The following is a 173,067-nucleotide window of genomic DNA, read 5'->3' as shown; positions in this document are numbered from 1 at the left end:
TCTTTAAACCTCATTCTAACAATTATTTATACTCTTAGGCATAACATAAATTATATTACCACAAAATACAATTTATTTCAAATTTCAATTGTCGGAGAAAATACAGTATATTGTATTGCGCGCGTGTAAAACACATAGAGTATAAAATTTTTTTAAATAGCGCGCTTCCACTTTTCTTTTACGGGGAAGTGTGGTATATTGATTTATATAGCTCGACCGATTCGCCGGTCAGCCTGCACGCCGGTAAAATTCCAATATTTTTTCGGTACGGGGGACAAAATTTAGGTTGACAGGCTGCGCATATTTAATATATAATGCTATATTGCAAGGTTTGTACCCCGAAAGGAGGTTTTTTCATGCTGAGAACTTATCAACCAAAGAAGCTCCACAGAAAAAAGGAGCATGGTTTCAGAAAAAGAATGTCCACAAGCAACGGCCGTAAGGTTTTGGCCCGCCGCAGAGCAAAGGGCAGAGCACGTTTGAGCTATTAAGCAAAAGGGCCACGGTGAGTGGCCTTTCTTTTTAGCTTCGCTGCTTCACGGAACAAATCAGAATTGTGGTGCGATTTTAAGTATGGATTTATTGATTCCCATAACAGAAAACAAGGATTTCCGCAGGATCTATGCAAAGGGAAAATCGTATGTCAGCCCTGTGGTCATTACCTATGTTACGAAAAATCGCAGTAAAAACGTCCGGGTAGGGATCACCACCAGCAAAAAAATCGGCAACGCCGTAAAAAGGAACCGTTCCCGCCGGGTGATCCGCGAGGCCTTCAGAACCCTGGTGCCCGAAATTGCTCCGGGACATGATTTCATTTTTGTAGCCAGGGGCAAAACGCCTTTTGTAAAAAGCACGGAAGTTCGCCGTGCGATGCTGCTGCAGCTGAAGAATGCGGGGGTCTTGAAATGAAGCGCCCGCTTATTTTGCTTATCAGGTTCTACCAGAAAGCCATTTCTCCCTACAAAAAACCGTGCTGCAGATACTACCCCACCTGCTCGAATTACGCGATCGAGGCGATCGAGCGCTTCGGTGCTTTTAAAGGATTCTGGCTTGCATTCTTTCGGATACTGCGCTGCAACCCGTTCAGCCGCGGAGGGTACGACCCCGTGCCGGAAAAACGGGACAAGCGATAACCACTATAGAGGAGTATTGCCCATATGACGGAGATTTTTAATTTTTTCGGAAACATTCTCGGCTATCTGCTTTGGTTTTTTTATACGCTGATTCAGAATTACGGCGTGGCAATCATTTTGTTTACACTCGTATTGAAAATAGTCATGTTCCCGTTTTCCATCAATCAGCAGAAATCGATGGCCGCGAACAGCAAAATGGCCGCCAAACAAAAAGAACTGCAGAAAAAATACGGGAACGATAAGGTAAAGCTTCAGGAAGAGACACAGAAGCTTTATGACAAAGAGGGAATCAATCCGGCGAGCGGATGCCTGACCACCTTTATCCCTTTCCCGATCATGATCGGACTGTTTTATACCGTGCAGAACCCGCTTGCGAACGCCCTTCACCTTTCCGCCGACGGAATCGCGAAGGCCGTTGAAATGCTCAGGCAGATTCCCGGTTTAGGCGCAAGCTTTTCCGCCCAGTACGCACAGATTGAAATCGTCAAGCATTTTGCGCAGCTGAAGCCCCAGCTGACCATGTTCAGCGCGGCGGAGCTTACGAAAATAGAATCCTTCAGCCACGGCTTCCAGTTTATGGGACTGAATCTTCTGGACACGCCGAGCGACGGCGCGAATATATTCGGAACCCTGTTCCGTTCCAACCTGTGGGTGATCCCCGTTCTGTGTCTGGCGACCTCTTTGGTTACCCAGTACTTCATGATGAAGATGCAGCCGGGAATGCAGCAGCAGCAGGGATGCATGAAAGGAATGCTCTATCTGATGCCGCTGTTCAGCGCATGGCTTGCCTGCACAATGCCCGCGGCGGTTGGTTTTTATTGGATTATTTCGACGATATTCGGTTTCCTGCAAACCATTATTCTGAATATCTGGTACAGCCCGGCGGACCTGAACGCAAAAGCGGAAGCGCAGAGGGTTGCCCTTCTGGAAGAAAATGAGTCAAAGATGAAGCCTGTTGCCGGCGCTTTCTACAGAAATCAGGAAATCAACCCGCAGCCGCAGCAAAGGGCGACAGCAAAATCGGGAGCTTCAAAAACGAAAACAAAAGGCGGAAAGACAAATTCGGATGACTATTTAGGAATGAAAAAATAAGACGAACCGGGGAGGGAATACCGTGATAAAAGAAGCGATTGCAACCGGTGAAACCGTTGAGCTGGCAAAAGAAGCCGCATGCAGGGAGCTCGGCGTTGAATCCTATGAAGCGGAATTTGAAATTTTGGAAATGCCGACGAAAAAGACCTTCGGCCTTTTCGGCGGAAACCCTGCGAAGGTAAGAGTCTTTATCAAAAACGATCCGGCGGAGGCCGCCGCGAAGTATCTGAAAGGGATCCTTGACAAAATGGGTCTTTCTGCGGTGGATATTCAGATCAAAGAGGAAGAGAACGGCGCGCAGCTGTCTCTTTCCGGCGATGATATCGGCTTTATCATCGGTCACCGCGGGGAAACGCTGGACGCGCTTCAGTATCTGACCGGCCTTGTCGCCAACCACATTGACAATTCCTATTACAGAATTACCATCGACATTGGAAATTACCGCGAAAAACGCAAGGAAACGCTTGAGATCCTCGGAAAGAAGATTGCGGCGAAAGCGATCAAGACCGGGCGCAATTCTTCCCTGGAGCCTATGAATCCATATGAACGCAGAATCATCCATACCGCTGTCCAGACAGTCGAAGGCGCAAAATCCTGGTCCGAAGGCGAAGATTTGTCCCGCCATGTCGTGATTGGGCCGGAAGCAGGCGAACGCTCGGCTCCCCGCAGGAATAATTACGGCAAGGGACGCCGTCCGTACAATGACAAACCGCGCGGCGGCGGATACAACAACAGACAGCCGAGATCCGCGCCGAACGCCGGCCCCGGACCGAGCGTCGGTTCCGGACCGAACCCTGGCCCTGCTCGGCAGCCGGTGCAGAAGGCAGCGCCGAAGAATGAAGGCAAGGCTCCGCTTTATGGCCGCGTTGACGTCAAGAAATAATCTATAAGAAGCACTGAGGGCGGTTCATTGGAATCGCCCTTTTGTTTTTATTTCGGGGCGTGGATTGAAATGCGGCGAACCTTGGCACAATCAAGATGCTTTATAGTCACTCCCAAACAGGAGTGCGGATTGAAATGCGTTTTAGGCACATGCCCGGTAATAATATTGTGTCGCTCCCTGTACGGGAGTGTGGATTGAACCATCCGCTCCCGATCTCTCATGCGTCCTGCTCCGGGTCGCTCCCCACACGGGAGCTTGGATTGAAATTGCTCGAAGGCGATTCCTAAGTCAGGTTCTCTGTTGTCGTTCCCGTGTGGAACTCAAAATTGGAAAAATAAGCAATATGTAATACAAAGATGATTTTAATCTTTTGAGGGAACAAAATGAAAAATGAAAACGGATATGCTCCGTCAGCAAAAACGATCGCGGCGGTTTCCACCCCGCAGGCGCCGGGGGGAATCGGCATTGTGCGCCTTTCCGGGCCGCGGGCAAAAGAGATCGCCGGAAAGGTGTTCACCTCCCGGCACGGAAAAACACTAAAGGACGTGAAAGGGTATACCGCCCTTTACGGCAGGGTGCATGACGGCGAAACGGATATCGACGAGGCGATCGCCCTGAATTTCACCGCGCCCGCCAGTTTTACCGGCGAAGATGTGGTGGAGCTTTCCTGCCACGGAGGGCTGTATATCATGCGCCGCGTCCTGAAAGCGCTGTTTGCCGCTGGCGCGGTTCCGGCCGGGCCGGGTGAATTTACGCGCCGGGCGTTCCTGAACGGAAAAATCGGGCTGACCGAGGCGGAGTCCGTGATGCAGATCATTTCCGCGCAGGGGGAACAGGCCGCGAAGGCCGCCCTTGCCGGTCACGACGGCGCGCTGGAGAAGAAGATCATCAAAATACGCGGGATGCTGATCGAGGCCGCCGCGCATTTATCCGCCTGGGCGGATTATCCGGAGGACGATATCCCGCAGGTAAACCCGGAAAAGCTGCAGACCACCCTTCTGACCGTAAAATCGGAGATCGGGCATCTTCTGCGCCAGTTCGACGCTGGGCGGGCTATCCGCGAGGGAGTTGCGACGGTGATCGCAGGGCGCCCGAATGTGGGAAAATCCACCCTGATGAATCTGCTGGCCGGGTGCGAGCGCAGCATCGTCACCGAATACGCCGGAACGACCCGCGATATTGTCGAGGATACGGTGATTCTCGGCGACGTTCCGCTCCGCCTGTCCGACACCGCCGGAATCCGCCTGACCGACGACCCCGTGGAGAAAATCGGCGTGGACCGCGCGCGCGGCAAGCTGAGGGAAGCGCAGCTGATTCTGGCTGTTTTCGACTCCTCTCAGGAGCTGAACGACGAGGACCGGGAGCTGATTTCCGCAATCCGGGAATCCGCCGCGATCGCGGTCATCAATAAAAGCGATTTGCCCGCAAAAATAGACGTACGGTATATCAAGAAATATTTTCAACAAATAGTATATATTTCCGCGCTTTCGGGCGAAGGACTGCAGGAGCTGAAGGACGCGGTGGCGGAAGTGCTGCGTACTTCGGAGCTGAACCCCGCGGACGGGATTCTGTTCACGGAGCGCCAGCGCGCCGCCGCCCGGCAGGCCGGAGACTGTGTAACGGAGGCGCTGACGGCGGTGGAAAGCGGGGTTACGCTGGACGCCGTGACGGTATCGATCGAAGGGGCGGTTTCCGCGCTTTTGGAGCTGACCGGTGAACGCGCGACGGAAGCGGTCGTGGATTCCGTCTTCTCGCATTTTTGTGTAGGAAAGTAAACGAATCATATGGGAGGAATACCTTTGAAATACGATGCCGGTAATTATGATGTTGTGGTGATCGGCGCCGGACATGCCGGAATCGAGGCCGCGCTCGCATCCGCGCGCCTCGGCTGCAGCACCTGCGTTTTTACGATCAATATGGACGCCGTGGGGAATTGCCCCTGCAATCCGTCTATCGGCGGAACGGCGAAGGGCCATCTGGTCCGGGAAATCGACGCACTGGGCGGGGAAATGGGAAAAACCGCTGACGAAGCCATGCTGCAGAGCAGAATGCTCAATCTGGGCAAAGGCCCCGCCGTCCATTCTCTGCGCGCCCAGATCGACCGCCGGGAATACGGCAAGATCATGAAACGGAAGCTTGAGACACAGCCGGACCTGCAGCTGAAGCAGGCGGAAATCGTGGATCTGGAGCGGGGGCCGGACGGCCTGTGGCTGGTCACGACCCGGATGGAAGCGGTTTACCGCGCAAAGGCGGTGGTGATCGCCACCGGTACTTATCTTGGCGGAAAAATTTATGTCGGCGACGTTTCCTATGAGGGCGGGCCGGACGGAATGTTTCCCTCGGCGTTCCTCGGCGCGGCGCTGAAAAAAATCGGCCTGCGCCTTCGCCGGTTCAAGACCGGCACCCCCGCGCGCGTTTTGAAATCCAGCATCGACTTTACCGGCCTTGAGGTACAGGAAGGCGACGAACCCGTCGTTCCGTTTTCCTACGATACCCTGACTCCGCTGAAAAACCGTGCGGTCTGCCATATCTCCTGGACAAACGACTCCACCAAGCAGGTGATTCTGGAAAATATTGGGCGCTCCCCCATGTACAGCGGCAAAATCGAGGGGGTGGGCCCCCGGTACTGTCCGAGCTTTGAGGATAAGATCATGCGTTTTCCGGATAAGAAGCGACATCAGCTTTTTATTGAGCCCTGCGGGATGGACACCGAGGAAATGTATTTGCAGGGGATGAGCTCTTCGCTGCCGGAAGAAGTGCAGATCGCTTTTTACCGCACGATCAAGGGATTGGAGCATGTGGAAATCATGCGCTGCGCCTACGCGATTGAATACGACTGTGTCGACCCGCTTCAAATGGAGGCGACGCTGGAATTTCAGGAATTTCCCGGGCTTTACGGCGCGGGGCAGTTCAACGGCAGCTCCGGTTACGAGGAGGCCGCCGCGCAGGGGCTGGTTGCCGGAATCAACGCCGCTCTGAAGGTACGGGGAAGGGAGCCGATGATCCTTGACCGCGCAGGCTCCTATATCGGAACCCTGGTGGACGACCTGATTACCAAGGGGGTGAGCGACCCCTACCGGATGATGACGTCGCGGAGCGAATACCGGCTGGTGCTTCGTCAGGACAACGCCGACGAACGCCTGACGCCGACCGGCAGGAAAATCGGGCTGATTTCCGATGAGCGCTGGGAACGGTTCCAGCAAAAGCAAAAGCAGAAGGAGCAGGAGCTTCTGCGCGCGGAAAAGACCGTCCTGCCGCCGTCCGAGGCCCTGAATCAGCTGCTTGTTTCACATGAAACATCGCCGGTAATCACCGGTGTGCGCTTGGCCGAGCTGATTCGCCGCCCGCAGCTGAACTATGGGATTTTAAAGGAAGTCGACAGGGACCGGCCCGACCTGCCCGCCGCGGTTTTTGAAAACGTGGAAATTGAAATCAAATATGAGGGCTACATCAAACGGCAGAAAGCGGATATTGCGGAAATGCGCCGTCTGGAAGAACGCCGGTTGCCCGCCAAGATCAATTATAAGGAAATTGTCGGCCTGAGAACCGAAGCGCAGGAAAAACTGCAGAAGGTGATGCCCGCAAGCGTCGGACAGGCTTCCCGCATTTCGGGCGTCAGCCCCGCGGATATTTCCGTGCTGCTGATCTGGCTTGCGCGCGGCAGGGGGGAATAAGATGGAGGATATTCGCGAGCGGCTGGTTTCTTCCGCACAGGGCGCGGGAATCGCGCTGAGCGGGAAACAGGCGGAAAGTTTTCAACAATATATGGAGGTCCTGTTGAATTGGAATCAGAAAATCAACCTGACCGCCATAAAGGAGCCTGAGGAGATCGCGTACAAGCATTTTCTGGACAGCATCCTGATTTTGAAGTACCTGACCCTGCCGGAAGGCGCGAAGCTGATCGATGTCGGCACCGGCGCGGGGTTTCCCGGCGTACCGCTCAAGCTGATGCGTCCCGGCCTGAAACTGACCCTGCTGGACGGGCTCAATAAACGCCTGGTCTTTTTGCAGGATCTGGCGGAAAAGTTACCTTTCAGCGCCGAATTTGTACACGCGCGCGCGGAGGAAGCCGGAAGGCAGGGCGCATACCGGGGAAAATTCGATTTTGCCACCGCAAGGGCCGTCGCGCCGCTGAATTTGCTTTGCGAATACTGCCTGCCGTTTCTGAAAATCGGAGGGGTATTTATCGCGATGAAGGGGCCCGAGCCGGAGGAGGAAGTCCGTGCGGCGGAAAATGCCGTCGCTCTCCTGGGCTGTACGCTGGACGCAATCGAAAAGTTTGAACTGCCGAACAGGGACAGCCGCAGTCTGATACTGATCAGACGGACGGGACCGATTCCCGCGGCCTATCCGCGGCACGGGGCAAAGATTGCGAAAAGCCCGCTTTAAGCCTTCCTTCCTATGCGGCGGCAATCATTTTTAGAACCGTGGCGCCGCTTCGGATAAACAGGAATCGTGTGGAAGGAACCCGAAAGCACACAAACTGCCAAAAAGGAACAAATAAAAAATTTTTTGATTACCATAATTTTACAAAAAATTGCCGCGCTCCATGTTATCCTAAACAAAAAGGGACAAGCAGGGAGGCGGCGAATTTGCATATTATGGGTGAAAAGCGCAAAGTGGTTCAGATCAATATCGATTCAATCCATCCAAATCCGGCGCAGCCGCGGCGTTCGTTCAGCGAGCAGGAATTGCTGGAGCTGTCGAGAAGCATCCGGACAAACGGATTGCTTCAGCCGATTTCCGTCCGCCGCGTCAAAGGCGGCTACGAGCTGATCGCCGGGGAGCGAAGACTGCGCGCCTGCAGGATGGCCGGCCTTCCCACCGTCGCCTGCATTATCAGCGATTGTTCCGCGGAAACCAGCGCCGTCCTTGCCATGACCGAGAACCTGCAGCGTCAGGATTTACAGATCTTTGAGGAAGCGGAAGGAATCCGCCGCCTGATCGAACAGTGGGACGTTACACAGGAGGAAGCGGCGCTGCGGCTGGGAAAAAGCCAGTCCACGCTTGCGAATAAGCTTCGTCTGCTCAAGCTCTCCGAAGAGGAGAGGGAAAAAATTACCGCCTGCGGGCTGACCGAGCGGCATGCCCGTGCGCTGCTGCGCATTAAAGAGGAGAAAGTCCGCGAGAAGGTGCTCGCCCAGATTATCGGGAAGCACCTGAACGTGCAGCAGACGGACGATCTTGTGGATAAGATTCTGGAAGAAAACCAAAAACCGAAAAGCAAACGCACTTTGGTTATTAAGGACGTGCGTGTCTTTCTGAATACGATCAACCATGCGATTGAAACGATGAAACAAAGCGGCATCAATGCGCAGACGCTGAAAAGCGAAACGGACGAATATATTGAATGCTTGGTCCGTATCCCCAAGGCGCAGGCGACGGGTGGAAAAAAGCCTGCTTAATATTGAGTATAAGAGTTTACTCCTATTTCCCTATATCATTTCCCACAAGGCAGGCCGAACGCTATGTTCGGCCTGTTTTGTTTCACATGAAACATTCGCAAAAAAGGGAGAAACATCTTTATCTTCCGGGGAAAGAGTGCTATAATAAAATTACTATTCCGTTTATCCCCGAAATCGGGACAACTTTATGGAAAAACTGTGTTTCTGCGGGAAGAAACCCGCAGCCGGAGGGAAAGAATGGGAAAAATTATAGCGATTGCGAACCAGAAGGGCGGCGTCGGCAAAACGACGACTTCCGTCAACCTTTCCGCCGCGATAGGCACGAAGGGAAGGAAAACGCTTCTGGTGGATATTGACCCGCAGGGAAATTCCTCAAGCGGGGTGGGTGTTGACCGCCGGACGGTGAAAAACACCATTTATGAAGTGCTGATCGGCGAGGCAAAGGCGCCGGATGTGATTATCCACACGGAGTTTGACAATCTGGACATTATTCCGTCCAGCATGGACCTGGCGGCGGCCGAAATTGAACTGGTCACGCTGGACCACCGCGAATCCATCCTGAAAAACGCGCTGGTACCGTTAAGAGAGCATTACGATTATATCTTTATCGACTGCCCGCCTTCGCTTGGGATCATCACGACCAACGCGCTCTGTGTGGCGGACACGCTTCTGGTTCCGATCCAGTGTGAATATTACGCGCTGGAGGGCCTGTCCCAGCTGATGAATACCGTGCGGCGCGTCAAGCGCCAGTACAACGGGCAGCTGGAGATCGAGGGCGTGCTGCTCACCATGTACGACGGGCGGCTGAACCTGACCCAGCAGGTGGTGCAGGAGGTCAAGAAATACTTCCCGAGGAAGGTGTTTGCAACGGCGATTCCCCGCGCGGTGCGCCTTTCCGAAGCGCCGAGCTTCGGCAGGCCGATCCAGTATTTTGACAAGAGCTCCAGAGGGGCCCTTGCTTACGATACGCTGGCGGATGAAATTATTCGGACCAATCAGGAATAAGGGGGGAGAGCGATGGCAGTAAAAAAGGGCGGACTTGGAAAAGGATTGGACGCGATCTTCGCGGAAAACGACACCGAGAACCGCAACGCGGCGGTTGCGCTGAAAATCAGTGAGATAGAACCGAACCGCGCACAGCCCAGAAAAGACTTTAACGACGAGGCGCTGGCCGAGCTCGCCGATTCCATTTCCCGGCACGGGGTGCTGCAGCCCCTGCTGGTACGGCCGATTTTCGGCGGGGGATATCAGATCGTGGCCGGGGAACGGCGGTGGCGCGCGGCGCGGATGGCGGGGATCGCCGAAGTGCCCGCGGTCATCCGCGATATGAGCGACAGCGAGGTGATGGAGCTGGCGCTGATCGAGAACCTTCAGCGCGAGGACCTGAATCCGCTGGAAGAAGCGCAGGGATACCAGTCGCTGATGGAAACCTACGGAATGACGCAGGAAGAGGTTTCAAAGACGGTCGGAAAATCGCGGCCCACCGTGGCGAACGCGCTCCGGCTGCTGAACCTGCCGCGGCAGGTTCTCGATCTGGTACAGTCCGGATCGCTTTCCGCGGGACATGCCCGGACCCTTTTGAGCTTCCAGAATCCGGAAGAAATGCTGAAAGCCGCAAAAATGGCGGTGGAACAGGGTATTTCCGTAAGGGAACTGGAAAAAATGTCTAAAAAGGCAAACGGACAGCCCGCCGCCAGGCATCCGAAGGAAAAGAAGCGTATTCCCTATTTCAGCGAAGTGGAGCTGGCGCTGAACGAGCATCTGGGCCGGAAGGTACAGGTCACCGGGACGAAAAAGCGCGGGATCCTGCAGATAGAGTTTTACGGCGAGCAGGATCTGAGCGACCTGGTCGGACTTTTCAACAAAGAATAGCAAAACGGTGGAAAAACAAAGAAATACAGAAATCAGAGGAATATAAAGGAGAACAGAACATGCTGGATATGAAATTGATTCGCAGCAATCCGGAGAAAGTAAAAGCGGGAGCGAAAAAACGCTGTATCGACGTGGACGCGCTGGTGGACGATATCCTCAAAATCGACGAGGAACGCCGCGAAGTGACCGGAAAAGTGGAATCCATGAAGGCGGAACAGAACGCCGCTACAAAGAAAATTCCCGTAATGAAAAAAGCGGGTGAGGACACCGCTTCTCTCATGGCGGAATTAAAGACGCTTTCCGAAAAAATCAAAGAGAGCGACGCGCAGCTCGGGGAGCTGGAGGAGAAACAGAAAACCCTGCTGCTTTCCCTGCCGAATATGCCGGACGAAGACCTGTCGGCGGGCGGCAAGGAAAACAACCAGCCCATCCGTTTCTACAAGGAAAAGCCATCCTTTGATTTCGAGCCGAAAAACCATGTCGAGCTGTGCGAAAGCCTCGGCATGATCGACTATCAGCGCGGCGCAAAGCTGGCCGGGGCCGGTTCGTGGGTCTACCGCGGGATGGGCGCCAGAATGGAATGGGCGCTGCTCAATTTCTTCATCAGCGAGCATCTGAACGACGGCTATGAGCTGGTGCTGCCCCCGCACATGCTCAACTACGAATGCGGCTATGTGGCCGGACAGTTCCCGAAATTCACCGACGAGGTGTACTGGATTCAGAATCCGACCAGCACCGACAGGAAATTCATGCTGCCCACGGCGGAAACCGCGCTGGTGAACCTGCACCGCGACGAGGTTCTTACGCCGGAGGAGCTGCCGCGCAAATATATCGCCTATACCCCGTGCTACCGCAGGGAAGCGGGCAGCTACCGCTCCGAGGAGCGCGGCATGATCCGCGGGCATCAGTTCAATAAGGTGGAAATGGTGCAGTACACCACGCCGGAACAGTCGGACGACGCGTTCGCCGAGCTGGTGGGGAAGGCCGAGAAGCTCGTGCAGAAGCTTGGGCTGCATTACCGCCTGAGCAAGCTCGCCGCGGGCGACTGCTCGTTCTCCATGGCGCGCACCTACGACATCGAGGTCTGGATTCCCAGCATGGAAATCTATAAAGAAGTCAGCTCCGCCTCCAACGCGAGGGACTATCAGGCCAGAAGGGGCAACGTAAAATTCAGGGGAGAGGACAAAAAGCTTCGGTTCGTCCATACGCTGAACGCTTCCGGACTTGCGACCAGCCGCGTGATCCCCGCGATTGTGGAACAGTACCAGAACGCCGACGGCAGCGTGACCGTGCCGGAGGTACTGCGTCCGTTTATGGGATGCGAAGTCGTCAGATAAAACGAGAATGAATTCCCCCTGAGGGCTCCTGAAAGGGAAACGCCGCAGGGGGCGTTCCCTACTTATACAGATACAGAGGGTGTAACATGAATCGGAAGGACCTTATTAACGAATATTGCCGCGAGGTGCGGGTCGCCAGCTACGAGGTCGGCGCGCAGCGCCTTTTGAAGCTGAGCGTGCTGATGCGCATGTGCCAGGAAACAAGCGAGCAGCATGTCGATCTCGTGGGGCTGAGCTATGAAAAAATGTATGAGGACGGGATGGTATTCCTCCTGATTACCAACCGCGCCAGAATCAAACGAATGCCGGTACATAACGAGAGAATAACGATCAAAACGCATCCGCGCGGGGTCAACGGGGCGCAGTTTTACCGCGATTTCCTGTTTTACAGCGGGGAAGAGAGGATCATTGACGTCATGCAGACCTCCGTCATTGCCGACCCGGTGACGCACAAAGTGATGCGGCCGAAAAAATTTCTGGATTACGGTATTTTTTCCGGGAAAAAAGTCGAGCCGGAGGACCGCGTCGGCAAGATCACGGTGCCGGACGGCCTTCCGCTAATGGGGGAAAGGCTCATCCGCTATTCCGACCTGGATTATAACCGCCACCTGAACAACACCATTTACGGCGATATTTTAACCGATTTCCTGCCGGGCGGCGCACAGGGAAACAAGTACGCGGAAGTGCAGATCAATTATGTAAACGAAAGCGCGCAGGGTGACGTTTTGAAAATCTACGCCGCGAAGGAAAACGGACGGGTGCTGATGCAGGGCGTCCACGCAAGAGGCTGTGGTTTTACCGCCGCGGCGACCCTTTTGCCGGTCGGCGAAAAAGCATAAACCGGTACGCTTTCCGGGGGCTTGTTTTCCGCTTTATGGAAAAGTGAAAATCTGCTGCTTTTTGATTGAATATTCGCGGTTCAGATGCTATAATAACAAAATATATAAAAATTGAATGAAGAGAGAAAGCGGCTGGAAATGACAGTTTTGCAGCGGCGCGAATGTGACAGGAGGATAAGATGTTAAATACGAACTACTCAGAAAAGTTTGTAAAAGAAGGGCTGACGTTCGACGATGTTTTGCTGATCCCGGCGGAATCCCATGTACTGCCCCGGGAAGTAGACCTTACCACTCAGCTCACCAAAACCATCAGGCTGAATACCCCGCTGATGACGGCGGCCATGGACACGGTCACCGAAAGCAACATGGCGATTGCGATTGCCCGTGAGGGCGGCATCGGCATTATCCACAAGAACATGCCGATCGACAAGCAGGCCGACATGGTGGACCGGGTAAAGCGTTCTGAAAACGGCGTCATTGTAAACCCGTTTTTCCTCTCTCCTCAGCATTTTGTACACGACGCAAATGAGATTATGGCGAAATACCGCATTTCCGGCGTGCCGATCTGTGAAAACGGCAAGCTCGTGGGCATCATTACGAACCGCGATATGCGTTTTATGACCGACGAGGATTACGACCAGCCGATTTCCGCCGTCATGACCAAGGAAAATCTGGTCACCGCCCCGGTTGGGACAACCCTTGCGCAGGCACAGGAGATTTTGCGCAGGCACAGGATCGAAAAGCTTCCGATTGTTGACGACAAGGGCAATCTGAAGGGGCTCATTACCATTAAGGATATCGAGAAAGCCGTGCGTTACCCCAGCTCCGCAAGAGACGCGGGCGGCAGGCTTCTGTGCGGCGCGGCGATCGGCGCCACCGGCGACGTGCTGGAGCGCGTCGCGGAGCTTGTAAAGGCACAGGTCGACGTGGTTGCGCTGGACTCCGCTCACGGCCACAACGACGGCGTGATCGAGGCCGTCAGGAAGGTCAAAAAGGCGTTCCCGAACCTGCAGCTGATTGCCGGAAACGTGGCGACCGGCGAAGCGACCCGCGCGCTGATCGAAGCGGGCGCGGACTGCGTGAAGATCGGCATCGGCCCCGGCTCCATCTGTACGACCAGGATCGTCGCGGGGATCGGCGTCCCGCAGATCACAGCGATTTACGACGCCGCGTGCGCCGCGGAAAAATACGGAATCCCGGTGATCGCGGACGGCGGAATCAAATTTTCCGGCGATATCGTGAAGGCGCTCGCCGCCGGAGCGAACGTGGTCATGGTCGGTTCTCTGGTCGCCGGCTGCGAGGAGTCCCCGGGCGAAACCGAGCTTTATCAGGGCCGTCAGTTCAAGGTGTACCGCGGCATGGGCAGCCTGGCGGCCATGGGCCAGGGAAGCCAGGACCGCTATTTCCAGCAGGATCAGAAGAAGCTGGTTCCGGAAGGCGTGGAAGGCCGCCTGCCGTACAAGGGGCCGCTGTCGGACACCATTTATCAGATGGTCGGCGGTATCCGTTCCGGCATGGGCTACACCGGCTGCACGGATATACAGGCTCTTCACGAGAAGGCACGGTTTATCCGCATTACGGGCGCCGGTCTGAAGGAAAGCCATCCGCACGATATCCAGATCACGAAGGAAGCGCCCAATTACTCTTTCTCCGTATAATTCTGGTCGGAACCGGGGGATACTGATTCTTGAAGGAATAAAAGGCGGGCTGGCGGTTCCCTGTCAGGCGCTGGCGGACAAAGCCGCCGTTGCCGCGGGGGCCTGTTCCGCCGTGGTCGGCGGTGTGACTATCCGTCCGCAAGGGAGATTCAGAGTTAAAAACGCGCTTAAAACGGTTTTTTTAAAATTATTGAGAGAATGTGTTGACAAACACAAGAAATTCAGGTTATAATATAAAACGCTCCGTTTCAATACAGAGCGAAATATGGCGGCATAGCTCAGTTGGCTAGAGCATTCGGTTCATACCCGAAGTGTCATTGGTTCAAATCCAATTGCCGCTACCATGATATGGCCCGGTGGTCAAGCGGTTAAGACACCGCCCTTTCACGGCGGTTTCACGAGTTCGAATCTCGTCCGGGTCACCATATTTTATTCTGTACACGCGGACTATGGACGCATAGCTCAGCTGGTTAGAGCGCTCGCCTCACACGCGAGAGGTCATGGGTTCGAGTCCCCTTGTGTCCACCAAAACCGGAAAGCACCCTTCGGGGTGCTTTTTTATGCTCAGTTGAGGGGACTCGAACCCCGGGCGGCGGGTCGCCGCGGACAATTCGCGTCCGGGCTCTTTTTCATTTCCGGGCTTGTATGCGCGCGTTTGAATCCTGCATCTAAGATTGGGCAAATGACACAAATTAAGAAAAGGTCTGGGCAAAAACCTTCTCACACAGCCGATTTGAATACTATAAAAAAAATAATTCATTTTCACAGCAAATATCCATATAAAACTGAAAATATGCAAATGAAATGCAGGATTATAACGGATATAATTTAAAATTACTTGTCTTTATCGCTTTCCTGTGGTAGGATAATAAAAAATCACAATGATGAATGGAAGGGGTATGGATACAGTGAGAATGAAGAAATTGGCGGCGCTGGTGCTGACGGCGGCGGTTATGCTGTCCGCTATGGCCGGATGCGGAGGAAAACAGGGGACGCAGAGCGCCGGCGGGACGGCCTCCTCTCAGAGCGCGAAAAGCGGGAGCGGCAACACGATTGTATACGGTTCCGCGGCGGACGCGCGCGGCCTGGACCCCGCTTTGGTAGACGACATTGAATCGGTCAAGATCATGAGCAATATTTACGAGGGCCTGCTGAAATATAAAAAGGATTCCACAGAGGTGGAGCCCTGCCTTGCCGAAAGCTGGGACGTCAGCGACGACGGGCTTACTTATGAGTTCCACCTGCGCAAAGGGGTGAAATTTCAGGACGGTACCGATTTTAACGCGGAAGCGGTGAAATTCAATATCGACAGGCAGCTTCCCCCCAAGGTCACGGAGGACATGAGCTACGCTTCCTTCGTATACGGCTCGGTAAAGGACGTGCAGGCGGTGGACGAGTACACCGTAAAGATCAATATGAAGGAACCCTGCACGCCGTTCCTGAGCAATCTGGCCATGAACCTGGGCGCGCTGATCGTCAGCCCCAAGGCGCTGCAGGAGAACAACAACAATGTCAATGAGCATCCCGTGGGCACCGGGCCGTATAAATTCGTCAGCTGGCAGAAGGACCAGAACACGGTTTTGGTCCGCAACGACGACTACTGGGGGACCAAGGCGCTTACGAAGAACGTCGTGTTCCGCACCATTAAGGACAATTCCGCCCGCGTGGTCGCGCTGAACAACGGAGAGGCCGATATCATCGACGGAATCGACTACACTGTGGTCGATCAGATTTCTTCGGCGGGAAATAAGACCGTCAAATCCCCGGGGATGAATATCAACTATCTGGCGTACAACTGCAGCCGCGCCCCGTTCAACGACGCGAAAACCCGCGCCGCGCTTTCCGCCGCGATCAACGTACCCGAACTGGCGGAAACGCTTTACAGAGGCTATTCGGAGCCCGCTACCACCATTTTGCCCACGTTTATGCCGGGGTATGACAAAACGGTCCGGCAGACGGCCTATGACCCGGAAGCCGCCAAGGCGGCCCTGAAAGCGGCGGGGGTCTCCAGCGTCCATATCATTACCTACACCAGCGCGCGGATGTACAATCCGGCGAACGGCCAGACCCTTGCCGAGGCGGTGCAGGGATATCTTTCCAAGGTGGGCGTCACCTGCACGATCGACGCGTACGACTGGACCACCTATAAGACGAAGCAGCAGCAGGGCAACTTTGACATCTGCTTTGCCGGATGGATCGGCGACAACGGCGACGCCGACAATTTCCTGAGCCTGCTGGCGTCGGACGATCCCGGCATGAACTACGCCCGCTTCAATAATCAGGAGTATAAGGACCTGATCGCGAAGGCGGTAAAGATGCCGATGGGCGGGGAGCGGAACGCCGTTTACGGCGAAGCGGAGAAGCTTGCCGCGAAGGAATCTCCGTGGCTTCCCATTTCGCATTCCACGAACCTGATCGCGATGTCGCCCAAGGTCCAGAACTTCCTGTATCACGTGACCGGCATGCTTCCGCTTTCCGGCGTTTCCAAAAACGGCTGATCCGTTTTCCGATTTTTTCCCTGCTTCCTCCGGGAGGCAGGGATTTTTTCTTCTTTGGCGCCGCCTTTCCGCGGGGGTGAAATGAGGGTTGACAAATCAGCGTAAAAATCAGATAATTACTTAGACGGCGACGGCGGTTTCCTTTTTGGTCGAAATCCCACGCATGCGATGCGGCTTTTATGGTGGGAGCTGTATAAATATTGAAAAAGAGAAATCATTTTGGGCAAGCTATTTTGTGATTCCAAAAGGACTGTGCCCGCGCTGCGGCCGTCACAGCAAAGCCTTCAAGTTTTTGTTTAAGAGAGGATCTATCATGAAAATGAAGAAAATTTTAATCCTTGCATTGGCGGTTGTTATGGCCGGTTCCCTTGCGGCCTGCGGAATGGGCGACGTGGGCGGCACCCAGTCGGCGCCAAACGCTTCCTCCCAGGCGGCGGTTTCTTCCGCGGTCGGTTCGGACAATATGGAGGACAGCCTTGCCGGTCTCGAAAAATACCTTTCCTCGAATTCCGCGATTTCCGGGACCCCGACGGAAATGAAAGCGGATTTTATCGGCGCGAAAAAAGGCGCGAAATATCAGTTTGACTATAACGGCAAAAACAATGTCACTGTGGAGCTTTATGAATTTGACACCGGCAGTCTTTCCGGCGAGGCTTCCGCCGTTCTGGACGAGGTAAAGGAAAAAAATCAGTTCACTATTATGAACCAGACCGTTCCGGCGGTGATTTCCGACAGCGGAAAATATATCATGATTTATAAGGATACCTCCGGTTCCGATGAGAACAAACAGCATCAGGAAGACGTCACCAAGCTGTTTCAAGCGTTCAAAAAATAATTTTTCAGCGAACGGGCTTTCCGGCAACAGCCGGGAGGCCCGTTTTTCCGGCTTTAAATCCATGAACCATCCTTGACAGAGGGGAAGGAACAGGAATATAATAAGAATTCAGAAATACCATATTCTGGCAGTATGCCGGCAAAACGATTTACCTGAATGCGGGAAAATTTTGATGAAACGATGGAGGAACTGAAATGAAGAAAAAATGGATTGCCCTGCTTTTGGTATTGGCAATGACCGTATCGCTCAGTACATCTGCTTTTGCTGCGGATACCGGCGTTTCCGCGACCTTCACGCTCAGCAGCGGCAGCCTTTATCTGAAAGCGGGGGAGACCGCCGTACTGACGGTCAGCGACAGCAGCGGGTCCTCGCTTCAATGGGCGTCGGGCAATCCCGCCGTTGCCTCGGTGACAAACGGGACCGTTACCGCCTCCGCGCTCGGCAGGACGACGGTTACCGTTACCGCGCAGGACGGACGCAGCGCCGTCTGCGACGTGCATGTCGTCCGGAAGGGGATTGACGTGTCCGAGCACCAGGGAGCCGTGGACTGGGGCAACGTAAAGCTCGCCGGCGTGGATTTTGCGATCCTGCGCACCGGCTACGGAAACGAACTGCCGGAAACACAGACGGACGATTATTTTGCGGCGAACTATGAAGGGGCGGTCGCGAACGGAATCAAGGTCGGCGCCTATCACGTCTGCTATGCGACGACTCCGGAAATTGCCGTACAGGAAGCGCAGATGTGCCTCGGCATCCTGAACGGACGCCGTCTGGATTACCCGGTGTTCTACGATGTGGAGCAAAACGCGGTAAACAGCGCCATGACGGGGGATCAGCTCGCGGCAATCGTCACCGCTTTCTGTAGCACGATGGCCAATGCGGGATATAAGACCGGAATTTACAGCAACGCGAGCATGTTCAATTCCAACCTGAGCAGCGCCGCGCTGAGCGCTTATGACAAATGGGTGGCGCATTACAACGTGCCTTCTCCCAATTACAGCGGTGCCTATACCATGTGGCAGTACAGCGACGCCGGCCTGATCGGCGGAGTCAATCCTTCCGTCGACCTGGACTACTGCTATGTGGATTACCTTTCCGCAACCCCGGCACAGGCTCCGGCGGACAACACCATACTGTCCGATACCGGCTTGTCGATGTCCTTAAAACCGGGCCAGAGCTACCAGTTTAAGTTTACGCCGAACGGAATCAGCGCGAAGCCTTCCTTTACCACCGGAAATTCCGGCGTGGCGAAAATCGTTTACCAGAAGCTGCAGAACGGCAGCTATTATGTAAAGATCACGGGGGTCGCCGCCGGGACCACCTCCCTCTATTCCGTGCTGCCGAACCAGGCTCCGGTGCGCCGCTGCCTTGTCACTGTGGCATAGCGGTTCGGATATCCGGCGTATTTCTTTCTATAATAATGTTTCTATTATAATGATAGAAAAATAAAAAATATTTGGCGCAGGACAATCAACTTGTTCTGCGCCAATGTTATCATGAAAAAAACCGGGTTAACTGCAAAAACGGTGGTCGCCGATGACCGTGATCACGGGGCGGGAAAAAATCCAGCTGCTGGTGGCTTTTGCGGGGTTATAATAATAGATCGCTCCGCCGGAAGGATCCCAGCCGTTGATCGCATCACGCGCGGCCTTGTAAGCCGTGTCGGAAATAGGGGCGTTGATGCCGCCGTCATTCAGGCAGCTGAACGCGCCGGGCTGATAGATCACGCCTGCCAGCGTATTGGGGAACGACGGATGTTCGATCCGGTTCAGGATTACGGCGGCGACCGCAACCTGTCCGGTATAGGGTTCCCCCCGCGACTCGGCGGATGTGACGCGGGCAAGCAGGGTGACGTCGTTGCTGCTGAAGCCTCCCTGTGCTCCGGCAGAACCTCCAAGCCCGAGCGCCGCCAGTGTTTTGGGGCCCGCGATTCCGTCGGCCGTCAGGCCCTTCGCCTTTTGAAAGCTGACGACGGCGCTTTTGGTCTGGCTGCCGAAGATTCCGTCGACCTTTCCTTTATAATAGCCCTGATCCCTCAGCTTCGTCTGGATGCTTTTCACTTCCGCGCCCTGGGACCCCACCTTGGAAAGGGTCAGAACCGAGCCGCCTAAATTGGTGACGATTGAGATGACAAGAATATTTACCAGCACCACAACGATCATTGCCCAGACATATTTCAATTTATTTTCCATATTGAACACCTCTGTACAAATTTTTCCCTCACGTTGCTGTTTTATCCCGAACGGACCGAAATATTGAAAGATTTACAAAAACAGCCCGGAAAACGCGAAAAAACGGGGGATAAATTTCTCTATTGACAGAAAAAAGACAAATGTTAAAAAAAAGTTAAAAAACTTCAGAAAAAGGGTTGACTTACGGGGATGTATTTGGTATTATAGTCAAGCGCCTTACGAAAGACGCAAAGCGCGAAAGCAAAGCCGAAGCGGCAGAAACACAGAGCGGAAGCGGAGTTTTCGACCAGGACCTTGAAAATTAAACAACGAAGAGAATTAAGGAACCCGTAATGAAATTGAGAGTATGGAAGTACTTTCGGACGAAGTTGGTTGACACTTAAAAAGACAACAAGAATACACGCTTAGTGTATCGTATTTAGAGCTCATCAAAAACTCTGGATAGAAGATATAAACGCCAAAATGGCGATTATATACAATATTTTAGAGAGTTTGATCCTGGCTCAGGACGAACGCTGGCGGCGTGCCTAACACATGCAAGTCGAACGGAATTAAGTTTAACACCGAACGTTTTGTTTGGTGGAGACGCCTTACCGAACGGTGGGTGTTGAGCTTAATTTAGTGGCGGACGGGTGAGTAACGCGTGAGTAACCTGCCTTTCAGAGGGGGATAACGTCTGGAAACGGACGCTAATACCGCATGACATATTTGGGCCGCATGGTCCGGATATCAAAGGAGCAATCCGCTGGAAGATGGACTCGCGTCCGATTAGCTTGTTGGCGGGGTAAAGGCCCACCAAGGCGACGATCGGTAGCCGGACTGAGAGGTTGAACGGCCACATTGGGACTGAGACACGGCCCAGACTCCTACGGGAGGCAGCAGTGGGGGATATTGCACAATGGAGGAAACTCTGATGCAGCAACGCCGCGTGAGGGAAGACGGTTTTCGGATTGTAAACCTCTGTCCTTGGTGACGAAAGAAATGACGGTAGCCAAGGAGGAAGCTCCGGCTAACTACGTGCCAGCAGCCGCGGTAATACGTAGGGAGCAAGCGTTGTCCGGATTTACTGGGTGTAAAGGGTGCGTAGGCGGCTCTGCAAGTCAGGCGTGAAATATATGGGCTTAACCCATAGACTGCGTTTGAAACTGTGGGGCTTGAGTGAAGTAGAGGTAGGCGGAATTCCCGGTGTAGCGGTGAAATGCGTAGAGATCGGGAGGAACACCAGTGGCGAAGGCGGCTTACTGGGCTTTAACTGACGCTGAGGCACGAAAGCATGGGTAGCAAACAGGATTAGATACCCTGGTAGTCCATGCCGTAAACGATGATTACTAGGTGTGGGGGGTCTGACCCCTTCCGTGCCGGAGTTAACACAATAAGTAATCCACCTGGGGAGTACGGCCGCAAGGTTGAAACTCAAAGGAATTGACGGGGGCCCGCACAAGCAGTGGAGTATGTGGTTTAATTCGAAGCAACGCGAAGAACCTTACCAGGTCTTGACATCCAACTAACGAGGCAGAGATGCGTCAGGTGCCCTTCGGGGAAAGTTGAGACAGGTGGTGCATGGTTGTCGTCAGCTCGTGTCGTGAGATGTTGGGTTAAGTCCCGCAACGAGCGCAACCCCTGTGATTAGTTGCTACGCAAGAGCACTCTAATCAGACTGCCGTTGACAAAACGGAGGAAGGTGGGGACGACGTCAAATCATCATGCCCTTTATGACCTGGGCTACACACGTACTACAATGGCTGTTAACAAAGGGAAGCAAGACCGCGAGGTGGAGCAAAACCTGAAAAACAGTCTCAGTTCGGATCGCAGGCTGCAACCCGCCTGCGTGAAGTTGGAATTGCTAGTAATCGCGGATCATCATGCCGCGGTGAATACGTTCCCGGGCCTTGTACACACCGCCCGTCACACCATGGGAGCCGGTAATACCCGAAGTCAGTAGCCCAACCGCAAGGGGGGCGCTGCCGAAGGTAGGATTGGCGACTGGGGTGAAGTCGTAACAAGGTAGCCGTATCGGAAGGTGCGGCTGGATCACCTCCTTTCTATGGAGACATGGGCAGCTGAAACAAGCTGGTCAGACATCCAAGGTCAGTTACGGAAGAGATAATTCGAATCGTTGTTTAATTTTGAAGGCCCCGGGCAGTGCCCGGTGACAATGGCCCGCCGCAGGAATGCAGCAGGAAATTGCCCCCGGTGTGGCGGGACGGTAACAACCGGCTCCCGGCGCGGAACTGCAAGAGAGCTTTCAGAAAAAAGTGGAAACAAGGGTAGAACACCTGAGTGAAGCTACCTGTATATGGGGGTTTAGCTCAGCTGGGAGAGCGCCTGCTTTGCAAGCAGGAGGTCAACGGTTCGATCCCGTTAATCTCCACCAGCGGCGAGTCGCCGCGGACAATTCGCGGGTAAGATTTGATGGAAACGTCAGATAGGTGCACGCGGAAAGAACTGCGGATCAGGATTTGCCAAAAAATCACGGAAGCGTGTCAAGGAACGCGTGCGGAAAGCAAGGGATTGCCGAAAGCTGAAGCGTGACGAAACACACTGCGTGTGCGGCTATATGGGCACAAGAATAACCGGATAGCCTCTGGCCAGAAATATGGGCTTATAGCTCAGCCGGTTAGAGCGCACGCCTGATAAGCGTGAGGTCGGTGGTTCGAGTCCACTTAAGCCCACCAGCAGACTGAGTCTGCACGCACGGCCCGCCGTGAAGAAAAGAGCGGGAAAAAAGCGGAATCGGGCGGGACAGTCGAAAGATACTCCCAAAGGATTCACAATTCATACAGAGTCAAATCCGCGAGAGAAAAGCTGTTTGAAAAAACAGGTTTGCCCGCGGCGAAAGGCACTGTGTGCCCGGGACGGTCGGAAGATACTTCCGAAGAACCTGGAAATACATACGGGAGCGTGTGAAGGAACGCGTGCTGTAAGCGAGAGATCGCTGAAGGGTAAAGCGTGACAGAAACACACCGTGTGTGCCGTGTACATTGAAAACTGAATAAAGAAGAAGCAGATATTAAGCGAGAAATAACTTGTTATTTTTAGATTTAAAATCTACAATTTCAAATTTTAAAGAAGAACCAAGAAAAAACACATGGTCAAGCTACAAAGAGCGCAAGGGGAATGCCTTGGCACTGGGAGCCGAAGAAGGACGCGACTAACTGCGAAAAGCTATGGGGAGCCGTAAGTGGGCATTGATCCATAGATATCCGAATGGAGCAATCCAACTGGAGTCATGTCCAGTTATCATACACTGAATTCATAGGTGTATGAGGGGAACCGCCTGAACTGAAACATCTAAGTAGGGCGAGGAAAAGACATCAAATGAGATTCCGCCAGTAGTGGCGAGCGAACGCGGAAGAGGCCAAACCGGGAGTAGCAATACTCCCGGGGTTCGGACAGCAACATGGACGCCGGAATTTAGCAGAATGGCATGGGAAGGCCAACGAAACAGTGTGAGAGTCACGTATGCGAAAAAGGAAAGCGCTTAGCTGTATCCAGAGTACCGCCGGACACGAGAAACCCGGTGGGAATATGGGGGGACCACCCTCCAAGCCTAAATACTACCCAGTGACCGATAGTGAAGAGTACTGTGAAGGAAAGGTGAAAAGGACCCCGGAAGGGGAGTGAAAAAGAACCTGAAACCTTGTGCTTACAAGCACCGAGAGCCCGTCAAAGGGTGATCGGGTACCTTTTGTAGAATGGTCCGGCGAGTGAATGTAACTGGCAAGGTTAAGTCCTTAAGGGATGGAGCCGCAGGGAAACCGAGTCTGAACAGGGCGTAAGAAGTCAGTTGTATTCGACCCGAAACCGGGTGACCTACCCATGTCCAGGTTGAAGTGGGGGTAAAACCCCATGGAGGACCGAACCGACTCCTGTTGAAATAGTAGCGGATGAGGTGTGGGTAGCGGAGAAATTCCAATCGAACCCGGAGATAGCTGGTTCTCTCCGAAATAGCTTTAGGGCTAGCCTCGTATTAGATTACCGGAGGTAAAGCACTGAATGGTCTAGGGGCCGAAAGGCTACTGAAACCTATCAAACTCAGAATGCCGGATAATTGATGTACGGGAGTCAGACAGCGTGAGATAAGTTTCGTTGTCAAAAGGGAAACAGCCCAGACCCACAGCTAAGGTCCCAAAATATGGTTAAGTGGAAAAGGATGTGGGGTTGCACAGACAACCAGGATGTTGGCTTAGAAGCAGCCACTCATTAAAAGAGTGCGTAATAGCTCACTGGTCGAGTGACCCTGCGCCGAAAATTTAACGGGGCTAAATCATATACCGAAGCTTGGGATTCCGCAAGGAATGGTAGGAGAGCGTTGAATAAGGGGTGAAGTCAGAGCGGAAGCGCTGGTGGACTTTATTCAAGTGAGAATGCCGGAATGAGTAGCGAGAAATGTGTGAGAATCATATTGGCCGAAAGTCTAAGGTTTTTGGAGGAAGGTTCGTCCGCTCCAAGTAAGCCGGGAGCTAAGGTGAGGCCGAGAGGCGTAGCCGATGCACATACGGTGGAAATTCCGTAGCCGCCAAAAGATTTAAGTAAGAGGACACCTGCAAAGGGCATAACCCGGGCGATGGTTGACCCGGGCGTAAGGGACCGAAATCAGAGTAGGGAAGTATGCTTAGAGCAGGGCGAGAAAAGTCTTATGGATATCTGAGGCGCCCGTACCGCAAACCGACACAGGTAGATAGGAAGAGAATTCCAAGGCCAACGGGAGAAGGGTAGTTAAGGAACTCGGCAAATTGACCCCGTAACTTAGGGAAAAGGGGTGCCGCAGCAATGTGGCCGCAGAGAATAGGCCCAGGCGACTGTTTAGCAAAAACACAGGTCTCTGCCAAATCGCAAGATGAAGTATAGGGGCTGACACCTGCCCGGTGCTGGAAGGTTAAGAGGAGATGTGCAAGCATTGAATTGAAGCCCCAGTAAACGGCGGCCGTAACTATAACGGTCCTAAGGTAGCGAAATTCCTTGTCGGGTAAGTTCCGACCCGCACGAATGGTGTAACGATCTGGGCACTGTCTCAATTACCCGCCCGGCGAAATTGTAGTACCGGTGAAGATGCCGGTTACCCGCGACAAGACGGAAAGACCCCATGGAGCTTTACTGCAGTTTAATATTGGGTTTCGGTAATTTATGTACAGGATAGGTGGGAGACTGAGAAGCAAGGGCGCCAGCCTTTGCGGAGTCGCTGTTGGGATACCACTCTTAAGTTGCTGAAATTCTAACCTGCGGCCGTGAATCCGGCCGGGGGACATTGTTAGACGGGCAGTTTGACTGGGGCGGTCGCCTCCAAAAGAGTAACGGAGGCGCTCAAAGGTCAGCTCAGCACGGACGGAAACCGTGCTTTTGAGTGTAAACGCGTAAGCTGGCCTAACTGCGAGGGTGACGGCCCGAGCAGTAACGAAAGTTGGAGTTAGTGATCCGGCGGTATGAGAGTGGAATTGCCGTCGCTCAACGGATAAAAGCTACCCTGGGGATAACAGGCTGATCTCCCCCAAGAGTCCACATCGACGGGGAGGTTTGGCACCTCGATGTCGGCTCATCACATCCTGGGGCTGTATTCGGTCCCAAGGGTTCGGCTGTTCGCCGATTAAAGTGGTACGCGAGCTGGGTTCAGAACGTCGTGAGACAGTTCGGTCCCTATCTGTCGTGGGCGCAGGATATTTGAGGAGAGCTGTCCTTAGTACGAGAGGACCGGGATGGACGCACCGCTGGCGCACCAGTTGTCATGCCAATGGCACAGCTGGGCAACTATGTGCGGATCGGATAAACGCTGAAAGCATCTAAGCGTGAAGCCGGCTCCAAGATGAGATATCCCATAGCGTAAGCTAGTAAGGCCCCTTGAAGACTACAAGGTTGATAGGCTGCGTGTGTAAGTACGGTAACGTATTCAGCTTGGCAGTACTAATAGGCCGAGGGCTTGACCATATTTTTCTTGGCAACCCTCTATTTCTCTCTCTGCTTCCCTCCCTTTATTCAGTTTTCAGTGTACAAAAGCGTCTGAAAGGGAACATCAGCGTAAGCGCTTGTTTTCCGGTTTGACCGCCGGAGGCGCGTACCGGCTGCGAAGTCCGGGTTTCAGTGTATAATATAAGACCTATCATTCAGATAGGTCTTTTTTTATATTCAATAATAAAATTATGAGCCTTATTTGCATGGTAATGATTTCCTCGCGGATATCAAAAGGAATATGGGGTTGACTTTTAGTGAATTTTCCCGTACCATTGTATTAATCTTTTAATACAGGTGAGAGGCGAAAGCAGAACGCCTATACGGACGGGGGAACGGGAATCGTGGCGTTTGTTGGTTTTAAAGTCCTTTCTTTGATCATGATTGTCAGCTTATTTGCGCTTGCCGCACGCGTGCTTTTTGCTTTGGCCGCCTACAATGACGCCTGCGCGAAAGCGAATCCGGACGCGCTGATGTGGGGCCTTCTGACTGGATTTTTGGGTCTGATTCCGGGCATTATATATCTTTGTATCCGAAATTCGTCAAGAAATGATATCGTGTGCCCCAACTGCGGTTTCAGACATTATTTTTATGACGCGGTCTGCCCGCGGTGCAAAGCGCCGAACCAATCCCCACAGAGCAGGAATCCGCTGGCGGGAGAGCAGGCCCGCCGCGCAAAGCTTTTCCTTACCATCGCCGTTGCGCTGACGGGCGTGGCCATTCTTGCCGTTATTGTGTGCTTGGTTTTTGTGGTGAGCATCTCTTCCTTCGGAGGGAATGCGTTTTATTATTAACGAACAGATAGAATCGCGAATAGAAGCTTGGAGGACAGCAATGCTTGAAGTTTTAGACTTAACAAAGAAATACAGAAATACATTGGCGAACGACCATCTGAATTTTCGGGTGGATCCGGGCGAAATCGCGGTAATGATCGGCCCCAACGGCGCGGGGAAATCAACGGCGATCAAATGTATCGCGGGGCTGCTGCGCTTTAACGGGAATATCGCCGTCTGCGGATATCCGAATAAAACTGTGGAGGCAAAGCGAAATTTCGGCTATATTCCGGAAATACCGGCGCCGATCGAAACGCTGACTGTCTACGAGCATCTGGAATTCATCGCGCGTGCGTATAAGGTGGAGGACTGGAAGGAGAAAGCCAGGACGCTGCTGGAACGCATGGAGCTGGACGATAAGCGCAAGAAGCTGGGCAAGGAGCTGAGCAAGGGAATGCAGCAGAAGCTCAGCATCTGCTGCGCGCTGCTCCCGGAGCCAAAGGTGGTCCTGATGGACGAGCCCTTGATCGGATTGGACCCCCACGCGATCAAGGAGCTGAAAACCATGCTGACGGAGCTGCGGGAAAAAGGCTGTGCCATTCTGGTCAGCACGCACATGCTGGACAGTGTGCGGGACTTTTGGGATAAGGCCCTGATTATGATGGACGGAAAAATCGCCGCGGTCCGCACCCGCGCGGAAATAGAAAGCACCGGCGAGGATCTGGAACAGCTGTTCTTCTCCATTACGGAAGGCGCGCAGACGGGTGGGGACGCGCGATGAGAGCGATACTGTATTTGATCCGGAAGGAAATCAAAAACGCCGTGATTGACCTGCTGCACCACCCGGCAAGACTGATTCTGTATCTGTTTCTGGCGGTAATTCTGGGGCTCAACTTATTAAATGGAACGGAACGGGAAGTCCGCGCGCCCGGCAGCTACCTGGACATCGGGATCCTGCACGGGGTTTATTTTGCCATCCTCTTTTTGATTACGGTACCCAGCGTGCTGAGCGGGCTGAAAAGCGGGGCTACGTTTTTCAGAATGTCCGATGTGAATTTCCTGTTCGTCTCGCCTGTTTCCCCTAAAAAAATCCTTGCCTACGGCCTTGTCAAGCAGATGGCCTCCAGCATCTTCATGATGATTTTTCTGATGTTTTACGCCGGAATGGCGATTAACCTGTTCGGGATTACGGTCTGGCAGATGGTCGCGCTGGTGGCCGGGATCGCGCTGATGGTGTTCACCATTCAGCTGATTACCCTTTTGGTTTACAGCTACTCGAGCGGCCGCCCGGAGCGCACAGGATGGATTAAAACGGTGCTGTACGCGGAAATCGCGATGATGGCGGCGTTTGCCCTAAGCAATTTTTGGTTCCACGGCGCCAGCCAGCAGTCGCTTTTCGCCGCGCTGGCCTCGCCGTATCTGGAATTCGCGCCGGTTGTCGGATGGATCAAGGGCATGGTGTTCGCCATCATGAACGGGGATACCATGCGCGCCGCCGTATTCGCGGCTTTGAACGCGGCAGCGGTTGCGGGGAGCATCCTTCTGTTCGCCAAAAGCGATTCGGATTATTATGAGGATGTGCTCCAGACCACCGAAAGCACGTTTGAATTGAAGCAGTCGATGAAAAACGGAAAGTCGGCGGGAATCCGCAGCCTGAACACCCAGCCCCGCCGGGTGACGGATACCGGCATCTGGCACGGTTGGGGAGCCAGCGTCTTTTTCTTCAAGCATATCCGTGAAATGAAACGCAAAAACCGTATCCCGTTCCTCCGCACCACCAGCATCGTGCTGCTGGTGATCAATGTGATTCTGGCGCTCGTGCTCAGGGCGATCACCGCCGGAGAGGGGGACGACGGGATGCCCGGCGGCATGATTCTGGCGATCGCGCTGAGCATGAGCAGCTATATCCAGTTCTTCTTCAATGCCGCCGGCGACTGGACGCTGGAGCTGATGAAGCCGTATATTTACCTGGTACCGGAAAAACCGTTCGCAAAGCTGTTCTGGGCCAGCCTGACGACGCTTCTGACGCCGGTTGTGGACGGTGTGATCATTTTTGCCGTGCTCGGCGTCATGCTGCGCACAAACCCGGTTACCGCGATCGTCTGCACACTGCTCTATGCTTCCATGGGCTTTATTTATACCGCGGGGAATGTCCTTTCCCAGCGGATATTCGGCCAGCTGGTGAACAAGGGGCTGCTGATGTTCGCCTACATGCTGATGCTGGTTGTCCTTCTGCTGCCGGGAGCGGGGATCAGCCTTGCGCTTTATCTCCTTGTTGAAAATATCCCGCTGACGCTGCTGGGGCTGCCGGTTTTTATCAGCAATGTGCTGGTATCCATCGGGATTTTCGCCGCCTGCCGCAATATGCTGAGTTCCGCCGAAATGAACAGTTAAGCTTGCAAAAGACTTAAAAATCCGTGTTTTCGGTGTATAAGAACCGAAAAAGCTGTCCAAAATAGGATCGAGTTTACTCCCATGTAACAAAAAATTAAATTATTTTTAAAAAACACTTGCATTTTGTCGGAGACGGTGGTATTATTATCAAGTCGTCGCGAGAACTGAAAAAAAGTTGGTGCTGATGACGGTGAGGGTCCACCCGTTCCCATCCCGAACACGGAAGTTAAGCTCACTGGTGCCGAAGATACTTGGCTGGCAACGGCCCGGGACAATAGGAAGGTGCCAACATGATAAAGCAGTCACCCAATAGGGTGGCTGTTTTTTTATGCTCCGGGGATTCCGGACTTGCAATTTTCTCGGAAAAAAGGTATAATAAATTTAACGGTTTAAAGCATAAAGTTATGAAAGCGTATTGCGGAAAGAATTTCCATAACGCGGAAAAAAGGGTATGAAATCATGATTATTGTAATGAAAAACGGGTCCACGAAACAGGACGTGGATAGAGTCATAGAGGCCTTAAAGGAGCATGGCCTTGGCGCAAACCTTTCCACCGGTTCCCAGGCGACGATCGTCGGCGTCCTTGGCGATAAGGCGAAACTCGGCGGATTTGACTTTGAGCTGATGGACTGCGTTGAAAAATGCGTCCCCATCATGCATTCCTACAAGCTGGCCAGCCGGGAGATGTGCCCGGACGGACGAGTGGTACAGGTTGGGGAAGAGGTCATCGGCAGGAAGAAGCTGGTGATGATGGCCGGTCCCTGCGCGGTGGAAAACGAGGACCAGATCACACAGGCGGCCGTCGGCGTGAAGGCGGCGGGCGCCCGTTTCCTGCGCGGCGGCGCTTACAAGCCCAGAACCTCCCCTTATTCGTTTCAGGGGATGGAGGAGGAGGGCCTGAAGCTGATGCGGAAGGCCGCGGATGCCTGCGGGCTGAAGGTGGTCAGCGAGATTGTGGCGCACGACCAGATCGACACCGCGGGAAAATACTGCGATATGCTGCAGATCGGCGCGCGGAACATGCAGAACTTCCGCCTGCTGCGCGAAGTGGGCCGCTCTAAAATCCCCGTGCTGCTCAAACGCGGCATTTCCTCGACCGTGGAGGAATGGCTGGACGCCGCGGAGTACATTATGAGCGAGGGCAATTACAATGTTGTGCTTTGCGAGCGCGGCATCCGTACCTTTGAAACCGCGACGCGCAATACGCTGGACGTTTCCGCCGTGCCGGTGGTCAAGGAGCGCAGCAGCCTGCCGATTATTATCGACCCGTCCCACGCGGCGGGAAAATCAAAGTATATTACGTCCCTGTCGCTCGCGGGAATCGCCGCGGGCGCCGACGGGCTGATTATCGAGGTGCATCCCAACCCCAAGGCCGCGATGAGCGACGCCGCGCAGCAGCTCACCCCGGAGGCTTACGCCGCCCTGTTTCAAAAGGTGGGCGCGCTCGCGCAGGTCATAGGAAGGGAAATGCAATAGCGATTCCGGCGGCTGAATTTTCAACCGCTTTTTTTATGATAAGTTAATCTTTATGCTTTGGATAAATCCGCAGTGAAAAAAAGCCCTATCCGAAGAAAAGGGCTTTATAACGGGTCTTATTTTGCTCTCGGGCCGGGAGGGTCCGCGCCGGAAGGAGTTCCTTCGGACGCGTATCGCCGCAATTCAACAGATAACTGTCTGGGAGCGTCGCCGTAGGCGCGTGCTGACCGCATGGCCCAAAAGGGGACAACTGTTATACAGCTTGTATTAGGTTTGCTTTTGTTAACGCTTTGTTGATCGCCGGGGCGAGTAAAACAGCGGCGGCGACCTTGACCAGATCGAAAAGCACGAACGGGAAAACCGTGGCGGAAAGGGATTTGAGCCAGCTGACGTGCCCTGCAAACACGTAGAACAGGGAGCCGCACAGATAGCACACGGCAAGGGCGGCAAGCATGGCCGGGACGCAGGAGGCAAGCGCCTTTTTCTTCAGGAGCTCCAGAATCCACGCGGTCAGAAAGGCCATCAGCGGATAGGCGATGAGGAATCCGCCCGTTGGCCCGAAAAGCACGCCCGGGCCGCCTTTGAACCCGGCAAATACCGGCAGGCCGACGGCGCCGATCAGAAGGTAGACCAGCTGGGAGTATACGGCGTACCGCTTCGGCAGAATCGCGCCGGAAAGATAGACCGGCAGAAGGGAAAGCGACAGCGGAACCGGGGTGAAGGACAGCGGAAGGATCAGCTGCGCGAACAGAATGGTAAGCGCGGTAAACAATGCGGTCAAAGTCAGTTGTTTTGTTTTCATAAGCATCTCCCGTATCAATTCATTTGTTTTCAGTATAGGCAGAATTTGTTGTATTGTCAACCTGAAATTTAATTATATGGTTGACAATATAGGCAAAAGAGCACCTGAAAAATGAAATGACGGGGGAGTGACAACGAGAAACAGGCCAAAAACAGGTGAAAACAGGAGGAAACCATCAACTAAATTAAAATAATCGTATTTTGCTCTTGACACGACGGCTTTCCTGTGGTAGTATCATACATGCAATTCCTTTGCGCCGTTTTTCGGCGCGCTTTTTTAAGAAAGGCAGCCCTGCCAAAAGGGCGGGGTTTTGTGATATTTTCAGATAAAAATTCAGGAGGTATAAGCTATGTCCACCTATATGCCGAAGGCCGGCGAAGTTGAGCGCAAGTGGTATGTGCTCGACGCAGCAGGCAAACCGCTGGGCCGCGTCGCCAAACAGGCCGCCGTTCTGCTCCGCGGAAAACACAAAGTAACCTTTGCTCCGCACGTTGACTGCGGCGACCATGTGATCATCATCAACTGCAAAGACGCCGTGCTGACCGGAAAGAAACCGGAAAAGAAATATTATTATCACCACACCGGTTATATCGGACATTTAAAGGCTGTCAGATACGACACCCTTATGAGTGAAAAGCCCTGCAAAGCAATGGAGCTTGCCGTAAAAGGCATGATCCCCAGCACCACGATCGGCCGTGCCGCCATGACCAGACTTCGTCTGTTTGAAGGCGCGGAACACATTCACGCTGCTCAGAAGCCGCAGGCTTGGGAACTGTAAGGGAGGAGGATTAATATGTACGAGAAAGCACCATATTTCTATGGAACCGGCAGAAGAAAAAGCTCCGTTGCCCGCGTAAGGGTTTACCAGGGCACCGGTAAAGTGACCATCAACGACAGGAACATCGACGATTATTTCGGACTTGAGACCCTCAAGCTGATTGTCCGTCAGCCGTTGGTTCTTACCAATACAAATGAGAAATTCGACGTTGTTTGCCGCGTAGCCGGCGGCGGCGTAACCGGCCAGGCCGGCGCAATCCGCCACGGCATTGCCAGAGCGCTGCTCCAGTATGATTCCGAGAATCTGCGTCCTGTTCTGAAGAAGGCCGGGTTCCTGACCCGCGACCCGAGAATGAAGGAGCGCAAGAAGTACGGCCTCAAAGCAGCCCGCCGCGCACCCCAGTTCTCAAAGAGATAATTTCAGCATTCAAAAGCCCTTGCAAACATTGTGTTTGCAAGGGCTTATTTTTGTTTTTGCCGCAAATTTGACACAGGTCGAATTTCTCAGATAAAGGTAAAATATGCCAAAAAACACCAGGAAATTAAATTTCCCGGCACGAAAAATCGTAAGAGAGGAAAAATCTAATTTTTTGATGAAAACCGAAACGATTTTAAAGAGAAAAAGTTCATATTTAAACTAAGTTATGTTGAAAATTGGAAAAATGAGGAATATAATACAATTTATGAATAAATTATAAACAGTTTAAAGCCAAACAGGAAATTCGGTTTTTTTGGATAATGGCTGATGGGAAAAGCAAACGGGATCTTTTTTTAAGTAAAAGGCTGAAAAAATAAAGTCATGAAAATAAAACCGGTGGCCTTTCATAATTGTCTTTGTATATGGAAAGAGGGAAAACTTAGCGAATAATCAAAAGTAAACATTGAGGAGCGTTAGTGATGGACGTTGAAATCGTGCAAAGAGCGAAGACCGGTAATTCCCATGCGTTGGAGGAAATCTACAACGACACTCGGCAAATGGTGTATTTCACGGCGCTGGGAATCGTGCGGAATGAAGACGATGCGGAAGATGTGGTACAGGATACCTACATAAAAGTGTTCCAGAATATCGCACGCCTGCAGGACGAAAAAGCATTTATCAATTGGCTGAAAATGATTGTGGTGAATGTCAGCAAGAACAACCTGAAAAAGCGTAAGCCCATGCTTTTTCAGAACAATGAAGAGGAAGATGCCGTACTTGGGTCGATTGAGGAAGTCGGCGAAAATTTTCTCCCGCAGGAATATGTGGATCAGGCGGAAAAACGCGAAATTATCAAGAGCATGATAGAAAATCTTCCTGATGCTCAGCGGACAGCCGTAATGCTGTACTATTTTGACGAATTGCCTCTTTCCGAGGTGTCAAAAATTATGGAAACAACGGAAGGAACAACGAAAAGCAGGCTGAACTATGCCCGAAAGCAGATTCGGGCGAAAGTGGATGAGCAGGAGCGGCAGGGCAATAAGCTGTATGCCGGGGTCCCGATGCTCACTCGAATTTTGCATATGGTCTCTCGGAACTACGATTTGCCGGCCGAAACGGCGAAATACATTCTTGCCAATTCTTTACAGGAGGCAAACATCGCCGCAGGGACGGCAGCTTCGTCTGCCGCTGCGGGGTCGGAGGCGGCGGGTCAGGCGGCGATTGCCGACCAGGCTTCTGCGGCGTTGGAAAGTTCCGCGACCGGAACGGCGACAAAAGCATCTGTGGCAAAGGGCATCCTTGCCAAAATTGCGGGCATGTCTGCCCGGACAAAGCTGATTGCCCTGATTGCAGCGGGGGTCGTCGTTGTCGGTTCAGGCACGGGGGCCGCCCTCGCGGTAAAGCATCATAACGACGCTGTGCAGGCGGCAATCGTTTTGCAGCAGAAACAGAAAGCGGAAAGCGAAGCAAAAGCGAAGGCCGCGTCCGAGGCCGCGGCGAAAAAGAAGGCGGAGGAAGAAGCGGCGGCTTCCAGTCAGCAGGAAGGGCAGCAGAATTCGGAGCTAATGGCTCAATTATGCACTGAAGGCTGGGCTTATCAAGGAAACGGCTTCGCAGTACAGGAAGGTGCTTACTTCTATCCGGATGGAACATGTAAATTTGTTTGTGATAAAAAGGTGATAGAAGACGGCCTGACAATAGGGGAAGCGCCTTGGCAGCGCGAAGAGTACGACGGAACCTTTCAGACGATCGGGGGCAATGATATTTCAGTCAGTCTGAAGTATTCTAAAGAACAGGTGGCTGATTCTTCAAAAGATTGCTCAGGAATTTACACGGTGGGATGGAACTGGAACGACCCAACTATGGAAGAAATGGTTAAAACCGAAGAAGGGCCTAATGTTTCCCCCATGACGCTTACTTTAAAATCATTAATATCCGGGGATATGCCATTTGAAGCGAAGAAGGTCGGTGAAGTGTATGATTTTTATATAGTCAGTCAATCCGATTCAACGACTTCCTCTGAAAATACATCCAGCACCGCGCCTTCATCAAGCTCGCAGACGACAAGTTCGGGCACAGAGAAAATGTCCACCGGATACGCAATTGATTATTTGGGGCTAACGCTGCAACAGCTGTCGGACAGACTCGGTAAGGATTATTACAGCCCCGGAAATTATAGCGGGGGTGCGGTAATAGCATATCATGACAACAGAACACCGTTTCAATTTATCTTTCCTGTGATACCGCCAGAGGCATCTACAAAAATCACTGTAGTTGTTGTAAAAAAAGATGATCCGATAGATTCCCAATTAAAAGGCGGCATGACATACCAGCAGCTAAAATCAGTATTTGGCAGCTCGGTGGGTACGCCGGAAGAGAATGTAGTAGTAGGTGGCTGGGGTATTGCTGTCGAGAAGGAAAAATACTTTGTGAATTATTATTGGTCTGATCAGGCAGGGACAGATCCAACTTCTACGTTTGTTGACTTGAAACAATAATTATAGTCACAAAAGACCATAATCCTTTTTTTATCAAAGCCATAAGGGAAAAATTTAAAAATATCGTTCCAATTAAAACCAATCCCTTCTTTCAATTGTCCTGTTACTTAGAAAAGCAAAAATATTTTAAAAAAGGGGATATTGAAGTGAAAAAATTTCTCAGTATGGCTTTGGCGCTGGTGCTGCTTTTGGGATTGGCTGCACCGCTGAAGGCCTTTGCAGCGAATGCGCAGAGCAGTGGATTCGAAATAGCGAACGGTATTCTTTATCATTATACCGGCAACGAGAAAGATGTCGTTACCCCGTCAGGTGTCAAAATAATCACCAATCCAGCGGAGAGCGCGGATGGCGCCTTTGAAGTCAATAAGAATCTTGTAACTGCGGTGGTTTCGGAAGGGGTGCAGACGATCGGTTCTGCCAGTTTTGCAGGCTGCGAGAACCTGAGAAGGGTTACGCTTCCCGCGAGCCTGAGAATTATCGGCCCAAGCGCTTTATCTTCCTGTCCTTCCCTTGCTTATGTCCATATTCCGAACGGTGTGACCTCCATTGAGGAGGGTGCCTTTTCCGGGGATACGAACCTGACCGCCATTGTGATTCCCGAAAGCGTTACCAGCTTCGGTAAAAATGTGTTTTACCTGAGTACGAGCGGAGACCATTATGCCCAGCTGTATTCGCTTACGATCTACGGTGTGTCGGGCTCGGCGGCGGAGAAGTACGCAAAGCAGTATGGCCTGAAGTTTATCCCGATTACACGGGAGAAGGCCAACCGCCCGGCTTCCTATACGCGCAGCGGCGATTTTATCATGGACGGAACCGTTCTGGCGGAATACGTCGGAAATGGAGGGCAGGTCACCATCCCTTCGGGCGTGACGGAAATCGGGGATTCCGCGTTCAGTCAGGACTTGACGGGCTGGAAGCTTCACGGGGACACGCCCGACCCCGCTCTTTCGCAGGCTGTGCAGGACGCACATAAAATTACTTCTATTATCATTCCGAATACGGTTACAAGGGTCGGCGGCCACGCGTTTTTCTCCTGCTACGGCCTTACGGAACTTACGGTTCCGGACAGCGTGCAGGATATCGGTTATGAGGCGTTTGGAAGATGCGGAACCAACGTGTACGTTATCACCAGTGTGGAAGACAACGGCATGCTTGGCAGGGAGGAGCGCTATTATCCGAAGTTCTCAAAGAACACCAGTACCATAACGCTTCCTAAAAAAGCGCAGTACTTCGGTGATGATGAATTTATCGATTGCTGGGGCCTGCAGGGTGTCGTGATTCCGGAAGGCGTCGCGGAAATTAGTGAGTGCATGTTCTATGGCTGTGAAAATATGGAGACGATCACTTTTCCGTCCACAATCAAGAAAATTCCGGATAATCTATGCAACGGCATGTATTCTCTCAAAACAATTCGCGGGTACGCGGGTACGGTCGCCGAAGCCTTTGCCAAAAAAGCCAGACTGAGCTTTGAGAAAATCGGCTGAGATCAGAATTCAAAGCGTGCTTTTTCAATCTATCATGAAGGTGTTTAAGCACCTTATGTTTATATAAAGGAATAAGAGATCAGGGAAATGTTTAGGAGGAAATTAAAATGCAAACGGGATTAATTATTGCGGTGATTATTGGAATCGTGGCTTTGCTTTTTGGGTATAAAGCTCTGATCAGATATACTCAAAAAGTGTATGCGGAGACGGGCTATAACCCGTTCAGCGGCGGCAACCTTGCTTTAATGTTCGGAATTTTGGCCTTGCCTATCGCAGTCGGCTTATTGCTGGTACACGGTTCGACCCCGCAGGCCTCAGAAATTATTCCGATGGTCCTTGCAATGCTTTTGCCAATCGTTGTTCTGGCGATCCGCAACCGCAGCTTGAACAATGCGGGGAGAATTGTTTTCTTCACGATCTTACAAATCATCGGCGGGTTGCTGATTGTCGTGTTCTTGATTTTCAAAGTTGTATTTAAAGCATCTTTTTCTATGGCAGGCGTCGAATTGGGGGACAGAACGGTTCAGGCGGCAAACGTCAGGCGGGAAGTCGATCAAAAGAATGTCCAGCCTGACTTTCAAAGGCGGCAGGCCGACCACATCGCGCAGGAACAAGGGTTTCGGGATTACGATGATGCGAAACAGTCGATGAAATAAACGGCCGGTTGATTTACGCAGCGTTGTTTGCACTTGGCTTTCACATATTTTATATATTAAGGAGCGTTCAACATGTTTTGCCCACAATGCGGAACGAAAAATGACGATGACGCAGTATTCTGCTCGAACTGCGGCGCGGATGTCTCGCAGGCTTTTTCAGAGGCCCAAGCCTCTCAGCCGCAGCAAAGCGACGCCGGATTTTCGCCGCCTGTACAGGATTCCCATACGGCGGCTCCCACCTATGTTTATCAGTCCGGTACAGCTGCCGTAAAGCCGGGAACACCGATGAAAACATCTACTAAAATTACTATGGCAATTATCGTGGTGCTTATTGTCGCGTGCGCGGCTCTTTACAATGTTGCCAAGCAGATGAACAGTCCCGAAAAATGCGCTCAGACTTATTTTGGGGCCATCCAGGCCAAGGACTGGGCGAAGGCCTATCCTTTCCTGGATGTTACGGAAAGTGATTTCATTAATGAGGCCAATTTTGCGAAAATGATGGAGAAATCCGTGGGGGCGCAGAAAATTGTCAATTACAGCATCCTTGATGAAAAAACACTGAAGAGCGGTACGTCGAACGGAACAGACGATCAAATGAAGGATCCGTTATTGGCTGGCGGTCTGACAAAGGTCATCACGGTTCAGTATACCGTGCAGGGGGAAACGGAACCGCAGACCGTGCCGGTGATCCTGGTTAAGCAACCCCAAAAGAACTTCTTTTTGTTTGATACATGGAAAGTCTCTCCGGGAGGGTATATCACACCTGAAGCAGACATCACGGTGCCCTATGGGACGACTGCATATCTGGATGGCGTAAAGATTCCTGATTCCGCCAAGGCGGAGGATGTTTCCTCCGGGGACTCTTCTTCGGATTCTTCAGGCAGCCCGAATGATCAAAACAATCAGCCCGTAAGTTACCAGATTAAAAATATTTTTGCCGGAACCCATGTGCTTAAGGTCACTTCGCCATATACCGATGACTATACAGAAAATGTTACCGCTGACGGCGATAGACTGAATGCCCAGGTAGGTGGCTTGCAAGTGAAAAAGTCAATTCTGGACCAGGTGTCTCAGCAGGCGCAGCAGACCATTCAGGATATCTATGCGTCTGCCGTCGCCGGAAAGGGCTTTGACAGCATCAAAAATTCTTTCATTTCCGACAGTAACGTACAAAGTTATTTGTCAGAAAACTATGATCGCCTTCTTGATCAAATAGCAGCGGGCGACCACAGCGACAATGGATTCAAGAGCATCTCGGTCTCTGATTTCAACACTCAAGTTCTGGATTCCGGGGAAAATTCGGGCCTGTTTATCAAACTCACGACCGATTTCAATTACGCTTATACGGCGGTGTCGCCGAACTATATGGATTCCACGATGCCTCCTCAACAGCAGTCCTATACGGATAAGGGTGAGATTTCCTTTACGTACACGCTGATTGACGGCAAATGGCTCATCGAAGATGCGACCGGCCTTGCTCTGTACAGAAATTATTATTGAGGGGGAAATTTAATATGGCAAAGTTTTGTGTTTATTGCGGCAGATCCTTGGAAGAAGGAGAAGAGTGCCACTGCCGGGATATTTCTTCGCGGGCGGTACCTTCCAAAACGGAAGAAAAAGTTGCGCAGGCCGTTGTTTCGGCCAGCAAGGCGGGAGGATACCTCCAGGGGCTTTGGAGCTTGATCAAACGGTCTTTCCGAGCGCCTTCACAGATGATGAGATCATTTGCCGCTTCTGCGGACTCAAACGCGGCATTGGGTTTAATCGGGATACAGGCAATCGTGTTTGGCCTGTTTATGGATGCTTTTTGCAGCCAGATCACCGCCGCCCTTGCAGACGCGCTCCAAAGGATCTCCTTCGCCGTCGGTTCCATCTTTGGCCGGTCGAGCGGGAACTCCTTCGGAAATTCTGACGATATTGCAAATCTGGTCAATTTTCCGATGGGCAAAATCTTTTTCCTGTCCCTGATTCTGGCGGTTGCCGCAGCCTTGCTGTTCGCAGGGATTCTGCTGGTGTTCAGCAAAATTTTCAAGGGTCAGGCTACATACAGGCACATGCTCTGCGTTTCAGGCGCCAACAGTCTGGCAGCTGCCCCGCTGCTGCTGCTCGGCATTGTGGGACTCTGGATTAACTTCAAGCTGGGTATTGGGCTCGCTTGCCTGAGCTTGCTCCTGCAGCCGTACTTTACTTTTGAGGCTCTGAATGGCACTGCGGCCGTCGAGGAAGATAAATCGGTTTATGTCTGTTTCCTGTCTTTCGCGGTGTTGACGTTGGTCATGCTGTTTGTCGTGAAGCAGGTTTATCCGCAGTATCTGCCGACGGGGTTGACGTCGCTGCTAAATGAGGCAAAATCATATACGAATAATGCTTCCAGCCTTTTGAACGGCCTTGTCGGGGGATCCTATAGCAACTGATTACCGGAATTTGTGTTGAAACCCACATTAGGAATCAAAAGTTCACATGAGTTCAGCCCTTTTCGGTTTGTCCTGTCGGCGGAAAAGCAGACGCTGTTCAACTTATAAAAAAGAGCATCCTAAATCCAAATTTTATATAAGTATGAAAGCGATCCCGCCACAGCAGGTGTCTTGCCACAGGACGTTAATATCGATATATCCGGCGTCAAGTTGCTTAATGTCGAAATGGATCTGAATGGAAATATCGATGGTACATATCCGACGGCAGGATTCTATAATGTTCAGCTCAGAAAATGATATTTATGGCGATGCATCTGCCGCAAAACCGTCGCAACAAACTGTTGAAAACCACAAAACGCTGCTTCACGTTATTCAACGGTAAACGCCGATAAATGCGGCTTTTCCAGATGATTTTACCCGCACGGCGTTGTATCCGTGCGGGTTTTCTCTGTTTCAAGGGGTTCGGCTCCGTCGGATCAAAAAGGTCCCCGCAGCTTGTCTGCGGGGACCTTTTGATTCCTGTCATTTGGCCTTAATACGGCCCGTGGAGGTACGGTTAAAGCCGGACGGTTCTGGATTCGCCCTTCATATTGCTGAAAGTGGCTTCCGCTTCATCAATGAAAAAAACCTCAAAAATACCGTCGTCAATCTGATATAGATTGGAAAGGTAAGGCGCCGCCGCCAGCGCGGCCTGCTTGCTTTCCCTGCTGGTGCAGAAAACCGCCTTCCCCCTCAGGCGCAGCCATTCGCTGTCCTTGTTGGTTGTTGAGATTTCAATATGGGGGTTTTCCTTCATCTGTTTATAAACATTTTTACGGTTGTTGGTGCAGAAGCAGAGCTTCCCGTCGTATTTCATGACAAACCCGAAAGGGCGGACTTTGGGAACGCTGCCTTCCACCGTGGCGAGGTAAAAGGTGGGATTTTCGGTTAAAAATTGAAGAATTTCGTCCATAATCATTGCTCCTTTTTGTTTCTGTATGATATTATTATAAAATAAAGAATGAATCATGCAAGTATGCAGATTTTTATGACTAAGGAAGAATTTTCTGAGTATAGGGGGAAACGGGATGGAAAAGGAAGAAAGGATTGGGCAATGCCCGGTCACGTATGCCCTGCAGCTGATCGGCGGAAAATGGAAGCTTCCGATTCTGTGGGCGCTCAGCTGCAAGGGCGTTTTAAGGTACAATGAACTGAAACGGTGCGTCTGCGGAATCACCAACATGATGCTGTCGCAGTCCCTGAAGGAACTGGAAGGAAGCGGGCTGGTACGACGGGTTCAGTACATGGAAATACCGCCGCACGTGGAATATTCCCTGAGCCGGTCGGGAGAGAGCCTGATGCCGGCGCTGAACGAGCTGGCCGCCTGGGGAACGGAGCAAATGAATATTGCAGGGACAAAAAATTCACAGGAGTGAAGAAAACGAAATGATAAAAACGGAAGAACCAAAGCTCTCGGAGCAGTTGACGGAATCGGGAAATCTGAAAGAAGCCGTTTGGCAGGCACAGGAGGAAGAACGGGACGTGAAAGGCTACCACTTCCGGAACGCGGTGCAAAACGGCACGGCGGCCTGCGGCGCCGACATTCTGAAGTGTTTTTTCGAAAACTGCCGTCTGGCGGAAAGCGGGTTTGGCAACCAGTATTTTGCGGATGTTGTTTTCAGCGGCTGCGATCTTTCCAATGCCGACTTTTCCAGGTGCCTGCTGCGCAGGGTACGGTTTGAGAACTGCAAGATGCTGGGCGTCAATTTTTCAGAGTCGTCTTTTGAAAGCGTCGCCATAGAAAAATGCATCTGTACCTATGGGAATTTATCCTCGGTGAAAATGAAAGGCTGCCTCTTTGCGGAAAGCGACTTTTCAAACGCGAGTTTTCAGCTGTGCGCCTTCAAGTCGGTCGGGTTCCAGAGATGCGATCTGACCCGGTCGGAATTTCTTCACGCGCCGCTCAAAGGGATCGATTTTACAACCTGTGAAATCGCGGGAATCCTGCTCTCCGGGCCGGAGCTGCAGGGGGCGGCCGTCACTGCGGTACAGGCCTGCGACCTGTCGAGATACTTAGGATTGATTGTACGGTAAAGGGGCTCCGGATGACCGGAGTCCTTTTTCATTATATATAGCATTTTTCCGGCAGAGTTCGCGCTCTTTTTGGACGGCCTTCATATACTATATATAGTGTGGTTGCGTTGTGTCTTTCGGCGCCGGATCCAGGCAGCGAAAATAAACGAAAACCGGTTTTTCAGGCCTGGACCGCTCCTCGGCGGAAAGGCGGAATTGTATCAAAAACGACAGGTTTTGAAACACTGTTCACAATAGCCAAAAACTCAGGCGCAGAGCCGCTGATTTTAACCGATCGTTCAGAAAAACGGTGAAAAAGCGGCGAAAAAACCCAATCCTTTACAGTGTAAACAATGCTGTAATATTTGTAACAAGTTTGTAACTTTGATTTTCTTGCATTTTGCACAGAAAAGAGTTTCTTTGAAAGCGCAAGAAAAGGAATATTTGTGCGGACGCAGAAAATTAAGGCGGAATTTCCGAATATTCGCTGGAAAGGCTTTGTGCAATATCTACAAATTTGCGACCGATGATAATTTGACAATTATGCATTAGGTGAATATAATTACGCCATTAGATCAATGCTCTAAAAACTGACGCTCGGCAAGGTGGTGGGCAAGGCCCATATTTACCCTGCCGAAGCAGGGAAAAGGGTGAACAAATGCAATTTTTCACACGAAATACGGCCTGGCTGCAAACCTCGATGAAAAGAGCAGCTGCTCTGGCTATGATGATTGTGATTACGGTCAGTTCCGTGATCACGGTGGCGGCGGTAACGCGCAACGCAGTGGTCGATTATAACGGAGAAAAGAGATCCGTACAGCTGTACAGGGATGGGACGGATGAAATTCTTGCCGCGGCAAATGTCAAGCCCGGCGAAAACGATATTGTTGAACGCAGCCCCGAACCGACCCCGGACGGGAAGATCCTCATCACTGTGAGAACCGCGATTCAGGCGGATGTCAGCGCGGACGGCGACGTAAAAACCGTTACGCTGCATTACGGCGATACGGTGGCAAAGGCGCTTTCCACGGCGGCGGTAACGCTGAAAGCAAACGATGTGGTTACTCCGAAGCCGGCTGAAAAGGTTACGCAGGAAACGGACATTCAGGTGAAAAGACATTTTACCGTCAGCATGACCGCGGACGGGCAGACGAAATCCGTGCTCGTCGGCGAAGGCACGGTCGCCCAGGCGCTTGAGCAAGCCGGGGTTTCGCTCGGCGCGGAGGACATTGTCAACGTGGAGAAGGACGCCCCGGTCGGCGAGGGAATGAAGATTTCCGTCTCAAGGGTGACCTATCAGGAAATCACCAGCATCCAGCCGGTCGCGTTCAAAAACAAAAACGAAAACAGCGCCGGCCTTTATAAAGGGCAGATCAAGGTCAAGACTTCCGGCAAAGCCGGCAGCCAGTCCGTGGTTACCCGCCAGAAGCTGGTGGAAGGGAAGGTTGCCTCCAGCGAGGTCGTCAGCGCCACCGTGCTGGAACAGCCGGTCGATCAGGTGACCCTGGTCGGAACAAAGAAAAAAGCGGCGGGCGCCGCCGTGATCAACGGCAACGGAACGATCACCGACCAGAACGGAAAGACCGTTTCCTATAAGAAATGCGTTTCCGGAAAATGCACCGGCTACACCGGCGGGGGAAGAACCTCGACCGGGCGGGCGGCGGCGTTCGGCCTGGTCGCGGTCAATCCGAAGATCATCCCCTACGGCAGCAGGCTTTATATCTGTTCCCCGGACGGCAAGGTCGTTTACGGTTACGCCATTGCGGCGGATACCGGCGGCGGGGTAATGGACGGGCGCATTGTCGCCGACCTGTACTTCAACACGGTCGCGCAGTGCCGGCAGTTTGGAAACCGCAGGATGAATATTTATGTTCTGTAATACAGGGAGCGGGGGAAACCCCGCTCCTTTTGCTGTCCCGCGGATGTCCCCGCGCAAAACTTTTTGAAAAAGAAAGCTTGCATTCAATAGAACATATGTGTTATTATTAGGACAATAAATAGAACATATGAACGGTTTTGGGGCAGGGGGATAAAACGATGAATCTTTTAACGGGAACGGTCATGCTGCTGGCGGCGGGCGTCATGGCCAAAAAATTCAGGCCGCGGACGCAGTCCGGCCGCGCGCTGCTGGGGATGACCGCGGCGATGGGGGTGCTTTCTCTTCTCTCCGGCGAGGGGAACTGGCTGTTCCAGACCGTCCAGTTTGTTCTGCAGGCCGTCGTGGCCTTCTGCTGCTTTTTGCAGCTCAGGCGGGAAGCCGCCGTGCGCCGCCGCCGGATGCACAGGCATCCCCAGCATGCGCAGGGCAGGCTGCGCAGGACCGCGAAAACCTGCGCGTAACAGTTGACAGAAATCCCGATTCATATTATGATAAAATATCATAATAGCGGGGAGCGGTTGATTTGCCTTACGTATATGCGGCGATGTGGGTTGCCGCCGGCTTGATCCTGATTTTCCGGATGAGCCGGGAAAACCGTGTTTTTTACGCGCTGGGTGCGTTCTTTCTCCTTTTGGGCGGATGGTGGTTTGCGGATGCCGCCCTTGCGGTCAACCCGTTTTCCGGGGCCTGGGGCTGGGCGCTGCGCGGGCTTACCGCGGCGGCGCTGGCGCTTGCCTGTGCGGTTTACTACAGGGAAAGCAGGAAAAACAGAGGAGACGCCCCCGGGGACGACCCTTCCGGCCGCGATGGGAAATAGCGGAAAAAGCTTCGCGGACGCGGAGCTTTTTTACTGCCAAAAAGCGAATTCATGCATACAATAGAGTGCGGGGAAAATATTGAAACCGCTTCATTATAGATCGTCTGCCGGGGATCCGTTCCCGGCAGGCGCTATAAAGTTTGAGGGAACCGGTTCTGAAAACGTTGAAAAAACAATTTATTTAGGGTAGAATAAAGGAAAAAGCAATGGAGGAATCAATATGCTAATAGCGCCTTCGGTGCTTTCCTCGGATTTTTCACAGCTTGGAAATGAAGTAAGGAGAATGGATCTCTGCGGCGCGGACTGGATCCATCTGGATGTAATGGATGGGCATTTTGTGCCAAACCTGACTTTCGGTGCGCCGGTGATCAGGGCCGTGCGCGGATTTACGGAAAAACCTTTTGACGTGCATCTGATGATCGATGAACCGCTCCGGTATGTCCCTGATTTTTTAGACGCCGGAGCGGATATTATTACTTTTCATATAGAATCGAAATCCGACACGGAAAAAACGCTGAAAACCATCCGCGCGGGCGGCGCGAAGCCGGCGCTGTCCGTAAAGCCGGGCACTCCCGCAGAAACACTGTTCCCGTATCTGGACAAGCTGTACATGGTGCTTGTCATGACGGTGGAGCCGGGGTTCGGCGGCCAGCGCTTTATGGAGGACATGATGGAAAAGATCCGGACGCTGAAAGCCCGCAGGCCGGAGCTGCTGGTTCAGGTGGACGGCGGAATCAATCCCTCCACCATCCGGACGGCCGCACAGGCGGGCGCGGATGTGTGCGTGGCGGGGACAAGCGTATTCAAGGCGGAGAATGCCGCACAGGCGATCCGGGACCTGAAAGCGGCGGCCGGGCAAAAATAGAAACGGGGGAATGACGGCGTGATACTGCAGCGCGGCGTAAAGCTGGAGCAGCAAAAATCAGCTTCGCTGAGACATAAAATAAAGGATCTTCCCGTTCCGGAGGGCATTGAGGAGCCGAGGCCGCTTCCGCCGCGGAAGGGGAAGCTTGACGCCGGCGGGATTATCGCCGCCGCCGAGGCCGCCGGGATCGTCGACGAGTTCGACGGTGCGGCGCTGGACAAGAAGCTGAGGCGGCTGCGCCGGTTGAAGCCGGATATGCTTGTGGCCTGCTGCTTTGACGAGGATCCCTGCACGACGAGCGCCATGGCGGTGCTGCGGGAAAATACGCACGCGATCATCGCCGGGCTGGTGCTTGCCGCGCGGGCGTGCGGTGCGGCGGAGAATAAAATCGCCGTGGCGGCTTCCCGGGAGGCGCGCGCAATTCGGAAAATCAACCCGCAGGCGGATCTGATCGTTGCGGGCGAACGGTACCCGGCGCGGGTGCTCTTGAAACGGAAGCTGTACGCCTCCGGGAAAAACGCCGCGTACGTCGGCGCGCAGGCGCTTCTGGCGCTGACCGCCGCCGTGGACGAAAACGAGCCCCAGAGCTTTACCGTGGCGACGGTGGCGGGCGACGGGGTGGAGCACTGGCGGAACCTGCGGGTGCGTATCGGCACGCCGCTGAAATTTCTGCTGGACGCCTGCGAAGCGAGCGAAAAGACAAAGGTGGTCATCACCGGTTCTTCCGTTACGGGGAAGGCCGTCACCGACCTGTCCGAGCCGGTCACGGCGGCGACGCGCTGTGTGATCGCGCTGCGAAAACCCCCCAGAAACAAGACCTATCCCTGCATCGGCTGTGAGAAATGCGAGCGGGCGTGCCCGCGCGGCATTGTGCCGTGGAAAGTTTTAAGGGAGATACAAAGCGCCAGCCCGGACCCTGTCAGGATGCTGAACGTGCAGAAATGCATCGGCTGCTCGGCCTGCGCCGTCGCCTGCCCTTCCGGAATCGATCTGCGCGCCGCCGTTTCGAAGGCGGCGGCCTATAAGAAAAGCGGTGACTTCGATTGACGTTGAATGAAGCGAGAGCGCCTTTTGTAAAAAGCGAAGCCTCCGTAGCCTCCATGATGCGCGACGTGCTGTTCGCGCTTGCCATGCTGCTCGTCCTGCCCGTGGTGCACTACGGGCCGCGCCCGCTCGTGACGGCGGGCGTGACCATGCTGGCCTGTGCGGTCTGTGAGATTGCGTTCAGCCTGATCCAGACAAAGAGCATCAGCCTTTCCGACGGGTCCTCCCTTGTCACGGGGATGATGATCACCATGCTGATGCCGCTCAACGCCCCCCTGTGGCTGCCCTGCGCGGCGGCCGCCTTTGCGATTCTGGCCGCGAAGATGCCGTTCGGCTCCATCGGTCATACGCCGTTTAATCCGGCGGCGTCGGGCGTCGCCTTTGCCGTGCTGTGCTGGCCGAAGGAGATGTTTTCCTATTTCGACCCGGCGGCCGCCCAGACGATTCCCCCGTATCGGGACTTTGCCGCGGTGCTGGCCCCTTCGCCCGCCGCCGTTTTAAAAAGCGGGCTGAAGCCGGGCATCCTGCCGCTCGACATGCTGTGGGGCGTGTTTCCCGGCCCGCTGGGAACGACCGGAATCCTGGTGATCTGCGCCTGCGGGCTTTTCCTGTTCCTGAAACGCACGGCAAGGTGGGAGATCACGGCTTCGTTTCTGGCCGCCGCCGTGCTGATCGCGGCGTTTTTCCCCAGAATCGCGTGCGGCCCGCTGACCTCTGTGAAATACGAGCTGATGTCGGGGTCCCTGCTTTTCTGTTCCGTATTCATGGTCACCGACCCGGTGACCGCCCCGCACAGGATCCCGGGACGCATTTTTTACGGCGCCTTTGCCGGTTTTCTGGTGATGATGTTCCGCCGCTTCGGCGCGTTTGAACAGGGGGCCGTCTTCGCCGTCATCATTGCCAACGCCGCAACCCCGCAGATTGATTCTCTGCTGCTGGGGGCGCTGAGACTGGGGGAGGAACCGTATGACGAATAAGAAAACCCTGCTGCGCGAAACGGGCACGATCTTTTTGAACGGAGCGTTTTTCAAAAACCCCGTTCTGGTGGGCGCGCTCGGGCTTTACCCCGTTGTTGCGGGCGGCTACAATATGAGGAACGCCGTTGAGCTGTCCCTCCTGTTCCTTTTCCTGACCCTGCCGCTGTCCCTTTTGTTCTGCCTGGTGGGGGAAATGGTGCCCCTGTGGATCCGTCCGGGGCTGGTCCTGACGGTTTCCGCGGTCCTGTATCTGCCCGCCGCGTGGCTGACGGAAAAGCTGCTCCCCGGGTCGGTGACCGCCCTGGGCATGTTCGCCGCTCTGATGATCGGCAACTCCATGATCCTTTCCCGCGCGAACGACTACGCGCCCACCCACATCGGCTGGGCGGTGGCCGCGGACGCTCTGGGGTGTTCCGCCGGCTTTGCCGCGGTCGTCTGCCTGAGCGCCGCCGTCCGGGAGCTCTGGCTCAAGGGAAGCCTGTGGCACACCAACATGGGGGTGTACGGCACCGCCGACGCGGGCGTTTCCCTGCCGTTTTTCGGCTTCCTCCTGCTGGGGTTTTTCGCCGCGTTCGTCCAGTGGGTCAATGAAAAGCGCGGTAAAAAAGGCGGCAGAAGGAGGGTGCCCCGCATATGAACACCTTTGTACAGATGCTTTTGGCCGCGCTTCTGGCGGTCAGCACGGAAAATATCCTGTTTGCCGGGGGCATTGGGTTCAGCCGCGTGCTCCGCGCGGGGCGCAGGCCGAAAATGCTCGGAATGTATTCTGCCTTCGTGACGGTTTTTACGCTGATTTCCATGGCCGCGGCTTATTTTCTCAGCCCGCTGCTTGCGGGCAGCCAGACGCTGGTTGTCCTGCGGCCGGCCCTGCTGGCTTTTTGCAGCGCGGCCGCCTATCTGATCGCGGCGTTTGTCCTGAAAACCTTTTCCGCGCGGTTTTACAGGAAATACGGGCAGATTCTGGCCCCGGCGGCAATGAATACGGTCGTGCTCTCCATGCCGTACGTGCTGAAAAGCCTGAAGCTCGCTTTGCCGGACGCCGTCGGCTTTGCCCTCGGTACGGGCGCGGCGTTCTTTCTGGCCGCCCTCGTTTTTTCCCATACGCCGGAAATCTGCAGGAACCCGGATATGCCCAAAGCGTTCGGCGGGCTGCCCGCCGTGCTGATCTACGTCGGGATCCTGTCCATGGCCTTCGCGGGCTTTACCGGCGGAAAGCTGTTTTAAATTATGATAGTTCACATATCAAAAAGGCTCCCCCGACAAGCGCTGCGTCCGCGTCTGTCAGGGGAGCCTTATGAAAACGGGTTCAGTATTTGATCGCGCTGAAAAAGTCCTCGATCTGGCTTTTATAGGTTGTGGTCGCCTTGCCGTACACAATGGTTTTATTCATTCTCACCAGAATGTGGTTCAGCTCGCCGTTTACAAGGGTGTATTTATTATAGGAGGAGGAGTCGACGTTCTGCGCGTCGCCGTCCGTGCCGGAGGCAATGCCCGACTTGAGGTTCGTGTACATCTCCGTCGCGGCGCTTTCGGAGGAGAAGGCAAGGAACGCCAGCTCCGTGCCGGTCTCGCTTTTGACCGCGGACAGGTATTTTTCCGCGTTTGCATTCGCGGAGGAATCCGTCACCGTAAACCCGGCCGCTTCCGCCTGCTTTTTAAATTCGTCCGCCGAAACCGGCGTGCGCGCCGAACAGCCCGCAAACGCGAACAGGGCCGCCGCCGCAAGGACCGCGGCGCATAATTTTATCAGTTTTTTCAATGTAAAACCTCCATTTATTCGGGAAAACTTAATATGATTTATTATAGTACGGGTTCCTTCCGTTTACAAGTATTACCGTATTTTCCTCAGGCAGTCGGGAAAGTCGCGCAACCGCAAAATTGTTTTACAATTTTGCTGACCGCGTTGGCTGCGCCCCTGCTCGCCCCGGCTTTCGGATCTGTTGACGCCGCCGCGCGGGAAAAGCGCGGATTTCCGGCGGGCGGTGCGCCGCCGGGAGCAAATGAAAAAATTTTCCCAAAATCATCCTTGTCAAATACTGCATAGCAAAGAGATTCCTGCGGATAATAAGCACAGACAACACCGCACAGGAGGTAATAAAATTGAAAGCCACAGGAATAGTCAGAAGAATTGATGATTTAGGCCGCGTTGTCATCCCAAAGGAGATACGCCGCACGCTTCGCATACGCGAAGGCGACGCGCTTGAAATTTTTACCGATACGCAGGGAGGGGTCATTTTTAAAAAATACTCGCCTGTGGGCGAGCTTTCCACCTTCGCCGGGCAGTACGCGGATGTACTGAGCAAAGCGATCAACGCGCCCGCCATTATCTGTGACCGCGACCATGTCGTCGCGGCGGCCGGCGTTTCGCGCAAGGAATTTCTGGAGCGCCGCGTGACCCCCGAGCTTGAGGAATGCATGCAGAGCCGCACGAATTTTATCAGCAAGGGAAAGTCCGCGTTCCGGCCCGTGGAGGGTGTGGACAGGACGGCGGAAGTCGTTTATCCCATCATCGCTTCCAGCGACGTGACCGGGGCGGTAGTCCTGCTCGGAAACGACGGCGACGAGGTTCCCACGGAAAGTGAAACCAAGCTCGCGCAGGTCGCAGCATCCTTCTTGGGAAAACAGATGGAGGAATAAGCGTATTATTCACTTTTCCCCCTTGCATTCGCAGTTTTGTTGTGATATTATAAATAAGTAATATTATGAAGGATGAAAGAGTGGGGCGACCCGCTCTTTTGTTTGTATTATGAGGTGAACAGGGTTGGCTTATAAGAAAAAGAACGGAAATACCGTCGAAGCGGTATGGAAGCTTGCCGCGCCGATCGCGGCCGGGCTGGGGCTTTCCGTCTGGGACGTCCGCTTCCTGAAAGAGGGAGCCGACTGGTTTCTGAGGATTTTTATTGACAAAGAGGGCGGCGTGGGCATTGAGGACTGTGAAAAAATGAGCCGCGCGATCAACGGCCCGCTCGACGAACTCGACCCGATCGACCGGTCGTACTGTCTGGAGGTTTCCTCCCCGGGAATCGACCGGGAGCTTGTGCGCGAGGAGCATTTTCAGGCGTTCCTGGGTTCCGCGGTGCGTGTGAAGCTGATCCGTCCCCTGGAGGACGGGCGGCGCGAGCTGACCGCCGTGCTGGAAGATTATCGGGAGAATACCATGGTCCTTCAAACGGAGGAAGGAGTAACGATTTCGCTGGCCGCCAGGGATGCCTCGTCGGTGCGGCTGGTGGATGATGATATTGTTGGAGGTATTGAGGAATGAACAGCGAAGTTTTCGAGGCCCTTGCTCTGTTGGAAAAAGAAAGGGGCATTCCGGTCGACTTTATGCTCGACAGGATCAAAAAGGCGATTGTCACAGCCTGCAAAAACAGCTACGGCAACGAGGACTGTGTGATAAACATGGATCCGGCGAAAGGGACGTTCGAAGTTTATCTGCGCAAGACCGTCGTTGAGGACATAAGCGACCAGGGAAAAGAAATTCTGTTGGAGGACGCGCGCAAAATCGACCCGAAAACGGACATCGGCGAAGTGGTCGGCGTTCAGCTGAACACCAAGGAATTCGGGCGCATCGCGGCGCAGACCGCCCGCAACATCATCCGGCAGGGCATCCGCGACGGCGAGCGCGGCCAGATGATGCAGGAGTTCCAGAGCAAGCATCAGGAGCTGGTCAGCGCTTTGGTGGAGCGGGTCGACCCCCGCACGGGCGCGGCGACGCTGATGATCGGCAAGGCCGAAGCCATTCTGCCCAAGAGCGAACAGGTCGGCGACGAAAAGCTGACGGAGGGCGACCACATCAAGGTGTACGTGGTCGACGTCAAGGAAACCGAGAAGGGCCCGCGCGCTATGATCAGCCGCGTCCACCCCGATCTGGTCAAGAGATTGTTTGAAACCGAGGTGCCGGAGATCTACGACGGCACGGTGGAGATAAAGGCGGTTTCCCGCGAAGCGGGGTCCCGCACAAAAATCGCGGTCCTGAGCCATAATCCGGACGTCGACGCCGTCGGCGCCTGCATCGGCTCCCGCGGCGCGCGCGTTTCCAATATCGTAAACGAGCTGGGCGGCGAAAAGATCGACATTGTGGAGTACAGCGAGGATCCGGCGCAGTTTATCGCCTCCGCGCTGTCGCCCGCGGACGTCCTTTCCGTCACCCCGGCGCAGGACGGCTCCCACGCCTGCCGCGTGACCGTGCCGGACAGCCAGCTCTCCCTCGCGATCGGCAACAAGGGGCAGAACGCCCGCCTTGCCGCCAAGCTGACCGGCTGGAAGATAGATATCAAGCCGGAAAGCGGCTTCTTTGGCGAGGAAGAGCAGAAGTAAATTCTTTTTGAACAGGCGGTGTATGGGATGCATGAAAGAAAAGTACCGATGCGGATGTGCTCGGGGTGCGGAGAGATGAAACCGAAAAAAGAGCTTGTGCGGGTGGTAAAATCGCCCGAACAGGAAATATCTCTTGATTTGACAGGACGCAGGCCGGGGCGCGGCGCATATGTGTGCAGGAGCATAGACTGCCTGAAAGCGGCGCGAAAGGCGAGAAGATTTGAAAAAGCCTTCTCCTGCAAAATCCCCGACGAGGTATTTGACCGTATGGAGGAGGAAATCAGCCGGAATGAATGAAAAAATCTTACATCTTCTCGGCATTGCCCGCCGGGCCGGAAGGCTTTCGCTCGGCAATGACGCGGCGATCGAATCGCTGAGGAAGGGAAGCGCCGCGCTGATACTGCTGGCGGCGGACCTTTCCCCCCGAACCGCCGGAGGCGTCCGGCGGGCGGCCAAAGAAGAAGGAACCGCGGTGGTTATCTGCGGGGCGGTAATGGACGAAATCAGCATGGCTCTTGGGAAGCGAACCGGAGTTGTAGCGGTGAATGACGCAGGGTTCGCTAAAAAGCTGCTTGAGCTTTCCCGGGCACAGGCGGCCACAGAGTAATGAGGAGGAATTTGATATATGATGATGAAATACAGGGTCCATGAGGTGGCAAAGGATTTGAACGTCCCGAATAAGGATGTCATTGATACTTTGGAGAAGTATACCGGCGAAACAAAAAAACATATGACGGCTCTCAACGAAAGCGAACTCGATCTCGTTTTTGAAACGTTTACACAGAAGAACAGCAGCGAAAGCCTTGACACGTATTTCGCTCAGGCGAACCGGAACGAGACCGTCGTGGAGCCGGAAAAGCCGGATGTCATCATCCAGCCGCAGAAGCCCGCGCCCCGTCCGCCCGTACAGCAGCAGGCCAGGGCTCCGCGTCCGGCGCAGGGAGCGCAGCAGCGGCCCGGAGCTCAGGCACGCCCCGCACAGAGTGCGCAGGGCTCTGTCCCGCCTACGCGCAAGGCCGTAAAGCCGGGCAAGATTACGCCGGTCGGACCCAAGGCCCCCCAGCAGCACAAGACCCCCGCGGCGCCCAGACCGCAGCAGAGCACCATGCAGAGAAGACCGCAGCCGTCCGGCGACTCCGGCAGCGCGATCAAACGCACCGAGGGCAGGATTGTCGATACGAGATCGTCCCATGTGGAGCTTGATAAATACAACGAAAAATACGACCGTCTCGCTTCCGAGAAAATCAACACGAACAATACCGTGCAGAAGCAGAAGCTGACCCAGCGCAGCTCCCAGTACCGCGGCAGGCCGAGGAATTCCCGCAAGGAGACCGAGGCCGAGCGTCTGCGCCGCATCGCGCTGGAGCGCAAGGCGAAACCGATCACCATCCAGATTCCGGAGGAGATTACGGTCGGCGAGCTGGCGCTCCGCCTGAAGGCCACCGCCGCCGAGGTCATCAAGAAGCTGATGGCTCTGGGCGTGTTTGCCGCCGTCAACGACACCGTCGACTTCGACACCGCTTCCCTCGCCGCCATGGAATTCCACGCGAAGGTGGAAAAGGAAGTCGTCGTCACCATTGAGGAACAGATCATCGACGACAGCGAGGACAAGGACGACAACCTCGTGCCGCGCGCGCCCGTTGTGGTCGTCATGGGCCACGTCGACCACGGCAAGACGTCCCTTCTGGACGCCATCCGCCACGCGAACGTCACCGCCTCCGAGGCCGGCGGCATTACCCAGCACATCGGCGCGTACCAGGTAAAGCTGGGCAAGCGCGACGTCACCTTCCTGGACACCCCGGGCCACGCAGCGTTTACCACCATGCGCGCCAGAGGCGCGCAGGTAACGGATATCGCCGTTCTGGTGGTCGCCGCGGACGACGGCATCATGCCGCAGACCGTGGAGGCGATCCATCACGCCAAGGCCGCGGAGGTTTCCATCATCGTCGCGATCAACAAAATGGATAAGCCGGGCGCAAACCCGCAGCATGTCATGGAACAGCTGACGGAGTACGACCTTGTTCCGGAGGAATGGGGCGGCGACACGCCGTGCATCCCGGTTTCCGCCGTGAAGAAGACCGGCATCAAGGACCTTCTGGAAATGATCATCCTGACGGCGGACATGAAGGAGCTGAAGGCCAACCCGGACCGCGCCGCAAAGGGCACCGTGATTGAGGCAAGGCTTGACAAGGGCCGCGGCCCGATTGCGACCATGCTGGTCCAGAACGGGACGCTCCGCACCGGCGATATCATTGTCGCCGGCACCACCGTGGGCCGCGTGCGCGCCATGACGAACGCGGACGGGCAGAAGATCGAGCAGGCGGGCCCGAGCGTCCCGGTGGAGATCACCGGCCTTGACGACGTGCCGACCGGCGGCGATATCTTCAACGCCGTGTCCGACGAGCGCCTCGCAAGGGAGCTGGTGGAGCAGCGCCGCACCGAGCTGAAGGAAGAGCGTTTCAACTCCCGCACCAAGGTCACCCTTGACAATCTGTTCGACCAGATGAAGCAGGGCGATATGAAGGAGCTGCAGATCATTGTAAAGGCCGATGTGCAGGGCTCCGTGGAAGCGGTCCGCCAGTCGCTGGAGAAGCTGGGCAACGAGGAAGTCCGCGTCAACGTCATTCACGGCGGCGTGGGCGCGATCAGCGAATCCGATGTCATGCTCGCTTCCGCTTCCAACGCCATTATCGTCGGCTTTAACGTGCGGCCCGACCCGGTCGCCGAGGAAAACGCCAAGCGCGACGGCGTGGATATGCGTTTGTACCGCATCATCTACGACTGTATCGACGAAATCGAGTCCGCCATGAAGGGCATGCTTGCGCCGAAATTCCGCGAACTGCCCCTGGGCAAGGCCGAGTGCCGCGAGGTCTATAAAATCACCAATGTGGGTACCGTTGCGGGCGCCCACGTTACGACGGGCAAAATCACCCGCGTCGCACAGATTCGCGTTGTGCGCGACGGGATTGTCATCACGGAGGATAAGATCGCTTCCCTGCGCCGTTTCAAGGACGACGTGAAAGAGGTCGCCGAGGGCTACGACTGCGGCATCGGTCTCGAGCGCTTCAACGACATCAAGGAAGGGGATATCCTGGAAGCCTTTGTGATGGAGGAATACAGGGACTGATCCCGAAAGGGTAAGATACGGAGGTAGAAAATGGCCAGCCACAGAATGGGACGGACGACCGAGGATATCAAAAGGGAGCTGACGGCAATCTTCCGCGAGCTGAAAGACCCGCGGGTACAGGGGCTGATCAGTATTGTCCGGGTGGACGTCACAAGCGATTTATCTTACTGCACGGTTTTTGTCAGCGCAATGGAGGGGATGGAGCGGGCGAAGCAGGCCGTTACCGGCCTGAAATCGGCGTCCGGCTTTATCCGTCACGAGCTTGGCGCGCGGCTTCAGCTCAGGCATGTGCCGGAGCTTACCTTCAAAGCGACCGACTCCATCGAATACAGCGCGAATATTTCGCGGATGCTCAACGATTTAAGAGGTGATAAAAAATGATAACCCGAAGCGAGGCGGCCGATTTTCTGCGGGAAGCCGACCATATCCTGATTTTAAGCCACCAGTATCCGGACGGCGACACCCTGGGCTCCGCCACGGCGCTTTGCCGGGGCCTGCAGAAAATGGGCAGGCATGCCATGATCCGCTGCTCCGATGAGATCGTGCCGAAATACCGGTACCTTTTCAGCGGCGTGAAAGAGGAGACGTTCTCCCCCGAAACGGTCGTCGCGGTGGACATTGCCGACCTGCAGCTGATCGGCGAACCGAACCAGAGCCTTTACGGGGACAGGGTTGACCTCTGCATCGACCATCACCCCTCCAATTCCGATTACGCGAAACGCACCTGTCTGGACGCGAAAGCGGCCGCCACCTGCGAGATTATTTTCGACCTGCTCAATCTGCTGGGCGTCGAAATGGATTCCGTGATCGCGGATTGCCTTTATACGGGCATTACGACGGACACCGGCTGCTTCAAATACATCAACGTGACCCCGGCCACCTACCGTATTGCCGCGGACCTTGTTGAAAAAGGCGCCGACGGGCACCGGATCAACCGTGCGATGTTCGACACGAAAAGCCGCGCGCGCATCGATATGGAGCGCTGCGTCATGGATACCATCCGCTATTTTTACGACAACCGCGTCGCGGTCATTAAAATTACCAATGAGATGATCGCAAGCACCGGCGCGACAGAGGGCGACATCGAGGGACTGGCCTCCATTCCCCGCGCGATCGAGGGCGTGGTCATCGGCGTGACCATCCGCGAAAAGGCGGACGGCGGGTACAAAATTTCTCTGCGGGCACAGCCGCCGCAGAACGCTTCCGAAATCTGCGCCGTTTTCGGCGGCGGCGGACACGCGGGAGCGGCGGGATGTACCTTTAACACCACCCTGGAGGAAGCCGAGGCGCAGATTCTTGCGGAGATCGGCAGGCATCTTTAAAATACGGCAGGCGACGGGAGGGAAGCCATGAACGGGGTCATCGTGATAGACAAGCCGCAGGACTTCACCTCGTTTGACGTGGTGGCGGTGATGCGCCGCCTTTGCGGACAGAAGAAAATCGGCCACACCGGCACCCTTGACCCGATGGCCACCGGGGTTCTGCCCCTGCTTTTGGGAAAGGCGACGCGGGCGGCTTCGCTTCTGGACGACACGGACAAGGAATACCGTGCCGGTTTTCAGCTTGGGTACCGCACCGACACACAGGACATTACCGGCAGAAAGCTGCAGGAATGCGGCGAAAGGATCCAAAAGGCCCAAATAGAAGCCGTGCTGCCTTATTTCCGCGGAAATATCTGGCAGATTCCGCCGATGTACTCTGCGGTGCAGAAGAACGGACAGCGGCTTTACACCCTTGCGCGGCAGGGGATAGAGGTGGAGCGCGACAAGCGCCCGGTTACGATTTATGAGCTGATTCTGAATGAATTTGACGAAAACACCCGGAGCGGCGCGCTGACCGTGCGCTGTTCCGCGGGAACCTATATACGGACTCTCTGCGCGGACATCGGCGAAAGGCTGGGGACGTTCGGCGTGATGTCCTCGCTGAGAAGGACGCGGGCCGCCGGATTTTCGCTGAAGGACGCGGTTTCGCTGGACGAGGCGAAGCGGCTTTCCGAACAGGGAACGCTGGGGCGGAAGGTCCGGCCGACCGAAAGCCTGTTTCTCAGCCGCCCCGCGCTGCGGGTGACGGGCGCGCAGGCGCGGCGGTTCTGCAACGGCGGCGCGCTCAGTCTGGAACGCCTTCCGGGCTTGCCGGGGGACAGAACGGACGGCGCCTTTCTGCGCGTGCTCTCCCCCGAAGGAAGCTTTTTAGGGCTGGGGGCTGTCGACAGGGAAAAAGCGGAGCTTTCCGTGCTGCGGCTTTTCTATGAGGAAGGGAACTGATTTTGGCAAAAGGGACCGCGGATTTTGCAAGTCTTGATACTGGAGAAGAATGCATGATGAACGTTTACTACGATTTGACGCCCGCCTCTGGCGATTCCGCCGTCGCGCTGGGCAGCTTTGACGGTTTGCATATCGGCCACAGAAAGGTGATTTCCACGGCGGTGGAGGCGAAGAAGAAGGGCCTTGTCCCAACGGTGCTCACCTTCGCGCACAATCCGCTCACCGATCTGGGCGGAAGCGCGGGCGGGGAGATCATTACGCAGGAGCAGAAAATCCGCCTGCTGGAAGAATTCGGTGTGGAACAGCTGTACATCCTGGATTTTTCGGCGGTAAAGGATTTGTCCGCGGAGGAATTCGTCGGCCAGATTCTGCAAAAGGTCTGCCGCGCGAAAAAAGTCTGCTGCGGGTTCAACTTCACGTTCGGGCGCGGCGGAAAAGGGGACAGCAGGCTGCTTTCCCGCCTCTGCGGGGAACGCGGAATGGAAACCGCCGTGACCCACGCCGTCCTGCTGGACGGCGAACCGGTCAGTTCCACACGCATCCGCTCCATGATCGCGAACGGCGACGTGGACGAGGCGGCAAGGCTGCTGGGACGGCCCTACGGGTACATCCTGCCGGTCCTGCACGGGCGTCGGCTCGGGCGGGAGCTGGGCACCCCCACGCTGAACCAGGCGGTGCCGAAGGATTTTGTCCTTCCGCGTTTCGGCGTTTATATTTCCAGAGTGTTTTTCGGCGGGGAGCGGTACTGCGGCGTTACCAATGTGGGAATCAAGCCGACGGTGGGGTCGCCCGCCGTGCTGGCGGAAACCTGGCTGACCGATTACCACGGGCCCGACATCTACGGCGAGACCGTGCGGGTGGACCTGATCCGGTTCCTCCGCCCGGAGCGCAAATTTGCCGGATTGGACGAGCTGAAAGCGGAAATACTGAAAAATGGGGAGCAGGCCAGGGAATATTTTCGGAAAAACGGCGGTTTTTCCTCTGACGCATCATAAAATGATTTACAAACCAAAATCGGCATGCTATAATAATACAGCATTATGCCCCTTTCCCGGATTCAGGAGTAAGCCCCTTCGGGGAATTCACCGGCCTTTTTCTGTGACTGAGGGTTAATTGATGAAAGGGTGGAAACACTATGTTAAAAGAAGAAAAAACAGCAATTATTAAAGAGTATGCCACGCATGAGGGCGACACGGGTTCCGCGGAGGTTCAGATCGCGGTTCTCACCAAGAGAATCAACGACCTGACCGAGCATCTGAAGACCCATCAGAAGGATCACCACTCACGCCGCGGCCTGCTGAAAATGGTTGGCTCAAGAAGAAACCTGCTCAACTATTTGCAGAAAGTTGATATTGAGCGCTATCGTGCGATTATTGCCAAGCTCGGTATCCGCAAGTAATTACAGTTTGTTTGGGCAGGCGGTGCAAACCGCCTGCCTTTAGGCTTTTTGTGAACAACCGTAAATTTTATGGGAAGACGCGGGACTTAGCAGTGAAACGAACAGCCGGGGTCCGGATGCTGGTTTTATTGCTAAACCTGTTGCCTCCCGTATCAAATAAAATGGAGGAACAATATGTTTGAAAATTTTAAGGTTTACGAGACTGACTTTGCCGGACGCCCGCTGGTGATCGAGACCGGAAAAATGGGGCAGCTTGCGAACGGCGAGTGCCTGGTCCGCTACGGCGAGACCGTCATCCACGTTGCGGCGACCGCGTCCCCCAAGCCCCGCGAGGGCGTGGATTTCTTTCCGCTTTCCGTTGATTTTGAGGAAAAGCTCTATTCCGTCGGCCGGATCCCGGGCTCCTACATTAAGCGCGAGGGCCGCCCGAGCGACAAGGCGATTCTGACCTCCCGCGTGATCGACCGCCCGATCCGCCCGCTGTTCCCGAAGGATATGCGCAACGATGTTTCCGTCGTCGCTACGGTGATGTCGGTCGACCACGACTGCGCGCCGGAAATCGCCGCCATGGTGGGTACCTCCATCGCGCTCAGCATTTCCGATATCCCGTGGAAGGGCCCGATCTCCGGTGTTTCCGTCGGCTATGTGGACGGGCAGTACGTGATCAACCCGACCTCGGAGCAGCGCAAGGTTTCCAAAATGGCCGTCACCGTCGCCTCCACCGATTCCCGCATCGCCATGATCGAGGCGGGCGCGGACATCGTCAGCGACGAAGTGATGTACAACGGCATTATGGCCGGGCACGAGGCCAACCAGAAGATCATTACGTTTATCAAGGGCATTCAGGCCGAAATCGGCAAAGAGAAATTTTCCTATCCCAGCAACGAGCCGGATGAGGAAATGCTCAGCGCCGTCAAAGCGTTTGCGATGGAAGAGGTCAAAATTGCGCTGGACACCGACGACAAGACCGTGCGCGACGCAAGGCTGAAGCCGGTTTATGAAAAGGTACATGAGAAATTCGACGAGATTTACCCCGATCAGGCGGCCAAGATCGACGAGTGCATGTACAAAACGCAGAAATATATTGTCCGCCGCTGGCTGCTCGACGAGAAAAAGCGTGTGGACGGCAGAGGAATGGACGACATGCGCCCGCTCGCCGCAGAGGTTGACCTTCTGCCGCGCGTACACGGGTCCGGCATGTTTACCAGAGGGCAGACGCAGGTTCTGACCGTCGTCACCCTCGGCCCCGTCAGCGACAGCCAGATGCTGGACGGCATTGACGAGGAAACAAGCAAACGCTATATCCACCAGTATAATTTCCCGTCCTACTCCGTAGGCGAGACAAAACCGAGCCGCGGCCCGGGCCGCCGCGAAATCGGCCACGGCGCGCTTGCCGAAAGGGCGCTGGTCCCGGTCATCCCGTCCGTTGAAGAGTTCCCGTACGCCTACCGCCTTGTTTCCGAGGTGCTGTCCTCCAACGGCTCCACCTCCCAGGCTTCCATCTGCGGCTCCACGCTGGCCCTGATGGCCGCCGGCGTGCCGATCAAGGCGCCCGTCGCCGGTATTTCCTGCGGGCTGATTACCGAGGGCGACCGCTGGATGACCATGGTCGACATTCAGGGGCTTGAGGACTTCTTCGGCGACATGGACTTTAAGGTTGCCGGTACGCACGAAGGCATTACCGCCATTCAGATGGATCTGAAGATCGACGGCCTTACCCCCGAAATGGTCAGGGAAGCGCTGGAGAAAACCCACCACGCAAGGGACTATATCCTTGACGAGGTCATTCTCAAGGCGATTCCGGAGCCGCGCAAGGAGCTTTCCAAGTACGCCCCCAAAATGCTGTCCACCCTGATTCCGGTTGAAAAGATCCGCGAAGTGATTGGCACCGGCGGCAAGGTGATCCAGAAAATCTGCGCCGAGTGCGACGTGAAGGTCGATGTGGAAGAGGACGGACACGTGTTCGTTTCCGGTATCGACGCCGAAAACTGCCAGCGCGCAATGACCATTATCGATACGATCGTGAACGACCCCGAGCCGGGCGCGATTTACAACGGCAAGGTGACCCGTCTGATGGACTTCGGCGCGTTTGTGGAAATTGCGCCCGGCAAAGAGGGCCTTGTGCATATTTCCCGTCTGGACGTCAAGCGCACCGAGAAGGTGACCGACGTCGTCAATGTCGGCGACGAAATCATGGTCAAGGTGCTGGAAATAGACGACAAGGGCAGGCTGAACCTTTCCCGCCGCGACGCTCTGATCGAGGTGGAGGGCCTTACCCCGGAAAATGAGATTTCCGATTCTCCCCGCCGTCCCGCGCCGCGCCGCGACGACCGCCGCCGCGATGACCGCCGTGACGACCGTCCCCGCGCAAGCAACGGCTTTATCGCAAACACCAACAAGCCGCGCGAACCGAAGGACTAAGCGGAATCAACTTCATTTTATAAAGAGAACTCCCGGAGAACAATTCCGGGAGTTTTTTATTTGCAGGCCAAAAATTTTCCCGCCTGGTTCCGGGGGGAGGGACGGCCTCCGCCCGGCCAAGCATATGTTAAACTCCTCCACCAAGTGGCGGCCCCTTCAAAAAATGGGGGCCGGGTTACTTTCTTTTCTACTTGAACTTATATCTGACTCCCCCAGCCGCTTCGCGGCAGCCCCCTCGGGGAGGGGGCCGAATCCCCCGCCTCCCTCTGTGAGGGAGGTGGCGCGCCCGGCGCGACGAAGGGAGTTTCGGAGCATCAGACTTCGATTGAACGTAAACTGATTGGAAGCATCGCCGTAGGCGCCTGCCGACCGCATGGTCCCGTAGGCGAGTGCCGACCGCATGGTCCCGTAGGCGAGTGCCGACCGCATGGTCCCGTAGGCGAGTGCCGACCGCATGGTCCCGCAGGCGAGTGCCGACCGCATGGTCCAGGCGCTTTCCCGACCGGCAGGTCCGGCGCGCCGGAAGGAGTAAGTTGTTTTTAAGAATTTAACACAAAAAGAACCGGTGGAAAAAGCCAAAAAGGGGGACTCTCGCCGCCGGCCTTCCTGCGGCAAGGCACAAAAAAACGCCGTACACGGATATTCTTATCCATATACAACGTCGTCAGGTGCCCGCGGATACAAAATCCCCTCTGTACAAAACGGTAAAGAGGCGGTATAATAATATCCGCAGCGTGCCGATTTTTCGGTTGTGTATGGAGCGTGCTCTCCGTATGCAGGGGGGCGGGGTGGTGAGACACCCCGTTCCTGCGCTGCACTTTTATTTGTGCCTTACAAAACCGATTATAGCGCGTTTTTTCTAATTGTGCAATAGATAATGGAAAATTAGGGAAAAATATGGGGATTGATGGGCGCGCGCCGCTTCTGCCCGAAAAAAACCCCGGATTTTTGCGGAATTTACCGTTCGTTCAAAAGATATTCCTTCAAAACCCCGGCGGATTATGATATAATTTAGGGTATAAAAATTTTAGGAGAATGGAACATGTCGGCTGTAACACAGGCAAAAAGAATCGTCGTTAAGGTGGGTACCTCCACCCTTACTTACGAAAACGGGAAACTGAACCTGCGCAGGATGGAAACGCTGTGTAAGGTGCTGACCGACCTTCAGAACGCGGGCAGGGAAATCGTCCTTGTCACCTCCGGGGCAATCGGCGTCGGCGTCGGAAAGCTCGGGCTGCCGGAACGACCGCAGGAAACGGAGAAAAAACAGGCGATCGCCGCGGTGGGCCAGTGTGAGCTGATGTTCATGTACGACAAGCTGTTCGGCGAGTACAACCAGACGGTCGCTCAGGTGCTTTTGACCGGGGACGTGGTCGCGAACGAGCACAACAAACGGAACACCCAGAACACCTTTACCGAACTGATCAAAATGGGCATTATCCCGGTCGTCAACGAAAACGACTCCGTCGCCATCGACGAGCTGGTCGGCAACAATTTCGGCGACAACGACACGCTTTCCGCAACGGTCGCCGTGCTGACGGACGCGGACCTGCTGGTCATCCTGACGGATATCGACGGCCTGTACGACGCGAACCCCCGCGTGGACCCCGAAGCAAAGCGCATCCCCTATGTGGCGCAGGTCACGGACGGGATCCGCGCGCTGGCGGGCGGGACCGGCTCCAACCGCGGGACGGGCGGAATGAGCACCAAGGTGAGCGCGGCAGCGATCGCGAACGAGGCGGGCATCCCCTGCTGCGTGATGAGCGGCGCGGACCCGAAAGCACTGTACCAGCTTTTCGACGGTGTACAAATAGGGACACTTTTCGGCACGGGAAAGCGGTAAGATAAGAAGGGGTGATACCATGACCGTGATAGAACAAATGGGAAAAAACGCGAAGGAAGCCGCCCGCGTCCTTGCCTCGGCGGGAGCGAAGAAAAACGCCGCGCTTTCCGCGATGGCGGCGGCGATTGAAAACGGGGAAAAGGAAATCCTTTCCGCCAACGGACTGGATTTAAAAGCCGCCCGGGAAAGCGGCATGAGCGAATCCCTGCTGGACCGGCTGACGCTGAACCCCGTTAGAATCAAAGGGATGGCGGAGGGAATCCGCGGCGTTGCGGCGCAGACCGACCCGATCGGGACGGTTGTGGGCGGCGGCGTGCGGCCCAACGGCCTGAAAATCGAGCAGGTGCGCGTACCGCTCGGCGTCATCGGCATTATTTACGAGGCAAGGCCCAATGTCACGGCGGACGCCGCGGCGCTCTGCCTGAAGGCGGGGAACGCGGTCATCCTGCGCGGCGGCAAGGAGGCCATCCGCTCCAACACCTGCATTGCCGAAATCATGCGCGCCGCAACGGAGGAAGCCGGGCTGCCGAAAAACAGCATCCAGCTGGTACAGGACACCAGCCGCGCCTCCTCTGTGGAAATGATGCGGCTTACCGGAGCGATCGACGTGCTGATCCCGCGCGGGGGCCGGGGGCTGATTCAGTCCGTGGTCCAGAATTCCCGCGTGCCAGTGATCGAGACCGGCTCGGGCAACTGCCACGTCTATGTGGACGACTCCGCCGACATTGATATGGCGGCGAATATTATTGATAACGCGAAGACCTCGCGCCCGTCCGTCTGCAACGCGATCGAAACCGTGCTTGTCCACCGGGATATCGCCGAAAAGGCGCTGCCGGTCATCAAGGCGCGGCTCGACGAGAAGAACGTGGAAATCCGCGGCTGCGAACGGACGAGGGAAATCCTCGGCCCCGGCGTGATTCCCGCGGTGGAAGAGGACTGGGCGACCGAATATCTGGATTATATCCTCGCGGTCAAGGTGGTAGGCGGCATCGACGAGGCGATCGAGCATATCGCGCGGTACTCCAGCGGCCACAGCGAGGCGATCGTAACAAAAAGCTATGAAAACGCGCAGAAATTCACGGAGCAGGTGGATTCCGCGGCGGTGTACGTCAACGCTTCCACCCGTTTTACCGACGGGGGCGAATTCGGGCTGGGCGCGGAAATCGGCATTTCCACGCAGAAGCTGCACGCGCGCGGGCCGATGGGCGCAAATGAACTGACGTCTACGAAGTTTATTATCAGCGGCAGCGGCCAAATAAGATAGAAAACGGAGTATTTTCAGATGAGTAAAAGACAGAGAAGGAAGATAGAGGGGTTCTCGGCCGACTATCGCGGCGTGTACGGCGACAAGCCGGCGGAACAGCCGGAGACCGCGGAGCCGCCGCAGGATATTGAAATCGACGATTTCCTGCCGGAGGAGCAGCAGGACGAAGGCGAGGAGCTTTTAACAAAATGGGACGACGGGCTGGAGCCGGAGCCGGAAGAACCGGAGGTGCCGGAAAGACCCGCCAGGACGGTACGGCGCAGGCGGCACCGCTACGGAGTGGCGGTCGGCGCGCTGGTGCTGATCCTCGCGCTGGTCGGCGTCGGGTTCATTGCCGCCGCCATCGGGAAAAGCATCTATTTCGCGGCGACCGACGACAGCAAGCTGCGCGCCTACGATTCCTTCCTCACCACCGTCGTGATGCAGGACCCGAAGCCCTTTGCGTCCCCCGACAAGGCCGACGAGGAGTTTGTCCTGAACGCTTCCCTGTGGAAAACCATCACGGAAAACAACGGGACCAATTACAACAGCTACGACGACGCGGGCAGAATCCTGGTCCCGCTCGGCGACGTGGTGGATTCCTGCCGCGCGCTGTTCGGCCCGGACTGTCAGCTTCAGCCGAAAACGCCCGCCCAGGAAACCTTCTTTGAATACAATTCGGAGGAAAACCAGTTCCACGTGGCGCTGTACTCTTCGGACAGCAGCTTTCTGCCCTATACGGAGAGCGCAAAAAAACAGGGCGACAGCACCGTTCTGCATGTCGGCTACGTTTCGCCCAGCGATACGTGGCGCACGCAGACGACCAGCACCGTCGCCGCTCCTACCCCCACCAAATATATGGATTATGTACTGAAAACCGACCCCTCTACCGGTCAGGAATATGTTTACGCCATACAGGCCCCGGAGGGCTGACGGTCACAGAACCAGATACATCAGCGCGAAAATCAGCCCGATGTCCGCCTTTTCCTCCGTCAGCAGGAGAATCAGCACCAGAATCAGCGTGCGTTCGCTGTCGCTCATCAGGCTGTCGAAAATATCCTTGACGGGGGTAAGCGGGCCGAAGGACGGTTCGTGCCCATGCTGCTGCCCGGCTGCCGGCGCGGAAACATGCTGCGGGGCCGGAGCGCTGTGCTGCTGCGGCGGTGCCGGGGAAGGCTGCGCCGCGGGTGCGGCCGGCGGACCGGGCGCGCTTTGGTTCAGCGGCGGGGCGGGTACCCGGGCCCTCGCCTGCATTTCCCGCGCCCTGCGGATCGCGTCCTGCTGCAGGCGCTGAAAATCATAAGTATAATTGTCAGCCATGATTTACACCTCAGAATATTCCGCTGCTTTTGAAAAGAGGAAGGAGCCGCATCAACTGCAAAAGCTTGATGGCTTCATCAAGCTTTTTTTGACGCTCCTCGCTGAGAAGGGGCCGCAGGGCGTGCAGAAACCTTGTGCTGTCGTCTTCCTGCCGGAAGCTGGAAAGCAGCGGCGCGATTTTCGTCATCATTTGCAGAGCCTCGGCATCGATCCCGAGCGGAGGACCGCCGTCGGGCGGCTCCGGTGGGGGAGCGTCGCCGCCTGCCGCCGGCTCCGCCGCCGCGCCGCCCAACAGGCCGCTGGCAAGCCCTTTGAGCTTATCCATGGCGCCCGGACTCTTTAACAGCTCACTGAGCATAGCGGCAAGATCGTCCATTTATTTTCCTCCCGAAAATTTCTTTAAAAGTTCCTGAGCCTGTGGTGTGCTGAGTATTTTTTCCGTAGCGGTTTTGTCGGCAAGCACATCCTGCAGCTTCTTGCGGTCCGTCGGACTAAGCTGGTTGATCAGGCTTTCCAACAGCTGTTTTTGTGAATCATTGTTTGGCATACAATCACCCCGCTATCATTGTATGATGCGGGACTTTCATATATGACGGCGGAAAGCCGCCGCCATTCGGAGGTTTTTTTAAATGCGGATTTTAGTGGTTTCAGACACGCACAGGGATGCTTACGCCCTGCGCGAGGCAATTTTAAGACAGCCCGCCGCCGAGGTGGTCATCCACCTGGGGGACGGGGCGGAGGAAGCGCAGGAAATCCAGAGCAGCTTCCCCGAAAAAATGTTTCTTCTGGTGCGCGGGAACTGCGACTGGGGTTCCACGCTGCCGGTGGACGGGGACATCACCCTTTCTGGCAAGCACATTTTCTATACTCATGGTTATACATATAATGTTAAATACGGATTGTATACGTCGGTTGAGGCGGCGCGCGGCCGCAAGGCGGACATCCTTTTGTTCGGCCATACCCATTACGCGATGACGGATTACGAGGACGGGCTGTATATCATGAATCCCGGCAGCCTGAACGGGAGCCGGGGCACTTACGGAATCCTCGATATTACGGAGAATGGCGTTGTCACAAATATCGTGAAAATCTGATTGACACTTTTCGGAACAAATGGTAATCTTAATGAGAATTATGAAATGCTGAAAGCCCTGTTTCGGCCTGCCGGGAGTAACTCCCTTTGGCGCGCCGCCTCCCTCACGGAAGGCGGCGGGGGATCAGCCGCTTCCCCGAGGGGGCTGCCGCAAAGGCAAGCGGTGGAGTTTCTATATTTGGAAAGGAATGTTTTTCATGACGGAATATGAAAGATGGCTCAATACGAAGCTGGACGACCCTGATTTAACCGAAGAACTGAAAAAAATTCAGAATCAGCCCGAAGAGATCAACGACCGTTTCTACCGCAATCTGGAATTCGGCACAGGCGGCCTGCGCGGCGTGATCGGCGCGGGCACCAACCGGATGAATGTTTATACCGTCCGCAAGGCGACGCAGGGCCTTGCCAATTATCTGAACAAGCACGGAAAGTCGCCGTCCGTGGCGATCGCGTACGACAGCCGCATCAAATCGGACGTCTTCGCGCGCGAAAGCGCCGCGGTGCTGGCCGCGAACGGGATTCAGGCGCATATTTATCCCTGGCTTTCCCCGACCCCGACGCTTTCTTACGCGGTGCGTTATCTGCACTGCGACGCGGGCATCTGCATTACCGCCAGCCACAACCCCGCCAAATACAACGGGTACAAGGCCTACGGCAGCGACGGCTGCCAGATCGCCCTTGAAATGGCGGACGAGGTTTTAAGCGAGATCAACAGCCTCGATATTTTCGACGACGTGAAGCGCGTAAATTTCGACGATGCCGTAAAAGCCGGGACTGTCAGCTATATTCCGGACGAAGTGATCGATTCCTTCCTGGAAGAAGTGATGAAACAGCGGGTCTTTGCGGAAAAATGCGAGGGTCTGAAGGTGGTCTATACGCCGCTGAACGGGACGGGGCGCGTCTGCGTCACCCGGATTCTGGACAAAATCGGCGTGAAGGACGTTGCCGTCGTGCCGGAGCAGGAATTCCCGGACGGGACCTTTGCCACCTGCCCGTTCCCGAACCCGGAAATCAAAGAGGCGCTGCAGAAGGGGCTTGACCTTTGCGAGAAGGTACAGCCGGACCTGCTGCTTGCCACCGACCCGGACTGCGACCGCTGCGGGATCGCCGTCAACCAGCACGGTAAATTCATCCTGATGAGCGGCAATGAGGTGGGTGTGCTTCTGCTCGACTTTATCGCCCGCGGCCGCCTGCAGAACGGCACCATGCCGAAAAATCCCGTGGCGGTGACCACCATTGTCAGCACCGACATGACGGCGGCTGTCGCAAAGGACTACGGAATCGAGCTGCGGCACGTGCTGACCGGGTTCAAATACATCGGCGACCAGATTGCGCTGCTGGAGGAGAACGGGGAAGCCGACCGCTATATCTTCGGCTTTGAGGAGAGCTACGGCTATCTTTCCGGCGGGTATGTCCGCGACAAGGATGCTGTGGACGCCAGCATGCTGATCTGCCAGATGGCTTACGATTACAGGAAAAAGGGCATGACCCTTGTGGACGCGATGGACGCGCTTTATCAAAAATACGGCTACTACGAAAACAGCCAGGTCAGCTTCGGCTTTGAGGGCGAGGACGGGATGATCCAGATGGACCGCATCATGGAGAACCTGCGCGCAAACGCGCCGAAGGAGGCCGCCGGATGCAGGGTGAGCGGATGGAGCGACTACAAAACCTCAAAGCGGTGTGACGGCGGTACCATGAGCGATATTTTGCTGCCGAAATCCAACGTGCTGGAGTACCGGCTGGAAAACGGGAGCAAGCTGACGGTACGTCCCAGCGGGACGGAACCGAAAATCAAGATTTACATTTCGGCCAAGGGCGCGGATAAGGAAAAATCGACGGCGCTGGTGGAAAAGCTGAAGGAAACGGCGCCCGGTGCTTTGGGAATTGGCTGAAAAATAAATTTGAAATAAACGCGAAAAAGGGTTGACAAAATCAAAGTTTCGGGATATACTAAGTAATAGTTATACAGTACGAACAATCGTGGTTCGCGCGATATATTGGAATTAGCGCCATGCATCTTGCATACTGTCCATGTGGGCGGTAAGGTCTGTATATGTTGAGAGGTTAAGGATTTTTTCCTTAACCTCTTTTTTGGCGCAAAAACACGGTGTTAACTCCCTCTGCCGCGCCGGGAGGTGTTTCTGAGTGCTCCGAGACCGATTCAATATGCAACTATCTGAGAGCGCCGCCGTAGGCGAGTGCCGACCGCATGGTCTGCCCTCAGGCCGGGCAGGCCCCTACTTTCGGTTCTTGTACGAAAGTAGGCAAAGTACGCGCAGGGGGATTTTGAATTCCCGGCGGGAGGGTTCCATAAAATCCCCCTGCACCCCCGGGGTATCCCCAAAGTGTTTTTATGTGGCACATCATCTTCGCGGTTTTCATTGACGGGGGGTACGGAAAAGTTGGCAGCCTACTCTATGAGAGGGCTGACGCGAAGCGGCTGAGGGAGTAGCCGGACGAGCAAATCTTCGGCCGAACCTCAAAAAAGCCCTTTCTCTGAAAAGAGAAAGGGCTTTTGGCGAACAGATATCAGATTCTTGCCACGCCGGTTTTACGGGCGGCTTCCGCAACGGCCTTCGCAACAGCGGCGGCCACGCTGCGGTCGAGCGCGCTCGGGATGATATACTCCGCAGAAAGCTTGTCGTCGGTGACGAAGCCCGCGATCGCGTAAGCAGCGGCGATCTTCATTTCATCGTTGATATCGCTTGCGCGGACATCCAGCGCTCCGCGGAAAATGCCGGGGAAAGCCAGAACGTTGTTGATCTGGTTCGGGAAATCGCTGCGGCCGGTACCGACCACCGCGGCGCCCGCTGCGAGAGCCAGGTCGGGCATGATTTCCGGAGTCGGGTTCGCCATCGGGAACAGGATGGGGTCTTTGTTCATGCTCCTGACCATTTCCTGGGTCACGCAGCCCGGAGCGGAAACGCCGATGAACACATCCGCGCCCTTGAGCACGTCCGCAAGGCTGCCGCTGCGTTTGCTGCGGTTGGTGATCGCGGCCATTTCCTTCTTTTCGGCGTTGAGGCCCTCGCGGCCCTCGTAAATGGCGCCGCTGCGGTCGCACATGATGACGTCCTTCAGGCCGAGCGCGATCAGCAGCTTGATGATGGCGATTCCCGCCGCGCCCGCGCCGCTGGTGACGACCCGGATTTCGTCAAGCTTCTTTCCGGTAAGCTTCAGCGCGTTGAGCATGGCGGCAAGGGTAACAACTGCGGTGCCGTGCTGGTCGTCGTGGAAAATCGGAATATCGCAGCACTCTTTCAATTTTCTTTCGATTTCAAAACAGCGGGGAGCGGAGATATCCTCCAGATTGACGCCGCCGAAGCTGCCCGCGAGCAGACGGACGGTGTTGACGATGTCGTCCACTTCCTTGGAACGGACGCAGAGCGGAATCGCGTCCACGTCGCCGAAAGCCTTAAATAGGGCGCATTTGCCTTCCATAACCGGCATACCCGCTTCCGGGCCGATGTCGCCGAGTCCGAGCACCGCGGTGCCGTCGGTGACAACCGCCACAAGGTTGGAGCGGCGGGTCAGTTCGTAACTTTGGTTGACATCCTTTTGAATTTCAAGGCAGGGCTGGGCAACGCCGGGGGTGTAAGCGAGCGACAGATCGTCGCGCGTCTTCAGCGGCGCGCGGCAGACGACCTCGATCTTGCCCTTCCATTCACGGTGAAGCCTGAGCGATTCCTTTGCGTAATCCATTTATATACATCCTTTCAAATTAGATATCGAGAGAAGCGATGGTACTCTTCAGGACATTGGCGCTGGCGAGCAGTTTTTCCTGTTCCTCGGCGGTCAGTTCGGGCGTCTTCATGCTGCTGATTCCGTGGCAGTCGAGGACGAACGGAAGGCTGAGGCAGACGTCGTCAATGCCGTAGGCGCCGTGGATCATGCCGGAAAGAGTGGTGACCGTGTTCGTATCGCGGAGAATGCACTCGCAGATACGGCGCGCGGACAGCGCGATCGCGTAGTAGGTCGCGCCCTTCAGGCTGATGACCTGTGCGCCGGAGGTGTGGACCTCGGCTTCAATCGCCGCAAGGTCCAGCTCTTTGAAATCGGGGTTCCTGTCGCTCATACTGTTGAGATAGGTTTTCAGCGGGATGCCGCCGATGCTGGTGAGGGACCACGGAACCATGGAAGAATCGCCGTGCTCGCCGAACATATAGGCATGGATATTTTTCGGGCTGATTCCGAGCGTATGCGCAAGGCTTTCGCGCAGGCGGCTGGAATCCAGCAGCGTACCGGAGCCGAAAACGTGCGATTCCGGAAGGCCCGTTGTTTTCAGAATCGTGTAGGTGACGATGTCCACCGGGTTGCTGACAACGACATAAATTGCGTCCGGCGCGTAACGCACGGCCTGGGGCATGACGCTCTTGATGATGTTGACGTTGCCCTGCGCAAGGTCAATTCTGGACTGTCCGGGTTTGCGCGCGCCGCCCAGGGTCACGATGACGATGTCCGAATCCCGGATGTCCGGGTAATCGCCGGCGTAGATGTTTACCGGCGGACACAGCGCGGTTCCCTGGATAATGTCCATGGCCTCGCCCTTCGCTTTGTTCTGGTTGATGTCCACCAGAACGATTTCGGACGCCATTCCGTCCAGAGTGAGCGTATATGCGATTGTGGCGCCTACGTTTCCCGCGCCGAGGATGCTGATTTTATTACCTTTTTTCATGACAATCCCTCCAGATATAATATTAGAATTTACAAAATGGGGCGTTTATACGCACGGCTTCAAAGAGACTGGAAATCATTGCTAATTTCTCTTAGAGACGAAAATTCAGGCCGAGTGTTAAAAAAATAACGATAAAGTTTATAAAACCCCCTGGGAAAAAAGGAAAAAACCGTTTTTCGGTGCTACGGCTCGTCGCTCATGCGGTAGCCGACGCCGACTTCCGTCAATATGTACTTGAGCCCGGCGGGGTTCTGCTCGATTTTGCGGCGGATATTTGCCATATTTACGCGCAGGATCTGCCGGTCGCTTTGCGCGAAATGCCCCCACACCTGATTGATGATGAAAGCATAGGTCAGCACTCGCCTACGGCGATGCTTCCAGTCGGCTTACGTTAAACGAAGTCCGATTGCTCCGAAACTCCCTCCGGCGCGCCGGGCGCGACGCCTGACTGAAGGAGTTCGACTCTATTTTTCCGTTCCTCCGTCAATGAAAACCACAGTAGTATCGTGCCACACAAAGGTACTTTGGGGATACCCCGGGGGTGCAGGGGGATTTTATGAAGCACTCCCGCCGTTACTTAAAACGACGGAATTAGCGATCCATTCATCTTTTTGCTTGCAGTCGAGTCCGCCGTAGGCGCATCCCGGGCCGGCAGGTCCAAAATCCCCCTGCGCGTACTTTGCCTACTTTCGTACAAGAACCGAAAGTAGGGGCCCGCCCGGCCTGAGGGCAAAGCTGACGATTAACTCATACTTGCGGTGATGCTCTCAGAAAGTTATTTGTTGAATTGCAATGATACGTTTCCGAAGGAACTCCCTCCGTCGCGCCGGGCGCGGACCATGCGGTCGGCACGCTGGCCAGCAGAGCGACGATTTTGAACTCAATCTGCGTAAAATGGACGTCCGTTCCGTCCACGGCGACCATATGTTTGTCAAAGTCGATGGTCAGGCCGCCTTTCGTGAACAGGCCGCCGGGGAAATCTTCGCCGGTTTCCGCTTTCAGGGTACGGTAATCGTTTGTACTGATCACACCGGCGATTGCCGCAAGGCTTCCCCACAGATAGCCCGCGGTGAATCTTGAAACCAGCACAACCGCAGGAACATACACAACTGCCAAATGGTCGTAACTGCCGGATAACTTTACAATCAGAAAAGAAACGGAAGTGGCGGCACCCGGCACGAAGATGCTTTTTAAAGCGTCCTTCAAAAAGCTGGCGGAGGAAACCGCGGATGAACGGGCCGGACTCCCACTCTTATTTCTAATTATAAATCACTTCCCGATTTTAATAAATTTATTAAAAAATTACGGTATACGAGTACATTATAACATACACTCTAATGAAAATAAAAGATTAAATAGATAAAAAATTTTTAAATAAAAATTCTTTTTATTGGTGGATTGACACGAAAATCGGACTTTGTCAGGAATAAAACGGCGGGATGCTCACCCGGGGCGGCTAAGCATGTTATAATAGAACCAAACACAAAAATCTGAGGAGGAAATCAATTTTGGACATCAAACTGATTGCACTCGACATGGACGGAACCGTTCTGAAAACGGATAAAACCGTGTCGCCAAAAACCGTTCGGATCCTGAGGGCCGCCGCCGCGCGGGGAATTGAGCTTGTGCCGGCTACGGGCCGCATGCGTAAGATGATTCCGAAGGAAATGCTTGATGTCGGTTCCATTCGGTACGCCATTACGTCCAACGGCGCCTCCGCGGTGGATCTGGAAAAGGACAGGGTGATTTACGCGAACCAGATGACGGTTGAGGAAAGCGACTGGATCATTGATTTCCTGATGCCCTATCACGTGATGGTGGAAGCTTACGCGGAAGGGCATTCCTATATCGATCAAAAACACTACAGTTTACTTTCGACCTTCCGCGACTACCCCCCGATCCTGCGGGATATGATCCTGAAATATCAGACTTTTGTGGAAGACCTTCCCGGATTTTTGAAGAAAAACGGTTTCTGCCTTGAAAAGATCAATATTCCCTTTATGGAGGAGGACGTCCGCCGGGAGTTGGTGGAAAAGCTGACGCAAAAAAGGGAATACGCCATTACGGCTTCCTTCGGAAACAATCTGGAAATCAACGCCGCCGCCACCAGCAAGGGCGACGCGCTGAGCCACCTGTGCACCATGCTTGCGATTTCCCCGGAGCAGGTCATGGCTTTCGGCGACGAGCGCAACGACCTGCAGATGCTGAAATTCGCCGGCTGCGGCGTGGCGATGGGCAACGGCCACGAATCCGTCCGCCAAATCGCCGATTACGTAACGCTGACCAATGAAGAGGACGGCGTGGCAGACGCGATTGAAAAGCTGCTGGATATCCACTGAACAGAAAAAGCCCCCGGCGCTCCGTTTTGTACGAAGGCGCCGGGGTGCCGTTTATTTTTCGCCGGTTTTCCGCTTCTGCATATGGTAGGCGATCCGGAGCATCGGTTTTTCGGGAAGGAACCTGCCGAAGAAACGGGTGCATTTCATCAGCGCGCCGGGGACGATCACGAGCTTTCCCGCAAACATTTTCCGGATGGCGTATTCCGCGACATACCGGCTTTCCAGCCCGTTTACGCTGAATTTCACGTCGGCGACCGAATCGAATTCCGTGCGGACCGGCCCGGGGCAGAGCGCGCAGATATGCACGCGGCTGCCGCTGCGGCGCAGCTCCTCGTAAACGGCTTCCGTCAGGCGCAGGACATACGCCTTGGAGGCGTAATAGGAGGAAAGCAGCGGGCCCGGCTGAAAGGCGGCAGAAGAGGCGACGTTCATGATGTAGCCCGCGTTTTTCGCCTTGAAATCCTTGAGGAAAAGCTTGGTCAGGATATGCACGGCGCGGATGTTGGTGTCGATCATCCGCAGCTCCTTTTCCAGGTCGGTTTTGTCGAACGCGCCGAAAACGCCCAGCCCCGCGTTGTTGATCAGGATATCGATGTTTTCGCTCCGGACCTGCTCGTAAAGCGCCAGGCACTCCGCCTCCACGGAAAGGTCCGCGCAGATGATCCGCGCGGGGGTTTTCAGCGAGGAAGAGAGCTGTTCCAGCCGGTCCCTCCGGCGGGCGGCCAGAATCAGGCCGCAGCCCCTGTCGCTCAGAATTTTTGCCATATCCCGGCCCATGCCGGAGCTGGCCCCGGTGATCAAAGCTTTCATCTGATTCTCCTTTTTTAACACCAAATACGATTACGGCATTTCCAGTTGATTCTGTAACAGGGATCTCGCAATTCCGGGTAAAATTGCTGTAATTTGCAAAATACGAAGAAAAAGTCGAAATGTTCACAATTTATTCATTGTTAATTCAAAAAAATTGTGCTATACTACAACCGTTATCGGATATTTTTTACGCAGTACAACTTACGAATAGGAAGACCGTCAGACCGGAGCCATCCGGATTGACGGCCTTTTCCGTTTTCCGGGGTTTTCAGCTTCGGGAAAGAAACTGCCGCAGGCAGCCCTGGAAGGCGGTCGGCAGCGTATAGGTTTGGGCCAGTTCTTCGCGGTCCGCCCAGACGAGGCCGCCGTCCGGCGCGGCACCGTCCGGCGCGGCACTGTCCGGCGCGGCACCATCCGGTGCGGCGTTTTTCGCTGTAACGAGGTAATTTGCCATGTGCCACTCCCTGTGGGTGAAAATATGCTTCGACGCGGGAAGGCGCTCTATTTTTACGGGAGAAACGCCCAAAGCTTTCAACCAATCCGCCGCCTGCTGTGAAGAAAGTCTGCCGGGGGTGTTGGGAAATTCCCAAAGCCCCGCCAGAAGGCCCTTTTCCGGCCGCTTCCGCAGCGCGGCTTTCTTACCGCTGAGGATCAGAAAGACGGTTTTTTCCTCAACGGTCCGCTTCTTTTTTTCCGCCTTCACCGGCAGCTCCTGCTCAATGCCTTGCGCGTGCGCCGCGCAGAGGGCGGACAGGGGGCATTCCCCGCATTTCGGCGCGGCGTTGGGCACGCAGACGATCGCGCCCAGCTCCATCAGCGACTGGGTAAAAGCGCCGGCGCGCCCGGCGGGGTAAATTTCCCGCAGCCGTTCGGCAAAACCGCGCTTTACGGAAAGGTCGCCGACGGGTTCCCGGCTGGCGGTCACGCGCGACAGAACGCGCAGGACGTTGCCGTCCACCGCCGGGGCCGGTTTGCCGTAGGCAATGGACGCGACGGCGCCCGCGGTGTACTCCCCGATGCCGGGCAGGGGCAGAAGCTCCTCCGGCTGTTCGGGCAAAACGCCGCCGTACCGCTCCACAACGGCGCGCGCCGCCTTTTGCAGGTTGCGGGCGCGGCTGTAGTAGCCCAGGCCCTCCCACAGCTTCATCAGCTGCTCCTCCGGCGCGGCGGCAAGCGCGGCGACGGTGGGAAGCTCCGAAGTAAAGCGTTCAAAGTAGGGCTTTACCGCCTCCACCCGCGTCTGCTGGAGCATGATTTCCGAAACCCAGACCCGGTAGGGCGTGGGGTTGCCGCGCCACGGCAGAACGCGCGCGTTCGCGTCGTACCACGAGAGCAGCGGCTGTACGATTTTCTGCAGTTGATCATCCATGAGTCGTTTTCAATTTCCTTATCGGTTTATTTTTCCTTGATGGCGCCGCTGCGGTAAGCCTGCAGCAGCGCGGTCAGCTCTTCGATCTGGCGGCTGAGCTCGGCGCCGTTGTCGGTGTCCGCCACGGTGACGCGCTGCTTGATCGCCTCCACCACCATGACCTTCGGGGAAGTCTCGCACACGTTGCAGCCGGATTTCAGCGGCTTGTGCTCCGCCAGCGCCAGATAGCGGGAATTCGCAATGAAGGTGTAGCCCCCGATCCCGGTCTGGGACTGGTAGGATTTGGAGATGCCGCCGTCGATCATAAACAGAAGGCCCTCGCCCTTGACCGGCACTTCTCCCGCTTTCACGGGGACGTGGCCGTTGATGATGTGCGACGAGGACGGGTCAAGGCCGAATTCCCTTAACAGCATTTCGCAGGTGGAGCGGTGCTCGATATGCGTATAGTAGGGATTCATTTTCTCCCGGTGCGTTTCGGGGGCGTCGATAAAATAGCGCTCGAACGTGGCCATCTTCGCTTTCCCGAACAGGGGGGACCTCGCCCCGCTCCACAGGTACCACATCAGGTCGCGCGCGTTTTCGCGCTCCGGGGAACCGGGCGGCGCGAAATAGGCGGCGCGCACCATACCGTCGAGAAATTCCAGATATTCGCGTCCGGAATGGTCATGGCCGTAAAGACGGACGCAGTCAAGGCTGCCGTCCTCCCGGAGCGGGATGCACCCGTGGTACAGCAGGTTGGAATTGATGCGCAGGTACATGCTGCCGTGGGAATACAGGAAACGGATGTGCTTTTCCAGCCGTTCGCTGTGGCTGAACGAGGACGCGACGGTTTTCATCAGCTCGGTTTCCGCGTGGGTCAGCTCCAGCGGATGCTTGGGGTCCACCGTGGGGAAGAGCTTGTCGCGCAGGGGGTATTCTTTGCCGCCGAGCGTGACCGTCCCTTTCTCGAAGTTGATTTTATCCAGAAGAATCCGGTCGTCCATATGATATTCCGGATGCTTTTTAATGAGCTGGGATTCTACTTTGAACTGGATGACCGCCATGGCCTTGTGCATTTTCGCCGCCAGCGGGATATCCACCGGGTCGTACTGGTTTTCGTCCAGGATATGGGGGATGAAGGCCTCGCACGGGTCGTCGTGATAGGTCTGTTCCGCAAAGATGGACAGCGCGCGCAGGTTGATGCCGTAGCCGTCCTCCAGCAGGTCGAAATTGTTGTAGCTGATTCCCAGCCGCACCACGTTGGCAATGCACGCCCAGTTCCCGGCGGCGGCGCCCATCCAGGAGATATCGTGGTTGCCCCACTGGATGTCTACGTCGTGGCAGTTGATCAGCGCGTCCATAATCGCGTCGGCGCGCGGGCCGCGGTCGAAAATATCGCCGATGATATGTAATTTGTCGATCAAAAGCTGCTGGATCAGGTTGCACAGCGCGGTAATAAATTCCTCGCTCATGCGGGTCGACACAATGGAGCGGATGATTTCGCTGTGGTAATGCGGCTTGTTGCTGCCGCCGTCCGCGTGCAGGAGCTCGTCGATGATATAGGCGAAGCTTTCAGGCAGCTTTTTGCGGACCTTGGAACGGGTGTATTTGGAGGACGCTTCCTTACAGACCTCTACCAGACGGTAAATGGTGATGCGGCACCAGTCGTCAAACGCCGGTTCCCGCTGTTTTGCGGCGCAGTACTCCGTTTCCGGGTAATAAATCAGTCTGGCGAGCGCCGTGCGTTCCCCCTCGGACAGGGACTGCTCAAACAGCTCGTCGACCTTTTTCCGGACGACGCCGGACGCGCTTTTTAACTGGTACAGGAAAGCTTCGTGTTCTCCGTGAAGATCGCTGAAAAAATATTCGGTGCCTTTCGGCAGGCTTAGAATCGCTCTGAGGTTGATAATTTCGGATGCGGCGGCCTGTGCGTTCGGATAATCCTTGGCCAGAAGCTTTAGATAGCGCTCGTCAATCATGAAATCTGCCTCCTCATTCTTATTCGTTGGCCCATGGGCAGCGCATTGAATTGTGATTATAGCATATATCAGATGAATATTCTTGTTGATTTTGACGCTTACTTTTATAGGATAGTATAATTTCAACAAAAAATCAATCGCAACGGCGTAAAATAATAAAGAACAAAAATTAAATTTTATGTTGTATTGTGGATAATTATACGGTATAATAATCGGAAAGCCAAAAACCAATTGAATAAACGGAGGGATCGTCCTTGTCAACCAAACCCGCAGCGGGCTATTTGCCTGATGAAAAGCCACCCTTTCTGAAACTGCTGCTGTTCGCGTTTCAGCAGATCATCGTGATGTTTCCGGCAACGGTGCTGGTCGCGCTGCTCACCGGATTCCATGTTTCCACCACGATCTTTGCAAGCGGACTTGCAACCGTCGGATTTATCCTGATTACAGGAAGAAAAATCCCGCTTTTCTACGGATCGAGTTTTTCGTACATCACGGCGATCTGCTCCATCACGGGCGCACAGGCGTTTGCCGGCCCGGTGGCCGACAACAAAATCGCCGCCGCGCAGTTCGGCATCGTCCTTTCCGGACTGGTTTCCATTGCGGCCGGGATTATCATCAAGCAGTTCGGGCAGGAGGCGATCGAAAAAGTCCTTCCTCCCACCATTACGGGCAGCATTGCCATGGTGATCGGTCTTTCCCTCGCGGGCACGGCCCTGAGCAACCCCACGAACCTGCCGAACGGCGTGACCGACGCGGCAAAGGCGCTTGCGCTGAATCTGTCGTGGGCCATCTGCCTTGTGACCCTGCTCGTGACCGTCCTGTTCTCCGTTTACCTGAAAGGCACCTGGGGCCAGATCCCGATTCTGCTCGGCCTTCTGACCGGATATGTTCTGGCGCTGGTTCTTGGCGGCATCTATGGAATCGCCTTCTGCGACTTCAATAAAATTCCGGAAACAAGCTCCCTGTTTTCCATTCCGGCCATCGGCTTCGCGCTCCCGCACTTCACTTTGCCGGTGGCAAGCTGGGCGGCGGTCGGGGCGATTATGCCGATCGCGATTGCCACTATTCCGGAATCTACGGCCCATCTTTATCAGCTCGATATCTATGTAAACAATCTTGCGAGAAAAAAGGGCTCTGACAAGCGGTACAATATTTCGGACAAGCTGGGGCTGAACCTGATCGGCGACGGCCTTGGCGATATGATTTCCGGCGTGGTCGGCGGGCCGGCCGGCACCAATTACGGCGAAAACCTGAGCACCATGGCGATTACCAAGAACTTTTCCACGCCGATGCTGATTGCGGCGGCCATCATCACCATGGTTATTTCCTGCTTTACCCCGCTGACCGCGGCGGTCTACTCGATTCCCAACGCGGTGATCGGCGGCATTTCCATTTACCTGTTCGGGGTCATCGCGTCGCAGGGCGTAACCATTATGATCAGCAAAAAGGTCGACATGTTCGACTCGCGCAACCTCGCGATCATCGCCACCGTCCTGACCATCGGCATCGGCGGCAGCTTCGCGTTTTCCGACGGCATGATCCCCATGTTCGGCGCGAAATTCCCGGCAATTGCCACCGCGGCGATTTTCGGAATCCTGCTGAACCTGGTTCTGAATATCGGAAGGGAAAAACCGGCGTTGGAGGAATAATCCCCTCGATAGACAGAAATAAAAGAATACCGCACAGCGGCCATGAGTACACCCTGTACTCATGGCCGCTTTTTCAGTCGCGGTTCTGTTTTAAGGGAAATCAGTTTTCTGCCTCGCTGCCAGCTCGAAAGAAGTAATCTAAAAACATAAAAAATTTTTGGAAAAAAGTGTAACAAAACAGGGGGGTCCGTCGTTAATGCTATAGAAGGAAAAATAAAAGCCGTTAAATGCATGGCGCGCGACACGCATTTAGAATAAATTAACTGAGAAGAGATGATTCCGATGGGTAAGGTTTGGGGTGAAAATTCCCCCACTCATTTCCGCCACATACAGACAATGATAAAAATAAAGGAGAATGGCAAACAACTATTCCAAGTTCAAGTGGAAAAGTCACTGGCGGAGTGCGTTTTTATAACTTAAATACGAGTGATAAATATTTCTTCCGCATTTCTAAGCCATATCCAGACTATCCATTTCATTTAGATTTTAAAGTTTACAGATAGAGGAAAAAGCACAAATAAAAGCCAGTAATTGTTCTGTCTTCTGACTGGGGTTACTGAATTTGGTAATCCCAGTCTTTTCTAAATATTCATTTTATTGTGGTTAGTTTACTTTAAGACTCAATCGGAGGAGTAAAATTTGGGGATATGGAAGAACGTCTATCGTTACTTTTTATCGACAGATAAATTATATTGGCTTTTAATGTTGCTTATCTCGGCATATGGACTTTTAATATTGAAAACAATACCGACACCGCCAGATAATTCCCGTAGCTATTTTACAACTCAATTCATTGCAATGGTGATTGGATATTCCGGAGCCATATTCATCACATTCTTAGACTATAAGGAAATAAGTGCTTATTGGTATGTGGTGGCGGGCTTTTGCGTTTTCTTACTTATCTTTACTTTAAAATTCGGGAAACCGGTTACAGGGGCTGACGGGGTTAATGCGAAGGCATGGATAAGCGTACCGGTTATAGGCACCTTTCAGCCCAGCGAATTGACGAAAATTGGCTTTTTGATCTCTTTTTCAAAGCATTTAAACGAATTAAAGATACGCGGAAAGCTTTCGTCTTTTTTACACGTAATTCTCTTGGCGCTGCATGCCCTTATTCCGATTGCCCTCGTCCATTTACAGGGGGATGATGGAGCGGCTATCATATTTTTCTGTATGTTTCTGTTCATGGCGTTTGGAGCAGGGATTCCATTGAGATATTTCTTTGGGCTGGCATTATCATTATTCATTCTGGTACCGGTAGCCTGGAAATACATTATGTCGGATTATCAAAAAAGCCGTATATTAATTACCTACAATTTAGATTCGGATCCTCTTCATTACGGCTATCAGCAAATTCAGGCGAGGACATCCATTGGCAGCGGTGGACTTTGGGGACGTGGTCTGTTCCAAAGTCCGCGGGTAAACAATTGCTTAGTATCCGTACAGCAGAGTGATTTTATATTTTCTGCAATTGGAGAACAATTAGGCTTAATAGGTTGTTCAGGCGCGGTGCTTTTGCTTTTTTTATTTCTGTTACATACGCTGCGCATTGCGAAAAACACCAAAGATTTATTGGGCAGTTCAATCTGTATAGGATTTTTTGGGATGATTACTTCACAAATGCTTTTTAACTTAGGGATGTGTTTGGATTTGCTTCCTGTAATGGGAATTACTTTACCGTTCTTCAGCGCAGGGGGGTCTTCTGCTGCCTGTTTATATTTTGGATTTGGATTGGTGCTCAGTGTTTACATGCATCACGATAGGTTTGATTATGGAGGCTTGGCCCTGAATACCAAATAATTTCAACAAATGATCACACCGATTCTGATAACAAAAATTATAATAGGTCATATAGCCAAAAGGAGTGTCAGAAGCATAATGTTAGATAAATATCTAAATATTATTTTTATGATTATTTGGGTTATCGTATTGGTCTTAACGAATATTATCGGCAGTTACTTTGAGAAAAAAGGAAATCATAAAATGGCCTTTATTACGAAAATTATCTACTGGATACTTTCTACTGTATATATTTTATCATTAATAATAATATACAACCGGAAATAACAATAAAAGAGCCAAAGGAAGGCCTTTAAAAGTGGGAATAAAACAGTCAGATCACACAACGGCACCATGAGTACAAAGTGTACTTACGGCCGCTTTTTGTTTGTCCTCCTGTGGAATTGTTTATAAAAAATTTTGGGAAAAAGTGTAACAAAACAAGGGGGTCAGTCGTTAATGTTGTAGAGAGAAAAAGAAAGGTTCCGTCATCCCGTAAAAGGAAGTGTTGTATGAAGAAAACACGAAAGCGATCAACGGTAATAGAAATCCTTGGAATCGTTGTCCTGGCCTTAGTCGTTTGCTTCCTTATAAAAAGTTCGCAGGGAAGAGTAACTACCTCCAGTTCCATACAAGTATATCCGGAGAATTCAAGAGCATCTGTTAGCTCACAGATGCATGAGATAGAACCTGTGGTCATTAAAAATGTTGCGGAAATCAACGGCAGGAAAAACAGGCTGCTCTGTACCTTCCAGGACCGGGAAAAAGCAATGCTGTCTGTGAAGAAGCGGGACAATGAATTATTGCGGTTGATGATGAAAAAATGGAAGCTGGACGAATTGAATTCATCCAACTGGAAGGTCTATAAACATAATTTGATTCCATACACCGCCAGTCGCTTACCTGACGATTTGGGAGGAGATCAATATGAAAACCAGCGTCAGGAAATAGAGGGGTTCTTGGCCATCTATGAAGACGACGAAATCAACCAGGAAACGATAAAATATATTGGCCTAACTAATTTTCTGTTAGAAACGAGGCTCGTTCCACAGGTATCTTTAGATCCTATCATTGCCAATTTTCCTTTTGATGCACCGATCGTGGAAGAAGCGCACTGATTTTTCTGAATTAATGAAGTCTCATTTCTCTCAATGAAACACTTCAAGTTTCGCGGATTTCGAGGGGGAATTTGAAAAAAGTGTGCATCGAAATAAACGAAAGAAGAGGGTGGTCCAGTGGATTTTCTTGAAAGATTCCGTAATAAGCTGGTGCACTTTTTAGTTCCACTCGTTGAGCGGTTTTATCTGTTCATAGCGTTTGTATTGATGATATTGATTTTGATTGTCTGGTCTTATCCCCAACCCTACTGGCAGACCAGAGCGGGTTTAATTTGGCTCATCGTTGTAACTGTTGAAATTAGCCAGGCAGGCATAACGGAAAACAACTATCTTCCCATACAGCCCGGGAGCGGCCCTTTTTATCATATTTACCGGTTTATCGATCGGGTTTTCTTCCTCTTTTTTCTCATCTGGCTGCTTTTCCTGCTGATTCCGGAGCCGCCGCTGTGGATTACGCGCGCTTTTTCCGGTGTGTTCATCGTGGCCCTGATCCTCCGCGCTGTCGGTGACTGGAAATACCGCCCGAAAAGGCCGGAGGAATAAACGGAAGGGAGGAATGGGTAAATCATGAAATTTACGAAACATTTTACCAGGCGGGAAACAGTACCGGGGGGCGTGATACTTTGCTGCCTTGTGCTCATGGCTGCCGTTTTCTTTTTCCCCGGCGGACGTCCGGAACCGGAAAACGCGCAGTACAGCGGAAAGAACGGCAGTGTTTGCGTACAGTTCACCCGTTACCGGGACTATGACACCTTTTTGGAGAAGAAATCTCCCTATATCTGGATTTATGATTCAAGAGAGGAGCTGAAGGATGTAAAAGGGTTTATTGTGGGAGAGGTATCCCTTGACGGCCATTGGGAAAATGTGTCGCGCTGCGATATTCAGCTTGTCAGGGGAAACGGGGAGTCTGCCAACACGATTTCGTTTGTTGATATACCTGATCGAAAAGTAAATCCGAATTTTCCTTTTACAATATACGACTATTACGATCCCGGGAGGAATCTTTACAAAACCGCAATTGTCCGGTTGGAAGAGAAAGATATTGAGATTCCTGTAAATCTTGAGTAAAAGAAAAGTACCGTGCGCCCGTCTACGCGGATATCACAAAATCAGTCAGGGGGAATGTGGGAATTGAAACGTATAGAAAAGATAATCGATCATCCGGCGCTTCCGTTCATAGCTTCTGCAGCCGGCGTTTTCGCAATTTTGGCACCATTTGACTGGTATGCTTTTAAGGTGGCCGCTATAGCTGTATATTTTATGATTCTGTCCCGGGACAGTATTGAAAAGCTGGTGCTCAGGATTGCAGGGAAAAGCGACGGAGAAACGGAAAGCAGCTTTCAGCTGATATGCCGGGCGTTCTGGGGAGTTCCTCTTATCCTGGCCTTTCTTTCCAGACGGTATTATTTCTTCTTCGCAATCGCGTCGTTTGTCGTCCTTTTGATTCCGGATATTATTAAAATTGTTCGGGAAAGCAAAGCACAAAATAAATTAATGATTCAAAAAGAACAGGTGATCAATCTGCTGGTCATCGCCGCCGGTATCGCTTTCCTGACTATGCTTGTTTTTTTTGAACGAAAATAAGCGGCTATGAATGGTTTCGGAGGAATGTAGAAGTTGAAAAATGCAAAGGGGTACATCCTTGCGGGTATTGGGTATATCATTTTTATCATTACGGTGTATTTGCCAAATGACAGGTATATTTTGAAGATCATAGGCCTGATCATCCTGAATATGACCATATGGAGAGATAATATCGGGAGATTCCTGTCTAAGCATATCCCAAAAGATCATAAGCCGGAGAAATAACATTCCGCGTATTCCTCCGGAAAGATATTCTTCTCTTAATAAAGGCCACGGATACCGCAGGGTGTCCGTGGTTTTGCTCTTATAATTTCCATTTTCTGGGTGAATTTCCTTTTTTATTTGTAAAATTGCGACTGAATTGTTATAATAACAATAACTTAATTCTTGTGAATAAGAAAGGGAATGAAAAGTGCTGATTATTATACAGGAAATTCAAAACGAGGCGGACCGAAGCTTCGTAGAGGAGCTTTACCAGAAGCACGGCAGCACCATGCTGTACATAGCGCAGGGCATTTTAAAGGATCAGGCCCGCGCGGAAGACGCGGTTTCACAGGCTTTTCTTAAAATTATTGACAATTTGCAAAAATTTCACTTTGAAAACTGTAACAAAACCAGGGGGTTAGTCGTTATCATAGTGAGACATATTTCTTACGACATGCTGAAAAGCGAAAAGCGCAGGCACAGTGTTCCGCTGGAGGAGCTGGAAACAGAAGTCCCCGCAGCGGAGGACGACGCCCCGCTGGAATCGATCGTTTCCGCGGAAAGCTATCATTTTGTTATGGACTGCCTTTCCTGCCTGAACGAACATTACAGGGATGTGTTAAGACTGAAGCTGATTTATGAGTATGAGGATGAAGAAATCGCAAAAATGCTGGCAATTTCTCAGGAAAATGTCCGCGTTCGGTTTCAGCGTGCCAGAAAGGCGCTTATGCAAGAGATGAGCAGGAGGGAGAAAGGCAATGAATGAATCGGAACTGAACGTCCGGCTGTTCGACACGCTTCTGAAAGCGGCGGCAGCGGAGGATTTCCAGCGTGAACTGGACGCTCTTCCGTCCGGGCAGGAGCTGAGCGGGGAGTACGCGCTCCCGGAACGGCTTACAAAAAGGATACGGGACCTTATCAGGGAAAGCGACCGCCGGAGCAGGCAGAAGAAGTTTTTGCGGCTTGCGAAACGGGCGGCGGTCATTGCCTCCATCGTCATCCCGGTTTCCCTGGGAAGCCTGCTGAGCGTGGAAGCGAGCAGGAACGCCATTTTCAATTCCGTACTGGAGTGGAAAGCGGAGCATGTGGATATCTATTTTGAGGAAACGACAAGCGGCGCTCCCGCCGAAGAATCCCCCGCCGGGGAACAGCCGGAAGTTTGGGAGCCGCAGTATCTTCCGGAAGGATTCTTTATGGCGGAGGAAAAGAATGTCGGTCCCGTCCACATAACCACTTATGAAGACGGGAAGGGCGCTTCCGTGACCTTTACGCAGACGCCTTTGGACAAGGCGGGGAAAATGTCGATCGACTCCGAGCATACCACTTACCATGAAATTACCATAAAAGGGGAAAAAGCGGTCCTCTTCGAGGCAAAAGGGGCTCAGGACAGGTCCTATGTCCTTTGGCAGAGCAAAAAGACCAGCCTCGTGCTCAGCTCCACGATTTCAAAGGACGAACTGATCCGGATCGCCGAAAGTGCGGAGCAGCAATAATATATTATAATATGGGGCGATAAAATGAAAAAGCTATTAAGTACTGCACTGGTGCTGGTAATTGTTGCAGCCGGTGTTACTGTGTATGCTTTAGGATACACAGGTAAAAGTCCTGTGAGCTCGGACGATTCAGAAAGATTAGATAAAATTGTAATAACACTTTTAATTCCTAAAATTCAAAAATCTGTTGATGATTTTTACGAGCCGTATATATCTATTGAGCCGACAGTCGCCGCCTATTTGGGAGACTCTAAAATTACAAGTATTGTCGGAGATGCAGGCAGTTCAATTTATACCGTAACAGTCGAATTAGAACCTTATGTTGGTCCCCATATTTCTGTCGGACGAGATAAAATGACATTTGAGATATCAGCAGACGGGACTGTCAACATGAAAAAATATGAGCATTTGAAAAGTTATGATTTACCTCAAAATCTTCAATCATTAATCAAAAAACCGTTGCCATGAGTTGGAAGGAGAGGGCCGGAACTCTCTCCTTTACTTTCCACGGAAATCGAATGGAAAAATTGTTGTTTCATGACGCCTGACCAGAAAGAGAATCCGCATCTTCCTTTTACGATATACGACTATTACGATTCCGGGAGAAGTCTTTACAAAACCGCAATTGTCCAATTGGAAGAAAAGAAGATCGAGATTCCTGTAAATCTTGAATAAGCGAAGGGGGCCTTCCCGCTGGGTATTAGGAGGGCTAATTCGTATTGAAATCGTATTTAAGAAAAGGGCTGGTTCCGGTGGACATTCTTGAGAAATTCCGCAATGAGCTGGTGCGCTTTTTATTTTATTTATGGATGATAAATACATTACATTTATCGCAATGATAGGCATATACTTTATTAAATTTTAAGATACTTGTTTTATTAAGGGGTATTCCAGTATTTTTAGATAACATTGTTGGCCTTTGTTTTTCCCCTTCTGGGATCCATTCAAGTTGATAACGAACTCCGCCCAAATAGCCTAACTTCATATTATTTCCACAATATGGGCAAATATTATTGTTAATCATTATGTCCCTCCTCATATATTTAACCAGAGTAATTGGTGTTATTATACATTAAAAATAAAATATGTAAATAGGGAAAACTGGATTTAAAGGCTGTTGCAAAACAGCCCGAAAAAAAGTCGGAGGAGCTGCGAGGCAGATAGATATTAATTGTTATTAAAGGTGATTTCATGAAAGAAAAATTAAAATTAATTAACTGGAAAAAATTCTTTCTGAATTGGTTTGTCTTTTTCCTCGTACTTGTTTTTGCATCAGACCCTGCCCTTTTTTCTACCGCTTTTTTTATAAGGGAGATGATTGGAAGTTGTATTATTTCTTTGATAATCGTTCTCTTTCATTATAAGTCTATTGAAAAGGATCATTTATGAACTGACCTATATCAATAAAAAGTGATAATCTCTTTAAAGCCAATTGGATACACTCAGCTCCACGATTTCAAAGGACGAACGGATCCGGATCGCCGAAAGTGCGGAGCAGCAAAAATAAATTTAAAAAAGTTTGGGAAAAAGTGTAACAAAACAGGGGGGTCCGTCGTTAATGTAGTAGAAGGAAAAATAAATGGAAAAGGAAGGTAATCTTTATGAAAACAAAACTGATGGCCCTTGTCACTGCCCTTGTTCTGCTGATTACGGTGAATGTCCCCGCGTTTGCTACGGTAAAACCCGCTTCCTCTGATTCCGATATGCATATTATGTACACCAATACCGACAGCGCGGCGGCCTACCTCGACTTTTCCGGCACGCGGGCGGACTGTTCCGCAATCGTGGAGGGGAAAAGCGGCACGACTAAAATCACCGCGACCGTTTACCTGAAACGGGTGGTCGGGTCGACCAAAACAACCGTCAAAGCCTGGACGGGGCTAAGTACCAGCGGCGAGTCGTTCTATTTCGACAATTCCTATTATGTTTCCAGCGGATATACCTATGAAGTCGAAATAAAAGCGAAAGTTTACCGCAACGGCACAGTCGAAAGCATCAGCGTTTCCTGCCAGGATTACTGCGGATAAGCTTTTTCAATGATCGGATGACTTAGGCGAAGGAGCTGCCGGCAGGTGCCGATACCTTCATCTGCCGGCGGATTCAGAATCGGATGTTTCAAAAAAAGGATTCAGCAGTTCCGGTTGCTTATTGGCCCAGCCGGGTTTCTTAGACGAGGAGAAAACATGAAAAAGTATGGTTTGCAGTTCTTTTTGGGGTTAATAATTATTTTTTTCAGTACCCCTCTGGGTTATTTTTCGGTAAATATACTGGGCAGCCTGAAAGGGAATCTGTCAGGGGAATATGTTTCTTTGTTAAATGGGTTTATTGCTTCCTATCTTATTATCGGCATTTTGATATTTGCGGTAGGATTCATTAACAAAATAAAAGCAAACAAGTGAATTTGAGTCTCCTGAAAGGGCTTGTCAATCTGTAACATCCATCCCTACGGGAAGACATTCATAAGAAATGCCGCAATGATAACGCTTTCAACACCACACTTTCAATAGACCTCCCCATCAGGCGCCGTTTTTTGGGGGAAACGGCGCCTTTCGTTATGCCCTTTTCCGCCCGGGCCGGAAGAGAAAGCCCGCTCAACAAAAAACCCGGTCCGTTTCGGTAAACAGCGGATTCTGTCTGTTTTTGTTGCTTTTTTAGTTGGTCACAAAAAATCTGTTAAATTTAAATAAAAATAATTTCAAAAGATTTATATGATTATTTGCATGTACCAAATTATTCTATTGAATTAAAAGGATTTTCTGTTATAATAAATTTACAGAATTTTACATTTGAAATCCACAATGAAAGAAGGCAGCCGGGTGAGAATCAGGAAGTATCTTACTGTTTTGCTGGCTGTCTTTTCCATATTGCCGATGGTTCTGGTGATGGTGTTCAGCGTTCTCTTCTTTCAGAGCAACACTTCGCAGCTTTTACAGGCAAACGTGAAATCCACCGCCATGCAGACGGCCAACAATCTGGACCAGTTTTTCAGCCAGCGGAAAATGGCGCTGGAAGTGGCTTCCGACCTGCCGGGGGTGAAGGAGCTTCTGATTTCGTCCAACGCGGGGGCGCCGGACAGGGATCTGGAGCAGTACCGGGCGATTACGGTGAACACCCTCAAGACGATGACCGACAAACAGACCATCAACGGGCAGGGGGACTCCAAGGGGAATTTCGTCAGGCGTTCCAGCCTGATTAACCGGAAAGGCGTCATTATCGCGTCCGACGACAGCCGGCTGATCGGAAAGCCGTCCTTTCTCAAGGTGGACATGCGGACCGTTCCGGCGTACGGGCTGTATATTTCCGACAGGATGCACGAACCGGATTTTATTGACGGCCAGAACTATTTCGTGATTGCCGTGCCGATTTATAAGGACGGCGTCTACGAAGGCTCCATCCAGTCCTCCATCGACATGATTTATCTGGACCTCATCACCCGCCAGACCTTTATGGAAACGGGCCGGACCGTCATTCTGGACTCCGTGGGCAGCGTTGTCAGCGGAAACATACTGGGCGTCGGCCAGCGGATGGACAGCGCGGACCAGATCAAGCTGGAAGGGGATCTCAGCGGAAAAAAGCTTGAAAATATCGACCTGGACCAGAACCCCAACGGCGTCATCCGCTTTTGGGCGGGCGGAATGGAAAAATTCGGCTACTATTCCCGTGTCGCCGGGAAAAGCTGGATTATTTTGAGCGCGGTCGAGACGGATGAGCTGGCGAGTCCGTTTCAGAGCATGTTAAAGGTTTATTTTGCGGCGCTTTTGGTGCTGGCGGCAGCGCTGATCAGCTGCGCCTACATAGCCGCCAACCGTTTTCTCAACCCGCTCAGGGATATGTCCGCGGAATTTGTCAGGGTGGAAAAAGGGGATTACCAGACCCGCCTGCCCGCCTGTTACAAAGGGGAGTTTGCCGAAATGGCATCCGCTTTTAACCATCTGATCGAAAAAATAAAGGAGGACACCGACGTGCTCAAGGTCAGCGAGGCGCGGTATGCGCTGATTATGGAAGAAACCAATCAGGTCGTTTTTGAATGGGACATCCGTCAGAACCACATTTATCATACCGTCTACTGGACAAATAAATTTGGTTTTTCCACCGCGGCACAGGTGCCCGGTTCCGATATCCCGAATTTTGAACAGGTCCACCCCGCCGACCAGGAGATCATGTCGCAGCTTTTCCGAAAGATCAGGGCCGGGGGCCAGCCCGGTCCGACCGACGTGCGGATGAAAAACGTCGACGGCAAATACATCTGGTGCACGGTAAACATCAAAATCCTGTATGACGAAAATAAGGAGCCTTACCGCGCGATCGGCTTGATCGTGGACACCGATCACCAGAAGAAAATGATCCAGAAGCTGGAAAGCAGGTCCAGGATGGATTTGCTGACGCAGCTTTACAACAAGGTCACCACCGAGTCCATGATTGAGGAGTGCCTGAAAAAATCGGAGAAAAATACCCTTCACGGCCTGATCATCGTGGATATTGACAATTTTAAGGATATCAACGACACGCTCGGGCATATTTTCGGCGATGCGGTCCTGAAAAAGGTTTCCACAGACATCAAGCGGCTGTTCCGCGCGTCGGATATTGTGGGCCGCACCGGGGGCGACGAGTTTATTATTTTTATCAGGGACATTGATTCGGCGGACCTGCTCCGGGATAAGATGAACGATATCTGTGAAATTTTCCACTGCGCCTATACGGGCGAGGACGAGATGTATAAAATTTCGGCAAGCGTGGGCGGAGCGTTCTACCCGTACGGCGGCACATGCTTTGAGGAGCTTTACCGCCACGCGGACGAGGCGCTATACTGTTCCAAGAAAAGCGGAAAAGACAAGTGCAGCCTGTACGAAGCAGGCGGCCTTCAGGCCGCGCTGTAGGCGGCGCACAAACAGAAGATACCGCCATGCTTTCCGGCAGGGCGGTATTTGTATATTATCCATAGTTTCAATGTTGTTATCATGACAAATTTAGATGAATAACCAAAAAACAGAAGGAAACATTGTGAATTATAATTGCATCAAAAAATTAAAAAACAGTTGTGCCTGCCGATAATTATAATGGGGAAGATACTGCGGCACATGTCTGGCTCAGACCTGAATTTATTTGAGGAGTGAGTTTTTTGAAAAGCAGAGGGAAAATTCGGAAAAACAGTTTGGGTACTCTCTTATCCGTGTTTTTTATCGGGACGCTGGCGATTGCTCTGGCCGTTGTCGTATCCATCAATTCCCTGTTTACGGGCTGGATTTTCGAGGATACCTACGAGGAGCAGAATCAAACCGCCATGCAGGGGCTGGATAATATCCTTTCCAATTATGAGGCAAACCTGAGGCAGGCGGGACAGGAGCTGTCCCAGGACGCCGATTTTTTGAACGCGGTGGCCGGCGGAAACCAGTACAGTATTGTGGAATCCATGAAAAACCGGGTGAAGGCCTACAACATCAGCTATGCCTTTCTGACGGACGCGCGGGGAAACCTGCTGTACTCCACAACCACCGATTTTGACCTTCCCGACTTTTCAAAGCTCCATCACGTGCAGGAAGCCATGAAAGGGAAAAGCGTGGTTGTAAACGAGGCGGTTTCCGGCAAGACGCTCGGTATCTGCTGCGGCACGCCGGTGCAGCGGTACGGGAACCTGATCGGCATGATTTCCACCGTACAGTCGCTGGAGGACCACAACGTCATCGACCAGCTCAAGCAGTACACGGGCTGTGACTTCACGGTGTTTTATGGGGACGAGCGGGTCAACACCACCCTGATGAAGGATCAGAAGCGCCAGACGGGAACGAAAATGGACGCGGCCGTCGCGCGGAAGGTCCTGACCGAAAAGCAGAATTATACGGGAAAAATGGACGTGATGGGTACGTCCATGATGGTGAATTATGTCCCGATTCTGGGATTTGACGGAAAGGCGATCGGCGCGATGTTTACCGGGAAGAGCATTGCGGCGACGGAACAGCGCTCCATGCAGACCGTGGCCGTTTCGATCGGCGCGGCGCTGGTGGTCATGGTGATCGCCACCGTCATTTTGGGCAGGATCGTCCGCAAGCGGGTCAAAAAGCCGCTCGGTCAGGTCGTGACGCTGGCCAACAACATGGAGCACGGGGAAATCGGCATCAGCAACAAGGACGCCGTGAAGCTGACGGTCGACACAAAGGACGAGGTCGGTCAGGTGGCCGGGGCGCTTGAAAATACGCTCGGCAGCCTGCAGATGTATATCGGGGAGATTTCCGAGGTGCTGAACGCAGTTTCCAGAGGGGATCTGACGGTAAAGACGCAGATGCAGTATCTGGGCGACTTCTCCGAGATCAGGAGCGCGCTTGACCAGATCGTCGATTCGCTGAACGGGGTGTTTTCCGATATTGACCACGCGGCGGAATCCGTTTCCCTCCGTTCGGAGCAGATTTCGAGCGGGGCGGCGGCGCTTTCGCAGGGCGCTTCGGAACAGGCGGGCGCCACGGAACAGCTTTCCGCCACCATTTCCGAAATTTCCGGCCAGATACAGAAAACCGCGAAAAACGCGGCGGTCGCCAGTACCATTGCGAAGGAATCCACCACGGCGGTGGAAAAGGGCAACCGCGATATCGAACAGATGCTGTCCGCCATGAACGACATCCATTCGGCCTCGGCGGAAATCCGGAAGATCATCAAAACGATCGAGGACATCGCGTTCCAGACCAATATTCTGGCGCTGAACGCCGCCGTGGAAGCGGCAAGGGCCGGGGCGGCGGGCAAGGGCTTCTCCGTTGTCGCGGACGAAGTGCGGAATCTGGCCGGGAAGAGCGCCCAGGCCGCGGGCCAGACCGCCAAGCTGATCGAGAACACGATTTCGCTGGTCAACAACGGAATGACGGTCGCGAACTCCACCGCGGAGTCCTTCCAGCACATCAGGACCCGGACAAGCGAGTCCGCCGGACTGATTTCGGAAATTTCGGAGGCGACCGGCGACGAAGCCGCCGCCGTGGAGCAGGTCACGCAGGGGATTCAGCAGATCGCGCAGGTAGTACAGACGAATTCCGCAACCTCGGAGGAAAACGCGGCGGTCAGCCAGGACCTGTCCGCACAGGCCCGGCGTCTGCGCGCGCTTGCGGCGAAGTTCTGCCTGAGAGAGGGCGCGACGAAAAAAAGCGGCGCGGTCGTCCCGCTGAAGGCCGTCCCGCCGACGGTCACCCCGCCGGAGCCTAAAGAATCCGTTAAAAGCTTTCCCGCAGTAGTTGAAAAATACAGCTGAAAGACATTTCCCAGAACGAAAGGGCCGCCATGTCGAAACATGGCGGCCCGATTTGCAAATTTTGGAAAATATTCGCGGTTGATATTGCGCATCCCTGAAAAACGCGCTATAATCTACGTGTAAGGCACAAATAAAAAGTGCAAAGCAGGCGGAAGGTACGGGAATACCAACCGCCCTGCATACGGAGTCCAAGCTCCATACACAGCTGAATACTCAGCGCTCTGCGGTTACTATTATACCGCCTGTTTTTCATTTTGTACAGGGGGGTATCTTCAGTCCGCGGCACTTTGACGACGTTGTATATGGAAATTTTTCCTGTACGGCGTTTTTTTGTGCCTTGCGGAAAAAAGCGGCGGGCCCGCGCCCCGGGATTGAGTCCCCCAGGCTGGCGCGGTCCGCCGTCTTTTGCGTTATAAAAGGAATCCGATCTCCCCGCCCTGTAACGCTTTACAGGATGGGAGGATTTTCCGGATTGTAATACGGTCCGGCCGGGGGAACCAGCCCCAGCTCCGCCGGGTCGATCTGATGGGTCTGGATCGCGCGGTCGCGCAGGAAGATATAAAGCTCCGCCATGGTGGCCTGATAATAGGGATTCACAAAGAAAATCCCCACGCCGAAACAGATGGCCCCGAGCAGGTACCACCCGATGAAGGAAAGGCCCAGCACAAAAATCGCGCCCTTTTCGCCGTTTGTCAGGATGCGGCTGAGTTCCCTTGCCCGGCTGCCCGGCAGGCTGGGGTTATCCGCAAGGAGATACTGCACCATGGAGTATTCGAGCTGTTTGATGATGCCGGGGATGATCAGCAGCAGCGTCCACAGGAAAATAAAGATTTCCGTGACGAGCATGGCGGCGGCGCTGTTGAGGTAGCCGTAGCGGAAGCTGCTGAACAGCGTGCCGAAATCTGCCGCGCCGAAGTGGTTCCGCACGTAATACCGGCTTTCGCCGATGGAGACCGGCAGAGAAACGAAGACATAATAAAGAAAGCCGATCAGGGCTATCAGGATTGCGGACAGGCTTAACAGCACGGCCACAACGGACGTTATCCCTTCGTTCCACGGAAGGTTCTCAAAGCTGACCGTGAACCGTCTTGTAGACCATGAAAACCCGCCGGAAATAACCGCGGCAAGAAGCGACACGCCGAACGCGGTCCAGTACCGCCCTCCCAGCGCGATTTTCGCATTGGATTTCAGAATCCCTCTGTCCCACATAACAATGGCTCCCTTCATTCGTTAAAATATTCCGCCGGTTTTTCGGGGCGGCATCGGAAACAGACTTTCGTATCGTAAGATGCCCCGGAAAAATGCGGCGGAATCAGTACCTTTTTGATTATATGTTTTAAATCGTGAAATTAGTCAATCGGATCGTCGTTCCACGCATACATTTTGCGCAGCTCTTTGCCGACTTCCTCCAGCTGATGGCTTGCGCCGATGCGGCGGCAGGCGTTGAAGTGCGAGCGGCCGTTCTTGTTTTCCGCAATCCACTTGGAAGCGAAGGTGCCGTCCTGAATTTCGCCGAGGACCTTCTTCATTTCCTTCTTGGTCTCGTCGGTGATCAGGCGCTTGCCGGTCTCGTAGTCGCCGAACTCCGCGGTGTCGCTGATGGAGTAGCGCATCAGGCCGAAGCCGCCGCGGTAGATCAGGTCGACGATCAGCTTCATTTCGTGGATGCACTCGAAGTAGGCGTTTTCCGGAGCGTAGCCCGCTTCCACAAGGGTTTCAAAGCCGGCCTGCATCAGGGCGGTCACGCCGCCGCAAAGCACGCACTGCTCGCCGAACAGGTCGGTTTCGGTCTCGATTTTAAAGGTGGTTTCCATGATGGCCGCTCTCGCCGCGCCGAGTCCCGCGCCGTAGGCAAGGCCGATGTCCTGCGCGTGGCCGGTGTAGTCCTGCTCGACGGCGATCAGGCAGGGAACGCCCTTGCCCGCGACAAACTCGCTGCGCACGGTGTGGCCCGGGCCCTTCGGGGCGATCATGAATACGTCGACATCCTTCGGCGGCTTGATCTGGCCGTAGTGAATGTTAAAGCCATGGGCAAACGCAAGCGCTTTTCCCTCCGTAAGGTAAGGGGCAATGTCCTTTTTATACATTTCCGCCTGGCGCTCATCGGGAATTAAAATCATAATAATGTCCGCGGCTTTGGTGGCCTCCGGGACACTCAAAACCTTCAAACCGGCAGCCTCGGCTTTTTCCTTGCTCTTGCTGCCTTCATACAGGCCGACCACTACATTGACTCCGCTGTCGTGCAGGTTCAGCGCATGGGCGTGGCCCTGGCTGCCGTAGCCGATAATAGCGACGGTTTTACCTTTGAGCAGATTGATGTCGCAATCTGCCTGATAATAGATTTTTGGCATGATAAATTCCTCCTTGCCTGATGGCAAAATATTAACGAAACACTTAGACGGCGCTGCCGCATAAGGGTTGGTTGGCTTGGTTCAGCTGTTCTGTTTGCGGGCGGTGGTGGGGCCTTTTTCAATGGCCAGAGTGCCCGCGCGGACGATTTCCTTGATGCCGTAGGGCTTTAACAGGCTGATAAGCGTCTGAGTGTGCTCGTCGTTGTCCGTCAGCTGGATGGTCAGCGAGGTGGTGGCCACGTCCACGATCTGGGCGTGCATCAGCTCGACGATCTTCATGATTTCGGCGCGCTGCTTTGTCTGACAGTTCACCTTGATCAGCGACAGCTCGCAGCTGATGAACATGCCGGGCTGCAGCACCTTGACCTTGATGACGGGAATCAGCTTGTTGAGCTGCTTTTCCACCTGTTCTACAATATATTCGTCGCCGTTCACCACAATGGTGATGCGGGAAATGGCGGGATCCTCGGTGATGCCGACGGCGAGGCTGTCAATGTTGAAGCCGCGGCGGGAAAACAGGCCGGACACCTTTGAGAGGACGCCGGGCTGGTTTTCAACTAAAATCGAAAGGGTGTATTTCATTTTCCTGCCCTCCCTATATCGTGGGCGCGTCGGGGTTGACCCGGCACACCAGGATAAAAGCCCTGTCGGACGTGAACATTTCTCTGGCGAGGCGCTCCGCTTCTTCGTTGGAGGTGGCCAGCGCCGCGGGAATGCCGTAAGCTTCCGCAATCTTCACGAAATCGGGGTTGCCCTGCAGCAGGGTCATCGCGTAGCGGCTGCCGTACTTGTTGTCCTGTATTTCCTTCACCATGCCCAGCCGGTCGTTCTGCATCACGATGATCTTGATGTTGACGCTGTTCTGGCAAAGCGTACCCAGCTCGCACATGGCCATCTGGAAGGAACCGTCTCCGCAGATGCACAGCACCTGTCGGCGGGGCTTGGCCAGCTTTGCGCCGATGGCGGCGGGGAGCGCGTAGCCCATGGTCCCCAGTCCGCCGGAGGTCAGGAACCGGCCTTCCTTTACGTTGAAATTGCGTGCCGCCCAGATCTGGTTCTGGCCGACGTCGGCGGTCAGGATGGCGTCCTCCTCCATCAGTGAGGAAAGCACGCGCATAAAGGAGCGTGGCTCCACAAAACCGCTGCTGTTGTCCGGTTCTCCGCCCGGGACGAATTCTTTTTTATACCGCAGTACGGCGTCGATCCACTCTTTCGGAACCGAAACGGCGCTCTGCTCGATGAAATCGCGCAGCACCAGCCGGATGTCGCCGACGATGGGGATATGGGCGGTCACATTTTTGCCGATTTCGGCGGGATCGATATCGATATGGATAATGGTTGCCTTTTCCCCCATCTGTTCCGGCGCGGATACCGCCCGGTCGCCGACCCTCGCGCCGCAGAGGATGATCAGATCGGCCTCATGCATGGCGCGGTTGGCGTTTTTGTGGCCGTGCATCCCGATCATGCCGAGGTACAGCGGGCTGTTCATGGGGACTACGCCGATGCCCATCATGGTGGAAACCACCGGGATCCCGCTGTTCTGTGCGAAGGCGACCAGCTCGTCCCGCGCCCCGGCGAGCACGACGCCGCCGCCGCAGACAAGGACGGGGCGCTTCGCTTCGGCCATGGCGGAGAGAGCCTTTTTGATCTGCATGGCATGTCCCGTGGTGCGGGGCTTGTACCCGATGATGTTCGCCTTCTGCGGGTAGACGAATTCCGGCACCTCTTCCGCCTGAATGTCCACCGGAACGTCGATCAGAACCGGTCCCGGCCGGCCTGTGGAAGCGATATGAAAGGCTTCCTTGAAAATCCGCGGAAGGTCCGCGGCGCTTTTCACCAGATAGGAATGCTTGGTGAACGGCTCGCAGGCGCCGGTGATGTCCGCCTCCTGGAACACGTCGCGGCCCAGAAGCTCGGAACTGACCTGCCCCGTGATGACGATCAGCGGGATGGAGTCCATGTAGGCCGTCGCGATGCCGGTAATCAGGTTGGTCGCGCCCGGCCCGCTGGTCGCGACGCAGACGCCGGGTTTTCCGCTTGCGCGGGCGTATCCGCTGGCCTCGTGAGCGGCGTTCTGCTCCTCGCGCACCAGAACGTTTTTGATCGGCGAGCGATATAGGTAATCCAGGAAAGGACAGATCGCTGCTCCGGGATATCCGAAGGCGATCTGCACGTTTTCGTTTTTCAGGCATTCCGCCATAATCTCTGCTCCGCTTATCAAAAACAGTCACCTCTTAATCATTGATTTGTTATAGCGGCTTGGGCCGCCGTTTTCCTCTTGCTTGCCGACCGCATGGTCTGCCCTCAGGCCGGGCGGGGACCTGCCGGTCCGGGATGCGCCTACGGCGGACTCGACTGCAAGCAAAAAGATGAATGGATCGCTAATCCCGTCGTTCTAAGGTAACGGCGGGAGGGTCCCATAAAATCCCCCTGCACCCCCGGGGTATCCCCAAAGTACCTTTGTGTGGCACGATACGGTTGTGGTTTTCATGGACGGAGGATACGGGAAGGCAAGTCCATTACCCGGTCTTCCAACGTCGAATGTGTTTAAGTTATTATAAGTTTTTTGCCGGTATGAGTCAAGCGTTTTAGCGATTTAATTGGATGAATTACCGTTCTTTCTTTTTCAGCACGGCGGAAGAGGGGAACGACGGGCTTTTCGGGGAAGAAAGCTCCTTCTTTTTATCAGGATGCTTCGCGACGGTGCGGTACAGCAGGTAGCCCGCGGCGCTCAAAGCGCCGGTCGCCGCAAAGAGGACGGCGGCCTGTGTGTAATTGCCGCTGAAGAGCGCCCAGCCCCCGAAGGAGCAGGCCAGCAGGGACGGGGTGCGCGCAAGGGTGGAAATCAGCAGGAATCTGCCGAAATCCTGCGGCACAAGGCCGGCGGAAAACACGAACAGGCGCTTGGGCATTCCGGGGATCAGGAAAACGATCCAGTAAAAGGTATCGCGCGATTTGGGGCTGCGCAGGTAGCGGATGTGTTTCCGCTGGGCGGGGGTGAAGAACAGGCCGATCAGCCGGTGGCCGAACATCCGGGTGAAATAAAAGATGATGGTGGTGGAGATCATCACCGAGCAGAGGGTCAGCAGGCTGCCCTGTACCCGCCCGAAGGCGTAGCCGCCCGCGATGGTCGTCAGCTCCAGCGGGATGGGGAGAAAGCCCTGCAGAATCTGGATGCCCAGGAACGCGGCGCGGCCCATCGCGCCCCGGCTGCGGATAAAGCTTTCAAACCGGTCGGGGTCCCGGATCAGCGATAAAAGCGGTCCGCACAGAACGACCGTGAGCCAGAGGAACAGCCCCGTGGCCGCAAGCAGCACAGCCCCGCCCAAAAGCCGGTCGCGGAACGTCGGGCCCGCCGTTTCCGGCAGGTCGGCGGCGGTTATTTCCGGCGGGGGGCCGGTTTTTTTCTTTTTTGACCCTGTTCGAAGAATCGTCACCCGGCATAGCCTCGTTTCATGGGTTCTTATGGAATAGTATACCACAAAAATATGGTAAATAGATACTCACCCCCTGCCCCCTCCCGCACACAAAGCAAGCGAAAATCGAAAACAATCCGAATGCGGAAGGGGGTTCCGGGACGGGAGGGGGAAAGACACTTGGAGCGATACAAAAAAGCATGAAGGACGGAACCTCCGCGCTTCATGCTTTCCTGTTAAGTTATGATTCCTGTTTCATGATGCGTTTCCGGGAGCACGGTGCTCCACGCGGTCAAGAACCCGGATTAAGATAACCGAGACAACGGCGGTGATGACCGCTTCGGGAAGCATGTAGCTGCCGTTGTAGGTTAAGGAATAAATCCAGACCGGCGTGCCTTCCGGCGCGTAGCCGCCCCAGATCAGGATGCCGGACAAAAAGCTGCAGAGAAACCGCAGAAACACAGCGGCGACGGAGCCGACGGCGACGCTGGCAGCCCTGTTTTTAAACGGCTTGCCGAAGAAAGCGGCGGCACCCAGAACAGTGAACGCCAGAACATAGTCCAGCAAAACGACACCGGCGAACGCCCCGAAGGTGTTTACCGGCGGCGCACTGAACTGGAGAATCATCTGCAGCAGGCTGTGCGCAAACGCGGTGGAAATGCCCCACTTCAGGCCGTGCCGGTAAGAAACCAGCACCAGCGGGACCAAGCTCGCGCAGGTAACGGAGCCGCCCTGCGGCAGCTCAAAAATCTTGAACATGCTCAGTACGGTGGACATTGCGATCATCAGCGCGCATTCCACAAGGATAACGGTCGTGTTCTTTCTCATAATTACCCTCCAGTCAATTATATGGAACTGAAATTGAAAAATTACCTGAAGGAAAATAAAAACGCCCTGTGATGCCACAGAGCGTTAAAAAATCATCTTTCCTACGCTGGCATTATCCAGATCAGGTTTAAGGGACATAAACGTCGATTCGCTTCATCTCAGCCGAGGTTACTCAGCGCCCCTGTATATTCAGTTCTTATGTTCAGCATACCCTAACATTTCCGGTTTGTCAAGGGGATTTCCGTTGGATTCAGGAATCCTTCAGAAGCATGCCTCTCAGCTCGTCGATATCGCGGGCAAAAACTTTGCCGCCTTCCGCTTGCATGTCCTCTTTGGTGCCGAAGCCGTACAGAACGCCGATAAAGTTGGTGCCGGAATTCCGTGCGCCCACCGTGTCGTACACCGTGTCGCCGACCATGACGGCGCGGTCCGGCTTCACATGACAGGCGTCCAGACAGGAGTTGATCAGGATGCTCTTGTCGCCGCTGCGCTCCGAATCGTCCGGGCCGGAAACGTGGGCGAAATATTTTGTCATGTCAAAATAGTCCAGTACGCGGCCGGTGATTCTGGCCGGCTTGGTGGTGGCGACGGCAAGCGTGGCGCCGTTCGCCCGCAGCTCCTCCAGAAAATCGATCATGCCGGGGTAGGGCTTGTTCTGGAACGCTCCGGAGACCTCGTATACTTCGCGGTAATTTTTGACCGCCTGCGCGGTCTGCTCCTGTGTCAGTCCGCAGTAATGGACAAAGCTGTGCCACTGCGGCGGGCCGATGAATTTGCGCAGGATGGAAATGTCGGGCACCGGCTGCCCCATTTTTTTAAGGGCATATTTTACCGAGCTGGTAATGCCGGGCTCGGAATTGGTCAGTGTGCCGTCCAGGTCAAAAATAATCAGATCATAAATCGGTTTCATCGTTACCCTGCCTTACTTGTTTTTTCTTGCTTCCGCTTTGGCGGCGAAGCTTTCCTTTTTCACGCTGACGCGCTCGTGGGTCCCGGTCGCGATCAGGCCGGCGTTGTCGTAGGCTTCGAGCTGAAACCGGTAGACCCTGCCTTCCGCTTCGGTCAGTTCCGCGCTGACCGTTACCTTGCAGCCCGGCGCCGTGGGGTTCAGGTGGTTCACCGTGATGACGGAGCCGACGGTGGTGTAGATGTCTTCAAGATACGTCTGGGCCAGCTGCGCCGCCGTACCCTCAAAAAAAGCGGCGATCATCGGGGTGGCAAGAACACGGACGCTGCCGCTGCCGATATTCACCGCGAGCATATCTTCGGTAACCGTGTATTCGCGGGTCAATTTTGTCTCTTTCATTGAAATTACCTCCCGTACCATGATATAATAAAAAATAAGCGGTTTCACTAAGGCCCGCTTCCGTGCGGCCTGAAACAGGGCGCGCGACATTGTTTATATTATAACATGATCCGGGGGATTTATAAAGATAGAACTTTCAGCGGTTATCCCTTTCATTCCTATGCGAAACGCCGGTTTTGACCGTGCAAATCCGAAATCGGAGGGTGAACGAATGCCGAATCAAATCAAAGGGGCAGGGCGCAGGCGGATTTATTTTATGGATGAGCTGCGCGGCTTTGCGGTTTTCTGCATGGTGTTTTACCATGGCTTTTATACGCTTGCCTACCTGTACAACCTGAAAATCGGAATGCTCCTGCTGAACTTCTTTATGCCCGCGGAGCCTTTTTACGCCGGGCTGTTTATGCTGATTTCCGGCATTTCCTCGAACCTGTCGCACTCCAACCTTGCGCGCGGGTTCAAGCTGCTGGGGGTCGCGCTTGTGGTCACCCTGGCGACCTGGTTCGTCCTTCCGGATGAGCTGATCGTGTTCGGCATCCTGCATTTTCTGGCGGTCTGCATGATTCTTTACGGGCTGCTGAAACCGGTTGCCGACCGCTTTTGCTTCTCGTGGGCGGCGGTCGCCGTCTGCGCGCTGCTGTACCTTTTGACCATGGGCATTTCCAAGGGGTACCTCGGGCTTTCGCCGGAATGGGGGGTGACGCTGTCTCCTTTCCTGTACCATACCGACTGGCTGGCGCCGCTCGGCCTTTACAGCGATACGTTCCGCAGCGCGGACTATTTCCCGCTTTTCCCGTGGATGTTTGTGTTTGCGGCGGGTACCTTTTTAGGCAAGCTTGCCGCGCAGGAGCGGTTCCCGGCGTTTATGTACCGTTCCCGCGTGCCTTTTTTTTCCTGGCTGGGGCGGTACGCGCTGATCATTTATGTGATTCATCAGCCGGTGATTTACGGGGTGTGCTACGCCGTTTCCGCCATTGTACAGTGGGTTTGGGGATGAAGGTCCCGGAAACTCCTTCCGGCGCGCCGGGCGCGGACCTGCCGGTCGGGAAGCGGACCATGCGGTCGGCGGGCGCCTACGGCGACGCTCTTATTCAAATGAGAGTAATCTGACTCCCCCAGTCAGGCTGCGCCTGCCAGCCCCCTCAAGGAGGGGGCCAAACCTCTGCCTTCCCGTTATCCCTTCGTCAATGAAAACCACAGCAATACCGTGTCACACAAAGGTGTTTGGGGATACCCCGGGGGTGCAGGGGGATTTTATGGAATCCTCCCGCCGGGAATTCAAAATCCCCCTGCGCGTCCTTTGCCTACTTTCGGACAAGAGCGAAAGTAGGGGCCAGCCCGGCCTGAGGGCAAAGCTAACGATCAACTCCCTTTTGCGGCGGTGCGCTCAAATAAGGGGGACTGAGGGGTTCCCATGCTATGAATTTTAAATTTTCGGAAGATGTTGGAGGATATTTATGGATTTTGCGTTATTGATCGCGGAACAGTTTCATTTACAGCAGTGGCAGGTGCAGAAGGTCATTGAGCTGATCGACGAGGGCAACACCATCCCGTTTATCGCGCGTTACCGAAAGGAAGCGCACGGCTCGCTGGACGACCAGACGCTGCGCGAGATTTCGGAGCGGCTGGAGTACCTGCGCGCGCTGCAGAAGCGCCGGGAGGAGGTTACGGACCTGATTGCCGCCGCCGAATGCATGACGGAGGAAATCGCCGCCGCGCTGGCCGCCGCGGCCACCCTTTCCGAAATCGACGATCTTTACCGGCCGTTCCGCCCCAAGCGCAAAACGCGCGCGTCCGTGGCAAAGGCGAAGGGCCTTGAGCCGCTTGCGGACGCGATTTTTGCGCAGCAAAAAGACGGCGCGTACCCGATCGACATGGCGGAAAGCTATGTAAACGCGGAGCTGGGCGTGGAAACGCCTCAGGACGCGCTCGCCGGTGCGCTCGATATCATTGCGGAGCGGATTTCCGACGACGCGGGGATCCGCAAACGGCTGCGCGTGGTCGCCATGGCGCAGGGAGAGGTGGTTTCCAAGGCGGCGAAGCCGGACGAGGATTCCGTTTACGCGCAGTATTACGACTTCCGCCAGCCGGCGGCGAAGATCGCCGGGCACCGCGTGCTGGCCGTCGACCGCGGGGAGCGGGAGGGCTTTCTGAAAGTAAGCGTGGAGCTGGAGCGCCTGAAGGGGTTGAATATTGTTTCCTCCGTGAGCGTGAAGGGGAACGGCCCCTGTGCGGAAGCTGTTCGGGAGGCCGCGGAGGACGCCTACGACCGGCTGATCTTCCCCTCCATTGAGCGCGAAATCCGCAATGCCCTGACCGAAGCCGCGGCAGAGGCCGCGATCAAGGTTTTTTCCGTCAACCTGCGCCAGCTTCTGATGCAGCCGCCGGTCAAAAACCGGGTGGCCATGGGGCTGGACCCCGGGTACCGCACGGGCTGCAAGGTCGCCGTGGTGGACCCGACCGGCCGCGTGCTGGACACCGGCGTGATTTACCCCACCCACTCCCGGGCGAAGGTGGAGGAAGCAAAAAAAGTCATTACCGATTTTATTCTGAAATATAAAGTGGAAGTCATCGCGATCGGAAACGGAACGGCGTCGAAAGAGACGGAGATGTTTGCCGCCGACGTGATCAAAGCGCTGCACAGCGGCGTTTCCTACATGGTGGTCAGCGAGGCGGGCGCGTCCGTCTATTCCGCGAGCAAGCTCGCCGCGCAGGAATTTCCCGAGTTCGACGTCACCCTGCGCAGCGCGGTCTCCATCGCGCGGCGGATGCAGGACCCGCTGGCCGAGCTGGTCAAAATCGACCCCAAGGCCATCGGCGTGGGGCAGTACCAGCACGATATGCCGAAAAAGAAGCTGGACGAGGCGCTCGGCGGCGTGGTCGAGGACTGTGTGAACACCGTGGGTGTGGACCTGAACACGGCGTCGCCGTCCCTGCTGGAAAAAATCGCCGGGCTTTCCGCGGCGGTCTCCAAAAATATTGTGGCTTACCGGGAGGAAAACGGCGCGTTCCACTCGCGCAGCGAGCTGAAAAAGGTGCCGAAGCTGGGGCCGAAGGCCTTTGAGCAGTGCGCGGGCTTCCTGCGCGTGGCGGAGAGCAAAAACATTCTGGACAATACCGCCGTCCACCCCGAATCGTACGACGCGGCAAAGGCGCTGCTTTCTCTGTGCGACTACGACATGGACAGCCTGAAAAAGAACGGCATCGGCGACCTGAAAAACCGGGTAGAGAAAATCGGGGCGGACAGCGCCGCCCACAGGCTCGGTATCGGCGTACCGACGCTCAGGGATATTGTGACCGAGTTGCTGCGCCCGGGCCGGGACCCGCGCGACGAGCTGCCCGCGCCCATGCTGCGCACCGACGTGCTGAGCATGGAGGATCTGAAGCCCGGCATGGAGCTTTCCGGCACGGTGCGCAACGTGATCGATTTCGGCGCGTTTGTGGATATCGGCGTGCATCAGGACGGCCTTGTCCATATTTCGCAGATCTGCGATAAATTCATCAAGCATCCGGCCGAGGTGCTGAAGGTCGGCGACGTGGTGAAGGTGCGCGTGCTGTCCGTGGATACCGTGAAAAAGCGCATCGCGCTGACCATGAAGAGCGGGGAAATCGGCTGACGGGGGAGAAACCGCCTTGCATCGGGGAGTACAAACCTTTATAATAGGTTCATGAATAACAGAGACAAAGAGGGAATTAAAATATGAAGCTTGGTATTGTGGGGCTGCCGAATGTCGGCAAAAGCACCCTGTTCAACGCGATCACAAACGCGGGCGCGCAGTCCGCGAACTATCCGTTCTGCACCATCGAGCCCAACGTGGGCGTGGTCGCGGTGCCGGACAAACGGCTGGACAAGCTGGCGGAAATGTACCATCCGGAAAAATACACCCCTGCCACCATCGAGTTTATGGATATCGCCGGGCTGGTGCGCGGCGCGAGCAAGGGCGAGGGGCTCGGCAATAAATTCCTTGCCAATATCCGCGAGTCCGACGCGATCGTGCATGTGGTGCGGTGCTTTGTCAACGACGACATCATCCATGTGGAGGGGAGCATCGACCCGAAAAGGGATATTGAGACCATCAATCTGGAATTGATCCTTTCCGATATGGAGGTCCTTGACCGCCGGATCGACAAGACCCAGAAAATGATCAAGGCCGACAAAAAATACCAGGTGGAATACGACTTTTTCCTGCGCGTCAGGGAAACGCTCGACGCCGGAAAATCCGCGCGCAGCGTGGAGTGCACCGAGGAAGAGGCGGAGCTGCTCAACTCCGTTTCCCTTCTGACCAACAAGCCGGTCATTTACGCCGCCAATGTGAGCGAGGACGACTTTAAGGGCGGAATCGAAAACAATGACTATTTTAAGGTGGTAAAAGAGATCGCCGACAGCGAGCACGCGGGCGTTCTGCCCATCTGCGCGGAGATCGAGGCGGAGATCAGCGGCATGGACAAGGACGAAAAGGAGCTGTTCCTTTCCGACATGGGATTGAAGGAGTCCGGCCTTGACCGCCTGATCAACGCCTGCTACAGCCTGCTGGGGCTCATTTCCTACCTGACGGCGGGCCAGCCGGAGGTACGCGCGTGGACGATCAAAAAAGGGACCAAGGCGCCGCAGGCGGCCGGAAAAATCCACACCGATTTTGAGCGCGGCTTTATCCGCGCCGAGGTGGTCGCGTTCGACGACCTGATGGCGTGCGGCACCATGGCCGCCGCAAAGGAAAAGGGCCTTGTCCGCAGCGAAGGGAAAGAGTATGTGATGAAGGACGGGGACATCGTATTGTTCCGGTTCAACGTCTGATAAACAAGGATGTTGGCCTTCTTTTTGTGGGAGCCTGACTCTTGCCTCCCTCAGTCAGGACCTGTTGGTCCGGGCTTTGCCTGCCGTCTCCCCTGCTAAGGAAGTTGTTTCGGGGTCCTCCGAAACCGATTCAACAGATAACTATCTGAGAGCATCGCCGTAGGCGCCTGCCGACCGCAGGCCCCATTTTTTGGAAGAAAAATCGGATGCTTTCTTGCGTGGGGCGGATTCCTGATGTATAATTGACTCAGGCAAACAAATTCTATTCTATATGGAAATTTATCTGAAGGAGGAACTTTATCATGGAATTAAAAGGAAGTAAAACAGAAGCGAATTTATTGGCTGCATTTGCGGGTGAATCCCAGGCAAGAAACAAGTATACCTTTTACGCGTCCAAGGCGAAAAAGGACGGATACGAGCAGATCGCGGCCATTTTTGAAGAGACTGCCAACAATGAAAAAGAACACGCGAAGCTGTGGTTTAAATATCTGCATGGCGGCGAGATAGGCCCGACAACGGACAACCTGGACGACGCGGCAAGCGGCGAGCGGTATGAATGGACGGAAATGTACAAGGAATTTGCCGATGTCGCCGAGCAGGAAGGCTTCACCGAGATCGCGCAGACCATGCGCCTGATCGCGACCGTGGAAAAGAGCCACGAGGAGCGTTACCGCAAGGTCCTGCAGAATATCAAGGAAGACATCGTCTTTAAAGCAGGGGAAGAGACCGTCTGGGTCTGCCGCAACTGCGGTTATATCCATGTCGGCAAGAACGCGCCGGAAAAATGCCCCGCCTGCAAGCATCCGCAATCCTACTTCGAGCGCAGAGCGGTCAATTATTAATCCAAGCTTTCAAAAGGAGCGGGCCGTATGGCCCGCCCTTCATTCAAAAAGGCAAAGCATCGGAAACGGTGCTTTGCCTTTTTGGGTTGACAGCGGAAAATACAGAGTCACATATTTTATCATTTTCTTTATGAAAACTTAATGGGTTTTAAAAATAAGATTATTAAATTTCTGTGGAATGAAACGATATAAATTATAAAACATAAAAATGAATTCAAGTAGATTTGAAGGGAAAAAGATGAGAAAACATGATCACTCCACCGCCTTTGGTTTGATTTGCGGAGCTATGGTAATCGCGATCAGCGCCATATGGGGGAAAAAGGACATCAGAAGCGCACTGCTGCTTTTTTACGATGTCCCGTCGATTTTTATTGTGCTGGGCGGGTCGCTGTGCGCCATTGTGGTCGCCTTCCAATGGGATACGCTGAAAAGCGTGCCGTCCATCCTGAAAAATGCTTTTCTGGACAAACAGCTTCCCAAAAAAAAGACTATCGAATTGTTTGTGGAGCTGTCCAAACAGGCGCGCAGAACGGGAATTTTATCGCTGGAAAACAATCTGGAGAAAATTACCGACAAATACACGAAATCGGGGATCATGCTGGTCATCGACGGCACGAATGAAGAGACGATCCGAAGGATCAAGACGCTGGAAATAGACAACACCATCGAAAGGCATAAAAAATGCATCCAGCTGTTCCGGCTTTGGGCGAACCTCGCGCCGTCGTTCGGGATGCTGGGCACCTTTATGGGCCTGATTCAGATGATGGGGAATTTTCAGGATATGAGCAAGTTTTCCGCCGCGTTCGCGACCGTGCTGGTCACTTCGTTCTACGGGGTCATTCTGGCCAACCTGGTATTTTCTCCGCTTGCCAATAAGCTGGATATCAAAAATTCCGAAGAGATCAACAGAATGCAGATGGTTCTGGAAGGAATCATAGGCATCCAGACGGGAATAAGCCCCAGAATTATGGAAGATAATTTGAAGGCTTTCCTGTCGCCGTCGGAAAAGCTGGGCTACGAGCTGGTGGATATCAAAAATCTCAAGAGCCGCGGCGACGAAAAGGTAAAGAACCATGTCGCTTAAAAACAGTCTGGAAAACTCGGAGGACAACTGGCTGATTTCCTATGCCGATATGATGACGCTGCTGCTGTTCCTGTTTATTATTCTGTACGCCATGGCGGTGCAGAAGGAAGGGGCAAACCAAATACCTGCCGCTTCCGCCGCCCCGGCCGCGTCTGCCGCCGGTCAGGCCGCGGACCAGAGCAGTACGGGGGAGACGGCCGCGTATTATTATATCGACAAAAACAGCTCCGCCGCGGGAACCGCGAGCAAAAGCAGTTCGAGCAGCAAAAGCGCCGCGGCAAAAACTGCGGCGGGCAAGAGCGCCGCAAGCAAAAGCAGCAGTACGAAAAAAGTCACTACCGCGGCCAAAAACAGCGCGGGAAAGAGCAGCACCGGCAAGAAGCCCACGTATAACGAGGTGGAGTCGTTTGTGGAAAACAACAGCCTGAAAGGCACGGTGAGCGTACAGCAGGTGGAGACCGGCATCGTGTTCGACATTCAGGCCGAGGTGCTTTTTGACGAGGGAAGCTCTCAGCTCCGGCCGGAGAGCTATACGGTTCTCAACAAAATCGGCAAATATATCGGATCGCTGTCAAACGACATCATTATTGCCGGACACACCGACAACCAGCCCGTCGACACGGGAAACTACCAGTCGAACTGGGAGCTTTCCTGCGACCGCGCAACCAAGGTGCTGAGGTATTTTACGGATACGGAAAAGCTGGCCCCGCAGAGGTTCCAGGCGGTGGGGTACGGCGGATACCGGCCGATCGCGGACAACGGCACCGCCGGCGGAAGACAGCAGAACCGCAGGGTAGAGGTGATCGTCGTCGAGGTCCCGTGAACGGAAAATCAGCGGTCCGCCCCTATTTCTGTTCCAGAATCAGCTCTTTGATATTGACCAGCATTTCACGGTAGTCCAGGCGGTGCCTGACCCCGTGGGTCAGCAGCAGGCTGCGGATATAATTTTTGCCGTACCCCGCGCAGAACTCGTTTTCCTCAAGCAGCTCCAGAAGGTAATTCCGGATATAGAGAATCCCCGTTACGCTCAGATCGTCGCTGAAAAGGGGATAGCTGATGTTTGCCATGGCGCTGAGTTCTGTGGTCTTTTGCGCCTGAAACCGGGGATCATAGCCCTTCAGAAGCAGACTGATTTCGGAATCGACCGTATGATTGTAGGCGATCAGCTCCGTCTGCACGCGGGTCGCCTTCACTTTCTTTAAAAGCTGTCTGCACTCGGTAACATACTGCCTGACAAGCTCCAGCCCGCTGAAAAAAATCTGCTGCAGATCCAACGCGCGCAGCGCGGCGTACGGGTCGGGCAGAGTATTGAGGTAGGCGGTCATACAGTACAGCATGGATTCAAAAAGGGACTGCGCCGTTTCCACCGGCACCGAATTGCTTTCGTAGCCCGTGTACCGCAGAATCTCCTCGCTGAGCATGTTCAGCAGGCGGGCCTGCACATCCTGAATTTCATCCGGATTTAAAAAAGCGGCGATCGCGGCGTTACTGTTCATCCAAATCCTCCTTTTCATCCTCATCCGGCTCGTCCGGCTCTGGGTCCATATTGGTATAGTCTGCCCGGCCGAAGCGCAGATTTTCAGCCAGCTTCTGCAGCTCCCGGTTCGCCAGCAGGTCCAGCGAACCGCCGCAGCGGTTTTCAAAGGCATCCTTCATAAAAGCGATCAGCTCGTTGTCCGGAATCAGGTCGAGCGTTTCATTTTTATAGTAGTAAAACAGCTCGATCAGCTCGTGCAGGACCGGGGAATAATTCTGCTGGCTGAGGTAGGCGGAGCCGCAGAAGGCTTCGACCAGACGGCCGATGGTGGCGCTGCCGATTTCAATGCGTCCGTTTGCGCTGAGCGCTTCGGCGCGCGACTGAATCAGCGCGGAAACGTCCGTGGGGGAAAGCGTCAGACCCAGAGGCTCCGTTTTTTCATTCAGGCTTAAAAGCTGGGCGGCGGCGGTCGGGTCGGAAAACAGGTCGAGAGAAAAGACGGCGGATAGGCGGCTGTCCAATCAAAAATCCCCTTAAAAAAATATTTTTTAAAAATCTATTGACAAACGGAAATGAATGTGCTAAACTATAAACAGTATTATGAGAATAGTATATATGTTCGCCATTCAACAGTATACCATTGATTCGTAAAAGAGTCAATGGTTTTTTTATGCTCATTTTTACTGATATAAACAAAAGGAAACGGCGGGGCAAGAGATCTATTAGGGGGATCCCGTCCCGCCGTTCCTTCGGCAAGACGCAAAAAAACGCCGCACACGGATGACTCACCCATATACAACGTTCTACATCAAAGCGCACGGATATTATCAACGAACCTCTGTACAAAAACCGAAAGAGGCGGTATAATAATAACCGCAATGTGCTGATTATTCAGTTGCCTATGGAGGGTGTTTCTCCGTAAGCAGGGGGCGGGGTGCTGTAACACTCCGTTCCTGCATTGCGCTTTTTATTGCGCCTTACAAGGGCATTATAGCGCGTTTTTTCCCGTAACGCAAGAGGAAATGTAAAAATATGACAGTTTATCAATGGAAAACCGGCGCCGGGAGTGTCTTCCGGCGCCGGTTTTATTACAAAACCCCCTCCCGCTGAACTCCTCTTGCGCATCACCGATTGAACTTATTGAAGAGCAGGAATGCGAAAGGGGGCGGGGACGGGCATAGCCGAAAATCCGGCCGCGCGGTCAGTAGCGGTCCAGATCGCGCTGCAGCCGTTCCACATATCTTCCGGCATGAACGCCGTCCATCAGCGCGTGGTTTGCCTGAATGGAAAAAGGCAGGAGCGTTTTTTCACCGTCCTTAAAATATTTTCCCCAGGCGATGCGCGGAATGGAATCGTCCCTGTCCAGCGCGATGGGATGCGTCACCTGCGTAAAGGAGAACCAGGGAACGCAGGTGATGTAGAGCACGTCGTCGCGCTCTTCCTGTTCCGGATCCATAAACGTCTTTTGCGCGGCGGATCTGCGCGACGCTTTTTCCGAAAAGGAGCAGATATCTTCCGTTAAATCGACTCCTACGCACTTGAACAGGTCGCTGTCCCTGTCAAGATCGGTAAAGGAGGGGTGTACTTTGTCGTGAAGAACCACCCGTCCCCCGCGGATGCGGCAGCGGAATTCGGGTATTTCGTTCGCCGCCCGGGTCGCGGCGAAGCCCATCGCGTAGTAGAAGGAAAGGCGGCGCTCCTTCACAAAGGGCAGAAATTTTGTGATATCTAAATTCAGGCTGACGCTGAACATGGGATATTCCATTTTATAAAAATGCCGGAAATGCTCTTTCCTGGGCCATGTTTCCATATTGATGTATTCCACTTTCATCCCTGCTTCCCTAAATCCTGTTTGAAAAAATCAGCAAACCGCAGTCCCGGCCAAGGGCTGTGCCGGCTGGCGTAAAAATGCCCGGAATACGGCAAAATTCAATCCTGCCGTAAAATCGCCCGGTAGATTTCGCCTTTTTTGAAACCGGTCCCGGCGGCGGCCTGTCTGGCGGCGTCCGAGGCCGAGAGGCCGTCTTCCATATATCTCTTCGCGAAGGCGACGCCGTCCTCCAGTGTAAACGATTCCTGCTCCTTTTGGGGCGCGCCCTCGATCACCAGCACAAATTCCCCCTTCGCGCCGCCGTCGGCATAGCGCGCGGCGGCTTCGGAAAGGGTGGTGCGGATGACCTCCTCGTGAATCTTCGTCAGTTCGCGCACCAGCGCGATGCGCCGGTCGCCCCACGCCGCGAGCATGTCGCTCAGGGTGGTGGAAAGCTTGTGCGGCGCTTCGTAAAAAATCATGGTGCGGGTCTCGCTTCTGACTTCCTCCAGATGCTCCCGGCGGCTTTTCCTGCCGACGCTCAGAAAGCCCTCGAACGTAAAGCGGCCGGTCGGCAGCCCGGAAACCGCCAGCGCCGAAACGACCGCGCTCGGGCCGGGCACAACGTAAACCGGGATTCCGCGCTCCGCGCACTGGGCGACCAAAAGCTCCCCCGGGTCGGAAATGGCGGGCATCCCCGCGTCCGAAACGAGCGCGCAGGTTTCCCCCGCCTCGATGCGCGCGCAGATCACGTCCCCGCGCTCGCGTTTGTTGTGCTCAAAATAGCTGACCATCGGCTTTTTGATGCCGAAATGGTTGAGCAGCTTCAGCGTGACACGCGTGTCCTCCGCGGCGATGAAATCGGCTTCCCGCAGGGTTTCCGCCGCGCGCGGGGAAAAATCGGAGAGATTGCCGATCGGCGTGCCGACCACCATTAATTTTCCGCTCATGTTGCTGCCGCTCCTTTGTTCTGTGCGTATTCGCCGTAGATTGCGGCCATTTCCCCGGAATAGCCACCGCCGTCCTCGATCAGCAGGACGGGGTCTATCACCATGCCGGGTTTTCCGCCCCGGTTTGCCTGTAACAGGAAAAGCGACGGGGGCTTGTCCGCGCGCTGCTGCACCAGGCGCAGGCGTTTGGGCTCCAGCCCCGCGCTTCTCAGGTCCAGCAGGACGCCGCAAAGGCGCTCCGGGCGCAGGCAGCAGCAGAAGCGGCCGCCGAACCGGAGCAGGTACGCCGCGCTTCGGGCGATTTCCGCAAAGCTGCACGCAACCTCGTGCCGCGCGACGCGGCGGGACTCCTCCGGATTTTTCAGGCCCGCGCCCTCCTCCTTGTACGGCGGGTTGCAGGCGATGAGGTCGAGCCGGTTGGCGGGCAGGGCGGCCTTTTGTCTGATCATGGTCATGTCGCAGCAGAGCAGCCTGACCGTGCCGGTCAGGCGGTTCAGCTCCACGGAGCGGCGGGCCATTTCACAGGCCTCCCGCTGAATTTCCACGCCGTAAATTTTTTTCGGTTTTGCCTTCGCGCACCAGATCAGCGGGACGGCACCGCAGCCCGTGCCGAAATCCGCGCAGGTTTCGCCTGTTTTGGGCAGGGAAAACGACGCGAGCAGAATGGTGTCGGTATTAAAGCGGTGCGCCTGTGAAACGATCACCGAAATTTCGCGCGAAAGCGGTTCAAGGTGTTCATCGGGTAAAAGCATAAGGTCCCTCGGTTATCCCTGTTTTTATAAGATTCAAAGAATGACTGGCTTTCAAGAGTTTTGGCTGATTTCAGAGGTTTATTACATAAGAAAAAAGACGGCGCGCAACAACGCTCCGCCTTTCGTCCACATGTAAAATTATTCCTGTGCAGGAGCGCCTACGGGGCAAACATCCGCGCAAGCACCGCATTCTGTGCAAAGATCAGCGTCGATAACGTACTTGCCGTCACCTTCCGAAATTGCGTTTACAGGACAGCCTGCCGCACATGCGCCGCAGGAAATGCAGTCGTCACTAATTGCATATGCCATGGGAAAACACCTCCATATAAAATTACAACATAATTCTATCATAAATAACAAAAATTGCAACCGTAATCAGGCAAAAAATAAATTTAATCTTTTTCCAGTTTTTTCAGCTCTTCCAGCTCGCTGCGGTCAATATTGACCTGTCCGCCCTTGATCAGCTTTACCTGGCACACCTTAAAGGTCTGGGGTGCGGCGTCCGGCGCGGAGTCAAGGCGCACCTGCAAAACACCGGTCAGCATGTTCAGGTCGGTAACGGTGCCCTTGCCGGCCGGCGTGGTCACGATGGAGTTTACGCTTGGGGTGGAGCGGATCAGGTCCTGATAGGCCTCCTGCTCGTATTTCAGGCAGCACATCAGGCGCCCGCAGGTGCCGGAAATTTTGACCGGGTTCAGGGAAAGGCCCTGCTCCTTGGCCATCTTGATGGAAACCGGCTGAAACCCGCCCAAAAAGGTCGAGCAGCAGAACGGCCGGCCGCAGATGCCCAGCCCGCCGAGCATTTTCGCCTCGTCGCGCACGCCGATCTGGCGCAGCTCGATTCTGGTGCGGAAAACCGACGCCAGGTCCTTGACCAGCTCGCGGAAATCCACGCGCCCGTCGGCGGTAAAATAAAACAGGATTTTGGTGTTGTCAAAGGTGTATTCCACGTCCACCAGCTTCATTTCCAGCTTGTGGGCCGCTATTTTCTTCAGGCAGATCTGAAAAGCCGTTTTTTCCTTCGCGGCGTTTTCCTCCATCTTTTTCAGGTCGTCCCTGGTGGCGACGCGGATCAGCTTTTTCAGCGGCTGCACAATGCCTTCGTCGCTGATCCGGCGGTTTTCCATCGCGATTTCGCCGCATTCAATTCCGCGGGCGGTTTCCACGATGACCATATCGCCCTGCTTCAGTGTATTCCCGTCGGGGTCAAAATAGTATATCTTGCCTACATTTTTAAAACGAACGCCAATTACTTCGGCCATGGGAACCTCCAATATCATAAAATAGGGACTATCTTCCGGCGCCGGCGCGCAGATTCGCGCACAGAGCCGTTACCAGCAGCGCCGCGTTTGCGTTCAGGTCGAGCGCGCGCTGCGCTTTCTGCACTTCGTCCAGCAGGGAAAGAAGCTTTTCGCGGGTCAGTCCCGCGCCGAGAGCCGCCGCCGCTTCCCTTTGACCGGAAAGGCAGACGTTCCCGCCCGAACGAAGCACCGCTGCGTCGCGCAGAATCAGCCCGAGCTGGGGCAGGACGGCGCGCAGCCTGTCTTTATCTTTTGAAAGATCCGCCGTCAAATACAGCAGGTCCGTTTCGTTTGCGGCGGTGATCGCCGCCGCCAGTTTTTCCATATACGCGGGGTCGGCATCCGTTTCCGCGCGCGCGCCCTCCAGCGAAAAAATCTGCGCGCGCGAGCGCACGGTGGGCAGGAGCGCCGAAGCGCTCACGGCCGTCAGCAGGAACAGCACGTTTTCGGGCGGTTCCTCAAAAACCTTTAACAGGGCGTTTTGGGAGATCTCGCTCATATTCTGTACGCCGTAAAGGGCGTAAACCTTGGTCTGCGCTTCATGGGGCCGGATGTACGCGTCCGAGCGGATCCGGCGGATTGCGTCGATGGGAAAGGCGCGCGGGTTCGCGTCGCCGTCCAGCGTGAGAATATCGGGGTGGGAACCGGCCTGCGCTTTGACGCAGCCCGGACAGCCGCCGCAGGGACGGGTTTCGCCGGAGCACACGGCGGCCTGGGCCAGCATCGCGGCAAGGGCGTTGCGCTCCTGCGCGGGACCTTCCAGAATGATCGCGTGCGCAAGCCGGCCCTCGCCGAACGAGAGCGCAAGCTGCTTTATGATTTCCTCATTGCCGGAAAATCCGCCGATACGAAGACTGGTCATACCTTCTCAAATCGGTCCACGCTTAAAACGAAAATGGTCGACCCGCCGACGGTGACTTCGACGGGAAACGAAGAATACATGCCGACGTCCATGGTTGTCGTGCTCGGGACAAGCTGGGTGCGGCGGCTGCTTTGCTTTGCAATGATGGAGATGACCTGATCGACCTTGTCATCCTCCGTGCCTACGATGAAGGTGGTGTTGCCCGCCATTAAAAAACCGCCGGTCGTTGCAAGCTTGGTAACGGAAAAACCGTCCTTGGTCAGCGCCGCGGAAACCATGCCGCTGTCGTCGTTGCTCACAATCGCAAGTACCAGTTTCATAATGAATCCCTCCACTTTTATCATTCAACGGAAAGAACAGATATCCAAATCTGATTCCAACAGCAATATTCAAAATCCGCGAAAATGTTTTCCGTTTCGCTTTTCCGCTTAATTTGTTTGATTCCTGTTTTATTATTTTAGCACTTTTATTGAAAAAAAGCCATACCCCTGTAAAAACCGGAGAACATCTTTTGTAATTTCCTCCCCGGGCATCACGACGGGGACGCCCGGCGGGCAGGGGCACGCGGCCTGCGCCGCGACTCTGCCCAGCGCGTTTTCCAGCGGAACCGTCTCCGCGGCGGAAAAAACGGCCTCGCGCAGACCGGCTTTTACAGGGGGCAGGGGAGGAAGCTCCGGCGTTACGGGAAGCGGGGACCGCGCCGGAAGCAAATCGATTGCGTCCCTTAGACGGGCGAAATCGCTTTCCGTATTGAACGGAGTCGCAATGAACACCACATGGGCGCCGTCGGCGTACTCCGGCTCCACGCCCGCGCCGCGGAAAATCTCCGCCGCCGCGCTACCCGAAAGGCCGATGGAGGCGGTGTCCAGCGTGATGCGCGTCGGGTCCGACGGGCCCGACGGCAAGGAAAGACCGTGTTCGAGCGCGGCGAGCCTGATTTTCTGAACGCGCTGCTGCAGGGCGGCGTATTCGCCTTTGTGCGCTTCCAGCCACGCGCGTGCCAGATCGAGCGAAGCCATTACCGCGTAGTTGGGGCTGGTGGAGCCGAAAAGCGCCATGGCGTCCTTGGCCCCGTCCGCGAACCGGCTGTCCGCGATATGGAGCCACGCGCCGCCGGTCAGCACATTCAGCGTTTTGTGCGCGGAGCAGGCGGTCATGCTCGCGCCGAGGGCGAGCGGATGGAGCACGGGGTCGGTGAACATCAGGTGCGCGCCGTGCGCGTTGTCCACAAGAAGCGGAATATCCGCCTGTCTGCAGGCCCGCGCGATCGCGGGAATGTCCAGCAACTCCCCGTAGTAGTTGGGGCTGGTGACATAGACGGCCTTTGCGTCCGGATTGCCTTCCACGGCGGAGACGATTTCCCCGGGCGGCGCCCAGACCGGCTGAATGTCCAGCAGCGCCATGGCGTTGACCGCGCTGCGGTGCAGCACCCGGGAGCAGACGACCTTTCCGCCATCCGGCGCGGCGAGCCGGAACATGGCCTGGATGCACAGGGTGCAGCCGCCCGCGGAAATGCAGGTGCGCCCGGCGTGAAACAGCTTTGCGGCCAGACGCTCGGCCTCCAGGATCGGGCCGTCCGCCTCAAACAGGCTGTCCGTGTCCGGCAGCTCCGTAAAATCCAGGGAAAATAGATCCTGCGGCAGAGAGAGGGGGTTGTTTTTATGGCCCGGCGTGTGGAACGAGGCGCGGTTTAAGTCCCTGTGGTTCACAAGCGCGGTATAAAGCGGAGTCGGCATAGACTTTTCTCCTTTAACTGAAAGGCCGCACGGCGCAAGCCGTGCGGCCTCAGGCGGTCGATAAAATCGCGCAACGGCAAAATTGTAAAAACAATTTTGCCGCAGCCTGATTATTTTCCCTGATAGGTTTTGCTCGGCAAATCGTCCTCATAAATAAAATCCGCGACGGTTTTCTGGCATTTTTCAAGGTCGGGCACCAGCACGTCCGCGGGGGAACCGCCGATGGAGACCCGCTGAGAGGTATATTCGTTGTTCGCCGGAATGCGGTTCTGGCTGACGGGATAATTCAGGTAGGTCAGCGCGTTCGTCGCCATATTCAGCACTTCGTTTTTTGTCATATTGGTGGTAACAAGGGGAAGAATATCGTACAGCGCCTGATTGATGGTTCCGAGGTTCGCTGTTTTGAATTTGTTGACGATGCTGGAAAAAACCTTGCGCTGGCGCTCGGTGCGCTCAAAGTCGTCGCCGATGGCACGGATACGGGAATAGTAGAGCGCCTGCTTGCCGCTCAGCAGGAAGGTGCCGGCGGACAGGTTGCGCCGGGGATCGCCGGAGTTCTGGTTGATCAGCTTCGCTTCGCCGGAGGTGATGGTCATGGTCACGCCGCCGAGCTTGTCCACAATTTTGGAGAAGGACGCGTAATCGATCAGTACGAACCGGTCGATATCGGTGCCGAAGTTCGCTTCAATGGTGGAGACGGAAAGCTGCGGGCCGCCCGTTGAATAAGCGACGTTCAGGCGCTGGCTGCCGTGGCCGGGGATCGCGACGTACATGTCACGCATAAAGGAGGTCAGCTTCAGCTTCTTGTGGCGGGAATCGACCGAAACCATCATCATGCTGTCGCTGCGGCCGGGGTCGTTCGGCTGGTAATCGTCCACGCCCATGACCAGAATATTGGTGATGGCGTCGTCGTGGTACAGCCCGCCCAGAACGCCCGCCTGCGCGCTGGTGTCGCCGCTGGCGGTTCCCTCCTGGAAAATCGGGGCGGTTTCCACCTTGGAAACCGGGTCCTCCAGCGGGACAAAATTGATCCTTCCGAGCATCTGGTCGGCATAAACGCAGCCGACGCCGGAAATCAGAAGGACGACACTCAAAAATAAGATCGCTATATTTCGGATGAGAGCTTTTTTACTTTTGCCCTTATTCGGGCTTTTCTTTGTTTTATTCACAACATCAGTCCTCAATCGACATTTTTTAAAGTAATAACCGCTATATTATAACCCCTTGCGGAAAAAGAATAATTTTTTAAAAGAACAATTTTGTAAACAGAATATGGAAGTTCAGTCCTGTTCATCCAGTGTCAGAGCGTAAGAGGGCAGGAATTCCGCGACGAAGCAGTCGGCCTCCGGCAGGTGGAGATCGCTTACGGTCCGGCGCAGGGAGGCTTCCGCCTTGGTAAATTCGGAATTGCCCATCCCTTTTTCCTCCATGCATTTGATGACGGCGGAAAGCTTGTCTGCGGCTTTGACAAGCGGCAGAAGTTCCCGGTCGCCCTCCTGCGCCGCGGTGAAGACGGATTCGTAGCTTGGCCTCAGATCGTCCGGCAGAAGGCTGAGAAGCTTTTCCTGCGCGACGGTTTCGACCTCGCGGTAGGCGGAGCGGAGGTTCGGGTTGAAGTATTTGACCGGCGTGGGCAGGTCGCCGGTGATGATTTCCGCCGCGTCATGGTAGAGCGCAAGCAGAGCCGCGCGCTCCGGGCTGACATGGCCGCCGAAGCGCGTATTGCGCAGCACGGCCAGCGCGTGGGCGATGACCGCGGTTTCAAAGCTGTGTTCGCTCAGGGTCTCGCTGCGGGTGTTGCGCATCAGCCCCCAGCGGCAGATGTATTTCATGCGCGACAGCATCGCATAAAAATGAAACATTGTATTTTCCCCTTTATTTTTTATATTTTACAGACCATGCGGTCGGCAGTCGCCTGCGGTGGCGCTCTCAGACAGTTGTATGTTGAATCGACGGCAGATGCTCCCGGGGGACTCCTTCCGTCGCACCAAGCGCGGACCATGCGGTCGGCACGCGCCTACGGCGGCGCTCTCAGACAGTTGTATGTTGAATCGGTTTTAGAGGACCCCGAAACAAATCCCTCTAAGAGGGAGGCGGGGGTTCGACCTTTTTAGGCTCCCCCAAGGAGAGGGCCAAGTCCTGCCTTCCCGTATCCTTCGTCAATGAAAACCAAAACGGTATCGTGCCACACAAAGGTACTTTGGGGATACCCCGGGGGTGCAGGGGGATTTTATGGAACCCTCTCGCCGGGAATTAAAAATCCCCCTGCGCGTACTTTGCCTACTTTCGTACAAGAACCGAAAGTAGGGGCCTGCCCGGCCTGAGGGCAGAGCTGACGATCAACTCCCACTTGCGGTAATGCGGACCATGCGGTCGGCACGCACCTACGGCGTATTCGACGTCCTTCTTTACGACATTATAACCAATATAATAACAAACGGTAAATATTGCAAGAAACAGTCCTGTAATTTTTAAATTCGCTTTGTTCAGACAAAACCGTGTGATATAATATGTTAATCAGGAATATGGGGGCGACGGTTTGACAGGTGTGCTGACCCGCAAAGGGAGACAAAATTATTATTGGAAGGCCCTGCTTTACGGCATGGGAATAGCTTTTCTCTTTTTCATACCTTTTATTATTTTTGATAACGGTTATTTTTTGTTTTACGGCGACTTCAACGTACAGCAGGTTCCGTTTTACCAGATGTGCCACGACGCGGTGCGCAGCGGCAATATCGGCTGGAGCTGGACGACCGACCTGGGCGCCAATTTTATCGGCTCCTATTCGTTTTACCTGCTGGGCAGCCCGTTTTTCTGGCTGACCATCCCGTTTCCCAGCTGGATGGTGCCGCACCTGATGGGCCCGCTGCTGATCCTGAAATTCGGCTGCGCTTCCCTGACGGGCTTTCTCTATCTGAAAAGGTACGTCAAAAATCCGGATTACGCGGTCATCGGCGGAATGCTGTACGCGTTTTCGGGCTTTTCGGTCTACAATATCTTTTTCAACCACTTTCATGAGGCGATTATCTTTTTCCCGGTGATGCTCTGGGCGCTGGACGAATATATCTACACCCGGCGGCGCGGAATCTTCGCGGTGACGGTGTTCGCCTGCTGCTTTGTCAATTACTATTTCTTTGTGGGACAGGTTGTTTTCACACTGCTTTACGGGTTTACCCGTCTTTTGACCGGCAACTGGAAAATCACGCTCAGGGATTTCCTGCTGATTATCTGCGAGGCCGTGATCGGCGTCCTGTGCGCCGCCGTCCTGCTGGTGCCGACCATCCTGGCGGTGATCCAGAACCCGCGGGTGGACAACCCGCCCGAGGGCTGGAACGCGCTGCTCTACGACTGGAACCAGCGCTATGTCCACATTTTAGAATGCTTCTTCTTCCCGCCGGATATTCCGGCCCGGCCCAACTTCACCCCGAAGTCGGAAGCAAAGTGGGCTTCGCTCGGCGCGTGGCTGCCGCTGTTCAGCATGACCGGGGTCATCGGCTTTTTGCGCATGCACAGGGAGCACTGGCTGAAAAAGCTGCTGGGGATCCTGTTCCTGATGGCTTTTATTCCGATCCTGAATTCCGCGTTCCAGCTTTTCAACGCGTCGTATTACGCGCGCTGGTTCTATATGCTGACCCTGATGATGAGCCTTGCGACGGTGATCTCGCTCGAGAGGGAGTGCATCGACTGGAAAAGTTCCATCAAGTGGACGACCGGCATCACGCTGGGAATCGCGCTGCCCATCGGGCTGATGGTGACCACGACGCAGCAGGACGGGCAAAAGGTGACTTCCTTCGGACTGGAGGATTACCCCACCCGTTTCTGGACGTATGTGGCGATCGCGCTTTTAAGCCTGACCCTGCTGACGATTCTCTTTAAATGGTACCGCCGCGACAAAGAACTGTTTATCCGTCGCTGTATGGGCGGGGTGGCCCTGATTTCCGTTCTGTATTCGCTGTTTTTCATCGCGCTGGGGAAAACCCAGAGCGACGACGCCCACCGGGAGCTGATTCCCTATTCTCTCAACGGAGGGAAAGACATCCGGCTGCCCGACACCAAAAACTGCCGTATCGACGTTTACGACGGCATGGACAATCAGGCCATGTACTGGCAGATTCCGACGATCCAGGCGTTCCACAGCATCGTGCCGGGTTCCATTATGGATTTCTACCCGTCCATCGGCGTTCAGCGCGACGTGGGTTCGCGGCCGGAGGCCAAGTATTACGGCCTGCGCGGGCTGACCAGCTGCCGGTGGCTGTTTGACTCGGTACAGAGCGGCAAGAATTTCGCGGGGGACGAGGGTGGGGATACCCCGGCGATGCCCGGCTGGACGTTCTACGCGGCGCAGAACGGCTTCAATATTTACGAGAACGACTATTATATCCCCATGGGGTTCAGTTACGATTCCTATATTACCCGCGCGGAATACGAGCAGGTGGACAAGGAAAGCCGGCATCTGCTTCTGCTGAAAACGCTGGTGCTGGAAAACGACGACGTGCAGAAGTACGCCGGGATTCTTCCCCATGACGACGATTTCCTGTCCGGCGAATTCACGCAGAGCGCCTATTTTGAGGACTGCCTGAACCGGAAGTCGGAAGCCTGTTCCTCTTTTGAGCGGGACAACAGCGGCTTTACCGCAAAAATGACCGCGGACAAGGAACGGCTCGTATTTTTCAGCGTTCCCTGGGAAGGCGGCTGGAGCGCGCAGGTCAACGGCAAACCGGCGGAAATCGCCAAGGTAAACGTCGGGTTCATGGCGGTGAAGGTGCCGGCCGGGGAGTCGGTCGTCCGCTTTGACTACGCGACGCCGGGCCTGAAGCTGGGCGCGGCGGTATCCGCGGGCGGCGCGGCGCTGTATCTGGTATTTTATCTTGTAACCCGGGCGTATGACAAAAGGAAGCCGCGCAAGCGGAAAACGTACCGGATCAAATACGAAGAGCTCCCGGCGGAAGGGCAGACACCACCGCCCGAAGCGCCGGAAACCACACAATGACGACCTTATCGGAGGGAATTATGCCTACTGTATATTTGGTGATACCCTGCTATAACGAGGAAGAGGTTTTGCCGGAAACGGTGAAACGGCTGACAATCAAAATGAATTCCATGATCAAGGCCGGGCGCGCCGACGGAAAAAGCCGGATGCTCCTTGTGGACGACGGCAGCCGCGACCGCACCTGGGAGCTGATCAGCGGGTACTGCGAAGAAAATACGCTGGTCAGCGGGATCAAGCTCGCGCACAACCGTGGCCACCAGAACGCGCTTCTGGCGGGGCTGATGACCGCGAAGGAGTACTGCGACTGCGCAATCAGCCTGGACGCCGACCTGCAGGACGACATTGAGGTGCTGGACCAGTTTGTGGACAAGTTTACCGACGGCTGCGACGTGGTCTACGGAGTGCGCAACAAGCGCGAGACGGACACGACTTTTAAGCGCACCACCGCGCAGGGCTTTTATAAATTCATGAAGGTGCTCGGGGTGGACGTCGTCTATAACCACGCGGATTACCGGCTGATGAGCCGCCGCGCGCTGGACGCGCTGAGCGAATACAAAGAGGTCAACCTGTTCCTGCGCGGGATCGTGCCGCTTATCGGCTACCGCAGCGACTACGTGTACTACGACCGGAACGAGCGCTTTGCGGGCGAGTCGAAGTATCCGCTGAAAAAAATGCTTTCTTTCGCACTGGACGGCATCACGTCCTTCAGCGTAAAGCCGCTGAAAATGATCTCCACCCTGGGGATCGTCCTGTCCCTGCTGAGCATTCTGGGACTGATCTACGCGCTGGTTTCGTATTTTATGGGCCTTGCGGTCGCGGGCTGGACGGCGATCGTCTGTTCCATCTGGCTGCTCGGCGGCATCCAGCTGCTGTGTCTTGGCGTGGTGGGCGGCTACGTCGGCAAGATCTACAGCGAAGTCAAGGCAAGGCCGCGTTTCCGGATCGAGGAATTTAAAAAATAGCCCGGATTTTACGGAAAAAGGAAGATTTTGGCCGGTAAAAAAATTGCCCCGGAAAGGAACCGGTAATATTACCCGGGAAATTTTCAGGATATCAGAAAGCGGACAGGGTTTCCTGCCCGCTTGTTATTTTAGAAGGATGCGCGTTTCCCCGGGGTTCAGGCTGATGAGCTTGGCCGAAATGCGCGGATGCTTGAGCTGCTTGCGCACCATGTCGCGCAGCACCTGGCCGCTGTTGTAGCCGTGAATGACGCGGATTTCCGAAATGCTTTTGTCCGCGCGGGTCAAAAGCTGCTCCAGGCCGCGTTTGGCCTCGCCGGCGGTCATGCCGTGAATATCCACTTCCAGTACGCTGCCGTGTTTTGTCTGACGCATTGCTTTCCCAACCCGCTTTTCTTATGGAATCGTCTTTATGGCTATTATACCACAGCTGCGGCGCGCTGTTGTGGCGTATTTGTAAATTGGCGAACGGGTATCCTCATCGCGTGCGATTATGATCCCATCAATCTGAAAAAAAGGAAGCGTCCGGAAAGTCAAAAACAGGGATGGACGATCGGGCCCTTTATGCTATAATAAAGAGAACGGGAGGGATTCGGAGTGAAGGTTGTCGATCTGAGAAACGTCTTTGCAAGCTGTAACGACGTGCTGATTGAAATCAGCGATCATTTCATTTATTATGCAGAAGAGAAGAGAGAGGAAGGCCACAACAACCTCTTTATTCTGGAATATAACCGCGTCACGCGCCGTGAGCGGATCATCGCGAACTATTTTCTGAGCAATCCGGCTTTTGTACAGCATTTCTTCAGCTTTCCGGAAGACATCATCGTCGTGATGGAAAGCGGGGAAAGCGATGCCTGGATTTTACGGATCGACAAGCGCACGGGCGCGGAAAGGAACATGGCCACGCTGAACTTTATCGGCGGGTTTTCGGACTGCACCGCTCTGGATGAAAGCCACCTGATGATTTATACCAAAGAGAACGCGCGGCACCGGGCGCTGTTTGAGGACTACAAAAAGCTGACCGGTTTTGAAAAAGTGGCGTATCTTTACGATATTGACGATGAAAAGTACTATTACGTGCGCGACCCGCGCGTCTGTACCGCGGACAGCGCCGGGCTTATCACCTACGAGGCGGACGGGCAGAGACAGCTTCTGGTTTTGCAGCCGCACGGCGACGAGGCGGAAAAGGAGCATTGCTACCGGAACATGCGCTGGCTGGGCGACAATATCAACGACAACGTCTGGCTTTGCCCGCTGTTCGACTTTATTGTCGCCGTCAAGACCGGGGAGGAGCGCGCCCCGCTGGAGCTGATCCTGAGCGCGGGGACCCCGGGGCTGGTGCGTTTTGCGGGAATGGACGGCGGCAGCCTGTATTTCCGGGTCAAGTATTTTCCGACCGGCGACCAGAGAATCTGTGCTTACGACAAGACGACGGGAAAAAAGTCGATTGTGGCGGAGCTGAATCTGAAGGAGGACGAGGCCCCCGCCATGTTCAGCATCGACGGCAACGGCGCGCGGGTCTACCGGATTACGGAGGAAGAGGACGGTTACCGGGTGGACGGCGTGCTGAATTCCGAAATCCACACGCGGTACAGCAAGGAGCTGGGGGAGTTTTTCGCCTGTGTGGACGACCGGTTTATCCTGGCCCGCTATGTTCTTGCGGACGACAGGGATTCCTTTGAGTTCAATTCGGTATTTGACGTGCAGACGGGGACCCAGAAAAGCTATGAGTGCAGCTGCGCCGTACAGGGCGGCACCGTGGTGCTGTACTGACGGGCGAACTCCTTGCCTCCCTCTTTGAGGGAGGTGTCGCGCTTGGCGCGACGGAAGGAGTCTCCCCGGGAGTTCCTCTTTTGATTCAATAGATAACTATCTGCGAGCATCGCCGCAAGTAAGAGTTGATCGTCAGCTTCGCCCTCAGGCCGGGCGGGCCCCTACTTTCGCTCTTGTCCGAAAGTAGGCAAAGGACGCGCAGGGGGATTTTGAATTCCCGGCGGGAGGGTTCCATAAAATCCCCCTGCACCCCCGGGGTATCCCCAAAATGTCTCTATGTGGCACGGTACCTTCATGGTTTTCATTGACGGTAAAGACGGTAGATATAGAAAAGAAAAGGGCGAGGACAGAAGCTTCTGTCTGCGCCCTTGATTTGTTTTAGCTGTTTATTTGGACGATGCGGCGCTTGCCGCTGAGGCGGCCGCCGAAGAGGCCGGGGCGGAAGAAGTTGCCGCTGCGGAGGAAGTCTTGGTCTCAAACATGGAAGGCTTATAAGAATCGATCGCCTTCTGGTTCAGGGTAACGTTGGTGTACGCCGCCGCTTCCTTTTCGATTTCGTCGGAGTATTCCTGACCTTTCAGCTGGGCCAGAATGGAGTTGCGGGTGCTTTCGGTACCGAGCTGCCCGGTGGTTTTCTTGGTGACGTCGTTCTTCATCGCGACCATATAGGTGCCGGAGATTTCCGCCGCCTTGACCTCGCCCGGCTTCATGGAAGAGAAGAGGGAAATGAAATCCGTCGGGAAACCGGAGTTGCTGTCCAGAATTTCAGTGCCGGACTGAAGCTGGTCGGTCGTCTGTTTGGAAGAGGTTTTATAGGCGTCGGCAGCCTGCTGCATGGTCATTTTTCCGGCCTTGATGTCCGCCGCGTAGCCGTTGAACTCTTTTTCCAGCGCGGCCTGTTCGGCTTCCGTGATCATCACCGTGCTGCCGTTGGCGTCGGTGCTGTAAAGCGGCTTGAGGAAATAGGAATAGTCGGTGTAGTTCTTCTCAAAATAGGCTTTCAGGTCGGCGTCGGAAACTTCCTTTTTGCCGCCCTTGCCGTAGAGAGCCGTAAACACCTTCTGGTATTTGGTGTAATAGTCCGAATACGCGAGATTGAACGAATTCTTTGAGATGCCGTATTTTTCAAGGGTGGAGCTTGCCTGCGCCCACTGGGAATCCGTGCTGGAGCTGATGGACTTCGTCTCGTCCGCGGTCAGGGAAAGGCCGAGCTCCTTCATTTTATCGTTCATCACAAAGAGCATCTTTGTGGAATTCAGCGCTTTTTCCTTTATATAGGCTTCCGCGTCCTTGCCGTCGATCTTCTGTTCCAGAAGCGGCTTCGACGTGTCCGTCGCCAGGGATTGCGCATTCTGGTAAGCATAATACAGATTATAGATATATACTCCGATAGGAGCGGTCAGGCTGTCGTTTTTCATCGCCCAGCTTTTGTCGCTTTTACACGCGGTCATGCCCGCTATCATGGCGACGGCCAGCACTGCGGCGACCACCTTTTTCGACTTCTTTAACATAACTACCTCCATGCGCTTGTGCGCAGCCAAATTTGAACAGGTGCCGGGCCTCGTCTGTCAACAAGACCTGATTCAAGTTTCACCAGATTATTATACTCTTATCCGTCCGGCTTGTCCAGTACGCCGCCCGGCGATTTTGTGAAGGTTGTGTGAAACCTTGGTGGAAAACCGGTGAGTTTTTGCGCGGTATGACGTTATTCCCGGATCGTGTTGAGGATTTCGGTCAGGGTGTCCAGCGGGGTGGCGCCCGGAAGGATTTTGACGCTGATGTACGGTTTCGCTCCGGCGTTCAGCATCACGCGGGAACGTATGGAGGAAATGAGGGAACCGACCTGCTTCATGTCGATGTTTGTCTTATAAAGGAGCAGAACGTCGTTCTGCTGCTTGATCTCATAAATGCCCAGCTGGGAGGCGAGGTTGCGCAGGAGCGCGACCTCGATCAGGCCGTTCACGCTCTCCGGCGGGTCGCCGAAGCGGTCGATCAGCTCGTCGGTCACGTCGAGCGCGTCCTCGCGGGTGCGGATGTCCGCGATGCGGCGGTAAATCTCCAGCCGCTGGCTGAGGTTGGAAATGTAGCTTTCCGGGATATGGGCCTGAATCTGCATATCCACCAGGCATTCCCGGTCGTACTCGGGCGGGGCTTCGCCCTTCTCGCGGCTGATCGCCTCCGCCAGCAGGTGCAGGTACATGTCGTAGCCGACGGCTTCCATATGGCCGTGCTGCTCGCCGCCCAGAATGTTCCCGGCGCCGCGGATTTCAAGGTCGCGCATGGCGATTTTGAAGCCGGAGCCGAATTCCGTGAACTCGCGGATGGCGGAAAGCCGCTTCTGGGCGATTTCCGTCAGCACCTTGTTGGGCGTAAAGGTCAGGTAAGCGTAGGCGCGGCGGCTGGACCGCCCCACGCGGCCCCGGATCTGATGAAGCTGGGAAAGGCCCATCCGGTCCGCGTTTTCAATAATCAGCGTGTTGGCGTTGGGCACGTCCACGCCGGTTTCAATAATCGTCGTGCAGACGAGCACGTCGATTTCGTGCTCGATCAGGCGCCGCCAGACCTCGGAAAGCTCCTGCTCGTTCATCTTGCCGTGACCGAAGCCGATGCGCGCCTCCGGAATCTGCGCCTGCAGGCGGGCGGCGGTGCGCTCAATGGTGGCGACGTCGTTGTGCAGGTAGTAAACCTGCCCGCCGCGCCGCAGCTCGCGCCGGATGGCTTCGCTGATCAGGCCGCCGTCGTGCTCCAGCACGTAGGTCTGCACCGGGTGGCGGTCGTGCGGCGCCTCCTCGATCAGGCTCATGTCGCGGATGCCGGAGAGCGCCATGTTCAGCGTGCGCGGGATCGGCGTGGCCGAAAGGGTGAGGACGTCCACATTTTTGCACAGCGCCTTGAGCTTTTCCTTCTGCGCGACGCCGAAGCGCTGTTCCTCGTCGATGATGACCAGTCCCAGATCGCGGAATTTCACGTCCTTGGAAACAAGGCGGTGCGTGCCGACCACCATGTCGATCTCCCCGCGCTTCAAACGCCGCAGGATTTCCTCCTGCTGCTTCGGCGTGCGGAAGCGGGAAAGCAGCTCGATCCGGACCGGGAAGCCCTCCATGCGCTTGGTGATGGTCTGGAAGTGCTGCCACGCGAGGATGGTGGTGGGTACGAGCATGGCGCACTGCTTGGAGTCCGTAACGCACTTGAACGCGGCGCGCAGGGCGACCTCCGTTTTCCCGAAGCCCACGTCTCCGCACAGAAGCCGGTCCATGGGGGCTTCCCGCTCCATATCGCTCTTGATCTCGTCGATACAGCGGAGCTGGGCCTCCGTTTCGTCGTATTCAAAATGCGCTTCAAAATCGCGCTGCCACTCGTTGTCCTGCGGGAAGGCGTGTCCCTTCGCCTGCATGCGTTCGGCGTAGAGCTTCATCAGCTCCTTCGCCATATCCTTGACCGCCGCGCGGACCCTCGCCTTGGCCTTCTGCCATTCCGCGCCGCCCAGGCGGTGCAGCTTGACGGTCGCGTCCTCGCGCGGGCCGATGTATTTGGAAACCATGTCCAGCTGGGTCACAGGGACGTACAGGGTGTCGTTTTTGGCGTACCGCAGCTTGATATAATCCTTGACGATGCCGTGCATGTCGAGCTTGTGGATGCCCTCGAACACGCCGATACCGTGGGACGCGTGCACCACGTAGTCGCCGGGGGTCAGCTCCGCAAGGCTGTAGATTTCCTGGCTGTTCTTGCTGCGCCTGGCCTTTTTGGCGGGCGCGGTGATCAGGCGGCCGTGGGTGATCAGGCCGAAAAACGCGCCGGGGTATTCCAGCCCGGCGGAAAGCGCCCCGGTGGTGACTACAACGGTCCCGCGCTGGACGGTTTCCGGGTTTTCCACGTAACCAGCGGGCAGCCCGGCCGCCTGCAGGTCGGCGGCGGTGGTCCGCGCGCTGCGCTCGCTCCCGGCAAGCACCACACAGGCCCATCTGGTCGCCATCATGTTCTGCACGTCTTCGCTCAGAAGCTGGGTGCTGCCGCCCCAGACGGAAAGCTGCCGCGCGGTCATCCCGATCAGGGTGCGCACCGGCGTTTCGTAGCTGCCGCGCACAAAGGTGTCCAGATAGACCGCCCCACGCCGCTCGCACAGATCGAGCGCGTACGGCCAGTCCCCGCTGAAGGTATCCAGCCCGCGGCAGAGCGTGCCCTCCTGCAGAAGGTCCTTGACGTCCTCGCCCCACTGCCACAGCGTGCTGCGCATCCGCTCCTTGGACTTGACAGGCTCGCTGACGAACAGCAGGGTGCCGGGCTCCATATAGTCGAACAGGGTCGCCGTGGCGCCGTACAGCAGGGAGATATATTTATCCGCGCATCCGATGCGGACGCCGTTTTTTAGCTTTTCCGCCTGCTCCGTCAGAACGGTTTTGGCGGCGGGCGCCGTCTTTCCGCGCAGGGTGGACGCGTGTTTCATGATCTTGTCCGCAAGCAGCCCCGGGTTTTCGATCAGCGCTTCCACCGCGGGGGCGATGACGAGCTGCTCCGCGGTTTCCGTGCGGCGCTGGGTTTCGAGGTCGAACAGGGAAATCGTGTCGATTTCGTCGCCCCAGAACTCCACGCGCGCCGGGCTGGGCGCGTCCGGGGTGAAGATGTCCAGGATGCCGCCGCGTTGGGAGAACTGGCCCGTGCCGTCCACCTGGACGGCGCGCTCATACCCGCAGGCGGTCAGGGCGGCAAGCACCCGCTCCATGGAGACGGTATCGCCCGCCTTCAGCGTGACGGTGCGTTTTTTCAGCTCGGCGGGGGGGATGGTGTACTGGAGCGCCGCGTCCATACAGCAGACGACCGCGTCGCACGCGCCGTTCAGCGTCTGCTCCAGCACCTGTAGGCGCTGATGCTCGTACTCGTGGCTGCTGCCCGCGGTGTCGCGGAAATTGAAGTCGCGCACGGGGTAAAACAGCGGCCTCATGCCCATGGCGGCAAGGTCGTCGCACAGGCGCTGGGCCTCGTTTTCGTCGCCGGCAACAACAAAAGCCCTGCGTTTTGATTTTACGCAGAGCGAGTAAATGATATTTGCTTTATGGATTCCGGAAAGCCCGGTGACCGCCGCCGGCAGCGCAGAGGTTTTGACGGCGGCTTCAAGCTCCTGAAACTCCTTGAGGCCGCTGATGGCGTTGGTGAGAAATTTCATGAAATCTCCCTTATTCTGAAGGAATCGGAAAATCGTGCTTTTCCATTCTCTTCCTTGCTTCTCTATTATATGCGTTCGTTATGAATTATATTTGTTCATCGCTTCGGCGGCGTCTCCCCGAACCATCAGCTCCACGGAGGAGCTGGCGTGGTCGATCGCCTCGTACAGCGCCTTTCTGTCCGCTTCCGTCAATTTGGAAAGCACCCAGTCGGCAAGATCCCACTGGGGGTTCGGCTTTGCGCCCGTGCCGAGCTTGATGCGCGGGAAGCGGTCGCTCCCGCTCAGGTAGATGATGTTTTTCATGCCGTTCTGGCCGCCGTCGCTGCCCTTCATGCGGATGCGCATGCGGCCCGGCTCCAGCGAAACGTCGTCGAAAAGGACGATCACCTTTTCCGGGGGCAGCTTGTAAAAGGCCATGGCCTCGGTGACGCTCTGCCCGCTCAGGTTCATATAGGTGGAGGGCTTGAGCAGAAGAACTTTTTTCCCGCCGATCACGGCGGTGCCGGTCAGCCCCTTGAACCGGACGCGGTCGACCCGCGCCCCGGCCTTCTCCGCAATATAGTCCAGCGCCATAAAGCCCGCGTTGTGGCGCGTGCCCTCGTATTTGCCGCCGGGGTTGCCCAGACCGGCGACAATGTATTCGACCGGGCCGGCCGGCTCGGCGCTTCTTGCAAAGATGTTTTTAAACATGTTCCGTAACCTCGATCTGATATTTGGACCTGTCGGTCGGCAGGCGCCTACGGCGAGGCTTCCAATTAGCTTACATTAAATCGGGAGTGGATTGCTCCGAGACTCCCTCCGGCGCGCAGGGCGCGCCACCTCCCTCACAGAGGGAGGCGGGGGCTTGGCCTCTTTTGGCTCCCTCTTTGAGGGAGCTGGCAGGCGCGGCCTGACTGAGGGAGTTTAATCCCAGTTGCCGTACCTCCCGTCAATGAAAACCGCGAAGGTGATGTGCCACATAAAGACACTTTGGGGATACCTGGGGGTGCAGGGGGATTTTATGGAGGACTCCCGCCGGGAATTCAAAATCCCCCTGCGCGTACTTTGCCTACTTTCGTACAAGAACCGAAAGTAGGGGCCCGCCCGGCCTGAGGGCAGAACTAACGATTAGAAAAAAGAATACGGAGACGTGAGATATTTCCGAGAAAACTCCCTTCGTCGCGCCGGGCGCGGACCATGCGGTCGGCACTCGCCTACGGCGGCGCTCTCAGACAGTTGCATGTTGAATCGGTCTTGGAGCACTCCGAAACAAATCCCTCAAAGGGGGAGGTGGGGTTCGGCCCCTTCCCCGAGGGGACTCAGGCGCAGCCTGACTGAGGGAGTTCACCTAATAGAAACCCGACTGAAAAAGATTATAACTCGGCCCCGATTTTTGAAGGGGCCGCCACTTGGTGGGGGAGTTTAACATATGCCGGGGGAGGCCGTCCCTCCCTCCGGTGCCCCGCCCGATTCGGAACAGGGGGAAAGCAATGCGGCGGGACAGATTGCTCTGCCCCACCCGATATTGCGTTTTTTTATTTATCAGACAAACATGGGGGAAACGGGCTTGTCTTCGTAAATCCTCTCGATTGCCTCCGCGAACAGCGGGGCGACGGGCAGAATCGTAAAGTTGTCCAGATGCTTTTCGGGAGCGAGGGGGATGGTGTCGAGCAGGACGAGCTCCTTGATGGGGCTTTCCTGAATGCGCTCGATGGCCGGGCCGGAAAGGACCGCGTGGGTCGCGCAGGCGTTGACTTCCTTCGCGCCCTTGTCCATGATGGCGCTGGCCGCGTTGCAGAGGGTCCCGGCGGTGTCGATCATATCGTCGACGAGCACGACCTTTTTGCCCTTTACGTCGCCGATGATGTTCATGACCTCGCACACGTTGGCCTTCTGGCGGCGCTTGTCCACAATCGCGAGCGGGCAGCCGATGCGGGCGGCGAAATTGCGCGCGCGGGTAACGGAGCCCAAGTCGGGGGATACGATCACGTAATCGTCGGTTTCGTCGCCGATGCGCTCTTTCAGGAAAGAGGAGAGAATCGGCGCGCCGAGAAGATGATCCACGGGGATATTGAAGAAGCCCTGAATCTGGGGTGCGTGAAGATCCATGGTCAGCACGCGGTCTGCGCCGGCGGTGGTGATCAGATCGGCGCAGAGCTTTGCCGAAATCGGGTCGCGGGCTTTTGCCTTGCGGTCCTGACGGGCGTAGCCGAAGTACGGCATGACGGCGGTGATGCGCGCCGCGGAAGCGCGTTTCATCGCGTCGACCATAATGAGCAGCTCCATCAGGTTGTTGTTGACCGGGGCGCAGGTCGACTGGACAATGAAGCAGTCGGAACCGCGGACCGATTCAAAAAGAGATAGGGAAATTTCACCGTCGCTGAAGGTGGAAACCTCGCTCTTGCCCATCGGAAGGCCCAGACACTCCGAAATCTGTTTTGCTACGCGCTGGCTGGCGTTGGCAGCAAAAATTTTGATATCCTTGCCATGAAAGTTCATTTGCATATCCCCCTGTATTCTGTTGACTCAAACTATATTCTGGTTAATAACCGAAAAAGGCGCAACGGCCTTGTTTGATGGAATCACGCTGTTTTCGCACTGCACGGAAATCAGCTGCACGCCGTCCCCCACCCGGCAGTCCGATAAAAAAGAATGCGGCCCCACAGTGCAGTTGCAGCCGATGACGGTTGCTCCGCGCAAAATGGTGCCGGGTAAGATACAGGTATCGCTGCCGATGACCACGTCCGGGCCGATCATCACGCCGTCGCGGCACGGAATTTCCACTCCGTTGCGCATATGGCGGGCGAGAATTTCGTCGCGGGCGACGGAGTTCAGCGCGTTGAGCTGCAGGCAGTCGTTCGCACCCAGCACGGCGTTTGCGTCGCCGGTGGTATGGGCTCCGGCGTTTTTGCCGTTTTCGATCAGCAGTTTGACCGCGTCGGTCAGATAATATTCACCCTGCGCATTGTTGTTCCGGATTTTGGAAAGAATATCCAGAAGGTCGTCTACGCGGAACCAGTATGCGCCGGAGTTGATTTCACAGATGGAAAGGGTCGCGAAGTCCGCGTCCTTCTGCTCCACAATCGCGCTGATCAGGTGGGTTTCCGGGTCGCGCACAATGCGGCCGTACCCGGTGGGGTCGTCCAGAACGGCGGAAATGACGGTAACCGCGTTGCCGTTCTCAACGTGGTCCTTCAGCGCTTCGCCGATCACGGAGGAACCGACAAACGGCGCGTCTCCATTTAAAATCAGGACATTTTCCCCGCGGTGGCCGCGCAGAAAGCTCTCGGCCATCATGACGGCGTGGCCGGTGCCCTTGCGCTCGGGCTGAAGGACGTGGGAAATCGGGGCAAAGGCGCCGCTTTCGTTCAGAAGGGAAAGGTACCGCTCGACCTCCTCATGCATATAGCCGGTGACTACACAGATACCGGAAACTCCCGCGCCGTGCGCGGAATCAATCACCCATTGCAGCATCGGCTTGAAAAGCACCGGTGAAAGCACTTTGGGGCGGTTGGACTTCATCCGTTTCCCCTCGCCGGCGGCAAGAATTACTGCACAGCATTCCTCTGGCATGTTGTTTCCTCCGTGATTATCTATAGCATTCGCGTTTGAGCATAAAAATACATTTTAGGTTATCTCTATTATCTCATAAGAATCAGAATTTTCAAGATATAAATCAACTTTTGAAGAGGATTTGTGAAAGATACTCTGTTTTTACAAAAATTAATTTGAAATATCGGGCGGTTTTATAAAAAAACATATAGTAATTTCCAACTCTTTTTGCTATAATACGTTTTGAGCGACTATTTACAAAATTACAAATTAATATAGCTCGTCAAAACAAACAATTTAATAGGAGGTACTGTTAATGAGCCACAAGTACGTTTACCTTTTCTCCGAGGGCAATGGCAAAATGAGAGAGCTTCTCGGAGGCAAAGGCGCCAACTTAGCCGAGATGACCGTTCTCGGCATGCCTGTTCCGCAGGGCTTTACGATTTCCACCGAAGCCTGTACGCAATACTATAAGGACGGCCGCGAAATCAACGCCGATATTCAGGCTGAAATTTATGAATACCTTGCAAAAATGGAAAAGATCTGCGGCAAAAAGTTCGCCGACCCGGAAAACCCGCTGCTGGTCTCCGTGCGTTCCGGCGCCCGCGCTTCCATGCCGGGTATGATGGACACCATCCTGAACCTTGGCCTGAACGACACCGTTGTGGAAGGGCTTGCAAAGATCACAAACAGCCCGCGCTTTGCTTACGACTCTTACCGCCGCTTTGTACAGATGTTCTCCGACGTTGTTATGGAGCTTTCCAAAACAGAGTTTGAGAAGATCATCGACGCCCAGAAAGCGAAAAAGGGCGTAAAGCAGGACGTAGAGCTGGACGCGGACGACATGAAAGAGCTCGTTCAGAAGTTCAAGGCTTTCTATAAGGAGCAGAAGGGCGAAGAGTTCCCAACCGACCCGAAGGTTCAGCTGATGGAAGCCGTCAAGGCCGTATTCCGTTCCTGGGACAACCCCCGCGCGAACGTATACCGCCGCATGAACGAAATCCCCTACGACTGGGGCACCGCGGTAAACGTACAGGCCATGGTGTTCGGCAACTCCGGAGACAAGTCCGGCACGGGCGTTGCGTTTACCCGCAACCCGGCTACGGGCGAAAAGGCTCTCTTTGGCGAGTACCTCATTAACGCACAGGGCGAAGACGTTGTCGCCGGTATCCGTACCCCGCAGCCGATCAGCCACCTCCAGCAGGAAATGCCGGCAGTTTACGACCAGTTCGCAGAGATTGCAAACAACCTTGAAAAACATTATACAGACATGCAGGACATGGAGTTCACCATTGAAAACGGCAAGCTCTACATGCTCCAGACCAGAAACGGCAAGAGAACGGCGGCGGCCGCTCTGAAAGTAGCCGTCGACCTGGTGGACGAAGGCATGATCACCGAAGAAGAGGCCGTCCTGAGAGTGGAACCGAAGCAGCTTGACGCGCTGCTCCACCCGCAGTTCGACGCAGCCGCCATTAAAAAGGCAAAGGCAATCGGCAAGGGCCTTGCGGCTTCCCCGGGCGCTGCCTGCGGCAGAGTCGTATTCTCCGCGGAGGACGCGAAGGAATGGCACGATAGGGGCGAGAAGATCGTTCTTGTCCGTCTGGAGACCTCTCCGGAAGACATCGAAGGCATGGCGGTCGCACAGGGCATCCTCACCGTACGCGGCGGCATGACCTCCCACGCGGCGGTTGTTGCGCGCGGCATGGGTACCTGCTGTGTATCCGGCTGCGGCGAAATCGTTGTCGATTATGACGCAAAGCAATTTACCCTCGCGGGCCAGACCGTGAAAGAGGGCGACTATATTTCCATCGACGGTTCCACCGGCAATATCTACGCACAAGCGATTCCGACTGCCGCCGCCAAAATTTCCGGCGACTTCGACCGCTTCATGAAGTGGGCCGACGCTGCCCGTAAGCTGGAAGTTTACACCAACGCCGACACGCCGAAGGACGCAAAGCAGGGCCGTGATTTCGGCGCGCAGGGCATCGGCCTCTGCCGTACCGAGCACATGTTCTTTGAAGGTCAGCGTATTAAGGCAATGCGTGAAATGATCGTTGCCAAGACCACCGAAGAGCGCGAAAAGGCGCTTGTCAAGCTCACTCCGTTCCAGCAGGGCGACTTTGAGGGCATCTACGAAGTGATGGAAGGCCGTCCGGTCATCATCCGCTTCCTCGATCCGCCGCTCCACGAGTTCCTGCCGACCAAGGAAGAGGACATCAAGGAAATCGCCGGCGAGCTGAACATTACCGTCGCGGACCTGAAGAACGTCATTGCGAGCCTGCACGAGTTCAACCCGATGATGGGCCACCGCGGCTGCCGTCTTGCCGTTTCCTATCCGGAAATCGCCAGAATGCAGACGACGGCCGTCATCAACGCCGCTATCGCGGTCAACAGGAAGCATCCTGAGTTCAAAACCGAGCCGCGCATCATGATTCCGCTGGTGGGCGAGCAGAAAGAGCTCAAGTTTGTAAAGGATATCGTTACGGAGACCGCCGATAAAATCATCAAGGAAGCCGGCGTATCCCTCAGATACGAGGTCGGCACCATGATCGAGATTCCGCGCGCCGCTTTGACCGCGGACGACATTGCCAAGGAAGCGGAGTTCTTCAGCTTCGGCACCAACGACCTGACCCAGATGACCTTTGGTTTCAGCCGTGACGACGCCGGCAAGTTCCTGAACTACTACTATGAGAACAAGATTTATGAGTCCGATCCGTTTGCCCACCTTGACCAGAACGGCGTAGGCAAGCTGGTGAAGATGGCGGTCGAGCTTGGCCGCAAGACCAGACCCGAGATCCACCTCGGCATCTGCGGCGAGCACGGCGGCGACCCGACTTCCGTCGAGTTCTGCCACAATGTCGGCCTGAACTACGTATCCTGCTCACCGTTCCGCGTGCCGATCGCACGTCTGGCTGCCGCGCAGGCCGCTGTAAAGGAAAAGAGAGCAAAATAAATTTCCGCACGCTTTGACAGACATTCCCCATGCTCTCAGGAGCATGGGGAATTGTATTCAAGGGATATATACCGGAAGGAGGCGGGTACGGTTGAACAAGAGGCAGATTAAAATCATGGTGACCCTGCTGCAGCTTTTTTTGATCGGGGCGCTGTTTTTGCCGGCGGGGACCATTGTCGGGGATGCCGCCGCAGGAGACACTTCGCTGAGTGTTTTTCAGATGATTAACCGCTACGCGGGCATGGGCTTTTCCGACGACGCGCTTTTCTATATGGTGATGGCTTGCGTGTTCCCGGCCGCGATTATTATTTGTATGAGGGTGCTGAAGGAAAGAAAAAATTTCGGCGCTTCCGTGGTGCTCTGCGCGCTGTACGCGACGGCGTCGGCCTGTTTTTACAGCGCGGCAAAAAGGAAAATGGTGGATTACGCGACCATGACCTGGCTGCCGTATATCATTATTCTGATTTCCCTGACCTCCATGATGCTGCTGATCTTCGGTTTTTTCCAGGCGGCGCAGGACGGAGACGGGAGGGAATCCCCCAAAAAGGAGTAATTGACAAAGGCGCCGTGATATCCTATAATATAAAAGTTGTATGCGATTTCCGCTGAAAGAGAGCCGTTTGGAGGATGCCCGCGGAAACCCGCCTTACAGCTTTATTTGTCTCCGTAGCTCAGCTTAGATAGAGCGTTCGCCTCCTAAGGCGAACTCCGAACGGTACACAAAATTGAATATGCGCCTGTAGCTCAGCTGGATAGAGCACCGCCCTCCTAAGGCGGGGGTCATGGGTTCAAATCCCCTCAGGCGTGCCATCAAACCCAGTCCGGACAAGGGTTTCCGGCCTGAATGCTTACTCACAAGTCATGTTGTGGGTAAGCATTTTTTTATATTCTGGGAACTCGTACAGCTAAGGAAATTAAGTCGCTGTGAAGTCGATTTCGGGCTGAAAAACAGCTCAGCTAAGGTTTTTTTTGGAGATTAAACTGTTTTTAGCTAAGCAAACTGATTACTTGACGGAGGCCAACAGTTTGGCGAGCAAGTCCGGGTTGTCCTGAATGATACGGAGCAGCGCTTCTGTATCCTGTGATGGCTTTTCGTCTCCAGTCTTCAGGTAGTCGTCTTCCATTTGGTTTACGATGTCAACCTGATCCTCATCATAGGCTCGCTGGCCTCAGCGCAAGCCATGGCCTGCCCGACGCGATTCTTTTTGGGGACGGGGAAATCGGCATTGCCTTTGCAAAAGCGTTTGCGGCCTCTGCCAACAAAATTTCGCGGCAAAAGAATGGAAAGCTTCTGGATATCCAATCGCCGGCAAGGCTGGTCGAACGATAAATCTGTGAGGATATATTATAGGCTTGGCTCTGACATATCATTCTCGCATTGATGGCAGTTGAATCAATGGCTCAAATAGTGGATAGGTCCATATCAAATTCAACAACTCCATGGGATCAACTTTGAAAGTCTCGCAATCCATCTCTTTTTGAGATTATTTATTATATTGTTACGTTCCGATTGACGGTCTCGTTTCGGCCATATGCGCTGTGTTTTTATAGAGAAATTTGATCCAAGAAACCAGGTTTCCTTTTAATAGAAACGAATGGAACGGAAACTGTTTGCGCGGTAGTCTATACGAACTCCGAATTTGTCTGCTTCTGGGACCAAAATCTGTAAAGATATTTGAAATGGACAAAATTACGCCTTTTCGGATGAATTTCTCTATACAGATATTATTGGAAAAATATAATATATAAATAGATAAAAAGAAAATTTTAAGCATATTGTAAAATATTCAGACCAAATAGAGATGCGAAAAAGCCTTCTTTTATTTACAAAAAATCCCTTTGAAAAAGATTATGGAATATCCAATTTAGAAACAAATTAATTACTATCTGTGTCAAACTTTTAGTAGACAGCCTGAAATATTCTTTTCCAAATCAATGAATGAGGCTTTTCCTAAAGCTGCGGCACGAGGTGAAGAAGAGGTTGAAACAATATGGAGAGCAGTATGGAACCAAAACTTGAAATCGTCCGCCTGTGGGACAAAAATCGCTTTTCGATTCGCTATGCATTGTTTGACTTTGATGGAACAGTCAGTCTGATCCGAGAGGGCTGGCAAGATATTATGATTCCTTATTTCTGTGAGGTTCTCCGCAGTACCGCCACGCCCGAAAGCGAGGAGGCCATCAGGAAAATTGCGCTCGATTTTGTCACGGATCTCACGGGGAAGCAGACGATTTTTCAGTGCATTAAGCTGAATGAGGAGGTCGTGAAACGTGGTGGTCCGAAGCGCGAGCCTATTGTCTACAAGAAGGAGTATCTGCGCCGCCTTGAACTGCGAATAGCTAAGCGAAAGGAGCGGCTTGCCGCGGGGGAAGCGGATCCGGAGGAGTGGCTTGTCCCCGGGGTCGGTCCGTTCCTGAAGCTTCTGCGGTCGAACGGCATCAAATGCTATCTGGCAAGCGGGACGGATGAAGAGGACGTTCTGTACGAGGCGAAGCTTCTGGGACTTCAAGGAGTGTTTGACGGGGGGATCCACGGTGCCCACGACGCAATGGTGGAATGTTCAAAAGAGCTGGTCATTAATGCTATGTTGAACCGTGAACATATTCGTCCTGACGAACTTATTTCGTTCGGGGATGGCTTTGTGGAGGTGGAACTCGTTGCAAAACACGGTGGACTTGCCGTCGGCGTGGCGACGGAGGAGAGCAAGCGCCGGGGCGTCAACCAGTGGAAACGCAGCCGCCTGATCGCGGCCGGAGCGCGCGTCATCATACCGGATTTTCGGGACACCGAGGGGATATACGGAATTATACGGTAGGATTGGACGAGTTGGGCACTCGGCCCGCGGGACATTCGAATATTTATGGGGGGAGAGATATCAATGCCATTTGCACAGTTTGATCGTTCTCAACTGAACCTTTTGCCACTGGACCGGCGCGTCCATGATGTGAATCTGTCGGAGGTGCTGAAGAATGTTGACGACAGAATCCCGGAGTTCGATCATCCGGCGCTGCCGGTGCTGGCGGAAGCCGTCGTCAGAGCCCGCCGCAATCACGATGCCACCGTTTTAATAATGTACGGCGCACATGTCATCCGCACCGGCAATGCCATGTTTATGATCGAGCTGATGAAGAGGGGGCTCGTGACGCACTTTGCGACGAACGGAGCGGGCTCCATACACGATTTCGAACTGGCTATGATCGGCCATACCTGCGAGAGCGTGGCCCGATACGTCAGCGAGGGCCAGTTCGGCCTGTGGAAGGAAACGGGGCTGATAAACGACGCGGTCCGCGCGGGAGCAAAAGAGGGCATCGGGTGGGGAGAAGCCGTAGGAAAATATATTTGGGAAAATCGTTTTCCAAACCGTGAAAAAAGTGTGCTTGCAATGGGGTATCACCTCCATGTGCCGTGTACCGTGCATATTGGTATCGGAAACGACATCATCCATGAGCACCCCAACTGCGACGGGGCGGCCATGGGCTTCTGTTCCTATACTGATTTTCTGATTTATGCCCAAAGCGTCACAAAACTGGAAAACGGGGTGTTCCTGAACTTCGGATCGGCGGTGGCCGGACCGGAAGTTTACCTGAAGGCCCTGGCGATGGCGCGGAATGTCGCCCGTCAGCGTGGCGAAAAAATCGTTCATTTCGATACGGCGGTGTTCGACCTGATGCCGATCGAGGAAAGCGACGATTATGCCGTCACCCCGCCCAAAAGCGACCCGCGCTACTATTTCCGCCCTTGGAAGACCATTCTGGCACGCACTGTGGCCGATGGCGGCCGCAGCTTTTATGTGCGTGGGGAGCACCAGAAGACGCTGCCCAATCTTGCAAGGCAGATTCTGACACTGGATGACATGCGTGCCAAATAAGTATGATAGAGGAGGTTGGTTGGAATGGATATTGATAAAATGATTTCCGTTTTGAAAAATGTTGCACAGGTAAAAGTCGTCGTATTTGGGGACTATGCGCTTGACAAATACCTTTATATTGATCCGGAACACGACGAACCTTCGGCGGAAACCGGGGAAACCGCTTACCAGGTTCACCGTACCTCTTTGTCCGCCGGCGTCGGCGGTACCATTACGAACAATCTGCGAACACTTGGAGCCCAAGTCGTCTGTATCGGTCTTGCGGGAGACGACGGGCAGGGATACGAGCTGCTGAGATGCCTGCGCGAAACGGGCGCGGACGTTTCCCATATGGTGAGCTGCGACGTCCTGTGCACATGCACCTACATGAAACCGATGCGCAGGGGGACCGACGGAATCTACCGGGAGATGAACCGCTTCGATTTCCGCAGCTTCATTCAACGTCCGATAGAGGTCCAACGCGAGATGATGCGTCAACTGGAATCCGTCTTGGACTGGGCCGACGGCGTGATCATCACGGATCAGTTCTATCAGCGCAATATGGGTTCTGTCACGGACTGGCTGAGGGAACAGCTCAGCAAGCTGGCCGCTGAAAGGAAGGACAAGATTTTTTATGCGGATTCACGCTCGTTTGCAAACGAATACCGCAATATCATTGTAAAGTGTAACGACATCGAGTTCTTCGCGATGACCGGCGGACCAAAGCCGGACACCGGGAAGCTTAATGCTATTGTGGAAAGGGGAGAAAGACTTTACCGGAGCGGCGGGATTCCCCTGTTTGTCACCTGCGGAAAGGCGGGGATCGTTGTTTTTGACAGGACGGCAGAGCTTGTTCCGGCGTTCAAGGTCGACGGCGAAATTGATATCGTCGGTGCGGGCGATGCGGCGAACGCTGGGATTTTCCTGGGGCTCGCGCTGGGCCTGACGGCGGCCGAGGCCGCACTTCTGGCCTGCTGCGTTTCCTCGATTACCATTCAGCAGCTTGGTATGACGGGCACGGCTTCCATGCGACAGGTGACGGAACGGCTGGCGTCCCGCCGATAAACCGCGAAGGAGGGCAAATGGCGATGAATAACGGAGCCTATAGACTTTTTCATGGGCTTTACGTGGACAGGAGCCGTCTAGCCGAAATGCTGAAGGCGTTTTACACGTTGAACCACGTGAAGGTGTCCTTTTACGATACGGATTTTCATCAGCTGCAGGAATGGCCTTATCCGCAGTGTGATTTCTGTCAATTGATCCGTCGAAACGGAATCCAGGCGTGCCTGAAGAGCGACTGGGAGGCCTTTCGCCACTGCCATGCAAAAAAGAGTATTTACGCTTACCAATGTCACGCCGGACTTTTGGAAATGATCATTCCGTTAAAAATCGAAGAAATGGTTATCGGTTACATCATGTTCGGGCAAATGATCCGCGCCGAGGACGTCAACTCCACCAAACAGGCTCTCATGGAACGGCATCGGGGGTTGCCCGTGAGCGAGGACGAGCTGCTCCGCGTGATCGATCTGATTGACGTGAAGGACAAGGAGGAGCTTGAGGCGGCCACCCTGATCAGCAAGGCCTGCGTCAGCTATCTGCTGAGCGAACGGGTGGTTAGCATAGACCGGAACAATCTCGTCGATCGTATCGACGATTATATCGCGGAAAACATGTCCCAAGGTTTTACAGTCGAAGACCTGTGCGACTATCTTCAGATGAAGCGATCCTCTTTCTACTCGCTTACAAAAGAATGCCTTGGATGCGGGATCAGCACTTATATCCAGAAGAAGCGCCTGGACAGGGCGAAAACGTTGCTCAAGGAAACAAACCTCCCCATCTCTCTGCTTGCCGGACAGGTTGGGTTTAATGATTACAATTATTTCCTGCGTTGTTTTAAAAAGCAGGTTGGCATGACATGCCGTGCGTACCGTAAAAGCGTCGAGGACTATCTGCGTCCATAAACATATTGAAATTCATTTTCTGTTCTCTCTATAAATCCGAACATGCTGAAGAGAGTTCCCCCGTTATATAACGGGGGAACTTTTTGTTGGGATCTGTAAAAAAGTTCAAGATGGACAATTTTACAGTTAGGTGGATGAATTTCTCTATCATTGAAATTGTGTAAAGCCTATAATAAATTAAGAAAAATACGAAGATATTTAGCTTTATAGTAACTCGAACTAATAATGTTTTAATAAAGGGAGTGCGTATTTTGTTGACTAAATTAAAAATCGGCCTGGTTGGCAGCTCGCAGCTGAGCTTTCCCGGAGACAAGGAAGGGGCTTTTAGAAAGACTTCCGGTGATCTTGAGGGCCTGGCGGAAAAGTGGGGGTTTCAGCTTTTTGTCTACCCAAAGCAGGTGATCACGCCGGAACAGGGGTATGAAGCGCTCCATGCTTTGGAAGAGGAAAAAGTGGACTTTGTTCTGCTGCAGTGCACTAGCTTTTCGGCCGGTTTCTTAGCTCCCATCTTCGCCAGGATAAAGAATGCGCGTCTTGGCTTGTGGGCGATCCCGGAAGGAAAATCAGAAGGTGCGGTTCCGTTCAATTCGCTTTGCAGCATCAACATGTATGCTGCAATCATAGGGCATTATCTTGACGGATATGAGCTACCGGTCAAATGGTTCTACGGTAATGTCGGCGACCCGCTGTTTTCCGACCGTTTCGCGGTTACGGTACGTGCGCTGAAAGCGATCAAGGCCATGCAGCGTTCCAGCGTCGCCCTGATTGGCGGCATCGCGCCGGGCTTCGATGACCTGTATGACGACGAGCGCGGTCTGATTCGTCTGTTTGACGGGATGCGCATTAACCGCCTGCATGAATACGATGAACTGAAAAAGATCGCCATACATATGGACAGCGATAAAGTACGCCGGCGCATTGAGGAAGAAACGGCGCTTGCGAAAGGGTTCCGCCATCCGACGGCGAAAAAAATGATGGAAATCAACGCTCGGTTTTCTCTTGCGTACGATCAGTTTATCGAGGAAAACGGATATGACGCCGTGGCAATCAGTTGCTGGCCAAAACTCCAGGATGACTTTCAGTACAGCGTGTGTGCAGTGGTAGGCGAACTGAACGACAAAGGCACGGTGGCTGCCTGCGAAGGAGACTTGACTTCCGCTATCAGTATGCTGCTCCTGAGATATCTATCAGACAGCACCGCCACGTTGATGGATCTGTCTGCGTTCGACCAACAGGATGACACGATTTTGCTGTGGCATTGCGGTCCGGCCAGCCGTTGCTTCTGCGAGAGAAACGGTTTTGAGTATGGCCTGAACTATTCCGGTTCGGCGCACGAGCCGGGTGAAAAGGAAGTCAGCGGAACGGGCGTTGTTCGCGACATGGTTATGGACCCGGGCAAGATCACCATCTCCCGGCTCACCGGGGAAAGCGACAGAATGTTCTTGGCAACCGGGCAGATCATCGATACGTCCAAGCCGAGCTTCTGCGGATCCCGCGGTTGGGTGGGAGATCTTGAGATCAACCGTCGGAATGTTTCCGCACTTGATTTTTTCAATACTGTTCTTGTGCAGCGTTTCCAGCATCATTTCCCCATCGTCCGGGGCGATTTCAGCCGGGAGGTGCTTGAAGCGATGGCATGGTTAAAGCTGAAGAAGGTTGAGATTACACCTTATCAGGACTATCTTGAAAATCCCGCATGGTGGGCGGACAGGTGAAGTTAAAATATGCTTTCAACGTATATTTTGATTTAATAAATTGATCTTGAAAAGGGGAGAAAAAACATGAAAAAGTGGAGAAAAAATGTGAAAAGGGTATTTTCCGTGATTTTAGCGGCCATGCTGGCCTTGTCGGTGGCAGCTTGCAGCAGTTCCACCGAATCATCCTCCGGGGAGACGGCTTCCGGCACATCATCGGAGAGAACAGATGGGAAAAAATATGTGATCGGGGCACTGGTTTACAAGTACGACGATGTGTATTTGTCCACCGTACGCGCGGCAATGCAGCAATATGCAGACAAGGCGGGCAACATCGAACTTAAGATGTACGACGGGCAAGGTGATCAGGGAAAACAGCTGGATCAACTGGATGCCATTCTGCAGGACGGCGTCGACTGTCTGTTCGTCAACATGTGTGACCAGTCTTCCGCGCAAACCGTCATCAATCAGGTCAAGGACAAAAAGATTCCTCTTGTGTTCTTCAACCGCGAGCCGACTGATATCAGCGTCTTGAAGAATTATGATAAGGATATCTTCGTCGGCACAAAAGCTCAGGATGCCGGCATCATGCAGGGCGACATGCTGGCCCAGCTGTGGAAAGCCGACAAGAGCTTGGACCGCAACGGTGATGGAAAAGTTCAATATGTGGTATTCAAGGGAGAGGCTGACAATCTGGAAGCTATTGCCCGCACCGAATACTGTCAGTCAGAAGCGAAGGAAAAGGGTCTGAATATGGATGCCGTCGCGCCTGTACAAGTTTGCGACTGGACTGCGGAAAAAGCGATGAACGCAATGGAGGCGATCCTTTCTTCTAACAATGATATTGAAGCTGTCCTTTGCAATAATGATGACATGGCGACCGGCGCCATCTCTGCGTTGCAGAACCACGGCTACAACACCGGCAACGAAGGGGACAAAAAGATAGTTGTGCTCGGAGTAGATGGTACGGACGCCGCCAAATCCGCTATTGCCTCTGGTACGATGATGGGCACCGTGAAGCAGGATGGCGACGCGATGGCGAAAGCATGCGTCAATATTGCAGAGAATTATCTTAGTGGCAAGAGCGCACTGGAGGGCACAGGTTATCAGCTTGATGAGACGGGTGTTGCGATCCGTATCCCCTATTCTTCCTACACCGGTAAATAAGGAAGAAAATATCGAACTGATGAAGCGCAGGCGAGGATGCTTCAAGCAGGTAGCACCCTCGCCTACCCAATAATTGAGAATGAGAGATCATGGATATGGCAGAAACTTACATGCTTGAGATGACGGGGATTTGTAAAAGCTTTCCGGGCGTACAGGCTCTGGACGAAGCTCAGCTTAAGGTGCGGAAGGGCACGGTTCATGCCCTTTGCGGAGAAAACGGCGCCGGCAAGAGCACGCTGATGAAGTGCCTGTTCGGGATTTATAACAAGGATTCCGGCTCAATCAAGCTTGACGGCCGGGAAGTCGCATTTAAGGACACTAAGCATGCCATTCAGAACGGCATAGCAATGGTGCATCAAGAACTGAATCAGGTATTGCAGCGTAGCATTGCGGAAAACATCTGGCTGGGCCAGGTGCCGCGAACTCGAACCGGCTTGGTGGATCAGAAGAAGATGTACCGGGAGACAAAGAGGATTTTTGAAGATCTGGAAATCGATATTGACCCCAGAAGGAAAATCGGGACTTTGTCGGTTTCAGCGCGCCAGATGGTCGAGATTGCCCGGGCTGTTTCCAACAACATCAGGCTACTGGTCCTGGACGAGCCCACCTCGTCCTTGGCGGACGATGAAGTCAAGCAGCTGTTCCGCATCATCAATAAGTTACGCGAGCGGGGTGTCGGCATTATTTATATTTCCCACAAGATGGAGGAGGTCCTGAAGATTGCCGATGATGTCACTATTATGCGCGACGGAAAATGGATCACGACTGAAAAGGCAGAGAATCTTACGCTCGCCAAGATTATCAATTTGATGGTCGGCCGCAAAATGGACAACCGATTCCCGCCGAAGGTGAACAAACCGGGGGAAGTGATTATGTCAGTCGAGCATCTCACCAGCACTTACATGCCGGGTTGCATCGACGTTTCCTTCGACTTACGTGCGGGGGAGATTCTCGGGATCGCGGGGCTGGTTGGTTCCCGCAGAACCGAATTGCTGGAAACGGTTTTTGGCACGCGCCGCCACAGCGAAGGCACAATCAAGGTCCACGGAAGGGAAATCAGGAACAACACTTCACGGGATGCCTTGAAAAACGGTTTCGCGATGCTGACGGAGGAACGCCGCGCAAGCGGCATCTTCGGAGTGGATTCCGTGATGTTCAACTCCGTGATTGCCAACGTTCGGGCTTATCGGAAAGGGCTTTTTCTAAAGCAGCAGAAAATGAAAGAGGATACTGATTGGGTCATCAGTTCGATGAATATCAAAACTCCAAGTCAGAAAACTCATATCAAGTTTTTGTCGGGGGGCAATCAACAAAAGGTTATCATCGGGCGATGGCTACTCACAAAGCCGGAGATTCTGCTGATGGACGAGCCGACCCGGGGTATTGACGTAGGAGCTAAGTATGAAATCTACCAGTTGATCGGTGATGTAGCAAAACAGGGGAAGGCAGTTATTGTGGTGTCCTCGGAAATGTCGGAGCTCCTGGGTATTTCGGATCGGATCGCCGTGATGAGCAACGGCCATCTGGCAGGCATTCTTGATATGGAGAATGCCACGCAGGAAAGAATCATGGAACTTGCACTACACTTCATTTAAAAAGAGGTAGGGATATGGAAAAAATAAAAAAACTGGATATTGATAAACTGAAAAAAGGGCTCTTAAATAATGCGTTGCTGATTATCCTGGGCTTCATGTTAATTGTTGTGATCTGCATCAGTCCAAGCTTTATCTCCATCAACAATATCACCAATATTCTTCGTCAGGCCTCCACCCGCGGCATTCTTGCCCTGGGAATCGCCGCCGTCATCATCATTCAGGGGACCGACCTTTCGGCTGGCCGCATCCTTGGTTGCTGCGCCGCCATTTCGGCAAGTCTGCTGCAGGCGACGACTTATGCGTCCAGAATGTATCCTCAGATTACAAATGGCCTGCCGCTGTTCATTCCGCTGCTGATCAGTATTATCGTCGCGGTTCTGTTCTCCTTGCTGAACGGTTTCGGTGTGGCGTATCTGCACATGCATGCCTTCATTGTATCGCTCGGCACCCAACTGATTGCATTCGGCAGCACCTGTATCTATATTGACAGTCAGAAGGGGGGTGCACAGCCTCTTTCCACGTTGGATCCCCGCTACTTGAATCTGGTGAAGGGTTCGTTCAATCTGGGCTTCATGCAGTTGCCTTATCTGGTGGTCTATCTGTTCATTTGCGCAGTCGTAGTTTACATTCTGTGGAATAAGACTGTATTCGGCAAAAATATGTATGCGTTCGGCGGCAATCCGGCGGCTGCCGCGGTATCTGGCATCAATACAAAGCTTACTGTGATGTTGGTGTTCCTTGTGGCAGGCGTTCTGTACGGCATATCCGCTTTTCTGGAAGCAGCGCGGATTGGCTCCGTGACCACCACAGTCGGCTTCAACTATGAATTTGATGCCATGTCGGGCTGCGTCATTGGCGGTGTTTCCTGGGCCGGTGGCGTTGGTACGATTCCGGGCGTCCTGCTGGGCGTCGTTCTGCTGCAGACCATCAACTACAGCCTAACCTACCTTAATGTCAACCCTTATTTGCAGTATATCATTAAGGGCATCATTATCATTCTTGCCGTTGCTATTGATGTGCGCAAATATCTGGAGAAGAAATGATGAAAAAAAGAGGGTACATGACCAGTGGAACGTCTGCACTGCGCGTCAAAAGCGAGAGGACCGACGGCGGCCGGACAGGACATCCGGCCGAAAGCGCACGCGACCACCTGTATTCTAAGATCGGCTTTACGGTCCGGCAGATGGATATCATCATTGCCAGCCTAATCGTTCTGCTGGCCGCGGCATTCATTGCTGGGCTATTTCTTTAATGAAGGGTTTCCCGAGCGGTGGCTGCGCATCCCTGTGGAAAGGAAGAAAAACAACATGAAGAATTATACGGATCAGATCGACGCATATTACGCCCGGCTGAAAACGACTGTCGACAAGATCGACAGAAACGAGGTCAACCGGGCGATGGAGGCTTTGAAAGAGGCGCGCGACGGCAGAAAATATGTCTTTATCATGGGAAACGGAGGCAGCGCCTCCACCGCTTCTCATTTTGCGGGGGATTTCAACAAGGGCCTGAGCCTGAACAAGGAGAAAAGGTTCCGGTTTGTATGCTTGAATGACAATGCTGCCACCGTTCTTAGCCTTGCCAACGACGTTGCCTACGATGCAGTTTTTGTAGAGCAACTGAAGGATTTCCTTTCTGAGGGCGACGTGGTGATGGCGATTTCCGGAAGCGGAGACTCGGCCAATGTAGTGCGTGCCGCGGAATATGCCAGGGAATGCGGGAATCAGGTGATTGGCCTTACGGGATACAGTGGTGGAAGGTTGATGGCTCTGTCGGATATCAGCCTGCATGTGCCAATCGACGATATGCAGGTCGTAGAGGATCTTCACTTGGTGTTCGACCATTTGATGATGTCCATTCTTTATAGGGAGGATTGAAGCCTTTCAAGAGCAATACTGGGCAGAGAAAATTATGAGGAAAAAAATATTATGTATTGACATTGGTGGCTCCAAGATCCTGACCGGCGTCATGGACGAAGAGGGCCGTGTGCTTGCGTCCCACAAAATGCTGTTTCACAATCCAACGAAAAAGCAGGTAGCTGAGGCCATCCTTGCAGAAAGCGCCGCCGTGCTGACATCCGCAGAGTGGAAAGGGGATGGAACTGAAGAAATCGATGCAATCGGTGTATCCATTCCTGGAATCGCGGATCCGGACAATGGCTTGTGGGTCTATGCTCCCTTTTCACAGATCCGGGCTTTCGACGTACGCTCACTGCTTATGAAGCAGTACGGAAAACCGGTGTTTCTGGGGAATGATGGCAATCTGTGCACGCTGGGAGAAAAAAAGTTTGGATTGGCCAAGGATGTGTCGGATTTCATGTGGGTCACTGTCAGCAACGGCATCGGCTCTGGCGTCTTTCTCAACAATCGTATGTTTGAGGGCTTTTCCAAAGGCGCGGGGGAGCTGGGGCATGTAAAGGTCGTCGATTATGGAGCCAAATGTCCCTGTGGTTCGCGCGGTTGCTTGGAGACTTACGGAGCGGCACCCGGGATCGTGCGCCGCTATCTGGAGTTGACCGGCCGTGAGGAAAAAATGACCGCGCATGAGATCGGGGAGCTCGCGCGTGGTGGGAATAGAGAAGCGCTGAGGGTTTTCCAAGACGAAGGCTTTTACTTGGGAAAGGCGATCGCAGCCGCTGTCAATATTTTGAACGTACCGTTGGTCGTCATCGGCGGCGGTGTTGCCGGCTCCTTCGATTTGTTCGAGCCATCCCTGAAAGCTACGTTGGAGAATTTCCTATATTTGGGCGCAAATGCGGGTCTGCGGGTCGTGAAAACAGCCCTCGGCTACGAGGCGTCGTTGATCGGCGCCGGAACCTGTGCTTTGTCCGGGTTAGAGAAGGAGGGAAGTATATGAAATTTCTAAGCGTGGGGGAAATGGTTGTCGACTTTTTGCCGGGAGACGGAGAGGGCGTCTATATCAGAAAGGCGGGTGGCGCTCCAGCCAATGTGGCTATCGCCATAGCGCGCCATGGCTGCGAGGCCGGCTTTTGCGGCATGATGGGCGACGATGACTTCGGTCATTTTCTGCTGCGGACGTTAAAGGACAATCATGTTGAGCCGCTTGTCACACAGCTGACGGACATGGCTACGACGACGATGGCATTTGTCACATTGAATACCAATGGGGACCGCAGCTTTACTTTTGCCCGCAAACCCGGAGCAGACATGTTCCTGAGCAAGCAGAACCTAGATCATCCTTGGTTCTGGGAGGCGGACATTGTCCATGCCGGCTCTTGCTCTCTGTCCAAGGGGGCAGCTAAGGAGACGACGATTTACGCACTGACGGAAAGTCGCCTGAGCGGAAAACTGGTCAGTTTTGACATGAACTACCGGGACCTGCTGTGGGATGGTGATGGGAAGGCCGCCGCCCGGGCTGTGATGGATATTCTTCCGTATGTGGACTTACTTAAGGTTTCCGAGGAGGAGGCAGCCATGCTGGGCGGCGAAGACGCCCTGCCGCACCTATCGCGTGAAAGCGGCATTTCAGTCATGGTGGAGACGCTGGGCGGCCGGGGTTGCCGATGTTTTTGGAATGGGAAGGTCTTGGAGCTGCCGGCGCTCCGGACCCGGTGCGTCGATGCGACCGGCGCCGGGGACGCGTTCTGGGGAGGGTTCCTTGCCACGCTGATGAAGGCGGGCGTTCACTCCCCCACGGACCTGACTGAGGGCCTGTTGTACAGCGCACTGTATTGCGGAAACATCGCCGGTTGGCTGTGCGTACAGAAAAAGGGCGCAATTGAGTCCCTGCCGACGGAGGCTGAGGTTCATCGGTACATGAAGGAGTATGATCAATGAATAAAACGATCTGGAACCAAAAATGTATTCTTTCCCCATCGCTGATTTCCGTATGCAATCTATGCAGGCTGGAGGATTCGGTCTCGGAATTGGAGCGTGCGGGTGCCGAAATGCTGCATGTCGATCTCCTCGACGGGCATTTCAGCCCGAGCATGCCGCTGGGGCTCGATACGGTCCGGCAACTGCGCGCCAGGACGGAACTGCCGTTCGACGTGCATCTAATGGCGACTGAGCAGGATTTCTTTGTCAAAGAGCTGCTTGACATCGGCGTGGAGCAGATCATTTTTCACGGAGAATGCGAGCCGCACATCGACTATCGGCTCGACCAGATCCGCAGTCGCGGGGTGCGGGCCGGCGTCGCGCTAAAGCCGGCCACGCCGCTTTCGACCCTGGATTATGTACTGGAGAAATGTGACACTGTGCTGTTGATGCTGATTAATCCCGGTTACGCAGGCAGCAGGGCAGAGAAGCAGGTTCCATACGCGAACCGCAAGGTTCAGGAACTGCATCGCCTTATCCAGGAGAGGGGCCTGCCTACGAAAGTGGAAATCGACGGCCGTGTCTCCCGCGAAAATATTGAGGATTTCGTCGGAAAAGGTGTGGATATCTTTGTGGTAGGCAGCACCTGCCTGAAAAAAGAAGATCTTTCTGCGTCGACGCAGGAACTGCTTGGGTTTTGCGGGTCCGTGTTGGGAGAAAGGGGAAAGCAATGAGTAACGAAGTCACGTTTAGCGGAGTGGGAGATCTGATCCTCGACGAATTGCGCGCTTCACTGGGCCATATCAATCCCGCTCAGGTGGAACGCCTGATCGAGGCAGTTCTGGATGCGGATCAGGTGTTCTTTGTGGGCGTTGGACGGGTTTTGCTGTCGTTGCAGGCCGTCGCTAAGCGCTGGGCTCACTTGGGAATCAAGACGCATTACGTGGGAGAGATTACCGAGCCCGCCATCACGCCGAAGGATCTGCTGATCGTCGGCAGTGGTAGCGGTACTACAATGTTTCCCTTAGGCATTGCACAAAAGGCGCATATGATTGGTGCAAAGGTAGTTCATATTGGGTCAAATCCGGACAGCGGGTTGAAAGACCTTGTGGAATTTATGGTAAGGATTCCCGTGCGCACGAAAGAATATCGGAATGACGAGATTGACTCGCAACAGCCCATGACATCACTTTTTGAGCAGTCGGTTCTCCTTTTGGGGGACATTGTGGCGAAAATGATTATCGAACGCAGGCACCTTGATATGAAGGAGCTCTGGCGATACCATGCGAATCTGGAGTGAGGACAATGAAAAAAGAGGACATTTTGCGTCGGGTTGGCAACGTGCAGCAGATCGCGTATGCCCGGAGGGTGACTTACGACGAAGGGCGCAGTACGGGAATGCGGGCTGTGGAAGTGAAAAATGGTCCCCTCCGTTTTGTCACAATGTTGGATAAGGCGCTGGACATCTGTGAAATGGAGTATAAGGGACTGCAGATCAATTTTCTTTCGAAACCGGGGCTTATGGGGAGAAACCCATACGATACGCACGGGGCCGAGGCGCAGCGCAGTATTATGGGGGGCCTGTTTTTTACTTGCGGGTTTGAAAACATTTGCGCGCCATACACGGGTCCAGACGGCAGGGAGTACCCCATGCACGGCCGTATGCGCACGACGCCTGCGGAGCATGTGTGCGCGGATTCCGCATGGGATGGCGACGACTATGTCGTGACGGTGAGAGGAGAAATGCGGGAAGCTGAGCTGTTTGGGGAAAATCTTGTGTTGCGTCGCACGATCACCACAAGGCTGGGCGAAAGCTCGATCCGAGTTGCGGATGAAATCACGAACGAGGCGTTTCGTCCGGAACCCGTTATGCTGATGTATCATTGCAACATGGGATGGCCGTTTCTTTCAGAGAATAGCCGCCTTTTGCTGCCGACGAAAAAAGTCACGCCGCGAGACGGGGTTTCGGCCGCCTGTGCTGACACGTGGGACATAATGGGTCCTCCGAAGGACAATGAGCCAGAGAACGTGTTTCTGCACGAGCTGGCTTCTGCCGGGGATGGAGAAACTTTTGCGGCCGTTGTAAATGACGAACGGAAACTCGCGCTTGTGCTCGAGTTCAATACGGAGCAGTTTCCATTTTTCATGCAGTGGAAATCCGAGGGAAGCGGCGACTATGTTCTCGGCTTGGAGCCGTCGAATTCCTCTGTCTATGGCCGCTCGTACCATGAGAAAGCCGGTACGCTGCATTTTCTGGCTCCGCAGACTGTCGAAAAAAAGCAGCTTACGTTTCGAATTGCCGAGGGAAAGCAGGCCATCGAGGCGCTGGAAAATCGAAGGGATTCGCTGCTTGGATTATGAGATTCCGACGTTTGGCCCGGATTCGTTCTGAGTATGGATTAATAATGAGAAAAGAGGAAAAACATGAAACGATCTGAAATTAACGCTGTAATCAGAAGGTTTGAGATGCTGCTCGATGAGCATCGTTTTGAACTGCCTCCGTTCCTGAAATTTACGCCGGCGGAGTGGGAAGATAAGGGGCATGAGTACGACGAGATCCGCGACAACATGCTTGGCTGGGACGTGACCGATTACGGGATGGGCGATTACGCGCATCTGGGGCTGGCTCTGATTACCCTGCGCAACGGAAATATTCACAATCCCAAATATACGAAAACCTATGCCGAAAAGATCATGATGTGCGACGAGGGGCAGGTGTCCCCGATGCACTTTCACTGGAACAAGATGGAGGACATCATCAACCGCGGCGGCAACAACATTGTGTTCACGCTGTACAACGCCACAAAGGACGAGCAGTTGGATACGACGGACGTGGAAATCTGTCAGGACGGCCGCCGCTACATGGTTCCGGCGGGGCAGCCGATCGTACTGCAACCCGGTGAAAGTCTTTCCCTGTATCCCTATTACTATCATGAGTTCACCATCCCGAAGGGAGGAAGCGTGCTGATCGGTGAAGTCTCCATGTGTAACGATGACAATACCGATAACCGTTTCTTAAACCCCCTCGGCCGCTTTCCCACCATCGAAGAGGATGAGCCGCCGTACCGCCTGCTCTGCAACGAATATCCGCCCGCAGCGGACTAAGCGGACTGCATTGGAAAGGGTGAAGATTCATGGAACTGAAGTCTGTTACAGATCCGGCGTTTCGAGCCTACGGGCGTGTGGTTGAAGAACTTGATTTCTCCGAGCTCATCAAAGCCCTTCAGACAACGCCTTGCCCTGCGGGCGACGTCGTTTACGTGCCGTCGGATCCCGGGCTTGAAGCACTTGACATTTACGGGAGCCTCCGAGATCAAGTCTTTGGGGAGATGCCGATCCAGCTTGGATATTGCAATGGGAACAACCATTTGCTCAATGCGCTGGAATACCACCGTTCCAGCGAGGTGAACGTCGCCGCGACGGACATGGTCCTGATTCTGGGCCGCCTTCAGGACGTCACGCCGCAGCTTACCTACGACACGGCAGAGCTTGAGCTGTTTCGCGTACCCAAAGGAAAGGCAGTGGAGCTTTACGGGACCACGCTGCACTATGCGCCGTGCAATGCCGATAGCGCGGGTTTCCGAGTGGCCGTCGTGCTGCCGCGCGGAACCAATACGGCTCTTGCAGCAAAACATACGGGCGGTGGTATGGATCGGCTGATCACTGCGAAAAACAAATGGCTCATTGCCCATCCCGACAGCGGCTTGCCGAAGGAAGTTTGGAAAGGACTTTTGGGCGAAAACATTTCCGTGAGAGCGGACAGGCTCTGGAGGAAGGCATGATGCCTCTTTTGACTGTCCAAAAAATTTTAAATTATATCTATCTGGCTTTTCATGTATAAGGAATCAACCGAGAAGATTTGTTGTGTAAATTTAAAGTTCTCAAATATCCAAATGTCCATAGAAAGACAGTGACGCAGGAATCCCTTGCAGTTTATTATAAAACTGCAAGGGATTCCGACTTTTCGTAAAATGCTTACAATGCGTCTGAATTTTTTTCTTAGCTTGTCTTCAGACTTCCCAAAATTTCATAAGAACGGTCAATAACTTTAATAAGTTGCGGCATATTTATGACAAGATGATGATCGGTCTTATATATATTTCACATATTTTTTAAAAATGTAGAAGGACTATTTACAATAGTGTTAATTTATTGTATTCAACTGCGGTTTCCATAAGCTTCAACATCTTATGGCTGCGCTCAATGCACTTGGCGTGATACTATGCAACCGGCTCTACATCAAAGCCCAATACCTGCTCATCGTTGTAGATGGCATGCATCCACAGATCCAACAGAATGTCCATTTCAGAGCATTTTCCGATACTGATCAGCTCCGCTACCTTTGAAATCGGGGTAAAAAACCGACGTCTTTCTGGCAAGGGGCGTTATAATCCAAAATGGTGTTATGCTTTCGCCAGTCGGTAATCTTGATTTCTAATTGGTATGCTGACATAGTAAGCCTCCCTTGTATTTAAGTGCCTTTTATGATATCATGATAAATAATTGAAATTGAACCTAAACTCATCCCCCTTTGATGTATTGTAAAACAGCTAATTTTATGCTAATAGCAATACGAAATACAATAAAATTTTTCGTGGAACACAAGATACCACGAAGAATTTAGACGTAAGAAAAAGCTGTTGATTGTTGGATTAAGAGAGCTGTCGGGGACCATGCTTTGTCTTTGAGGAAATGCCCTTCTTAATTCCTAAGCGAAAGGCCGCGCGTTCGAATCGCGCCGGGGACGCCAGCGTGCCGCTGGATCCAATTCGCGTTTGGGTCCGGCGCTTTTTCTTTACTTTGCCGCCCGGCGGCGTCTATATTCACCTAACCTGCCAAAAAAGGAGACGCTCTTTCCTGCTTGCGGGAGAGAGCCCTTTTTTATAAAAGGAGAGAGCAATGAACAATTCGCCTTACACCCAATACGGCCCTTATTATAACGTGCATCCCTATGTGGAAGCCCAGAACGGCAAGCGCGAGCTGAGGAAAACCTCCAACGCGGTCTGCTGGACCCTGCTCGCCGCCATGTTCCTGATGACCGGCTTCCTGTATGTCTGCGTGTTCTATCTTCGCACGGTGGGATATGCGCACGACTATACGAACAGCGATTTTCAGGGGTTTACGCCGGTGCTTTATTATCTTGCGACCGGGGCGGGCTATCTGGTCGGGCTAGCCGCTCCCGCGCTGGTTTTTTTCGCCGCGAGGCATATTTCCCTGAGCAGCGCGCTGCCCTTTGAGAAGGCCGGGTTTCTGAAAATTTGTGCGTGCGTTTTTTTCGGAACGGCCGTCTGTATGCTGGCGAACATTCCGGCCAACGCGGTGGTGGAAATCGAGAAATGGTTCGGCTTTTCCGGCGAGCTGCCGGAGATGCCCCTGACGGGCGATCCGCCGGTTTTATTCCTGTATTTCCTTACGATCGCGGTCATTCCGCCGCTGGTGGAGGAGCTGTTTTTCCGCGGCGTGGTGCTTCACAGCCTGAGAAAATACGGGGACGGGTTCGCGGTAGTGGGCTCCGCGATTCTTTTCGGGCTGTACCACGGCAATTTTGTGCAGATGGTGTTTGCCTTTATCGCCGGTCTGGCCATGGCTCTGGTGGTTGTCCGCACCAATTCCCTGTGGCCGTCCATCCTGATCCATTTCTTCAACAACGGGATTTCCTTCGCGGTGGAAATGTCGCAGCGCTTCGGCGGGGACCAGATGGCCGATTATGTAAACAACACGGTGGTCGGCGTTGTTTTGGCGCTGGGCGTGGCTTCCTTTGTTTATCTGCTGGTAAAGGATAAGAGGTTTTTCCACAGCGACGGGGTAAATCCGTATTTCCGGCTTTCCGCAAAGCTGAACGCGCTGTTTTTCAATCCGGGCGGTGTGGCGGTGCTGCTGTTAACGGTTCTGTCCTCGTTCCGGTATCTTTCGTAGGCTGATATGGACAGGGAGGAACGGTTTATGCGTCTGGCGCTGACTCTCGCGCGGGAAGCGGCGCAGGAGGGCGAGGTGCCGGTCGGCGCGGTGATCGTAAAAGACGGGGAAGTCATTGCCACGGGCCGCAACCGGCGCGAAAGCGGAAAAAACGCGCTCTGCCACGCGGAGCTGGAGGCTATTGACCGGGCGTGCCGCCTGCTGGGCGGGTGGCGGCTGTGGCAGTGCGAGCTGTTCGTCACGCTGGAGCCCTGCCCCATGTGCGCGGGGGCGGTCATCAACGCGCGGATTCCCAGGGTGGTTTACGGCGCGCGGGACCCGAAGGCCGGTTCCTGCGGCTCCGTCGTGAATCTGTTTGAATTGCCGTACAACCACAGTCCGGAGCTGGTGGGCGGCGTGCTTGCCGACGAATGCGCGCTGCTGCTTACGGATTTTTTTCAAAAGCTGAGGGATAAAAAATAAAGGGAGGAAGCGTTTCGCTTCCTCCTACTTTTTTCCCCGGCGATGAGGCTTCCGGGAATCCCGGAATTTTCCCGGAGCATCGTATCTCTTCTTGTTGATCTTGCCAAACGTATAGACAAGAACATAGCATCCCGCAATGATCAATAAAGGGGCAAAGCTTTCCATTTTGATTCCCGCTTTCCGCTTTGTAATCCTGCTCCTGCCCCGGCAAACTGTTCCGGAGGCAGGAAAATTTTCCGCTCAGGTTTTCTTTTATTTTAGCATCATAGGCCTTGTTTGTAAAATCAAGAGTCATGTCTTATTCGGTTAAAATTGCGTCTGACCGCGTCAAAAATGCTCGGCGTACGGATAGTGTTCCTGTGGAAACAAGCCCGATTCGGTGTACCGGGTTTGTCCCTGCCAGGAATCGGAATAGAACATTTGTTCTAAAATATCTTGAAAATTTGCTCCTGTTTGGATAGTATGGAATTATAGGACACGAATCCGGATGCTTGCGGTCCGCTTCGGGGAAGGAAAGGAGCAATATGGACTATAACGAATGGGGCGCGGAATATTTGAATGAGGCAGAGAGGATTAAGGAACGGCTGGCGCCGCTTCGCAGGCAGGCGCGGCAGGCGGGCAACGAGGAGGCCTCCGGGCTGTACCGCAGGATTGCCCTGCTGAACGACATGTATCTGGACTGCCTGCACACAGGCAGGTATCTGGTGAGAATCGGGGCGGAAAGATGAGAAGAAAAAGCAATTTGAGCTTGGACCTGTTCGGGGACCGGCTGAATGCCGGTCGGGAAGAGAACGACGACGGGGGAGAGCATCTGAGGATGCGCGGGGCGCTGCGGCGCGCGATGGAGGGAGAGCTGACCGAACGGCAGCGCGACTGTCTGCGGCTGCGGTATTTCGAGCAGAAAAGCGTACAGGAGGTCGCGGAAATCATCGGCGTTACGCCGCCGACCGTGTCGAAGCATCTGAAAAAAGCGCGGGAACGGCTGCGCCGGGTGGTGGGGTATTCCTTCTCGCGGTTAAATTGAGGGAAAAGTACTCCTTTCGGCACCCGGCTTCTCGAGGCCCCCTCGAGGAGGGGGCCAGATTCTGCTTTTCGTACCTCCGTCAATGAAAACCGCGAAGGCATCGTGCCACTTAAAGACACTTTGGGGATACCCGGGGGTGCAGGGGGATTTTATGGAACCCTCCCGCCGGGAATTTAAAATCCCTCTGCACGTCCTTTGCCTACTTTCGGACAAGAGCGAAAGTAGGGGCCAGCCCGGCCTGAGGGCAAAGCTGACGACTTAGAAAAAGGATGTGGGATGTAAGAAATTCCCGGGAAAACTCCCTCCGGCGCGCCGGGCGCGGACCATGCGGTCGGCAGTCGCCTACGGCGGCGCTCTCAGACAGTTGCATGTTGAATCGGTCTCGGAGTACTCCGAAACAAATCCCTCTGAGAGGGAAAGCTGGGGGTCGGTTCCTTAAGGTCCCCGGCTCCAAGGGGCAAAGAGCGCGGCTGCACGTCTTTCGGCGGCCCGACTTGCCAAATCCGTTTGTATCGACAGGGTATCTGTGATATAATTACCGGTAAGAATTACAGGGTGGTGTAAGATGGCCAGATTTTTTAAAGGGGCGGGATTGGCGTTCCTGATTGCAGGCATTGGTCTTTTTCTTGCGGAGCTCGCGTCCTCCGACAAGGACTTCCGGGTTTTCCTCAGCGTTTTTACCGCGGAGCTTCTCGGCCTGCTGCTGATTGCCGTCGGCGACCTGATGAACAGGGTCGATGTGCTGGAGGATCAGCTGAAAATCAGCGAAGACCGCCGGGACAACGCGCCGGAAATCATGCAGATCACCTGCCCGGACTGCGGGAAGAAATGCGACATGGATTACCCGAAATGCCCGCACTGCGGGTACGGTTTCAAGCAGTGACCGGCTTTCGGGAAGAAAGGGGGGGTAAAATGAACAAAGACGGCAGCCGCGTCCGGTCGATTCAGATCGTTCTGTGGGGCGCTTTTGCGGCGGTGCTTTATTCTGCGGGATTCACGCGCGGAGAATGGCAGAACTGGGTATGTTCGGTCATTGTCTTTGCCTTGCTATGTTCCTACAGCTACGGAAATCGTCCGACGCACAAGCGCCTGAAAGGGATTTTTGTCGTCTTCGGGATCTTTTGTGTAGGACTCTTCCTTTTGTATCTTCTGGAAAATAAACGCTGAAAGGGCGGAGCCATTTTTGGCTCCGCCCTTACGATTATTCCGGCTGAATCGTGCCGCCGCCGACCACGAGGTCCCCATCGTAAAAGACGACGGCCTGTCCCGGAGTGACCGCGCGCTGCGCTTCTTCAAAATCCACGCGGACTCTTCCGTCCCCGAGCGGAACCAGCTTCGCCTTTGCGGGCTTCGCCTGATACCGCACCTTGGCGGTGATATCCGTTTCCTTTTCCAAGGTGTCGAACGGAATGAAATTGAGGTCCGCCGCGATCAGGGAGGACGCGTACTGGCTGCCCTCTTCCCCCAGTGTAATCCGGTTATGTACCGTGTCGATCCCGGTCACATACATGGGCTTGCCGAAGGTAACGCCCAGCCCCTTGCGCTGACCGACGGTGTAGCGGGTGATGCCGCGGTGGCGGCCGATCACGTTTCCGCTCTGGTCCACAAAATCGCCCTGCGGAGCGGTTTCCCCGGTGTAGCGCTCAATGAATCCGGCGTAATCGTTGTTTTCCACAAAGCAGATTTCCTGGCTGTCCGGCTTATGCGCGACGGGCAGCCCGGCTTCCTCCGCCATGGCGCGCGCCTCGGGCTTTGTGTATTTTCCCAGCGGCATCAGGGTGCGGCTGAGCTGTTCCTGCGTGAAGGAGTACAGCACATAGCTCTGGTCCTTGCTGGCGGGCGCCTTTTTCAAAAGCCAGCGCCCGGCCGCGTTCTGTTCGATCACGGCGTAGTGGCCGGTGGCGATATAGTCAAAATCCAGTTCTTTCGCGCGGCGGAGCATAGCGTCGAATTTGACGTGGCGGTTGCAGGCGATACATGGGTTGGGCGTCAGTCCCGCCGCGTACTGCGCCGCGAAATAGTCGATGACGTCCTTTTCGAAAACGTCCGTAAAATTGAGGACCAGATGGTCGATCCCGAGCTTGTAGGCAACCCTGCGTGCGTCGTCGATATCGTCCAGCGAGCAGCAGCCGCCCGCCGAGCTCTGGCACATGTATTCGTCCGGCCGCAGCCGCAGGGTGACGCCGGTAACGTCGTATCCGTCCCTGAGAAGCAGGAGCGCGGCAACGGAGCTGTCCACGCCGCCGCTCATGCCGAGCATTACTTTTTTCTTCATATTCCCGCTCAGTCCAGCGTGGGCTGGGCCTCGTCCTCGTCGTCCGCCGCTTCCTCGGCCGCCTCTTCGGACGTGTCATCCCTGTCGTTTGCCTTGTCAACAATGGGGAAATGGAGCGGAAAATCGGCGGGCGCGATCTCGTCCTCCGGTTCCGGCGCGGGGACGTCCGTGCTTTCCGCGCCGGGCTCGCCGGAACAGCCGCACGGGCAGTAATCGCAGTCGTCCGTACAGTCGGTACAGGCGTCGTCCTCGTATCCCTCGTCGGCGGTGAGCTCGTCGAGCTTGTCAAACGCCTTCTTTATGCGCTTGTCGGCGGCTTCCACCGCTTTGCACAGGGACTCGGTTTCCTCGTTCTGCGCGTCGCGCAGATTCTGAAAATAATATTTTCCCAATGCGACGTAGGCGCGCGCTTCGTTTTCCCTTTCGTTTTTAATCACGATCCTGATGCGATTTATCAGCGCGGCTTTGCGGTTTTTCTCAACAACATAGTCGACTGCTTTTGTTACCCTGCCGGTTACAGTTTCAAAAAAATTCATAGCGTACCTCCTGCCGCAATAGCGGTGTTCATGATGGGGCTTCCATGCTATTATTATAACTCAAAAGTTTGAAAAATAACAGGATTATTTAATTCTATTCCTTTTTTAAATTCGTTGTGATATAATGAACAAATACGCAAAGGCTAAGGAGGAAATAAAAATGCCATCGGTTGGAAACAGGGACGTAAGCTGCCCTCACTGCGGCGCCGTGGTAAAAACAGCGATGAGCCCCGAAATCAACGCCGGGGAAAACCCGGATCTGCGGCAGCGCATCCTGGATGAAACGCTGTTTGACTGGAAATGTCCGGAATGCGGCTATGAAGCGCAGCTTGTTTATCCTTGCCTTTATCACGACAAAGAAAATCAGTTTATGGTATATGTTGTGCCGAACAGCGGCTGCTGCCAGCTGGAACCGGTCAGTGTGGGCGAAGCTTTTCCGCAGTTTAACGGGATGGCCAAGCGGGCGGTGACCTCGCTGGCGGGACTGAAGGAAAAAGTGCTTATTTTTGAGGCCGGGCTGAACGATTTTGCGGTGGAGCTGGTCAAGCTGGCGCTCACCGACGTGGCTGGCAAAAAACACGACAGAAAGACTTCCGCCGGATACTTTTGCTACGCGGATGAAAAAGAGAACCGGGTTGTGTTTTCCTTTTTCCTGCAGGGGGAGGACGAGCCGGTTCAGCAGGGAACGCGTATGGACGTTTACCGCAAATCGCTGGAGATTGTGGAAAGCGTGGGCGCGGTTTCACGGGACGACGATTTTGTGGCGGTGGATTCCGCCGCCGCTGAAAATATTTTGCGGGTGTACCGCGGCGGGGAGGACTAAGACAGATGTGCGGATTGTGCGGATTTACCGGTGAAGTAATCGACCGCGACGCAGTGATTAAAAGCATGACGGATAAAATCACCCACAGGGGGCCGGACTCCAACGGGTTTTTTACCGATTCCGATATCTCCATGGGCTTCCGGCGCCTGAGCATCATCGACGTTGCTTCCTCGGGCGACCAGCCGATCTACAACGAGAACAAAACCCTGGTGCTTACGTTTAACGGGGAAATCTATAACTACCGGGAGCTCAGAAACATCCTGCTGGAAAAGGGGCACCGTTTTTATACCCAGACCGATTCCGAGGTGCTGATCCACGGCTTTGAGGAATGGCACGAAGACCTTCTGACCAAGCTGCGCGGGATGTTCGCGTTTGCCATCTATGACACCGTCGAAAAGAGCGTGTTTATTGCCCGCGACTATTTCGGGATCAAGCCGATGCATTACACGCAGGTCGGCGGCCATTTTGTTTACGGCTCCGAAATCAAGAGCATTCTGGAATTTCCCGGCTTTGAAAAGAAATTCAATAAGAACGCGCTGAACAATTATATCTCGTTTGAATACGCCGTTCCGCCGGAAACCTTCTTCGAGAATGTCTACTGCCTGATGCCGGCGCACTACCTCTGGTACAAGGACGGCAAGGTCGAAACCCACCGCTACTGGGAGCCGGAATTCAGCGAGGACCCCGGCATGACCCGGGAACAGGCCGTCGAGGAAATCGAAAAGGTTTTTGAGGACTCGGTCAGCGCGCACAAAATCAGCGACGTGGAAGTCGGGTGCTTCCTGTCCAGCGGCGTGGATTCCAGCTATGTTTCCACCTACTTCGCCGGGCAGAAGACCTTTACGGTCGGGTTCGACTACGGGGAAAAATACAACGAAATCGACTGGGCGAAGAACTTATCCGAAAAAATCGGCGTGGAACACCACTATAAGGTCATTTCCGCCGACGAATACTGGGGAAATATCCGCAAGGTGCAGTACCATATGGACCAGCCTCTGGCCGACGCGTCCTGCATCGCCCTCTATTTTGTTTCCAAAATGGCGAGCGAGTACGTGAAGGTGGTGCTTTCCGGCGAGGGCGCGGACGAGCTGTTCGGCGGATACAATATTTATCACGAGCCGGATGATTTTGCAGGCTACAAAAAGCTGCCGCTCGGCCTGCGCAGGGCGCTGGCGGCGGTTGCGAAGGCGCTGCCGTTTTCCTTCCGGGGGAAAAGCTTCCTGATGCGCGGCGCGCTGCCGATCGAGGAAAACTTCATCGGCAACTGCAGCATGTTTACCATGGACGAAAAACGCCGTCTGCTGAAAAGTGATATTCCGGTCACCCGTCCGCAGGAGCTGACAAAGCCGTATTACGACCGCGTAAAGGACAAGGACGACGTGACCAAGATGCAGTATCTGGACATCAACGTCTGGCTGGTCGGCGACATCCTTCTGAAAGCGGACCGCATGAGCATGGCGAATTCGCTGGAGCTGCGCGTGCCGTTCCTCGACAAAGAGGTGTTCGGGGTCGCTTCCCGCATTCCGAGAAAGCTGCGGGTGAATAAGGAAAACACCAAGTACGCGATGCGCCTTGCCGCGATGAAGCATCTGCCGGACGCGACCGCGCAGAAGAAAAAGCTGGGGTTCCCGGTGCCGACGCGCGTATGGCTCAGGGATGAAAAATATTATAACCTTGTAAAGGATGCCTTTACGGGCAAAACCGCAAAGCAGTTCTTCAATACCGACGAGCTGATGAAATTCCTTGACGACCACTACAGCGGGAAGCGGGACAACAACCGCAAGATCTGGACGATTTTCGTTTTCCTCGTCTGGTACGATATTTATTTTAACGGCGGTTCCCACGAGCCGGGCGATATGCCCGCGGTCCGTTAGAACGCCGAAAAACACCGCCGGAGAGCTTCCGGCGGTGTTTTTTGCTGATTTAATTCTTTGGAATGTATATTGAAGCGATCATCCGGCGAAAATAAAACCGAGGTGAAAAACATGGATTATTTATGGGCTTTTTTGATCGGCGGAGCCATTTGCGCGATCGGCCAGGTGCTGATTGATTTTACGAAGCTGACGCCGGCCAGAATCCTTGTTTTGTTTGTCACACTGGGTGTGGCGCTGACGGGGCTGGGGCTGTACGGGCCGCTTGTGGACTTTGCGGGGGCCGGCGCTACGGTGCCGCTGACCGGTTTTGGGTATCTGATGGCGAAAGGGACGCTTGAAGCGGTCAGGGAACAGGGTTTGCTGGGCGCGTTTACCGGCGGCGTCGCGGCGAGTGCCGCGGGTATTGCGGCGGCCGTGTTCTTCGGATACGTTGCCGCCCTGTTTTCAAAGTCGGGAGATAAGAGCTAGCAAAACCTTTCTCGTTCTGAAAATCCTGTACAGGATTTTCAGGATTATCAACGGCCAGATCATCGGCATGCTTCTGTGGGAGATATGGAAGCTGTATTACCGTACGTATTTCAAAAAATATATGGTAAGGCTAAAAGCATGAAAAAAAACGGGCAGGTATCAAAACCTGCCCGTATCCTGTTACGGCACCGGAGGAAGTCCCTTACTGTATGGAACAATCCAGGTAGTGCTCAAGCTCCTCTTCATCCTTTTTCTTTTTCTCAAAGAAGAGGACGACGGCAACAACAGCCGCCGCGACGGCCGTCATAGCGGAAATAACTGTAATCAATATGGATAATGTATTACATTTTTTCAAAACGAGCACCTCCGTTTATCATGATTAGATCCTGTTTATATAATATATAATAACCAATTCTTTTTGAAAAGTCAATCAAAGCGGCAAGTTTATGGAAATTCGCCCCTGCGCTCCGGAGGATAATAAAAAAGCAGGGCGCAAGGCTCTGCTTTTGCTTTTAAACCGCGTATTCAGGGTTATGCATTTGCTGCGTTCAGCTTGCGTGCAAGAGCTGATTTCTTTCTTGCGGCTGTGTTCTTGTGCAGGATTCCCTTTGCCGCAGCCTGGTCAATCTTCTTAATCGCAACCTTAACGGCATCCGCTTTGTTGGCATCATTGGATTCTACGGCAAGGTTTGCTTTCTTTATATCAGTTTTCAGTCCGGAATGAAAGGACTTGTTGATGAGTGTTTTTGTAGCAATAACCTTTACGCGTTTTTTGGCTGATTTAATGTTAGGCATGATTCCACCTCCTTTGGTATTGTCACGTATCAATAATAATACCATCGATGGACAAAAAATGCAAGTGTTTTAAAAAAAATAGGAAAGGGCTGATTTTTATGGTATTCCGTACCGATCTTGCGCTGGAAAATACGGAACCCAGCAGGCACGTTACACGGAAAGAAAAGGACTGCACGGTCACACGGATAGACGAGGAGGGCAACACGTATGTTACGCTGGAGGTCCAGGCGATTTCCGACCATATCGACAGCGACAACAGCCTGCTGACCCTGACCGCGCAGGAGCTGTCCGCTCTGTTGCCGGAGAAGGGAAGCGTCCTGGTGGCGGGGCTTGGGAACCGCGCCATTACGCCGGACGCGCTGGGGCCGCTCGTCGCCGAAAAAATTCTGGCGACAAGGCATATCAAGGGCGAGCTGGCAAAGGTGACGGGCCTGGACAGGCTGCGTCCCGTTTCCGTGGTGAGCCCCGGGGTGCTGGGCTGCACGGGGATTGAGGCCGTGGAGCTTCTGCAGGCGCTGGTCAAGGAGCTGAACCCGGACGCCGTGGTTGCGGTCGACGCGCTTGCGGCGCGCAGCCCCGCCCGGCTGGGCTGTACGGTGCAGCTTTGTTCCGCGGGGATTTCCCCCGGGGCCGGGGTGGGAAACGCAAGGCCGCGCATCGACGAAAGCACGCTCGGCGTTCCGGTGGTCAGCATGGGGATTCCGACCGTGGTGGACGCGGCCACTCTGGCGGCGGACCTGCTGGACGGCGAAACGGACGGTTCTGAGGAGAAAATCGCGCCGCGCGGCGCCCAGATGATGGTGACCCCGCGCGAAATCGACCTGATTATTTCCAGAGGCGCGAGACTGCTGAGCATGGGGATCAACGTGGCGCTGAACCCCTCTCTCAGTGTTGAGGATTTTGAAGAATTGACCTGAAGCATCATGAAATTTGTCCCGCCCGCATAAGAATGAATATCATTCAATGGGGGCAGGATATGAAAAACTGGATGCAAAAGGGAATGGGAATCTGCTCGGTTGCATTGGTGTTTGCGGCGGTCGCGTGCGTTCTGGGGCGTTTGCCCGTGCTGCAGGCAAAGGACGCGGCGTTCGCCGCGGCGGGCTTTATCATGCCCGCGGGTGCCGCCGAGGCAATGAAAGAGGATTATCTGGAAGAGGATGAAGAGGATAATGAGCACGGGAGCAGCGAGGCGCCGGTTTCTTCGGGCGTAAGCTCCGCCCCGGCTTCGTCACAAAGCAGCTCCGGTACGGGTGCAAGCTCACAGGCCACCTCGGGCACAGCGTCAAGCGCGTCGTCGCCGCCCGTTACGCTGCCGAAGGGCGTGAAGGAAATGAGCATTTCCAATTCCGGTTCCCAATACAATAATATATGGGTAAAAAATACGAATAAAAACCATACGGTCGACATCGCTTCGGAGCTTCAGAAACAGCCGGCGGTAAAAATCGTCAAAAATTCGACGCCGCAGGTTCTGATCTACCACACCCACACGACGGAGGCGTTCCTGGGCGATACGCGCAGCCAGGACAAAGCGAAAAGCGTGGTCGCCGTGGGCGACCAGATCGCCGCGCAGCTGAAGGCCGCCGGAATCAACGTGGTGCACGATACCACCCTGCACGACTACCCGAGCTACAACGGCTCGTATGACCGCTCCAAGGTGACGATGCAGAACAACCTGAAGAAATATCCGGGCATCCAGGTGACGCTCGACATCCACCGCGACGCGATGGGCACCTCCGACGGAACAAGGATCAAGCCGACCGCGACGGTCAATGGCAGGAAGGCCGCGCAGGTGATGATCATCTCCGGCTGCGACGACGACGACACGCTCGGGTTCCCCAACTGGGAATACAATTTCAGGCTGGCCGTGCGGCTGCAGAAGTCGCTGGCGGATCTATACCCCGGTCTGGCGCGGCCCCTGAATTTCTGCGCGAGGAAGTACAATGAAAATCTGACGAAAGGCTCCCTGCTGATCGAGTTCGGCACCGAGGTCAACACCCTTGACGAGGCGGTGTACTCCGGGGAGCTGTTTGGAAAAGCGCTGGTCAACGTTCTGAACGGCCTGACATAAGCGGAAAGGAAAAGATGTTAAAAAAATGGAAAGAAAAAGGAAAAGGATTTTCTTTGCGTCGTTTTTCAGCACGCTTTGCGTCCTTGCACTGCTTTTCGGCATGGCGGAAGTCGACGCCAATTCCCGCAGAATCGGCTTTGGTGACGACAAAACCCTTCTTTACCAGATTACCGGCAAAACATGGCAGGAAACTTGCAATGTGGCGAAAGTATGGTATAATAATTTCGTATTATCATTGAGAGAGAATGCTGTGGAGGAAACGTATCATGAATCAACATAAGAAAATATGGTTTTCCGTATTCATATTGATCTTTATGTTTTCATTGTATTCCGTTACCGCCCTGGCAACTGAGATAACGCCGGAACAGGTGGAAGAAATTCTGAGCCGTCAGTCGTCCCAGGCTTCCTCACAGTCCGCCGCGGGCACCGTTTCAAGCAAGGCTGCCGTCAGCTCCAGAAGGCCGGTCACAAGCAAAAAGCCGGTATCCTCGGAAATTTTCTCCGAAGCTTCCGGTGATGTCTCCGGCAACGTTTCCGGCGGGCTTTTCAGCAGCGGGGAGGAATCCAGCGAAATTGTTCTTCCCAGTGTGGACAGCATAGAGGAAAACAACCCGCTCAGCTCCGTGATCGTGGATACCGCGGCCAACAAAAAGATGAACTGGATCGGGATCCTTTCGTGGGTGTGTATCGCGCTGGGCATTGTCGTGGTGCTGATCGTCGTGTTCAGCAACCGCCGTCCGCCGAGAGGGGGAGGCCGCAAACGGTACCGCCGTCCGAACCGCTCGCACAAGAAACGCCTGCTGAACGACAAGTATTACCGAAATCTGAAATATTGATCATGGCGGCGCGCCGGCGAAGAAATTTCCCGGTACGCCGCTGTTTTTATGCGTGTCTTACAGTCCGGACTTCACCGGGCTTTGTTCCGCGCCTTTTATAAAAATTTCACCCTGCCGCACGGCATGCACGGCATACTGTTCAGAATTCGTGATCTGTGTTATAATATATTATTCATTATCTTTCCGGCATTTTCAGTCTGACTGCCGGGTCGTTTTATGTTTTTTTCCGGAATTGGCCGGAAAACGGAAGCCATATTATCTTTGAGGATTAGGTGATAAATTTGTCGATACCACGCGAGAGAATACGGAATTTCAGCATTATCGCGCACATTGACCACGGGAAAAGCACGCTGGCCGACCGCATTTTGGAGCAGACGAAATCCGTCGCGCTGCGCGATATGGAAAATCAGCTGCTGGACAACATGGATCTGGAGCGCGAACGGGGCATCACCATCAAGGCGCACGCCGTTACGCTCGTTTACAGCGCGCAGGACGGGCAGGACTATGTTTTCAATCTGATCGATACCCCGGGCCATGTGGACTTTAACTACGAGGTTTCGCGTTCGCTCGCCGCCTGTGAAGGTGCGGTGCTGGTGGTGGACGCTTCCCAGGGGATCGAGGCGCAGACGCTGGCGAACACCTATCTGGCGGTGGACGCCGGGCTGGAAATCGTTCCGGTCATCAATAAGATCGACCTGCCCAGCGCGCAGCCGGAAAAGGTGCGCGCGGAAATCGAGGACGTCATCGGGATTCCCGCGGACGAGGCGCCGTGCATCTCGGCAAAGCTGGGAACGAACATCGACCAGGTGATGGAGCAGATCGTCAAACACGTTCCGTCCCCGCAGGGCGACGAAAACGCGCCGCTCAAGGCGCTGATTTTTGATTCCTACTACGACGCGTACAAGGGCGTGATCATCCATGTGCGGCTGAAGGACGGGCAGGTGCGTCCGGGCGACACCATCCGGCTGATGGCGACGGGCGCGGAGTTCACCGTGGTGGAGTGCGGCTACGGCCGCGCGACCTGCCTGGAGCCGAGCGCGGGGCTCAGCGCCGGGGAGGTCGGCTATATCGCCGCTTCCATCAAGGCGGTGAAGGACGCCCGCGTGGGCGACACCGTTACGCTGGCGGACAACCCCGCCAAAACGCCGCTGCCGGGTTACCGCTCGGTGCAGCCGATGGTTTTCTGCGGGATTTACCCCGCGGACGGCGCGCGCTATCCCGACCTGCGCGACGCGCTGGACAAGCTGCAGCTGAACGACGCGGCGCTGTCGTTTGAGCCGGAAACGTCCGTCGCGCTCGGCTTCGGCTTCCGCTGCGGCTTTTTGGGCCTTCTGCATATGGAGATCATTCAGGAACGGCTGGAACGCGAATACAATCTCGACATTATTACCACCGCCCCCAGCGTGGTTTACCGGATCACGAAAACCAACGGGGAAGTGATCCATATCGACAACCCGACCAATTACCCCGACCCGTCGCTGATTTCGCAGGCGGAGGAGCCGATCACCAACGCCCACATCTATACGCCGAGCGAATATGTCGGTAATATTATGGAGCTTTGCCAGGACAGGCGCGGCGTCTTCAAGGATATGAAATACATCGACACCGACCGTGTGGACATCCATTACGAGCTGCCGCTGAACGAGATCATCTACGACTTTTTCGACGCGCTGAAATCCCGTACCCGCGGCTACGCCTCGTTTGACTATGAGCTGAGCGGATACAAAAAGAGCAGCCTCGTCAAGCTGGACATCATGCTCAACGGCGACGTGGTGGACGCGCTTTCCTTTATTATCCACGCCGACAAGGCGTATCCGCGCGCGCGCAAGATGGCGGAGAAGCTGTCGGAGAAAATCCCGCGCCAGCTTTTTGAGGTGCCGATCCAGGCCTGCGTAGGCGGCAGGATCATCGCGCGCGAAACGGTCAAGGCCATGCGCAAGGATGTTCTGGCCAAGTGCTACGGCGGAGATATCACGCGCAAAAAGAAGCTGCTGGAAAAACAGAAGGAAGGCAAGAAGCGCATGCGCCAGCTCGGCACGGTGGAGGTGCCGCAGGAGGCGTTTATGAGTGTGCTGAAGCTGGATGAATAACGAAAAGCCTTTCGGCCTTTATCTCCATGTGCCGTTCTGCGACGGCAAATGCCCGTACTGCGACTTTTATTCCCTGCCAGCCGACGGGGAGAAAATGGACCGGTACACCCGGCGGGTGCTCTCGGCGCTCGGGTCGTACGCGGGGCGGTACGGGCGGAGGGCCGACACGCTGTACTTCGGCGGCGGCACCCCGAACCTGCTCGGCGCGGAGCGGCTGTCCGCGATCCTTGCGCGCGCAAGGGAATGCTTTGGGCTGGACGGCGCGGAAATTACCGTGGAGGTCAATCCCGCGGAGGATCTGCGCGGCTTTTTGCGGGAAATCCGCGCGGCGGGGGCAAACCGCCTGTCGGTCGGCCTGCAGTCCGCAAACGGGGACGAGCTTTCGCTTCTGGGCCGGCGGCACACCGCCGCACAGGCGAAAAAAACGGTCGCTTACGCACAGGACGCGGGTTTTGACAATCTCTCCCTCGACCTGATGCTTGCCGTCCAGAAGCAAACGAGGGAAAGCCTTCTGCGCTCGATTGATTTCTGCGCGGACGCGGGGATTCAACATCTTTCCGCCTATCTGTTGAAAATCGAGCCGGATACGGTTTACGGAAAAAAGAAGGAAACGCTGTGCGTTCCGGACGACGACGAGGCGGGCGACCTCTATCTGTTCGCCTACGAGGAGCTGGAAAAGCGCGGGTTTCACCAGTACGAAATCTCCAATTTCGCGAAACCGGGCTTTGAGAGCCGCCACAACCTGAAATACTGGCGCTGTGAGGAATATCTGGGGATCGGACCGGCGGCGCATTCGTTCATGGAGGGGAAACGGTTCTGTTATCCGAGAAGCCTTTCGGCGTTTCTGAACGGCGGAGAGCCCGTGCCGGACGGGGACGGCGGCGGGTTTGAGGAATACGCCATGCTCGCCCTGCGCCTGACGGAAGGGTTGACGGACGAAGGCTGCCGCGCGCGGTTCGGCACGGGGCTTCCCGCGCGGATGCTGAAAGCGGCGAAGCTTTATGAAAAGGGCGGGCTGACCGTCTGCAAAGACGGCGGGTTCCGCTTTACGCCGCGGGGATTTCTGGTTTCCAACCTGCTGACGGCGGAAATTTTGTACAGCGGGTGAATATTCGGTAAGAAAAAACACGGAGCAGCGGCGGGCGTTTCCGTGTTTTTCGTTATATTGGCGGCCGGCTCTGAACGGATTTACAAACAGCGCGCTACCATGCCGACGGGCGGCGCAGCCCGGCGGGAAGCCTGGTATTTCTGTTGCCCTTTGCGGAGTTTATCTGCATTTGTGTCAGAAAAACACTCCTGCTTAAATCGGTATTTTTCAGGTTTGCGTCGCGGAGGTCGGCCCCTAAAAAAACAGTTCTGTCTAAACTGCAGCCTTCCAGGTCGGCTGCTATCAGGAGCGACATGCTGAAATCTTTTCGGTCAAGGTCCGCTTTCCTGAAGTTTTTTCCCAAAAAGTCGGCCTTTTGGCGTGATGCAGGGCCTTCAGCCGAAATGCTCCCGATGATTTTTTTCAATAGATTGTCCGCTTTTGATTTGTGTCCGGCAATGCCCGGCTTCAAAAGGCTGCCGTGGGGCAATCGGGTCATTTGCTGATTTTCCCTGATAAGAGCGTCAACGGCTGCCGCCGTCTTTTCGTCCGAGGTCAGGGAAGCCGCTTCTATGAGGTACCATAAAATCTGGTGGAGCTGAAAAAGGACGGAAAAGGTCTGAAAGATCGTTTCCGCCCGACCGGGGTCTGCCTTCCAGTCTCCGCCGGAGGAATCAATTTGTGTCGTTTTCTGTCCCGCTCCCAGGCATTCGTAAGCAAGGCAGCCGCTCATTTTTCTTTCTTTCAAATCGGCGTGAATCCCGCAGCGGAAATCAGGCGCTAAATATTGGCAGGGCGTTCCGGCGCCTTTATCGGCCGGAAAACCGTCCGTTTTTGCGCAGTACAGCGCCACACAGCACAGGCCGCTGCATTTTTCACAGTCCGGCTCCAGATCTTTGATCAGGCGGGCGTATTTGCCGCCGAATGCATTCTGTTCCATCGTGTCTCCATTTCCAATCAAAATCAGGGTTGTTTGATATGAAATTATTCTATCATAACTCTTGAAAAATGGAAAGCGGCGGTCCTCCGCCTGCCGAAAGAACAGAAATTTACGATTTCACAAAGAGTTTACAAATACTATATTGACAATGGGGTAAAGTAATGGTAAATTATTAATTAGATTTAGCACTCGAACTATTAGAGTGCTAAAATATAAAAAGGCGAGGTGAGAGGGTTGGAGTTAAGCGAACGGAAACAGAAAATTCTGGCGGCTGTCGTTGATTTATATGTCGCGACCGGCGAACCGGTGGGTTCCAAGGCGCTTTGCGACACCCTTGATTTCACCGTGTCCTCCGCGACGGTGCGCAATGAAATGAGCGACCTTGCGGAAATGGGGCTGCTGGAGCAGCCGCACACCTCCGCGGGAAGGATTCCTTCCCACAAGGGCTACCGCGTTTATATCGACACGCTGATGAAAAAGCATCCGGTTTCCAGGGAAGAGCAGCGCTATATCGACAGCCTGCTGCTGCCGAGCGCGTACGACCCCGAAAAGCTGCTGGACGGCGTTGCGCGGGCGCTGGCGGGAATGACCCGGTTCGCGGCCGTTTCCACCACGCCGAGCGGAAGCTCGGCGGACATCCGCGCCATTCAGTTTGTGCAGACCAGCCGAAGGACCGCGATGGCCATTCTGATGACCTCCGCGGGCACCATGAAAAGCCGCGTTTTCCACTGCGATTTCGATATTACCCCCGAAATCCTGCGCGTGTTTTTCAGGGTGCTGAACGAAAAGCTGGTCGGGTTGCCGGTTTCCACCATTACGCCGGCGTACATCCAGTCCCTTGCCGCGTCCCTGGGAAACATGACGATGCTGATGAGCGACGCGCTGATGGCGGTGCTGGACGTGGCGCAGGACACCATGCAGACGGGGGTCTGCCTGGACGGGGAAATGAACCTTTTGTTCTGCAACGAGCTGGGGCAGGCGGGCATCCGCCGCATTATGGATTTCCTCTCCCGGCCGCAGGAGCTTTCCCGCCTTCTGATGCAGCAGACCAACAGCATGAAGGTGCTGATCGGTCAGGAAAGCAAACGGCCCGAGCTGAGCGAATCCAGCGTGGTGGTCTCCCGGTACTCGGTCGGCGGCAGGGACGCGGGCGCGATCGCCATTATCGGCCCTACGCGCATGAATTACGGGAAGGTCATTTCCAATATTGAATATCTCTCCGGCTCCGTCGGAAGAATGCTGACGGAGCTATTGGATATGGAATAGAAAGGGGTCACTGTTTTGGAAAAAAACCAAAAAGAGCAAGTGGATAAAAAGCAGGCGAAAGCTTCCGGAACGCCCGAAAAAGCCTCTGCGGGCAAGCCGGAGGAAACCTCTAAGGCGGAAAAAGCCCGCGCCGGGGAGGCTGCGGCGGCGGAAAATCCGGCCGGACAGGAAAAACCGAAGGACGACGCGCAGGCTCGGCTGGAACAGGCACAGGAGGAGCTGAAAAAGCAAAAAGAGCTTTTGCTCCGCACGGCCGCGGAATACGATAACTACCGCAAACGGACGGAACGCGAAAAAACGGCGGTATACGCCGACGCGACCGCCGCTGCGGTCACGGAGTTTTTACCCGTGGCGGATAACCTTGAACGGGCGCTGAAGCAGCAGGACTGCACCGTGGAGGACCTTCGCAAGGGGGTTGAAATGGTCGGCGTGCAGCTGAAAGGGGCGCTCGCAAAGCTCGGCGTAACCGAGATGGGAGAGGCCGGGGAAATCTTTAATCCGGATCTTCACAACGCGGTTTCCCATGTGGAGGACGAAAACGCCGGGGAAAACACCGTCGTGCAGGTGTTCCAGAAGGGATACAAAATCGGGGATAAGATCGTGCGCCACGCGATGGTGCAGGTCGCGAACTGATTTGGCTGATTTCAGGTAATTTTCAAAATTCTTCATAGATTGATTCTTCAATTTTAAACTTATTTTTTTGGAGGTAAACAGTATGTCAAAGACAATAGGCATAGACTTAGGCACTACCAATTCCTGCGTTGCGGTGATCGAGGGCGGCGAGCCGGTCGTCATTGCGAACGCAGAAGGCGCCAGAACCACCCCTTCCGTTGTTGCTTTTTCAAAAACGGGCGAGCGTATGATCGGTCAGGTCGCGAAACGTCAGGCGATTACCAATCCGGACCGCACCGTCTCTTCCATAAAAAGAGAAATGGGTTCCAACTATAAGGTCAATATCGACGGGAAAAGCTATACTCCCCAGGAAATTTCCGCAATGATCCTTCAGAAGCTGAAGGGCGACGCGGAAGCCTATCTGGGAGAAAAGGTCACTTCCGCGGTGATCACCGTCCCGGCGTATTTTACCGACGCACAGCGCCAGGCGACAAAGGACGCCGGTAAGATTGCCGGGCTTGATGTAAAGCGTATCATCAACGAACCGACGGCTGCCGCGCTTTCCTACGGCATCGACAAGGGCGAGGACCAGAAGATCATGGTTTACGACCTTGGCGGCGGTACATTCGACGTTTCCATTATTGAAATGGGCGACGGCGTGCAGGAGGTTCTGGCCACCGCGGGCAACAACCGCCTTGGCGGCGACGACTTCGACAAGCGCGTCATGGACTGGATGACTTCTTCCTTCAAGGCGGAAACCGGCATCGACCTTTCCGGCGACAAGATGGCGATGCAGAGGCTGAAGGAAGCGGCCGAAAAAGCGAAGATCGAGCT

General features: G+C 54.4%; 163 protein-coding genes, 6 tRNA genes, 3 rRNA genes and 1 riboswitch (1 of these 173 only partly in view). Of the genes, 125 read left to right on the top strand and 47 right to left on the bottom strand.

The genetic code is table 11. The annotated features are described in order from the left end of the window. The first annotated feature begins 356 nt into the window (after positions 1-356). The 20 genes from rpmH (at position 357) to VXK30_RS17050 (ending at position 18,937) form a co-directional block, all read left to right on the top strand. Positions 357-491 carry a 50S ribosomal protein L34 gene (gene rpmH, locus VXK30_RS17145; protein WP_038322395.1) on the top strand — a complete coding sequence of 45 codons (135 nt, stop codon included), beginning with the start codon at positions 357-359 and terminating at the stop codon, positions 489-491. 82 nt (positions 492-573) lie between these two features. Next, complete coding sequence (gene rnpA / locus VXK30_RS17140; RefSeq protein ID WP_275715138.1) at positions 574-909, top strand: ribonuclease P protein component; 336 nt, start codon at positions 574-576, stop codon at positions 907-909. Beyond that, positions 906-1,133, top strand: coding sequence for a membrane protein insertion efficiency factor YidD (gene yidD / locus VXK30_RS17135; RefSeq protein ID WP_275715140.1), 228 nt, complete (start codon positions 906-908; stop codon positions 1,131-1,133). The genes rnpA and yidD overlap by 4 nt, the downstream gene beginning before the upstream one ends. A 24-nt stretch (positions 1,134-1,157) precedes the next feature. Further along, positions 1,158-2,225 (top strand): YidC/Oxa1 family membrane protein insertase, encoded by a 1,068-nt coding sequence (locus VXK30_RS17130; protein ID WP_275715142.1) that lies wholly within the window; start codon positions 1,158-1,160, stop codon positions 2,223-2,225. 22 nt (positions 2,226-2,247) lie between these two features. Further along, positions 2,248-3,108 carry an RNA-binding cell elongation regulator Jag/EloR gene (gene jag / locus VXK30_RS17125; protein WP_275715144.1) on the top strand — a complete coding sequence of 287 codons (861 nt, stop codon included), beginning with the start codon at positions 2,248-2,250 and terminating at the stop codon, positions 3,106-3,108. A 383-nt stretch (positions 3,109-3,491) separates the two neighbouring features. Continuing rightward, positions 3,492-4,883 (top strand): tRNA uridine-5-carboxymethylaminomethyl(34) synthesis GTPase MnmE, encoded by a 1,392-nt coding sequence (gene mnmE, locus VXK30_RS17120; protein WP_275715146.1) that lies wholly within the window; start codon positions 3,492-3,494, stop codon positions 4,881-4,883. Between the two features lie 9 nt (positions 4,884-4,892). Beyond that, positions 4,893-6,782, top strand: coding sequence for a tRNA uridine-5-carboxymethylaminomethyl(34) synthesis enzyme MnmG (gene mnmG, locus VXK30_RS17115; RefSeq protein WP_442877869.1), 1,890 nt, complete (start codon positions 4,893-4,895; stop codon positions 6,780-6,782). Between the two features lies 1 nt (position 6,783). After that, positions 6,784-7,497 (top strand): 16S rRNA (guanine(527)-N(7))-methyltransferase RsmG, encoded by a 714-nt coding sequence (gene rsmG, locus VXK30_RS17110; protein ID WP_275715150.1) that lies wholly within the window; start codon positions 6,784-6,786, stop codon positions 7,495-7,497. A 212-nt stretch (positions 7,498-7,709) separates the two neighbouring features. Next, positions 7,710-8,513 (top strand): ParB/RepB/Spo0J family partition protein, encoded by an 804-nt coding sequence (locus VXK30_RS17105; protein WP_275715179.1) that lies wholly within the window; start codon positions 7,710-7,712, stop codon positions 8,511-8,513. Positions 8,514-8,750: 237 nt separating this feature from the next. Continuing rightward, positions 8,751-9,518: a ParA family protein gene (locus VXK30_RS17100; protein ID WP_275715152.1), complete on the top strand. Its 768-nt coding sequence runs from the start codon at positions 8,751-8,753 to the stop codon at positions 9,516-9,518. A gap of 12 nt (positions 9,519-9,530) precedes the next feature. Beyond that, on the top strand, positions 9,531-10,385 hold the full coding sequence (locus VXK30_RS17095) for a ParB/RepB/Spo0J family partition protein (RefSeq protein WP_275715154.1): 855 nt from the start codon (positions 9,531-9,533) through the stop codon (positions 10,383-10,385). Positions 10,386-10,444: 59 nt separating this feature from the next. Next, on the top strand, positions 10,445-11,722 hold the full coding sequence (gene serS, locus VXK30_RS17090) for a serine--tRNA ligase (protein WP_275715156.1): 1,278 nt from the start codon (positions 10,445-10,447) through the stop codon (positions 11,720-11,722). Positions 11,723-11,808: 86 nt separating this feature from the next. Further along, a complete protein-coding gene (locus VXK30_RS17085; RefSeq protein WP_275715158.1) occupies positions 11,809-12,561 on the top strand; it encodes an acyl-[acyl-carrier-protein] thioesterase in 753 nt (250 codons plus the stop codon). A 179-nt stretch (positions 12,562-12,740) separates the two neighbouring features. Next, positions 12,741-14,219, top strand: coding sequence for an IMP dehydrogenase (gene guaB / locus VXK30_RS17080; protein WP_275715160.1), 1,479 nt, complete (start codon positions 12,741-12,743; stop codon positions 14,217-14,219). A 267-nt stretch (positions 14,220-14,486) separates the two neighbouring features. After that, positions 14,487-14,563, top strand: a tRNA-Met gene (locus VXK30_RS17075). Between the two features lie 6 nt (positions 14,564-14,569). Continuing rightward, positions 14,570-14,644 (top strand) — tRNA-Glu (locus VXK30_RS17070). Positions 14,645-14,670: 26 nt separating this feature from the next. Next, a tRNA-Val gene (locus tag VXK30_RS17065) sits at positions 14,671-14,747 on the top strand. A 386-nt stretch (positions 14,748-15,133) separates the two neighbouring features. After that, the gene (locus VXK30_RS17060; protein ID WP_275715162.1) at positions 15,134-16,717 is read left to right on the top strand and encodes an ABC transporter substrate-binding protein; all 1,584 of its coding nucleotides are present in this window, start codon (positions 15,134-15,136) and stop codon (positions 16,715-16,717) included. Positions 16,718-17,030: 313 nt separating this feature from the next. Next, complete coding sequence (locus VXK30_RS17055) at positions 17,031-17,552, top strand: hypothetical protein (RefSeq protein WP_275715164.1); 522 nt, start codon at positions 17,031-17,033, stop codon at positions 17,550-17,552. A 194-nt stretch (positions 17,553-17,746) separates the two neighbouring features. After that, entirely contained in the window at positions 17,747-18,937 is a 1,191-nt protein-coding gene (locus VXK30_RS17050) for a GH25 family lysozyme (protein ID WP_275715166.1), read from the top strand. A gap of 126 nt (positions 18,938-19,063) precedes the next feature. On the opposite strand, the gene sleB is transcribed toward VXK30_RS17050, so the two are convergent. Next, the gene (sleB, locus tag VXK30_RS17045; protein WP_275715168.1) at positions 19,064-19,744 is read right to left on the bottom strand and encodes a spore cortex-lytic enzyme; all 681 of its coding nucleotides are present in this window, start codon (positions 19,742-19,744) and stop codon (positions 19,064-19,066) included. Between the two features lie 480 nt (positions 19,745-20,224). Between sleB and VXK30_RS17040 the strand changes: the two genes are divergently transcribed. From VXK30_RS17040 to aroF, 9 genes are all read left to right on the top strand, one after another. Further along, positions 20,225-21,786, top strand: a 16S ribosomal RNA gene (locus VXK30_RS17040). Between the two features lie 256 nt (positions 21,787-22,042). Further along, positions 22,043-22,118: transfer RNA gene (locus VXK30_RS17035), tRNA-Ala, on the top strand. Between the two features lie 224 nt (positions 22,119-22,342). Next, positions 22,343-22,419 (top strand) — tRNA-Ile (locus VXK30_RS17030). Between the two features lie 415 nt (positions 22,420-22,834). Continuing rightward, positions 22,835-25,666, top strand: a 23S ribosomal RNA gene (locus VXK30_RS17025). The 16S and 23S rRNA genes sit together here with 2 tRNA genes alongside, the layout of an rRNA operon. A gap of 365 nt (positions 25,667-26,031) precedes the next feature. Then, positions 26,032-26,481, top strand: coding sequence for a zinc ribbon domain-containing protein (locus tag VXK30_RS17020; protein ID WP_275714656.1), 450 nt, complete (start codon positions 26,032-26,034; stop codon positions 26,479-26,481). Positions 26,482-26,521: 40 nt separating this feature from the next. After that, on the top strand, positions 26,522-27,241 hold the full coding sequence (locus VXK30_RS17015) for an ABC transporter ATP-binding protein (RefSeq protein ID WP_275714654.1): 720 nt from the start codon (positions 26,522-26,524) through the stop codon (positions 27,239-27,241). Further along, positions 27,238-28,854 (top strand): putative ABC exporter domain-containing protein, encoded by a 1,617-nt coding sequence (locus tag VXK30_RS17010; protein ID WP_275714652.1) that lies wholly within the window; start codon positions 27,238-27,240, stop codon positions 28,852-28,854. The genes VXK30_RS17015 and VXK30_RS17010 overlap by 4 nt, the downstream gene beginning before the upstream one ends. A 174-nt stretch (positions 28,855-29,028) precedes the next feature. Further along, positions 29,029-29,145: ribosomal RNA gene (rrf, locus tag VXK30_RS17005) — 5S ribosomal RNA — on the top strand. A 168-nt stretch (positions 29,146-29,313) separates the two neighbouring features. Further along, positions 29,314-30,330, top strand: coding sequence for a 3-deoxy-7-phosphoheptulonate synthase (gene aroF / locus VXK30_RS17000; RefSeq protein ID WP_275714650.1), 1,017 nt, complete (start codon positions 29,314-29,316; stop codon positions 30,328-30,330). A gap of 253 nt (positions 30,331-30,583) precedes the next feature. Here aroF and VXK30_RS16995 read toward each other — a convergent pair whose 3' ends face one another. Continuing rightward, a complete protein-coding gene (locus VXK30_RS16995; protein ID WP_275714649.1) occupies positions 30,584-31,132 on the bottom strand; it encodes a biotin transporter BioY in 549 nt (182 codons plus the stop codon). Positions 31,133-31,481: 349 nt separating this feature from the next. On the opposite strand from VXK30_RS16995, the gene rplM reads away from it, so the two are divergent. The 7 genes from rplM (at position 31,482) to VXK30_RS16960 (ending at position 39,379) form a co-directional block, all read left to right on the top strand. Then, complete coding sequence (rplM, locus tag VXK30_RS16990; RefSeq protein WP_275714647.1) at positions 31,482-31,910, top strand: 50S ribosomal protein L13; 429 nt, start codon at positions 31,482-31,484, stop codon at positions 31,908-31,910. 15 nt (positions 31,911-31,925) lie between these two features. Continuing rightward, positions 31,926-32,327 (top strand): 30S ribosomal protein S9, encoded by a 402-nt coding sequence (rpsI, locus tag VXK30_RS16985; protein ID WP_275714645.1) that lies wholly within the window; start codon positions 31,926-31,928, stop codon positions 32,325-32,327. Positions 32,328-32,806: 479 nt separating this feature from the next. Further along, positions 32,807-34,825 carry an RNA polymerase sigma factor gene (locus tag VXK30_RS16980; protein ID WP_275714643.1) on the top strand — a complete coding sequence of 673 codons (2,019 nt, stop codon included), beginning with the start codon at positions 32,807-32,809 and terminating at the stop codon, positions 34,823-34,825. A 146-nt stretch (positions 34,826-34,971) separates the two neighbouring features. Then, positions 34,972-36,309 carry a leucine-rich repeat domain-containing protein gene (locus VXK30_RS16975; RefSeq protein WP_275714641.1) on the top strand — a complete coding sequence of 446 codons (1,338 nt, stop codon included), beginning with the start codon at positions 34,972-34,974 and terminating at the stop codon, positions 36,307-36,309. A 107-nt stretch (positions 36,310-36,416) separates the two neighbouring features. Beyond that, the gene (locus VXK30_RS16970) at positions 36,417-36,965 is read left to right on the top strand and encodes a hypothetical protein (RefSeq protein WP_275714640.1); all 549 of its coding nucleotides are present in this window, start codon (positions 36,417-36,419) and stop codon (positions 36,963-36,965) included. Positions 36,966-37,037: 72 nt separating this feature from the next. After that, positions 37,038-38,465 (top strand): zinc-ribbon domain-containing protein, encoded by a 1,428-nt coding sequence (locus VXK30_RS16965; protein WP_275714639.1) that lies wholly within the window; start codon positions 37,038-37,040, stop codon positions 38,463-38,465. 14 nt (positions 38,466-38,479) lie between these two features. After that, positions 38,480-39,379: a hypothetical protein gene (locus tag VXK30_RS16960; RefSeq protein WP_275714638.1), complete on the top strand. Its 900-nt coding sequence runs from the start codon at positions 38,480-38,482 to the stop codon at positions 39,377-39,379. A gap of 556 nt (positions 39,380-39,935) precedes the next feature. Here the strand turns inward: VXK30_RS16960 and VXK30_RS16955 are convergent. Beyond that, positions 39,936-40,331 carry a pyridoxamine 5'-phosphate oxidase family protein gene (locus VXK30_RS16955; protein WP_275714637.1) on the bottom strand — a complete coding sequence of 132 codons (396 nt, stop codon included), beginning with the start codon at positions 40,329-40,331 and terminating at the stop codon, positions 39,936-39,938. 115 nt (positions 40,332-40,446) lie between these two features. Between VXK30_RS16955 and VXK30_RS16950 the strand changes: the two genes are divergently transcribed. The 10 genes from VXK30_RS16950 (at position 40,447) to VXK30_RS16905 (ending at position 48,237) form a co-directional block, all read left to right on the top strand. Beyond that, positions 40,447-40,794 (top strand): winged helix-turn-helix transcriptional regulator, encoded by a 348-nt coding sequence (locus VXK30_RS16950; protein ID WP_275714636.1) that lies wholly within the window; start codon positions 40,447-40,449, stop codon positions 40,792-40,794. A 10-nt stretch (positions 40,795-40,804) separates the two neighbouring features. Then, positions 40,805-41,452 carry a pentapeptide repeat-containing protein gene (locus VXK30_RS16945; RefSeq protein ID WP_275714635.1) on the top strand — a complete coding sequence of 216 codons (648 nt, stop codon included), beginning with the start codon at positions 40,805-40,807 and terminating at the stop codon, positions 41,450-41,452. A gap of 679 nt (positions 41,453-42,131) precedes the next feature. Continuing rightward, the gene (locus VXK30_RS16940) at positions 42,132-43,310 is read left to right on the top strand and encodes a 3D domain-containing protein (protein ID WP_275714634.1); all 1,179 of its coding nucleotides are present in this window, start codon (positions 42,132-42,134) and stop codon (positions 43,308-43,310) included. Positions 43,311-43,468: 158 nt separating this feature from the next. After that, entirely contained in the window at positions 43,469-43,771 is a 303-nt protein-coding gene (locus VXK30_RS16935; protein WP_275714633.1) for a hypothetical protein, read from the top strand. 62 nt (positions 43,772-43,833) lie between these two features. Further along, positions 43,834-44,127 (top strand): hypothetical protein, encoded by a 294-nt coding sequence (locus tag VXK30_RS16930; RefSeq protein WP_275714632.1) that lies wholly within the window; start codon positions 43,834-43,836, stop codon positions 44,125-44,127. Between the two features lie 220 nt (positions 44,128-44,347). After that, positions 44,348-44,992: a ribulose-phosphate 3-epimerase gene (rpe, locus tag VXK30_RS16925; protein ID WP_275714631.1), complete on the top strand. Its 645-nt coding sequence runs from the start codon at positions 44,348-44,350 to the stop codon at positions 44,990-44,992. Positions 44,993-45,010: 18 nt separating this feature from the next. Next, positions 45,011-46,039: a 4Fe-4S dicluster domain-containing protein gene (locus VXK30_RS16920; RefSeq protein ID WP_275714630.1), complete on the top strand. Its 1,029-nt coding sequence runs from the start codon at positions 45,011-45,013 to the stop codon at positions 46,037-46,039. Further along, complete coding sequence (locus tag VXK30_RS16915) at positions 46,036-47,013, top strand: RnfABCDGE type electron transport complex subunit D (protein WP_275714629.1); 978 nt, start codon at positions 46,036-46,038, stop codon at positions 47,011-47,013. The genes VXK30_RS16920 and VXK30_RS16915 overlap by 4 nt, the downstream gene beginning before the upstream one ends. After that, positions 47,003-47,650, top strand: a complete 648-nt coding sequence (locus VXK30_RS16910) for an Rnf-Nqr domain containing protein (RefSeq protein ID WP_275714628.1) — start codon at positions 47,003-47,005, stop codon at positions 47,648-47,650. Before VXK30_RS16915 ends, VXK30_RS16910 begins: the two co-directional genes overlap by 11 nt. After that, the gene (locus VXK30_RS16905) at positions 47,647-48,237 is read left to right on the top strand and encodes an Rnf-Nqr domain containing protein (protein WP_275714627.1); all 591 of its coding nucleotides are present in this window, start codon (positions 47,647-47,649) and stop codon (positions 48,235-48,237) included. Before VXK30_RS16910 ends, VXK30_RS16905 begins: the two co-directional genes overlap by 4 nt. An 82-nt stretch (positions 48,238-48,319) precedes the next feature. Here VXK30_RS16905 and VXK30_RS16900 read toward each other — a convergent pair whose 3' ends face one another. Continuing rightward, positions 48,320-48,772 carry a hypothetical protein gene (locus VXK30_RS16900; protein ID WP_275714626.1) on the bottom strand — a complete coding sequence of 151 codons (453 nt, stop codon included), beginning with the start codon at positions 48,770-48,772 and terminating at the stop codon, positions 48,320-48,322. Positions 48,773-48,805: 33 nt separating this feature from the next. Here VXK30_RS16900 and VXK30_RS16895 point away from each other — a divergent pair, with 33 nt between their 5' ends. The 16 genes from VXK30_RS16895 (at position 48,806) to VXK30_RS16820 (ending at position 64,560) form a co-directional block, all read left to right on the top strand. Further along, positions 48,806-49,057 carry a hypothetical protein gene (locus VXK30_RS16895; RefSeq protein WP_275714625.1) on the top strand — a complete coding sequence of 84 codons (252 nt, stop codon included), beginning with the start codon at positions 48,806-48,808 and terminating at the stop codon, positions 49,055-49,057. Between the two features lie 56 nt (positions 49,058-49,113). Then, positions 49,114-49,650, top strand: a complete 537-nt coding sequence (locus VXK30_RS16890; RefSeq protein ID WP_275714623.1) for a stage V sporulation T C-terminal domain-containing protein — start codon at positions 49,114-49,116, stop codon at positions 49,648-49,650. Positions 49,651-49,774: 124 nt separating this feature from the next. Next, positions 49,775-50,275: a ribosome maturation factor RimP gene (gene rimP, locus VXK30_RS16885; protein WP_275714621.1), complete on the top strand. Its 501-nt coding sequence runs from the start codon at positions 49,775-49,777 to the stop codon at positions 50,273-50,275. Further along, positions 50,272-51,330: a transcription termination factor NusA gene (gene nusA, locus VXK30_RS16880; protein WP_275714620.1), complete on the top strand. Its 1,059-nt coding sequence runs from the start codon at positions 50,272-50,274 to the stop codon at positions 51,328-51,330. The genes rimP and nusA overlap by 4 nt, the downstream gene beginning before the upstream one ends. Positions 51,331-51,357: 27 nt before the next feature. Beyond that, complete coding sequence (gene rnpM / locus VXK30_RS16875) at positions 51,358-51,627, top strand: RNase P modulator RnpM (RefSeq protein ID WP_275714619.1); 270 nt, start codon at positions 51,358-51,360, stop codon at positions 51,625-51,627. Beyond that, on the top strand, positions 51,620-51,937 hold the full coding sequence (locus VXK30_RS16870) for a L7Ae/L30e/S12e/Gadd45 family ribosomal protein (protein ID WP_275714618.1): 318 nt from the start codon (positions 51,620-51,622) through the stop codon (positions 51,935-51,937). The genes rnpM and VXK30_RS16870 overlap by 8 nt, the downstream gene beginning before the upstream one ends. Positions 51,938-51,955: 18 nt before the next feature. Further along, positions 51,956-54,457, top strand: a complete 2,502-nt coding sequence (gene infB / locus VXK30_RS16865) for a translation initiation factor IF-2 (protein WP_275714616.1) — start codon at positions 51,956-51,958, stop codon at positions 54,455-54,457. A 30-nt stretch (positions 54,458-54,487) separates the two neighbouring features. Then, positions 54,488-54,838, top strand: coding sequence for a 30S ribosome-binding factor RbfA (gene rbfA, locus VXK30_RS16860; protein WP_275714614.1), 351 nt, complete (start codon positions 54,488-54,490; stop codon positions 54,836-54,838). Further along, positions 54,835-55,779: a DHH family phosphoesterase gene (locus tag VXK30_RS16855; protein ID WP_275714612.1), complete on the top strand. Its 945-nt coding sequence runs from the start codon at positions 54,835-54,837 to the stop codon at positions 55,777-55,779. The genes rbfA and VXK30_RS16855 overlap by 4 nt, the downstream gene beginning before the upstream one ends. A 27-nt stretch (positions 55,780-55,806) precedes the next feature. Beyond that, positions 55,807-56,721 carry a tRNA pseudouridine(55) synthase TruB gene (truB, locus tag VXK30_RS16850; protein ID WP_275714610.1) on the top strand — a complete coding sequence of 305 codons (915 nt, stop codon included), beginning with the start codon at positions 55,807-55,809 and terminating at the stop codon, positions 56,719-56,721. Positions 56,722-56,774: 53 nt separating this feature from the next. Continuing rightward, the gene (gene ribF, locus VXK30_RS16845) at positions 56,775-57,716 is read left to right on the top strand and encodes a riboflavin biosynthesis protein RibF (protein WP_275714608.1); all 942 of its coding nucleotides are present in this window, start codon (positions 56,775-56,777) and stop codon (positions 57,714-57,716) included. A gap of 140 nt (positions 57,717-57,856) precedes the next feature. Further along, complete coding sequence (gene rpsO / locus VXK30_RS16840; RefSeq protein WP_275714606.1) at positions 57,857-58,120, top strand: 30S ribosomal protein S15; 264 nt, start codon at positions 57,857-57,859, stop codon at positions 58,118-58,120. Positions 58,121-58,294: 174 nt separating this feature from the next. Continuing rightward, positions 58,295-60,541, top strand: coding sequence for a polyribonucleotide nucleotidyltransferase (locus VXK30_RS16835; RefSeq protein ID WP_275714604.1), 2,247 nt, complete (start codon positions 58,295-58,297; stop codon positions 60,539-60,541). Between the two features lie 1,042 nt (positions 60,542-61,583). Next, positions 61,584-62,384, top strand: coding sequence for a glutamate 5-kinase (gene proB, locus VXK30_RS16830; RefSeq protein ID WP_275714602.1), 801 nt, complete (start codon positions 61,584-61,586; stop codon positions 62,382-62,384). A gap of 19 nt (positions 62,385-62,403) precedes the next feature. Further along, complete coding sequence (locus VXK30_RS16825) at positions 62,404-63,648, top strand: glutamate-5-semialdehyde dehydrogenase (protein WP_275714600.1); 1,245 nt, start codon at positions 62,404-62,406, stop codon at positions 63,646-63,648. Positions 63,649-63,666: 18 nt separating this feature from the next. Further along, positions 63,667-64,560 (top strand): hypothetical protein, encoded by an 894-nt coding sequence (locus VXK30_RS16820; RefSeq protein ID WP_275714598.1) that lies wholly within the window; start codon positions 63,667-63,669, stop codon positions 64,558-64,560. 3 nt (positions 64,561-64,563) lie between these two features. On the opposite strand, the gene VXK30_RS16815 is transcribed toward VXK30_RS16820, so the two are convergent. The 3 genes from VXK30_RS16815 to VXK30_RS16805 are packed head-to-tail and all read right to left on the bottom strand — an operon-like array spanning position 64,564 to position 65,494. Continuing rightward, on the bottom strand, positions 64,564-64,947 hold the full coding sequence (locus VXK30_RS16815; RefSeq protein WP_275714596.1) for a hypothetical protein: 384 nt from the start codon (positions 64,945-64,947) through the stop codon (positions 64,564-64,566). Positions 64,948-64,957: 10 nt separating this feature from the next. Beyond that, positions 64,958-65,323, bottom strand: a complete 366-nt coding sequence (locus VXK30_RS16810) for a hypothetical protein (RefSeq protein WP_275714594.1) — start codon at positions 65,321-65,323, stop codon at positions 64,958-64,960. Beyond that, complete coding sequence (locus VXK30_RS16805; protein WP_275714592.1) at positions 65,324-65,494, bottom strand: hypothetical protein; 171 nt, start codon at positions 65,492-65,494, stop codon at positions 65,324-65,326. A gap of 82 nt (positions 65,495-65,576) precedes the next feature. Here VXK30_RS16805 and VXK30_RS16800 point away from each other — a divergent pair, with 82 nt between their 5' ends. Beyond that, positions 65,577-66,041, top strand: a complete 465-nt coding sequence (locus tag VXK30_RS16800) for a metallophosphoesterase family protein (RefSeq protein WP_275714590.1) — start codon at positions 65,577-65,579, stop codon at positions 66,039-66,041. 196 nt (positions 66,042-66,237) lie between these two features. Then, positions 66,238-67,935, top strand: a complete 1,698-nt coding sequence (locus VXK30_RS16795) for a phospho-sugar mutase (protein ID WP_275714588.1) — start codon at positions 66,238-66,240, stop codon at positions 67,933-67,935. A 637-nt stretch (positions 67,936-68,572) separates the two neighbouring features. On the opposite strand, the gene VXK30_RS16790 is transcribed toward VXK30_RS16795, so the two are convergent. From VXK30_RS16790 to VXK30_RS16775, 4 genes are all read right to left on the bottom strand, one after another. Beyond that, positions 68,573-69,745: an NAD(P)-dependent malic enzyme gene (locus tag VXK30_RS16790; protein ID WP_275714586.1), complete on the bottom strand. Its 1,173-nt coding sequence runs from the start codon at positions 69,743-69,745 to the stop codon at positions 68,573-68,575. 19 nt (positions 69,746-69,764) lie between these two features. Beyond that, positions 69,765-70,718 (bottom strand): L-lactate dehydrogenase, encoded by a 954-nt coding sequence (locus VXK30_RS16785; protein ID WP_275714584.1) that lies wholly within the window; start codon positions 70,716-70,718, stop codon positions 69,765-69,767. A 182-nt stretch (positions 70,719-70,900) separates the two neighbouring features. After that, positions 70,901-71,077, bottom strand: a complete 177-nt coding sequence (locus VXK30_RS16780; protein ID WP_442867977.1) for a winged helix-turn-helix domain-containing protein — start codon at positions 71,075-71,077, stop codon at positions 70,901-70,903. 388 nt (positions 71,078-71,465) lie between these two features. Further along, the gene (locus VXK30_RS16775; protein ID WP_442877868.1) at positions 71,466-71,834 is read right to left on the bottom strand and encodes a hypothetical protein; all 369 of its coding nucleotides are present in this window, start codon (positions 71,832-71,834) and stop codon (positions 71,466-71,468) included. Between the two features lie 392 nt (positions 71,835-72,226). Here VXK30_RS16775 and VXK30_RS16770 point away from each other — a divergent pair, with 392 nt between their 5' ends. Then, positions 72,227-73,057 carry a Cof-type HAD-IIB family hydrolase gene (locus tag VXK30_RS16770; protein WP_275714580.1) on the top strand — a complete coding sequence of 277 codons (831 nt, stop codon included), beginning with the start codon at positions 72,227-72,229 and terminating at the stop codon, positions 73,055-73,057. A gap of 51 nt (positions 73,058-73,108) precedes the next feature. Here VXK30_RS16770 and VXK30_RS16765 read toward each other — a convergent pair whose 3' ends face one another. The 3 genes from VXK30_RS16765 to VXK30_RS16755 form a co-directional block, all read right to left on the bottom strand. Beyond that, on the bottom strand, positions 73,109-73,867 hold the full coding sequence (locus VXK30_RS16765; protein ID WP_275714578.1) for an SDR family NAD(P)-dependent oxidoreductase: 759 nt from the start codon (positions 73,865-73,867) through the stop codon (positions 73,109-73,111). Positions 73,868-74,135: 268 nt separating this feature from the next. Next, complete coding sequence (gene mutY, locus VXK30_RS16760; RefSeq protein ID WP_275714576.1) at positions 74,136-75,236, bottom strand: A/G-specific adenine glycosylase; 1,101 nt, start codon at positions 75,234-75,236, stop codon at positions 74,136-74,138. A 26-nt stretch (positions 75,237-75,262) separates the two neighbouring features. After that, entirely contained in the window at positions 75,263-77,194 is a 1,932-nt protein-coding gene (locus VXK30_RS16755) for a fructose-1,6-bisphosphatase (RefSeq protein WP_275714574.1), read from the bottom strand. A gap of 254 nt (positions 77,195-77,448) precedes the next feature. Between VXK30_RS16755 and VXK30_RS16750 the strand changes: the two genes are divergently transcribed. From VXK30_RS16750 to VXK30_RS16710, 9 genes are all read left to right on the top strand, one after another. Then, positions 77,449-78,843, top strand: a complete 1,395-nt coding sequence (locus tag VXK30_RS16750) for a uracil-xanthine permease family protein (RefSeq protein ID WP_275714572.1) — start codon at positions 77,449-77,451, stop codon at positions 78,841-78,843. Between the two features lie 639 nt (positions 78,844-79,482). Continuing rightward, entirely contained in the window at positions 79,483-80,643 is a 1,161-nt protein-coding gene (locus tag VXK30_RS16745; RefSeq protein ID WP_275714570.1) for an FtsW/RodA/SpoVE family cell cycle protein, read from the top strand. Positions 80,644-81,134: 491 nt separating this feature from the next. Beyond that, entirely contained in the window at positions 81,135-81,740 is a 606-nt protein-coding gene (locus VXK30_RS16740; protein ID WP_275714568.1) for a hypothetical protein, read from the top strand. 117 nt (positions 81,741-81,857) lie between these two features. Continuing rightward, complete coding sequence (locus VXK30_RS16735; RefSeq protein WP_275714566.1) at positions 81,858-82,283, top strand: hypothetical protein; 426 nt, start codon at positions 81,858-81,860, stop codon at positions 82,281-82,283. A gap of 24 nt (positions 82,284-82,307) precedes the next feature. After that, complete coding sequence (locus tag VXK30_RS16730) at positions 82,308-82,808, top strand: hypothetical protein (protein ID WP_275714564.1); 501 nt, start codon at positions 82,308-82,310, stop codon at positions 82,806-82,808. Positions 82,809-82,871: 63 nt separating this feature from the next. After that, positions 82,872-83,324 carry a hypothetical protein gene (locus tag VXK30_RS16725; RefSeq protein WP_275714562.1) on the top strand — a complete coding sequence of 151 codons (453 nt, stop codon included), beginning with the start codon at positions 82,872-82,874 and terminating at the stop codon, positions 83,322-83,324. Positions 83,325-83,736: 412 nt separating this feature from the next. After that, complete coding sequence (locus VXK30_RS16720; RefSeq protein ID WP_275714560.1) at positions 83,737-84,294, top strand: RNA polymerase sigma factor; 558 nt, start codon at positions 83,737-83,739, stop codon at positions 84,292-84,294. Next, positions 84,287-85,021 (top strand): DUF4367 domain-containing protein, encoded by a 735-nt coding sequence (locus VXK30_RS16715; RefSeq protein ID WP_275714558.1) that lies wholly within the window; start codon positions 84,287-84,289, stop codon positions 85,019-85,021. The genes VXK30_RS16720 and VXK30_RS16715 overlap by 8 nt, the downstream gene beginning before the upstream one ends. A 24-nt stretch (positions 85,022-85,045) precedes the next feature. After that, a complete protein-coding gene (locus tag VXK30_RS16710) occupies positions 85,046-85,489 on the top strand; it encodes a DUF3888 domain-containing protein (RefSeq protein WP_275714556.1) in 444 nt (147 codons plus the stop codon). A 331-nt stretch (positions 85,490-85,820) separates the two neighbouring features. On the opposite strand, the gene VXK30_RS16705 is transcribed toward VXK30_RS16710, so the two are convergent. Then, positions 85,821-86,045, bottom strand: a complete 225-nt coding sequence (locus VXK30_RS16705; RefSeq protein WP_275714554.1) for a PF20097 family protein — start codon at positions 86,043-86,045, stop codon at positions 85,821-85,823. Positions 86,046-86,622: 577 nt separating this feature from the next. Here VXK30_RS16705 and VXK30_RS16700 point away from each other — a divergent pair. The 4 genes from VXK30_RS16700 (at position 86,623) to VXK30_RS16685 (ending at position 92,249) form a co-directional block, all read left to right on the top strand. After that, positions 86,623-87,048, top strand: coding sequence for a hypothetical protein (locus VXK30_RS16700; RefSeq protein ID WP_275714552.1), 426 nt, complete (start codon positions 86,623-86,625; stop codon positions 87,046-87,048). 156 nt (positions 87,049-87,204) lie between these two features. Next, on the top strand, positions 87,205-87,420 hold the full coding sequence (locus VXK30_RS16695) for a hypothetical protein (RefSeq protein WP_275714551.1): 216 nt from the start codon (positions 87,205-87,207) through the stop codon (positions 87,418-87,420). Positions 87,421-87,837: 417 nt separating this feature from the next. Further along, on the top strand, positions 87,838-89,898 hold the full coding sequence (locus VXK30_RS16690) for a sensor domain-containing diguanylate cyclase (protein WP_275714550.1): 2,061 nt from the start codon (positions 87,838-87,840) through the stop codon (positions 89,896-89,898). Positions 89,899-90,140: 242 nt separating this feature from the next. Then, on the top strand, positions 90,141-92,249 hold the full coding sequence (locus tag VXK30_RS16685) for a methyl-accepting chemotaxis protein (RefSeq protein WP_275714549.1): 2,109 nt from the start codon (positions 90,141-90,143) through the stop codon (positions 92,247-92,249). A 447-nt stretch (positions 92,250-92,696) separates the two neighbouring features. Here VXK30_RS16685 and VXK30_RS16680 read toward each other — a convergent pair whose 3' ends face one another. The 8 genes from VXK30_RS16680 to VXK30_RS16645 form a co-directional block, all read right to left on the bottom strand. Next, positions 92,697-93,458 (bottom strand): DUF975 family protein, encoded by a 762-nt coding sequence (locus tag VXK30_RS16680; protein ID WP_275714547.1) that lies wholly within the window; start codon positions 93,456-93,458, stop codon positions 92,697-92,699. Between the two features lie 140 nt (positions 93,459-93,598). Next, complete coding sequence (gene ilvC / locus VXK30_RS16675) at positions 93,599-94,600, bottom strand: ketol-acid reductoisomerase (RefSeq protein WP_275714545.1); 1,002 nt, start codon at positions 94,598-94,600, stop codon at positions 93,599-93,601. Positions 94,601-94,681: 81 nt separating this feature from the next. Further along, the gene (gene ilvN / locus VXK30_RS16670; protein ID WP_275714543.1) at positions 94,682-95,182 is read right to left on the bottom strand and encodes an acetolactate synthase small subunit; all 501 of its coding nucleotides are present in this window, start codon (positions 95,180-95,182) and stop codon (positions 94,682-94,684) included. A gap of 13 nt (positions 95,183-95,195) precedes the next feature. Then, the gene (gene ilvB, locus VXK30_RS16665) at positions 95,196-96,821 is read right to left on the bottom strand and encodes a biosynthetic-type acetolactate synthase large subunit (protein WP_275714541.1); all 1,626 of its coding nucleotides are present in this window, start codon (positions 96,819-96,821) and stop codon (positions 95,196-95,198) included. A gap of 388 nt (positions 96,822-97,209) precedes the next feature. After that, the gene (locus VXK30_RS16660) at positions 97,210-98,037 is read right to left on the bottom strand and encodes a TVP38/TMEM64 family protein (protein WP_275714539.1); all 828 of its coding nucleotides are present in this window, start codon (positions 98,035-98,037) and stop codon (positions 97,210-97,212) included. Positions 98,038-98,271: 234 nt separating this feature from the next. Continuing rightward, positions 98,272-98,844: an energy-coupled thiamine transporter ThiT gene (thiT, locus tag VXK30_RS16655; RefSeq protein WP_275714537.1), complete on the bottom strand. Its 573-nt coding sequence runs from the start codon at positions 98,842-98,844 to the stop codon at positions 98,272-98,274. A gap of 81 nt (positions 98,845-98,925) precedes the next feature. Continuing rightward, positions 98,926-99,037: riboswitch (TPP riboswitch) on the bottom strand. A 57-nt stretch (positions 99,038-99,094) separates the two neighbouring features. Further along, positions 99,095-99,754 carry an HAD hydrolase-like protein gene (locus VXK30_RS16650; RefSeq protein WP_275714535.1) on the bottom strand — a complete coding sequence of 220 codons (660 nt, stop codon included), beginning with the start codon at positions 99,752-99,754 and terminating at the stop codon, positions 99,095-99,097. A gap of 12 nt (positions 99,755-99,766) precedes the next feature. Continuing rightward, positions 99,767-100,150, bottom strand: a complete 384-nt coding sequence (locus tag VXK30_RS16645) for a thioesterase family protein (RefSeq protein ID WP_275714533.1) — start codon at positions 100,148-100,150, stop codon at positions 99,767-99,769. A gap of 211 nt (positions 100,151-100,361) precedes the next feature. Here VXK30_RS16645 and VXK30_RS16640 point away from each other — a divergent pair, with 211 nt between their 5' ends. From VXK30_RS16640 to VXK30_RS16615, 6 genes are all read left to right on the top strand, one after another. Next, positions 100,362-101,144, top strand: a complete 783-nt coding sequence (locus tag VXK30_RS16640) for a heparan-alpha-glucosaminide N-acetyltransferase (RefSeq protein WP_275714531.1) — start codon at positions 100,362-100,364, stop codon at positions 101,142-101,144. Positions 101,145-101,604: 460 nt separating this feature from the next. Then, entirely contained in the window at positions 101,605-103,764 is a 2,160-nt protein-coding gene (locus VXK30_RS16635) for a Tex family protein (RefSeq protein WP_275714529.1), read from the top strand. A gap of 83 nt (positions 103,765-103,847) precedes the next feature. Then, the gene (gene ychF / locus VXK30_RS16630; RefSeq protein WP_275714527.1) at positions 103,848-104,942 is read left to right on the top strand and encodes a redox-regulated ATPase YchF; all 1,095 of its coding nucleotides are present in this window, start codon (positions 103,848-103,850) and stop codon (positions 104,940-104,942) included. A gap of 302 nt (positions 104,943-105,244) precedes the next feature. After that, positions 105,245-105,784 (top strand): rubrerythrin, encoded by a 540-nt coding sequence (gene rbr / locus VXK30_RS16625; protein WP_275714525.1) that lies wholly within the window; start codon positions 105,245-105,247, stop codon positions 105,782-105,784. Between the two features lie 238 nt (positions 105,785-106,022). After that, on the top strand, positions 106,023-106,868 hold the full coding sequence (locus tag VXK30_RS16620; RefSeq protein ID WP_275714523.1) for a motility protein A: 846 nt from the start codon (positions 106,023-106,025) through the stop codon (positions 106,866-106,868). Further along, entirely contained in the window at positions 106,858-107,691 is an 834-nt protein-coding gene (locus VXK30_RS16615) for an OmpA/MotB family protein (protein ID WP_275714521.1), read from the top strand. Before VXK30_RS16620 ends, VXK30_RS16615 begins: the two co-directional genes overlap by 11 nt. 22 nt (positions 107,692-107,713) lie before the next feature. On the opposite strand, the gene VXK30_RS16610 is transcribed toward VXK30_RS16615, so the two are convergent. From VXK30_RS16610 to yfbR, 12 genes are all read right to left on the bottom strand, one after another. Continuing rightward, positions 107,714-108,364 carry a DUF6179 domain-containing protein gene (locus tag VXK30_RS16610; RefSeq protein WP_275714519.1) on the bottom strand — a complete coding sequence of 217 codons (651 nt, stop codon included), beginning with the start codon at positions 108,362-108,364 and terminating at the stop codon, positions 107,714-107,716. Continuing rightward, positions 108,354-108,866 (bottom strand): DUF6323 family protein, encoded by a 513-nt coding sequence (locus tag VXK30_RS16605; protein WP_275714517.1) that lies wholly within the window; start codon positions 108,864-108,866, stop codon positions 108,354-108,356. The genes VXK30_RS16610 and VXK30_RS16605 overlap by 11 nt, the downstream gene beginning before the upstream one ends. A 680-nt stretch (positions 108,867-109,546) precedes the next feature. Beyond that, positions 109,547-110,176 carry a chloramphenicol acetyltransferase gene (locus tag VXK30_RS16600; RefSeq protein ID WP_275714515.1) on the bottom strand — a complete coding sequence of 210 codons (630 nt, stop codon included), beginning with the start codon at positions 110,174-110,176 and terminating at the stop codon, positions 109,547-109,549. A 98-nt stretch (positions 110,177-110,274) separates the two neighbouring features. Continuing rightward, positions 110,275-111,105, bottom strand: coding sequence for a 16S rRNA (cytidine(1402)-2'-O)-methyltransferase (gene rsmI / locus VXK30_RS16595; protein ID WP_275714513.1), 831 nt, complete (start codon positions 111,103-111,105; stop codon positions 110,275-110,277). Further along, positions 111,102-111,857 carry a tRNA1(Val) (adenine(37)-N6)-methyltransferase gene (locus VXK30_RS16590; protein WP_275714511.1) on the bottom strand — a complete coding sequence of 252 codons (756 nt, stop codon included), beginning with the start codon at positions 111,855-111,857 and terminating at the stop codon, positions 111,102-111,104. The genes rsmI and VXK30_RS16590 overlap by 4 nt, the downstream gene beginning before the upstream one ends. Positions 111,858-111,995: 138 nt before the next feature. Beyond that, on the bottom strand, positions 111,996-112,166 hold the full coding sequence (locus VXK30_RS16585) for a DUF362 domain-containing protein (protein ID WP_081928417.1): 171 nt from the start codon (positions 112,164-112,166) through the stop codon (positions 111,996-111,998). An 83-nt stretch (positions 112,167-112,249) separates the two neighbouring features. Next, positions 112,250-113,119 (bottom strand): PSP1 domain-containing protein, encoded by an 870-nt coding sequence (locus VXK30_RS16580; RefSeq protein WP_275714508.1) that lies wholly within the window; start codon positions 113,117-113,119, stop codon positions 112,250-112,252. Between the two features lie 28 nt (positions 113,120-113,147). Continuing rightward, entirely contained in the window at positions 113,148-114,020 is an 873-nt protein-coding gene (locus VXK30_RS16575; protein WP_275714505.1) for an ATP-binding protein, read from the bottom strand. Next, positions 114,017-114,340 (bottom strand): cyclic-di-AMP receptor, encoded by a 324-nt coding sequence (locus VXK30_RS16570; protein WP_038326145.1) that lies wholly within the window; start codon positions 114,338-114,340, stop codon positions 114,017-114,019. The genes VXK30_RS16575 and VXK30_RS16570 overlap by 4 nt, the downstream gene beginning before the upstream one ends. A gap of 132 nt (positions 114,341-114,472) precedes the next feature. Then, on the bottom strand, positions 114,473-115,756 hold the full coding sequence (locus tag VXK30_RS16565; RefSeq protein WP_275714502.1) for an aminotransferase class I/II-fold pyridoxal phosphate-dependent enzyme: 1,284 nt from the start codon (positions 115,754-115,756) through the stop codon (positions 114,473-114,475). 110 nt (positions 115,757-115,866) lie between these two features. Beyond that, positions 115,867-116,925 carry an LCP family protein gene (locus VXK30_RS16560; protein ID WP_329493803.1) on the bottom strand — a complete coding sequence of 353 codons (1,059 nt, stop codon included), beginning with the start codon at positions 116,923-116,925 and terminating at the stop codon, positions 115,867-115,869. 111 nt (positions 116,926-117,036) lie between these two features. Further along, positions 117,037-117,618, bottom strand: coding sequence for a 5'-deoxynucleotidase (yfbR, locus tag VXK30_RS16555; RefSeq protein WP_275714498.1), 582 nt, complete (start codon positions 117,616-117,618; stop codon positions 117,037-117,039). A 686-nt stretch (positions 117,619-118,304) separates the two neighbouring features. Here yfbR and VXK30_RS16550 point away from each other — a divergent pair. Together VXK30_RS16550 and VXK30_RS16545 are read left to right on the top strand one after the other, a co-directional pair. After that, positions 118,305-120,746 (top strand): YfhO family protein, encoded by a 2,442-nt coding sequence (locus VXK30_RS16550; RefSeq protein WP_275714730.1) that lies wholly within the window; start codon positions 118,305-118,307, stop codon positions 120,744-120,746. A 17-nt stretch (positions 120,747-120,763) separates the two neighbouring features. Continuing rightward, positions 120,764-121,708, top strand: a complete 945-nt coding sequence (locus VXK30_RS16545) for a glycosyltransferase family 2 protein (RefSeq protein ID WP_275714728.1) — start codon at positions 120,764-120,766, stop codon at positions 121,706-121,708. 123 nt (positions 121,709-121,831) lie between these two features. On the opposite strand, the gene VXK30_RS16540 is transcribed toward VXK30_RS16545, so the two are convergent. After that, positions 121,832-122,080, bottom strand: coding sequence for a Smr/MutS family protein (locus VXK30_RS16540; RefSeq protein ID WP_275714496.1), 249 nt, complete (start codon positions 122,078-122,080; stop codon positions 121,832-121,834). A gap of 222 nt (positions 122,081-122,302) precedes the next feature. Here VXK30_RS16540 and VXK30_RS16535 point away from each other — a divergent pair, with 222 nt between their 5' ends. Continuing rightward, complete coding sequence (locus tag VXK30_RS16535; protein WP_275714494.1) at positions 122,303-123,478, top strand: hypothetical protein; 1,176 nt, start codon at positions 122,303-122,305, stop codon at positions 123,476-123,478. 386 nt (positions 123,479-123,864) lie between these two features. Here VXK30_RS16535 and VXK30_RS16530 read toward each other — a convergent pair whose 3' ends face one another. From VXK30_RS16530 to VXK30_RS16510, 5 genes are all read right to left on the bottom strand, one after another. Then, complete coding sequence (locus VXK30_RS16530; RefSeq protein WP_275714492.1) at positions 123,865-124,989, bottom strand: peptidylprolyl isomerase; 1,125 nt, start codon at positions 124,987-124,989, stop codon at positions 123,865-123,867. Positions 124,990-125,183: 194 nt separating this feature from the next. Then, positions 125,184-128,639: a transcription-repair coupling factor gene (gene mfd, locus VXK30_RS16525; protein ID WP_275714491.1), complete on the bottom strand. Its 3,456-nt coding sequence runs from the start codon at positions 128,637-128,639 to the stop codon at positions 125,184-125,186. A 78-nt stretch (positions 128,640-128,717) separates the two neighbouring features. After that, a complete protein-coding gene (gene pth, locus VXK30_RS16520; RefSeq protein WP_275714488.1) occupies positions 128,718-129,329 on the bottom strand; it encodes an aminoacyl-tRNA hydrolase in 612 nt (203 codons plus the stop codon). An 831-nt stretch (positions 129,330-130,160) separates the two neighbouring features. Beyond that, a complete protein-coding gene (locus VXK30_RS16515; protein WP_275714486.1) occupies positions 130,161-131,117 on the bottom strand; it encodes a ribose-phosphate diphosphokinase in 957 nt (318 codons plus the stop codon). A gap of 27 nt (positions 131,118-131,144) precedes the next feature. Further along, a complete protein-coding gene (locus VXK30_RS16510; RefSeq protein ID WP_275714484.1) occupies positions 131,145-132,191 on the bottom strand; it encodes a sugar phosphate nucleotidyltransferase in 1,047 nt (348 codons plus the stop codon). A gap of 295 nt (positions 132,192-132,486) precedes the next feature. On the opposite strand from VXK30_RS16510, the gene ppdK reads away from it, so the two are divergent. The 20 genes from ppdK to VXK30_RS16410 all read left to right on the top strand — a co-directional run bounded on the left by ppdK (position 132,487) and on the right by VXK30_RS16410 (position 152,943). Beyond that, complete coding sequence (gene ppdK, locus VXK30_RS16505; protein WP_275714482.1) at positions 132,487-135,123, top strand: pyruvate, phosphate dikinase; 2,637 nt, start codon at positions 132,487-132,489, stop codon at positions 135,121-135,123. Positions 135,124-135,214: 91 nt separating this feature from the next. Further along, entirely contained in the window at positions 135,215-135,676 is a 462-nt protein-coding gene (locus tag VXK30_RS16500; RefSeq protein WP_275714481.1) for a hypothetical protein, read from the top strand. A 180-nt stretch (positions 135,677-135,856) separates the two neighbouring features. Continuing rightward, positions 135,857-135,933 (top strand) — tRNA-Arg (locus VXK30_RS16495). 1,193 nt (positions 135,934-137,126) lie between these two features. Beyond that, entirely contained in the window at positions 137,127-137,939 is an 813-nt protein-coding gene (locus tag VXK30_RS16490; RefSeq protein ID WP_275714479.1) for an HAD family hydrolase, read from the top strand. 63 nt (positions 137,940-138,002) lie between these two features. After that, entirely contained in the window at positions 138,003-138,992 is a 990-nt protein-coding gene (locus tag VXK30_RS16485; RefSeq protein WP_275714477.1) for a hypothetical protein, read from the top strand. Positions 138,993-139,016: 24 nt separating this feature from the next. Then, positions 139,017-140,036 (top strand): bifunctional heptose 7-phosphate kinase/heptose 1-phosphate adenyltransferase, encoded by a 1,020-nt coding sequence (locus VXK30_RS16480; RefSeq protein WP_275714475.1) that lies wholly within the window; start codon positions 139,017-139,019, stop codon positions 140,034-140,036. Positions 140,037-140,053: 17 nt separating this feature from the next. Next, on the top strand, positions 140,054-140,932 hold the full coding sequence (locus VXK30_RS16475; protein ID WP_275714473.1) for a PocR ligand-binding domain-containing protein: 879 nt from the start codon (positions 140,054-140,056) through the stop codon (positions 140,930-140,932). Positions 140,933-141,183: 251 nt separating this feature from the next. After that, positions 141,184-142,647, top strand: a complete 1,464-nt coding sequence (locus VXK30_RS16470; RefSeq protein ID WP_275714471.1) for a hypothetical protein — start codon at positions 141,184-141,186, stop codon at positions 142,645-142,647. A 66-nt stretch (positions 142,648-142,713) separates the two neighbouring features. After that, positions 142,714-143,793: a galactose ABC transporter substrate-binding protein gene (locus VXK30_RS16465; protein ID WP_275714469.1), complete on the top strand. Its 1,080-nt coding sequence runs from the start codon at positions 142,714-142,716 to the stop codon at positions 143,791-143,793. A gap of 95 nt (positions 143,794-143,888) precedes the next feature. Further along, the gene (locus VXK30_RS16460; RefSeq protein WP_275714467.1) at positions 143,889-145,388 is read left to right on the top strand and encodes a sugar ABC transporter ATP-binding protein; all 1,500 of its coding nucleotides are present in this window, start codon (positions 143,889-143,891) and stop codon (positions 145,386-145,388) included. A gap of 14 nt (positions 145,389-145,402) precedes the next feature. Then, entirely contained in the window at positions 145,403-146,431 is a 1,029-nt protein-coding gene (locus VXK30_RS16455) for an ABC transporter permease subunit (protein WP_275714465.1), read from the top strand. Between the two features lie 17 nt (positions 146,432-146,448). Continuing rightward, positions 146,449-146,640, top strand: a complete 192-nt coding sequence (locus VXK30_RS16450; protein ID WP_329493794.1) for a hypothetical protein — start codon at positions 146,449-146,451, stop codon at positions 146,638-146,640. Positions 146,641-146,695: 55 nt separating this feature from the next. Then, positions 146,696-147,262, top strand: a complete 567-nt coding sequence (locus VXK30_RS16445; protein WP_275714461.1) for a D-sedoheptulose-7-phosphate isomerase — start codon at positions 146,696-146,698, stop codon at positions 147,260-147,262. Positions 147,263-147,296: 34 nt separating this feature from the next. Beyond that, positions 147,297-148,241 (top strand): ROK family protein, encoded by a 945-nt coding sequence (locus VXK30_RS16440; protein ID WP_275714459.1) that lies wholly within the window; start codon positions 147,297-147,299, stop codon positions 148,239-148,241. Next, complete coding sequence (locus VXK30_RS16435; protein ID WP_275714457.1) at positions 148,238-149,182, top strand: carbohydrate kinase family protein; 945 nt, start codon at positions 148,238-148,240, stop codon at positions 149,180-149,182. The genes VXK30_RS16440 and VXK30_RS16435 overlap by 4 nt, the downstream gene beginning before the upstream one ends. Next, positions 149,179-149,895 (top strand): ribulose-phosphate 3-epimerase, encoded by a 717-nt coding sequence (locus tag VXK30_RS16430; protein WP_275714455.1) that lies wholly within the window; start codon positions 149,179-149,181, stop codon positions 149,893-149,895. Before VXK30_RS16435 ends, VXK30_RS16430 begins: the two co-directional genes overlap by 4 nt. Then, entirely contained in the window at positions 149,892-150,461 is a 570-nt protein-coding gene (gene hxlB, locus VXK30_RS16425) for a 6-phospho-3-hexuloisomerase (protein ID WP_275714453.1), read from the top strand. The genes VXK30_RS16430 and hxlB overlap by 4 nt, the downstream gene beginning before the upstream one ends. A 5-nt stretch (positions 150,462-150,466) precedes the next feature. Beyond that, a complete protein-coding gene (locus VXK30_RS16420) occupies positions 150,467-151,522 on the top strand; it encodes an aldose 1-epimerase family protein (protein ID WP_275714451.1) in 1,056 nt (351 codons plus the stop codon). 63 nt (positions 151,523-151,585) lie between these two features. After that, positions 151,586-152,266 (top strand): D-lyxose/D-mannose family sugar isomerase, encoded by a 681-nt coding sequence (locus VXK30_RS16415; protein WP_275714449.1) that lies wholly within the window; start codon positions 151,586-151,588, stop codon positions 152,264-152,266. 29 nt (positions 152,267-152,295) lie between these two features. After that, positions 152,296-152,943, top strand: coding sequence for a DUF4867 family protein (locus VXK30_RS16410; RefSeq protein WP_275714447.1), 648 nt, complete (start codon positions 152,296-152,298; stop codon positions 152,941-152,943). A gap of 438 nt (positions 152,944-153,381) precedes the next feature. On the opposite strand, the gene VXK30_RS16405 is transcribed toward VXK30_RS16410, so the two are convergent. Next, positions 153,382-153,540 (bottom strand): hypothetical protein, encoded by a 159-nt coding sequence (locus VXK30_RS16405; RefSeq protein ID WP_442867976.1) that lies wholly within the window; start codon positions 153,538-153,540, stop codon positions 153,382-153,384. A 520-nt stretch (positions 153,541-154,060) separates the two neighbouring features. On the opposite strand from VXK30_RS16405, the gene VXK30_RS16400 reads away from it, so the two are divergent. The 6 genes from VXK30_RS16400 to VXK30_RS16375 all read left to right on the top strand — a co-directional run bounded on the left by VXK30_RS16400 (position 154,061) and on the right by VXK30_RS16375 (position 157,730). Next, positions 154,061-155,077 carry a CPBP family intramembrane glutamic endopeptidase gene (locus VXK30_RS16400; protein WP_275714445.1) on the top strand — a complete coding sequence of 339 codons (1,017 nt, stop codon included), beginning with the start codon at positions 154,061-154,063 and terminating at the stop codon, positions 155,075-155,077. 6 nt (positions 155,078-155,083) lie between these two features. Then, complete coding sequence (gene tadA / locus VXK30_RS16395) at positions 155,084-155,539, top strand: tRNA adenosine(34) deaminase TadA (RefSeq protein WP_275714443.1); 456 nt, start codon at positions 155,084-155,086, stop codon at positions 155,537-155,539. 524 nt (positions 155,540-156,063) lie between these two features. Next, on the top strand, positions 156,064-156,267 hold the full coding sequence (locus VXK30_RS16390) for a hypothetical protein (protein WP_275714441.1): 204 nt from the start codon (positions 156,064-156,066) through the stop codon (positions 156,265-156,267). Next, positions 156,264-156,563, top strand: a complete 300-nt coding sequence (locus VXK30_RS16385) for an RNA polymerase sigma factor (RefSeq protein WP_275714439.1) — start codon at positions 156,264-156,266, stop codon at positions 156,561-156,563. The genes VXK30_RS16390 and VXK30_RS16385 overlap by 4 nt, the downstream gene beginning before the upstream one ends. Before the next feature lie 565 nt (positions 156,564-157,128). After that, positions 157,129-157,446 carry a hypothetical protein gene (locus tag VXK30_RS16380; protein ID WP_275714438.1) on the top strand — a complete coding sequence of 106 codons (318 nt, stop codon included), beginning with the start codon at positions 157,129-157,131 and terminating at the stop codon, positions 157,444-157,446. A 29-nt stretch (positions 157,447-157,475) separates the two neighbouring features. Then, positions 157,476-157,730 (top strand): hypothetical protein, encoded by a 255-nt coding sequence (locus VXK30_RS16375; RefSeq protein WP_275714436.1) that lies wholly within the window; start codon positions 157,476-157,478, stop codon positions 157,728-157,730. Positions 157,731-157,764: 34 nt separating this feature from the next. On the opposite strand, the gene mnmA is transcribed toward VXK30_RS16375, so the two are convergent. Beyond that, positions 157,765-158,838, bottom strand: a complete 1,074-nt coding sequence (mnmA, locus tag VXK30_RS16370) for a tRNA 2-thiouridine(34) synthase MnmA (RefSeq protein WP_275714434.1) — start codon at positions 158,836-158,838, stop codon at positions 157,765-157,767. Positions 158,839-158,846: 8 nt separating this feature from the next. After that, a complete protein-coding gene (locus VXK30_RS16365) occupies positions 158,847-159,374 on the bottom strand; it encodes a hypothetical protein (protein ID WP_275714432.1) in 528 nt (175 codons plus the stop codon). A gap of 160 nt (positions 159,375-159,534) precedes the next feature. Here VXK30_RS16365 and VXK30_RS16360 point away from each other — a divergent pair, with 160 nt between their 5' ends. The 3 genes from VXK30_RS16360 to spoVAE all read left to right on the top strand — a co-directional run bounded on the left by VXK30_RS16360 (position 159,535) and on the right by spoVAE (position 162,539). Next, positions 159,535-160,197 carry a CpXC domain-containing protein gene (locus VXK30_RS16360; protein ID WP_275714430.1) on the top strand — a complete coding sequence of 221 codons (663 nt, stop codon included), beginning with the start codon at positions 159,535-159,537 and terminating at the stop codon, positions 160,195-160,197. Positions 160,198-160,202: 5 nt separating this feature from the next. Further along, the gene (asnB, locus tag VXK30_RS16355; protein ID WP_275714427.1) at positions 160,203-162,071 is read left to right on the top strand and encodes an asparagine synthase (glutamine-hydrolyzing); all 1,869 of its coding nucleotides are present in this window, start codon (positions 160,203-160,205) and stop codon (positions 162,069-162,071) included. Positions 162,072-162,182: 111 nt separating this feature from the next. After that, complete coding sequence (spoVAE, locus tag VXK30_RS16350) at positions 162,183-162,539, top strand: stage V sporulation protein AE (RefSeq protein WP_038326109.1); 357 nt, start codon at positions 162,183-162,185, stop codon at positions 162,537-162,539. Positions 162,540-162,741: 202 nt separating this feature from the next. Here the strand turns inward: spoVAE and VXK30_RS16345 are convergent, their stop codons facing one another. Both VXK30_RS16345 and rpsT read right to left on the bottom strand, forming a co-directional pair. Beyond that, the gene (locus VXK30_RS16345) at positions 162,742-162,894 is read right to left on the bottom strand and encodes a hypothetical protein (RefSeq protein ID WP_170949943.1); all 153 of its coding nucleotides are present in this window, start codon (positions 162,892-162,894) and stop codon (positions 162,742-162,744) included. A gap of 176 nt (positions 162,895-163,070) precedes the next feature. Further along, entirely contained in the window at positions 163,071-163,334 is a 264-nt protein-coding gene (rpsT, locus tag VXK30_RS16340) for a 30S ribosomal protein S20 (protein ID WP_275714425.1), read from the bottom strand. A gap of 98 nt (positions 163,335-163,432) precedes the next feature. On the opposite strand from rpsT, the gene gpr reads away from it, so the two are divergent. The 6 genes from gpr (at position 163,433) to hemW (ending at position 169,436) form a co-directional block, all read left to right on the top strand. Further along, positions 163,433-164,251, top strand: coding sequence for a GPR endopeptidase (gpr, locus tag VXK30_RS16335; RefSeq protein ID WP_275714423.1), 819 nt, complete (start codon positions 163,433-163,435; stop codon positions 164,249-164,251). Between the two features lie 59 nt (positions 164,252-164,310). Continuing rightward, positions 164,311-165,402 (top strand): stage II sporulation protein P, encoded by a 1,092-nt coding sequence (spoIIP, locus tag VXK30_RS16330; protein ID WP_275714421.1) that lies wholly within the window; start codon positions 164,311-164,313, stop codon positions 165,400-165,402. A gap of 25 nt (positions 165,403-165,427) precedes the next feature. Further along, complete coding sequence (locus VXK30_RS16325; RefSeq protein ID WP_275714419.1) at positions 165,428-165,682, top strand: hypothetical protein; 255 nt, start codon at positions 165,428-165,430, stop codon at positions 165,680-165,682. Beyond that, positions 165,669-166,238 (top strand): hypothetical protein, encoded by a 570-nt coding sequence (locus tag VXK30_RS16320; RefSeq protein ID WP_275714417.1) that lies wholly within the window; start codon positions 165,669-165,671, stop codon positions 166,236-166,238. Before VXK30_RS16325 ends, VXK30_RS16320 begins: the two co-directional genes overlap by 14 nt. Positions 166,239-166,519: 281 nt before the next feature. Next, the gene (lepA, locus tag VXK30_RS16315; RefSeq protein WP_275714415.1) at positions 166,520-168,328 is read left to right on the top strand and encodes a translation elongation factor 4; all 1,809 of its coding nucleotides are present in this window, start codon (positions 166,520-166,522) and stop codon (positions 168,326-168,328) included. Then, positions 168,321-169,436, top strand: a complete 1,116-nt coding sequence (gene hemW / locus VXK30_RS16310; protein WP_275714413.1) for a radical SAM family heme chaperone HemW — start codon at positions 168,321-168,323, stop codon at positions 169,434-169,436. Before lepA ends, hemW begins: the two co-directional genes overlap by 8 nt. A 94-nt stretch (positions 169,437-169,530) precedes the next feature. Here the strand turns inward: hemW and VXK30_RS16305 are convergent, their stop codons facing one another. Then, positions 169,531-170,355 (bottom strand): pentapeptide repeat-containing protein, encoded by an 825-nt coding sequence (locus tag VXK30_RS16305; protein WP_275714411.1) that lies wholly within the window; start codon positions 170,353-170,355, stop codon positions 169,531-169,533. A 234-nt stretch (positions 170,356-170,589) separates the two neighbouring features. Between VXK30_RS16305 and hrcA the strand changes: the two genes are divergently transcribed. From hrcA to dnaK, 3 genes are all read left to right on the top strand, one after another. Further along, the gene (hrcA, locus tag VXK30_RS16300; protein WP_275714409.1) at positions 170,590-171,621 is read left to right on the top strand and encodes a heat-inducible transcriptional repressor HrcA; all 1,032 of its coding nucleotides are present in this window, start codon (positions 170,590-170,592) and stop codon (positions 171,619-171,621) included. A 15-nt stretch (positions 171,622-171,636) separates the two neighbouring features. Beyond that, positions 171,637-172,254, top strand: a complete 618-nt coding sequence (gene grpE / locus VXK30_RS16295) for a nucleotide exchange factor GrpE (RefSeq protein ID WP_275714407.1) — start codon at positions 171,637-171,639, stop codon at positions 172,252-172,254. Positions 172,255-172,336: 82 nt separating this feature from the next. Continuing rightward, positions 172,337-173,067, top strand: partial view of a molecular chaperone DnaK gene (gene dnaK / locus VXK30_RS16290; protein WP_275714405.1) — the 5' end (the start) only. 1,108 nt of this gene lie beyond the right edge of the window; the window shows 731 of its 1,839 coding nt (coding positions 1-731); the start codon lies at positions 172,337-172,339; the stop codon falls past the right edge of the window.

It is taken from the genome of Caproiciproducens sp. CPB-2, assembly GCF_036287215.1.
Taxonomy (GTDB): Bacteria; Bacillota; Clostridia; order Oscillospirales; family Acutalibacteraceae; genus Caproiciproducens.
This window is presented reverse-complemented; position numbering and strand designations above follow the sequence as displayed.

Coding starts and splice junctions, on each gene's coding strand:
- rpmH (WP_038322395.1), top strand. CDS start 357: ATGCTGAGAACTTATCAACCAAAGAAGCTCCACAGAAAAAAGGAGCAT.
- rnpA (WP_275715138.1), top strand. CDS start 574: ATGGATTTATTGATTCCCATAACAGAAAACAAGGATTTCCGCAGGATC.
- yidD (WP_275715140.1), top strand. CDS start 906: ATGAAGCGCCCGCTTATTTTGCTTATCAGGTTCTACCAGAAAGCCATT.
- VXK30_RS17130 (WP_275715142.1), top strand. CDS start 1,158: ATGACGGAGATTTTTAATTTTTTCGGAAACATTCTCGGCTATCTGCTT.
- mnmE (WP_275715146.1), top strand. CDS start 3,492: ATGAAAAATGAAAACGGATATGCTCCGTCAGCAAAAACGATCGCGGCG.
- mnmG (WP_442877869.1), top strand. CDS start 4,893: ATGGGAGGAATACCTTTGAAATACGATGCCGGTAATTATGATGTTGTG.
- rsmG (WP_275715150.1), top strand. CDS start 6,784: ATGGAGGATATTCGCGAGCGGCTGGTTTCTTCCGCACAGGGCGCGGGA.
- VXK30_RS17105 (WP_275715179.1), top strand. CDS start 7,710: ATGGGTGAAAAGCGCAAAGTGGTTCAGATCAATATCGATTCAATCCAT.
- VXK30_RS17100 (WP_275715152.1), top strand. CDS start 8,751: ATGGGAAAAATTATAGCGATTGCGAACCAGAAGGGCGGCGTCGGCAAA.
- VXK30_RS17095 (WP_275715154.1), top strand. CDS start 9,531: ATGGCAGTAAAAAAGGGCGGACTTGGAAAAGGATTGGACGCGATCTTC.
- serS (WP_275715156.1), top strand. CDS start 10,445: ATGCTGGATATGAAATTGATTCGCAGCAATCCGGAGAAAGTAAAAGCG.
- VXK30_RS17085 (WP_275715158.1), top strand. CDS start 11,809: ATGAATCGGAAGGACCTTATTAACGAATATTGCCGCGAGGTGCGGGTC.
- guaB (WP_275715160.1), top strand. CDS start 12,741: ATGTTAAATACGAACTACTCAGAAAAGTTTGTAAAAGAAGGGCTGACG.
- VXK30_RS17060 (WP_275715162.1), top strand. CDS start 15,134: ATGAAGAAATTGGCGGCGCTGGTGCTGACGGCGGCGGTTATGCTGTCC.
- VXK30_RS17055 (WP_275715164.1), top strand. CDS start 17,031: ATGAAAATGAAGAAAATTTTAATCCTTGCATTGGCGGTTGTTATGGCC.
- VXK30_RS17050 (WP_275715166.1), top strand. CDS start 17,747: ATGAAGAAAAAATGGATTGCCCTGCTTTTGGTATTGGCAATGACCGTA.
- sleB (WP_275715168.1), bottom strand. CDS start 19,744: ATGGAAAATAAATTGAAATATGTCTGGGCAATGATCGTTGTGGTGCTG.
- VXK30_RS17015 (WP_275714654.1), top strand. CDS start 26,522: ATGCTTGAAGTTTTAGACTTAACAAAGAAATACAGAAATACATTGGCG.
- VXK30_RS17010 (WP_275714652.1), top strand. CDS start 27,238: ATGAGAGCGATACTGTATTTGATCCGGAAGGAAATCAAAAACGCCGTG.
- aroF (WP_275714650.1), top strand. CDS start 29,314: ATGATTATTGTAATGAAAAACGGGTCCACGAAACAGGACGTGGATAGA.
- VXK30_RS16995 (WP_275714649.1), bottom strand. CDS start 31,132: ATGAAAACAAAACAACTGACTTTGACCGCATTGTTTACCGCGCTTACC.
- rplM (WP_275714647.1), top strand. CDS start 31,482: ATGTCCACCTATATGCCGAAGGCCGGCGAAGTTGAGCGCAAGTGGTAT.
- rpsI (WP_275714645.1), top strand. CDS start 31,926: ATGTACGAGAAAGCACCATATTTCTATGGAACCGGCAGAAGAAAAAGC.
- VXK30_RS16980 (WP_275714643.1), top strand. CDS start 32,807: ATGGACGTTGAAATCGTGCAAAGAGCGAAGACCGGTAATTCCCATGCG.
- VXK30_RS16970 (WP_275714640.1), top strand. CDS start 36,417: ATGCAAACGGGATTAATTATTGCGGTGATTATTGGAATCGTGGCTTTG.
- VXK30_RS16965 (WP_275714639.1), top strand. CDS start 37,038: ATGTTTTGCCCACAATGCGGAACGAAAAATGACGATGACGCAGTATTC.
- VXK30_RS16960 (WP_275714638.1), top strand. CDS start 38,480: ATGGCAAAGTTTTGTGTTTATTGCGGCAGATCCTTGGAAGAAGGAGAA.
- VXK30_RS16955 (WP_275714637.1), bottom strand. CDS start 40,331: ATGGACGAAATTCTTCAATTTTTAACCGAAAATCCCACCTTTTACCTC.
- VXK30_RS16950 (WP_275714636.1), top strand. CDS start 40,447: ATGGAAAAGGAAGAAAGGATTGGGCAATGCCCGGTCACGTATGCCCTG.
- VXK30_RS16945 (WP_275714635.1), top strand. CDS start 40,805: ATGATAAAAACGGAAGAACCAAAGCTCTCGGAGCAGTTGACGGAATCG.
- VXK30_RS16940 (WP_275714634.1), top strand. CDS start 42,132: ATGAAAAGAGCAGCTGCTCTGGCTATGATGATTGTGATTACGGTCAGT.
- VXK30_RS16935 (WP_275714633.1), top strand. CDS start 43,469: ATGAATCTTTTAACGGGAACGGTCATGCTGCTGGCGGCGGGCGTCATG.
- rpe (WP_275714631.1), top strand. CDS start 44,348: ATGCTAATAGCGCCTTCGGTGCTTTCCTCGGATTTTTCACAGCTTGGA.
- VXK30_RS16910 (WP_275714628.1), top strand. CDS start 47,003: ATGACGAATAAGAAAACCCTGCTGCGCGAAACGGGCACGATCTTTTTG.
- VXK30_RS16905 (WP_275714627.1), top strand. CDS start 47,647: ATGAACACCTTTGTACAGATGCTTTTGGCCGCGCTTCTGGCGGTCAGC.
- VXK30_RS16895 (WP_275714625.1), top strand. CDS start 48,806: ATGATTTATTATAGTACGGGTTCCTTCCGTTTACAAGTATTACCGTAT.
- nusA (WP_275714620.1), top strand. CDS start 50,272: ATGAACAGCGAAGTTTTCGAGGCCCTTGCTCTGTTGGAAAAAGAAAGG.
- rnpM (WP_275714619.1), top strand. CDS start 51,358: ATGCATGAAAGAAAAGTACCGATGCGGATGTGCTCGGGGTGCGGAGAG.
- VXK30_RS16870 (WP_275714618.1), top strand. CDS start 51,620: ATGAATGAAAAAATCTTACATCTTCTCGGCATTGCCCGCCGGGCCGGA.
- infB (WP_275714616.1), top strand. CDS start 51,956: ATGATGATGAAATACAGGGTCCATGAGGTGGCAAAGGATTTGAACGTC.
- rbfA (WP_275714614.1), top strand. CDS start 54,488: ATGGCCAGCCACAGAATGGGACGGACGACCGAGGATATCAAAAGGGAG.
- VXK30_RS16855 (WP_275714612.1), top strand. CDS start 54,835: ATGATAACCCGAAGCGAGGCGGCCGATTTTCTGCGGGAAGCCGACCAT.
- truB (WP_275714610.1), top strand. CDS start 55,807: ATGAACGGGGTCATCGTGATAGACAAGCCGCAGGACTTCACCTCGTTT.
- ribF (WP_275714608.1), top strand. CDS start 56,775: ATGATGAACGTTTACTACGATTTGACGCCCGCCTCTGGCGATTCCGCC.
- rpsO (WP_275714606.1), top strand. CDS start 57,857: ATGTTAAAAGAAGAAAAAACAGCAATTATTAAAGAGTATGCCACGCAT.
- VXK30_RS16835 (WP_275714604.1), top strand. CDS start 58,295: ATGTTTGAAAATTTTAAGGTTTACGAGACTGACTTTGCCGGACGCCCG.
- proB (WP_275714602.1), top strand. CDS start 61,584: ATGTCGGCTGTAACACAGGCAAAAAGAATCGTCGTTAAGGTGGGTACC.
- VXK30_RS16825 (WP_275714600.1), top strand. CDS start 62,404: ATGACCGTGATAGAACAAATGGGAAAAAACGCGAAGGAAGCCGCCCGC.
- VXK30_RS16820 (WP_275714598.1), top strand. CDS start 63,667: ATGAGTAAAAGACAGAGAAGGAAGATAGAGGGGTTCTCGGCCGACTAT.
- VXK30_RS16815 (WP_275714596.1), bottom strand. CDS start 64,947: ATGGCTGACAATTATACTTATGATTTTCAGCGCCTGCAGCAGGACGCG.
- VXK30_RS16810 (WP_275714594.1), bottom strand. CDS start 65,323: ATGGACGATCTTGCCGCTATGCTCAGTGAGCTGTTAAAGAGTCCGGGC.
- VXK30_RS16805 (WP_275714592.1), bottom strand. CDS start 65,494: ATGCCAAACAATGATTCACAAAAACAGCTGTTGGAAAGCCTGATCAAC.
- VXK30_RS16800 (WP_275714590.1), top strand. CDS start 65,577: ATGCGGATTTTAGTGGTTTCAGACACGCACAGGGATGCTTACGCCCTG.
- VXK30_RS16795 (WP_275714588.1), top strand. CDS start 66,238: ATGACGGAATATGAAAGATGGCTCAATACGAAGCTGGACGACCCTGAT.
- VXK30_RS16790 (WP_275714586.1), bottom strand. CDS start 69,745: ATGGATTACGCAAAGGAATCGCTCAGGCTTCACCGTGAATGGAAGGGC.
- VXK30_RS16785 (WP_275714584.1), bottom strand. CDS start 70,718: ATGAAAAAAGGTAATAAAATCAGCATCCTCGGCGCGGGAAACGTAGGC.
- VXK30_RS16765 (WP_275714578.1), bottom strand. CDS start 73,867: ATGAAAGCTTTGATCACCGGGGCCAGCTCCGGCATGGGCCGGGATATG.
- mutY (WP_275714576.1), bottom strand. CDS start 75,236: ATGGATGATCAACTGCAGAAAATCGTACAGCCGCTGCTCTCGTGGTAC.
- VXK30_RS16755 (WP_275714574.1), bottom strand. CDS start 77,194: ATGATTGACGAGCGCTATCTAAAGCTTCTGGCCAAGGATTATCCGAAC.
- VXK30_RS16740 (WP_275714568.1), top strand. CDS start 81,135: ATGAAGAAAACACGAAAGCGATCAACGGTAATAGAAATCCTTGGAATC.
- VXK30_RS16730 (WP_275714564.1), top strand. CDS start 82,308: ATGAAATTTACGAAACATTTTACCAGGCGGGAAACAGTACCGGGGGGC.
- VXK30_RS16715 (WP_275714558.1), top strand. CDS start 84,287: ATGAATGAATCGGAACTGAACGTCCGGCTGTTCGACACGCTTCTGAAA.
- VXK30_RS16710 (WP_275714556.1), top strand. CDS start 85,046: ATGAAAAAGCTATTAAGTACTGCACTGGTGCTGGTAATTGTTGCAGCC.
- VXK30_RS16705 (WP_275714554.1), bottom strand. CDS start 86,045: ATGATTAACAATAATATTTGCCCATATTGTGGAAATAATATGAAGTTA.
- VXK30_RS16700 (WP_275714552.1), top strand. CDS start 86,623: ATGAAAACAAAACTGATGGCCCTTGTCACTGCCCTTGTTCTGCTGATT.
- VXK30_RS16695 (WP_275714551.1), top strand. CDS start 87,205: ATGAAAAAGTATGGTTTGCAGTTCTTTTTGGGGTTAATAATTATTTTT.
- VXK30_RS16680 (WP_275714547.1), bottom strand. CDS start 93,458: ATGTGGGACAGAGGGATTCTGAAATCCAATGCGAAAATCGCGCTGGGA.
- ilvC (WP_275714545.1), bottom strand. CDS start 94,600: ATGCCAAAAATCTATTATCAGGCAGATTGCGACATCAATCTGCTCAAA.
- ilvN (WP_275714543.1), bottom strand. CDS start 95,182: ATGAAATACACCCTTTCGATTTTAGTTGAAAACCAGCCCGGCGTCCTC.
- thiT (WP_275714537.1), bottom strand. CDS start 98,844: ATGAGAAAGAACACGACCGTTATCCTTGTGGAATGCGCGCTGATGATC.
- VXK30_RS16650 (WP_275714535.1), bottom strand. CDS start 99,754: ATGAAACCGATTTATGATCTGATTATTTTTGACCTGGACGGCACACTG.
- VXK30_RS16645 (WP_275714533.1), bottom strand. CDS start 100,150: ATGAAAGAGACAAAATTGACCCGCGAATACACGGTTACCGAAGATATG.
- VXK30_RS16640 (WP_275714531.1), top strand. CDS start 100,362: ATGCCGAATCAAATCAAAGGGGCAGGGCGCAGGCGGATTTATTTTATG.
- VXK30_RS16635 (WP_275714529.1), top strand. CDS start 101,605: ATGGATTTTGCGTTATTGATCGCGGAACAGTTTCATTTACAGCAGTGG.
- ychF (WP_275714527.1), top strand. CDS start 103,848: ATGAAGCTTGGTATTGTGGGGCTGCCGAATGTCGGCAAAAGCACCCTG.
- rbr (WP_275714525.1), top strand. CDS start 105,245: ATGGAATTAAAAGGAAGTAAAACAGAAGCGAATTTATTGGCTGCATTT.
- VXK30_RS16620 (WP_275714523.1), top strand. CDS start 106,023: ATGAGAAAACATGATCACTCCACCGCCTTTGGTTTGATTTGCGGAGCT.
- VXK30_RS16615 (WP_275714521.1), top strand. CDS start 106,858: ATGTCGCTTAAAAACAGTCTGGAAAACTCGGAGGACAACTGGCTGATT.
- VXK30_RS16610 (WP_275714519.1), bottom strand. CDS start 108,364: ATGAACAGTAACGCCGCGATCGCCGCTTTTTTAAATCCGGATGAAATT.
- VXK30_RS16600 (WP_275714515.1), bottom strand. CDS start 110,176: ATGAAAGTGGAATACATCAATATGGAAACATGGCCCAGGAAAGAGCAT.
- rsmI (WP_275714513.1), bottom strand. CDS start 111,105: ATGAGCGGAAAATTAATGGTGGTCGGCACGCCGATCGGCAATCTCTCC.
- VXK30_RS16590 (WP_275714511.1), bottom strand. CDS start 111,857: ATGCTTTTACCCGATGAACACCTTGAACCGCTTTCGCGCGAAATTTCG.
- VXK30_RS16585 (WP_081928417.1), bottom strand. CDS start 112,166: ATGGCATATGCAATTAGTGACGACTGCATTTCCTGCGGCGCATGTGCG.
- VXK30_RS16580 (WP_275714508.1), bottom strand. CDS start 113,119: ATGGCCGAAGTAATTGGCGTTCGTTTTAAAAATGTAGGCAAGATATAC.
- VXK30_RS16575 (WP_275714505.1), bottom strand. CDS start 114,020: ATGACCAGTCTTCGTATCGGCGGATTTTCCGGCAATGAGGAAATCATA.
- VXK30_RS16570 (WP_038326145.1), bottom strand. CDS start 114,340: ATGAAACTGGTACTTGCGATTGTGAGCAACGACGACAGCGGCATGGTT.
- VXK30_RS16565 (WP_275714502.1), bottom strand. CDS start 115,756: ATGCCGACTCCGCTTTATACCGCGCTTGTGAACCACAGGGACTTAAAC.
- yfbR (WP_275714498.1), bottom strand. CDS start 117,618: ATGTTTCATTTTTATGCGATGCTGTCGCGCATGAAATACATCTGCCGC.
- VXK30_RS16540 (WP_275714496.1), bottom strand. CDS start 122,080: ATGCGTCAGACAAAACACGGCAGCGTACTGGAAGTGGATATTCACGGC.
- VXK30_RS16530 (WP_275714492.1), bottom strand. CDS start 124,989: ATGTTAAAGAAGTCGAAAAAGGTGGTCGCCGCAGTGCTGGCCGTCGCC.
- mfd (WP_275714491.1), bottom strand. CDS start 128,639: ATGAAATTTCTCACCAACGCCATCAGCGGCCTCAAGGAGTTTCAGGAG.
- pth (WP_275714488.1), bottom strand. CDS start 129,329: ATGTTTAAAAACATCTTTGCAAGAAGCGCCGAGCCGGCCGGCCCGGTC.
- VXK30_RS16515 (WP_275714486.1), bottom strand. CDS start 131,117: ATGAACTTTCATGGCAAGGATATCAAAATTTTTGCTGCCAACGCCAGC.
- VXK30_RS16510 (WP_275714484.1), bottom strand. CDS start 132,191: ATGCCAGAGGAATGCTGTGCAGTAATTCTTGCCGCCGGCGAGGGGAAA.
- ppdK (WP_275714482.1), top strand. CDS start 132,487: ATGAGCCACAAGTACGTTTACCTTTTCTCCGAGGGCAATGGCAAAATG.
- VXK30_RS16490 (WP_275714479.1), top strand. CDS start 137,127: ATGGAACCAAAACTTGAAATCGTCCGCCTGTGGGACAAAAATCGCTTT.
- VXK30_RS16485 (WP_275714477.1), top strand. CDS start 138,003: ATGCCATTTGCACAGTTTGATCGTTCTCAACTGAACCTTTTGCCACTG.
- VXK30_RS16480 (WP_275714475.1), top strand. CDS start 139,017: ATGGATATTGATAAAATGATTTCCGTTTTGAAAAATGTTGCACAGGTA.
- VXK30_RS16475 (WP_275714473.1), top strand. CDS start 140,054: ATGGCGATGAATAACGGAGCCTATAGACTTTTTCATGGGCTTTACGTG.
- VXK30_RS16465 (WP_275714469.1), top strand. CDS start 142,714: ATGAAAAAGTGGAGAAAAAATGTGAAAAGGGTATTTTCCGTGATTTTA.
- VXK30_RS16460 (WP_275714467.1), top strand. CDS start 143,889: ATGGCAGAAACTTACATGCTTGAGATGACGGGGATTTGTAAAAGCTTT.
- VXK30_RS16455 (WP_275714465.1), top strand. CDS start 145,403: ATGGAAAAAATAAAAAAACTGGATATTGATAAACTGAAAAAAGGGCTC.
- VXK30_RS16450 (WP_329493794.1), top strand. CDS start 146,449: ATGACCAGTGGAACGTCTGCACTGCGCGTCAAAAGCGAGAGGACCGAC.
- VXK30_RS16445 (WP_275714461.1), top strand. CDS start 146,696: ATGAAGAATTATACGGATCAGATCGACGCATATTACGCCCGGCTGAAA.
- VXK30_RS16440 (WP_275714459.1), top strand. CDS start 147,297: ATGAGGAAAAAAATATTATGTATTGACATTGGTGGCTCCAAGATCCTG.
- VXK30_RS16435 (WP_275714457.1), top strand. CDS start 148,238: ATGAAATTTCTAAGCGTGGGGGAAATGGTTGTCGACTTTTTGCCGGGA.
- VXK30_RS16430 (WP_275714455.1), top strand. CDS start 149,179: ATGAATAAAACGATCTGGAACCAAAAATGTATTCTTTCCCCATCGCTG.
- hxlB (WP_275714453.1), top strand. CDS start 149,892: ATGAGTAACGAAGTCACGTTTAGCGGAGTGGGAGATCTGATCCTCGAC.
- VXK30_RS16420 (WP_275714451.1), top strand. CDS start 150,467: ATGAAAAAAGAGGACATTTTGCGTCGGGTTGGCAACGTGCAGCAGATC.
- VXK30_RS16415 (WP_275714449.1), top strand. CDS start 151,586: ATGAAACGATCTGAAATTAACGCTGTAATCAGAAGGTTTGAGATGCTG.
- VXK30_RS16410 (WP_275714447.1), top strand. CDS start 152,296: ATGGAACTGAAGTCTGTTACAGATCCGGCGTTTCGAGCCTACGGGCGT.
- VXK30_RS16400 (WP_275714445.1), top strand. CDS start 154,061: ATGAACAATTCGCCTTACACCCAATACGGCCCTTATTATAACGTGCAT.
- tadA (WP_275714443.1), top strand. CDS start 155,084: ATGGACAGGGAGGAACGGTTTATGCGTCTGGCGCTGACTCTCGCGCGG.
- VXK30_RS16390 (WP_275714441.1), top strand. CDS start 156,064: ATGGACTATAACGAATGGGGCGCGGAATATTTGAATGAGGCAGAGAGG.
- VXK30_RS16385 (WP_275714439.1), top strand. CDS start 156,264: ATGAGAAGAAAAAGCAATTTGAGCTTGGACCTGTTCGGGGACCGGCTG.
- VXK30_RS16380 (WP_275714438.1), top strand. CDS start 157,129: ATGGCCAGATTTTTTAAAGGGGCGGGATTGGCGTTCCTGATTGCAGGC.
- VXK30_RS16375 (WP_275714436.1), top strand. CDS start 157,476: ATGAACAAAGACGGCAGCCGCGTCCGGTCGATTCAGATCGTTCTGTGG.
- mnmA (WP_275714434.1), bottom strand. CDS start 158,838: ATGAAGAAAAAAGTAATGCTCGGCATGAGCGGCGGCGTGGACAGCTCC.
- VXK30_RS16365 (WP_275714432.1), bottom strand. CDS start 159,374: ATGAATTTTTTTGAAACTGTAACCGGCAGGGTAACAAAAGCAGTCGAC.
- VXK30_RS16360 (WP_275714430.1), top strand. CDS start 159,535: ATGCCATCGGTTGGAAACAGGGACGTAAGCTGCCCTCACTGCGGCGCC.
- asnB (WP_275714427.1), top strand. CDS start 160,203: ATGTGCGGATTGTGCGGATTTACCGGTGAAGTAATCGACCGCGACGCA.
- spoVAE (WP_038326109.1), top strand. CDS start 162,183: ATGGATTATTTATGGGCTTTTTTGATCGGCGGAGCCATTTGCGCGATC.
- rpsT (WP_275714425.1), bottom strand. CDS start 163,334: ATGCCTAACATTAAATCAGCCAAAAAACGCGTAAAGGTTATTGCTACA.
- gpr (WP_275714423.1), top strand. CDS start 163,433: ATGGTATTCCGTACCGATCTTGCGCTGGAAAATACGGAACCCAGCAGG.
- spoIIP (WP_275714421.1), top strand. CDS start 164,311: ATGAAAAACTGGATGCAAAAGGGAATGGGAATCTGCTCGGTTGCATTG.
- VXK30_RS16325 (WP_275714419.1), top strand. CDS start 165,428: ATGGAAAGAAAAAGGAAAAGGATTTTCTTTGCGTCGTTTTTCAGCACG.
- VXK30_RS16320 (WP_275714417.1), top strand. CDS start 165,669: ATGAATCAACATAAGAAAATATGGTTTTCCGTATTCATATTGATCTTT.
- hemW (WP_275714413.1), top strand. CDS start 168,321: ATGAATAACGAAAAGCCTTTCGGCCTTTATCTCCATGTGCCGTTCTGC.
- VXK30_RS16305 (WP_275714411.1), bottom strand. CDS start 170,355: ATGGAACAGAATGCATTCGGCGGCAAATACGCCCGCCTGATCAAAGAT.